Below are 227,941 nucleotides of genomic sequence, written 5' to 3'. Positions count from 1 at the left end.
GCCGCCGACAGTACCCACGCCGATCACATCGCCGGCCCGCAGCAGCTCGTCACGGCTGATGTGGCTGATGATCTCGGCGACCGAATAGTGCGACGTGTCGGTGGTACCGCGGCTCCACTCCACGCCGTCGACGCGGGCGATCATCGCGTTGGCCGAGGTGGGGTCGAAGTCCTCCGGCGTGACGAGGTAGGGCCCCAGCACGTTGCTGCCGTCGCAGTCCTTACCCTTCGCCGGACCGAGGAAGGTCTTCATCTCGGCGAGTTGCAGGTCGCGGCACGACACGTCGTTGAACACCGTGTACCCGGCGATGTGCCGGTCCGCGTCGGCCACCGGGATATCACGACCGGGCACACCGATCACCACCGCGAACTCCAGCTCGTAGTCCATCCGGGTCTCGCCTGCCGGTCGCCGGACCGGAACACCGGTCCCGACCACGCTGTGCGGGTTGCCCTTGTAATAAGTCGGATGCCGATACCACTGTTGGGGCACTCCGCGGGGTCCGGAGCAGTTTGCGATGTGTTTCTCGAAGGCCGAGCAGTCCCGGAGCGACGACGGGCATGCCAACGGCGCCAGCAGCTGGATCTCATCGACCCGGTAAATCAGCCGCTGGCCCATGACGTTGCGGTCCAGCTGCGCCAGATCTTCTTGGGCGCTGCAGATCTCGTCGAGCACGTGGGCACGTACCTGGCCGTTACCGAGGAATGCCACCATATCCGGCGGAACCACTGCGGCGGCCATTGGCCCGACACGTTCGGGCGACATCCGGTCGGCGATCAACTGTGCATACGCGGCATTGAGGTCGATGAGTGTGTCGGGGCCTTCGAGACTGTCGGCCAGCAATCCGAGGCGGTTGGTCGGACCAAGCGGTCCCGCGACACTGAAGGTGGCCAGTTTCACGGGCGGTCCCAAACCAGCGGCAGGGTCGAGATGCCCGCCACCGAACTGGCGTGCCGGGCGACGGTGACGCCGTCCTTGACGCGGTACTCCGGGATGCGCCGGTGCCAATGCTCGTAGGCGATGGCGAGTTCGATGCGGGCCAGGTGCGAACCGGCGCACCGGTGCGGTCCGACGCCGAACGCGATGTGCCGGCTACGTCCGCGGTCGAAGCGGATCTCGTCGGGATCGTCGAACACATCCGGATCACGCCCTGCCACAACGGTGTTGAGCAGAACACGATCGCCCTTGCGGATCAGCTGGCCGCCGATCTCCACGTCCTCGGTGGCGGTGCGGCCGGCGAGGATGAGCGATTCGACGCGCAGCATCTCCTCCACGGCCAGTGGGATGATCTCCGGGTCGGTCAGTTGGCTCCGCAGGTCGGGCCGCTGCGCGAAGTTCAGGAAGTGCAGGCCCAGCGAGCTGGCGACGGTGTCCAGGCCCGCCAGGAACAACAGGTAGGTCATGTCCAGGACCTCGTCGTCGGTGAGCTTGTCACCGTCGACCTCCGCACCGTGCAGGGTGCTGATGATGTCCTCGCCGGGTTGCTGCTTGCGGGCCTCGAGCAGTTGGACCAGGTACTCGTTGAGTTCCTGCCCGGCCTGTGCCCGGATGACCCCGTCCGGGTCGTCGTGGTGACCGTGCAGCAGGATGTTCTTCCAGTTGTGGAACCGGGGGGCCTGATCCAGCGGCAAGCCCATCATCTCGGTGAAGATGACCGTCGGCAGTTGTTCGGCAAAGTCGGTGACGAAGTCACACTCGCCGTCCGCGATGAACCCGTCGATCAATGAGTCGGCAACGTCGCGGATGCGCCCCTCGATGGCCTTCATCCGCCGGGGGGAGAACACCGGCATCAGCAGCGTCCGATACCGCGATTGGACGGGCGGATCGACCTCCATCGGCAGCAGGGGGCGTTTTTGGCCGAGGCCGGCCGGAATGTTGACCGACGGTGCGGTGGTGAACAACTCGTAGTGCTGCATGGCGTAATGCACTGTCTCGTAACTGGACAACGTCCAGAAGCCACCGTGCTTGTCGCTGTGGGCCACCGGGCACTGGGCGCGCATCTGTTCGTATACGGCCTCGAAGCATCCACCGAGTCGTGGGTCGTGGTGGTCGAACTGGTTGACCAACTCCTCGACAAGGGGCCGGTTGTCGGCGCTTACCTCGCGAGCATCCTCGTCGACGTGCTGGGTCATGCTCTCCCTTTCGGACCGAACGACAGGCGATGAGACACTTTAGACATAGTTTGTCTATAGTGATGCTTATCGTGGCGCCAGTCAACAGCCGGAGGGCAGGAAGCGACTGGGTCTCAGCTACGCTGATTTCTAGGTCAATGTGACAAATGGGCATATATTGTTCAAATTGACCGATGACCTGGGAGGCACCATGGCGGCCAACAGCGACACCCTGTCGCGCATCCTGGACGGCACGCTGCTCACGCTGGCGCGCCGAGGGGTGCGCAAATTGTCGATGAGTGACGTCGGTAACCAGGCCGGTATCTCCCGGGGGACGTTGTACCGGTACTTCAAGAGCAAAGAAGAACTGCTCGATGCGATTGCGGTCCACGTGGAGAAGGGCCTGCTGGACGAACTGGTGCAGGCCGTGGAACGTCGCCCCCAACTCGACGTTCGTGTGCAGGTCGTCGTCGAGGCGATGGTGTACTTCAGCAAGACACACCCCGAGGCGATCCAGGTCATCGCCGTCGAGCCCGGCTTCGGCATCGGCTTCATTCGCCAGGTGTTCCCGGAATTCGTCGCCGTCGCCGAGCGATTGCTGACGCCGGCGCTTGAGCTCACGGCCACCGTGCAATCCGGTGCGATGAGCAGCGCCGAGCTGTCCGAGTTGATCCTGCGGGTCGCGGCGTCGACGTTCTTCATCCCGGCCGACGATATCGACGAAATCCCGCGCGCCATTGCTGCGTTGCCGTGTCTGCAACAAACCCGCCTCGCCGGCTGAGGCCCTTCTTCCTGCGAGCGCGCGTGTTCCCGCTCGATGCTAACCCGCAGGCCAGTTCACACTCTTGGTCTCGAAGTATTCGGCATAGCCCGCTTCACCCCACTCGCGTCCGATGCCGCTGTGCTTGTAGCCGCCGAATGGGCTGTGCGGATTGGGTCCGCCACCAACACCGTTGATGTGCACCATCCCGGTGCGCAGCCGGGTCGCGATGTCGTATCCGTGCGACGGATCGCCGGCCCACACCGAACCCGACAGACCGTAGGGCGAGTCGTTGGCGATGGCGACGGCCTCGTCGTCGCTGCGGTAACTGATGACCACACCGACCGGACCGAAGATCTCCTCACGGGCCACGCGCATCGAATTGTGGCCGCCCACGAAAAGTGCCGGGTCCACGTAGTAGCCGCGTGGCCGTCCCTTGGTGGGACTGCCGCCGAACGCCAGCTTTGCGCCTTCGGACTGACCGAGCTCGACATAGGACAACACCCGATCTCGCTGACGCTCGCTGATCAGCGGCCCCATCTCGGTGGCTTCATCGGACGGATCGCCGACCACGATGGTCTCCAGCCGCGCCAGCATCCGTTCGACGAGGTCGTGGTGGATGTCGTGGTGGGCCAGGATCCGGGTGAATGCCGCGCAGCCCTGACCGGCGTGCCGGGTGAAGTTGAGCACCGCGTGCGCGGCGGCGGCGTCGAGATCGGCATCGGGCGTCACAATGTTCACCGACTTGCCGCCGAGTTCGAGGACCACCTTCTTCACCGTCGAAGCCGCCTGCGCGAGAATCTGTTTGCCGACCACGTCCGAGCCCGTGAAGGACACCATGTCCACCCTGGGGTCGGTGGTCAGCAGGTTGGACACATCGATGTCACCGGTCACGATGTTCAGCACGCCGGCGGGCAAGCCCGCCTCCAGCGCGGCTTCGCCGAGGATGAGCGCCGACAGCGGTGTCAACGGCGATGGCCGCAGCACGACCGTGCACCCGGCCGCCAGCGCCGGACCGACCTTGAACAGGTTGAGCAGGGTCGGGTAGTTGAACGCGGTGATGGCCGAGACCACACCGGTCGGTTCGCGTAGCACCACGCCCTGTCCGATGCCGAGCCCGAAGGTCGGCGCCTGCGGCTGCCTGGTGGGGAAGGTCGGCATCACCCGGTCGACCAGGTCGCGCAGGTGCACCAGGGGCACGCCGACCTGACCGCTCCGGGCGAGCTGAACTGTGGCGCCGGCCTCGGCAACCGCGAGGTCGATGAGCCGGTCGGATCGCGCGGCCACCGCTTCGACGAACGCCCCCATCAGTGCGCGTCGCTCGGCGTCCGGCAGTCGGGGCCACGGCCCTTCGTCGAAGGCCCGGCGCGCTGCCGAAATGGCCTGATCTGCGTCGGCTTTCGATGCCTGCTCAGTGTGCGCGAAAATCTCCTCGGTGGCCGGATTCTGCACGGCCAGCGCGGTGCCGTGACCGCCCCGGCACCACTCGCCGTCGATGAACAGATCGGTGCGCATACCGGTTCCTCCGGGTGTCGAAGATGGTGCAATTGAGACAAAAACTGTCTAGTCTGAGCACATCGTATCGGTTCTCGATGAGGAGTTGAACAATGTCAGGACGCTTGGCCGGCAAAGTGGCACTCGTGACCGGCGCCGCACGCGGCCAGGGCCGTAGTCACGCTGTGCATCTGGCGCGCGAGGGCGCCGATGTGATGCTGGTGGATCTGTGTGCTGACATCCCCACCACCCGGTACCCGCTCGCCACCGTCGAAGACCTGGATCAGACCGCGCGGCAGGTGGAGAAGCTGGAACGCCGCGCGGTGATCCTGCGCGGTGACGTGCGCGATCGGAAGGCCTTGGAACAGGCTGTCGCGCTGGCAGTTTCAGAGCTCGGCGGCCTGGACGTCGTGGTCGCCAATGCGGGTATCGCACCGTTGGGTGCGGACGGCACAGCCCAGACGTTCGTCGACAGCTTCGATGTCGACTTCGTCGGTGTCGTCAACACATTCAGCGCCGCCATACCGCACCTGCCCGAGGGGGCATCGCTGATCGCGACCGGTTCTGTCGCGGCGATCCGGGGTGCGGTGGACAACCCCGCGTCCGGACCTGGCGGCGCGGGTTATGCCCTCGCCAAGACCATGATCGTGCAGTACACCAAGGCGCTCGCGAAACAGCTCGCGCCACAAAAGATCCGCGTCAACGCGGTGCACCCCACCAACTGCAACACCGACATGCTGCACAACGATGGGATGTACCGGCTGTTCCGCCCCGATCTGGAGCATCCCGTCACCGAGGACGTGATGGACGCGTTCGGGACCATCCAGGCCATGCCCATTCCCTATGTCGACCCCGCCGATGTGTCGCACGCGGTCGTCTACCTGGCCTCCGACGAATCCCGTTATGTCACCGGGCTGCAGTTGACGGTCGACGCCGGCGCCGCCCTGTAGGAGAGCGTCAGCGTATTCTTCGGTGAAACTCGAATGTTGTGCAGCAGAGCTGCCTACGCTCGATTTCGTCGCACCATCGAACGAGATGAGGACACATGACCACCCGCTATCCAACCGAACTCGATCCTAACGGCGTTCCCGTAGTCGACCTCGCGTCGATTCCGATAGCCACGGACCGCGGTGCTGGCTGGGCCGCACTGCGGGACATCGGTCCCGTGGTGCTGATGAACGACTGGTACTACCTCACTCGACGGGATGACGTGCTGCATGCACTTCGCACGCCGGAGATCTATTCCTCGCGCGCGGTGTCGGAGCTGCTCGGCAGCCCGTTGCCGCTGGTGCCGTTGGGGTTCGATCCGCCTGGACACACCCGCTACCGCAAGATCTTGCAGCCCTACTTCAGTCCGCACACCCTCGGGGCGATGATGCCGTCACTGCAGGCACAGGCCGTCGAAATGATCGACGATATCGCCGCAAGAGGTTCGTCCGACGTGGTCAACGATCTCGCCATCCGGTATCCCTCGCAGGTCTTCCTCACCCTCTACGGGTTGCCTTTGGAGGACCGCGACCGGCTGATCGTGTGGAAGGACGCGGTCATCGCGTTGGCGGACGGTGCCAACCCCGACGATGTCGACTCCACGCCGGCACTGGAGCTGGCCAGCTACCTGAGTGAGGCCATCGGCGAGCGGCGGCAGCATCCCGGCAACGACATTCTGTCGCAAGTCTTGTCGGGTGAGGAACCGTTGGACGACATGGAGGCGATCGGGCTCAGTTTCCTGTTTGTGCTGGCCGGGCTGGACACCGTCACCGCAAGCATTGGATTCGCGCTTCTGGAGCTCGCACGCAATCCCGAGATTCGTGGGCAGCTGCGCGATGACCCGGAGCAGGTGAGTGTCTTCGTCGAAGAGGTCGTCCGCTTGGAACCCGCCGCCCCGTTCCTGGCGCGAGTGACAACCGAGCCGGTGACGATCGACGACATCACGTTGCCCGCGCACACCCCGGTCCGGCTGTGCAATGGTGCGATCAACCGGGATGACAGCGACCCGGTGTCCGTGAACGGGATCGTCATGGACGGGAAGGTGCACCGGCATTGGGGCTTTGGTGGAGGCCCGCACCGCTGCCTCGGATCCCATCTGGCACGCATCGAGTTGACGCTGGTTGTCAACGAATGGTTGCGTCGAGTTCCCGACTTCGAGATTGAAGCGGGGTTTGTCCCGGAGATCACCTGGCCTGCCAACACATTCGCTCTTCAACGGCTGCCCTTGGTCTGGGACATCCACTGAGGTTTGGACTACCCGCCTGCCGCGCCCGGCCATTGCGGTGACGGTGGGTTCGTCATCAACCGGACGGGTAGCGCGACAGCGCGGCTTCGGCTTGTGCGAGCTTCTCGTACAGTTGGGCCAACTCGAGATCGCCTGCGCCGCCGGCGCTCAGCTCGGCGATCTCGCGCCGGATGTCACGCACCAGCTCGCGCACCCGGGCGTTGGCCTCCAGCGTGGTGAGCAGATCGTTTTCCTCGGCGACGGGGTCGTGTTCGATGACCTCGTCGCCGGGCGTCTCCGCAGCGGACATGACTATGCCGGCTTGAGGTGGAACAGCTCGCGGGCGTTGAGCTCCGCGATCGCATGAACCTCGTTGTCCGGAACGTGACGGACCGAATCGGCCAGGATCTTCCGGCTGTTGGGCCACATCGAGTCCGAGTGCGGGAAGTCGCACTCCCACAGAATGCGATCCAGACCGATGTCGTGGCGCAGTCCGATGCCGGTGCTGTCGACGATGAAGCAGCCCCAGATGTTGCGCCGGAACAGTTCCGACGGCCGTACCTCCTGATTGATGGGCTGCCAGAACCGTTGCCGCTCCCAGGTCATGTCGGCACGTTCCAGCATCCACGGCATCCAGCCGATGCCGCCTTCGGCCAGCACGATCTTGAGGTTCGGGTGGTTGTGGAACACCGGGGAGAAGCAGAGATTGATCATCGACTGCATCGAGTTGAGGCCCATCAGCGCGATGAACGTCGCCTCGGGCGCATCCGGCGCGGTGAACGGACGGGTGCCCGACGTGCCGAAGTGCATCATCAGCGGGATGTCGATCTCCTCGGCCGCGCTGAAGAACGGATCCCAGTAGTCGGTGTGGAAGGACGGCAAGTCCAGCGGGGTCGGGCTCTCGACGAAGCTCACCCCCTTGGCGCCCTTCGCCGCGGTGCGGTGCAGCTCAGCCACGCACAAGTCGACGTCCCAGACCGGCATGATCACGATCGGGGGCAGTCGATCTGGGTCGGCCGCGGACCATTCGTCGATGTGATAGTCGTTGTACGCCTGCACACAGCGCAATGCGAGGTCGCGGTCGGCGCCCTCGAGGAACAGCGTGCCGGCGAACTTGGGAAATGACGGGAAGGCCATGCCGGTGTGCACCCCGTCGAGGTCCATGTCGAGCAGGCGGGCGCTCGAGTCGTAACACCCGGGCATCATCTGGTCGAAACGCACCGGATCCCAACCCCATTCGCGCGGATCCTTGCCGGCGACGGCATTGAGTCCGATGTTGGGGTAGACGGTACCCTGATAGGTCCACACTTGGCGGCCATCTTCCCGTTCGATGATCCGGGGACCCATTTCGTGGTCGGACTTGGGAAGTCGGTCGAGCCAGACCCGGGGATGCTCGATCAGATGATCGTCGACCGAGACGAGTTTCATGTAATCCTGCAAGGGCATTTTAGCCTCCTAATGGTTTGTCACGCGCGAGAATTGAGGCCGAGTGCTTCGCTGACGTCGCGACCGGGGTCGCCGTCGGCCAGGTATGAGTAGTCTCCCGACTTTTGACGCTCGACAAGCGCGGAATACAGTTTGCGATAGCGCAACCCGGCCTTGTCGAAGCGCGAACTGAGGTCGCGGTCGTCGCCGGCCTCCAGGTAGTTCGCGTTCTGTTTGCGCACCGCCCAGTTGTCCTGCCTGCCGACGATATGCGATGTGTGGGAGAACAACTGCCGAGCGATGGAGGGCAGGTACATCGGGTTGTAGGTCACCGGGGTACGGGTCCGGGTGGCCGTTTCGGGATTGCACGGGTGCAGCATCCGCATCGACATTCCCGGGTTGAAGTCACCGTGCAGCACACAAAGCCCGCTGCGCACGTGGGTCACGGTGACTACGCGAATGTTCTGTGTGGTGGCGCCCTTGGCCATCGCCTTCTGTGCGTCCGGGATGGGCCGACCATGTGCGGTGCGGATCATCGTGACCACTTCCGAGGTGGACTCCACCTCCACGACGTCGTCCTCGGACAATGAGTCGCCGGTGAGCTTGGAGTGCAGGAAGTCCGCGTGGGTCAGATCCAGGAGATTCTCGGCAACCAGCTCGTAGGTGCAGTCGAACACCACGGTCTTCTGGAAGCGCTTCGGCATTCCCTCGATCGGCAGATGGGGGACCTGCGGGATGAGGTCGATCGATGCATTGCGGGGGTCGCCGTACCAGACCCAGGTGTAGCCGTAGCGCTCGTGGGTGATGTAATCGCCACTCCCGCCGGTTAATTCACCCTGACGTCGGAACTGTGGCGGTGTGTCAGGCATGTCTTCGGTAGCGCGTACCCGGGCTCCGTCGCGCCAGAAGATAACGGGGGCGCCGTGTATCGCGCGGCGCAGCGGCCGTCGTCCGACGTGTTGCGTGTGTACGAGTGGGAACCAGGTGTCGCGCAACGCGAACCCGCCAGGATGGAACCGTGACGGCGCCTTCGTGCGTTGTGGGGCAGCGGTTGTCATATGAGCTCCTCAGTGTGTCCGGGCCCGGCGCAGTGCGCGCACGCCGGGGTCGACTGATTTCGGCATCGAGTCCGCCACCGTTTCAGCCGAGTCGGCGGTTCGTCTGGCCAGTCGGCGGCTGGTGGACCATGCCTTGGCGCCGACCGCGCTGAGGCGTTGCTGAGGTCCCTGCAACGACATGCGCCAGCGCACGACGGTGCGGTGGGTGTCGATGGGCGTCAGTCCGATGAAAACCTGGCATGCGGGTGTCCAGCGGCCGGTGGCTACGTCGACACGGGTGAAACCGGTGTCCGCAACTGTGCTGATCGTCGAGGTGAGCTCCCGCTTGCTGACCGGCTCGAAGGTCGAAAGCCGGGGCAGGTTGTAGGCGTAGCGCTCCCGTTGCACGGTGATGACGCCGTCCTTACGGCGAACCGTCGGGGAGCACAGTTCGTCGCCGGAGCCCAGGAAGGCACCCAGGCCGAGCACCGCCCCGGGATTCAGCAGCACTGCTTCCGCGACCGAGGCGTGTGGTGAGCGGACTTCCACGGTGCCGGTGATGGCAGTGCTGTCGGTCGGAGTCGGCTTCGGTGCTTCGGAGCGCTCTGTCGAGGGCTCGGAGCCGGTCCACACGAAAACCATGCCGCCATAGATCAGGGCGTCGTACATGGTGGTGCCTACCTCGGGTTCTTCACCCGTGGCCGCGCCGACCGGCGGTGCCAGCTTGGAGGTCCGCAATCCGTAGCCGAGGAGCTCGGCGACGTTCTCGGCGGCGGAGAAGGCCGCCACCTTGATTCCGTTCGGGATGCGTTCGTCGGCGCTCAGGTTGGGGATTGCGGTGCAACGTCCCGTCGCACCGTCGAAACTCCATCCGTGGTAAGGGCATTGAATGGAGCCGTCCTCGGTCAGGCGGCCCATCGACAGCGGCAGCCGCCGGTGCGGACACCGGTCCTCGACCGCGCGGACTGTGCCGGTCAGGTCCCGGTATACCGCGAGTGCCCTGGTGCCCAGGCGGAACGCCCCGGGATGCTGATGCACTTCGTCGCTGTGCGCGACTGGCCACCAGCCGCTCGGCAACCCGAACGGGGACGGGTCTGATTCGCCTGGTGCGGCTGCGCGCGGCGAGACTCGGAGGGTTCGCGGCGATTCTTCGGCCGTGGTCATGTGACGGTTCGATACCTTTCCTGCTGCCCTGCTGACGCACCGTTTCCGGTGTCACGAAACTAACATCGACAGCACCGACAAACAAGACACAATCAACAAAATCTGTTCAACACGCTTCATTGTTGGCAGGGCGGTAGAGCCGGCCGCGGCTCGGCGCCTGTCACGCGCGGGTATTGATACCGAGCGCTTCGGTGATGTCTCGGCCCGGATCTCCGTCGTCGAGATACGAGTGGTCGCCGGACTGTTGGCGTGCCACGAGCGCGGCATAGACCTTGCGGTAACGCAGACCGGCCTTGTCGAATCGGGAACTGAGGTCGCGGTCGGCCCCGGCGTCCAGATAGTTCGCGTTCTGCTTGCGCACTGCCCAGTTGTCCTGCCTACCGACGATGTGAGTGGCGAAGGGAAACAGCATGCGCCCGATGGTCGGCATGTAGGAGGGGTTGTAGGTCACCGGTGTCCGTGTGCGCGTCGGTGTTTCGGGATTGCACGGATGCAGCATCCGCATGGACATGCCGGGGTTGAAGTCACCGTGCAGCACGCAGACGCCGCTGCGCACGTGTGTCACCGTCACTACACGGATGTTCTGCTTGGTCGCGCCCTTGGCCATCGCTTTCTGCGCGTCGGGGATCGGCCTACCGTGGGCGGTGCGAATCATGGTGACGACTTCCGAGGTCGATTCCACCTCCACGATGTCGTCCTCGGACAGTGAGTCGCCGGTGAGCGTGGAGTGCAGGAAGTCCGCGTGAGTGAGATCCAGGAGGTTCTCGGCGACCAGCTCGTAGCTGCAGTCGAATGTCAGCGAACGCTGGAACCATTTCGCCATCCCATCGGCAGGCAGGTGCGGCACATGGGGAATGAGGTCGGGCGACGCGCTGAGCGGGTCGCCGTACCAGAGCCATGTGTAGCCGTAGCGTTCGTGCGTGATGTAGTTGCCTGTGCCACCGGTCAATTCACCTTGGCGCCGGTGCTGGGGCGCAGTGCCGGGCATATCCTCGGTGGCGCGTACCTGTGCCCCGTCACGCCACAGGACGACCGGTTCACCGTGCATGGCGCGCCGGAGTGGCCGTCGCCTGACGTGTTGGGTGTGTACGAGCGGGAACCAGGTATCGCGCAGGGCGAACCCGCCAGGATGAAAGCGTGACGGTGGCGTGGTGCGTTGCGGGGCAGCGGTTGTCACATGAACTCCTCGGTGTGTGCTGGGCCGGCGCAGTGCAAGGACGCCGGGATCGATTGACTTCGACCGGTGACGGCGTTGCCCAGGTGCGGGCACGGAGCCGCGGTCCCGAGGCCCTGGGAGCGGTATCGGGAGTGGACGGCGGATGAACTCGCCGAGCGGACTTTCCTGGAACACATCGAACAAATCACGTTACACGTGTGCTGTGTGCGCTGGCGCATGTTTCGCGCCGGCCCCGTGCCGTTTGCGTCGGCTCACTCGGAGTCGTCCGGCGATGCCAGGGTGGCCGGCGTCGAAACGTCCCGTCCCAGCTCGCCTAGGCGCTGCAGATACAGCCGAACGTTGCGCAGCTTGACGTCCTCATAGCCGCGCACCAGGTCGGGGGCGGATGCCGCGGCGACCGCGGTGTCATACGACTCTGCAGAGAGGTTCGCGACGAGGTCACCCACCATGTCCTGGTAGTGGATGAGCAACGCACGCTCGAGGCGCCGCATGCGGGTGTGGCCGAACGGGTCCAGCCAGGTGCCACGCAGGACGCGGCCCTTGGCGAGGGCCCGCAATGCGCCGTGGCTGGCGGGCCGCATGCCGATCTTCTTCTTGCGGCCCAGCGCCTTCAACACCGGCGGATGCAGCTTGTAGGTGAGGTTGACGCCGCCGGGCACCTCCCGTCGCACAGAGTCGACGAACGCCGGGTCGGTCAGCATACGGGCCACTTCGTACTCGTCCTTGTAGGCCGTCAGCTTGTGCAGCCCGCGCGCGACGGCCTCGGACAAGTCGGTGCGCTCGGTGACGCGTCGTTCCTGCACCCACACGTCGGTGACGAACTCGATGTACTTGGCTGCGGTGCGCTCTCCCTGGTATGCGACGAGACCGGCGGCCCGTCGCTCGAGGAGTGTTCGGGTCTCGCCGTCGACCGGGCAGTTGCCGAGTAGATGGGTGGGCACGACGGTGTCGGAGCGTGGCGCCTGGTTCGGCGGCTGCGTCGCGGCCCGGAATGTCGACGGATCGGCCACCGCCACACGCCCCCACCGGAACGCCGCCTGGTTCGCGGCGACGGCCACGCCGTTGATGGCGATCGCCTCTTCGATCGCGGCCGCCGGAATGGGCAGGCCACCCGCCTGATACGCGGCACCGACCAAGAGGAAGTTCGCCGACAATGTACTTCCGAAGAGTGTGTTTGCGGCCGTCAGCGCGTCGAAGGCGGTGAGAGTTCTGGACCGCACGTCGAGGCGCGACAGCAGATCGGCGTCGGACGGATACTCGACTGCCCCGTCGTAGACCATCTCCCCGGTGGGTGTCCTGCTGGTCGACGCGACGGCGGTGGTGCGGTTGGGATCGCCGAGGCCGACGTTGCGGGCGTCGACGGCGGTGAGTAAATCGAATGCGAGCACGCAGTCGGCTGCTCCGGGACTGACCCGGTTGGAACGCTCGATCGCTGCGGCGCTGAGTCGCAGATGCGAGGTCACCGGCCCCGCCTTCTGGCTGAGCCCGGTCTGATCGAGCCCCTCCACGTGCAAACCGGCTCGCAGCGCGGCCATGCCGAGCACCTGGTTGACCGTCACGATGCCGGTACCGCCGATGCCGGCCAGAAAGATGTTGTGAATCCCGGTGATTGGCCGCCGGGCGGGATCGGGGATCTCGGGCGGGGTGGGCACCGGCGGCCGCGCCCGCTTCGATGGCTGATCGGGGACCTCGATGGTCACGAACGAGGGGCAGTCACCGTCCAGGCAGCTGTAGTCGGTGTTGCAGGTGGTCTGATCGATCCGGGTTTTGCGTCCGAACTCGGTCTCGACCGGCTGCACGGACAGACAGTTGCTCTTCACGCCGCAGTCGCCGCAGCCCTCGCAGACCGCCTCGTTGATGACGACGCGCGTGCGCCGCACGGGCATCGCGCCGCGCTTGCGCTTGCGTCGCGCGTCGGCGGCGCAGTGTTGGTCGTAGATCAGGACGGTGACACCCTTGGTGTCGCGCAGTACGCGCTGGGCTTCGTCGAGGCGGTCCCGGTGCCAGACCTGCACGCCGGAGGCGAACGTGGCGCCCTTGTGCCGCTCCGGTTCGTCGGCGCAGACGATCACCTTGGTCGCGCCGTCGGCGACGAGCTTGTGCGTCAGCTGCGGCACGGTGAGTCCGGCCTCGACGTCTTGGGCGCCCGTCATGGCGACCGCGGAGTTGAAGAGGATCTTGTAGGTGATGTTGACTCCGGCGGCGACGCACGCCTGGACGGCCAGCTGGCCGGAGTGGAAGTACGTTCCGTCACCGACATTCTGGAAGATGTGGTCGACGTCGGTGAACGGCGATTGACCGATCCACTGTGCCCCCTCGCCGCCCATCTGGGTCAGCCCGGTCACCTGGGAGTCCGTTCGCGCCGACATGGTGACCAGGGTGTGGCAGCCGATACCGCCGCCGGCCAGTGATCCTTCTGGCACGGCGGTGGACCGGTTGTGTGGGCAACCCGAGCAGAAGTACGCGGTGCGCTTGGTGGGCAGCACCGTCAGCTCCAACGATGGCGGCGGCGGCGCGGACAGGGTCACCCGCTCGCGCAGCACGCGGCGCAGGGGGGCGATCAGGCGGGCCGCGGTGAGCTCGCCATCGGGTGGAATGAGGTTGCGGCGCTCGGTATCCCGCTTACCGAGTACCTGTGGGCAATCGCTGCGACCGTAGAGCGCATCTTTGACCTGCGCCTCGACGAACGCGGTCTTGTCCTCGACCACCAGCACTTGTTCGACTCCGCGGGCGAGCGCGACGACCTTGTCGGCCCCGAGTGGATAGGGCATGCCGACCCGCAGAATCCGGATGCCTGAGCTGTACAGGCGGGCCTCGCTGAGCCCCAGCTCCACGAGGGCTTCCCGGACGGAGTCATAGGCGGTCCCGACGGCGACGATGCCCAACCAGGCGTCGGCCGGATCGACTTTGATCGTGTCGATGTCGTTGGTGGCGTTGAAGGCTTCGACCATCGCCCAGCGTGGGCCGTAGAGGTCGGCTTCGGCGAGCACGCTGTCGGGAGGCGCGGCCAGCACGCGCTGGCGGTACGTCCAGGGACGGCCTTCCCATTCGATCGTGGGCACCGTGATGTCGAAGCCGGCGAAGTCGCGATCGAGCGTCCACAGTCCGTCGGCGACGTCGGCGACGATCTTCATGGCCGGCCAGCACCCCGACGCGCGAGACAGCGCGATGGCGTACAGGCCGAAGGCGACCATCTCTTCGGCGTTGCGGGGGAAGAAGATCGGCATCGACAGGGCGGCCAGGGATCGCTCGCTGGCCGCGGGCACGCTCGAGGACTTGGCGGCTGGGTCGTCGCCGACGAGGGCGAGCGCGCCGCCGTTCGGGTTCGCTCCGTACATCGCCGCGTGCCGTAGGGCGTCGCTGGCGCGGTCCAGGCCCGGTCCCTTGCCGTACCAGACGCCGATGACTCCGTCGTGCGAGTGGGCGCCGCTGGGCAGTTCCAACTGGCTACCCCACACCGATGTGGCCGCGAGTTCCTCGTTCATGCCCGGGACCAGTTTTACGTGGTGATCGCTGCGTAGTTCGGGAAGACTGGCCAGCAGCTGGTCGAGCCCGGCAAGCGGACTGCCCTGATACCCGGACACGAAGGTGGCGACGTCTTTCTGGGCGCGCTGATCGCGAGTGTGCTGTTCCACCAGCAGGCGCGCGATGGCCTGGACGCCCGTGATGAGCACGGGGCCCGATGAGGCGCGGTATCGCTGCGTCAGAGTCGATTCGACGGATTCAGAGCTTTGCAGGTCGGTCAAGGCGTCTCACTGTCCAGAACGTCGAGATATCACCGTAGGTATGGTTAAGGCTTGCCCTGGATGTGATTTGGGTCAACTATCAGTTCTACAACTGACCGATTTGATCAGTTGACTGTCCCAATGACCTCGATAGGTGACAAGAATGCTCAGTATCGACCGCCTCGATGTCGAGCTCCTAGAGATGCTCGCCACGGATGCACGGACGGGTGTGGTGGAACTGGCGACGCGGCTCGGCATCTCGCGTAACACGGTGCAGGCCCGGCTGAGGCGTCTGGAGGAGGGCGGCCTGCTTGCCGGATACCGGCCGGAGCTGGTGTTGGAGCGGGCCGGTGTCCCGGTATTGGCGTTCATCGGGCTGGAGGTCCAGCAGGGCCGGCTGGCGTCGATCATCGACGCCCTGACCGCGATGCCGCAGGTGTTGGAGATCCATGCCACGACGGGTCGTGAGGACCTGCTGGTGCGGGTGGCCGCCGACACCCAGGCCGCGCTGCAGCAACTGATCGAATCGATCGTGGGCATTGCCGGTGTGGTCCACTCGACCACCACGCTGGCCCTCACGACGCCGTTGCCGTATCGAGCGGTGCCGTTGCTCAAATATCTGACCCGCGATACGGGCTGGGGACGATCGACCCCTCGCGCCTGATCGCGCTACCTGGAGGCCTGTTCAGAATCGGCTACTCAAGCCGAGTCCGTTGGTGCCGTAGCCGCGGCCACCAGTTCGGCGGTGTCGACAATCTTGACCCGGGGACGCGATTGTTCTCTGCCGTGTCGGCGTTCGGCCGCGTCGACCGCTCGCCATCCGTTCCAGTCGATGGCGTTCGCGCCGCGCTCGGCAAGTAGTCGACTGAGTGCGGCCCGGTCGCCCACCGTGCGGGTGAGTCGGCCGCTCGTGAAGTCCTCGACGAGCCCGGCTACGGTTTCGTCCGCGCAGGTGCGGTTGGTGCCGATGACGCCGCGTGGGCCGCGCTTGATCCATCCGGTCACGTACGTGCCCGGTACGGGTTGACCGGTCTCGTCGATGACTCGGCCGCAGTCGTTGGGGATGGTGCCGGTGGTCGAAGTGAACGGCAGGCCGTCGATGGCCGAGCCCTGGTATCCGATCGACCGCAGGATCAGGGGCGTATCGATCAGCTCCGTTCCGTCGGCAGTATCTCCCGCAACGAGCTGACCGGCCTCGTCAATCCGGTTGGACACGATGCGCAGCCCGTCGGCCGCTTCGTGGCCGGTGACTTCGGCAGGAGATGCCAAGAAGCGGAAAACGATCCGCTTGTTGCCCGGCGAAGTGGGTCTGTCGGCGTACTCGCCGGCGACCTGAAGTTTGAGCTCGGTGTCGATGTCGTCGGCGGCACCGGCCTCCAGTTCGGCCCCGTCGATCACGACGTCGACTCCCGGTAGGTGACCCAATGCCATGAACTCGGCGGCTGAGAACGCTGCGTCGCGGGGTCCGCGCCGGCCCAGGATGACGACCTCGCGGATGTTGCTGTTGTACAGGGCATTCAGGGCATGTTCGGCGATGTCGGTCTGGGCGAGCCTGTCGTGATCGAGCAACAGGACCCGCGCCACGTCCAGCGCGACGTTGCCGTTGCCGACGATGACGGCTCGCTCGCCGGACAGGTCGAATGTGTGGTGGGTGTGGTCCGGGTGGCCGTTGTACCAGCCCACGAAGTCGACGGCGGAATGATTGCCGGGCAGTTCCTCGCCGGGGATGCCGAGGTCACGGCTGCGGGCCGCGCCCACCGCATAGATGACCGCGTGGTGGTGTGCGAGCAGGTCGTCATGAGTCAGGTCGGTGCCGATCTCGACATTGAGGTGGCAGCCCACGCGCTTGTTGCCCAAGACGTGCTCGAAAACCCGCACCACGGATTTCGTGTGTTGATGGTCGGGAGCCACCCCGGCGCGGATCAGGCCGAACGGGGTGGGGAGGCGTTCGAACAGGTCGACCTCGAGACCGTCGATGCCGATGAGGGCGGTCGCCGCGTAGCACGCGGCGGGTCCGGCGCCGACGGTCGCGACCCGCAGCGAACCGGGTTGAACCCGGTCGGGACGAATGGGCTCGGCGAGGATGCTGGGTTCCAGGGGGTGGCGCTCGAAGTACGCGGCGTTGATCTCGCGGAAGCGTTCGAGTTCGGGAGGTAGATCTTCGTCGAAGTGGATCGCGTCGACCGGGCACTCCTCGAGGCAGGCGCCGCAGTCGATGCATTCCTGCGGGTCGATGTAGAGCATCTGGGTGTCCGTGAATTCGCCTGTGCTGCCTGCGGGGCGGATACAGTCCACGGGGCACACGGGCACGCAGCTGGCATCTTTGCAGCAGTTCTGCGTAATGACGTACGGCACAGATGTCCTCTCGGTCGGCGGGGCGGGGTGGATCCGAGCAGACCCCCAAAGGGCTGTACATTATAAACAATATCTGTTTATTGTGTTGAATGGCTACGCAGACTGGCAACGGCAAGCTCGAAGGCAAGGTCGCCCTGATCACGGGCATCGGCGGCGGACAGGGCAGGGAGGCCGCGCTCCGGTTCGCGGCGGAGGGCGCCACCGTCGTCGGATGTGACATCGACGCCGCGACCGCCGCGGAAACCCTGGCCGCGGTGCGAAGTGCGGGTTGGGACGCGGACATCGCAGCGACCGCCGTCGATCTGGGTGATCCCGAGCAGGCCCGCACGTGGGTCGAGGCCGCCGCCGAGCGGCACGGTCGCATCGACGTCGTCTACAACAACGGCTCCGCCGCCAAGTTCGGCCACGATCGCCGAACTGTCCGTTGAGGATTGGCGATTCACCATTCGCAACGAGCTCGACCTGGTGTTCTTCGTGACGAAGTACGCCTGGCCGGCGCTGGTGCGCTCCGGCGGCGGCACGGTGATCAACGTGGCCTCGGTCGCGGGCTGGACCGGCAACCGCGCGGTGCCGTTCGTCGCGCACATGGCGTCCAAGGGCGGCGTCATCGCGATGACCAGGCAGCTGGCCGCCGAGGGCGGGCCGGTCGGTATCCGCGCGGTGAGCATCAGCCCCGGCACGATCGTCACGCCGGGTACCGCCGACGTGCTGGCGGTACCCGAGGTGCGCGATGCGCTCACCAGTCAGACGTTGATTCCCCGTCTCGGCCAACCGTCGGATGTCGTTGCGCTGGCGGTGTTTCTGGCTTCCGACGAGGCCGGGTACATCACCGGCAGCGATTTCGTCGTGGACGGCGGGCTGACGGCCGTCTGACCCGGCTATCCGATCGTGGCGTCGACCGGCTGATGGCGCCGGTCGGCGACGACGAGCGTCAGCTGGCAGCCTTCGGCGCCGGCGACGAGTGCCGGCATGGGTTCCTCGGCGCGCTGCACCCGCATGTCACCGGGCAGGTAGACATCGGATCCGATGGTGAGGCTGCCACCGGTGACGACCAGGAATTGCTCAGTGCCGCAGACGCTTTCCGGACGGATTGTCTCATCTGTGGCTGCATGGATCAGCTCGACCGATGGCCCGGCGTTCGCATCGCCGAAGGTGCCATGCAGCGGCGCGTCCGCCGCGAGCGCGGCCACGGAGCCGTGCAGGTAGCCGCGTGAGCAGCCGCCCGCGCTGGTGTTGACGTCGGCGATGCCCTTCGGGCCGGCGGGATGCGCGTAGTTCTCGGCATCGGCCGCGCGGAAGTTGTCTCCGCCGTCGATCAGCGTTTCCTTGTCGGCCTCGGCCATGATGGTGGGCAGTGCACCGCGACGGTCGCCGATCACCAACACGATCCACGCCGGATCATCCGACGCGGGATGCTCGCGATAGACCTTGCCGGCTTCCTGGAACATGTAGTCGCCGGCATGCAGAGGCCTGCCGCCCACGTTCCATTCGCCCCCGGCCAACACCCGGAACTGGTCGCTGCCATGGAAATGCGGGGGGTCGACCACGTGGCGCCAGTCCAGCGGCTCCTCGGGCATCGATGTCACCAGCCCGAGCTGAACCAGCGGGCCGACCTGTGGATCACCGATGCCGAATGTGTAGTTCTTGATGGATCCGGCCGGGGTCATCGCCGGCCAGGTGTCCTGTGCCCGATAACTGATATCCAGGTGATCGCCCTCGAGCGTCAGCACATTCTGCCCGTCAAACATCGCACGTCTCCTCGCCTCTGCACCGGTGATCAATTTGAACATGCTCCGTTCATTTCGTTCAATGAAATGCGGTATCTTTCGAGGCGTGCAGGCAGCTGTGGCGCGATCACTGGGTGGCCCGGACGTGGTCCGGGTCGAAGACGTCCCCTCTCCGTCCCTGACGCCGGGTACCGCGCGGGTCGCGGTGCACTCGGCGGCGGTCAACTTTCCCGATCTGCTTGTGCTGGCGGGCAAGTACCAGGCCAAGGTGCCGCCGCCGTACACGCCGGGGTGTGAGTTCTCCGGCCGCGTGGTCGAGGTCGCGCCCGACGTGACCCGCGTGCGGGTCGGCGATGTGGTGTTCGGTCTGGCCACCCACGGCGCGTTCGCCGAGGAGGTGGTGCTCGACGCCTCGAGGCTGACCGCGCTGCCGGCCGGTGCCGCCGTCGACATGCGGCAGCTGGCGGCTTTCGGCGTCACCTACACGACCGCCTATCACGCGCTGCGCACCTTCGCCGAAGTGCAACCGGGGGACTACGTCACCGTCCTCGGCGCCTCCGGCGGGTTGGGCCTGGCCGCCGTCGATATCGCAACTGCCCTGGGCGCCAAGCCGATTGCGGTGGGTGGTGATCCGGCCAAGCTGGCCGTCGCGACGGCCCGTGGAGCCCGGGCCGCCGTCGATTACACCGCAGAAGACGTCAAGGCACGGCTCAACGAACTCACCGATGGTGGCGCGTCGGTGGTCATCGACCCGGTCGGCGGCCCGTACGCCGAACCCGCGTTGCGTGCGATGCGATGGGGCGGACGGTATGTCGTGCTCGGCTTCGCCGCCGGTGACATCCCGCGCATCCCGTTGAACCTGGTGCTGCTCAAGGGTATCCGGGTGATGGGGTTCGAGAACCGCACGATCCTCGACCACATACCCGAGGCGGCGTCCGCGCATCGGGCCGAGGTGCTGAAGCTGTTCCTGGACGGTGCGGTCCAACCACATGTGGGAGCGGTCTATCCGCTGAACCAGGTCGGGTCGGCCCTACGTGACCTGGCTGAGCGGCGGGCGGTCGGCAAGGTAGTCGTGAGCATCTCCGAACTCCAGGTCCAGCCGAACGAAGCCCCGTAGCAGCGGGTTGGCCGCACGTTGGGGCTCGGCGTCCGTGGCCAGCGCCAGGTTCGTCATCTTCGGCAGTAGGCGCGCAAGTGCCAGCCGGCCTTCGGTGCGCGCCAGTCGCGCGCCGAGGCAGAAGTGCGGCCCCACGCTGAACGCGAGGTGCTGCTTGTAGCCACCGCGGGCCCGCCGGTCGAGCACGAGGTCGTCGGCGTCGTCGAACACCGTCTCGTCGTGATTGGCCGAGCCGTACAAGACGAACACCGTCGACCCGGCCGGGATCGTCACGCCGTGCAACTCGACGTCGCGGGTCGGGAATCGCGGCAGGCCCTGCGCCGGGGCCTCGAGCCGGAGGATCTCTTCGAGGAAGGGCTCGATGAGCTCTGGTGCGTCCCGCAGCGTCTGTGCCAGTGCGGGCTCGGTGGCCAGCCGGTGCAGCGCGCTGGTCAACATGAACATCGTCGTCTCGTTGCCGCCGACGAGGAAAACCTTGGCCACGTTCACGATCTGGATGTCGGTGAGGCGCTCGCCGTCCAGTTCGACCCTGGTGAGCAGGGAGAAGAGATCATCGCGTGGCTCCGCGCGGCGTTGCGCGATCAGCGAGAAGAAGTAGTCGCTCATCTCCGCGATGCCGCGTGCGACCTCGGCCTGCCGTTCCGGCGTCTGGGGTCCCGCGGTCCTGGTCATGATCTCGTCGGCCCAGAACAGGCAACGCTCTGTCATCGCGGCGTCGGCCCCGAGCGCCAGGGCCGTCACGGCAGCGGGCAGCGGCCGGGCGAACTCAGCCGCGAACTCCACGCGACCGCGGCGGAGCCAGCTTGAGGAGAGGTCGTCGATCAGTTCGGCGATGGCAGGCTCGAGGGCGGCGACGTTGGATTCGTTGAATACCTTTGCCACCAGAGCGCGGACCCTGGTCTGCTCGGGCGGGTCGTTGTCGAGCAGCGTCGGCATCTCTGGACACCGACTCAGGATCGCGTCGAGTTCATCCTGCCGCTCGGGGTCGCCGAACCAGGCGAACGGATTTCGCGGTGCGCGCGACGAGAAGGTCTCGGTGTCCTTGACCACTCGGAGCACATCCTCGTAGCGCGTGACCATGAAGACGCCCGGAGCCATCTCGGTGACCGGCGAGTTCTCCCGCAACGCCTTGTAGATGGGAAACGGGCACTCGATCATCGGGGCGAGCGAAGCGACGGGGGGATCGGGCGGGGCTGACTCGGACGAGGTGGTCATCATCCTCCGTAGGTTCTATCACTGTACTAATTAATCACAATCTGTCTAACATGTCTTTCATGCAGTTATGGCGGATTCACTAGATGGGCCCGACTGACGGCGCGGTTACCCGGCCGGCGTCCGCAACGCGGACAACGAACCAGACCGGCCTGCGCCACGCGTGGTGGCCGATCGCGTTCAGTGACGAGATCCGCCAGCATCCCAGCGCCTTTCGACTCGGGAACCAGGATTTCGCGGTGTATCGCGACCTCGGCGGCACGGTACGCGCGGTCGACGACGCGTGCCCGCACCGGCGATTGCCGCTGTCGATGGGGCGGATCACCGAAGACGGCTATCTGCAGTGCGCGTATCACGGTTGGTGCTACGACGGTGCCACCGGCCAATGCACCGCCATCCCGAACCTGAGCCAGGGTGAACGAGTGCCCCGCGGTATCAAGGTGGGCGTGTTCGCCACCGTGGAGAACGTGGCCGATGCGTTCGGGTGGGGGCTTCGGTCGCCGGCCCTGGCGCCGCGCGTCGGCCCACCGACCGGTGCCGAACCCGACGAAGGTACGACGATGTCGCCGACGGCCGTCGTGGGCCCATTGGTGTTCGTCTGGTCCGCCGGGCAACCCGAACCCGTTGACGTTGCAGCGCCGCCATCCCCGGTCGGGGGACCGCCTTCCGGTGGGCGGTCGGTATCGGGCCAGATGACCGTGCGGGCTCCGCATGCCGAAGTGTGCGATGCGGTGCTCTGGAATCCCGGCAAGCTGCTCGGACAGTCTTGGCTGATCGGCGCCGGGGACGAGGTGCTCGGTCCGGTCATCGATGTGGACGCATCGTCGGTGTCGGTGCAGCGGCGGCGTTATGTGCTTGATCTGCCACGGGTTTCGACGTTCGGGCCGCTGGCCAAGGGTGTCGCGGGCAGTACCACGACGATGGATGCGGTGACCGGCCTGGCAACCATCGACGTCGCGGCCCGCGGGCACGTTCCGGCGGCCCGGGTGGTGGTCGGCCTGACACCGATCGGCCGCTATCGCACAGTGGTGCGCTGGACCACGACGTTCGACGGTGCGGGACCAGGGCCGGCCACCGCAGCTGCCCGCGCCGCGGCGCTGCGGGCGTCATCGCGGGCCGAGGCCGTGGTGGATGCCGCCGAATCTGCAATCGATGATGCGGTCGATGCTCTGCGCGACATCCGTCGCCGGACATCGTGACGACGAAGGGAATCAGCGGTGACGGAGACGATCGAAAGCCTCGGTGGTGCGCCGAAGGAATTCCGGCCGGGCGCCATCGCCTTGCGCGACGCATGGTTCCCGCTGGTGCACGCCAACCAGGTGAAGCGCCGACCCGTCGCTCGAGCGCTACACGGCGAACCCGTCATCTTCTACCGGGACGGCTCCGGCGTGCTGCGGGCCACCGACGCCACCCCGGGTACCCCGGCGACCGCGCGTCCGGGTTCGGCGTTCCTGGATGCCACCGGTCACTATCCGCTCATCGAGCGCTACGGATATGCCTGGGTCTGGTACGGCGATCCGCTCAACGCGTCGGCAGAGTTCCTGCCCTGCATTCCGCACACCCCGGTCGAGGGCTTACCGCGCCGGTTCCAGGCAACGGTGGTGTACGACTGCACCTATGAGCTGGTGTGCGAGAACCTGCTCGACCTGACGCACGCGGATTTCCTGCATTCCAAGCTGACCGGGGACGCCCTGTCCGAAGACGATGTCATCGACGTGTACTCGACCTCGGAGACCGTCACCATGATCCGGACCGCCCACGGCCGGCCCATCCCGCAGATGCAGAAGGCGCTCGCCGGGGGAGCCAAGACGCAGAACGTCCGTGCCGTCACGATCACCTACGTCCGCAGCGGATTATGTGTTCTGCATGGCGATTTCAATCCGGGGATGTCGATGCCGATGATCCACCCGACCAACCCGGAATCGCGTACCCGGTGCCGGGTGCCTGCGCTCTTCAATCCTCGCTACATGCCCGGTTTTGCCCGGGCGGTGTTCCCGCTGTCGGCACATCCCGTGGGGCGGCAGGATAATTGGGCCATCCGCAAGCAGAATGCAAAGTACGTGGGAGCCCGGAGACACGATCAGCAGGACCTCAGCTCACGCTTCGACAAGGCGGGACTGCGTTACCGCAAGGTTTACCAGCAGCTGGCGGCGAGGCAGCGCGACGGGGACTTCTCCTACCTGCCGGACGCGGGGATCGCTCGGGACACCTCCGAGGAACTCGGTATCGACACCCGCGCCTAAGGCTGCGCCGGGGCTACCGCCGCTGAGCGGCGGCCAGCCGCTGTGCGAATTCGGGTGACCGGATCGAACGGGCCTGCGGCTTGAGCTCGATCTGCTTGGCAAGCGCGTGCTGATCGATGTCCACCTGACCCGGATTGGCGGTCGCGCGCATCGACGCCTTGGTGGCCAGTATCACCTCGCGCGGAGCAGCGGCGGGCCCGGCGGCCAGTTCGAGTGCGTCCGCGACCGGGTCGTCGGCCACCCGAAGAGCCAAGCCGTGGCGAACCGCCGCCTCGGCGTCGAACGACATACCGAACAGGAGTGCCGCCCGGGCTACCTGGGTTCCCGCAGCGCGGTCGAACATCCACGTGCAGCCCCCACCCGGATGCAGGCCCAGCTTCTGAAACCGGGTGTCGAACACGGCTTTCGGCCCGGCGATGCGGACATCGGCGGCCAGCGCAAGGTTGAGGCCGGCCCCGACGGCGGCGCCGTTGACCGCTGCGATGGTCGGTAGCGTGCAGTTGGCCAGTGCCATGAAGCCGTCGTACAGCCGCAGCAGACCTTCCTCCGCGGCCGAACCCAGCGCGCTCAGGTCGGCACCGGCACAGAACGCCTTGCCCGCTCCGGTGACCACCAGGGCGTGCACGCCTGAATCGGCTTCGGCCCGTTCCACCGCCGAGCGCAACTGCGCGGACATGGAGTCGTTGACCGCATTCCGACGGTCCGGGTCGTTGACGGTGATGAGTGCGACACCATTGGTCGCGCTGTAGTGAACAAGATCTTCTTCGGTCATCGGGACTCCGTGGTAGGGCGGCGTACGAGGGGCCACTGCGTCGGGCTGGTTGTCACGACTGCCGGTCGTCGTCACGCGGCGGGCCCAGCGCAGTCATCGTCGCGAAGATACCCAAGAACGTTCCAGCGGCACCCATGCTGCTGCTGATGTCGCGGGCGCGAATATGGGAGCCGACGGCCAAGGCGAAATAGAGCGTGAGCATGGCGGTGGTCAGCCGCCCCAGCGCCGGAAAACGTCGGGCCGACAACAATCCCACTGCCGCGGCCGCCTTGATCGGCGGGAAGATCCACCGATAGCGCGCCGGGAACTCCACCTTGTCCAGTCCTTCGGTGACGAACGGCAGTGGGACGGCGTAGATCGCGGCGTCGAACGCCATGAACCAGCCGAGCCCTGCGTACGTCCGCCCCGATTTCAGTACCTCGATCGCCATTGCGCAACCATAGCCGAGACTGATCAGATAGTGCGATACTTGTTCAATATGTTCAAGAGACTGAGCCCGCCGGGGGAGCGAGGCAGGCGGGCAGAAAGGCGCGGATGAGTCCTTCGTCGCCGCCGTCCTCGGCCCGGCCGGGTTCGGCGATCAGGCTGAACCCGATGCGGGTTACCCAGCGCGCCATGGTGTCGACCGTCAGGTCTTGGCGGACCTCACCGGACGCCACGGCGACTTCCAGGCGTCGGCCGAGTACCTCCGCGAGACGCCGGCCCCAGACCTCGGAGGCCTCAGCCGCGCGAAGGGTTCGCCCGAAGTCTTCGGTGCCGACCAACAGCGCCATGGCCGGTGAGCTCCGAGCCGCCGCCAGTCCGACCACCGTCGCGTTGACGAGTCGGTCCAGGAAAGGTTCGTCGGTGGCCCAATGAGCTTCGGCGGCGTCGAGCACCGCCTTGACTGCACGCAAGAACGATGCGGCCAACAGCGCGTCTTTGGTGGGGAAGTAGTCGTAGACGGTGCGGCGATGAACGCCGGCCTTCTGTGCGATATCGCTCATTCGGGTGCGGGCAGGTCCGCGCTCGGCGTAACAGGCTTCGGCGGCGGCCAGCAGTCGCTCCCGCGCCTGTTCCTCGCCGACGGGCGCATCGGCGCCCCAAGGCGCGGCACGGCCCGAACTCGTCCGCTGCGACGTGCCCGTCATTGTCGCGATCCCTGCGGTGCCGACAAACCTTGACTCGAAGCCACAGCTGACCTTGGCGTGTGCCGTGAACCACACAAAAGTCGTGCTTGTGGTTCAAGATGCGGCCGACATATTTGTGCGTCGGCGGCTTCCGGTCAACGTTGTATACCTAGTAACCTATGTCTGGTGTGATTTGGATCTCGACGGCACGCGAAAGCCTGCCCCGATACTGTCACCCCAATGAATCTCACAAGTGAATCAATAATGATCAAGAGGCGCATTGCGATGTGCTTCGGCATGCTCAGCCCTGGCCCCGAGGATGGATGTGGGTAAATGCAGAAACCGATGACCGGTGTGCGCGTCCTCGAAGTAGCGCAATTCACGTTCGTGCCTTCGGCGGGCGCGGTGCTCGCCGACTGGGGTGCCGACGTCATCAAGATCGAGAATCCCGTGACCGGCGATGCGCAACGGGGGTTGGTGACCGTTGCGGGACGTTCGGCGAAGACGCCGGGCGTCGCGTTCGCGCCCCTGATGGAGGCGCCGAACCGTGGCAAACGCAGCGTGGGCCTGTCGCTCGCCCTCAACCAGTCGCGCCCGGTGTTCGAGGAACTCGTCCGCCGTAGCGATGTCTTCCTGACCAACTATCTCCCGCAGGCGCGGGACAAACTCCGGATCGACCTCGACGAAATCCGCCGAATCAACCCATCGATCGTCTACGTCGCGGGCAGCGGTTTCGGCAGCGAGGGCCCGGACCGGGACACCGGCGCGCACGATGTGACGGCGTTCTGGGCGCGTTCGGGCAGTGCCGACGGGGTGTCGCCGACCGACTGCGAAGCGCCGACCGGCATGCCTGCCGGAGGGTATGGCGACAATATGGGCGGCATCACCATCGCGGGCGCGGTAGCCGCGGCGTTGTACGGCAGGCAGGCTACCGGCCAGACCTCGGTGATCGACGTATCCCTGCTGGCGGTGGGGGCATGGGCCAACCAGTTCAACCTCAACCTGGCGATGTTGTACGACTGCCCGCTACCCAAAATGGACCACCGCGGTCAGGTACTCGGCAACCCGCTCGTCGGTGCCTATCGGTGCTCGGACGGACGGTTCATCCAGTTGTCGATGCTGCAACCGACCCGATACTGGTCGCCGGTATGCCGGCTGTTCGGCATGGAGGACGCGGCCGACGACGAGAGGTTCGCCTCGCTGGAGTCACTGGCGGCGCACGCCGAGGAGGCCACCCTGCTGATCGTGCACGCGATCGGTTCGCGGACGTTCGAGGAGTGCAAGCGGCTCCTCAACCTGTCCGGCGGCCAGTGGGCTCCGGTGCAGGACGCCTGGGAGGCCGCCAACGATGAATCGCTGATCGCCAACGGCCGCATCGCCGATGTCGTCGATGCGCAGGGCAACAAGCAGCGGTTGGTGGCCAATCCGGTGAAATTTGACGAGGCCGCCGCTCACCTCACCCGGGCGCCGATGTTCGCCGAACACACCGATGAGGTGTTGCGGGAATTGGGAATTGGCGATCATGACCTGATCGAGCTGAAGATCGAAGGAGCCATCACCTGAGCGCCGAAAGCCGTTTCGCGGGCAAGACCGTATGTATCACGGGTGCAGCGCAGGGATTCGGCGAAACGTTCGCGCACCGGTTCATCGACGAAGGTGCCGACGGTGTGGTCATCGCCGACATCAATGCGGATGGTGCCCGGCGGGTCGCCGCCGAGATCAACGACCGTGGCACCGGTGAAGCTTTCGCAGTGACGTGCGATGTCGGTGACGAGACTTCCGTTCAGCAGGCCGCGCAGTTGGTCGACGAGCGGTTCGGTGGCATCGACATCCTGGTCAACAACGCCGGTAAACATCTGATGGAATACAACGTCCCGCTGACCGTCTTGCCGCGAACCAAATGGCGAAGTCTGTTCGACGTCAACGTGATCGGGATCGTGAATTGTGCCGAGTTCTTCGGGCCGCTGCTCCGGGCGCGCGGTGGGGGAGTCATCGTCAACATCTCGTCGATCGCCGGCTACCGGGGTAGCACCCCCTACGCGATCTCCAAACTCGCCGTGCGCGGGCTCACTGTCGGCCTGGCTGAGGAGCTGGCTGCCGACGGTATCCGCGTCTGCAGTCTGACGCCTGGCCTGATGGCATCACCACAGGCGCTCCAAGAGCTGCCCGCCGGGCTCATCGACGAGTTCATCAATTCCAACCAGCTCATCAAACGGCAGGGCGAGATGAACGATCTCGTCGGTGCGTTGTTCTTCTTCTGTTCCGACGAAGCCAAGTTCATCACCGGGGACACGTTGATGGTGTCGGGCGGTTACCCGCTTCAGATCTGACCCACCTGGGGGGCATCGCCACCGATGACGCCCTACGACTGAGGTTCGATTTTCCAGCGATGGTTGCCGTTACCATGCTGGCCATGGCATCGACCAAGCGAGAGGCCGGCCGGCATGCGCCGCGGACCGGGCCCCGGGTCCGCCGTGGCACCGCGTCGGCACTGTTACTCGACGCGGCCCAGGAACTGTTCGCCGAACGGGGGCCGTTTGCGACGACAACGCGACAGATCGCCGATCGCGCAGAGGTGTCCGAGGACCTGATCTTTCGGTACTTCGGCTCAAAAAACGCCTTGCTTCAGGAGGCGGTCGTTCGCCCGATCGTCGAACTGCTGCAGTCGGTCACGCCACGGTGGGAGGCCGCCCAGGGCACCTGGGCCGACAATGATCACGAGCGGTTCGTAAACTTCGTCGGTCAACTCTTCGACCTGGTCTATGAGAACCGGACCGTGGCGATGACCATGATGCAGGTGCTCATCAGCGGTCCCGCGGGCATCGATGATCTCGCGGTGCGCGAACTGGCCGGTCAGATGTACGAGCCACTTGCCCCGATGTTCGCGGACTATCTGGGACGCAATGGTTTTCGCGACAATGATCCGGCTATCTTGCTGCGTTTGATCATGATTCTGATCGGTACTAGCGCGGCCTTCCTGCCCGGCGCCTACCCGGACGGCGTAGCGGTGCCCGACCGCGACCGCATCGTCGACGAGCTTGCGACATTCATTCACTACGGCCTTCGCAGACCTGGCTGAGCCCCGGGCAACCCCCACCATGGGTGAGGCGTCATCCGCCGATCACGTGCTCGTTACACAGACGCTCGATGTCGGATGCGGCGTAGCCGATCTCGTTCAGGATCTGTCGAGAATGTTCGCCGAGGGCCGGACCCGCGCTGCGGATCGCAGGCCACGCGTCGTCGAACTGAACGGGTGCGGCCGCCAGTCGGAGATCGGGATTGGCTGGGTGCGGCATCAGATAGCCGTTGTCGTTCACGGCGTCATCGGCGAGAACGTCGGTGGGCGTGGAGTAGAACGAGAAGATGCAGTCATGAGTCCGCAGCCGGGCAGCGATACTGTCGCGGTCCAGTGTGCTCATGACCGTCTCCAGGCGATCGGCCAGGCGCGGCCACACCGCCCTCCTCGAGTCCGCGTCGGCACCGTGCTCGGCGAATTCATGCAACCCCAGGGCGGCGCACAGCGGGTCCCAGTAGCGGCCCTCGTCGATCATCATCAACGCGATCCAGTACCCGTCGGCAGTCCGGTACTGCCGCATCAGCGGTGTCATCACGTCCGGGGAAGGCACCGGAAGTTTTTCGTCGGTCAACGAGCTGTAGGCAAGGTCGGGCGCCAACGTCCACGTCGCGCTCGCCAGAAGCGAGCCGTCGACGACGGTGCCCTTGCCCGTGCGTAACACGTGCACCAGGCCGGCGCACACCCCGCCGGCGAGGAACATCCCGCTGGGGATGTCGCCGAGTGCGGGCCGTTGCTGTGCGGGGGCGGTGGCATCCGGCGCGGTCAGGACATCCGCGACCCCTCCCCGCGCCCAGTAGGACACCCCGTCGTATCCGCCGACCTCGGCGTCATTCCCGCGCTGGCCCTGACCGTGGCCCTTGGCGTAGACGAGCCTGGGATTGATCGCCATCAGGTCGGCCACATCCGTGCGCAGTTTGCGGCGTACCCGGGGAAGCTGATTGGTGATGTAGACCTCGGCCCACCGGACCAGCCGTTCGAATACCTCACGGCCGTCGGCGCTTTCAACGTCCAGACAGATGCCGCGCTTGTTTCTGTTGCAGATCTCGAAGAGGTAGTCGTAACCGTCGCGGGTGGGCACGATGCCGCGGCTGATGATGCTGCGCATGGCATCGCCGCCGGGTCGCTCGATCTTGATGACGTCGGCCCCGAAGTCGCCGAGCGCTGCCGCGGCCGATGGCACGTAGCCGTGCTCGGAGAAGTCGAGCACTTTGATGCCGTCCAGCGGTTTGGTCACAGGTGTTCTCCTCGTTGGGTGGTCATTTCACGACAAGACCGGCGTCGACCGTGTGGGTGATCCCGGTGATGTAGCGGCCCGAGGTGCCGCACAGGTAGACCATGGCTTCGGTGATGTCGGTGGGTTCGATGACTGGAGCATTGGGCAGGAGATTCTGCATCGTCTCGCCGAATTCGGGATGCTCCACCGCGTACTGCATGAACTGCTCGTTGACCACCATCGGGGTGGCGACGCCGGTGGGGTGCACGGTATTGACGCGGATGTTCTTCTCGGCCAGTGCATTCGCATAGTACCTCATCAGTCCGACGACACCGTGCTTGGCGGCGGCATACCCGGCCGTACCGTGACTCATGGTGCTGAGCCGGACGCCGCCGGCCTTCAGGCCGGCCGACGAGCTGGTGATGACGATGGCGCCACCCTCGGCGTTGTCCAACAGCGCGGGCAGCGCCGCTTCGACCGTGAAGTGCACGCCGTTGAGCATGACGTTGACCGCGTCGAGATAGGCAGAAATCTCGTTTGACGGCTCGCCGAGGGTCGGCATGATGCCCGCGTTGGCCAAAACGAAGTCCAGTCGGCCGAATTCGGCCACCCCGTTGGCGACGACGGCCTTCAGCCGATCGTAGTCCCTGACATCGGCCTGTTCCGCGACGATGCGGCGACCGGTCTTCTCGACGAGGTGGACGGTCTCTTCCAGGTCCGCGGGGGTGGCCATCGGATAAATGACGCTGTCGATCTGCTCGCAGAGATCGACAGCGATGATGTCGGCGCCCTCTTCGGCGAATCGCACCGCGTGCGAACGGCCTTGGCCGCGTGCCGCACCGGTGATGAAGGCGACTTTGCCATCAAGTCCATTGCCCATGTTGATACCTCGCTTTCAGTGTCGGAACTGCCCGACCCGCCGGGTTCGGTTACCCGAATGAGATGCCGGCGCCAGGCATCGCGTAGCGATTGACGAAGGCCCTACCGATATAACGCCGCGGATTGTGGTTCGCGGCGTGGAAACCGAGTTAATCTCGATGCCGGGCAGGCCGAAGCCAACCGCCATCCGGCCTCCCGGTCCTCATTGGTGCGGTGTGACGCAAGTTACAGATCCGCAGATTGCTTGTCAAGTGGTCACTTGACTACCTCCGTCCAGCCGACCACTCAGTTCGACACCATCGACGGCGGGACGGTGAAACCGGGGTTCGTCAGCGCCGTTGCCATGCCGCTGCCGATGGGTCCCGTCTCGTCGAACAGTGTTGCCACGCCGGTGGCGACGCCGGCATGGCGGTAATGCGTCACCGACGCCAATCCGATGTAGACACCCTGGGGCAACCTGCTGAGCGTGACGGTGTAGTCCGCGTTGATGAACTGCAGACCTTCAGTGCCCCAATGGGTTAGCGAACTTGTCACGTCGCCGGCCATGACCGCGCGGGTGAAGGGCGACAGTGGCTCGTCGTCGACGAGCAGCTTCGTCTCCCGCACCCAGGCGAATTTCTGCCCGTCGTGCCGCCATTCGGTGACCCCGACCCCGCGACTGCCTGCGACCGGATCGCGACCGAACGAATGGAGCAACATAGGCAGGTCGTCATCGACCACATCGGGTTCCGGCGGGATCGCGGGCATCGTGATGGGCGTCGTCCACACCGCGTTCTCGGCGTGTTCGCCACGACGGAGGAACAGTGCGCTGGACCTTGCCACGATGACGTCGTTCTGGGTCATGACCGTGTCGACCAGTCGAAGCCGGCGGCCGTCCCGCACCACCGACGAACGCACCTGCACGGGTTGCAGCGCCACCGGTCTGAGCAGGTCGACCGTCAGTCGAGCGGGTTGCAGGTCGACATCGTCGACTGCTTGCTCGGCCGTCCGCCCGAGTAATCCGCCGACGTAGTTACCGCTGAGCGAGGGCCCCCATGGTCCTCTCGCCAAAGCGGTTGGCACATAGCCTTTGCCGTCGGTGACGAAGAAGCAACTCGGCACGGATCTGGACGGCTTTGCTGATGAGTCTGTCATCTCACCCTCATTCTCGCAGTCGGCATCGCTCGACCAGGATCTGTGCCAAGAGTTCCGGGTGGCTGAACATCACGTCGTGGCACGCGTCGATGGGGATCACGTCCTCGACCCCGCCGAGTGCGGCCATGCTGGCCCGCTGGGACTTCTGCGACAGAGCTCGGTCGCGGGTGGTCAGGATCCAGGTGCGCGGCACGTCGTCCGGTAGCCCGCTGCGGTCCACGGGTTCGGCACCGATCCGCGCGGATTCGGTATACAACTTCGACAGAGTCAGTCGGCGCTGTTGTCGTGTCATGCCGTTGCAGAAGGCGTATTGAGCCGCCAGTCCGGGCACCTTGAACGACCTGCCACCCCTGGCCGCGTATCGCGCGAAGACTGCCAGCGGGCCGCCCAAGGTGTCCACGATCGCCTGTCCCTGGGGCGGTACGAACGCCGCGGCAAAGACCATCTCCCGCACCCGCGCCGAGCCGAGCTTGGCGACGACGCCGGGCACCGTCACCCCGGCCATCGAGTGGCCGGCGATCACGATGTCGCCCAGGCCCTCGGCTTCGATGTCGGCGACGACGGAGTCCACCCACTCGCCGATCGTCGCGGTGCCGAGATTTCCCGGTGTACGTCCGCGGCCCGGCAGATCCACCGCCAGGGTGCGCAATTGCGGTGCCTGACGGCGCAGTTCGGCGACGGTCAGATCCCAGCAATCGCCGGCGTGCTCGCCGCCGTGGACCAGGACAAGATCGGGCAGGGCCATGGTTCGCTGCCGTTCAGCGGTGGATCAGTTGAGAGGCCAGCAGCTCGATATCGGTGCGGAAGTCGGAGAAACTCCGGCTGGCCGGCTCGACGGTGATCCAGGTGACGCCCGCCCCGGCGTAATCGTCCAGCTTGGGCTGCACAGCGGCGGTGAACGCGGTGCAGTCGCCGCTGGCGAGCAGGTCCGCCTCGAACGGGACGAAGGACACGTCGGCGGGGCCGCGGTCGAGTTCGGCCCGCCGCTTGTTGACCGTCGCGATCCAGTTCCCCAACGTGTCGATGTCTTCCAGCGGACGGGCCCGGGTGATGGCCGCCATCTCACCCGACGCCGCCATCGGCATCCAGCCGTCGGCCGTCTCGACGACACGGCGTTGTGCGGCCGCTCCGTTGCCACCGATCCAGATCGGCGGCCCGCCGGCAGTCAGCGGTGGCGGCAGCGCGAGGTGACCGCTGACCCCGAACTCCGGGCCGTCGTGATCAACGCCGGCCCACGCCGCCCGCCATGCGGCGATGGCTTCGTCGAGCAAGGCGCCGCGGCGGCCGAAATCGGCTCCCAGCGCCTCGAATTCCGATTTCAGATAGCCGGCTCCGGTGCCCAGCGTGAAACGGCCTCCGGACAATAGGTCCAGGCTCGCCGCTCCCTTGGCCGTGAGATACGGGCTGCGGTATCCCGATACCAGGATGTAGGTCATCACCCGGATACGGGTGGTCGCGGCCGCCGCGAAGCTCAACGACACGAACGGATCGAACGCGTGGTGGCCGCCATGGGCCAGCCAATCCCGATCGGGATAGGGGTGCTCGGACATGGAGAACGCGTCGAAGCCGGCTTCCTCTACCAGCTTCGCGATATCGCCGATGGTGGCGCCCTCGCACCACCGATTCCAATGCTTGACCGCCCGCATCGGGAACATCAGGTTGTAGTGCACGTGACTCCCATTCGCCGAGAACTCGCTAACTATATAACTATCTCTAAGGTGAGCTGGCAATGACCTCGCGCCGGGCCGCGTGACGCCCAGCAGGGCTACCGGTCGTCGGCTTCTCAGCGAGTCCGCGGCTTCTTCTTGTTGTTGAGTGAGTCGGGCTCGGCGCCGGCGTTGCCGAGGTCGGTGTAGAACTTGCCTTGCCGCGCAGCGAGCGTCGGCGGTAGATCACGCGCCTCCCACATGGCCCGGACCGTTCCCTGAATCCCTTCGGGCCGGCGCGCGGCGATCTCGGCTGCCAACTCGGCGGCGCGGTCCCGCAGTTGATCGTCGGGGACGATCTCGGTGACCAGGCCGATACGCAACGCGGTCTGGGCCGTCATCCGTTCCTCGCTGCCCAGCAGCGCCCAGCGCATCACCTCGCCGTAGGGCACGCCGAGCGGCAGCATGCCCATCGGCTCAAGTGCCGAGACGATGCCCGCGTTGGCGTGCGGGTCGAAGAACGTGGTGGTCTCGGCACAGATCGCGAAATCGCATTCGTTGACGAAGTACATCGCGCCGCCTGCTACGACGCCGTGCAACGCGGCGATCACCGGCTTCCACACCTTGTGTGCCTTCGGACCCAGCAGGACGCCCGGATCCTCCTGGTTGAAGATGGACTTGTGGTCCCACCAGATTCCCTGGGCCACGTCGATGCCGGTACAGAAGGCCCGCTCGCCGTTGGCTTGTAGCACCGCAACGTGGATGTCGTCGTCGTCGCGGACCCGGGCCCAGACCGCGGCGAGGTCGGCGGCCATCTGCTCGGTGAAGCTGTTCATCTTCTCGGGCCGATCGAGCGCCACGGTGGCGACGTGGTCGCTCACCTGGAACTCGATGGTGGCCAGGTTGGTCGTGTCGGTCACGATTGCTCCTATGTCGATCCGGTCGATACCGGCATCATCGCACCCCCACCAATGACATGGTTCACCTGGTTAGCGACCTGTTACTTCAAGGGCCTTCCGGCAGTCCCGGTTGCGGTGTGCGACGTCCCGCTCGACCTCGGCGGTGTGACTGCGCGAAACGAGAGCTGAATGCTCTGCACCGCAAAGATTTCCGGTGCGACCGGCCGGTCATCAACCCTGCGTGACGACTCTGGTCGGGGTGAGGACGAGGACAACGCGATTGTCGCGAGGAGCGGGGAAGTTGTCCGGGTCCTGGCCGTAGTGGCGGACGATTCTCTCGAACAATCCCAGGGCGGGATCCTCTTCGATGGAGGCGTCCGCGCGCACCTCGAGGGTGCGGAACGGGTTGGTCGGGTCGATGATGAACAGCGTCGCCTTGGGGTGTGCCACCACGTTCTTGTACTTCTGCCGGGTGGTCATCAGCGATGTCTTCACCTTGTCGCCGTCGGCGAGGTACCAGAGCGCTGTGACCTGGGGTGTGCCATCGGCGCCGATGGTGCTCAGCGATGCGATGCCAGGCGCTTCGATCAGGTCGCGGTGGGAGGCGGGAATGTTGGCCATGGATTCTTCCTAACCGAGTGGGCGTGAACTCAAAGCGCGTAGGGCCCGAACCGGCCCCACGCGATGACAGCTGCGATCACGAAAAGCACTGCATTGAAGGCGATTCCGGACGGTTCCTTACGGCGCGCATGGACGCCCGACGCGAGCACCATCACCACGGCCAGTGCAGCCGCGGCTATCGGAGTCAGGATCGGGGCGATGCCTGTCACCGCGGGCAGAATCAGGCCCAGCGCGCCCAGCAGTTCGGCAATCCCGATGAACCGGACCGTACCGGTGGAGAAGTCCTCAACCCATGGCAGCTTCTGCGCGAGCTTGCCCTTCGGCTGCGTCGACTTCAACACACCGGCCATCAGAAACGCCGCGGCCAGCACGATCTGCAGGACCCACAAAACAGTATTCATGGATGCGCCCTTCGTCGCCGACCATCGTAGCGTAACTGGAGGTATACCTCCGGTTATATGATTCCTGGGTGAGCGAATCACCACTGCGAGCCGACGCCGAACGCAATCGGGTCCGCATCCTCGCCACGGCACGCCGGGTATTTGCCGAGCGTGGACTGGAAGCATCCCTTGAGGACATCGCCGGTCAGGCTGGCGTGGGGGTGGGAACGCTGTACCGACGGTTCCCCAGTCGGGCGGACCTGATCGGCGCAGCGTTCCAGGAGAAGATGGCCGCGTACGCCGACGCCGTCGATGTTGCGCTCGCCGATGACGATCCGTGGCACGGTTTCTGCGGGTATGTTGAAGCCGTCTGTGGTCTGCAGGCCGCCGATCACGGCTTTGCCGACTTGCTCACGTTGACGGCGCCCGGTGCGGGCAGCCTGAAATCCGAGCGGGACCGTGCGCACGCGGGCTTCGTCGAGTTGATCGACCGCGCCAAGGTTGTGGGTGGGCTACGTGCCGATTTCGTTCCCGAGGATTTGGTGATGCTGCTTATGGCCAATGCCGGGGTTCTGTCAGCGACCCGCGAAGCGGCACCTGATACTTGGAAACGGTTCGTGGCGTACATGATCCAGGCATTCTCGGCTGACCGGTCCCGTCCGCTGCCCGCGGCACCGACCGCTCGCCGCATGTACAGTGCCATGCTCAGAGTGTCTCCGCCCAGGGGGAGACACCAGTCCTGATCCGTCGTGTTGAACCGGCCGCGGAAGCGACTTAGTTGGCGCCGGTCAGGGCTGGTCCGGACGCAGCACGATGAAAAGCCCTTCGGCTTCGGCGCAGAGGGTTTCGCCGTCTGTCAACTCCGCCCGCAGTACCCGCTTGCGGCCCTCTTCGCTGACGAACCAGCCGCGTACCGTGAGTTCTTTGCCGACCGGCGTGATGGCCCGAAAGTCGGTGTGCAGATACGCAGTTCGTGACGGAGCACGATCGCCTGAGTTGCACAGCCTGCCCAGCACCTCGTCGAACAGCAGTGGTATCGCGCCGCCGTGCACCGCTCCGCCGCCGCCGAGGAAGTAGCGGCCGAACCGGACCGTGCCGTGCACGCTGTCCCGGTCACCGGCGATAGGAACGAAATTCGGCGACATGGTCTGGCCTCGCCCGGGCAGGTCCAGACGACGGGCGAAAATCTGGCGGCGTTCTGGAACCGCAGCCGGGGCCAACCGGTCGGACCACCCACGCAGGTCCCGGGCGAGCTCTATTGTCGTCGCAGTGTCGGGAGCCGCGCCGGCAACGCCGTCGAGGAAATCGCGCAGCGCATCGATCATGTCGCCGTACTCGGCACCGCCGCCCGGACTGCGCAGCGCGGGTACCTGCCAACTTCGGATCTGCGGGAATCCGCCACGAACCGCGGGATCTTCGGTCATGATCGGCACCATACAGGCATATATCTAACGCTAATGCATTGACATTAATCTTGGCCGCTGCCATGCTGGCGTGGCGCGCGTCACAACGCTGCGTGAAGACTTCTGGGCCCAGATGTAGGGAGCGAATATGGCGGCAGACGACCCGGCGATCGACGGTCCACTGACCGGCCTGGTGGTGGTTGATCTCTCGACCACCCTGCCCGGTGCGCAGGCCACGCAGTTCCTCGCCGACTGCGGTGCCGAGGTCATCATGGTCGAGCCGCCCGACGGGAGCCCGCTGCGCGACCTGCCCGGTTGGCCTGCGCTGTTGCGCGGCAAGCGCAGCGTGACACTCGATCTGCATCTCGACGCCGATCTGGACCGATTGCGCGCGCTGCTGCGTCGGGCCGATGTCATGGTCAACACGCTGCGCCCCGCCTCGGCCGAACGGCTGGGCCTGAGCCCGGAGCTGCTGTCCGAGCGCTATCCACAACTGGTGGTCGCCAACATCACCGGATGGGGTTCGACCGGTCCATGGCGCAACTACAAGGGCTGGGAAGCCCTGGTCATGGCGAAAACCGGCGTCATGCACGAGAAGCGCGGACTGACCCTGCGCCCCGGGCCCGCCTACATCTCGACGCCCTACGCCTCCTGGGGCGCCGCCCACGCCGCGGTACAGGGCGTTCTCGCCGCACTGATCGAACGTGACTCCAGCGGGCTCGGCCAGATCGTGGAGTCGAACCTGGTCACCGGGATGGGGTCGATGGACCCTTACAACTGGTTCTACGAGTTGGTGCTGGAACGCTATCCGGGGGCGTTCGAGCCGATGGACGCCGTCTACGACGACCAGGGACGTCCGCAGGCCTACCTGATCTATGCACTGCTGGTCGCGCCCACCAAGGACGGCCGGTGGCTGCAGTTCGCGCAGGTGTCGCCGCGGCTGATCCACGCCTGGTTGGAGGAACTCGACCTACTCGGCGAGCTGGCCGACCCGAAATGGCACGGGTTCCCGATGCTGCCCACTCCGGAACTCCGAATGGAGTGGTGGGACATGATGCTGGAGCGGGTGGGTGCCCGCACGCTCGCCGAGTGGGAACAGGCCATGGCCGTCAACCACGACCTGAGCGGCGAGCTGTTCCGCACCCCCGACGAAGCGCTGGACCATCCCCAGATCGTCCACGACGGCCGGGCAGTCACGGTTGACGATCCCGATCTAGGGCCGGTGCGCCAGCCCACCACGCTGATCCATTCCGACCGCAAGCCGCTGACCACCATCCGGCCGGCGCCGCGACTGGGTGAACACAACACCTCGGTGAACTTCGATGAGTCCCGGCCCGAGATCGCACCTCGGACCGACCCCCCGGTGGCGGCCCCGCTGACCGGAGTGACGGTGCTCGAGTTCGGCAGCATGTACGCCGGTCCCTATGGTGCAACCCTGCTGACGGACTTGGGTGCGCGGGTGATCAAGGTCGAGCCGCTGGCCGGCGACAACATCCGCAATCTGGTCGCGTTCCCGGAGGCGGGCGGGGCGAAGGTGTTGCAGGGCAAGGAAAGTGTCGCCATCGACTTCACCAAGCCCGAGGGGCTGGAACTGGTCTACGAGTTGGCGAAGCGTTCGGATCTGGTGCTGCTGTGCTTCCGCGGGGATGCCGCCGAACGCGCCGGCATCGACGAGGCGAAGCTGAAGGCGGCCAATCCGGACCTGGTCGTGCTGAGCATGTCCGGCTACGGCGCCGACGGCCCGTACGCCCACCGCTCCGCCTATGCGCCGTCGGTCGGCGCGGCTTCCGGGCTCTCCGTGATCGACAGCCGCGGCGCCGCGACCCGGCCGGCCGATCTCGACGAAGCGCACCGCCGGGCGATCACCCTGCACGCCGGTAGCGCCGTGCCGGCCGTGCAATCCGACGGCATCGCCGCCCTCGGCGTGGCCTCGGCACTGCTGGTCGGCCTGTACGCCAAGCGTCGCGGGATCACACTTCCGCACATGACCACCACGATGCTCGGTACCGCACTGCAGTCCGTGATCAACCACAACACCGGATACGCCGGGCGTCCGTCGATCGAATCCACCGACGACCAGTTCTTCGGTCTCAATGCGCTCTACCGGATGTACCGGGCCGCCGATGGCTGGGTATTCCTCGCGGCACCGCTGGCTCGCGAATGGCCCGCCCTTGCGAAGGCGATGGCTCCCTATGTCGATCTGCACGCCGACGAACGCTTTGCCGGCTCGGCATCACAGGCCGAACATGACCAAGCCCTGATCGATGCACTGACCCCGGTGTTCGCCACCAAGCCGGCGTCAGAATGGGAGCGCGAGCTGTCCTCGCAGGACGTCGGTTGCGTCGAGGTGACGGAACGCAACTCGGAGTTCGTGCTGCAGACCGATCCGTTCTTCGAGGCCGGCTATGCAGTCGAGGCGCACAGTCCCATTTTCGCGGAGCACCGCCGGCTAGCCCCGTTGTGCCGGTTCTCCAGGTCACAGACGAAGGCCGACGCGGGCTGCACGATCGGTCAGCACACCGACGCGGTGCTGCGCGAGGTCGGCGTCGACGACGACCGGATCGCTGCCCTGCGGACGGCCGAGGTGATCGGCGGCGGCAGCTGAGCCGATCAGTCGCCGTCCTGCCCGGCGAGCAGCCCGCGGGTCTCGTAGGACACCGGGGCGGTCAGCATGCCGACCCAGGCGTCGACGTAGTTGTGCAACTGCGCCTCGCTCATTCCGTGCCCCGAGCGGGCAGCCGCGGCGAGCACGTTGATCAGGCTGGTGTACAGCTGGAACGTGCGGCCTCGCCGCACCCGCTCGGGGAGGTCCTGCAGTGCGGCGTCGACGAGTTCTTCGAGTCTGTCCTGAGTCCATTCGTCCTGAAGGTGTTCGGGCCAATAATCGCTGCGCGCCCGCGGATCCTCGCTGAGCCGGGCCAGGAACGGCACGAACATCTCGCCCGCCGCGATGCTGTTGGCCAGCGGGCGGACCAGCAGCCACACCACCGCGCGCGGATCGGCTTCCTTGCCCTCCTCACGCATGGTTTCCAACATCCGCTGGCGGTCTGTTCCGAGCGTGCGCTGGCGGTGGGCGATCAAGGCGCGGATGAGGCCGTCGCGAGAGCCGAAGTGGTACCGGATCACCGAGGTGTTGGACTGGCCGGCCGCCTCCTGGATCTCCCGCATCGTCACGGCCTCGATGCCGCGGGTGGCGAACAGCCGCTCGGCGACCTCCATCAGCATCACCCGGGTGGACTCGCCCGAGGCATTTCGGCGCCGTGCGGTGGCGGGCATGTCGGTACCCAGTTCGGTCATCGGGCCTCCTCCCATGGTTCACAGTTTCGCCTGTCGAGACCGTCGAAGAAGATAGTAATATCTAAGCATTAGAAATACTGGACTTCAGGCTTGTTCGCTGGCATCATCAGCGGAAAGCGGCCCGCATACCTTCGAAGGAGCAACCAGCATGATCTGGACGAATTCGGGTGACTCCCACTTTCTGGAACCCGAGGATCTGTGGCAGAACAGGCTGCCGAAGAAGCTGGCCGACCTGACGCCACGCGCCGAGAAGGATCCTGACGGCGAGTACGAGACGGTTTCGGTGGACGGGCAGATCTTCCGCCGCAAGCTGCCTTCCTCGGCGATGGTGCAGTTCATCGAGGAAAGCATGAAGCCACAGGGTATCCGTGACGCCAAGGCCCGGTTGGGCGACCTGGACAAGGAAGGCGTCTGGGGTGAGGTGATCTTCCCGTCGCTGGGCATGTGGGGATCGACCTTCCGGACCCCGGAGCTGTTGAAGGCCTGCATGCGGGCCAGCAATGAATGGGCGCTGGAAGAGATCGTCGCGGTCTCGCCCCGATACGTCGTGACGGCTCAGGTGTCCACGCTGGTGGTCGAGGACGCGATCGAGGAGCTGCACTGGGCGGCGGATAAGAATTTCAAGGCGGTCTTCCTGCCCACCACGCCGCACCCGAGCGCGCCCGACTGGCACCGCAAGGAATGGGAGCCGTTCTGGGCGGCCGCCGAGGAAGCCGGCATGGTGATCGCCTTCCACATCGGCACCGACCCGGTCGACATGACGGTCGGCGGTGCCTCCGGGGGCGCAGGCCAGGTGTATCGGGGACCGGGCGGGGCGATCATGAACTACGCCGAGACGACGTTCTCCGGGCAGCGCGCGGCGATGAAGATGGTGGCCTCCGGCGCCCTGGACCGCCACCCGAACCTCAAGGTGCTGATCTCCGAGGGTGGCGCGACGTGGGTGCCGTTCCTGGGCGACCGCCTGCTCGAAGGCTACCGGCAGCACCATATGGCGGTGCGCCCCAAGCTTTCTCGCAATCCCAAGGAAATCCTGTACAGCCAGGTGTACGCGTCCTTCCAGCACGACGAGACGGCGGTGGCCGCCTTCGACCACATGGGCTACAAGAACGTGATGTTCGGCAGCGACTACCCGCACATGGAAGGCACCTTCGGTCACACCCAGGACACGCTCAAGGGACTGTTCGACGGCGTGAGTGACGAGACCCGGCTGCGGATCACCCAGGGCACCTTCTACGAGTTGTTCCCCGACGTCCCGCCGATCCCGGCCGAATTGGTCTGAGTCCGTGGGAAACAACTCGGGTCTACGCGATGTCGCGATCGTCGGTATCGGGGCCACGCCGTACTACAAACGCGGCGGTTCCCTGCCGAAGACCACCACCGAACTCGCCTGCGAGGCCATCCTGGCGGCCTGCGAGGACGCCGGCCTGCCGGTGACCGACATCGACGGCTTCGCCTACTACTCCGGCGCCAGCGCGGGATACACCGAGAAGATGGACACCGCCGACTTCATGGAAACCCTTGGGATTCCCGAAGTCACGTTCACCGCGGCGCTGACGTCCGGCGGCGGAGGCTCGGCGGGCGCGATCGGGTTGGCGCGGGCGGCCATCGTTGCCGGAGACGCGTCGGTGGTGGTGACGGTGATGGCGCTGCAGCAGTCCCAACAGCGGCTGGGATCGGTGTTCGCGGCGTTGGAGCCCGACCCGATCAACTCGTTCCTGCAACCGTCGGGTCTGTTCGGTCCGGGCCAACTGATGTCGGTGCTGGCGCGCAGGCACATGCACCTCTATGGAACCCGGCGCGAGGCATTCGCCGAAATCGCACTGTCGACCCGGGCCAACGCGGCCAATCGGCCCAAGGCCATGCACCCCGAGCCGCTGACGCTGAAAGACTATTTCAACGCCCGAATGATCGCGGAACCGTTGTGCCTCTACGACTTCTGCCAGGAGACCGACGGTGCGGTGGCTGTGATCACCACGAGCGCGGAGCGGGCGAAGGACTTGCGGCAGCCCGCCGTTCCGGTGGTGGCCGCCGCGCACGGCGGGGTCAAAGACTGGGGCAGGGCGTTCGCCTGGATGGGGATGCCCGACGAGTACTTCGCGTCCTCGGGTAACAAGCCGATCGCCGACCGGCTCTACCGGCAGGCCGGCATCGGCGCCGCCGACATCGACGTGGCGCTGCTCTACGACCACTTCACGCCGATGGTGTTGATGCAATTGGAGGACTACGGGTTCTGCGCCAAAGGCGAGGGCGGCGCGTTCGTCGAAAGCGGCGCCATCCGTCACGACGGCGGCAGTATTCCGGTCAACACGCACGGCGGCCAGCTGTCCGAGGCCTACATCATCGGCATGACCCACATCATGGAGGGGGTCGAGCAGATGCGCGGCACCGCGATCAACCAGGTCGCCGACGCCGAACTGGCGCTCGTCACCGGCGGACCCGCCAGCATCCCGGTCAGCGGCCTGATCCTGGGGAGGGCGTCATGAACGCACCTGCTGCAACACTGGCCGGGACCATTCCCGGTGAGCACATTCGGATCGCGGTGAACGCGAGCACCGAACCGTTCTGGACGGCGGCCAAGGAGAGACGCCTAGTGGCTCCGCAATGCGGGGACTGCGGCACCTTCCGGCTACCGCCCACGCCGTTCTGCCCCAACTGCCAGTCGAAGGCTGTCAACTGGATCGAACTCTCCGGTGCCGCAACGGTGTACAGCTTTGCGGTGGTGCACGGGTTTCCCGGTCTGCCCGATCTGACCCTGGTGCCGGCAGTGCTCGACCTACCCGATGCACCCGGCGCCCGGCTGGTGTCCAACGTGGTCGACGTGGCACCCGAGGAGGTGAAGATCGGGACGCGCCTGCACGTCGACTTCACCCCGATCACCGACGGCTGGCTGCTGCCGATCTTCCGAGTCGCGTCAGCCGAGCAAGCAAGGAGCGAGTGAATCCATGTCCGATGACAGCGCCCTGCACGAAAAGCCGCTGGAATTCCTGACCAGCATCGCCAACACCGGCGGAGACTGCGACGGCCAGGCCATTCTGCCGGTCAACGGTCACTACCGGTGCACCTGCTCCTGCGGCAATTGGGACATCGACATCGACGATCCGCAAGAAGGACTGCGGCAGGCTCGAATTCACACCGGCAGCGCAACCCATTAACTACGAGGAGTCAGCACCAATGGGAAATCTCGAGGGCAAGGTCGCCTTCATCACCGGCGCTGCCCGCGGTCAGGGTCGTGCACACGCGGTCAGACTGGCCGCCGACGGCGCGAACATCATCGCGCTGGACATCTGCCACGACATCGACTCGATCGACTATCCCCAAGCCACCCCCGATGATCTTCAAGAGACGGTGAAACTGGTCGAGGATCAGGGCCGGCGCATCATCGCCCGACAGGCCGACGTACGTGACGCCGACGCGGTGGAACAGGCTGTCACCGAAGGGGTGGGGGAGTTCGGTTGCCTCGACATCGTGATCGCCAATGCCGGTGTGGTCCGGTTGAGCGCTGATGACAACGCGCGACAGACCTTCCGCGACATCATCGACGTGAACCTGATCGGTGCCTGGAACACGGTCCAGGCGGCCACTCCCGCGCTGATCGACGGTGGCCGTGGCGGATCCATCGTCGTGACCAGCTCGAGTGCCGGTCTGAAGGGCACCGGCACCGACCGGGCAGGCGGTCAGGCCTACACCGCGTCGAAGCGCGGACTGGTCGGCCTGATGCAGGTGTGGGCAAATGAGTTGGCACAGTATTCGATTCGCGTCAATACCGTTCACCCCACCGGTGTCGCGACCGGCATGGTGATGAATGAGACCATGGCAAAACTGTTCGAAGCGGGGGATACCGCGGTGAGCGCCATGGAGAACGCGTTACCCGTCCAGATCCTGATGCCCGAGGACATCGCGAACGCGGTGGCTTTCCTGGTCTCCGATGAAGCGAAGTTCATCACCGGATCGCGTGGCCGCTCGATGCCGGCTTCGCGGTGCGATAGGGAGCAGATCTGATGAGCGGTGCGACACTCGGAATCGAACGTCCGGCAGTCCAGTTGCGTATCGGTGCGCAACGTCTCTCCACCGGCTCCGACGGTATCTACCAGCACATTGACCCCACCACCGGCCGTCCCGATGCCGATGTCCCACTCGCCGCGCCCGCCGAGGTCGACCAGGCGGTGCAGGTGGCCCACTCGGCCTATCTGGACTGGCGGCGGACCAAGCCTGGCGACCGCCGTCGGATGCTGATGCGGTTGGCGGACCTGGTCGAAAGCTACGCGGACGAGTTCGGTCGGCTCGCCGCGATGGACAACGGAACTCCCGTCGGTACGACATCCGCGATGAGTTCCACTGCCGGGGAATGGATCCGCTACTACGCGGGCTGGGCCGGCAAGATCAGCAGCGAGGTCGCTGCTGTTTGCGGATCTGGCCGCCGAGGCCGGAATCCTTGATGGTGTGATCAACGTGGTTCCGGCTGGCGCGGAGGCTGGTGCGGCACTTGTCGAGCGTTCGATGGTGAAGAAGATCAGCTTCACCGGCGGCCCCGACACGGCACGCAAGATCCTGCGGTCCTGTGCGGATCTCATCAAGCCCGCGGTCATGGAGCTCGGCGGCAAGTCCGGCAATATCGTGTTCGCCGCCGCCGATCCCGACAATGCCAGCGGTGTCGGGACCAATCCCTTTGAGGCCGATACCATCTCCGGACCAGTGGTCAACCGGCAGGCCCTGGAGTGCCTCACCGAGATGATCGAGCGTGCCAAGGACAGCGGTGCGCGGCTGATCACCGGCGGGGAGCGCATCGGAGGGAGTTGGTCGGCGGGTTCTACCTGCACCTCACGGTCTTCGCTGATGTCGACCGGGCTTCGGAGTTGGCGCAGAACCAGGTCTTCGGACCCGTCCACTCGATCAACCCGTTCGACAACGATGAGCACGCCATCGAGATTGCCAACAGCACGTCCTACGGACAGGGTATTGCGCGATCGTTCTGACATAGTTAACCTAGTGCGATGAGCTGTGGCGCCGCCGCAATCTCGGTTTCGATCAATTATGGCAGTAGACTGTCGTACCATGGCGTGACGTAGCCAGTATCGAGTTTGCGCTAGGTCGCGGCCGGTTCGGAAGGATCCCATGAGCCAAAACCAGTCCAGCACAGGGTGTCCCGTCTTGAACATCGAGATGAATATCCCGGACTCTCCCGCCTTGACGCACTTCCGCCGGCTGGACGAATGCCAGGACAATGTGCGCCCGGTCTTCCGCAACACCGAGGCCGGCGCGGACTACTGGGTGTTCACCGAGAATGCGGTGATCCTCGAAGGGCTGCAGCACCCCGAGCTGTGGTCGAGCAGCGTCGTCGTGCCGACGGAACCGGACCCGCCGTACAAGTGGATTCCGATCATGCTCGACCCGCCGGAGCACGCCAAGTGGCGCCACGTGTTGGCGGAATACTTCTCACCGGGCCGGGTGAAGGGACTGCGCGAGGCGCAGCAGAAGCTGGCGGCGGATCTCGTCGAGCAACTCGTCGGCGACGGCGGGTGCGATTTCGTGGAACGGATCTCGCGGGTGTTCCCGTCGACGGTGTTTCTGACCATCATGGGGATGCCTGTCGAGGACCTCGAGAAGTTCATGGCGTGGGAGGACATGATCCTGCATCAGCGCGGCGTGGGCGAGGAAGTCAACGCCGCGCGGCTCGAGGGCATGACGCACGTGATGGGCTACTTCTCCGAGCTGATTGCACAGCGTCGCGCAAACCGCGACCCGGACGCCGATGACATCGTCAGCAAGGCTATTGGCTGGACGATCGAAGGCGAACCGATCAACGACCTGGAGCTGCTCAACTGCCTGCTGCTGTTGTTCATGGCCGGACTCGACACGGTGTCCAACCAGTTGTCCTACGCGATGCTGCACCTGGCCACCCATCAGTCCGACCGTGCCAGGATCGTCGCCGAACCCGAGCTCATCCCGAAGGCGGTCGAGGAGACACTTCGGGCCTACCCGATCGTCCAGACCGCCCGAAAAGCGACTCAGGATATGGACTTCCACGGCTGCCCGGTCAAGGCGGGCGATATGGCGTCGTTCTCGTTGGCGTTCGCCGGCCGCGACGAGTCGGCCTATCCCAACGCCCGCGAGGTAGACCTCGACCGTGGCGTCACCCGTCACCTGTCGTTCGGCGGTGGTCCACACCGTTGCCTCGGATCGCACCTGGCCCGGCAGGAAATGGCGGTGGTCCTCGAGGAGTGGCACAAGCGCATTCCGGACTATGAGCTGGCTGGAGAGGCCATCGAGCATGGCGGCCAGGTGTTCGGGGTCGATTCGCTGAACCTCAGATGGCATTGAGGTGACCGTCCCGCGGACACGGGACCGGATGTGGCGTGACGTCGGGATTCCCTCTGAGACTGTCGAACTTCGGCGCGATCGGTCTTGCGGTCCAGCTGTACAGGTTTAGGAGAGCCAGGTTTAGGAGAGCGTAGTGAGCAGTACAGTCGGATTCATCGGGGCAGGCCAGCTCGGAGAGCCCATGGTTCTCAGATTGCTCGGTGCCGGCCACTATGTGCTGGTGTACAGCCGACGGGCCGAGGTGCGGGACCGTCTCACTGCCAGTGGCGCAACCTCGGTCGGATCGATAGCCGAATTGGCCTCGCAGAGCGACATTCTGCTCTCGTGCCTGTTCTCCGACGCACAATTGCGCGAAACCGGCTTGGGCCCCGACGGTTTCATCGCCAACGCCAAGGCCGGGTCGGTATTTGTCTCTCACACCACCGGAACCGTGGCCACCCTCGAAGCATTGCGGGACAGCTCGTCGTCGGCGCCGCTGATCCTGGACGCCCCGGTCAGCGGCACCGCGGAGAACATCGCCGCGGGCACTCTGACCGTGCTGGTCGGTGGTCAGGCCGACGCTGTCGAGAGGGTGACACCCATCCTGGCCGCCTACGCCGATCCGGTGGTGCCGACCGGCGAACTGGGCAGCGCGCTGGCCATCAAGCTGATCAACAATCTGCTGTTTGCCGCCAACGCTCAGCTCGTCGCTTCGGCAACACAACTGGGCGACAAGTTGAATGTCGATCCGGACGCGTTGTTGTCCACGCTTGAGGTCTGCAGCGGCCGCAGCGGTGCCGCCTCGCACGTCCACCGCATTGGGGGGATCGACCGATTCACCGAGATGGCTGGGCCTTTCCTGCGTAAGGATGTCGCGGCCTGCCACGAGGCCGCTGCTGAGGTGGGCGTCGATCTGGGTTTGCTGGGCAAGGTCATGCAGGCGGGTCCGCTGGCATTGGACAACAGCGGTTAGTCGGTGCTCGGACGGACGCCGTAACTTTGTGACGCCGGGGCGCTAGCAAAGACGGTGGCATCACATCGGCGACGGGGCACCGCCGGCGCGCGGAACGAGATCTAGGGGGCACGCCGGGCCCGCGAGTGGCACCCGACATTGGACCAACTCGCTCGTCCCAGCCGGACTGCCTCAGCCCAGGAACTGCCGCTCCAGTTCTGCGACCAGGTCAGCGACCGACGGTACGGCCGCGATCCCGGCGGTGCTGTGCCCCCCGCTGAAGATCATCCGCCACGGCTTGATGTGGCGGGGAATGGTGGGGCGGCGCGCGAAATCCAGGGGCGGGAGATTGTCGGGGTCCAACCCGTGCTCCAGTAGGGAGGCCCGAAGGAAGCTGCCCGAGATGCCGCAGATGGCGTCTGTCCAGACGACGTCGGCAAGATCCGCCTCGACGAGCATGCGCTTGTGGTCGTCGTGCACGCCGGATTCCTCGGTGGCAATGAAAAGCGTCCCCATGCAGGCCATGTCGGCGCCGAGTGCCAACGCGGCCCGGATGCCGCCGCCCGTGCATACCCCGCCGGCCAACTGGATGAGCCCGTCGAAGAAGCCGCGCACACGGGGCACGAAGGCCATGGGTGAGAGGTCACCGCCCAGCCCTCCGGCGCCGGCGCACACCAGCATCAGCCCATCGACACCGGCCGCGACCGCCCGCTCGGCCTGAGCGACCGACACCGCGTCGTGGATCACCATGCCGCCCCAATCATGCACGCGGGCAGCGACTTCTGAGGGGTCACCGACATTGGTCGTCACGATCTGGACGTCATGGAGCCGACAGAGCTCGAGCTCTCGAGCCAGCAGTTCAGCGGGCTTCGCGCGCGACACGTTGATGTTGACCGCGAACGGAGCCGCCGCCGAACCGGTGATGTCAGCGTGATCCGCCAGCGAGGCATCGATCCGCTCCAGCCACTGATCCAGGCTGGAGTCCTTCCAGGCATTGTGGGTGGGAAAGCAACCGACCACTCCGGCCCGGCAACATGCCGCAACCAGCTCGGGTGTGGAGGCGATCGACATCGGGGCGGCCATCAAGGGGAGGCGCAACCGGTCCAGGAGTTCGGCTTTGCCCACCGGAGCAGCTTAGCCACCGCGCCATGGACCGGTGCTGCGGGCGCCCGCCACATCGGAGTTCATGTGACAGCGAGTTCATTTGGATCCCAGCGCTTCTGGCAGTTGGGCGGCGGTGCGACTGGACGGGACCTTTTCGTTTGGTTGTCTATCGATCTAACATCGCAGTCACACTGTGTAGAACGGCATCAGGCTGTCACACTGCGCGGAACGACGTGAGGAGAGATATGACACTGAGGGTCGGCATCATCGGCGTGGGCTGGGGTGCGCATGTGCAGGTACCGGGCTTCCGGGCGGCGAAGGGCTTCGAACCCGTCGCGCTCTGCGCGCGCACGCCCGACCGACTGGAACGCGTAGCTGCCAAATTGGGTATCGAGGAGACGTCCACCGACTGGCAGTCGTTCGTCACCCGCGACGACCTCGACGTCATCTCGGTCGCGACACCAACCGTCCTGCATCGTGATATGACGGTGGCCGCACTGGCGGCCGGCAAGCCGGTGCTGTGCGAGAAGCCACTCGCGGGCGACCTCGAGGCCGGACGCGAGATGGTCCGCGCCGCCGCCGAAGCCAACCTGCCCACCGCCTGCTGTTTTGAGAACCGGTGGAATCCCGACTGGTTGGCCGTCGCCGACAAGGTGCGGTCGGGCTTCCTGGGCAACCAATACCTGGCCAGGGTCAGTCGCAGCGCGTCCTACTGGCATCCCAGTCACCCGCTGCAGGCAGCCTGGATGTACGACCGAGACCAGGGCGGGGGCTACCTCGCCGGGATGCTGGTCCACGACCTGGACTTCCTGTGCAACCTGCTCGGCCGACCGCTGTCGGTGTGCGCCGAGGTGCGCACCACTGAGCCGGTGCGCGAACTGCCCGACGGCGCGACATTGCAGGTCACCGCCGACGACACCGCGGCGCTGTTGATGCGGATGGAATCCGGGGTGACCGTGGTGCTGAGCATCTCGGTGATGGGCGCACACGCAGATCACTACCGGCTGGAGCTGTTCGGCTCCAACGGCACCATCATCGGGGACGGCGACCTGCGGTCCATCGAATACTCGGCGGGCGCGACCTCGGATACCGGTCTGAGCCCGTTGGCGATCATGGAACGCGAGCCGGACCATCCGGAGAAGCTGCCCACCGGTCTGGCCGGGCATGCCAGCCGCGCTATGGCACTCATGTTGGAGGACTGGCTGCCGGCATTCGACGGTGCACCCAGCTCGGCGCCGACTTTCGAGGACGGATTGCTCTCGCTCGCGGTGATCGATGCCGCGCACCGCTCTGCTGAGGGCGGCGGCTGGGAGGCCGTGCAGGTCTAGCACGCCTCGATCGGGCGTTGACACTGTGGCAGTGAACTGCCATCTTTGGTGGAAGGTCGCCAAAGGAGGCGCAAGCAGTGACGGATCTCAAGAGTCCCGACGAGGTCGGCCATGCCGGGCCGCCGGCGGAACGCCCGGCGATCAAAACGATTCGGCCCGTGCTGTTCTGGTCGAGTGTGGGCGCCGTGTGCACGGCGGTCGCCGCCTATGTCTACCTGTCCTGGATCGTGTCGGGAAATGCGGTGCCGGTGGACCCGGGACCCGATCCGATTCCCGGCGGGACGCGGCTGGCGATCACCGTGTTCCAAATCGCCTGTCCGATCATGGCTCTCATCGCGATCGTCTACGTCGTGCGCAAGAGTCTGCGCGAGCGGCAGCTGTGCGTCGAGGCAGCTGTCGTCATCGGGTCGGCGATCGCCTGGTGGCATGACCCGCTGATCAACTGGTTCCAGCCGGTGCTCTTCTACAACGCGGGCCTGGTCAATTTCGGTAACTGGATGGAGAACGTCCCCGGCTCGCTCAGTCCCGGTAGTCGGTTCATGGCCGAGCCGGTCTTGATGATCGCCATGATCTACATCTGGATGCCGTTGGCCATGGGCACGCTCGCTCGGTGGGCCATGGGGCGGGCGCGGCACCGCTGGCCTGCGCTGGGTCCGGTCCGCACGTTCTGTTGCGGATGGCTGGCGGTGTATGTGATCGAGTTCCCGCTCGAGATCTTCGCGGTGCACCACGGTCTGGTCGCGTACCCGGCGGCGGTCCCCGGCGCCACGTTGTGGGCCGGCCAGACCGTACAACTGCCGTTCTACGGCCCCGTCCTGTGGTCCCTGGTACTCAGCTCCAGTGGCGCGCTGATGTTCTTTCGCAACCGCAAGGGGCAGATCCGGGTGGAGGCGGGCGTCGAGACGCTGCACTGGGCCGGAACGAAAGTCAAGGCGCTGCTACGGGTTCTGGCGGTCACCGGCTTCCTGCATGTGGTCGCAATCGGCGTCTACGACCTGCCGGTGAACCTGGCCGGTCTGTATGCCGGTCCGACCGACACCTACCCGAGCTATCTGCGGACGCAGTACTGCGGCCCGGACACTCCGCGGGCCTGCCCCGACGGGACGCGCTTCGACGATCCCTAACCGCCCCGTGCTACTTCAGCACGGCAGGCAGCGCGGCGAACTCCTGGCGTATCAGGTCGTCAAGGGCGCGTCCGGGAGCGGCCAGCCATTGATTGACCGCGCGCTCGGTGAGCAGCATCCCGATGGAAGCCAGCAGGTGGCACTCACTGTCCGGAGAGGGCAGCCGGCGCCGCTCGGCGATCACCTTCGCCACGGTCTCGGCGTTGGCCTCGTGGTTCCGGCGTTCGCGGCCGAGCAGCACGAGTGAGGACGCGACGGCCTCGTGGTATTGCGCGATGCGCTTGCGGATGCGCTTGAGGCCGGGCGCCAGCAACGCGAACGAGTTGGCCATCGCCTCGAAGTCAGACAGTTCCTCGGGTTGGGCGAGGTAGACCCCGCTCACCGCATCGATGAAGTCGTACTCGCCGAAAAACAGCACCGACTCCTTGGTCGGGAAATACCGGAAGAACGTGCGTGGGGAGACACCTGCGCTGTCGGCAATCTGATCGGTGGTTGTCTCGTCATAACCGTTGGCGCTGAACAGGTCCAGCGCTGCTTCCAACAATGCGTTGCGCACCCGGTCGGCATGCTCGCCGCGCGGTGAACGGTCACCCCGTGCCATCCGCCAACCTCCTCGAGCGTCTCAAGTTTCCCGACACTACCAACGCCGGCAGGTATCGCCGCATCGTTGACACCCGCTGCCGTGCGGACGATACTTACCCGGGAAAGTGGCAGTCTACTGTCACAGTCTATCCGAGGCGAGGCACACTGCGGCCGATGCGGAGAGGATGGCCACCCGATGACCGAGCTCGGCGTGACTGCGACCACCAACATCAACGACCTGCCTTTCAGGGAGAACCGGACGCGGGCCTGGCGGGAACTGCGCGAGGCGGGGGAGGCGGTCCGCTCCGGCGAAGAGATCGTCCTGACCAGCGCCGAGGCTGTGGAGTTCGCCGCCAAGAGACCCGATCTCTTCTCGTCGGCGCGGGCCTTCGACCGGCTGGGCAGCCCTGTCCCGCTGGTCCCCATCGCAATCGATCCGCCGGAGCACACGCGATTTCGCCGCATACTGGATCCGTTCTTCAGCCCGAAAAAGATGGCCGAGCGCGAGCCGGAACTACGCAGGCAGGCGGCCGAGCTGATCGACGCGATCGCGGCCAAGGGTGAGTGCGACGTCGTCCCGGATCTGGCCGTACCGTTTCCCTCCCAGGTGTTCCTGACGCTGTTCGGGCTTCCGCTGGCCGACCGCGACCGGCTGGTGCAGTGGAAGGACTCGATTCTGGAGTTCACCGATCCGAGTAGCGCCGAGCCGACGCCGGAGGTGATGGCCCTCGCTCTGGAACTGTTCACCTACCTGACCGAACACATCGCCGAGCGGCGCAGCAGCGCGACCGGCAGCGACATGCTCACCCAGCTGATACAGAACCGCGAAGACGGCGGCATGTCCGACAACGAGATCCTCGGGCTGTGCTTCTTGTTCGTGCTGGCCGGCCTGGACACCGTCACCGCAGCGGTCGGATTCGCACTGGCGAAGCTGGCCGGCGATGCCGACTTGCGCCGCCAGATCGCCAACGACTTCTCGCTCATCCCGGCCTTCGTCGAAGACCTGCTGCGCGTCGAGGGGCCCGTCCCGTTCACGCCGCGCGTCACGACCGAAGATGTCGAGGTGGCGGGCAGGATCGTCCCGAAGGACACCACGGTGATGCTGTCCTATGGGGGTGCCGACCGCGATCCACTGCGGTACCCCGACCCCGACGAGGTCCACATCGACGGCAAGCCTGTGCATTTCGCGTTCGGGCGCGGGCCGCACCGGTGCCTGGGCTCGCACCTCGCGCGCCTGGAACTCCGGCTCATCCTCGAGGAATGGCACGCGCGCATCCCCGAATACAGTCTGGCCGGCGACAAGGAGCCGTGCGTGCACTGGCCCACCGGGACATTGACCCTGGAGTCGGTGCCGCTGAACATCAAGCCGGGATAGACCTCATCCGGTGTTGATGGGTCTTCGCACAAGCGCTCATCCGACCTTGGGGATGATCTCCTCAGCCACCCAATGCATGTGGTCCAGATACGCGCTGAAATCACTCAGCGGCGGCGGGTTGACCCACGTATCGGTGACGCCCAGATCGGCGAGCATGCCGCAGTTGTCGATCACCTGCTGCGCGCTCTGCCCGTACTGCGCGCCTGCGTCGTCGACGATCGCATGCTCCTGACCGATGGAAAGTACCGCGAGGCTATAGAACAACGAGAACGGCCGGTCGTCGAAACCGGGCTGGGACCGCAGATAGTCCATTTTGGCCGGCAGTTCCGCCGGTTTCGTGAGCCAAGGCGCCCAGCCGTCACCGAAACGCGCCGCGCGGCGTAACACCGCATCGGCGTCTCCGCCCATCCAAATCACCGGCCGTGGTTTGCGAATCGGCTTGGGCCCGAAGGCCACATTGTCGAATTTCACGAATTCGCCGTCGAAGCTGGGGTTGTCGCTGGTCCACAGCTCGTACATCGCGGCAAGGCACTCGTCGGTGATGCGACCCCGCTTGTTGAACGGGACGCCGATCATGTCGAACTCGTCCTTGAGCCAGCCAACTCCGACCGTGACCTGCGCCCGACCACCGGAAAGCCAGTCCAGCGTGGAAATGGACTTGGCGGCGATCACCGGATTGTGCAACGGCAGAATCGTCACCATCGAGCCGACCGAAATCGTGGACGTGGCGCCCGCGATGAACGCCTGGGCGGTGGTGGCGTCGAAGTAGTGATCACCGGACAGCTCGACATGTGCGGTGGGCGTCAGGAAGTGCTCGGGAAGAAAGACCTGTGAGTACCCCAATTTTTCGGCGGTGCGCGCAACCTGGGCGATATCGGTGCCGGTGAGCGCATGCTCCCACGGTTGAGTCACCGCCGAGACGTGCATGGTGTTGGGCAGGTAGACGGTGAATCGCATGATGAGCCTTCCGATTTGACGGCCCGGTGGCGACGCGGTGAGCGCAGATCCGACGGCACCGAGGTGGTAACCCGCACCATTATGACAGTCGACTGTCACCCGTCAAGGTGCTGATCGGAGCCGACCGGAGCTGCCCAGGTGTTCGATGGCGCTATGTGGCGGCCGCAGTTTCTGCCGGTGCGTGCTGCGCTTCCGGGTCGGGGTTGCTGATCGGCAGTCCGATGAATCGGCGGGCGTTGTCGCCCATGAAGTCGTACGCGCGGCGTCGATCCATGCCCTCGGCATACTTGTAGAAGCGTTTGGGCTCAGCCAATCCCTCGGGGTGCGGATAGTCCGAGCCGAACATCACCTTGTCCCATCCGACGGTTTCGACGACGTCGGCCACCGAGCCCTCCCAGAACGGACTAACCCAGATGTTGCGCCGGAACACGTCCAACGGGTGCTCCTCGAAATTCTGGGGCATCTTGGTGTGCACGTCGACGAGGTCGTGAAACAGCGGGTGGATCCACGAGCTGCCGTTCTCGACGCTGGCGATCCGCAACTTCGGGAACCGGGTGAGTGTGCCATGGCAGATCAGGCTGCCGATCATGTCGGAGATCTCACGGTGGCCGAGTACCAGCCACCGGAACGCACTCATCTCCATGAAGTTGTTGGTGTCGGAGGGTTCCCACCGGTTGATGTACTCGTCGAGCGGCGGTTGGCTGGCGTGCAGCACCACCGGCATGTTCGCGTCCTGCACGTCTTTCCAGAACGGGTCGAATTCGGGCAACGCCGGTGAGCGCCAACCTTTGAAGCCTTTGACCGGGGCCGGCTTGATGAGCACAACTTTCGCGCCGTTGTCGACGAGGTATTCGAGTTCGCGTCGGGCCTCATCGACGAGCGCGCACGTGATCACCGGGGTCATGAACAACCGGTCCTCATACACGTAGTTCCACGTCTCCAGCATCCACTGGTTCAGTGCGTGGATCATCGCCACGACGAGTTCGGGGTCCTCGGCCGCCGAATGCTCCACGAGGTTGGCCAGGGTGGGGTAGACCAAAGCTCCCTGCACACCTTGACGATCCAGTTCGGCGATGCGCGCATCGGGCCGACGAGAAGCCTCGGGGGCTTCGATCGGGGGGCCCTGCATCTCGCGCAGTGTCTGTCCTTCCGTGTTCTGGCCGGAGTAGAACTTCTCTTGCGACCCGGGGGCGGCGACACGCTCGAAGGTGGGGTTGGGGATGTACTCGGTGATCTTGTTGAGGATCGCGATCCGTGTGCGCTTGCCGATCTGAACGAACTGGACGGCCTTCTGGAACTTCTCGGGCAGGAACTTCGTCAGGGCTTCGGCGGTCTCGTACATGTGCTGGTCGGCATCGAAGATCGGCGCCTCGGTGAAGGTGGTCATTCGGTCGTCCTCCTGTTGTCGACTTGCCCATCGGGGCTGCACATAATGCGTTGGGCTGCAGTCATTTCCGTGTTGCTCGGGTTGTCCGGTGGTGGCTGTCGGGGGTGTTCTCAATCCTCCCGCACCAAGGGCTGAGCCGAACCGTTGTTCACCCACGCGTGGAGCTCGACGGCTTGGGGCTGAGAATACAGAACGAGATACTTCTACACAAGGACCATATTCTGGATCTCAAGAACAGCGTTCAACACACACAGAATGCTATTCTGTGACGATGTCAGCCGGAGCGCGTGGGGGTAGGTACGTAATCGCGGAGAGTGACCAGTGATGGCTTCCATCGATACGCTCGGCGGTGTTGCGGAGGCATCGGCGACGACGGAATCGCGCGCCGCAGCGGCGGTGGCGCGCGCACTCGATGACCGTCAGAAGGATGCCGCCGCCGAAGTCGACCGTATCCTTGAGGCGGCCGTGCTGGTCATCGAGCGGGGGGCGCCGTCCACACCTCGCGTGGCCGACATCGTCAAGCAGGCGGGTGTCTCCAATGTCGCCTTCTACCGGTACTTCTCGGGCAAGGACGACCTCATCCTGGCGGTGCACGAACGCGGTATCGGGAAAGTGCGGGACTACGTCGAACACGAGATGGCCAAGGAGGCTGATCCCGTCGACAAGGTCGTCCGCTGGGTGGTGAGCTTGATGACGCGGGTGCAGAAGCCGGAGTCGGCGAAGGTCAGCAGGGTTGTCGCCATGCACATGGCCACCTCAGCCGAACAGCTGGTGGCCGAAGAGGAACACAGTAGACCGCTGCGCGACTTGCTCGCCGGCGCAGTCGACGCCGTCGAAGAAGCGCAGGATCCCGAGGCGGCCACCGACGCCATCTACGCACTGGTCACTGGTGAACTGCGGCGCCACCTGGTGATGGAGACCAGCCCCGACGCCGACACGGTTGCGCGCCTCGTCGCGTTCTGCCTGCGGGGCTTGGGCATCAGCCGAGCGGCGAAAGCGCCCAATGGCAAGCGTTGAGCCCGGCCATAAACTTGACATCAGGGTGTCACAAATGGCTTTGTTGAAGCCGTGGCCGACGATGAACTCGATGAGCTGCTCGACGAGCGCGCGATCCGCCGCGTCCTGCACAGCTACTGCCGCGCCATCGACCGGCTCGACATCGAGCTGCTGCGCGACTGTTACTGGCCGGAGGCTACCGACCGGCACGGCCCGTTCACGGGTACGCGTGACGAGTACGTGGCGTGGGTGACGGCGTTGCTGCGACGACACACCATGACCATGCACCAGCTCGGCAACATCCTGATCGACCTCGACGGCGATACCGCGCACGCCGAAACCTATGCGGTGGCCTATCACTCCGGTGAGCCACCCGGCGACATCCGGTGGAACTATGTCGCCGGATTCCGCTACATCGACACCTTCGGCCGCCGCGACGGACAATGGCGAATCATGAACCGGGTCACCGCGATCGAGTGGACCCACGCCTGGGACGCCGACCGCGAGCGCCTCGCCACGTTCGGCGAATACCTGCCGCGGCGCGACAGCACCGACCCGGTGTATCGGCGGCCCGCGTGATACTCGACGGAACCGTCGCGCTGGTCACCGGCGCTGGGCAAGGTGTCGGGCGGGGCATCGCGCTCGCGCTGGCGGCCGAGGGCGCCCGGGTCGCGGTGGTCGGCCGTACCGCGACCAAATGCCAGGCGGTCGCTGCCGAAATCGCCGAGCGCGGCGGCCAGGCGATCGCTGTCGCGGCCGATGTTGCCCGACGCTCCGACGTCGACGCCTGCGTTGCGGCCGCCCGCGCGCAGCTGGGCCCGATCAGCTGCCTGGTCAATGCCGCTCAGCAGACGCACTATTCGTCGCTGCGCAAGCTCACTGAGGACGACCTCGACGCGGTGTGGCAGTCCGGCGCGGTCGGATCGCTGCGGATGATGCAGGCCTGTTTCGAGGACCTGCGGGCCACCCGCGGCAGCGTCGTCAACGTCGGTTCCGGAAGCGGGCTGACGGCGCGGCCGGCGATGGGTGCCTATGCGGCGGTGAAGGAGGCGTTGCGGACGATGAGCCGGGTCGCCGCGGCCGAGTGGGGCCGCTACGGCATCCGGGTCAACGTCATCTGCCCGCTGGCGTCCTCACCCGGCATGGACAGCTGGATGGGTGACCTGCCGGGGGCCGGCGAACAACTCGTCAGTCAGGTGCCACTCGGACGGCTTGGTGATGCCGAGGGCGACATCGGCCGCGCTGTCGTTTTCCTGGCCGGCCCGGATTCCGGCTACATCACCGGCACCACCATGATGATCGATGGCGGCTATGACTACTTGCGATGAGTATCCGAATGGGAGTGCCTTCAGTGAAGTGGGGAATCGTCTTTGCCAGCACCGGCTTTCCGGACCCGGACAGCGCGATCGCACTGGCCCAGGCCGCCGAACACGCCGGGTTCGAATCACTCTGGGCGCCAGAGCATGTCATCATGCCGAAAAGTCCCGACGCGACACCGTACCGGGGCTCGACCGACGGCAGCATGGCTCGGCTGGGCCGGCGCGGCGGCATCCCCGACCCGCTGATCTGGTTCGCCTACGTCGCGGCGCACACGACGCGCCTGCGGTTCGGCACCGGCGTGCTGATCCTGCCTGAACACCAGCCGGTGGTACTCGCGAAATCCGTTGCGACGCTGAACCACCTGTCCGGCGGACGGCTGATGCTCGGGATCGGTGTCGGCGAGTTACCCGAGGAGTATCAGGCGGTCGGGATGAACTTCGGGGACCGCGGCCGCCGAATGGACGAGTACATCGACGCGCTGCGGCTGCTGTGGCGCGAGGACACGGCCTCGTTCGACGGCGACTACGTCCGATTCGACGAGGTCGAGTGCCGGCCCTGGCCGGTGCGCCGTTCGGTTCCGCTGCTGATCGGCGGGGCGTCGGACGCCGCGATCCGCCGTGCGGCCACTCGGGGGGACGGCTACTTTCCGTTCGTCTTCCCCGGCCAGGACCCACTGGTCGAGCTGCCGCGGCTGCTGGGCCGGGTGCGCGCCGAAACCGCGCTGGCGGGCCGCGATCCCGACAAGATGGAGTTCACGGCCGGCGGCGCCCGCACCGCCGAGGAGGCGAAAGTGTACGCGGATTTCGGTGTCCACCGGCTGACGGTCGCAATCCGCTCACGCAGCGTCGCCGACATGCGCGACGAAGTCGCCCGGCTCGGAGACGAGCTGGTGGCCCCGACGGTGGAGCTGTGAACCCACTGTCGTTCACCGGCCGCACGGTCCTGATCACCGGTGCCGGCCGCGGCGTGGGGCGGGCTCACGCACTGGCATTCGCCGAGCATGGCGCCGGCGTCGTCGTCAACGACGTCGACGACACCGCTGACGCGGTCACCGGTGAGATCCTGGCCGCGGGTGGCTCGGCGATCGCGCACCGCGGCGATGCCGCTGACCCCGATGTCGCCAGTGATGCTGTTGCGCAAGGGATTGCGAGGTTCGGACGGATCGACGCCGTGGTGGCCAATGCCGGCATCGACCGGATCACGCCGCTGCGTGAGGTGACCCCGGAGTTGTTGACCGAGTTCTTCCGGGTGCACGTGCTGGGCACCTGGGCGGTGTGTTCGGCGGCGTGGCCGCATTTTCTCGAGCAGCGGTTCGGGCGGATCGTGACCACCACGTCGGCCGCCGGATACTTCGGCCTCACCCGCGCGCTGCCGTACACCACGGCCAAGGGCGCGTTGCACGGCATGACCCAGTCGCTGGCTCTGGAAGGCGCCCGTCACGGGATCACCGTCAATGCGGTGGCACCGTTCGCGGCGTCACGGCTGGCGCACGCACGGACCGAAGGCGCGCCGGCATTGCAGGACGCGATCGAGCGACTCGCACCGGCGTCGGACGTCTCACCGGTGGTGCTGTGGCTGGCACATGAGAGCACCACCGTCACCGGTATGGCCTTCGAAGTCGGTGCGGGCGCGGTCAGCCAGGTCGCCGTTGGCGTCGCCGAAGCGGTACCGGTCGACGCCGACCCGACGGCGTGGCTCGGCGGCGCGATCAGAATTCCTCCGGTCGGTGCGGCCGACCGGCCGTTGACCCGTTGGCTGGACGAGCTCGGGTGATGACGATCGACGACGAAGTGAGACGGCCGGTGTTCACGGGTCGAACGTCGCTGTCCACCAAGGTCGCGGTGGTGGCGCTGCGGGTGCTGCGCGCGGTCGGAAACGTTCTGGGCGTTGACATTTTGTCGACACTGTTCCCGTTGGTGGTGCAGGACAATCCACCGTGGTACGCGACGCGCGGACTTCGTGTCGAGCACAGCGAGTTCGACGGCTGGCCGGTATGTACGCTCTGCCCGCCGAGACCGTCTGGAAGGTACGTCGTCGCCATCCACGGCGGTGGGTATGCTCTGGGGCCCGCCATCATGCACTGGCCCGTGTATGCCGGCATCGCCCGAAATACCGCGGCCACGGTGGTGGTACCGCTCTACCCGCTGGTTCCCGAGGGCACCGCAGGCACTGCAGTTCCGCAGTGCGCTGACCTTCTCACGTCGCTGGCCGAGCAGCACGGGGCGGAAAACATCAGCGTGATCGGCGACTCTGCCGGCGGCGGCTTGGCCTTCGCGGCAATACAGGAGCTGATCCGCCGCGGCGATGCCACGCCAGGGCGGATGGTGCTCATTTCGCCGTGGCTCGACGTATCGATGACCAATCCGGACATCGCGTCGATCGATGATCCGATATTGAGCTCCGCGGGTCTGCGAGCCGCCGGCCGGCTTTGGGCCGGCGATCTCGACCCCACTGACCCGTTGGCGAGCCCGTTGTACGGATCATTGGAAGGGCTCCCGCCGACAGCGGTCTACACGGGATCGTTGGACATGCTCGCTGCCGACGTGCTGCTTGTCCGTGAACGTGCGATCCCAGGCGGCGCTGACGTCACTTTTGACTTGCGTAACGGCGGCATTCACGGCTGGCCGTACTTCTTCGTTTTGCCGGAGGCCCGCGCCGTCCTGCCTGACATCTACGAGCAACTCGTCGGGCCGAACTGAATCACGGCGGCGAAAACCGCACCCCAGCAACGGTTTGCGGCGTGTCCTACAAGTTGCCGAATGTCAGAATGCGGCCCGGTGGTGGCCACCGTCGACAGCGATGTAGTGCCCGGTCAGGTACCCGGCCTGCTGGGAGCAGAGATAGACGATCGTCGACGCGATCTCTGAGGGCTCGCCGAGCCGGGCGGCGGGGACTCCCGCGTGGTCCATCATCCATCTCCGGCGCGCGTCGTCATCGGTCAGGCCTTCGTGGGTGGACAGATACCAGTTGGTGGTCTTGGTGGCGATCCAGCCCGGGGCAACGGTGTTGATGGTGATGCCGAACTGCGCGTACTCGTCGGCGACGCTCTTGAGCAGCCCCACGGTCGACGGTCGGGTCGCATTGGCGACGGTGTGCGGGGGCTTGTTCTGCGGCTCCTTGGCGGTCGCCGAGCCGATGTGGACGTATCGGCCCCATCCGTCGTCGCGCATGGCGGGCAGCACCGCATGCAACATGTGGACCTGGCTCAGTGTGTAAGTGCGGTAGGAGTCGACGTAATCCTCGGCCCGGGTGACCTCGGCGAAGAACCCCCGGACGTGAAAGTCGGCTTGTGTGATGACAATTGACGGTGGTGCGAGACGGTCTCGTACGGTGGACACCGCTGACTCGATGCCGTCCTGTGTGCTCATGTCCGCCGACACGCCGACCGCTTCGCCCCCGGCGTCGGTGATGGCGGCGACCGCATTATCGATGTGACGCTGCGTGCGGGCCACGATTGCCACCCGGCATCCTTCAGCCGCGAGCATTTTTGCCGCCTCAAACCCGATTCCTTTGCTGCCGCCGACAACAAGGGCGGTGCGGCCGACGATGCCGTAGTCCATCTGTCGGATTCTTCCAGAGCGGGGAGACGATGCGGTCGAGATCCGTCTGACTCACGCCGTCAGCGGAATACCGAAGGTTCGTGAGATTCCCGCGGTGAGCAGTTCGAGGCTGAGCCGGAAGCCGTCCTCGTTGATGTCGATCGCGGCGGTCGGATCGGGCAGGGCGGCGAGCAGCGGATACTCGGCGCCATCGAGCGGATCCTCAGCTGCGCCTTCGGTGTCCGGCCGGTTCGAGGCGGCGGCGCGCACAGTGTGTTCGTAGGCCACGTAAGCGCGGGTGAAGTTGTAGCAGACGTTGTAGACCCGCACGGCGTCGGAGAGCGGTAACCCGGCGCGGTGCAGGAGTCCGATGCCGGTGTCCAGGCGTCGCCACTGAGCCGGGGTCAGCGCCGCCCGCACGACCGACGTGGATGCGTACAGCACGACCTCCCGATACGCGGGGGTGTCCTCCATCAGGTCGCGGTAGGCGGTGAAGTAAGCGACCAACTCGACATCCCAATCGCCGTCGCCGGCCGGCGGCAGCCGCCGGTGCAGGTCGCGCATCACCCGGTGTGCGAGTGCGTCGAGCAACGCATCTTTGTTTCGGAAGTACTTGTAGATGCTCATGACGGCGCAGCCGAGGTTGCGTGCCAACGCGGGCATGCTCAGCTGCGCCAGCCCGTCGGCTTCGGTCATCTTCAGTGCCGCCTCGAGAATCTCCTCGTGGCTCAACGAGTTTCGGGCACGGCGGCGCGATACCTCCGGTGCCTTGGGGTTCTTCGACGACATCGTCATTGCCCTTCGAACGATGGCTGCTGCGCCGACTCCATCACGTGCTGGCCGCGCAGCGCGGTGCGGAGCACCTTACCGGCGGCATTGAGCGGCAGCGCATCGACGGGATACCAATAGGCCGGAACCTTGAACCCGGCCAGCCGCGCCCGGGTGAACGTCGCCAGCTCTGCGGGAGCCGGTGGCCGCGCCGGATCGGCGGGCACGATGAACGCCGCGAGCGTCTCGCCCAGCCGCGCATCCGGTACCCCGACGACACCCACGGCCCCGACACCGGGATGGGCGGCGAGCACGTTCTCGACTTCGAGCGGGTAGACGTTCTCGCCGCCGCGGACCACCATGTCGTGTCGTCGACCGTGCAGATGCAGGTAGCCGTCGGCGTCGACCGCGCCGAGGTCGCCGGTGTGCAGCCAGCCGTCGTCCGCGTGCACCGACAGGTGCGGTGCCGCGGCCAGGACCTCGCCGACTCCCGCCGCGTCCGGCTCGTCGATACGCAGCCGTAGACCGGGCACCGGCCGGCCGACCGTGCGCAGCAGCGCGCCGTCACCTGCAGCGGCCCGGCGGTGATCGTCAGGTCCGAGGCAGGTGATGGGACTGCCTTCGGTTTGGCCGAACAGGTTCACCAGCGCGATGTCGGGCAGCACCCGCAAGACACGCTGCAGGGTGTGCGGCGTGATCGGCGCGGCACCGTAGATCAGGGTTTTCAGCGGCACCATGTCCAACAGCTTCTCGGCGAGCAACATCTCGATCATGGTGGGGACCAGCAGGCAATGAGTGGCTTCGAGGCGTCGCAGGCCGCGCCACCAGTCGGTGGAGAACCGGCTGGTCGCCAGGACGGCGGCGCCGGCCGCCACCGCGACGAGGGTGTTGCCGAGGCCGCCGATGTGATGCAGTGGTGAGCCGGTCGCAAAGCGGTCGTCAGGTGTGAATCCGACCAGTCCGCAGAGTATTTCGGTTCGTGCGCGCAGCACCTCATCGGTGAACGGGACGGGTTTGGGGGCCCCGGTCGTGCCGGAGGTATGCAGATGAAACGCGGCGGCCCCGCAATGCGCCGAGACCTGCGACGACGACACCGGCAACCTCGGCACCGCCACCGCCCGCACTCCGGCGGTCGCGGCGACCTCGTCGGCGACCGGGGTGAACGCGGGTTCGGTCACCAGGACGGGAGAGCCGGTCGCGCGCACGACAGCGTCCAGTTCGGCTGCGGTCAGCCTCGGGTTCAGTGGTGCCAGCGGCTTGTCGGCAGCCGCGCCGCCGAGCAGTAACGCCAGCGAGTCGGCGTTGGTGGTGAGCAGTGCGGGCACCGGCTGACCATCAGCGGTGTTCAGCGCCGTCAGAAACTCCGTGGCCGTGGCGATCTTGCCGACGAACTCGCGGCCGGTGACTGCCGCGGCTTCATCGATGACAGCGAAGCGATCGCTGCCGGTGTGTGTGGCGAGGACACCTTCGAGCCAAGTCATCTGGCCTTGGCCTTGGCCCTTTCCAGGAAGTCGGTGACAAGTGCTTGGTGCTCGGGCGTTTCGAACGAGTCGAACTCTTCGGACAACGCGTACTCCAGAACGCCGGCCACCGCGCGCTTCACGTGCATGTTGAGGGCGCGCTTGGTGCTCTGCACGGCCTGGGGCGGCAGTGCGGCGATGCGTTGTGCGACCGCGACGGCCTCGTCGAGAAGATCAGCGTCGGCGACCACCCGATTCGCCAGACCTGCCGCGACGGCTTCCTCGGCCGGGATGCGCGCACTGGTCAGCAGATATTCCTTGGCGCGGAGCAGGCCCATCAGCAGCGGCCAGGTCGGTGCGCCCCCGTCGGCCGCGGTGAGTCCGACACTGACGTGCGGGTCGGCGAAGTAAGCGCTCTGCCCGATCAAGACGATGTCGCTGAGAACCGCCAGGTTGCACCCCAGCCCGACAGCGGGGCCGTTGACGGCGGCCACCACGGGCAACGGGAAGTCGACCATCTCATTCAGCAGCCTTCGGGCGCCGTCGATTTCACGGCGACGCGCCGGTCGGTCATCCCAGAGTTCGACGAAGTGGTTGAAGTCGCCCCCGGCGCTGAACGCGCGGCCGGCGCCGGTGAGGACAACGGCACGGGCATCGGTGTCGTTGGCGAGATGACCCCACACCGACTGCAGTGCAACGTGCAGAGCCTCGTTGGCCGCGTTCATCGCCTCGGGACGGTTCAGCGTCACGATCCGAACGGGACCGCGTGCCTCGATCAGCAACTCGGGGCCGAAAGGATTGTCCACAGATTCCTCCACGATTCTCACGTCACGGTAGTTCAGCTGTCGCAATCGCGGAGCCGGCACAAACTATAACGGAAGGCTTACGATATATAAAGTGCTCAGGTGCACCGCTCAGCTCAATTTGCGCATGATCTCGGCGGCGAGCCATCGCATGTGGTCAAGATATTCCTCCAGGTCGCGTACCGGTGGCGGAGGTACCCAGATCTCGGTGACGCCCAGTTCTGCCAATCGTCCGCACTGGTCGAGCACCTCGTCGGCATGCCAACTGCCCTTGGCCGCCGGATTGTCAAGGACGGCATGGGCATCGCCCATGTTGAGCCAGGCCGTGGAGTAGAAGACATCCAGCGGTCGGTCGCGCCATGTCGGTTGTGACCGGATGTACTCCAGTCGATTGGGGATCCGCTCGGGGGGAGTCTGCAGGGGGGCCCAGCCGGAACCGATTCGGGCGACTCGCTGCATGGCGGCGCGTGAGTCACCACCGAACCAGATTGGCGGATAAGGTGTTTGGACTGGCTTGGGCGCGAACGCGATATCCTCGAAATCGACGTGGCGTCCGTGGAAGGCGGGTCGTTCAGCGGTCCACAGCTCGATCATGGCGTCGACGTATTCGTTCATCAGTCTGCCCCTTTTGCCGAAGGCGACACCCAGGACGTCGAACTCCTCGCGTAGCCATCCGACCCCGAGCCCGACGACGGCACGTCCGCCGCTGAGCCAGTCCAGCGTTGCCCAGGCCTTGGCCGCGACGACGGGATGTTGCAGGGTGAGGATGCTGACCAGCGATCCGATCCGAAGCCGGCTGGTGACACCGGCGAAATAGCCGAGGGCCGTCGTGGCGTGCAGCGCATGCTCACCGGAGAGCGCGACGTGCTCGGTGGGGAAGAAGAAGTGTTCGGACACCAGCGCGGTGCTGAACCCGATCTCGTCGGCGAGGCGGGCGACCCGGGCGATCTCGGCTCCGCTGAGGTCGGCCTCCCACGGTTGACTGACCGCTTCGACGGTCATGCAGTTGGGAAGCACGATGGAAAATTTCACGCCGCGGTTTCTCCTTCAGTTGGCCCGTTGATTGCCGTGCAGGACAGCACGTGTCGCGTCGAACAGCTCATGAGTGACCGACGACGGCGGCCGAGCGTTCCAACTCGACTGGAAGAGCTCGGCGCCGACCCGGGTGTAGACACCGTGGCGTTCGAGCGTGGAAATGATTGCGGCGACGTCGAATTCGCCCGCGCCCGGTAGCTCGCGGTGAAACATCGCCTCGTCGGTCAGGTCGGCGGGCGGGGTGAGTGGACCGTCGCACAGCTGTACCGCGAAAATGCGGTCCGGCGGGATGTCGGCCAGCACGTGTTCGTCCCACCCACCACGGATCAGGTGGCTGACGTCGATGGTGAGGCCGCCGTTGGGCTGGCCCCCGTCACGCAGGATCTGCCAGCCAGTGGCCAGGTCGCGTACCGGGCCGAACGCGACGAACTCCAGGGAGACCCGCAGGTCGAACCTCGCGGCGTCGGTGCACAACGCGCCAAACCGGTCGGTGGCCTCGGTAACCGACACCGGCTGGTCGCCGGTGAGGCCTGCCGAGACCGTATCGGCGCCCAGTTCGGTGGCCGCGGCGAAGAACGCCGAGCGGTCCCACCTGGACCGAAACGGCGTACTGCCCTGGTCGTTTGGGCTTTCGGGGGCCCAGTCGTCGCAGCCCTCCAGCTCGACACACGCGATACCGGCATCCTCGAGCACCTGCCGCATGGCGGCCGGGGTGAGCCCCTCGCGCGAGACCGCCCGGTGGTACACCAGCGGCCACACGCTGACCGCGTCGAAACCCGCGGACGCCGCAGCGGCGACGAAGTCACGAAACGGTGTGGCCAGCAGGCAGCCGTTGTAGAGGACGAGCTCAGAAGCGATACTCACGTACCTAGCGCCCCGGTGGCGCGATCATCTCGCCGAGCAGCACCACGGCCGGTGTGTCGGGACCGGGAGGCAGCTGGTCCCAGATACGGCGCGCCGCCAGTTCCGGCGAATCGACCTCGCCGGCCGCGAGTGCCTGCCGGATGCTGGGCGCCAACGGGTTCACCGACACATCGACTGCGGCGTCGGCCCGAAGGGCCGGCGTGTCCACAGCCCCCGGGCGGATGGCGACCACCCACCGGTTTTCGGGCCGCTGTGCCAGCTCTGCCCGCACGGTTCTCACCCACTGCTCCATCGCCGCTTTGCCGGCACCGTAACCCGCGCGTCCGGCGAACGGCACCCGGGCAGCGGCGGACGAGATCATCACGAGTCCGACTTCGACATCGGCGGGGGCGTTGCGCAGGAATGCCTCGCCGAGGATCAAGGGCGCCGCGGCGTTGGCGAGGACGTGACGACGGTAGGCGACCGGATCGACCTCGCCGATCAGCCCGACGGGATCCTGGACGAAGGCATTGTGGATGAAAATCGCGCGGCGGCCGCCGAAGTCGGCGAGTTCGGCGGCGAGGTGGTCGGCGACCACATCCCAGTCGGCCGGATCGGACAGGTCGGCGCGGACGCTCTCCAGTGTGGGATGCGGTCGTCGCGCGATGTTGATGACTCGCGCGCCGGGATAGGGCACGGTCTGCGCAAGGGCAGCCCCGATGCCGCTGGTGGCACCGGTGATCCACACGGTGGTTTCAGCGGTTGACACGTTGTGTCCCTTCGATAGTCGGTCAGCGTCGCAACGACGGACCGGGCGTGAACTTGATCGGCAGGCGGCGTACCGCATTTACTTCGCCCGCGTCCGGGAATCGTTCGTACTCGCCGGCCAGTTCGAAATCGGGCAGGCGTTCCATGATCTGGGTGAGCATGACCTGGAACATCATCCGGGCGAAATGTGACCCCAGGCAGCGGTGGATGCCGACACCGAAGGACATGTGCTTGCGGGCGTTCGGTCGGCGCAGGTCCATGACATCGGGGTCTGCGAAGACCGCGGGGTCGCGATTGGCGGCCGCCCACATCAACAGCGCCCGGTCACCCTGCTCTAGCTGCTGACCATGGAAATTCGCGTCACGCGAGACCGTGCGAGCCTGCCCGACCACCGGCGTGCAGTGCCGGAGGAACTCGTCGGTGCCCTTTTCGAGCAGGCTCGGATCCTCGATCAACTGCCGGCGAAGTTCTGGCTGTTCGCACAGCCGCAGCAGCACGTTGCCGGTCAGCCCGCTGGTGGTGTCCATGCCGCCGAGCATCATCAGGAAGCCGTACATGGTGATCTGGGTGTCGTCGAGCGGCTGGCCGTCGAGGGTGCCGCGCAGGATGTCGCTGAACAGGTCGTCACCCAGCCCCGCGGCACGGCGTTCCTGGAGCTGCTTGGCGATCTCGCCGAACAACTCCATGCCGGCGATACCGGCCTTCTCCGGGTCTTGGGCGCGGTCGTGTACCAGGGTGTGCACCCAGTGCACCCAATCGAGGTATCGCGACTCGTCCCACTCCAGCAGGCGCAGGATCATGCGGGCGGGCAGCGGTGTGGTGAATTCGGCGACGATGTCGCAGGTGCCGCGTTCGATGAACTCGTCGATCAACTCATCGGCGATCGCGGTGGCCATGGGCCGCGCCGCCTCGGCTGACCCGGGCGAGAACTGTCGTAGCGTGACATCGCGCAGTTCCCTGGTCTGCGGTGGATCGGATTCGATGGGCAGGATCGGAAAGGGCATTCCGCTGGGCGGCACCCCGACCGACGGGTACGAGTTGAACAGGTCGTCGTCGCGTGCTGCATCGAACACCGACGCGTAGTCCATCAGTGCCCAGAATCCACCGTGGTGATCGGAATGCGCTACCGGACATCCTGCCTCGCGCATCTGATGAATCGGACCGAAGGGATCGGCACGAAACTTCGGCGAGTGGTGGTCGAGGTCGATGGTGGCGCGTGGCTGTGATTGGGGATGAGTATCTGTCATCGGTTGGCTACTCTCCTCGGCGCGATATCGACGGGCGCCCGATTCGTCCAGACGGCCTCGACGCTGCGTTGTCCAAGCTATAACGTAAGGCATCTATTATGGCGGGGTCCAGGGTTCCGCCAAGATTGGTTGACCTCACCGAGAGTATCGCCGTCAGTCAGCTGGTTGGTCCCAACACATAGTCGCCTGTGGTGGGATGCTGGTACCAGCCCCGTCCGGCATCGGTTCCGCCATCGACTCCGATGGTTTGGCCGGTGATATAGCCGGCCAGGCTAGAGGCGAGAAACACTGCAGCGCCTGCCATCTCGTCGACGTGCCCGGCGCGGCCCATGGGTACCATACCCTCAGCCGCGCGAGCCAAGCCCGCTGTGGCGAGTTCGGCCAGACCGTCGGTCATCGTGTAGTCGGGCGCGAGCGCGTTGACCCGGATGCCGTGGGGTGCCAGTTCCAACGCCGCGGTTTTCGTGTAGTTGATGACGCCGGCTTTGGCGGCCGCATAGGCGGCGAAGCCCGGTGCTGCCCGAGTGCCCTCGATCGACGTGATGTTGATGATGCTGCCGCCGACCGCGTCGTCCACCATCGCCCGGGCGACGCGCTGAGTGCACAGCAGCACATGGCGAAGGTTGCTGCGGTACAAAGCGTCCCAACCGTTCTCGGTCGTCTCCAACAGCGGGGAATTGAAGGTTCCGCCCGCATTGTTGATCAGAATCGTGACGGTACCCAATTCGGCGGCCGTTTGAGCGAGTGCGCTATCTACCTGGCTACCATCGCGCACGTCGGTGGTGATGCCCAGCGCGCCGATCGACTCAGCGGCTGTAGCGCAGGTTTCTGGGTCTTGTTCCCAGATAGCAACCGAGGCCCCGAATGCCGCCAGCCCAGCCGCGATGCCACGACCAATCCCAGTGCCGCCACCCGTTACCACGGCGACCCTGTCGGTCAGCAGAATGTCTTCGGGACAGAACACCATAAACTCCTCCTCATGCCTATCGGTCGCTGACCGCTGAACGCGCCATGAATTGGCGCGGATTCACTGCGTGCTTGACTGGACGTACGCGCCGTCGATCTCGAGAGTGGTCCCGGTGACGAAGCCGGCCGCGTCCGACAGGAGGAAGGTAACGACGTCGGCAACCTCTTCCGTGGTCCCCATTCGGCCCATCGGGATCAGTCGGGCCCATTGATCTTGCAGTTCTTGGGGATAACTCGCCATCTGAGGCGTCTTGATGGGCCCCGGTGCGACGGCGTTCACGCGAATATCGTAGGGCGCGTAGTCCAATCCGGCGTTTCGCGTCAGGCCGACGACCGCGTGCTTGGTAGCGACATACGCATGCAGCCCGGCAGCCGCTTTGAGCCCGGCTCCCGAGGCGGTGTTGACGATGGCGCCACCGCCGTGGCCGATCATGTGAGCAATCTCGGCGCGCATGCAAAAGAACGTACCGCGCAATCCGATACCGGTGACGGTGTCGAATGTCGCGGTATCCAGTTCGTGCAGCGGTGTCGGGGTGTGACCGATGGCGGCGTTGTTGTGAGCCAGGTGGAGGCCACCGTAGGTGGAGACGGCGAAGGCGATCAACGAGGTGACGTCGTCCTCCCGGGCGATGTCTGTGCGTCGAAATGCAGCCTCGCCGCCGCTGTGGGCGATCTCGGCGGCAACGCGCTTGGCGCCGTCTTCGTCGATATCGGCGATGACGACTTTGGCTCCGTACTGGGCGAGTCGTTTGGCGGTGGCCTCGCCGATACCTGAAGCGGCGCCGGTGACAACCGCGACTTTGGAGTCGAAATTCATTGGATTGATCCCTTCTGGTTCCGGTAGGTGGAAAGCCGCGGCACCATCAGCCGGACGCCTTGACGCCCGCGGCAGCCATGGCCGGCTTTAGGGTCTGCGCAGAATGCAAGCTGTCTACGTACTCACGGACCTCGACCACCACACCGCGGTCGAGGTCCACTCGCGTGATGAACGTGCAGACGTTGTGGAACGCGACGCCGTCGGGCAGATCGGCGCGGCACTCGACCATCAAAGCAACGCGGTCGGACTCCACGATGGCATCGGTAAATTCAAACGACGGTCCGATGAGTCCGAAGACGCCGCGCAGCGTGGGCTTGATCTCGGCCATCGGCGTCGTCGTTCGGGAGGAGATGGCCCACCAGGTGCCCGAGTCGTCGAGCAACGCCAACCCGTCTTCGAGTCGGCCGGCTCCGATCAGCTGCCATGGCCGGTAAGCGAGTTCGATGACCTCGTCCCGTCCGTCCGCGATCCTGGACTGCGTTGTGGGGTGCTCCGTCATGACGCTCCTCAGATGTTCACATCGGTGGTGGCGGCTCCGGCAATCGGCAGCCGCTTCGGCAGTGTGACACATCTGTCAGCCACACGAGTCGACTCTCCACAGGTTTCCCGAAAATGCTTGCCGACCAACGCTGTCCGGCCGCGTTGAGCACACCAACCCTGCGCGGGCAGATGCCGGTCCCTGTCCGGTTCGGGGGCGCTCCTTCTGTGGCGCAGGGAGTTCCGCACGCTATCACTTGCCAGTGCAGACCGGACCAGCGCCGATGGAATACGAACGTGATTCGGGCACAACACTTTGGCCCACAAACTCATCGAGAACAGCGTGTTGACAGCGGCCACAACTATGGGCTACTGATGGTTCGCGAGGACATGGATGAGGGTCGGCAGGACGACCAGGGTGACTCTTCCGATGGGTCCGCCCTCACTGGAGGTATGACATGACGTTGTCTTGGGACATGGCCGATCCGCGGCAGGCCGCGCTTGCGCCCGTATTCGGTCAGCCCGCGCTTGCCGGGCCTGATCTGATGAACACCTTGATCGAATTGTTCTCCGATTCCATCCGTTACATGATCGCGCCGCCGTCGTTGGCGGCCAACATCGACATGCAAGGAATCGAGAAGGTCCGGCCAACCATGCTTGGGCTCGCCGGCGTTTTCAAAGAGATTCAGTGGTGGGCCGACCGTGTAGTTGCCGGCCACACGGACGTCGTGGTCTATGCGCATTCGCGCGGCTTGTTGATCAACGACCAACCTTTCACCAACACCTACGTGTTGCGGTGCACCTTCGATGACACCGGGCGGATATGCGAGATGCAGGAATTCGTCGACGTGGGCAGTGCCAACAAGATCATGGAGAGTCTGGCCGAATCTGCCGCGCACGGCTGAGGATATGTAGCGCCACCGAATTCGAAGAACTCCGACGGCGTAAAGACCTTGGCCCGTATCCACGATAAGTCAGACGCGCTATCTGGCGAGCACCAGCGGCGGCAGCGGGATTCCCGCGGCGTCCGGCGCAAACAGTTCTTCGGCCAACTCACGTTCGAGGACACGGGCGCTGCCGAGTAGCACATCGAGCTGCATGGCGCGGGCCACGTAGCGGTGCAGGACGCTCTCCTCGGTCAAGCCGATTGCACCGTTCAACTGCAGCGCCGCCGCCCGCGCCACACGCTGGGCTCGGCCGGCGGCAATCTTGGCCGCGCGGGCCGGCGCGTAACCACCGTCGGTGGCGGCTTCGGCGAGAAGCGCTCGGGCACCATCGACTTCGGCTTGGGCTTCGGCGAGCTGGTGGCGGACGACCTGAAAGGCGGCGATGCTGTGTCCGTACTGTCGACGGGTACTCACATGTGCGACGGTGAGTTCTATCGCGTGCCCTGCCAGAGCCAGGATTTCCGTGGCGATCTGGCGTCGGCCGGCCGCGACGGCGGCGGGCCATTCGGCGGCCACCGGTTGGCCCTCGTCAGCGACCGTTGCCGTGGCCTGCAACCAGGACACGGATGGGTCGAAGGTGTGCAGCGGCACGACGTCGACCTCGGCTGCCGGCACCGTGGCCACCCGAATACCGTCAGCAGCGATGAAGGGCACCACGATGGTGTCGTCGGGTTGCGGCGGCCCCTGGAGCAATCCACCGGCGCGGCCGGGACCCGGAGAGGGGCCGCTACCCGGTGGCGACGGCAGTAGGACGAGGGAACGTCCGACCGGAGGAGCCGTGGGAAGAGTGGGGCTGAGCCGGTCGATCAGCGTGATGTCGAGCAGGTCCGACGTCGTCAGCGACAGGGCATGCTGGGTCGCCAGGATTTCTTGCGCGGCCGGCGGGTATTCCTCGGCGACCTCACTCCAGCCGAGTTCACCCAGCATCGTCGTCAAGCGGTGAAAGCGGTCCTGCTCGGCGTGGGCGAACATCTCGCCGACGGATTGTTCGATGAGAGCCCGGGTCTGCGGGTCGGGTGTGCGGTGATCGGCCATGGTGTCAATCCTTCGGAAGTGCCAGAACGTGGTCGGCAATGATGCCGCGCTGGATTTCGGCGGAGCCGCCCATGATCGTGGCGGCGCGCGAATACCACCACTGGTCGGACCAGTCGTGGGCGTAGCGCCGATCCGCCGGTGCGGCAACCAACGACGCCTGCTCCATCACCTCGGCAACGAGGTCGTATGCCGCCTTGTCCGCCTGCCCGCACAGCAGCTTGTCGACACTGGCCTCGGGGCCGAGCTTCTCGCCCGCTGCCAACCGCCGAATGGATTGCAGACCACGGGCTTTGGCTGTCGACAGCTGCACATAGATGCGCGCAAACGCCGACGTCTCGGCGTCACCGGCGATGTCGTCGGCGAGCATCCGATCGCGCAGCAGCTGCATCGACCGCATCAGGCGCGACGTCGACGCGTAGCAGTACATGGCCCGCTCCCACTGCATCAGGTACATGGCCACGGCCCAGCCACCGTTGATCTCGCCGATCACCCGGTCCAGGGGCACATTCACGTCGTCGAAGAACACCTCGGCGAGTTCGCGCTGACCGCTGGCCAGTGCGATCGGACGGATGGTGATTCCCGGGCAGTCGGCATCGACGAGGACGATCGTCAGTCCGCGGTGCCGGGACTCGGGGGTACCGGTGCGGACCAGGCACAGCAACCGGGTCGCCGTCGCGGCTTGGCTGGTCCAGATCTTCTGACCGTTGATCACCATCCGGTCGCCGTCGACGGTTCCGCGGGTACGCAGTGCGGCCAGGTCGCTGCCCGCCTCGGGCTCGCTGAACCCCTGCCCCCACCATTCGTCGCCCCGCAGGTATCCCGGAAGCAGTTGCGCGGCCAGTTCGGGGGCGAAGCCCACGACGGCCGGGCCGACCGTATCCAGCGTCATGCATTGCTCGGGGATGGGGAGGTCGGCCATGCTCAGTTCTTCGTAGAACGCCGCTCGATGGAGTTCGCTGCCACCCAGCCCGCCCATGGCCGGCGGCCATCCGTAACGGTTCCATCCTCCCGAGTAGAGCAGCGCCAACAGGCGCGCGTGCGACTGGAGAATCTCCTCGGTGGACTCCGCCGGATCAGCGCGCCAGGTGTCGAGCTCCGGTTCGGTGCGCAGGAACTGGCGCAGTTCGCGGCGATAGGCCGTGACGTCTTCGGCCAGTGGCCCGGGGATCACTCCCGCTGTGTTCATCGGCAACTCCTGGATCGGTGCGGTCGGCGTGAGCATCGCATCGGACGGTCTCCGGGAAGTCCGGCAACCAATCCGGGTGAAACCTCGGACCGCCATAATAGATGGCTTACGTTATAACCCGGACAGCGTGGTGTCGAGGCCGGATAGTGCATGGACAAATCCATAATAGAAGCCTTACGATATGGATGTTGGTGCGGCAAGCAGTCGGCCGTCCCGTTCATCGGAAGAGGACTCCGCAATGTTGGACACTGAACTCAAAGAACCGATCAGTCGCGCCGTGGTCGCCGGAGTGGTGGCCGAGCTTTCCGCGATGCTGGGCGGCGACGGCGGATCGCTCGAGCTCATTGCCGCCGATACCGATACCGGCACGGTTTCACTCAAATTGAGCCTCGACAGTGTGGAGTGCGCGGACTGCGTGTTGCCGCCCGACCGGCTACGCGATGTCGTCGAGACCCGGCTGCGCACCGCTGTGCCCGCACTCGGATCGCTGCTGCTCGACGATCCGCGGGTGACACCGGCAGCAACATCGAAAGTTACGGTGCCGCATACCCTCTCGGTGCTGGATCCGACGGCCGGTGCGGTGCCCGGCGACGACGACCCGGGACCGGATCTGGGTCCGTTGACGGGCAAGCGGATCGGCCTGCGGGTCGACGTGTTGTGGGCGGCGTACGACCAGACCGTTTCCGAATGGATTCCCGAACTGGAACGAGCGGGGGCGATCGTGACCACGTGGCGCCGCGCCCAGGGGCTGAAAGGCCCAGAGGGTGAACGTCATCAAGCCGAATACGATGCCTTCGTCGGTGGCGTCGACGCGATCATCTCGGGCCTGGCCAATTGCGGCTCATGCACCTCGTGGAGCGTCAAGGACGGCCTCAACGCATTGAATCGCGGACTGCCCACCGTCGTCGCCGTGACCGAGCACTTCGTCGGGCTGGCCCGCACGCTGGCCGCCGACGCCGGACGCCCGGGACTGCGGTTGCTGCAACTGGATTCGTCGCTGAACGTGCTGCCCGAGGACCAGGTGCGGGCGGCCGCTCGCGAGGCCTTCCCGCGGTTGCTCGACACGATCGGCGCGGTGATCTGATGCCCGTCCTGCAGAGCACGACCGTCGATGTGCCGGGCGATCAGGAAGACTTCGACGCGTTCGCCCGGGGGCGCGGCTGGAGTGACGGGCTGCCGCTGATCCCGCCCACCGCCGAACGTGTGGACGGCTACCTACAGCAATGGGGTGCGGACCCGGCCGAGATCATCGCCGCGCTGCCGCCGTCGAATGCCCCCGTCACCGCCGAGAAGCTGGCCATCAATGCGGTGATGGCCGGGGCGCCCGCGTCGGCGCTGCCGCTGCTGCGCGCCGCGATCGAGGCCGTGGCCGATCCGCGGTACGAGCTGCACGCGCTGAACGCCACAACCGGCTCGGTGACGACGGCGCTGATCGTCAACGGTGAACAGCGTCATACGCTCGGCATTCCGTTCGGCGCGGGCTGCCTGGGCGGTGCCGACGGTCGCGCCGCCGCGATCGGTCGCGCGCTGCAACTGGTCATGCGCAATGTGGCCCGGCAGCGGACCGGGGTCACCTCGCAGAGCACGTTCGGCCAGCCCGCCCGCACCGTCGGCATCGTGTTCGGCGAATGGGAGGAGCGCTCGCCGTGGGCGCCGCTGGCAGAGCGGCGCGGCGTACCCGGCGACGCGGTCACCGCCTTCGGGACGATGGGCACGGTCAACATCTGTGAAACCATGGCCACCGATGCGGACACATTGCTGCAATTCATCGGCCGGTCCTTGGCGTATCACGGCGCCAACGGCTATCTGCTGCAACTGTCGTTCGCCGAAGTGGTCGTCGCACTCAACCCGGTGTGGGCGCCGATGATCGGCAAGGCTTATCCCGATCCTGCCGATGTTCAGCAGGTGCTGTGGGAGTCGGCATCCATTCCGGTCACCGAGTGGCCCAAGCAGTACCAGGACCTGTACGAGCAACACGGCCGCATCACCAGTGACGGCCGGGTCCGGCTCGCGCGCCGCCCCGAGGATGTCATCGTGATGTTCGCCGGCGGTCTCGGCGGCCTGCATGCGGCCGCGCTGCACAGCTGGGGTACCACGATGGCCCAGACCAGACCTGTCCGCCCTTGACGACCGGAGCGCTGGCGGGCCTCCGGGTGCTCGATGCCGCGTCGCTGTTGGCCGCACCGCTGATCAGCTCCGTCCTGGCCGACCACGGCGCCGATGTCGTGCGGTTGGAACCGCCCGGCGGTGACCCCTACCGTGAATCGGCCCGCCACCTGTGGGCCCTGACCGCACGCGGAAAACGGTCGCTGGTGCTGGATCCTGAGGTCGCCGTGGACCGCCGGCAACTCCACGCCGTCATTCCCGGCATCGACGTGGTCGTCGTGAACGAACCGACCGCCCGGCTGCAACGGCGCGGGCTCGACCACGAGACGTTGGCCGCGCTGAATTCCGGTCTCATCTATGTCCACGTCAGCGGATTCGGACTGGATGGACCGGCGGCCGGCCGACCCGGAAACGGCACGCTCGCTGAGGCACTCAGCGGTCTGACCCACATGACCGGCGATCCCGACGGCCCACCGGTGTTGCCGTCGGTGCCGCTCGGCGACGCGGTCATGGCGTATGTGGGCGCCTTCGGCATCATGACGGCCTGGTATCAACGTCAGATGAACGGGGGAGCGGGACAGGTCATCGACGTGAATCCGGTCGATGCGATGCTGCACATGACGGCGCCGGTCCTGTCCGGTTTCGACGGGTCCGCGCCGCCGCCGCACCGGCTCGGCAGCCGATTGCCCGGTATCGGGCTCCGGAACGTGTTCGCCACCGGCGACGGTGGGTGGGTCGCGGTCAGCGCCTCCACCAGCCGTCAGGAACGCTCGATACGGGAACTCGTCGGTGCCGGCGACTCGGACGCCCCAGAGGTCGCCCTCGGCCGCTGGGCGGCGGCCCGCCCGCGCGACGAGGTGCTCGCCGTGCTGCAGGAGGCACGCATCCCGGTGGCTCCGGTCAACACCGCGGCAGACATTCTTGCCGATCCTCACCTGCGCCACCGCAACGCAATTCGCACATTGCAGGCAGAGGGTGGCGACGCCGTTCCGGTTCCCGCTCCGGCGCCGCGGTCGCTGCCGGGCGCGGGCCACCCGTCTGATCGGCTGGCTGGGGTAGGCGAGCACACCGCAGAAGTCTTACAGGATTGGGGCACAAGAGATCTGGGCCCGGGACCGGCCGATGAGGGGTGACGAACAATATGTGAGCATCCCGCGCATGGTGTGGACCAACGCGCAGCGGTTCGGCGCTGCGGAGGCGGTCGTCGACCTCGACGCGGGTGTACGCCTGAGCTTTGAACAGCTCGGCGAACAACTGGTGCGCAGCGTCAAAGCGGCTGTCGCGCTGGGCATTGCGCCGGGAGATCGAGTCGTGTTGTGGGCTCCCAACTCCGCCGACTGGATCATCGCGGCACTCGGAGTCCTGGGGGCCGGTGCAATCCTGGTGCCGCTCAACACCCGCTTCAAAGGCGCCGAAGCAGCCTACGTCATCACCAAGAGCGGTGCGTCGGCGGTGCTGACCGTGCCCGAATTTCTCGGCAACAATTACCCGGACATGCTCGATCAGGCATTACCGGCCTCCGACCCGGTGCGTCGCCGCGTCGTTCTGATCGGGCCCGGCCGTGCTGCCGGCGCCACCGCCTGGGCGGACTACCTCGGAGCCGGTGACACCGTCCCCACCGATGAGGCCCTCGCCCGCATCCACGCCGTGGGCCCCGATTCCGTCTCCGACATCATGTTCACCTCCGGCACCACCGGCGCGCCAAAGGGGGTGGTGCTGACCCACGGACAGACATTGCGGATGTACGCGAACCTGGCCGAAGTCTTCACCTTTCGCCCGGGGGACCGCCAGCTGATCATCCCTCCCTTCTTCCACAGCTTGGGTTACAAGGCCGGCTGGCTGGCCTCTCTGATGATGGGGGCGACGGCAATCCCGCAGTCGCACTTCGACGTCGACACCGTGCTGAAAAGGCTTTCCGAGGAGAGGATCTCGGTGCTCCTCGGACCGCCGACGGTGTACACGGAGATCATCCGGCACCCACGCCGCGAGGAGCACGACCTGTCGCACCTGCGCGTGGCGGCTCCCACGGCGACGAAGGTGGCCCCCGAGCTGATGCAGCAAGTGCGTGACGTCCTCGGGTTCGACATGGTGTTCAGTGCCTACGGCCTCACCGAAGCAAGCGCAGTGGTGAGCACCACCCATGCCGACGACGACCTCGCCACGGCCACCCACACGGTCGGACAGCCGATGCGAGACGTAGACGTCCGACTCGTCGATGACGTGGGGAACCAGGTGCCCACGGGAAATCCGGGCGAGGTACTGGTCCGCGGGTACAACGTCATGCGCGGCTACTGGGACGACCCCGAGGAAACGGCGAAGGCCATCGACGACGACGGGTGGCTGCGAACCGGCGACGTCGGCGTCCTCGACGAGGAGGGTTTCCTGAGCATCGTGGACCGCAAGAAGGACATGTTCATCATCGGCGGCTTCAACGCCTATCCAGCAGAAATAGAACGCGCCCTGCGTCGGCACGACAAGGTGATCGACGTCGCCGTCATCGGAGTGCCGGACGAGCGACTCGGCGAGGTCGGTGTCGCGTACGTGGTCGCCGAGCCGGCGGTGAACGGTGACGAACTGCTCGACTGGGTGAAGGGGCGCCTGGCGAATTTCAAGGTTCCCCGGCACGTGTTCTTGGTCGACGACTTGCCGCGCAACGCCAGCATGAAAGTGCTGAAGAACGTCCTGCGAGAACGGTACGACGGCCAACGCTCTTACACGTGAACGGCAGGCGACTCGTCACTTTTCCGGTTTACCCCCGCCTGGTCACAATGGTTGCAGTAATGACAGTGAACTGTCACATTCAATCAGGAGGAGTATGCCGGACGAGCTCGCTGTACGTGGTCTGACCGATCCGATCCGGGGTAGTAGCGGACCGGATCGGTTGTGGACGCTCACCAACGTCGGCGAGGCCACCCCGGAGATTCGTTCGCCGCTGTGCTGGTCGCTGTGGGGTCACGGTGTCGAATTCGCATCGCGGGGCGGCCTCTACGACTTCGGTGTGCTGCCCCGTTCGGCGCTCAGCGTTCCGAAGGATCCCAACCAGTGGAGCACCGCGTGCTTTTTCGGTAAGCAGGCCATGAATGTCGACCGAGCGCGCGAACTCGCGGGACTGCTGTCGGGCATGACCGGCGACGACTTCGAACGTGACCTTCTGTCCTCGGTCCGGCCGGACGCCACGCCGACGAAAAGCGATCCCGCGCGGCTTCCGATGGTGGCGGTCAAGGCGCCTCGAGCGCTGGCCGGGGAACGTCGGGCACCACGGCGTATCCACGATGAGCAGATCCGCTGGTGGCGCAACACCGTGCTGGCCGGCAGGTGGACCGATCCGGGAGCCCTGCTGACGGATTCGGTGGCCAGGTTCGCCGCGGCGATGCGGGTGCACGTGCGGACCAGGCCCATCCTCAATGTGCTTCGCGCCCAGGTCGAGTCGATCGCCGCAAGGCTGGGCCGCGCCGATCTGGTGCCCTCGCTGCTCGCCGGTTATGGCGGGGTGATCGAGACGGCGCTGGCCGACGACGTGTGGTCGGTGGGTCAGGGCCGGCTCGACATCGACGAATTTCTCCGCAGGCACGGCTTCCACGGCCCGGACGACGGTAACGTGATCGGGCATTCCTGGCGAGAGGATCCGAAAGCGGTGCTGCGGGCCGCGGCATCGCACGTGGGTCGTCCCGAGGACGAGCGACCCCGGCTGCGGGTCGACCGGACAGTCGCCGCACGCCAGCGCGCCGAGGCCGAATTGCTGGCTGGGCTGGGGCCGATCCGCCGGACGATGCTGCGCCAATTGCTGCGGTTCACCGGCGCACAGGTGCGATCGGTCGAGCTGACCAAGGCCGCATTCCTGACCGCGATCGACGGGTGCCGGGCGGCGGCCAACGGACTCGGGACCGAGCTGGCCGCGGCGGGCGCGCTGGCGCAGCCCGATGACACCTTCTATCTGACCACCGACGAGCTACTCGGGCCGCTTCCGCACAACGCCGCCGAACTCGTCGCGTTTCGTCGCGCCCGGCGCGAGGAGTACCGGCGGATGGAGATCCCCACGGTGTTCACCGGAATGCCCGCTCCGGTCGAAACGGCTGATGCGCCCGCCTACGGCGATCAGGCGGTGCATGGAAGCCCGGCCGGAACTGGAGTTTTCGAAGGAACGGTCCGGGTGGTGCTCGACCCCGAGTCCGACGACGTTCTCGACGACGGCGAAGTGCTGGTCTGCAAGTTCGTCGACCCGGGCTGGACGCGCTGGTCTCGTTGGCCGGCGCGCCGGTCACCGACATCGGCAGCCCGGCCAGCCATGGCGCCATCGTGGCACGTGAACTCGGTATCGCGTGTGTGGTCGGCACCGGAAACGGCACCAGCGCACTGCGCACGGGCGACGTCGTGCGCGTCGACGGAACATCGGGCGAAGTCGCGGTCCGGCCCGAGCCGGAAAGGCAGGAGAATGACTGTGTCGAACGACCTGTCGGCCCACCTGCCGGCTGCCCGCGAAGCCGTTGTGCGCGAGCGGCCCACGGTCGCCGGCTGGACCGAGAACCTGCTGTTCACCCCCTATGACCCGGTCAACGACATCGGGATGTGGCTGCAGCATCAGGGCACGGTCGCGGATGCGTGGGAAATGTGGCAGGACCGCGTCCTGATCGCGCTTCCGGAGGACCAGGGCGTGCTGTCCATGTGGGCCTACCATCGCACGGTGCCCGAACGGCAGCCCGCCGGTGCCAATCTCGAATTCCGTTGTGAGCAAGCGTTCAAACGGTGGCACATCACGTTCGACGGGTTCTGTGTGCGGTCCTCCTACGAGACGATGCGCACCGGTCTGCTGGCCGACGGTCCGAAGAGCCGTGTGCAGCTTGACCTTTCGGTCGAATGCGTCACACCGGTCTGGGATGCCGAATCCGGGCCGTCGACTGCGACTGGCGCCGGGATGGCCGAACAGTCCTGGGCGCGTGAGCATTACGAGCAGCTCATCGCGGTCACCGGACAACTCGTCGTCGACGGCGCGGTCACCGACATCAACGGCGGCGGGTGGCGTGACCACTCGCGCGGTCCGCGCGGAGCGGACACGCTGACCGATTGGGGCGGCCATGTCATCATCGGAGGTGTGCTGCCGAGCGGTCGGGCCTTCGGCCTGTGCCGCTACTGGGCGCGTGACGGTCGCATCACGTTGGAGGGGGCCTATGTCGTGGAGGACGGCGTGTTGCGTCACGTCGAAATCGAGCAGACGCCGGGTCCGGCGGCCCTGACCCGCGACGGTGAGGCATTCACGCTCGCGCTGGCCGACGGCCAACGCATCAGCGGCACCATCCGGTCGTCGCTGTGGTTCTCGATGGCCGACGGGCTGCCGTACGGCGCGGCGGACGGGTCGCGGGTGTACACCGTCAGCTGGGCGCAGGTGCAGTGGGACGGCGAGGTCGGCCACGCCTATATCGAGCGGTCGGACATGACCCGCACGGGACCGATTCCCGCTGATCGCGCGCATAGATGAGCGCTGCGGGGCACCACACCGCTCTGCGCGACCGGTGGTACCGGGAGGGCTGGTACTCGCAGCGCACCCTGATCGACGCCCTCGAGTCGGGGGCCGCCGCGCACGGCGCAACACCGGTGGTTTTCGTGGCCGAGGGCCGCGAGACCACCAGCACGCCGGCGGAGATCCTCCGACGGGCGCAGGAGGTCGCCGCCGGTTTACAGCGGCTGGGTGTCGGCGCCGGCGACGCCGTGGCGGTCCAGCTGACCAATCGGCTGGAGTGCGCGGTCGCCTATGCGGCGGTGCTGTTGTGCGGGGCCACCCTGGTACCGATCATCCACATCTACGGCCCCAACGAGGTGGGGTTCATCCTGACCGAGTCGCGGGCGAAGGTGCTGATCATGCCGGCCGGGTTCCGGTCCGCGTCCTATCTCGACCGCGTCGGCGAGTTCTCGGCGATTCCCACTCTGCAGCACGTGGTCGTCGTCGACGCGGAGCCCGGCGAGGGCTATCTCAGCTGGCCGCAACTGACCGGCGACCAATACCGCCGTCCGTCCCCGTCGGCCGATGACGTGGCCGTGCTGATCTACACCTCTGGCACCACGTCGGCTCCGAAAGGTGTGCAGCACAGCCATAATTCGGTCCTCGCCGAACAACAGACACTGCCGGATCTGGTGACCGGAGGCGACGACGTCGTCCAGCTGGTCACCTTTCCGCCGGGCCACATCGCGGGGGTCGGAACGTTGCTGCGGCCTCTGGTCTCCGGATCCCGCTCGGTCTTTCTGGATGGTTGGGATCCGGCGACCGCCGTCGACCTGATCCACCGGCACCGGGTCACCGCCACCGCGGGCACCCCGTTTCATCTGGAGGGGCTGCTCGACCTCGGCGACACCGGTGGGAAACTGAGCACCCTGCGGGAATTCCTGGTGGGCGCGGCGACGGTCACCGAGGAGCAGGGGCGGCGGGCGGCCGCGGCGGGCATCAACACCTATCGCTGTTACGGGTCCACCGAGCAGCCCACCATCACCGCGGCCAGGTCCGACGACGCCGCGCCCGCCCGGATGGGTACCGACGGCGAGCCGATGCGCGGGGCGGCGGTGCGGATCATCGGTCCGGACGGCAGCGAACTGCCGATCGGCGCCGACGGCGAAGTCGTCACGCAGGGACCGGATCAGTTCACCGGCTACCGGGACCCGGCCCTCAACGAGGGCGCGTTCACCGCCGACGGCTGGTTTCGCACCGGTGATCTGGGGCACCTGGACACCGACGGCCGGCTGACAATCACCGACCGCATCAAGGACGTCATCATCCGCGCCGGCGAAACCATTTCATCCGGTCAGGTCGAAGACGTTCTCAACGCACATCCCGCCGTCGCTGAGGGTGCCGCGGTGGCCGCGCCACATCCCCGCTACGGCGACGTGGTGGCCGCGGTGGTTGTCCTCAAGCCCGGCGCCGCACTGGATCTCGACGGCCTGCGTGACCACTTCGCCGCTTCGGGACTGGCCAGGCAGAAGACCCCGGAGCGGCTGGCCATCGTCGAAGCACTACCGCGCACCTCGATGGGCAAGGTGCGCAAGGCCGAACTACGCAAGGAGCACTTTGAACATCCGTGACAAGGTCTTCGTCGTCACCGGCGGAGCGAACGGGATGGGTCGGCACGTGGCATTGCTGCTGGTCGAAAAGGGAGGCCGGGTGGCCCTGGTCGATTTCGACGAGGGTGGGCTGAATGAGACTGTAGCCCTTGCCGGTTCGCGGGCCGACCGGATCTCTACGCACGTGGTCGACGTCGTCGACCGATCGGCCGTCAGTGCGCTGCCCGAGCAGGTCGTCGGTGCTCACGGCACCGTCGACGGCCTGGTCAACGTCGCGGGCATTATCCATCGCTTCGCCCGGGTCGGTGAGCTGGAATTCTCAGAGATTGAGCGGGTGCTCAACATCAACCTCTACGGCGTACTGAATGTCACCAAGGCGTTCCTGCCCGCGCTGTTGCAGCGTCCGTCCGCGCACATCACCATCGTCTCGAGCATGGGATCGTTCGTCCCGGTACCGGGGCAGACGATCTACGGGGCATCCAAGGCAGCGGTCAAGATGCTGGCGGAGGGCCTCAACTCCGAACTGCATGAGACCAATGTGCGCGTCACCGTGGTGTTCCCGGGAGCGGTGCGGACAGATATCGCGGTGAATTCGGGAGCGATGACCCGTGAGGAAAGCGACGCCGCAGCGAACTCGATGCGGATGCTCCCGCCCACGGTCGCCGCCGCCAAGATCGTCCGCGGCATCGAGAAGGGCTCCTCCCGCGTCTTCGCCGGGCTCGACTCGCTTCTGCTGGACAAGCTGAATCGGCTTGCGCCGACGTCGGCGGCGAAGTTGATCTGGCGCCAGATGCGGGACGTGCTGCCGCCCCCGGGGCAAGGCTGAGCCCAGCGGAATCGGTGCCGTTGCCGAGCCCGACTCTCACGCATTGACTGTGACAGTCCACTGTCATAATGTGGCCGCGTGGCTCCGAATCTGTTCGTTGTGTTGACCAACCCGATCGAGGGCACCGATGATGCCTTCAACGAGTGGTACGACAACCGGCATGTCCCCGAAGTTCTGGACGTCCCGGGTGTGGTGGCCGCCCAGCGGTACGACATCGCCGACGTGAAGGTGCCCGACGACGAGGACCTGCCTGCGCAGTTGCCCCCACCGACCCATCGGTACATGGTGATCTACGAACTCGCCGACGAACCCGACACGGTGATGGCCGAGTTCCTCAAGCGTGTCATGGCAGGGACGCTGACGTTGGGGGAGTGGCTGGACCTGACCACGGTTTCGCTTACCGGCTGGACACCTCGCGGCGAACGTGTGACGGCCCCGCGGTAATGGGCGACCTGCTTACCGGCATTGCGTCGCAGCGGGCGTGCCGGCGCTTCGACCCGGACGGCGTTGTGCCCGATGCCGATATCGAGCAGATGTTGTCGGCGGCGGTACACGCACCCAGCGCAGAGAACACCCAGCCCTGGACATTCATCGTGGTCCGCGACGCGCAGAGCCGGGGATTGCTCGCCGCCTGGTGGACCGAGACCTGGAACGCCGGTGGTGGCGATTTCATCAAGCAGAGCCTTGACGACAAGGCTCTGGTCGCTGACCTCGAATACGCCTTCGTCAAAGGTGGATTCGCGGCAGCGCCGGTCGTCGTGGTGGTGTGCGCAGACACCGAGCGGGTGCCCGAGATCTACGCGCCGTCGTCGATCTACCCCGCGGTGCAGAACCTGTTACTGGCCGCCAACGACCTCGGCTACGGGTCATGTCTCACCACCGGCCTGACCACGTTCGGCATCGACCGGGTGCGCGATCTGCTGAAGCTGCCCGGCAACCTCATCCCGATGGCCGCGGTCTACGTCGGCCGCCCCGTCAAGAAACTCTCACCGCCCCGCCGGCGCCCGGCGACGTCGGTGACCTACCGCGAGCAGTTCGGCACGCGCTGGTGACGAAAATGGAGATGTGACAATGGCATTGGCGATAACTGAAGATCATCGCGCGCTCGCCGAGGTTGCTGCGGCGATGGTGACCGGGCGTGGCGGCGTCGCAGCTGCCCGCCGGATTCTGCTCGACGCCGGGAACGTCGGCCGGTGGTGGACCGAGGACGGACTGTGGAAAGAGATCGTGTCGACCGGGTGGCTGGGTCTGCACGTCGAGGAGCAGTTCGGCGGCCAGGGCTACGGACTGCCCGAGCTCACCATCGTGCTGGAACAACTCGGCCGCGCCGCAATCGGCGGCCCCTTCCTGCCCACCGTCGCCGTGTCGTCGGTCATCGCCGAAGTCGGCACCGACGAGCAGCGCAAACGTTGGCTGCCGCAGCTGGTGTCCGGTGATGTCGTAGCCGGTATCGGTGCCAAGAGCGATGCGGCGGTTACAGATTCGAAGGTCTCCGCCACCGCGGTGCCCACCCTGGCAGAGGCCGCCGCCGACGTGTTCCTGTTGCCGGTGGGCGACGACCTCGTGCTGGTCCGATCCGGTGACGGGGTGAGCACGCGGAACATCGACTCGGTCGACCTGCTCTTACGGCCCGTCACCGTGGTCAGCCTTACTTCGGCTGAGGTCGCCGAGGTGTTCCCGGGCGCTGCGGTAGTGGCCGTCCGCCTCGTTCGACTGCTGGCCGCCGCGGAGGCAGTCGGTGGCCTGGGGGCCTGCACCGAGATGGCCACCGCGTATGCCGCGACGCGCGAGCAGTTCGGCCGGCCCATCGGGTCTTTCCAGTCGATCAAACATCACTGCGCGAACATGCTGGTCGACACCGAGCTCGCGGTGGCAGCTGCCTGGGACGCGGCCCGCGCCGAGGGGGCCGAGGCCGAGCTGGCCGCCACCATGGCCGCCGGTCACGCCCTGACCGCCTATGCACGGGTGGCGCTGCAGAACGTCCAGGTGCACGGCGGTATCGGCTACACCTGGGAGCACGACGCCCACCTCTACATCAGGCGCGCGACGGTGCTGCAGGCCTTCGCCGGGGACCGGGACGCACTGCGCGACCGGGTGGTCGAGTTGCAGGTCCACGGAGTGCGGCGGGGTCACTCCGTGGACCTGCCACCCGAGGCCGAGCAATACCGGAAGGCGGCGCAGGAATTCCGCGCCGAGCTCGAAGCGGCCGGCAGTGAGGACCACCAACAGCTGTGGGCGCGTAGCGGATACCTGCAGCCGCATTGGCCCAAGCCATACGGCCGGGCTGCCGACAGCATCGAGCAGCTGATCATCGAGGAAGTTCTCGACGGGCTCGACAAGCCCAGTCTCGGACTCGGGGAATGGGTGGTGCCCACCCTGCTGCAGCACGGTAGCGCCGAACAGATCGAGCGGCTGATGTGGCCCAGCATGGAGGGTGAGCTGCGCTGGTGCCAACTGTTCAGTGAGCCGGGTGCCGGATCGGATGCCGCCGCGGTGGCCACCAAGGCCCGCCGTGTCGACGGTGGCTGGGTGGTCTCGGGTCAGAAGGTGTGGACCAGCGACGCACTGAACAGTCAGCGCGGACTTGCCACGGTGCGCACGGATCCGAATGTGCCCAAACACAAGGGCATCACGACGATGATCATCGACCTCGCCGATCCGCAGGTCCAGATCCGCCCACTCACCGAGATCACCGGCGAGACGTTGTTCAACGAGGTGTTCTTCGACGATGTGTTCGTGCCCGACCGCGACGTGGTCGGCGCGGTGAACGCGGGCTGGAGCGTCGCGATGGCGGCCTTCGGTAACGAACGGGTCTCCATCGGCGGCGGGTCGGTCACCATGACCGCTGACGCGTTGATCGATCTGCTGACGCGCCACCGTCCCGGTGACACCGGCCTCGGACGCGAGGTCGGGGCGTTGCTCATCGAGGCCTACACGCTGGCGGCCCTGAACCTGCGCCAGGCCGCCCGGGCGGTCTTCGACTCGGGACCGGGCATCGAGGGCAATATCGCCAAACTCTTCGGTGCCGAGCACGCGCAACGCGTCGCCGAACTCGCGTTGCGGATCGCCGGTCCGGCCATCCTGGTCGGTGAGGAGCCCACCGTCGTGCACGACTACCTGTTCAGCAGGTGCTTGACGATCGCGGGCGGGACGTCCGAGATCGTCAGAAACCTGGTCGCTGAACGCATTCTCGGCCTGCCGCGCGATCCGGCGCCCAAGTAGATCGGAGAACCTCATGACGTGTGCCGTCGTCGGTATCGGACGTACCGCCTACAGCCGCAAGTCCGGCCGTACGACCCGGGGAATGGCGGTGGCCGCCTGCCGGGACGCCATCGCGGACGCGGGTCTGACACCGGCCGATGTCGACGGAATCTGCACCTTCATGGTCAACGACTCCGAACAGCCGATCAACGTCGGGTGGGCGCTCGGGATCGACGAATTGGCCTGGGCCAACGCCATGTACGGCGGCGGCAACCTGGTGGCCGACCAGATCGCCACAGCCGCAGCGGTGATCGAGGCCGGCATCTGTAAGGCCGTGCTCGTCTACCGGTCGCTCAACGGCCGGTCCGGTTACCGCTTCGGCCATGTGGAAGGCCCGATGCAGGTGGCGAACCACGACCAGTTCGACACCGCGTCGGGGTTCATGGTGCCGCCGCAGTGGTTCGCCATGTGGGCCCGCCGTCACCAGCACGAATACAGCTCTACTGCAGAGGATTTGGGGCAGATCGCCATCACTCAACGGGCGCACGCCGTGCCCAACGAACATGCCATCCGCCGTGAACCACTGTCGATGGACGACTACCTGGCCGCCCGCTGGATCAACGAACCGTTCCGAGTGCTGGACTGCACGTCGGAGGTGGACGGCGCGGTCGCGATCCTGATCACCGGCGAGGACGTGGCGCGCGATACCAAGCAACCTCCGATGTGGTTGGTCGGCTCGTCCAACTCCCAGGGCGGAGCGGGCTGGACGGAATGGCCGAATCCGACCGAGATGTATTCGCGCACAGCCGGACCGAAGATCTGGGAGAAGACCGGTCTGACGCCGAGCGACATGGACGTGGCCTGCATGTACGACTGCTTCACCTACACCGTGATGGCCACCATGGAGGGGTTCGGCTTCTGCGAGAAAGGTGAGGTGGGAAAGTTCTTCGCCACGGGGCGGGCCACCTACGGCGGTGATGTGGTGGTCAACCCACATGGGGGCCTGCTGTCCGAGGGGTACATCCACGGCCTCAACCACCACTACGAGGCGGCGCTGCAACTGCGCCACGCCGCGGGCGTGCGTCAGGTCGACAACGCGCAGCTGGCACTGGTCACCGCCGGTGGGGGCCCGTTCGGCGGCGCCAACGTCTACAGCCGGGATAAGCCATGACGAATTCTCTGATCCTGCCGCCGATTCCGGTGCCGGACCCCGACAGCGCTCCATACTGGGAAGGTCTGAAGAACGGCAAATTGACGCTGTGCCGATGCGATGACACCGGCAAGTGGATCCACCCGCCGCTGGAGCGCAGCCGCTATACCGGCGGCCCAGTGCATTTCGAGGAGGTCAGCGGTGAAGGCACGGTGTTCAGCTACATCGTGGTCCGCCAGGCGCTCGTGCCGGGCCGGACACCGCCCTACGTGATCGGGCTGATCGAGTTGGCCGAACAGCCCGGCCTGCGGATCAACGCCGTCATCGACGCCGATCCCACCGACGTGAGGATCGGCCAGGAGGTCACGCTGCGCATCGCCGATCGCGGCGACAGTGGTTACCGCATACCGGAATTCGTCATCCGGTAAGCCCGCGGGGGAGTCAGCCGGCGGGGCGGAACAACGGCAGCCAGACCCGGCTGTCCTCGTCGCCGGACAGTGCAGTCCAGTCTTCGAAGAACACCTCGACGGCCATGCCGATCCGGATGTCGTCCTCGGATACCCCCACCACATTGGTGATCAGCCGGACATCGGGCTCGTCGTCGAGCTCCACGGTGGCCACGATGTAGGGCGGTTCGAAGCCGGGAATCCAGTTCTGCCGGTTGACGGTGTAGGCCGCCACGGTGGCCTGTCCCGACACCGGCTCGGGCGCGACATCGGTGCTGCGGCAACGCCAGCAGGCCGGTCCTGGCGGATGGAAGAAGTGCCCGCAGCTGTGGCAGCGGCTGATCAGCAGCTCACCTCGCTCGCCCCCGGTCCAGAAGGCCCGCGACTCGGCGGTGGGGCTGGGTGCCAGCCGCAGCTGCGGCCGCTGATATTCGGTGTCAGTCGTCACTTGGTGCCTCCCGTGGCGCTGAGCGACCGGCCGATGACCAGGCGCTGAATCTGATTGGTGCCTTCGAAGATCTGGGTGATCTTCGCTTCGCGCATATACCGTTCGACACGATAGTCGCGGGTGTACCCGTAGCCGCCCAGCACCTGTACGGCGTCGGTCGTCACCTTCATCGCCGCATCCGTCGCAACGAGCTTGGCCACCGAGGCGTTGCGTGAATACGGCAGGCCCGCGTCCCGGCGCCGCGCCGCATCCAGGTAGGTGGCTCGCGCGGAGTCCACCGCGGCGGCCATGTCGGCCAGCAGGAATGCCAGCCCCTGATGGTCGATGATCTTGCGGCCGAACGTCGTTCGCTCCTGTGCGTAGGCAACGGCCTCGTCCAACGCCGCCTGGGCCAGCCCGACCGCTACCGCGGCGATGCCCAGCCGTCCGGAGTCCAGTGCGCTGAATGCGATCTGCAGGCCCTGGCCCTCGGTGCCGATCCGTCGCTCGGCGGGGAGGAACGCATCGTCGTAGTGCGCGGTGGTGGTCGGAACTGCGTGCAGACCCATTTTCTGCTCGGGTGAACCGAACGACAACCCCTTGGTGTCCTTTTCCACCAGAAAGCATGAAATGCCTTGTCCGCCTGCGCTGGTACGCGCGAAGAGGCTGTAGAAATCGGCGATGCCGCCGTGGGTGATCCAGGCCTTGGCGCCGTTGATCCGATAGCCCCCGTCGGTGGCCGTGGCCTTGCACGCCAGGGCGGCCGCGTCGGAGCCGGCCTGTGGTTCGGACAGACTGTAGGCACCCACCTTGTGGCCGCTGAGCATGTCCGGCAGCCACGTGCTCTTCTGCTCGTCCGTGCCGAACGTGATCAGCGGGTGGCACGACAGCACGTGGACGCTGACCGCGACGGCCACCGCGGCCCACCGGGCGGCGAGTTCTTCGAGAACCTGCAGATACACCTCGTAGGGCTGTCCACCGCCGCCCCATTCCTCGGGATGCGGCAGGGTGAGCAGCCCGGTTTCACCGAGGATGCCGAAAACCTCGCCCGGGTACGTTTCGGACTTCTCGTGCTCGTCGACGATCGGATCGAGCACCTTGTCGGCGACATCGGCTGCCAGGCGGACCAATTCGCGCGCTTCGGCAGTGGGCAGGAGGCGGTCGACGCTCATCGTTCACCCTGCCACTGGCAGCCGGTCAGTTCGGCAGACAGCTCCCACAGTCGGCGCGCGCTGTCCGGGTCGATGGCCTTGTCCTTGAGCGTGGTGGGTTTGGGCTTGCCCGACTGGTGCATGAGGCCGCGCGGAGCGAGGTAGGTGCCGCTGGGCAGCGTCGTGGTTATCGCCTGAATCGTGGAACGCGCTCCGTCGGCCGGGCTCTGGGCGATACGCGGGGAGATCACCCGGCCGGCCCACTGCAGCGCACTCGAACCTTGCTGGGTGATCGAGGTGTTCGTCATGCCGGGGTCCGAAGCGTAGGCCGTCACGCCTCGAGCCGTCAACTCGCGCACGAACAGCAGATTCGCCAGCTTGGATTCCCCATAGGCCGCCCATGGGTTGTAGCGACGTCGTTCCCAGTTGAGGTCGTCGAAGTGAATCTGCGCGGCGGTGTAGTTGATACTCGCCACCGAGACCACCCGATCGCGGATCCGGTTGCCGAGAAGGCAGGTCAAGGCGAAGTGGCCGAGGTGGTTGGTACCGATGTGGGCTTCGAAGCCGTAGGCAGTGCGGGTGAGGGGAAGGCCAAGGACGCCTGCGTTGTTTACCAGCACGTCGACGGAGTCGACCGTATCGGCGAACTTGCGCACGCTGGCGAGATCCGCCAGGTCGAGTTCGCGCACCTCGACGTCGCCGGCCATGGTCTCGGCGGCCTCGTATCCTTTGTCCGGGGTTCGGCAGGCGATCATGACCTCGTGGCCGGCCGCGGCCATCGCGCTCGCGGTTGCCCTGCCTACACCACTGCTCCCGCCCGTGACGATGATCCGCACGTTTTGCGCATCCTCCTTCGCACTGATGTCTCGCTAAACAGTAAACTATTTATTGCTTTGATGAAATCAAGATTGGGGTTCAATGCTCGAGACCGTGGCCGAACTGCTGAATCTGCTCGAGCTCACGGTGCGGGGCACCGACGCCTTCGAGGGCACCCAGCCCGATTCGCCCAACCACCACATCGTGGGTGGCCACATCGCTGCGCAGAGCTTGATGGCGGCCAGTCGGACGGTTCCGGGCCGGACGCCGCACAGTCTGCACGTCTACTTCCTGCGGCGCGGCGATGCGCGTCAGCCGGTCCGGTTTGACGTCACCCGACTGCACGACGGGGGCACGTTCTCCGCGCGCCGCGTTGCGGCCACGCAGGGAGGGCAGATTCTCATGGAGGGGCTCGCATCGTTCACCTCCGGTGCCGACGGAGCCGACTATCAAACAGAGATGCCGAGCGCGCCCGCGCCGGAGGAACTCGTTCCAGTCGAAGAGCAACTTGCGCCCTATGCAGGAGAGTTCGGCGGCCGGTGGGCGGCCCCGCGCCCATTCGACACCCGCTACATCGATCCGCCGCCGCGCATTGCCATAGATCATGAGAAACCGGCGGAAGCGCTCAGCCGCATCTGGCTGCGGTCCCGCGGCGAGATACCGGCTGACCCCGTGGTTGCCAGTTGCGTGCTCACGTACCTCAGCGCGCTGACGCTGCTCGAGCCCGCGATGCGTCAGATGGAGAGATCGCCGATGGACGTGTCGGCGCTACTCGACCACACCGTCTGGTTTCATCGGTTCCCCCAATTTGCGGACTGGCTGTACTACGAGCAGAAGTCGCCGTCCGGGATCGGTGGACGCGCGTTGGTGACGGGCGCCATCTACAACCGTTCCGGAGGGCTAATCTGTACGGCTGGTCAGGAGGGATATTTTCCCGGACGCAGTATTTAGCTCATATAACCAATTGGCGTGATCGGCCGGTAGCTGGCGAGCGCCTTCAGAAGGGGCATCCCGCATGAGCAGAAGTGACAACGGCACCTGGGACATCACCGAAAGCGTGGGGGCCACGGCGCTGGGAGTGGCAGCGGGCCGTGCCGCGGAGACGATTAGCGACGATCCGCTGATCCGTGACCCGTATGCGCAGATGTTCCTGGATGCGGTGGGCGACAGCTCTCCCCATCTCTATGTGCATGACGGCGAACTGTCGCCCGAACTTGCCGAGATCGACCCGCGCATCGGTGAGTGGATGCAGGCCATGAGGGGATACGTGGCCTCGCGCACCCGGTATTTCGACGAGTTCTTCCTCGCCGCGGCCGGTACCGGGATCAGACAGGCGGTCATCCTCGCGGCCGGCCTCGATGCGCGGGCTTGGCGGTTGGACTGGCCGGCCGGCAGCCGGGTGTTCGAACTCGATCAGCCGAAAGTCCTGGAGTTCAAGACGTCGACGTTGGCATCCCAGGGCGTGGCGCAGGCGCCTGTGCAACTCAGCGTGCCGGTCGACCTGCGTCACGACTGGCCCGCCGCGCTACGGGCGGCAGGTTTCGACCCGACGGCGCCGACGGCCTGGTCGGCCGAGGGGCTGCTGCCCTACCTGAACTCGGCCGCGCAGGATCTGTTGTTCGAGCGGATCGCGGACCTCAGCGCGCCGGGCAGCCGGGTCGCCGTGGAGGCGTTCGCCGCTGATCTCTTCAGCGCTGAGAGCAACGCGCAGCGCGAGGCGCAGATGCAGCGGTACCGCGAGGTCGCGGCCAAGCTGGGGCGCGCGGACGTCCTTTCGACGGGCAGTCTGTTCTACGAGGAGGAGCGCAGCGACGTCGTCGAGTGGTTGTCCGAGCATGGCTGGCAGACCACCGCGATCGGCGGCGTCGACCTGATGGCGCGCAACGGTCGGGGGGTTGCCGCCGATCTCGACGACGCCACGCCGCAGAGCGTGTTCGTCGAAGGCCGCTTGTCCTAGTGCCCCCGGCGGTTACGGCTGGACGTATCCGGGTGGGTTGGGGGTGTCCACCCATAGGTCGAGGCCGAGGTCGGATCCGGGGATGCAGTCGTAGATGGACAGGTCGGTGACGCCGTTGGCGAGTAGGACGTCTTCGCAGAGCAGGCTTTGGCCGGTGTATTGGCGGGCTGGCTTGTTGAAGATCGTGTAGGCGGCGTCGGCGTACACGTCGGGTTTGCGGGCGCGGCCCATGGCTTCGTCACCGCCGAGCAGGTTCTGCACGGCGGCGGTGGCCACCAGGGTGCGGGGCCACAGCGTGTTGGACGCGATACCTGCCTCACGCAATTCCTCGGCGATACCCAAGGCGCACAACGTCATTCCGAACTTTGCCATCATGTAGGCGGTCGGCTTGAGCCACTCGGACTCGAGCCGGATTGGTGGGGACAGGGTGAGGATGTGCGGGTTCTCGCGGCCTTTCATATGGGGGATGCAGGCTTGGGATACGGCGTAGGTGCCACGGATCTGGATGCCATTCATTAGGTCGAAGCGTTTGAGCGGTATTTCTTCGATGGTGCCGAGGTTGATGGCAGAGGCGTTGTTGACGCATATGTCGATGCCGCCGAACTGTTGGACGGCCTTGGCCACTGCGGCTGCCACCGAGTCGCCGTCGCGGACGTCGCCGACGATCGGCAGGGCTTGGCCGCCGGCGTCTTCGATCTCTTTGGCGGCGGTGTAGACGGTGCCTTCGAGTTTGGGATGGGGTTCGGCGGTCTTGGCGACCAGCGCGATGTTAGCGCCGTCGGCAGCGGCCTTCTTGGCGATCGCCAGGCCGATACCGCGGCTGGCACCGGAGATGAACATGGTCTTCCCGGCAAGAGCCATGGTTCTTCACTCCTCAGTTCATACAGTTATATAGTTGGTTCATTTGTGAGGTGTAACCGTACAGCAGTGCGTGGGGCAGGCGGCATTGAGGTGGATCATGGATGCGAATCTAAACTTTGATCTCAATGCCTAACTCGAGGCGGCACCTAGCTGTACTGTGAACCCCCCGGCATGTCCAGAGGCTCTGATGTGCCCTGGGTTCGGTGGTGTCGCCATGCTTGGATTCAGGCCACAGGTTGGGCGGATTGATGCAGCAGTTCGAACTCTATCGGAGTGCGCATCCCGAGGGCGGAATGGCGCCGTTGGCGGTTGTGGAAGATCGCCAGATAGTCGAAGATCGCGTTGGCTAGTTCGATTCTGGTCTTCCAGCGTTTGCGGTTGAGTAGCTCGGTCTGCAGTCTGCCCCAGAATGATTCGATCATCGCGTTGTCGTAGCAGTCGCCGATCGAGCCCATCGACGGGACCAGCCCGGAACGCTTGGCCCGGTCGGTGAAGGCCCAGGAGGTGAATTGCCTGGGTTCAACCGGTCCTTGCAACACCGGGTTATTGGAGCGAGCGTGGCTGCTCTTCGAACACCTCGGCAGGCGTCTTCCAGTCGAGGCTTTTGCGGGGTCGGTTGTTCAGCGCGAGAGCGACCGCTTCGAGGTCTTCGGCGGACCACCGTGAGAGGTCGGTGCCCTTCGGGAAGTACTGGCGCAGCAACCCATTGGGGTTCTCGTTCGTCGGCCGCTGCCAGGGCGAGTGGGGGTCGGCGAAGTGAATCGCACTGGAAATACCGGAGGCTCCTGACCTTGGAAACGAGGATGCAGGTATGCCGAAGGAACAGTCAGCTGGCAAGCCCACGACGCGTCGCTATAGCCCGGAGGAGAAGGCTGCCGCGGTCCGGATGGTGCGCGCCTTGCGCGCCGAGCTGGGCACGACGCAGGGCACGGTGGCGCGGGTGGCCAACCAGCTCGGCTACGGGGTGGAGTCGGTGCGGTCCTGGGTGCGCCAGGCCGACATCGACGAGGGCGTGGCGCCCGGGTGTCCACTGCGGAGTATCAACGGCTCAAGGAACTCGAGCAGGAGAACCGGGAACTTAAGCGCGCCAACGAGATCCTGAAACGAGCAGCGAGTTTCTTCGGGGCGGAGCTCGACCGCCAACACAAGAAATAGTCGCCTTCATCGACGCCAACCGGGCTGAGTTCGGGGTCGAGCCCATCTGCACCGTCCTGCGCAACGCAGGAGTGTCGATGGCCCCGAGCACCTACTACGACACCAAGACCCGGCCACCGTCGGCGCGGGCCGTCCGCGACGCCGAGCTGGCACCGGCGCTGCGCACGCTGTGGGAGGACAACTACCGCGTCTACGGGGTCCGCAAGCTGTGGAAAGCCGCACGTCGGGACGGCCACGACGTGGGCCGTGACCAGGTCGCGCGCCTGATGCGCAGCCTCGACATCCACGGGGTGCGGCGCGGCAAACCCGTCAAGACCACCAACGCCGACCCGGCCGCGCCACGGCATCCTGACCTGGTCAACCGCCGCTTCACCGCGGCGGCGCCCAACCAATTGTGGGTGACGGATCTGACGTATGTGCCGACCTGGGCCGGGGTGGCCTACGTCTGCTTCATCGTCGATGCGTTCTCCCGGACGATCGTGGGATGGCGGGTGGCGTCGAACATGCACACCACCATGGTCCTCGACGCACTCGAGATGGCCCGGTGGTCACGCGGAACCACGTTGCCCGGCTTGACCTGCCACAGCGATGCCGGCTCGCAGTTCACCTCGGTGCGCTACGGCGAACGGCTCGCTGAGATCGGTGCGCTGCCCTCGATCGGATCGGTCGGGGATAGCTTCGACAACGCCCTGGCCGAGACGGTCAACGGCTACTACAAAGCCGAGCTGATCTACGGGCCGGCCCGCTCCGGGCCGTGGAAGACCGTCGAGGACGTCGAGCTGGCCACCCTGAGCTGGGTGTACTGGCACAACACCGCCCGCCTCCACAGCTACCTCGACGACGTCCCACCCACCGAGTTCGAGACCGCGTTCTACGATGCCCAACGGAGCGACCAACCCGTGGTCGCAATCCAATAGATCGAGCCTCCAGTAGAACCAGGGCGGTGGCGGTTTCAAGGGATCGATGCAACACCCGTCTTTGATTGAGGAGTGTTGTCATGGGTCGAGCTTTGTTGCAGTCACGGAAGCCGTTGTTTTGGGAGCAGATCCGTAATGGGTTGTTGCCCGAACATGCTGGTAGGGCCGTAGGAGTGTCGGCGACCTGCGCTCACCGATGGTTTCGGCAAGCTGGCGGTGTGAAACCGCGTGCGAGCAAACCCAACATCACCGGACCGCGTCCGCGGTTGACCTGCAGGACCGCATCGAGATACAGGTCGGCGTCCACGCCGGCGAGTCGTTGCGGTCCATGGGTCGTCGACTGGGCCGCCCAGCCTCGACGATCAAACGCGAAATCGACGCCAACAACGAGCTGCGGGCGCGTAAGAGCAACGCCCGTACATCGGGGTATCGCCGCAAACACGCCTTCGGAGCCCGCCAAAGCGGCAGAGCCGCCGTGGTGCAGTACCGCGCGCTGGCCGCCCACGACCGATCCGCCGACCGCGCGTTGCGGCCCAAGCCCGGCAAGCTGTCCCACAGTGACACCCTGCGTGATGAGGTGCAGAGTCGATTGGAGTCGCGGCACAGCCCCGAGCAGATCGCCCTACGGCTGCGCATCGACTTCCCCGACGATCCGGAGATGTGGGTGTCACACGAAGCCATCTATCGAGCCCTCTACGTGCAAGGACGCGGCTCCCTGCGCCGCGAACTGCACCAGTGCCTCCGGAGCAAGCGTGCGGTGCGTCGACCCCAGCACCAGGCCGCGACCCGCCGCGGACGCATCCCCGGCATGATCAACATCAGTCAACGCCCGGCCGAAGTGGCCGACCGGGCAGTGCCCGGACACTGGGAAGGCGACCTCATCCTCGGCTCCACCGCCTCGGCATCAGCGATCGGCACGCTGGTCGAACGCACGACCCGGTTCGTCATGCTGTTGCACCTGCCCGATGACCACACTGCTGAAAGCGTGCAGAACGCGATCGTCGCCAAAATCACCGAACTGCCCGAGCATCTGCGGCGGTCGCTGACATGGGATCAAGGCAGTGAGATGGCCAATCACCTCGCGATCGCCGCGGCCACCGACCTCGACATCTACTTCTGCGACCCGCACTCCCCATGGCAACGCGGCAGCAACGAGAACACCAACGGGCTCCTGCGCCAATACTTCCCTAAAGGCACCGACCTATCGATCTATCCGGCCCACTACCTCGACTACGTCGCCGCCGAACTCAACGGCCGACCTCGCAAGACACTGAACTGGAAGACCCCAGCCGAAGCCCTCAACGAACTACTCTCAAACTCACCACCTGTTGCATCGACTCCTTGAACCCAAGGGTTCAAAGAACACCTTCGTGCCCGTTTCGAGAGCGAACTGGGCGTGGCCGGAGAGTTCTTTGCCGCGGTCCCAGGTGAGCGTCTTTCGGAGCTGCTCGGGAAGCTTTGTCATTGATGCTACGAGCGCGTCGTTCATCGCGACGGCGCCGTAGCCGCCCAGCGCGGGACCGTTCTTGATCGGCGGTATCTCGCCATAGCCTTGCAGTCGCGGCAGGTGCACCAACAGGGTCGAGCGGCTCTTGCGTTCGACGATCGTGCCGATCGCGGACCGGCCTGTGCCGATGATCAGATCGCCCTCCCAGTGCCCGGGGACGGCGCGGTCGGCTGCCTCCGCGGGGCGCTGGGAGAACACGACGTCGGCGCTGACATGGCCTTGTGGGCGGTTCTGCGTGCGAGCCCGTGGCTGGCGCAGTGCGCGGCCGGTTCGCAGGCAGGTGACGAGTTCACGTTTGAGCGCACCACGGCCCCGGATGAACAGCGACTGGTAGATCGCCTCGTGGCTGATGCGCATGGACTCATCATCGGGGAAGTCGACCTTCAGCCGGTGCGCGATCTGCTCCGGGCTCCACGCAGTCGCCCACCGCCGGTCCTGGCGATGCGGTTTGTTCAGCCCCTTCCACGCGGGCGGCTGCGGCCCGACAACGATGCTGCCGTCGGGGCGGCGTACGTTTCCGGCGAGCCGTTCCTGGACGTACTCGCGCAGCTTGTCGTTAGTCGCGAGCCTGGCCGTTTTCGGCCGCTTCGCCGTCTGCTGGGCCTTCCACTGCGCCACCAGCGCCCGGTATTCCTGCTTGCCGCTGCGCGTGGCCGCGTTGCGGCGCAGTTCGCGGGAGATCGTTGCCGGGTCGCGGCCGATCCTGCGCGCGATCTCGCGAACGCCGATCTGCTTGGCACGCAGCAGCGCGATCTCCTCGCGCTCCTCGAAGGACAAGTAGCGGCCGGTGGGCACGGCAAGCGAGATCGGTGGCATGCCGCCAGCGTGGCGAAACCAACGGGTTCCGACCGGCACGGACACGCCCACTTTCAACGCCGCTTCGGCAGAGGTGATGCCCGTCGCGATCAGATACCAGAATTGCCGCTGCACCGCCCGTGAGGGCTCAGGCCGACCCGGCGAACGCATCGGCGGTCGCAACGCCCGATCCGCACGCCACTGCCGACGCGCACCCTCGGGCACATCACTGGTCTTCGCGGCCCAGTCTTTCGTCGCCACTGCGCAACACCTCCACGGCCAAGGTGTTGCGACGACCAGTTGAATCCGCCGTCGCCGGCTCGCTGCGCAGACGCATCGAATCCGCCGGAGTCGCGCTGCAGTCCGCCGCCCGCGAATCCTCCGAAGCCGAACTGTCCTCGCACGTGTCGATCCTGGCCCGCGTCATCGGTGACTGCGCCCAACGCCTCGAGCAGCTGCGCGGTGACCGCCGATGACGAGCATGTTCGATGCGCCGGCCTTCAGTGCTGACCCGGCGCGCCAGATCGTCTACGACGACGCGATCGAACCGCCACCGGACCTCGACGAGCACGCGGTCGGCGAATGGGAACCACCACCCGACGACACCGGCACCGCGGCCAAACCGCCGGGGCTGCAGTCGATGCTGCTGACCCGCTCGGCGCTGCGCCAGCTGCCCGACCCGCAACCGCTCATCGACGGCGTCCTCGACCAAGGCACCATCGCGCTGCTCTACGGGCGGTGGGGGACCGGCAAGTCATTCGTCGCGCTCGACTGGGCCGCCAGCATCGCCACCGGCCGCCGCTGGCAGAACCGGGCCACCGAGCGACGCCGAGTGCTCTACGTCGCCGCCGAGGGCGCGCACGGCCTCAAGCAACGCCTCGACGCGTGGGAAACCGGATGGCAGAACACCATCGCCGACACCGACGCGTTCGACGTTCTGCCCCAGCCGGTGAACCTCACCAGAACCGCCGAGGTGATGGAGCTGGAAGCTCTCGTCGCGACCAACGGTTACGGCCTGGTCGTCATCGACACCCTGGCCCGCTGCATGGTCGGTGGCGACGAGAACAGCGCACAGGACTGCGGCCTGGTCGTCGACGTCTTGCACCGGCTGCGCCGCCGCACACCAGACGGCCGCGGCGTGGTCCTCGGTGTGCACCACACCGGCAAGGACGGCAAGACGTTCCGCGGCTCGTCAGTGTTCGAAGCCGGCGCGGACACCGTCTACTCGGTCACCGTCGACGGAGCGGTCATCACTCTCGATCGGGAGAAGCGCAAGGACGGCCCGCGCCAGGACACCCATCACCTGAAACTCGACGCGATACCGGGCACGGAAAGCTGCGCGGTATCTGTCCACCGAGGGGTGGACAAACCGGAACGCGCAGAACGACTTTTGTCCACCTTTGTCCAGCATTTTGTCCACACCGGCGCCAGCAAGGCCGAGCTACGCAACGTCGCCGACATGTCAGCCGGCACATTCCACCGCGCACTATCTGACCTGCTCGCTTCCGGTGATCTGAACAACGACGGAACCGACAAACGGCCGTTCTACAAGGTGGCGCCGAAATGAAACTGTCCACCTTGTCCACCACTTGTCCACTCCACCGCCAAAACTGTCCACCACCCCCCTCTCTTTAGGGGTGGACAGATGGACAAACACGGCATGGACAAAGGCCGAAACACCATGAGCCGCAGACAGCGTCGACAACACGCACGCACCCATCCCGCCGCCGCGCAAATCCAACAACTGCGAGCCCGCGTCAACGCCACCGGACAACCCGGCGTGCTCTCCGGACTCACCGACGCCTGCCGCGACTGCCGCGCAGACGGGCAACTGATCCTGCTGCCCGGCGACCGGATCATCAGCCAGATATTCCACGACGACGGTTGCCCCGCCGCCACCGGAGTCGTCGACTGGAAACCGGTGAGCGTATGACCCCCAGCCCTTGCAACGTCGACGGCTGCAGCACCCCCACCTACGCCCGCGCATGTGCTGCAGCCACTACAAGCGATTCCTCAAAACTCGCCCACCCGGCGCCGCCAAACCGCGAGACAAGACCGCAGACACAGACACCACCAACCCTGGGCGCATATCTCTGGCCGACTTCCTCGCCGCTCTAGCCGCCGCTGTCCCGCCGCTGCGCGGTGCCCGCTGCCGCGGCCACGCCGAACTGTTCGACGCCACCATCGTCGGCCGCCGCGGCCACCACGCCGAGACACAGCAAGCCAGGGCCGCCGCCGTCAGCGTCTGCGCGGCCTGCCCAGCCCTGGACGCCTGCCGCGGCTGGCTCGACCAGCTGCCCACCGACGCGCGACCGCTCGGCGTCGTCGCCGGCCGCGTCATCACGTCCAGACGCGTGACCGCATGACCCCCGGTATAGGCCTGGGAATTTCCAGCAATGGAGGCGCTGCCCCGCGCGGCGGTGGGCTTTTTCACGCGAGCACAGATTTCACACCAATTTTCCGACTGAGAGGACAAAAACCCATGACGCAGTTCAAGCGCGGCACTGACCCCGAGTTCCACGACGCCACGATCCGGGCGGCGCGGTTCGTGGCCGCGATCCAGGCCGGTGAGAACGCCGAGTCCGCGGTGCCGCTGATCGAGGCCCGTAAGGCCGGCCGGATGGACCTGTTCGCGATCGCGCTCGGTGTGCGCTGCGCGCAGCTGACCGGTGAACTCTACGGCGACCGGGTGCAGGTGGAGCTCGACGGGTGGGCGATGGACGCGATGTTCATCGCCGAGAAGGACGCCGACGATGACCGTTGACCCCGAGGGTCAGGCCGATGAGACCGCGCGGCGCACGGTGCGGGTGCCGATCCGGCGCGGTGACAGCGTCTTCAGTTTCGACGAGCACGTCGAGGTCGACGTCGACAACGCTGCGTTGTGGGACGCAAGGTTGTGGCACGACAGGCCGCCGCGGTGACCGGGTGTTGTCGCTGCCCGCTGCTACGGTGGTGGTCGGAGAGTCAGCCAGCGCGGCGGCCGGGCCCGAATTGCGCCCCGCCAGCCGGCCCGCAAGACGATCCAGCGAGCACCGCCAGCAGTCGCGGCCGTGACTCGTTGTTGATCCCTCCACTTCTGATGTCCGAGAGGACGATTCATGCAACGTAAGTCAGTTGCGTTGTCGATCAAGAGTGCTGACGACCAGACCGGGACGTTTACGGGTCTGGCGTCGGTGTTCGACAACGTCGATGCTCACGGCGACATTGTGCGCCGCGGAGCGTTCACAAAGTCGCTGGCCGCCGGCCAGCCGGTGCCGCTGCTGTGGGAACACGGCGCGGCTGATCCGCGGAACTACGTCGGCGACGTCGTCGAGGCCACCGAAACCGCCGAGGGTTTGGCGATCACCGGCAAGTTCGACCTCGACACCGAGCACGGTGCCGCGGCGTACCGGAATGTGAAGGGCCGCCGCGTCGGTGGTCTGAGCATCGGCTACCGCGTCAATCATTCGACCAAGACCGCCGCCGGTAATGAGCTGACCGACTTGGACCTCGTCGAGGTGTCGGTGGTGGCTCGCGGCGCCAACGACCGCGCTCTGATCGGCGCGGTGAAGTCCGCCGGCCGACCGACCGCTCCGATCCGCGCGGCGCTGGCCCGCGCAGCAGTCAAGCGCTACCACGACACCCCGAAGGACGTATCACCCATGTTCGAAAACCGATTGGCAACCCTGACCAAGGACCGCGATTCGCAGCTCGCGCTCGTCAAGCAGATTCTCGACACCGCTGACGAGCTGCAGCGTGACTTGACCGCCGATGAGGCCGGCCAGGTCGAGGAAGCGACCGAGAAGGCCAAGACCCTCGACGGCGCGATCGCCAAGACAAAGGCCGACATGGCGTTCGTCGCCGAGGCGCGCAAGACCGCCGAGATCATCGGCGGCCTCGACGACATGGCCCGCGGCGCCAACGGTGACGTCGAGGGCGGGCACCTGGCGCTGACCGGCAAGCACGCCAAGGCGATGGCGCAGCGCGTCATCAAGGCCATGCCGCGCGACGGCAGCGGCACCAAGGCGCTGGCCGCCGGCCAGCAGACCACCTCGACGATCCTGCAGGCCGAGGTCGTCGAGACGGGCCGGCCGGCGGTGTCGGTGCTCGACGTGCTGCCGACCCGCGCTGTGACGCCGTCCTATTCGTTCCTGCGCCAGTCGGTTCGCACGCTGCAGGCCGCGCCGGTCGCGGCCGGCGGCACCAAACCGACGTCGACGGTGTAGGTGGTCGCGGTGGAGAACCGGCTGCGCGTCGTCGCGCACGTCTCCGAGGCCATCGACCACTACCTGCTCGGCGACAACGTGAACCTCGAGCGGTTTGTGCAAGACGAACTGGTCTATGGGTTGCGCGTCGCGGTCGAGGCGCAGATCCTCGCGGGCGCGGGGACCGGCGAGAACATGACCGGCATCCTGAACACCTCCGGTGTCGTGGTGCAGGCGTTCGCCACCGACGCGCTGACCACCGTCCGTAAGGCCATCACCACGCTGGAAGCCAGCGGTTACACCCCCGGTGTGATCGTGCTGCACGCCAACGACTGGGAGGCCATCGAGCTGCTGACCGTGACGTCGGGAGCTACCGATGTGCGTGGTGTGCCGATCGACCCGGTCGCGCGCCGGCTGTGGGGTGTGCCGGTGGTGCTCAACCAGGGCCTCGGCGAGGACACCGGCCTGGTGATCGGTGACGGCGCGGTGACCGTCGACCACGACGGCCAGGTCGAGGTGAAGTGGTCCGACGCCGTCTCGGATGACTTCGTGAAGAATTAGGTGCGGTGCCGCGTCGAGGGCCGGTTCGGTGTGTCGGCGAATCAGCCCGGCGCTGTGGTGAAGGTCGCGACCGCCGCCGAGTAAGACCGGGTGCGGCGCGCTGCTGGTGCACCTCGTCATCGGCACGCCGGCAGCCGCCGCACCCACCCAACGGGGTGCTCATTTCCAGCGGTCCCAACCCTGGCCGACGCCGCGGTGTCGTCCGTTTTCGCCAGCAGCACTCGGGCTGCACATGTGTCGACACACCCACACATGCCAGGGGGCGCCACAATCGCCAGCCAGACCGCGCGGTGGCCGACCTCCGGCGGTGGGCGGCCTCTCCCCCCCGGAAGAACTGCGGAAATTTCGGAACACCCGCCAGCAGCGTGAGCAGGAGGTTCACCGTTGCCGACCGCCCCACCCCGAACATGCGCCCGCTGCCGTCAGCCGGCGCCCAAGGGCAAGCCGTGCCCGTGCCGGAAGCCGTGGGAAGGGTCAACGCACCCCGGTGGCCACGACGACCGCCGCATGGCCAAGGCGTTGGCCGCGTACCGGCGGGAAAACCCGTACTGCGAGTGGCCCGGCTGTCCCCGGCTGGCTGATCACACCGACCACATCGTGCCGCTGGCAGAGCTGCCGAAGGGCGACCCCCGGCGCTACGACCCAGAGAATTACCAGAGCCTATGCGCGCCTCATCATGCGACGAAGACGCACGCGGATAGCCAGCGAGGCCGCATAAGGCCGCGATAGCCCTGTTCAGGCTGCTTGTACAGTGGAGTTGTCAGTTCGATGCGCCGCCGTGACGTCGATTCGCTAAGGTTTCGCGCTAGTGGGGAGACATGACAAGGACGTCAGAGAGCTGATCGACACAGTTCGTCAACACGGTTGGACCGAGGTGACCGGAAAGCGCTACCACAAGTTCCGGTGCCCCTGCGGCCAGCACATGAAGACGATTCACATATCGCCCAGTGATCCGAACTACGTCAAGAACACGACAATGTGGTTCCGTCGACAATCTTGCTGGAGAGAAGGTGAGCAGTAATGGCCAGCTACTACATGGAGTTTCGATTCGGAATGGGGCCGCAGGAAGACCGCGTCGGCTTCGAGTCCCACCTCGACGACGTTGCTGACGCCTTCGCCGACATTCCAGACGTTGACGGGGACGTCGGAGCCGATCTCGACGCCGGCCGTGTCGACGTCTGTGTCACCGTCAACGCCGATAGCCGTGCGGATGCAATCGCGAAGGCCCTAGCCGCCGCGAGGACCGCTATCCATACCGCGGGCGGGCACACCCCAGGATGGGATGGCATGCTCGGCAAGCTGCTCGACAACGATGACTTTGCGCTCACTTCAGCCCCGAGTGATTGGGCGGGCCGCGCGGTCAGCTGCTGAGCGCACTGGCGGACGAAAACGACCCCGGCCGACGTGGCCGGGGTCGTCCTATTTGACGGGCTCCCAGAGCTAGCAGAGGTTGTCGAGCTCGTCGGCGGCCTCGACAAGCGCAGCGGCCAGCTGGCGTACCTGCCCAGCGGTCATGTCGTCGCTGTCTGCGACGTGGACGTAGAGCGACCATGTGACCGCGCCGTCGCGGGTCTGGACGCCGGTGCGGTAGACGGCAGCGTCGAAGCCCTCCACCGACCGGGACGGGCCATGCACCATCCGCGTCCACTGCCCGTCTGCGTCGTCTGCCCAATGCTCGGCCGACTCCGCGCCTTGCGGCAGCGGAAGGCTCATCATGCAGTCGGTGAGGTTCTGCTGCGCTTCCACCGCGCTTCAGTAAGGGAGCCCCGAGCGATGTCCTCGGCCGTCTCGTTTGGGTTGTGGCCGAAGGCGATGGAGCTTAGTGCGAGTCGCTCTTGGTGCTCGAACCGCTGCACCTGCTCCGGGGTGAGCTGGTCGGTGAGGTCACGCCAAGTAGTCGCGTCGTCGTCGTGCGTGGTGTTCACGGCAAATCCTCTCGGATCGGGATCGAGAGTCCAGCTTGCCAAACCTAATCGGGCATGTATTGGGCATGAGCCCTGGTCAGATTCTCAAAAATGCGGTCTGACCTGCGGTAATGCTGGTGCGCGATACTGGGATTGAACCAGTGACCTCTTCCGTGTCAGGGAAGCGCTCTCCCGCTGAGCTAATCGCGCCGGGACATAATCGGAGGTGGAGACGGGAATCGAACCCGTGTGCACGGCTTTGCAGGCCGTTGCCTCACCACTCGGCCACTCCACCGCTGGGGTTGATGCCACTGCACCTTCGAGCGGATGACGGGATTCGAACCCGCGACCCTCACCTTGGCAAGGTGATGCGCTACCAACTGCGCTACATCCGCGCGCCACGGGCGAGATCGTCGCCCGTCGCGAAGCAGAACGATAGTCCACGCGCACAGGCGTACACAAATCCCTTGCTCGCCGCGCTGCGACCGACTCAGAACAGGGTGTAGGCTTGGCGCGAGATCGTGAAGCCGTGGCCGTCGGAATTCGAGCACCGGATGCCCGACGGCTCACTGTTGCAGCTCATCCCACCGCCGGCCTGATACTGACCGTAGGGTAGCGCGGGCCCACTGTTCAGCGCGGTGTCGCCGGCGCACACGAAGTTTGCCGGTCCCGTCGGGCCCAGGGTGAGGCCTTGCCCGTAGTCGGTGAAGTCCGGGCAGCTCGCCGGGCGCGGCGGCGGGGCCCAGTCGCGCGCGGCGATGTCGCACCGCACCGAGTCGTCGGTCAGGACACAGCCGATGTTGCCGCTGGGGGAGGTGAAGCCCACCACCTCCGCCGCGGCGGCCGGAGCCGCCAGCATCGCGGCCCCCGCCAGCATGGCCATCGCCATGGTCGCTGTTCTCACTGTCGCCCCCTCGATGATGACCGAACGAAATCCGTTGCCCTGGTTGGCCGAACGAGATCCCCGACGTGTCGCTGAGAGCAGCATATCGAGGAAATCGCAGGTAGGAGCGCTGATGACAGAAAACATCGGTCGGCGGATTCTAGCCGCGACCGGCCCACGTGCTAGTCTTCTGCCTCGTCCGACCCGTCGGATCCGGTCTCGTAGCTCAGTGGGAGAGCGTCCGCCTCACACGCGGAAGGTCGCTGGTTCGAACCCAGCCGGGACCACCCCGTTCGTCTTGCGTCAGTAACGACATCCCAGCTCGTTGCGGTGCCTCCGTGTCGGCATGACGTAGCCGCAAGGCCGCGCCGATTACGGTGTGCGGCAATTTGCTGACGGGCTGTATCCAGTGACGAAAAAGGTCAAAGGTCACTACTTGCCGTTTTGCTCACCAATGACCTACCGGCCACGGCATCCTGGTAGCGATGGGTACCTCGAGCAATGGGGAAGTGGTGGATCGAACTCTGCGCTCCGCGATGACCTTCGTCGCCTTCCCGGTTGCCTATGCACTGGCCGTGGCCGCGGGCCGCGCGACGCGACTGGCCGGCGGAGAGGTCTCGCTGGCCTGGCCGGCGGCTGCGGTCGGGGTCATCTGGTTGCTCTCGGTGCGGCAGTCCGGAGCCTGGAAACGCGGGGTGCACGTCGCGCTGCTCGGCGTCGTGTCCTTCACGACCAACATCGCCACGGGTGCCTCGGTCCCGTTGAGCGTCTGGTTCGTGCTCGTCAACCTCGTACTCAGTGTCGTCACCGTCGAGTTGCTGGCTTACCGGCGTGATGACGTCGTGCTGCGTGACCCCACCGACCTGGCGCGCCTGGTGGCGGCAGTGACGGTCGGCACCTGTTGTGCGGCCGTTTTGGCGGCCGGGTGGTTCGTGGTGGTCACCAGCGCGACGGTGTGGGAAACGTTCGGGCTCTTCGCGGTGCGGAACGGAGCGACAGCCCTTCTCGGCGTCGCGATCTGGCTGAGGCTGCGCGACGTGAGCTGGTCGCGCCCACACATCACCGCGGCAGCTGTCTTCGAGATGGTGCTGGCCGCCGTCGGCATCGTCGCGATCTTCTTCTGGATCTTCTGGCTGCTGAACACGGGGCTCCCGCTGGCCTTCCTCGCGCTGGTGCCCGTGATGTGGTTGGCGTTGCGGTACAGCACGACGTTGAACACGCTGTTCCTCACCGCAGCCGGGGCCTGGATCATCTACGCCACACTGTCGAACAAAGGGGTCTTCATCGTCCCCGAGATCCAAACCCGCGCGCTGCTGGCCCAGGCGATGGTCGCCAGCTTGACCCTCATCGTGTTGACCCTGTCGTTGTATCGGGACTCGCGCGCGCGCCTGATCACCGAGCTCGAGCACGCGCGGGACAAGGCAGACGAGGACTCCGAGCTGTTGACCGCGGTGCTCGACAGCATCCACGACAGCGTGGTGGTCGTCGACGGAACGGGCAGCATCGTGCTGCAGAACGCGCGGGCGGCGGACTCGGGCCTCGTCGAGGATGTCGTAACGGCATCATCAGCGGACGGATTCGCTGCCGCGGCACCAGCGTCGAACGCCCCTCGCGATGTCGTCATCGCCGCTGACGGCTCCCGCGTCGTCGAGCTGACGACCGCCCTCCTGGCGCGCCAGATGACGATGAACGTGATGGCCTTCCGCGATGTGACCGACGAGCGTGAGAATGCGCGGGCGCTGCGCGAAGCCCGCGACCTCTTCGCCGGCGTCCTCGATGCCGCGTCCGAACAGGCGATCATCGGTACCGACCCCCGGGGCAACATCACCGTCTTCAACCACGGCGCGGAACGGATGCTGGGGTGGACCGAAGCAGAGGTGCTGGGCCGCAAATCGTTCAACTTCCACTACCAACCCGAGGTTCGCGCCCGAGCAGAGGAGCTGGGTGTCCGTCCCATCGACGTCTTCGTCTACAACGTCACCCCCGAGCAGGCCGAGGTGCGCGAATGGACCTACGTCCGCAAGGACGGCTCACACGTCGCAGTGAGCGTCGCGATCTCCCAGATGACCGGCGAGGACGGCAGCTGCGAGGGCTTCATCGGCGTCGCGACTGACATCACCGAGCGCAAGGCCGCCGAGCAGGCGCTGGCCGCGAGCGAAGAGCAGTTCCGGCTCGCTTTCGACACCGCGCCGATGGGCATGTTCATGTTCACGATCGCACCCGAGGCGCCGGGACGCATCACGCGCTGTAATCAGGCGTTCGCCGACTTCTTGGGCCGTCCGGGCGACGACGTGCTGACGATGACGGTGTTCGGTCTTCCAGGCGACGGAACCGACCGCGTGGACACCGGGTTGGACCCTCTGTTGACCCTGGGCGGCGGGCAGCGGTTCGAGAGGGACGTGGCTTTCCGCCGTGCGGACGGCACCGAGGTGTGGGGTGCGGTGTCGGCGTCGGTGGTCGCGCCCGACGGATCGGAGCCCTACGGAATATGCCTGGTGGAGGACATCACCAGCCGCAAACGGGTCGAGGCTGAACTGGTGCATCTGGCGTCGCACGATCCCCTGACCGGGCTGGCCAACCGGGCGCTGCTGACCGACCGGATCCAACACGCCCTCGCCGAGGTCGATGCCGGGATTTCGTCGGGGGTCGGCATGATCTCTCTGGACCTCGACGGGTTCAAGGAGATCAACGACACCTGGGGGCACGCCGAAGGCGACGAGGTTCTCGTCGAGGTGGGTGAACGGATCAGAGCCGCGGTTCGGTCGACGGACACCACTGCCCGACTGGGCGGGGACGAGTTCGCGGTGCTGTGCCCAGGACTGCCCGATGTCGCCGAATTGCAGGCCCTCGCCGAGCGTATCCGCGCCCAGGTGCGGAGGCCCTTCACGTTGAGTGGCGGGGAGGTCTACGACCGACTCTCGGTCAGTGCCGGTGTGGTGACCTCGCGGGGTGCGTGCGACGCGGGAACGCTGCTCCGTAAGGCGGACACCCTGATGTATCACGCCAAGCGCAGCGGCAAAGACTGCGTCGTGATGGCCTGAGCTGGGTAACCAGACTCCTCGCCGCGTCTGACCGATCCGAAGGACTCTGACCATGAGCGACACGAATCAGCGTGACCTGGGCGAGTCCGACAGCCCCATCGAAGACGAACTGGAGGCCGCGTTCCAGCGGATCATCGACGAAGGCACCCAGCGGCTGCACCGCGGCTGGCGCGAGGTCTTCGTCACCGGCTTCTTCGGCGGCACCGAGGTGGCCGTGGGCGTGCTGGCCTACCTCGCGGTGCTGCACGCCACCGGTGAGCATCTGCTCGCGGGCCTGGCGTTCTCCGTGGGCTTCCTGGCTCTTCTGCTCGGTCGCAGCGAGCTGTTCACCGAGGGGTTCCTCGTCCCGGTCACCACGGTGGCGGCCAAACGCGCCAGTGTCGCGCAGTTGCTGAAGCTGTGGGCCGGCACGCTGGTGGCCAACCTGATCGGCGGCTGGCTGATCATGTGGCTGATCGTCACGGCGTTCCCGAAGCTGCGGGCCCAGACCATCGAGTCAGCGACGCACTTCGTCACCGCTCCGCTGAGCGCCGAGACGATGGCGTTGGCGGTTCTCGGCGGGATGGTCATCACCTTGATGACCCGGATGCAGCACGGCACCGATTCGGTGCCGGGCAAGATCGCCGCCGCGGTGGCCGGTGCGTTCCTGCTGGCCGGCCTGCAGCTGTTCCATTCCATTCTGGACTCCCTGCTGATCTTCGGCGCCCTGCTCAGCGGCGGGACCCCGTTCGGCTACCTCGACTGGCTGGGCTGGTTCGCCTACACCGTCGTGGGCAACCTCATCGGCGGTCTCGGCCTGGTGACGCTGTTGCGCCTGATCCGCAGCAAGGACCGCCTGCAGGAGGAACGGGTCGACGCCGAGCGGTCCTGATCTCTCATGAGATGTTTGCCTTCCGGGTCGGGCGTGAAAGAAGCAGATGTGACTGTCGACTGTCCCAAACGGATGCACTACGGTCCGTGCGGCGGAGTGCGGGCCGACGGGCAGTGCGAGATGCGTTCCGGGCCATGCGCTTTCCCCGACGTCGTGTTGTGGCCGGACACCGCTTCACACCCGGGCCCGCTCGCCGACCCACCGCTGGTGCTCGCGGACTTCAGCTGTACACCGTTCGACGCCCACGACGCCGGCTTGGTCGCCGCGCTGCTCGCACCGACCTGCGACGCCGTCCTGGTCGGTGAGCACCAGAACCGACCCGATTTCCCGCCGACTCTGCTGAGTCGGTTGATCATGGACAGCGGCGCGCTGCCGTGGATCTCGTTGTCGTGCCGTGATCGCAACCGCGTCGTGCTCGAACAGGAGCTGCGCGGCCTGGCCTACCTGGGAGTGGACACGGTGCTGTGTGTGACCGGTGACGGCCGCGGCTACGACGTGCGTCCCGACGTCACCCAGAGTTTCGACCTGGACGGGCCCCGTCTCGTCGCGATGGCCACCGAATTCGGTATGACGGCAGCGGTTCCCGAAACCCCGACCGCCCCACCGGTAGACCGCCGCCCGGTGCGGCTGGTGGCAAAGCAGCACGCCGGGGCCCGCGTCGCAGTCTTGAACCACGTCACCTCGCCATCGACGGTGGCGCAGTTCATGGCCGCCGCCCGTGCGGCCGGGCTGACCATTCCCGTGCTGGCCGCGGTGGCCGTCTTCACCGATTCGGTGTCAGCGGCGGTGTTGCAGGGGCTTCCCGGTCTGGAGCTCGACGCAGGGGTCGTCGAGCGGGTTCTCAGCGCCGACGATCCCATCGAAGCCGGCATCGAGGCCGCCGTCGCCGAGGCGCAGGCTCTGTTGAGTATCGACGGCGTGGCCGGGGTCAACCTGTCGGGCTCGGCGAGCGCTTCGGGCAGCAGGCGCGGTGCGGAGATCAAAGCCGAAGTGGGCGCACGGATCCGAGCCCGCGCATGACCGATGCCATGTCGGCCGAGTTCGACACCGTGGCCGAGTGGACCGCGCAGGTGTGCACCCGGCTGGGGGCCGACTATTACCTTCCCGCGGCGTGTCGGGGCAGCGGTAGCCCCCAGGCCCTGGACTGGCTGATCAATCGTCTCGGCCTCTCGCCGGGCTGCGCCCTGCTCGACTCCGGTGCCGGGGTGGGCGGGCCCGCCGCCTATGCCGTGCATACCAACGCCGTGCACCCGGTTCTGGTCGAACCCGAAGCCGGTGCCTGCCGCGCCGCGCGCCGGCTGTTCGGGCTACCTGTCGTGCAGGCCTCCGGGTCGGCACTGCCGCTGGCCGACGCCACGTTCGACGCTGCGTGGTCGTTGGGGGTGCTGTGCACGATGCCGGATCAATTGGGGCTGCTGACCGAGCTGCGGCGGGTGGTCCGGCCCGGTGGCGGCATCGGCCTCCTGGTGTTCGTCGCGACCCGCGATATCGCGGCAGACGAACAGCCCGAGGGCAACACATTTCCGACTGCCGACGGGCTGCGCGAGTTGTTCGCCGCCGCGGGCTTGACACTCGACGACGAGCAGTGCGCCGCGGAACTCGCTGGAGAGCAGCAGGATTGGGAGGATCGCGCGGACAAGGTCGACGCTGAGGTGGCCGACCGCTATTCCGACACCGAGGCGTGGAGGACCTCGCAGCAGCAGTCCGAGCGGATGGGCGCCCTCCTCGGCGAGGGAGCGGTCGTCGGCATGCTGTACGCGCTGCGCGCGTCCTGACTCAACCGGCGACAGCGCGTTCGTGTGGCACGACCACGAACTGCAGGCCCTCGTCGGTCTCCTTCGGGTCCACGGGAACCTCCCGTCCGCACACCGGGCACGTGGCCGCGGCCGCGTTGGGCTCGTCCTCGACGCGACGTCCGCTTCCCGAGCAGTCCTGCACGAGTACCTCCTCTGTCGACGCTACGACTTCGCCGATACCCATCTACCGGCCCGGCTATGCCTCCGAGGGCGCGTCGGCGATGCCGGCTGCTCGCCACGCATTGATCACCTCGCGTGTCGTGGTGACGGTGGCCAGCAATGCCAACGTGTTGTCGATCACGGATTCGGCGTACTCGCGCGGATAGCCGGCCACCGCATCGCGGGCAAGCACGAACTGGTAGCTCCGGTTGACCGCGTCCATGACAAAGTTCGTGATCGCGACGTTCACCGAAACACCCACGCCCACAATGGTGGTGATGCCGAGGTTGCGCAGCACAGGGTCGAGATCGGTGCCGGTCATGGGGCCGAGCCCGTGGGTCCGCGTCAGAATCAAGTCCGACCCAGCCGGCTCGAGTTCGGGCAGGACCGACGCCCCCCGGCTGCCCGGCGTGAGGTCGACGTTCATCGACTTTCCGGCGGCGAACAGCCGTGCGTTGCTGTTCGATCCCCTTCCGTCGCTGCGGCGCTGAATCAGGCAGTGCACCACGGTGACCCCGGCCGCCCGCGCGGCGGCCGCCAACGACGCGATGTTGGGGATCGCCTGCCTGCGCGCCTCGGCGGCGAGCATCGGCAAGCCCGCCAGTTCGCCGACTACGCCCGGCTGGCATTCCTGGGTGACCAGGGCCGTGGTCGCGGGGGTCAGAAGCTCGCTCAAACTGGGTGCCGGCATGAGGTCACACACTATCGCGGGAGCCGGAATCAAGACCCGGCCGAACCTGCGAATCGGTGCGGTGCAGCTCGACTTCTTGGGTCTTCACCGCGAAGTACACCGTCTGACCCGGATGCAGGTCGAGATCGGCCGCGGCGGCGGCGGTGATGTCGGCCGCCGGCCCGGTGCCACCGTCGGGCTGTTCGCCGCCGCGGACGCGGACCACGTTGCCCCGGACGTCGATGTCGCTGATCGTCACCGGAAAGACGTTGCGCGGGCTGCCGGTCGGCCGATCGAGGTGGACGGCGACAGCGCTTGGTGAGAACAACGCGACCGCCGATACGCCGGTCTCTTCCTGACCTCGGCCGGAGAGGGCGAGATTCCACGCGGTTGTGATCCGCCCGGGAGCGGTGACGGTTCCGGCGATCAGGTTCACCCCAGCCATCCGGGCCGCGAAGTCGCTGCGCGGAACGGTGAGGACCCGACGAACCGGTCCGCTTTCGACGACAGCGCCCCCGTCGATGACGACGGCGGAGTCTGCGATGGCCAATGCGTCGACCACATCGTGGGTGACGATGACCGCGGTGCGGCGTTGGTCGCGCAGCACCCTACGCAGCAGGCGGCGCAGGGCGGGCGCGCCCGTCACGTCCAACGCGGCCAGCGGTTCGTCGAGCAGCAGCAGCGTGGGTTCGGTGGCGAGCGCGCGCGCCAGCGCGACCCGTTGGGCCTGCCCGCCGGAGAGCTGATCCGGGCGGCGTGCGGCCAGCTCGGCGGCGCCGACCTCATCGAGCCATCCCCGTGCGGCCTGCGATGCGGCGCGTCGGGATTGCCCGGCGCACCGCGGCCCGTATTCCACGTTGCGGAGCACAGTCATGTGCGGGAACAGCAACGGCTGCTGGGACAGCGTGGCCACGCCGCGGGCGTGCACCGGGACGAAGGTCCGCGTAGCGGTGTCGGTGAGCACCTCCGAACCCAGCGTCACGCGACCCCAGTCAGGTCGAAGTAGACCCGAGATCACCTGCAGCAGAGTGGATTTACCGGCACCATTGGGCCCCAGCACGGCCAGGACCTCACCGTCGCCGACCGTGACGTCGACATCGAGGCCGCGTCGGGCCACGCCCGCCCGCACGTGCAGTGCGCTCATAGCGTGCCTCGCAGCCGTCGGCCACCGGCGGCGAGCACCACGATCGCCGCGACCGCGATGAGCAGGACCGACAGCGCGACCGCCGCATCGGCGTCGGTCTCGCGCTGCAGATAGATCTCCAGCGGCAGTGTCCTGGTGACGCCCTGCAGGGAACCGGCGAAGGTCAGCGTCGCGCCGAACTCCCCGAGCGAGCGCGCGAAGGCCAGTACGGCTCCGGAGGCCAACCCGGGCAGCACCAGCGGCAGCGTCACCGTGCGCAGCACGGTGGTCGGCCGGGCGCCGAGGGTGGCAGCGACCTGTTCGTAGTGGGATCCCGCCGAGCGCAGCGCCCCTTCGAGGCTGACGACAAGGAACGGCAGCGACACAAATGACTGTGCGATCACCACCGCGGCAGTGGTGAACGCGATCGGGATCCCGAGCAGGTCCAACTCGCGACCGAGCAGCCCTTGCCGGCCGAAGGTATAGAGCAATGCGATACCGCCGACGACCGGAGGCAGCACCAGCGGCAACAGGATCACCGGCCGCAGCATCGTGACCACGCGGACTGGGCTGCGCGCCAGGGCGATCGCCATGGGCACCCCGAGCAGCACGCACACACCTGTGCTGGCCGTCGCGGTCTTGAGACTCAGCACGAGCGCCGTACGCGAGGACTCCGACGTGACCAGCGGGACGAAATGCGCCCAGTCGATGCGCCCGATGATGGCCACCAGAGGCAAGATCACGAACAGCGCACCCGCGGCGGCGGGAACGTAGATCCAGGCCGGCAACCCGACCGTCACGTTCCGTGCTGCCCGGCGCAGCATCACGGGGTGCTGAACCCTGCTGCGGTCAACACGGCCCGACCGTCCGGTCCCGTGACGAGGTCTACGAACGTGTGCGCGCCCGCCGGGTCGTCGGACCGGGCCAGCACGGCGATCGGATAGGTGTTGACCGCGGCACCCGATTCGGGGAACGGGACCTCGGCGACCTTGCCGCCGGCCCCACGGGCGTCCGTCAGGTAGACCAGGCCCGCGTCGGCCTGCCCGGAGGTGATCTTCCCGAGAACGTCGGTGACTGACGACTCCTCGCTGACCGGCGCGAGCGCGACCCCGGTCGCCTCTTCGATGCGCTCGGTGGCCGACCCGCACGGGACCTGCGGGGCGCACACCACGAGCTGGATGTCGCCGGCGGCGAGATCGGCGAAACCCTTGATGCCCTTCGGGTTTGCGGGCGCGGCGACGATGGTCAAGGTGTTGCCGGCGAAATCGGTGGGGGCATCGGAGACGAGACCGGCGTCGACGGCCTTGGTCATGTTCCTGGTGTCGGCGGTGGCGAGCACGTCGGCGCGGGCACCTTGAGCGAGCTGAGCGACCAGGTCAGCGGATCCGCCGAAGTTGAACACCACCTTCGTTGCGGGATGGGCGTCTTCGAAGCGCGCACCCAGCTCGGCGAAGGTCGACCGCAGAGACGCAGCGGCGAACACCGTCAGCGTCTCGGGCGACGCCTGCGGCGGGGCGCAACCCGCGGCCACCACCATGGCGGCGACGACACTGAGACGGAAGCGCCATCCGAACATCACGATGCGCCCTGCGGGGTCTCGACGATCACCGTGGTGGCCTTGACCACGGCGACGGCGACCACGCCGGGTTCGAGGCCGAGCGCCCGGACCGACTCGGTGCTCATCAACGACACCACGGTGAAGGGGCCGCACTGCAGTTGCACCTCACTCATCACCCGGTCGGCGGTGACCCTGGTGACCAAACCGACCAGCCGGTTGCGCGCGGAACTGCCCACGCCCAGCGGGTCGGGTGGCGGTGCGGCGTGTTCGCGGGCGAACGCTGCGAGCACGTCTCCGGCGATCACCTTTCTGCCGGAGTCGTCCTTGGACGACGGCAGGATGCCGCTGTCGACCCACCGGCGCACGGTGTCGTCGCTGACGCCCAACAACGCGGCTGCGTCCTTGATCCGGATCGCCGGAACCATTGCGCTCACCTCCATCCGCATTCACGGGTCCAAAAGGCCAAGATTACCGCAGATGCGAATCAGGGCTAGTGGTGAATCAGTCGCGGTCGTCCAACACCGAGAACGGCTCGGTCGGGATCTCGACGACCAGCAGCTGGGCCGCCGACTCCTCGGGCACCGCCTGACGGGCCAGCGCGCGCAACGCTTTCTCGGTGCCCACGTCGCGGCCCTCCTGCTCGGAGAGCAGCCAGCGCACCTCCAGCAGATCGCAGTAGGCCTGGATCGGTGAACCGGTCCGGCCGACCGCTTCGTGGGCGCGGTGCATCATCGGTGTCGCGACCTCGATGAACCACAGTTGTGCGGCGGTGCGCAGGTCGACATCGTGGCCGGCCTCGCGGGACAGCTGGCCGCGATAGGCGTGCAGATCACCCAGCAGGATGCGCGCCTGCCCCTCGCCGACCTCCATGCCGGCCAGGCGCCGGAGTTCGGTGGCGTGGAAGCGGCGGTCACCGACCGCCACATGCAAGCGCAGCTCGTCGGCGCCGGAGACGACCGGCTGCAGCGACACCTCGTCGACGGCGAACCCGAGGTCATTGAGCTTGCGGATGGTGCCTTCCACGCGGTAGCGGTCCGCGAAGCCGAATGTCGGATTGGCATGCAACAGTTCCCAGAGCTGCTCGTACCGCTCGCGCAGCCCGATCGCCTCCTGCAGAAACTCCGGCTGCAGTTCGTGCCGGTCGAGACTGGCCGCCACATCCAGCAGTCCGGCAGCCACGTTTTCCACGGTGATGTCGATGTCCTGGGTGCGCTGCCCGTCCGACAGGCTGGGGTGCACTTCGCTGGTCTCGGCGTCGACCAGGAACGCCTGCAACACCTGACCGTCGCGCACGAACAGTGTGTTGGCCAGCGAGCAGTCACCCCAGAACACTCCGTGGCGGTGCAACTCCACCAGCAGGGTGGCCATGGCGTCGAACAGCCGCGCCCGGTGTTTGGGCGTATCCGGATTCAGCCGCATGAACAGCCGCCGGTACTGCCACGACGAATCCAGATAGCGGGTCAGCAGGATGGCGGTGTCGAAGTCGGACTGGATCACCACCCCCGCCGGCCGGACCGCGTTGAGCCCCATGGCTTCCAACCGGCTCAGCACCTGGTACTCGCGGGCCGCGACGCGCGCGGGCAATTCCTTGAGCGCCCACAGCGCGTCGTCGGACTCGACGAACTTGACCAGGTGCCGACTCGGGCCGACCGGCAGGTCGCGCACCGCGACACGGGGTTCGGCCCACTCGTCGAGTGGCCGCTCCCAGGGCAGCGCCACCAGGCCCGGGTGAGGGGCCCGCAGCCGCAGCTCGGGAGCTGCCATCGGGCGGACCCGCTCAGCCTGTCGGAGCGGCGTGCCGCCCGCGCGATTCGGTGACCCGCGTCAGATTCTCGCCCGTCTGGGGGTCGAACAGGTGCAACCGTCCGGCGTCGAGCCACAAAGTCGCGTTGTCGCCGGCACTGACCCGGCTCATGGGGTCGAGCTCGACGACGATCTGGCTGCGCATCTGCTCCATGTCGAGATCCTTGGCCAGCTGTTCGAGCTGCGACGAGATGTCGGCTGATGCCTCGAACGGCACGAACGCGTACTGCTCGTTGCCCAGCCACTCGGTCACGTCGATGGTGACGTCGAACGTGACACCGCGGTCCCGTTTTCCGGGGTCGACGAACTCTGCGTCCTCGAACGCGCCGGGACGGATGCCGGCGATGTACACCGCGCCGTCCTCTGCGTCGCCGAGTGCGGTACGCCATTCGTCGCGCAGCGGCACGGTGGCAAACGGCAGTTCGATCTGGTCACCCGAGACACGGGCGGGGACGAAGTTCATCGGGGGAGAACCGATGAAGCCCGCCACGAACAGGTTGACCGGCTGATCGTAGAGTTCCCGGGGGCTCGCGACCTGTTGCAGCACACCCTTTTTCAGCACGGCGACCCGATCGCCGAGGGTCATGGCCTCGGTCTGGTCATGGGTGACGTAGACGGTGGTCACGCCCAGCTTGCGTTGTAGACGCAGGATCTCGGTGCGCATCTGACCGCGCAGCTTGGCATCCAGGTTCGACAGCGGCTCGTCGAACAGGAAGGCATCGGCCTCACGCACGATGGCACGGCCCATCGCGACCCGCTGCCGCTGTCCACCCGAGAGGTTGGCCGGCTTGCGCTCCAGATGTTCCCCGAGTTCCAGCGTGTCGGCGGCCTCGGTGACCCGCTTGCGGATCTCCTCGTCGGAGAGCTTGCCCGCCAGCCGCAGCGGAAACGCGATGTTCTCGAACACCGTCAGATGCGGGTACAGCGCATAGTTCTGGAACACCATCGCGAGATTGCGGTCACGCGGTGCTTTGTCGTTGACCCGGTTGTCACCGATCATCAGGTCACCCGAAGTGATGTCGTCGAGGCCGACGATCATCCGCAGCAGCGTCGATTTCCCGCAGCCAGACGGGCCGACCAGGATCATGAACTCGCCGTCGGCGATGTCGAGGCTGACGTCGTTGACGGCTGGATAGCCGTCACCGTACTTCTTGACGATGTTGCGCAAGGTGATTGCTGCCATGGGGCTATCCCTTCACTGCTCCGGAGGTCAGGCCGGCGACGATGCGCCGTTGGAAGATGAGTACCAGGATGACGACGGGAATGGTCACGATGACCGAGGCCGCCATGATGTAGGGCACCGGCGACTCGAAGTACGACGCGCCCTGGAAGAAGGCGAGCGCGGCCGGGACCGTGCGCGCGTTGTTGGTAGAGGTGAGCGAGATGGCGAACAGAAAGTCGTTCCAGCAGAAGAAGAACGTCAGAATCGCCGTGGTGAACACCCCCGGTGCAGCCAGCGGCACGATCACCTTGCGGAACGCCTGCCATTGCGTGGCGCCGTCCACCTGCGCGGCGTACTCCATCTCCCACGGGATCTGGCGGAAGAACGCCGACATGGTCCAGATCGACAGCGGCAGAGCGAAGGTCAGGTAGGGAATGATCAACCCCAGCCAGGTGTCGTAGATGCCCAGGCCCCGCCACATGTCGAACAACGGGCCGACCAACGCGGCCTGGGGGAACATTGCAATGCCCAGCGCCAGTGACAAGAGCACCTTCTTGCCCGGAAAGTCCAGACGCGCAATCGCGTAGGCGGCGAACATCGCGATGATGACCGAGATCACCGTCGCGATGATCGCGATGCCGATCGAGTTGATCAGCGCCCTCGTGAACAGCGGGTCACGGAAGATCTCGGCGAAGTTGTCGAGGGTGAACGTCGTGGGCAGGAACTGTGGATCGCGGGAGACGATGTCCGACGGCGGCTTGAACGCCAGGCTGATCATCCACGCCAGCGGGAAGAAGCTGTAGAGGACGACGACGATGCCGGCGATGGTCCACCACTTGGTGCTCTTGGTCACTGGTCACCCCTGACTTGCGAGAGGTCGGTCCTGAAGACCTTGATGAAAAGCCACGCGATCGCGACCACGGTCAGGAACAACAGCACCGAAACCGCCGAACCCATCCCGAGATTGACCAGCGTGACGTTCTGGCGGTAGGCCAAAAACGAAATGGTCTCGGTGTTGTAGGCGCCGGAGGTCATCACATACGGATTGTCGAAGATGCGCCACGCGTCCAACGTCCGGAACAGCAGCGCCACCATAATTGCGGCTTTCATGTTGGGCAGCGTGATCTTCCACAACCGCTGCCACGCGGTGGCGCCGTCGACCTTGGCGGCCTCCTGCATGTCCTCGGGAACCTGGACCAGGCCCGCCAGTAGCAACAGTGAGATGAACGGTGTGGTCTTCCAGATCTCGGACAGGCAGATCACGAAGATCGCCGACCACCGGTCGCCGAACCAGTCGAAGTCGGTGATGTTGAGCCACTGGTTGACGAAACCGGAGTCGATCGCGAATGCGTAGCGCCAGATGAACGCCGACACCACCGTCACGATCCCGTACGGGATCAGGATCGCGGTGCGCAGTGGTCCGCGGCCGCGGATGATGCGCAACATCACGAAGGCGAACCAGAATCCGAGAACGAGCTCGATCGCCACCGTGACCACGGTGATCGCCAGGGTGGTCACGAAGTCGTTCCACCACACCGGGTCGGTGAGAATGACCCCGTAATTGCTCAGCCCGACGAAGTCGCGGCCTTCGGGATCGGTGAGACGATAGTTGTACAGCGACAGCACCAACGCGTAGCCCAGCGGATACGCGGTGACGAGCAGCATCACCAGGTAGGACGGCAATGTCAGGTAGAGACCGAGGCGGCGTTCGCCCCTGGCCCGCTCGCTGAGGGCGGATTTGCCCGGTTCCGCCTGCAGCGGCGGGCTCTGCACGGTGGTCACAGCAGCCGCCTCCCCGCCAGCACATCAGCCATGAATTCGTCTGTCCTTTCCGGGGTTTCGGCGTTGACCGACGCCGGTGGATGCCAGGTCAGCTGCACCGCCCCGGAGATGTCGGTGTAGAACGGCGACAGTGGTCGTGGTCCGCCTTCGGCGATGGATTCCCGGATCAGGTCGGCGTTCTCGTAGTCGGCCCGCAGCGCTGGGTCGTCGTAGGTGGCCGCGTACGGCGACGGTTCACCTTCGTCGAGCATGTACTGCGTTGCCTTGGGCAGGGCGTTGATGCACTCGACGAACGCGACCGCCTGCTCGGGATGCTCGGTGAACGCTCCGATGCCGAGGTTGGCGCCGCCCAGCGGCGGAGCGCTCGGCCGGTCCGGGGCGACCCGCGGGTAGCGTGCCCAGCCGATGTCGTCGACGACAGCCTGGGGCAATGTGCCCTCCTCGGCGGCGCTGCGCGCAGCGGCCAGGACGTAGGGCCAGTTGACCATGAACATGCCCTGGTCGGACTGGAAGTTGGCCCGAGCCTGCTCTTCAGAGGCATTCGACATGTCCGTGGGGGCGGCGCTGGAACGCGCCAGGTTGCCCACGATCTCGGCGGCCTTCTCGCCGGCGGGGCTGGCCATCGACGGCTTGGCGTCCCGGCCGGCCTCGACGTCCTGGAGCATCGCCCCGCCGCCGGAGAGCACCAGCGCGTTGATCAACACCGTGTAACCCTCATATCGCTGAGCCTGCACGGCGACCTTCTTGTTCTGTCCCACTGCGGCTTTGATCATCTCGTCCCAGGTGAAGCCGGGACTGGTCGGATCCACGCCGGCGGCTGCGGCACGCGACTTGCGGTACCACAGCAACTGGGTGTTGGACTTATACGGCACTCCGTAGAGTTCGTCGTCCCACGTGCCGGTCTCGATCGGCGCCGGCAACATGCCCGTGGTCAGCCGCGCAGCCTCCTCGGCGGTGTAGGGCCTCAGGAAGCCGGCGTTGGCGAACTCGGGGGTGAACACCACGTCCAGGCTCACCACATCGATCGACGAATCCCCGGCGGCCAGCCGCCGCACCATCTGCTCGCGCTGGGCGGTCGCGGTGCTGGGCAGCGCTTCGATCCGCACTTGGTAGGCGCCGTCGGAGGCGTCGGCGCAGGCCTGCGCGCGGGCGGCCGAACCGCCGTTGTCGGGGAGGATGTACCACGTCAGGGTGGGCGGGCCGCCTTCGCTCCCGCAACCGGACAACAACGTCGCCGCGACCAGCGGTGCGCTGGCCAGCGCGATCGCGCGACGGCGTCGCCCGCGGGCGAACTGGGTTCGTTTCATCACGTCCTCGTTTGGGGAGTTCGTCCTCGATATGGTGTTGTCTGTCCGGTCCGGGCCACGGGCAGCGCTTTCGGCACCCGTTGAGTGTGTCACACCTCACAGCCTCGGTGGGGGATCGGTGCCGTCAAACACCTTGCAGGTCTGTCGTTCTGCCCGTCGGTGGCGCCAGGGCCGGCGGGAAGGCCGACGGCCGGTAGCCGAAAAAAGCTTCCCGTCAGTCGAATCCGTCCGACACCAAGGCGCGCGGCAATCGAATTGACACAGTGCGGGCAGGCCGTGAGGCTGAGGGCGCACAGTTCACGCCAGTCTTGAGGAGAGTCGTGCCCGCTGCCGAACCGTCGTGGTGGGAGACGGCCGTCGTCTACCAGGTCTACATCCGCAGTTTCGCCGACGGGGACGGCGACGGGATCGGCGATATCGCGGGTCTGCGAACCCGCCTGCCCTATCTGGCCGAGCTCGGGGTCGACGCCATCTGGATCAACCCGTGGTACCCGTCGCCGATGGCCGACGCCGGATACGACGTCTCCGACTACCGCGACATCGAGCCCGCCTATGGCACGCTCGGCGACGCCCAGGCGCTGATCGCCGATGCCCACGGTGTCGGCATCCGGGTGCTGCTCGACATCGTGCCCAACCACACCTCCGACCAGCACATGTGGTTTCGTGCAGCGCTCGCCGACGAGCCCGGTGCCAGGCTGCGTTATCACTTCCGGCCGGGCCGCGGCCCCGGTGGCGCCGAGCCGCCGAACAACTGGCAGAGCGTGTTCGGCGGGCCGGCGTGGACGCGACTGGCCGACGGCTCGTGGTATCTGCACCTGTTCGCGCCCGGGCAGCCGGACCTGAATTGGGCCCACCCTGAGGTCCGGGCTGAATTCGAGAACATCCTGACTTTTTGGTTCGACCGGGGAGTGGACGGGTTCCGTATCGACGTCGCCCACGGACTGGTCAAGCAAGACGGGCTGCCCGACGCCGACGAGTCCGTCGAGACCGCGCAGTCACTGGTACAGGACCGCGCCGGGCACCCGGCCTGGGACCAGGACGGGGTGCACGACATCTACCGGGGGTGGCGCGCGGTGGCCGACCGCTACACCCCCGAGCGGATCTTCATCGCCGAGGCCTGGGTCGACGGCAACGAGCGGCTGGCGCGTTACCTGCGGTCCGATGAGTTGCACACCGCGTTCCAGTTCGACTTCCTGCGCACGCCGTGGCGCGCCCGGGCGCTGCGGGAGGTCATCGACGACGCGATCGCCGCGGCTGCGTCGGTGGGTGCACCACCGACCTGGGTGTTGTCCAACCATGACGTCACCCGAACGGTCACCCGGTTCGCGCGGTCACAACCGCATCACCTCATCGAAACCGACTGGGAGCGGGGCCGCTGGGCCGACGAGGATCCCGACCATGAACTGGGCAGACGGCGCGCCCGTGCCGCTGCCTTGGTCCAGTTCGCGTTGCCGGGCACCGCTTACGTCTACCAGGGCGAGGAGCTGGCTCTCGAGGAGATCGAGGACCTGCCCGACGACGTGCGCCAGGACCCGACTTGGGCACAATCGGGGTTCACCGATGTGGGCCGCGACGGCTGCCGAATTCCGCTGCCCTGGACCGAAACCGACGTTCCGTACGGGTTCGCCGCCCGCAGTGACGCGGTGACCTGGCTACCCCAGCCGACCCACTGGGCGCAGCACAGCGTGCAGGCCCAGGAGCGTGATCCCCGCTCGACCCTCAACCTGTACCGGCGAGCACTGGCCCTGCGTCCGTCGCTGTGGCGCGACGGCAGCGCGATCCGCTGGCTGGATGTCACCGACGGTGTCGCGGCGTTTCAGCGCGGCGGCGTCCAGTGCTGGGTCAACACCGGCCATTCCGGTGTCCCGCTGCCGCCCGCTGCGACGGTCGTGCTGGCCTCGTCGGACCTCACCGGTGACGTGCTCCCGCCCGACACCGCGGTGTGGTTGCGGTCGCAGTGACCCAGTAGGGGTCTTTGTGCTCTCGTTCGTCGGCGTGCCGCGGCGCACGCTGGATGACGATGAACGACTTCCAGAGGGAGGGCGAGGCATTGAACGCTCAGTTCCCCGACGCCGAGACATTGCGCTCCGCGCTGGCGCTGGCCGCCAGAGCGCCGTCGGTGCACAACTCGCAGCCATGGCAGTGGCGGGTGGGTGAGCACAGTCTGCACCTGTATGCCAATCCCGACCTCCTGTTGTCCCACACCGACCCCGATGGCCGTGATCTGCTTCTGAGTTGTGGTGCGGCGCTGAACCATTGCGCGGTCGCTCTGGCCGCCCTGGGGTGGCAGGCCAAGATTCACCGGTTTCCGAACCCGGCCGACCCCTGCCACCTCGCGGCCGTGGAGGTCTACCGGTATCCCGCCGCTGAACTCGACATCGCGCTGGCGGCGGCCATCCCGCGCCGGCGTACTGACCGCCGGCATTACAGTTCCTGGCCGGTGCCGCGCGGCGACATCGCGTTGATGGGGGCGCGCGCTGCGCGCGCCGGTGTCATCCTGCGTCGCATCGACGACCTGGAGGCGCTGCGGCGGTTGGTAGACGAGGCGGCATCACGGCACCTGGCCGATCCCGGCTACCTAACCGAGCTGACGACGTGGAGCGGGCGGTATGCGTCGACCGCGGGCGTGCCCGCACGCAGTGTTCCCGGCGCCAACGGCACCGGGTCGGTTCCATTGCGTTCCTTCGCCGGTGGGGTGTTGGCGCAGCCCGAGGGCGTCGAGGCAGACGAAGAGAACGCGGTGGTAGTGGCACTGGGTACCGTTGCCGACGATCGGCTGTCGCGGCTGCGTGCGGGCGAGGCGGCCAGCATCGTGATGCTGACCGCGACGGCCCAGGGGCTGGCGAGTTGCCCGATCACCGAACCGCTGGAGGTGCCCGACACACGGGCGACGGTGCGCAGCGACGTGTTCGGCGCCGACGCCTATCCGCAGATCATGCTGCGTATCGGGTGGGCACCAGTCAACGCGGACCCGTTGCCCTCGACACCGCGGCGGGACATCGCCGAATTCGTGACCACGCTCGACGGCGCGCCGATCCGTTGAGCGACACTCAGTCGCCGCCCGGCCTGCGGTGCCGGTCCAGCCGGGACACGAACACCGCCGCCTGGGTGCGCCGTTCCATGCCGAGTTTGGCCAGCAGCCGCGACACGTAGTTCTTCACCGTCTTCTCGGCGAGGAACATCCGGGCGGCGATCTGTTTGTTGGTCAGCCCCTCGCCGAGCAGGTCCAACAGGATGCGTTCCTGGTCGGTCAGGTCCGACAGCGGGTCCGTATGCCCGCCGTCGCCGCGAAGCTTGGTCATCAGCGCGGCCGCGGCCCGGTTGTCCAGCAGGGAACGGCCCGCACCCACCTCTTTGATCGCCCGGGCCAACTCCATGCCTTTGATGTCTTTGACCACATAGCCGCTGGCACCAGCGAGGATCGCATCCAGCATCGCCTCGTCGGAGGTGAAGGACGTCAGCATCAGGCAGCGCAGATTGGGCAATTGGGACAGCAGATCGCGACACAATTCGATGCCGTTGCCGTCGGGCAGCCGTACGTCGAGCACGGCCACCTCCGGTTGCGCGGCCGGAATGCGGGCCAGAGCCTCGGCCACCGATCCGGCCTCACCGACGACCTCGAGGTCCGGATCGGCGCCCAGCAGGTCGATCAGGCCACGTCGGACCACTTCGTGATCGTCGACAAGAAACACTTTCACCATGAGCAGGCCTCGCGTTGCCGACGCGGTCCAGCGTCACTGTGGGTGCGGTTCACACCACCAGTATTGAACAATCGGTGTCACGGAGGGCGGCATTGCCGGGCGCGCCCACCACGTCGCCGACCCCACCGGCACGGTGGCGGCCGATGACGACCAGCCGAATCGAACCGGCATGCCCCCGCAGGTACTCCAGGGTGTGGGCGCAGCTGACGGGGTCGAGATCGAGGTCAGGGTAGTCGCGCGACCACTGTGTCAGGTGCCGTGACCCCTGCGCCCGCACCCGGGCGCAGACGCGCGGAGGCGCGATGAGGCGCACCGGAGCGCCGCGCCGCCGGGCCTCCTCGAGCGCTCGCAGCACGACCGGGGCGCCGGCGGAGGTGTCGTTGAATTCGACGACGATGGCTCGCTGGCTCACGCTGTGCGGGCGGTGCGAACGCACGATCGCGACCGGACAGTGCGCGGTAGTGGCCAGGGCAGCGGCAGTCGATCCGATCCGGCCCTGAGTGGCGTGGCGCAGCCCGCGCGCGCCCACGCACAGCATGGTGGCTGCGCGAGCGGCTTCCAGGAGCACCCGGACGGGGGAACCATGCAGGATCTCGATCTCGATCTTGACGGGACGCTCCGCGGACTCCACCGCAGTGACCGCGTAGCGCACGGCCACCTCTGCGGTCGCCAATTTCCGGGCCTGGTCCTGTGCGTCGACAGACTCATCGTCGTCGTGCTCGATCACGTACACCAGGCGCAGCGGGACATCCCGGCTGACGGCTTCGTCGACGGCCCACAGCGACGCGTCGACGGCTGCGGGGGAGCCGTCGACACCCACGACGACGCACGGCGCGCGGAAGTACTCGTTCATGCGGTACTCCGACGCAGTTCCACGACCTCGTCGAGGGGGCGACGGGGAGTGGCCGGCGGCGGTGGATCCAGGGTCGAGGGCCGTCCCACCCGGACAAGAACCTGTGGGAAGGTGCCGGTACCCAGCAGGGCGGCGACGACCTCGCGACCCGGGGGCAACTCGATCACATGGCTGACCGTGCAGGTGGCCATCCCGGCTGTGGTGGCGTCGAGGAGCACCGCGGAAAGCACTTCACCGCAACGCAGGACGCTGTCGTGCGATTCGTCGACAGTCGACAAGACCAGGATGGCCGAGTGGTCGTCGACGAGGTGGCCGTGCCGACGCGGAACGCTGTCCGCTGGAAACGTCCGGCCGACGTCGACTTGCCGTCGCTGGCGCTCGGAAACCAGCGCCGCTCGCGGGATGCCTTCGTGAGACATGAAATCACCTGTGGTGAGGGCTAATTCACGCTGATAGATGGCGTCGCCGGAGCGCAGGAGCTCGGTCAGTCGCGACGCCTCAGCCAGTGTCGGCCGGTCGTCGTCGAGGAGGTGGTCGACTCTGACCACGCCGGTCCCGGTGACCGTCTCGGCGGGGTCGGTGAGGCCACCCCAGTCGTGGGGCGCGGCCAGTGGGAGCCGCTCGCTGTGCCGCAACAGAATCGCGTCGGCACGAGCCGTCTCCTCCGGCGAGACCGACCCGGCCGGGGCGAAGATGATGTCGGCCAGATGCAACCGGTTCTGTGTGTCGGGAAAACGCTCTACGGTCGTCGCCCATCCGCCCGCCGCCATCGCTACGCGGAAATGGTGCAGTGCCGCCCCACAGCTGATCAGGGCTTCACGGCCGGAGCTGTCGGCCCCGCGCAGCAGTCGCGTCGGGTCGGCGAACAACTGCACGCGCGGGCTGGCGACGACCCAGCGCCACGGTTGACTGTTGTGCAGCGAGGGCGCTCGACACGCCAGCCGCAGCGCGTCGACGACGACATCGGTCGGGACCGGGGTGGCTGGCATCGTGACCTCCATTGCCTTCACCTTCGACGATGACGGTCGTGGTGGGCCTTTTCCAGGGCCGATGGTCCCCATGTGTCGTGAGTGCGCGGTGTTGTGGTGCACGATGGTGAGGTGGCTGACACCGAGGAGCCGGCGACCGGGGAAGCAAGTCCCGTGCGCACCACCCTGTCGCAGCTGCGCCTCCGCGAATTGCTCACCGAGGTGCAGGACCGCGTCGAGCAGATCATCACCGGTCGTGACCGCCTCGACGGGCTGGTGGACGCGATGCTGGCTGTCACCTCGGGTCTGGAACTCGATCGGACGCTTCGCACCATCGTGCACACCGCGATCGAACTCGTCGATGCGCAGTACGGCGCGTTGGGGGTCCGTGGCGACGGCCATGAGCTGGTCGAGTTCATCTACGAGGGAATCGACGAGTCGACCAGCATGCTCATCGGCCACCTCCCCGAAGGTCGCGGCGTCCTGGGCGTGCTGATGAGTGAGCCGAAAGCTATTCGGCTGGAAGACATTTCGTGTCACAGCTCTTCCGTCGGTTTCCCGCCGAACCATCCACCGATGCGCACCTTCCTGGGCGTGCCGGTGCGGATCCGCGACGAGATCTTCGGCAACCTGTACTTGACCGACAAGCGCGACGGTCAGCAGTTCAGCGAAGACGACGAGGTGTTGGTGCAGGCGTTGGCCGCCGCGGCGGGCATCGCCATCGAAAACGCCCGGCTCTACGACCAGGCTCGGCGCAGGCAGGCCTGGATCGCGGCGACCCGCGACATCGGGACCGAACTTCTGTCCGGCACCGATCCCGCCGGAGTGTTTCGGTCAGTCGCCGAGAAGGTGCAGGACCTCAGCGGGGCGAAGGCCACCTTGGTTGCCATCCCGGTCGACCCGGACCAACCCACCGGCGAGGTCGACGAGCTGGTGGTGGTGGCCACCGCGGGCGACACCGATATCGTCGCTCACCACCGGATTCCACTCGCCGGAACCGCGGTGGGTGAGACGTTCACCCGTCGGCAGCCGGGCCGCTTCAGCGCCATCGACATCGGAGTGGGTGCAGGCGGAGGGCCTGCGCTGGTATTGCCTCTGCGTGCCACCGATTCAGTCTCGGGGGTGCTGATCGCGATCAGACCTGTTGGCGCGCAACTGTTTCACGCCGAAGAGCTCGACATCATGTCGGCGTTCGCCGATCAGGCGACGTTGGCGTGGCAACTGGCCAGCACTCAGCATCGGATGCGCGAACTGAGCATCATCAGCGATCGAGACCGGATCGCGCGCGATCTTCACGACCATGTGATCCAGCGGCTGTTCGCGGTCGGTCTGTCGTTGCAGTCCACCGTGGCCAGGGCCCGCACCGAGGAGGTCCGGGAGCGGCTGTCCGGCTGTGTCGACGATTTGCAGGACGTCATTCAGGAAATCCGCACGACGATATTCGACCTGCACGGTGGCGCCTCGGGCGCCACGCGGCTGCGGCAGCGTCTCGATCAAGCGGTCGCCGACTTCGCGGGCTCGGAACTGCGCACCACGGTGCAGTACGTCGGGCCCCTGTCAGTGGTCGACGCGGTGCTGGCCGACCACGCCGAGGCCGTGGTCCGCGAAGCGGTCAGCAACGTCGTACGGCACGCGGGTGCGACAACCTTGAGCGTCGTCGTCAGCGTCGACGACGACCTGTCGGTCGAGGTCACGGACAACGGACGTGGCATCGGCGACAACATCACCACCAGCGGGCTGTCCAACCTGCGTCGCCGCGCCGAGGACCTCGGCGGATCGTTTGGCGTGCGGGCCGTTCCCGACGGGGGAACCCAGTTGCAGTGGCGTGCGCCGCTGTCCTGAGACACGCACCAAAGCACATTCATGTAATTTAAATGCGACAGCGTTTTCGCAGGTCACAGCGTTCTGCCGGTGACGGGAACGCTTCTCCTTCGCAACGGTTGGATAACGCACAAATTGTCGCGCCGGCGATTTCACAAATTGTCGGTTCAGTAAGCCCCAGCGAGGAACGCGATTTGTACGGCACGACGTAGAAGGACTGGGGAGCACATGTCACGGACCAGGCAGGGCATCGTCATCGTGATGATGGGCAGCGCGGCGATGTTCTTGAGTGCCCCGATGCTGAGCCCGCAGGCGACCGCCAGTACCGGCCGTGGCGGTGTTCCGTGCGTCGGTCTGCTGCAGACGATGGTGTCCCGTCCGGCCGATATTCCGCACGCGCTGCAGCAGGCCGCCTCGTCGGTGGTTGCCGGGCCGGGGCAGCCTGCACCCCCCGTGGTGGTGCCTCCGGCGAGTTCGTCGCGGGCGGGCGTTCCGCCGGTGCCGCCGCGGCCGCCGGCCTCGGTGTCGACCTCGTCCGGCGGCGTCACCCCGCCGACGCCGGGTACGCCGGGCGTTCCGGTGTCGAGCCCGGCCGGTGGGGGAGTGCCTCCCACGCCTCCGGCGCCCGGAGGGCCTGCTGTGACTACGTCCAACGGCGGCACCCCACCGGTGCCGCCGGCTCCCGGCGGCCCGGTCGGTGTACCCGTGGCGAACCCCAACCCGCCGCTGCCACCGGCTCCGGGCCTGCCGGTGGTCGGCGATGCCGGTGCGGCGGTTCCTCCGGTGCCTCCGGTTCCGGGTGGGCCCGCTGCTGTTCCGGTCGCGGCCGCGACGCCGCCCGCTCCGCCGGCACCGGGTGTGCCGGTGGTCGGCGATGCCGGTGCGGCGGTTCCTCCGGTGCCTCCGGTTCCGGGTGGGCCCGCTGCTGTTCCGGTCGCGGCCGCGACGCCGCCCGCTCCGCCGGCACCCGCTGCGCCCGTCGCCGGCCAGGCAGGAGCAGCCGCTGGCCCAGGTGCTCCGGCGCCCGGTGCGCCGGTCGCTGCGGCCGCAGGCGAAGCCGGTCCGGGTGGGCCCGGCGGTGCCGGTGGAGCCGGTGCTCCGCTTGAGGGAGCCGCCGGTGCCGTCGCTCCCGGTGGCGCTCCCGTGATCGGTGAGGCCGGCGCTGCTGCTCCGGCGCCCGGTGCGCCGGGCGCTCCCGTGGCGGCAGCCGCAGGCGAAGCCGGTCCGCCTGCGCCGCCGGCTCCGGGTGGTCCGGTGGAGGGTCAGGCTGGGGGTGTGACGCCGCCTGCGCCGCCGGCTCCGGGTGGTCCGGTGGAGGGTCAGGCTGGGGGTGTGACGCCGCCTGCGCCGCCGGCTCCGGGTGGTCCGGTGGAGGGTCAGAGTGGGGGTGTGACGCCGCCTGCGCCGCCGGCTCCGGGTGGTCCGGTGGAGGGTCAGGCTGGGGGTGTGACGCCGCCTGCGCCGCCGGCTCCGGGTGGTCCGGTGGAGGGTCAGGCTGGGGGTGTGACGCCGCCTGCGCCGCCGGCTCCGGGTGGTCCGGGTGGAGGGTCAGGGGGGTGTGACGCCGCCTGCGCCGCCGGCTCCGGGTGGTCCGGTGGAGGGTCAGAGTGGGGGTGTGACGCCGCCTGCGCCGCCGGCTCCGGGTGGTCCGGTGGAGAGCTCGGTCGAGACGTTCTCCCCTCCGGTCCCACCAGCTCCAGCCGAACCTTCGGCGAGCACCGTGGAGACGTTCTCCCCTCCGGCTCCACCAGCCCCCGCGACTCCCGCGGAGTCATCCGTGGAGGTGGCGACCCCGCCGGCTCCGGGTGGGCCGGCTGCTCCGGTGGCGACGGAGGCTCGGGTAGAGACCCCGCCGGCGCCGGGTGTGCCGGGGACGCCGAGTGTTTCGTCGGTGGAGGTGGCGACGCCGCCGGCTCCGGGTGGGCCGGCTGCTCCGGTGGCGACGGAGGCTCGGGTAGAGACCCCGCCGGCGCCGGGTGTGCCGGGGACGCCGAGTGTTTCGTCGGTGGAGGTGGCGACGCCGCCGGCTCCGGGTGGGCCGGCTGCTCCGGTGGCGACGGAGGCTCGGGTAGAGACCCCGCCGGCGCCGGGTGTGCCGGGGACGCCGAGTGTTTCGTCGGTGGAGGTGGCGACGCCGCCGGCTCCGGGCGGGCCGGCTGCTCCGGTGGCGACGGAGGCTCGGGTAGAGACCCCGCCGGCTCCGGGTGGGCCGGGTGTTCCGGTGGCGACTGAGGGTGGGGTGGCGACGCCGCCGGCTCCGGGTGCGCCGGGTGTTCCGGTGGCGACGGAGGGTGGGGTGGCGACCCCGCCGGCTCCGGGTGGGCCGGGTGTTCCGGTGGCGACTGAGGGTGGGGTGGCGACGCCGCCGGCTCCGGGTGCGCCGGGTGTTCCGGTGGCGACTGAGGGTGGGTGGCGACGCCGCCGGCTCCGGGTGCGCCGGGTGTTCCGGTGGCGACTGAGGGTGGGGTGGCGACGCCGCCGGCTCCGGGTGCGCCGGGTGTTCCGGTGGCGACTGAGGGTGGGGCGGGTGCCCCACCTGCTCCTCCGTCGCCCGGCAGCCCCGCGGCAGTTCCCGTCGCTGCGGATGTGGTTGGCGCCCCCGGTGCCCCCGTCGAAGCAGCTGCCGGGGCAGCAGCTGACGGCGCTCCGGTGCCCGCTGCACCCATGCTCGGCAACGCTGGTGCCGCAGCTCCGGCGGGTCTGCCCGGAAGTGGCGCCCCGGTCGAGGGTGCGGCTGGTGCCGCAGCTCCGGCGGGTCTGCCAGGCGGTGGCGCCCCGGTCGAGGGTGCGGCTGGTGCCGCAGCTCCGGCAGGTCTGCCAGGCGGTGGCGGCCCGATCGATGCGGCCGCTGGGGCCGTCGGTGGGGTGGCGCCGCCCGCACCGGCCGGTGCCGCCGCGGATGGGATTCCCGGCGGAACGCCCCCAGGAGGTCCCGCGCCAGCCGCGCCGATCTTCGGTGAGGCCGGCGTCGCGGCTCCGCCGCTGCCCCCGGCCCCCGGAGGTGGAATCAACGTCCCGGCCGCGTCCGTGACTCCGCCGACGCCGCCGGCTCCGGGCACGTCTGCGGGTACGTCGGTTCCCGGGGCGACCCCGCCGGCACCGCCGAGCCCGCCGGCGTCGACGCACACGTCGGTCACCGGCGGGACCCCGCCGACGCCGTCGACACCGGGCACGCCTGTGGGCACCTCGGTGGCCGGCGGAACCCCAGCGGCGCCGCCCAGTCCGCCAGGGTCGGCCAGCGGCGGTGCGGGCGTTCCGGGCTCGCCGGTTCCGGGAACCCCCGGAAGTTCGCTGACCGTGGCTGATCTGCTGACTCCGCCGGGAGCGTTGCGGGCCGTGCAGGACACGGCGTCATCGGTGGTCAGCGCCCTGCCGCCGCCACCGGCGCCTGCCCCAGGTGCTCCGGGTGCGGCTGCGGTCGGAGTTCCGGCCCCGCCGGACCCGGTCACCCCGCTGGTTGCGACGGGCATCTCGAATCTGGTGGCACCGCCGCCGGTGAACGTCCCGTCCATCCCAGGGATAGGGGTTCCGCTGCCCAACGAAGTCCCCATGCCCACCGACTTCCTCTGCTCGGATTGGTCGGCTAAACGTGGAGATTCGGCTGGCGCGCCGATCGCGAACACCGAGATCCCGCGGGCTCTGATCACCGGGACCGCGCCGGCCGGGCGGGATCGCTGGGGTAACGAGTAGAAACCGGACAGAGGTCGTGGCGGATGGCTGATCACCATCCGCCACGGTTCACCGGTTCACTGGCTCTTGTGTTGCCCGTTGGAGGCTTGAGCATCGGCCACCAGCTCGGTGGCAACCTGCAGCAGCGGCACGTTGGAATCCTGAGACAGTTTGCGCAGCAAGTCGAACGCTTGCACAGCGGTGACGCCGTAGCGTTCCATCACCATCCCCTTGGCCTGCCCGATGATGTCGCGGCTGGCCAACGCACGACGAAATTGTTCGTCACGCCGGGCCGAATTCCACGCTACGGAGGAATGCGCAGCGAAAATCAGTCCGAGCGTGCGTGATTCCGCCTCAAAGGCGTGAGGTTGCTCGGCGTAGATGTTCAACGCCCCCAACGTCTCGCCGGCGATGAACAGCTGAAAGGCCATGACCGACCGGATCGGCGTCTCGGCCAGCGCGTCGCGACGATAGTTGGGAAACCGATCGTCGTTCTCGAGGTCGGGCACGTGGACGGTCTTTTCCTCCCACGCAGCCGTCAAGCACGGCCCTTCCAGATGGCGTTGCTGGATCTTGTCGAGCAGAAGCGGCCAGTGCGCGGTCGCAGCGGGTGTCTCGATGCGCTTCGAGCTCTTCGACAACGTGATGCCGGCGTATTGTGCCCCAGGAATTTCGACAGCGGCATGCTCTGCCAGTTCCGCGATCACACTGTCGGTATCGCCATCTGTGCGGTTGTGCAGACCCTGCACCAACTCGGCCACACGCAGGTGTGTGACCTCCACCGGGGTTGGTTCGTCCACCCTCACCGTCCCTGCTCAAACGTAAAGAAGTACTCCGCAGATTACCGCTCGGTATCTTCGGTGGCCTGCGCATAGGTCAGGTCGGTGGATCGGGACCGCTCAAAGCGCGCGAAGATAACGACGTGTGACGAGTCGCTGCATCAACGATGTGGCGGGTGCGGCGAGCCGACTCCACCAGGTGGCATGCCGGGAAAAGGCGCTCACCTCGGCGTATACGTCGCCGGTGGCAGGGTCGAACCGAACAGCGAACATCTCTTCGCCGGACTCGGGATGACCGCCCAGGGTGCCGTACGCAAAGCCCCTCCGGTCGGCCTCGTCGATGACGTAGACCACCCTGCAGGGCGCCGCGACAGGACCGAGGTGGACTAAGACCTCAGCGCCCACCTCAGCCACCGCGGACGTGGCCTCCACCCGCAGTCCCGCGCCACGCAACATGCCCCAGCGCATCCCCGCCGCGGCCGCTCGCTCGAAGCGCTCGCGACCCTTCCCGATGAGCTCGGCCTCGCGCAGGTGCCGGTATCCGGGCGGCATCGCATCGGCGGTGGCGCCGACTTCCTGATACGTCAGCGGCTGACCCGTCAGGTCGCTCAACTTCACCCCGCCAGCTTGACAGCCTCGGGGCCGCGGCGTCACCGCCGACGCACACTCGACACGCTGAGCAAAGCCGGGCGCGCTCGCGTCGCGGTCACCCCATACGGTGGGCTGGTGACCGTCAGTGATTCCGGAGCGCATCTGGGTGGGGGCTTCAATCCGCCGCAGCCGACCGCTCGCGGCGGACCCGACTACGGTCGCTTCATCGAGGCAGTGCGCGACCTGCAGGACCACGCCCGTGCCGCAGACGCGCCGGACGAGGTGATCACCCGCGCCGCCGACCTCATCGAGGAGGCATCGCGCCTGCTGGCTCCGTACGACGCCGACGAATGGTGCTCGCCCTCGGGCCGTCGAACCGACCTGCCCAACCGTGGCAACGTGCTCGCGGTACCTCTGCGGACGCGGGTGACCGAGGACAATCGGATGGTCGGCACCGCGCGGTTCCGACGGTTCCATCTGGGGCGCAACGGCGCCGCGCACGGCGGTGCCGTGGCCCACCTGTTCGACTCATTGTTGGGATCAGCGTCCTACCAACTCAGTCACAGCCAGGCCCAACGCACCGCCTTCCTGCACGTGGACTACCGGAATATCGCCCGAGTGGAACACGACTTCCAGGTCGAGGCGGGCATCGACGACATGGTGGACCGGAAGATCTTCGTGTCCGGACGGCTGCTCGACGGAGACCGGGTGTTGGCTGAGGCGCACGCGCTGTTCGTCAAACTCAAGCCGGGGCAGCCGTGAACGGCGGGGAACGCCCGCGCGTCGCGCGTCGGTGGGCACGCTGGCGGGACAGCCTGCGCGAGCGCCCCGCCGTCGATCTCGGCTACCGCATCACCGTGGGCGTGGTCGGGCTGCTGGTCCTCGGCCTGGGCATTCTTGCCATCCCGTATCCCGGTCCGGGCTGGGCCATCGTGTTCGTCGGGTTGGGTATCCTGGCCACCGAGTTCGACTGGGCGCGGCGCCTGCTGGCCTACGCGCGGCTGCGATACGACGCGGCCATGGCCTGGTTCAAGCAGCAGGGCCTGTGGGTTCAGATCGCCGGAGCGCTGTTCACCGTCGCCGTCGTGGTGGGCACGCTGTGGGTGTTCGGCGTCCTCGCGTTCATGGCACGGCTGATCGACTTCGAACACCCGTGGCTGAACAGTCCCATTGGGCTGGGGAGCTAGCGACCCGTCCCGATAGCATGGTCGCGGTCAGCGACTCGGTCCTGGCCGACCACGCTCTGTTCCCGACAGTTTGGAGATCCCGCCATGAGCGCGCCTGTCCGCCCCGCCCCGGCAGCCCCGATTCGGGTCGCCGCCGGGACCACCGCGGCGCAGGCGGTCCGCGATGCAGGTCTCCCGTCCCGCGGCGCACCCGATGCGGTGGTGGTCGTCCGAGATGCCGAGGGACGGTTGCGTGACCTGTCCTGGGTTCCCGACTCCGACGTCGAGGTGACACCCGTTGCGGCCAATACGGACGACGGGCGCAGCGTCATCCGCCACTCGGCGGCCCACGTGCTGGCCCAGGCGGTCCAGGAACTCTTCCCGGAGGCCAAGCTCGGGATCGGACCGCCGATCACCGACGGCTTCTACTACGACTTCGACGTTGCCGAGCCGTTCACGCCGGAGGATCTGCAGGCGCTCGAAAAGCGGATGCGCAAGATCGTCAAGGACGGCCAACTCTTCGAGCGCCGGGTCTACCCATCCAAGGAGGCCGCACGCCAGGAATTGGCCCACGAGCCCTACAAACTCGAACTCGTCGACGACAAGTCCGGTGATCCCGAGGTGATGGAGGTCGGCGGCGACGAACTGACCGCCTACGACAATCTCAATCCCCGTACCCGCGAGCGTGTTTGGGGCGACCTCTGCCGCGGGCCACATATCCCGACCACCCGCTACATTCCGGCGTTCACGCTGACCCGCAGTTCGGCGGCGTACTGGCGCGGTGACCAGAACAACGCCAGCCTGCAACGCATCTACGGCACCGCGTGGGAGTCGCAGGAAGCTCTGGACCACCACCTCGAGCTGATCGAGGAGGCGCAACGCCGCGACCATCGGAAACTGGGTGTCGAACTCGACCTGTTCAGTTTCCCCGACGAACTCGGATCCGGCCTGCCGGTGTTCCACCCCAAAGGTGGTGTGGTGCGCCGAGAGCTGGAGGATTACTCACGACGCAAGCACCTCGAGGCGGGCTACGAGTTCGTAAACACTCCGCACATCACCAAAGAGCAGCTCTACGTCACCTCGGGCCACCTGGAGTGGTACGCCGACGGCATGTTCCCGCCGATGCACATCGACGCCGAACTCAACGACGACGGCACTGTGCGCAAACCCGGCCAGAACTACTACCTGAAGCCGATGAACTGCCCGATGCATCACCTGATCTACCGGTCGCGGGGGCGGTCCTATCGCGAACTCCCGTTGCGGCTCTTCGAGTTCGGGTCGGTGTATCGCTACGAGAAATCCGGTGTCGTGCACGGCTTGACCCGCGTGCGCGGAATGACCCAGGACGACGCGCACATCTACACCACCCGCGAACAGATGCGCGATGAATTGGCGTCGCTGCTGCGTTTCGTGCTCGACCTGCTCGCCGACTACGGTCTCGACGACTACTACCTGGAGTTGTCCACCAAGGACCCCGACAAGTACGTCGGTTCCGACGAGATCTGGGACGAGGCCACCGCCACCCTGCGCGAGGTCGCCGAAGCCTCCGGCTTGGATCTGGTGCCCGACCCCGGGGGCGCGGCGTTCTACGGCCCCAAGATCTCGGTGCAGGTCAAGGATGCGCTGGGGCGTAGCTGGCAGATGTCGACGATCCAGCTCGACTTCAACATGCCCGACCGCTTCGAGCTGGAATACACCGCAGCCGACGGCACCCGGCAGCGTCCGGTGCTGATCCATCGCGCCCTCTTCGGGTCGATCGAGCGCTTCTTCGGGGTGCTCACCGAGCACTATGCCGGTGCGTTCCCTGCCTGGCTGGCCCCGGTGCAGGTGGTCGCCATCCCGGTCGCCGACGGCCACATCGACTATCTCCACGGTCTGGCTGAGCAGCTGCGCGCCTCGGGAGTTCGCGTCGAGGTCGACACCAGCGACGACCGCATGGCCAAGAAGATCGTCAACCACACCAACCAGAAGGTGCCCTTCATGCTCCTGGCGGGGGACCGCGACGTCGAAGCAGGTGCGGTGTCGTTCCGGTTCGGTGATCGCACCCAGATCAACGGCGTCGAGCGGGACCGCGCCGTGGACGCGATCGTCGAGTGGATTCGACGGCGGGAGAATGCTTTCCCGACAGCCGATCTGGTGCAGATCGACGACGCGGATGAGGGGTGACGTGGACTCCGACGACACGATCGTGGACCGCGGCGCCGGCGAACCCGACCGTTTGCAGCGGCTGTGGACACCACACCGCATGAGCTACATCGCCGATGCGGTCAAGGCCGGCTCGGCGACCTCGTCGGAACCGTTCACCGACATCCCGAACATGTCCGACGAAGACGGATTGGTCGTCGCCCGCGGTGAACTGGTTTACGCGGTCCTCAACCTCTACCCCTACAACCCCGGCCACCTGATGGTGGTGCCGTATCGGCGCGTCGCCGAACTCGAGGAACTCACCGAGCAGGAGAGCGCCGAACTGATGGCCTTCACGCAGAAGGCGATCCGGGTGATGAAGGCGGTGTCGCGCCCGCACGGCTTCAACGTCGGACTGAATCTGGGCACCTCGGCGGGAGGCTCGCTGTCCGAGCACCTGCACATGCACGTGGTGCCGCGGTGGGGCGGGGATGCCAACTTCATCACCGTCATCGGCGACTCGAAGGTCATTCCGCAGTTGCTGCGCGACACCCGCGCGCTGTTGGCCGCCGAGTGGGAAAACCAGCCGTGAGCAGCTTCTTTCTGATGACACGCGCGGCCTACACGAAGGTGTCGCGCCCAGTGGCCAGAGGTGCGCTGCGCTTGGGGCTGACGCCCGACAGCGTCACCATTCTCGGCACTGCTGGGTCGGTGCTCGCGGCGCTCACCCTGTTCCCGATCGGGCAGTTGTGGTGGGGCGCGGTGGCCGTGTGCTTCTTCGTGCTCGCCGACATGCTCGACGGGGCGATGGCGCGGGAACGCGGTGGCGGCACTCGATTCGGAGCGGTGCTCGACGCCACCTGCGACCGGATCAGTGACGGCGCGGTGTTCTGCGGACTGCTCTGGTGGGCTGCGTTCGGGCTGAACAGCGCCGAGTTGGTGGTCGCGACGATGATCTGCCTGGTCTCCTCGCAGGTGATCTCCTACATCAAGGCGCGTGCCGAGGCCAGCGGCCTGTCCGGTGACGGCGGCCTGATCGAGCGGCCCGAACGGCTGGTCATCGTGCTGGTCGGGGCCGGGCTCTCGGACTTCCCGCTGGCGCCGTTGCCGTGGCTGCTGCACGTCGCGATGTGGGTGCTGGCGGTGGCCAGTGTGGTCACCGTGGGTCAGCGGCTGCACACCGTTCGGACGTCTCCCGGCGCGATGGATCGGCTGTCCGGCGCCCAGCGCCCCGACACGCCAGAAACTCCGGAGCCATGACCGACCGACCCGGCCGTGGCGGATTGCTCGCGGTACCGTCAGTGCTCGGTGATCAGCTCACCGACTGGGGCTACGCTGCCGGTTGGCGGCTGGTCCGCGCGGCCCCGGAGCTGATCGCCCGCAACGCTTTCGGGGCGGGCGCGGTCTACGCCGCGCGCAACGGCGGCCCCCGGCAGCTGCGCAAGAACCTTGCGCGGGTCATCGGCGTTGCCCCCGAAGACGTCCCCGCCGGATTGATGCGCGCGTCGTTGGCCTCCTACGCCCGATACTGGCGCGAAGCGTTCCGCTTGCCGTCGATGGACCACGAAGAACTAGGTCGCAAGCTCAGCGTGGACGGGGTCGAGATGCTCTGGGCGGCCCTCGAGGCCGGCCGCGGCGCCGTGATGGCCCTGCCGCACAGCGGCAACTGGGACATGGCCGGTGTCTGGCTGGTGCAGAACCACGGGAGTTTCGCCACTGTCGCGGAGCGACTCAAACCCGAGTCCCTGTACAACCGATTCCTGGCCTACCGCGAACGTCTCGGCTTCGAGGTGGTTCCGCTCTCGGGGGGTCCCCGGCCGCCCTTCGAGGTCCTGCGCGACCGGCTGCTGGACAACGGTGTGGTCTGTCTGATGGCCGACCGGGATCTGACCCGCACCGGTGTGCAGGTGGACTTCTTCGGCGAGGCCACCCTGCTGCCGGCGGGCCCGGCGAAGCTGGCCCTGGCCACCGGCGCCGCGCTGTTCCCGGTGCACTGCTGGTTCGAGGCGGACGGCTGGGGGATGGCGGTCTATCCCGAACTGGACACCAGCAGCGGGGACGTCACGGTGATCACGCAGGCGCTGGCCGACCGTTTCGCGGCCAATATCGCCGAACACCCCGCGGACTGGCACATGATGCAACCGCAGTGGCTGGCGGATCTGTCCGAGGAACGCAGGGCCCGGCTAGCCGGCGGGTCGGAGCGCTGGGACCCCGCGCAACGCGCAGGGGACGACTCGGGGACCGGATGAGGTCGACCTGATGCGCATCGGGATGGTCTGCCCGTACTCGTTCGACGTGCCCGGAGGGGTGCAGTCGCACGTCCTGCAGCTCGCCGAGGTGATGCGCGCGCGCGGACACGAGGTCAGCGTGCTGGCGCCGGCATCGCCGGGGGCGGCCACCCTGCCCGACTACGTCGTGTCGGGCGGACGAGCGGTCCCGATTCCGTACAACGGCTCGGTGGCTCGGCTGCGGTTCGGTCCTGCGACCCACCGCAGAGTCAAGAAGTGGCTGATGCAGGGCCAGTTCGATGTGCTGCACCTGCACGAGCCCAACGCTCCCAGCTTGTCGATGCTGGCGCTCAACATCGCTGAGGGGCCCATCGTCGCGACGTTCCACACCTCGACGACGAAGTCGCTGACCCTGTCGGTCTTCGAACCGATTCTGCGTCCCATGCACGAGAAGATCGTGGGCCGCATCGCGGTCTCTGATCTGGCCCGGCGCTGGCAGATGGAAGCCCTCGGCAGCGATGCGGTCGAGATTCCCAACGGCGTCGACGTCGGCTCGTTCGCCGCGGCCCCGCCGCTGGACGGCTACCCGCGACCGGGAAAGACTGTCTTATTCCTCGGCCGGTTCGACGAGCCGCGAAAAGGCATGGCGGTGCTGCTGGCCGCGCTGCCCCGGCTTGCCGAGCGGTTCCCGGACGTGCAGATCCTGGTCGTCGGCCGCGGAGACGAGGAGGGCCTGCGCGAACAGGCCGGACCCCTGGCCGGGCATCTGCGCTTCCTCGGCCAGGTCGACGATGAGCTCAAGGCCTCGGCGATGCGCAGCGCCGACGTGTACTGCGCACCCAACACCGGCGGCGAGAGCTTCGGCATCGTGTTGGTCGAGGCAATGGCCGCCGGCACCCCGGTGGTGGCCGCCGATCTGGACGCGTTCCGGCGGGTGCTGCGCGACGGGAAGGCCGGACGATTGGTGCCCGTCGACGATGCGGCGGCGCTGGCCGCCGGGTTGATCGACGTGCTCTCCGACGAGGTCACCCGCACGGATCTGATCGCGTGCGCCACCGACGCGGTCCAGTACTACGACTGGTCGGTGGTGGCCGGCCAAATCCTGCGGGTGTACGAAACCGTTGCGGGTTCCGGTGTGAAGGTTCAGGTCGCCCAGTGATCTCGTGGGTAGTCGCCGCGGTGCTGGTGCTGGTGGTCCTGATGGTTGCCTTCATCGCGGCATGGGCCTACCAGACCGCGAACCGGCTCGACCGTCTCCACGTGCGCTATGACCTGTCGTGGCAGGCGCTCGACGGGGCCTTGGCCCGTCGCGCCGTGGTCGCGCGAGCGGTCGCCACCGACGCCTACGGCGCCGGGCCCGACGGCCGGCGACTGGCTGCGCTGGCCGACGCTGCGGAGCGGGCTGCGCGTACACAGCGAGAAGCCGCCGAGAACGAACTGTCGGCTGCGTTGGCGCAGGTCGATCCCGGGGCGATCCCGCGGTCCCTGGTCGCCGAGCTGGCCGATGCCGAGGCGCGGGTGCTGTTGGCGCGCCGATTCCACAACGACGCCGTGCGCGACACCCTCGCGTTGCGTGAGCGACGCCCGGTGCGGTGGCTCAAGCTCGGCGGGACAGCCGCGCTGCCAACGTATTTCGAGATCGCCGAGGGCGGTGAGCGCTCCACGCGCGAGGCGATGCCCGCCACCCGGCGGGTTTCCGCTCGTGTCGTTCTGCTCGACGAGCAGGGCGCGGTGCTGTTGCTCTGCGGCTCCGACCCGGCCAGCGACGCGTCTCCGAAACCCCGGTGGTGGTTCACCATCGGCGGGGCCGCCCAGGCGGGGGAGTCGCTGGCCCATACCGCTGCCCGCGAGGTGGAAGAAGAAACCGGACTGCACGTCGCGGCCGAGGACATGGTCGGCCCGGTGTGGCGGCGCGACGCGGTCATCCACTTCAACGGCGCGGTCCTGCGCAGTGAAGAGATGTACTTCGTCTACCGCACCGCGCATTTCGAGCCCACCGAGGCGGGCCGGACCGGCTTGGAGCGGACCTACATCCATGGTCACCGGTGGTGTGATGCGACAATGATCGAAGAACTGGTCGCCAACGGTGAGGCCGTCTACCCGCTGCAACTCGGGGAACTCCTCGAGGAGGCGAACGCGTTGGCCGACGGGCCGGACGCACTGTCGCAGCGGCCGCTGCAGTCCATCCGCTGACGCGGAAAAATCGGATTTGCGGCCCTCACTAAACTGAACCGGTAGCTATTGAAGGAGAATGCTGTGGAAACCGAAGGGCTCGGCGCAGAATCCTCGCCTGGCGGGGCGGTACCCACCCGCGGGACCGCGCGGGTCAAACGGGGTATGGCCGAGATGCTCAAGGGCGGCGTGATCATGGATGTGGTCACTCCTGAGCAGGCGCGTATCGCCGAGGGGGCAGGAGCGGTGGCCGTGATGGCCCTCGAGCGGGTCCCCGCCGACATCCGCGCTCAGGGCGGGGTGTCGCGGATGAGCGACCCCGACATGATCGAGGGCATCATCGACGCGGTGTCCATCCCGGTCATGGCCAAGGCGCGAATCGGGCACTTCGTCGAGGCGCAGATCCTGCAGAGCCTCGGTGTGGACTATGTCGATGAATCGGAAGTGCTCACCCCTGCGGACTACGAGAACCACATCGACAAATGGAAGTTCACCGTCCCGTTCGTCTGCGGCGCCACCAATCTCGGTGAGGCGTTGCGGCGCATCACCGAGGGTGCGGCGATGATCCGCTCCAAGGGCGAGGCCGGCACCGGCGATGTGTCCAACGCCACCACCCACATGCGTCGTATCGGCGGGGAGATCCGCCGGCTGACGTCGTTGTCCGAGGACGAGCTGTACGTCGCGGCCAAAGAACTCCAGGCCCCGTACGACCTCGTCGTCGAGGTCGCCCGCGCCGGCAAACTTCCTGTGACGTTGTTCACCGCGGGTGGTATCGCCACCCCGGCCGACGCGGCGATGATGATGCAGCTCGGGGCCGAAGGCGTGTTCGTCGGATCGGGCATCTTCAAGTCCGGCAACCCGGCCGATCGCGCCGCCGCGATCGTCAAGGCGACGACGTTCTACGACGATCCCGACGTGTTGGCCAAGGTGTCGCGAGGCCTGGGCGAGGCGATGGTCGGCATCAACGTCGACGACCTCCCGGTGCCGCACCGCCTCGCTGAGCGCGGCTGGTAAGCCTCCCGGATGGCGATTGAACAGATCCTGGATCTGGAGCAGCTCGAGGTCAACATCTACCGCGGCGGTGTGTTCAGCCCGGAATCGGGGTTTCTGCAACGCACGTTCGGCGGCCACGTGGCCGGGCAGTCGCTGGTGTCGGCCGTGCGCACAGTCGACCCCAAGTTCGAGGTGCACTCGTTGCACGGCTATTTCCTGCGCGGCGGTGACGCTCGCTCGCCGACGGTCTACACCGTCGAGCGGATCCGCGACGGCGGATCGTTCTGTACCCGCCGGGTCAGCGCGATCCAGCACGGCGAAACCATCTTCTCGATGTCGGCGTCCTTCCAGACCGACCAGAGCGGGATCGAGCATCAGGACGCGATGCCCACCGCGCCGCCCCCCGACAACATTCCCGACTTCAAGTCCTCGAGCCGGGTCTTCGACGACGCCAGCTTCCGCCAGTTCGACGAGTGGGACGTCCGGATCGTGCCGCGGGACCAGCTGAACCTGCGGGAGGGCGTGGCGTCCCAGCAGCAGGTGTGGTTCCGCCACCGCGATCCGCTGCCCGACGACCCGGTACTGCACATCTGTGCGCTGGCCTACCTCAGCGACCTGACCCTGCTCGGATCCGCCCAGGTCAACCACGTCGAAGAGCGCAAGCACCTGATGGTCGCGTCGCTCGACCATGCGATGTGGTTCATGCGGGCTTTTCGCGCCGACGAGTGGCTGCTCTACGACCAGTCCTCGCCCTCTGCCTGTGGCGGCCGGGCATTGACCCAGGGCAAGATCTTCAACCGGTACGGCGAGATGGTGGCCGCTGTGATGCAGGAGGGCCTGACGCGTTACAGCCGCGAATTCACCCCCGGCCGCGGGTGAACGCGGTGCCGGATGGTCGCTCGGACAAGCCTCGCTCCGTGCCCGATGGTCGCTCGGACAAGCCTCGCTCCGTCATCGGCGTGCTTGCGCTGCAGGGCGACACCCGTGAGCATCTGCAGGCGCTGCGCGCCGCGGGCGCCGAGGCCCTCTCGGTGCGCCGCGTCGAGGAGCTGAATTCCGTTGACGCGCTGGTGATTCCCGGTGGCGAGTCCACGACGATGAGCCATCTGCTACGCGAGTTCGAGTTGTTGGAGCCGCTGCGGCGACGCCTTGCCGAGGGCATGCCGGCGTTCGGTTCGTGCGCCGGGATGATTCTGCTGTCCGAGGAGATCCTCGATGCCGGTGCCGACGGCCGACGGGCCACCCCGTTGGGTGCGATCGACATGACGGTGCGCCGCAACGCATTCGGACGTCAAGTCGATTCGTTCGAAGAAGACATCGCGTTCGACGGGCTCGATGGTCCTGTGCACGCGGTGTTCATCCGCGCCCCCTGGGTGGAGCGCGTCGGCGCGAACGTTCAGGTGCTGGCCACCGCGGCCGGTCACGCTGTGGCGGTGCGTCAGGGCCGGCGGTTGGCGACCGCGTTCCATCCGGAGGTCACCGGCGACCGCCGAGTGCACGCGTTGTTCGTCGACATGGTCGCCGGGCGGGCCTGACCCGACGTCACCTGATGGGCAGGCCGGTGATCGCCCTGGCCATGACCAGGCGCTGAATTTCGCTGGTGCCCTCGAAGATCGTGAAGATCTTTGCGTCGCGATGCATCCGCTCCACCGGGTAATCGCGGGTGTAGCCGTTGCCGCCGAGAATCTGAATGGCCTCATCGGTGACGTAGACCGCGGTCTCACTGGCCACCAGCTTGGCCATCGACCCCTCGGCGGAATCGAATGCCTTGCCGTTGCGGGCCATCCACCCGGCGCGGTAGACCAGTAGGCGGGCCGCGTCGATACGGGCCTTCATGTCGGCCAGTTTGAAGGCCACGGCCTGGAACTCGCCGATCTTGCGACCGAACTGCTCCCGTTCGCAGGCGTAATCGCGGGCGTACTCATAGGCGGCGCGGGCGACGCCGACGGCCATCGCCCCGACGGTCGGACGGGTGCGCTCGAACGTGGCCATCGCGGCCTGTCCGGCGGCCTTCTTACCCTCTCGGACCTTGGCGATGCGCGCGTCGAACTTCTCCTTGCCGCCGACGATGAGGCTCCCGGGGATGCGCACCTCGTCGAGGACGACCTCGGCGGTGTGTGAGGCGCGGATCCCGTGTTTGTGGAACTTCTGGCCCTGGCTGAGCCCTTTGGTACCGGGCGGGATGATGAACGACGCCTGCCCGCGTGTGCCGAGCTCAGGATGCACCGAGGCGACCACGACGTGCACCTCGGCGATACCGCCGTTGGTGGCCCAGGTCTTGGTGCCGTTGAGCACCCATTCGTCGGAGGCCTCGTCATAGCGTGCGCGCGTCAGGATGGCGCCCACATCGGATCCGGCGCCGGGTTCGGAGGAGCAGAACGCCGCCACCTTCGGCTCGTTGATGCTGCCGAACATCTGCGGGACCCACTCTCCGACCTGTTCGGGCGTGCCGTTGGCCGCCAGGGACGCCGCCGCCAGTCCGGTGCCGAGGATGGCCAGAGCAATACCGGCGTCACCCCAGAACATCTCCTCGAAGGCGACGATCATCCCCAGTCCGCTCGGTTCGGCCGCCTGCTCGGCGAAGAACTCCATCGAGTACAGGCCGACCTTGGCCGCCTCCTGGATGATCGGCCACGGCGTCTCCTCGCGCTCATCCCACTCCGCGGCGGCCGGCCGCACGACGTCGGCGGCGAACTCGTGCACCCAGTCCCGGACGTGAACGAGGTCGGGGGACAGGTCGAGGGAGAAGCTCATGAGCCCGATCTTACTGCGGAGTAAGATCGGTGTCGTCAAGTGTGGCCGAGCTAACACCGGCACGGCATTCTCGATCTGCCGGGGCCTGGTTTGCCGTCGCCCGTAAACTTGGCTATCGACCCGGACGTCGGTGAAAGAGGTAGTACCTGCATGAGCGGCCATTCCAAGTGGGCCACCACCAAGCACAAAAAGGCCGTCATCGATGCCCGCCGTGGGAAGATGTTCGCGAAGCTGATCAAGAACATCGAGGTGGCCGCGCGGACCGGCGGCGGCGACCCGGCCGGGAACCCGACGCTCTACGACGCCATTCAGAAGGCCAAGAAGAGCTCGGTGCCCAACGACAACATCGAGCGGGCCCGCAAGCGGGGCAGCGGCGAAGAAGCCGGCGGCGCCGACTGGCAGACCATCACCTATGAGGGCTACGGGCCCAACGGCGTCGCGGTACTCGTCGAGTGCCTGACCGACAACCGCAACCGCGCCGCGGGCGAGGTGCGGGTGGCGATGACACGCAACGGCGGGAACATGGCCGATCCCGGCTCGGTCGCCTACCTGTTCTCCCGTAAAGGCGTGATCACCCTCGAGAAGAACGATCTGACCGAGGACGATGTGCTGCTGGCCGTGCTGGAGGCCGGCGCCGAGGATGTCAACGATCTGGGCGACAGCTTCGAGGTGCTCTGCGAGCCGACCGATCTGGTCAGTGTGCGCACCGCGTTGCAGGACGCCGGTATCGACTACGACTCGGCCGAGGCCGGGTTCCAGCCGTCGGTGACCGTGCCGCTGGACGCCGACGGTGCGCGCAAGGTGATGAAACTCGTCGACGCCCTCGAAGACAGCGACGACGTCCAGGACGTGTACACCAACGCCGACATCCCCGACGAGATCCTCGCTCAGATCGAGGCGTAATCCCGGCTTTCCCGCGGGTCTCGCACCGGCGGCCGCTTCTCGGTAGGGTGGCCGGTACCGGCTTCGAGTGAGGGATTGCCTTGGTCTTCTACCAGTTTCGCTGCGAATCCGGTTGTGGCACAACGCAGCAACGGCATTCGATGCATGCTCGGCCGGATGTGGTCGAGTGCCCTGACTGCGGTGGTCCGGCCCGCCGCATGATGGGGTCGCCGAACCTGGGCGGCGCCGGCGGCGCCGCGACGGCGTTGCACGATGCGGCCCGTGCCACCGCCGACCGCCCCGGTGTGGTCGCCGCGCCGCCGCCGGCGCCGCGGCGGCGCCCCGTCAGTGCCAACCCGCTGCACCGGAAACTCCCGCGCCCGTAGAAGGAGATCTCATGCCCGACGTCGTGTTCCCCCTCGACTCCACGAAGAAGTTCACCGAGCAGGAGAAGATCGGACACAACCGGTGGCACCCCGACATCCCGGCGGCGGTGACGGTCAAGAAGGGCGAGTCGTTCCGGGTGCACTGCCGCGAGTGGTTCGACGGCGCGATCCACAACGATGATTCGGCCGAGGACATCCTCAACGCCCCTCTGACCACCGTGCACACGCTCTCCGGCCCGATCGCCGTCGAGGGAGCGAAGCCGGGGGATCTGTTGATCGTCGACATCCTCGATGTCGGTCCGATCCCGCAGGAGGACTCCGGTCCGCTGGCCGGCCAGGGCTGGGGCTACACCGGAATCTTCGCCAAACGCAACGGCGGCGGCTTCCTCACCGAACAGTTCCCCGACGCCTACAAGGCGGTCTGGGACTTCTCCGGCCAGAAGGCCACGTCCCGCCACGTGCCGGGGGTCGAGTTCACCGGCATCGTGCACCCCGGCCTGATGGGCACCGCGCCGTCCCGCGACTTGCTCTCGACGTGGAACACCCGCGAGGCCGCGCTGATCGCCACCGACCCCGACCGGGTACCGCCGTTGGCGCTGCCGCCGGAACCGCAGGACGCCATTCTGGGCAGCCTCACCGGGGACGCGTTCTCCGCGGCCGCCGCCGAGGCCGCGCGGACCGCACCGCCGCGCGAGAACGGCGGCAACCAGGACATCAAGAACCTGACCAAAGGCAGCAGGATCTTCTACCCCGTATTCGTCGACGGCGCCAACCTGTCCGTCGGCGACCTGCACTTCTCCCAGGGGGACGGCGAGATCACCTTCTGCGGCGCGATCGAGATGGGCGGGTTCATCGACCTGCGGGTGGACCTCATTCCCGGCGGAATGGAGACCTACGGCGTCGCCGAGAACGCCATCTTCATGCCGGGCAACACCGACCCGCAGTACTCCGAGTGGCTGGCGTTCTCCGGGACCTCGGTCACCCTCGACGGTGAACAGCGATACCTCGACTCGCACCTGGCCTACCAACGGGCCTGCTTGCACGCGATCGACTACCTGACGAAGTTCGGATACAGCCCCGAGCAGGCCTACCTGCTCCTCGGCGCCGCGCCGATCGAAGGCCGGCTCTCCGGCGTCGTCGACATCCCGAACGCCTGCGCGACGGTGTACATCCCGACGGCGATCTTCGACTTCCCGGTCGCACCCTCGGTGGGCGGCCCGGTCACGATCGATCCGGGCATCGGGGCGCCACGCGCCTCGTTCTAGACGGTGGTGGCGGCCCGCCCGCTCTAGGGTGACGAGGTGCCGAAGTTCACCGACGCCGACGGGGTGCGATGGTCGGTGCGCCGACACTGGATGCCGCTGCTGACCTATCTGGACATGACGTCCTGGGGAAGCAGCTGGTTCGGAGTGCTGATGTTCGTCATCGCGCTGCCGTTCCTGTTGGCGTGGCCGTTCTGGCTGCTGGCCAAGCTGTTCGGCGTGCCCTGGAAAATCGTGGCGAAGCGGGCCGGCGAGGAGGTGGTGGTGGAGAAGGTCGCCGGGTGGCGCGCGTCGGGCCGACGCATCGACGAGATCGCCCACTGCATTCGGGTCAGCGGCAGGGTGCCCGAACCGGGGGAGCAGATCCAGGATCTGCGGCCGTACGCCTGAGGTGTGTCGTACCGGCGCCCGTGTCGGGCCGGCCGCTAGGCTATCGAACAAATGTTCTCGTCGAAGGGGCCTGGCGTGCGGGTGATGGGTGTCGACCCCGGGCTGACCAGATGCGGTCTGTCGGTGATCGAAAGCGGTCGGGGCCGGCAGGTGATCGCTCTGGACGTCGACGTCGTCCGCACCCCGGCCGACCACCCGCTGGCGCACCGCCTCCTGGCCATCAGCGACGCCGTCGAGCACTGGCTCGACACACACGTGCCAGACGTCCTGGCCATCGAACGGGTGTTCTCCAACCAGAACGCCAACACCGCGATGGGCACCGCACAAGCCGGCGGTGTGATCGCGCTGGCCGCGGCGCGGCGCGACATCGACGTCCACTTCCATACCCCCAGTGAGGTCAAGGCTGCCGTGACGGGCAACGGGCGAGCCGATAAAGCCCAGGTCACCGAGATGGTCACGAGAATCCTTGCGCTGCAACAAAAACCGACGCCCGCCGACGCTGCCGACGCGCTTGCGCTGGCCATTTGTCACTGCTGGCGGGCGCCGATGATCGCCCGCATGGCCGAAGCCGAGGCGATGGCTGCCGAGCAGCGGCGCAGATACCGGGCCACCCTGAAGGCGGCGCGCACGGCCAGGAGCGCGACATGATCGCCGCGGTGCGCGGTGAGGTCCTCGACATCGCGCTCGACCACGTCGTCATCGAGGCCGCCGGAGTCGGCTACAAGGTGATGGCGACGCCGGCCACCCTGGCGACGCTGCGCCGCGGCGAAGAAGCACGGCTGATCACCGCGATGATCGTGCGCGAGGACTCGATGACTCTCTACGGGTTCGCCGACTCCGATGCCCGTGACCTCTTCCTGACACTGCTCGGGGTCTCGGGGATCGGCCCCAGCATCGCGTTGGGTGCCCTGGCGATCTACGACGGTCCGGGCCTGCGGCAGGCGATCGGCGACGGTGATGTCACCGCCTTGACGCGCATCCCGAAGGTGGGTAAGAAAACCGCCGAACTGCTGGTGCTGACCCTGCGGGACAAGGTCGGCGTCCCGACGTCGGCCGGTGTCACGTCGACCACCGGTCACGGCGTGCGCGGTCCGGTGGTCGAGGCGCTCGTCGGGCTGGGTTTTGCGCAGAAGCAGGCCGAGGAGGCCACCGACAAGGTGCTCGCGGATCAACCCGACGCCAACACCTCGACCGCACTGCGGGCGGCGCTGTCGATGCTGGGAAAGAAGTAGTCGATGGGCCGCTTCGAAGAGGACGAACCCGACGATCGCGCGGTGTCACCGGCGCTGACCGTCGGCGAGGGCGACATCGACGCCAGCCTGCGGCCCCGCTCGCTCGGTGAGTTCATCGGCCAACCGCGCGTCCGCGAGCAGCTACAGCTGGTCATCGAGGGGGCCAAGAACCGCGGCGGTACCCCCGACCACATCCTGTTGTCCGGCCCGCCAGGTCTGGGCAAGACGTCGCTGGCGATGATCATCGCCGCCGAACTCGGCTCGTCGCTGCGCCTGACCTCCGGTCCCGCGCTCGAGCGTGCCGGCGACCTGGCCGCGATGCTGTCGAATCTCGTCGAGCACGACGTGTTGTTCATCGACGAGATCCATCGCATCGCCCGGCCTGCCGAAGAGATGCTGTACCTGGCGATGGAGGACTTCCGCGTCGACGTCGTCGTCGGCAAAGGCCCGGGGGCGACGTCGATCCCGCTGGAGGTGGCGCCGTTCACCCTCGTCGGTGCGACCACCCGGTCCGGCGCGCTGACCGGACCGCTGCGCGACCGTTTCGGCTTCACCGCGCACATGGATTTCTATGAACCGGCCGAGCTGGAACGCGTGCTGACCCGCTCGGCAGGCATTCTCGGTATCACGCTCGGGGCCGATGCGGCGTCCGAGATCGCGCGCCGCTCACGCGGCACCCCACGTATTGCGAACCGACTTCTGCGTCGCGTCCGTGACTACGCCGAGGTTCGCGCCGACGGTGTGATCACCCGGGATATCGCCAAGGCTGCGCTGGCCGTCTACGACGTCGATGAGTTGGGTCTGGACCGGCTTGACCGCGCTGTGCTCTCGGCGCTGACGAAGAGTTTCGGTGGTGGACCGGTCGGAGTGTCCACTCTTGCCGTCGCAGTCGGCGAGGAGGCCACCACGGTCGAGGAGGTGTGCGAGCCGTTCCTGGTGCGCGCCGGCATGATCGCCCGCACGCCGCGCGGGCGGGTGGCCACCCCGCTGGCGTGGACGCACCTGGGGCTGGCCCCGCCGAGTGGGGCGGCCGGTCTGGGTCAGACCGGCCTGTTCGACTGAGCGGGACGGGTCGCCGCAGTTCAGTGCGTTTGAGTCGTGCCCCCTCGGAGGCCGCGCGGCCTGGTTACGGGGCCGTCAGCGTGGGTAATCAAAACCCAACCTGAGGAGGCGTCATGACCGATACGCACGTAAAGCCCCGCGGAGGGCGGATGCGGATGCCGCGGAGTCGCGGTGCCGCAAGTGGACTGTTGTTGATCCTGTTGGGCGCGTGGGGCGCGCTGATCCCGTTCATCGGACCGATGTTCGACTTCGCGTTCAGCCCTGATCAGGCGTGGGCGTGGACCACCGGCCGCGGTTGGCTGCAGGTGCTTCCGGGTGTGGTGGCTGCCGTGGGCGGTCTGTTGTTGCTGATGTCGCGGAACCGGGCGACCGCCATGCTCGGCGCGTGGCTCGCGGTCGCTGCCGGTGTGTGGTTCGTCATCGGCCGCGCGCTGGCCGGTCCGCTCGGGCTGGGTGATGCCGGCGTGCCTGTAGCGGTGACCGAGGCCAAGACCGTCGCGCTGGAGCTGACCTACTTCTACGGACTGGGTGCGCTCATCGTTTTCCTGGGTGCAGCGGCCGTCGGCCGTATCTCGGTGCGCAGCGTGCGCGATGTCGAATGGGCCGAACGTCCGGTCACCGCGGCGGCCCCGGCGGCCCACTACACGACCGCCGCCGATCAGCCCGAGCCAGTGACGGCCGAGCAACGGACTGAGAAGGTCGAGTCAGCCAAGCCGCGGCGCAGCTGGCGCGACATGTTCCGCAGCCGCAGCCACAACGGAAGTCGCCTCGCGCACCACTGATCCCGCGCAAGCAGACGCAGATCCCCTGAAATGTGCGCATTTCAGGGGATTCTGCTGTGCGCGGCAGAAAGGACGACGGTCACGTCGCGAATGGTGTTGTGCCCAACGTCACGAGGTGGCGGTGGTGATGTGCGGGTAATCTCGGCTTTGGCTAGTCTGGCTAAATTCCCGGGTTGCGTCGAATGCGCCAGGAACCGACCTGGCGTATCGCACAACACTATTGGAGGCATGGTCTTGGTCCCGCACTCGCAGCGGCTGTCGGAGTTGTTCTCGTCGCGGCTGGCGTCTCCGGCTGACGACGACGCGGCCGGCATCGTGCTCGGGCCGCGCCTGCACGGCTTGTGCCGCGCTCTCGATGTGCCCGAGCGGGACTGGTGGACACTGGCCCGGTTGGTCGACGACCTGGCCGACGCCCACGCGGTCGAAGCGCTCGGTGCGTTCGTCGACGTCCTGGTGGCCGATCGGTGCCGCCAGCCCGGCGATGACCTGATCTCCGACCTCATCACCTACGAAGGCGACGGCGATGGCCTCACCGCCGACGACATCCGCGCCTTGCTCGTCGACCTGATCGCTTTCTGAGGACCGGGCTCTCCTCGATCAGTAGTCCAGGGTCAGGATGCGGCCGTTGGTGAACGAGAAGAACTTCTCCTTGTCGGCCAACTGAATGCCCGGCGCCAGATCGGCCGCACTCTTGCCGGCCGCGGTGAGGCAGCCCGGGCACGCCATCAACGGAACGCCCCTCCCGAGCAGCGTGGCGATCTGCGTCTTGGACGAGGGGAACTGTGCGTAGGTCAGATCGGGCGCGTCGGCGAGTACGGCGGTCACGCCGTTGATGTCGAAATACACCGCCACATCGCGGCTCTCAGACATCATGGTCGCCATGTTCAGCGCCATGAGGACCCGGTGCGGGTCTTCGGTCCCGCGGCTGATGTGGATGAACACCCCGTCTCGGACACCGGGCTGCGCCGGGGCCACCGGGGCCGCCACCACCATCGCGACGCCCGTGATCACGCAGATCAACAACCCTCTGACAAAATTCTTCACGCTTGTGCTCCCGGGTAGAAGGGCATTTCGGTTACCGCGGTCAAGTGCGCGGTGAGTCCTGACCGTAGCCATCGTCAGTGCCGGTGTCAGTGGACCTTGGTCCCCACTTGGAGCTGAAAAGAAGGTCGCCCCGAGCGCTGATGACCGCAGGGCATCACAGCTGGTGACGCTATGCTGTCAAACATGCGGACGACGGTCACACTGGACGACGACACGCTCGCCCTGATCCATCGCTTGATGAAGGAACGCGGAGTGTCCTTCAAGAAAGCGCTCAATGACGCCATCCGCGAGGGCGGGCAACACCGCCCCGCCCCGGCGCCGTTCCGGACCCGCACCGCCGATCTCGGTGTGCCGTCGGTGAACCTCGACCGCGCGCTTCAGATTTCCGCCGAACTCGAGGACGAGGAACTGATCCGTCGTCAGCGCCGCGGAGCATGAGGATCGTCGACGCCAACGTGCTGCTGTACGCGGTCAACACCGCCAGCGAGCATCACGTCGCCAGCCGACGCTGGCTCGACAACGCCTTGTCCGGGGCGGACACCGTAGGGCTGGCCTGGGTGCCGTTGCTCGCGTTCCTGCGACTGGTCACCAGGCACGGATTGTTTCCCGCACCGCTTGCGCCGGCAGACGCGATGGGTCAGGTCATCGACTGGTGCAGCGCGCCGGGATCGGTGATGGTCGGTCCGACATCACGTCATCCCGACGTCCTGTCGCGGCTGCTCGACGCGGTCGGCACCGGCGGCAATCTCGTCAACGACGCGCACCTTGCCGCGGTCGCTCTCGAACACCGTGCCCGAATCGTCAGTTACGACAGCGATTTCAGTCGATTCGACGGCGTCGGGTGGCACACACCCGACGCGCTTCTGCGCTGAGCGGGACCATCGGAGACCGTCAGCCTGTGAACGCCATCACGTGCTTGATGCGCGTGTAGTCCTCCAAGCCGTACATCGACAGATCCTTGCCGTGTCCGGACGATTTGAACCCACCGTGCGGCATCTCGGCGACCAGTGGGATGTGGGTGTTGATCCACACACAGCCGAAGTCCAACGCCGAGGACACCCGTAGTGCTCGCGAGACGTCCTTGGTCCACACCGACGAGGCCAGACCGTAATCGACACCGTTGGCCAACGTGATCGCCTCGTCCTCGTCGGTGAAGGACTGCACGGTGATCACCGGACCGAAGATCTCCTGCTGGGTCAGCCGGTCGTCTTGGCGCACCCCGCCGACCACCGTTGGCTCAACGTAGAAGCCCCTGTCGCCCTGGCGATTTCCGCCGGCCGCGACCGTGGCATGCGTGGGCAGGTCGGAAAAGAACGACAGCACCCGCTCCAGCTGGTGGGCGTTGTTGACCGGTGGGACCCACGCGTCCTCGTCGGCGGCGGGGCGGCCGAACGTCGTGGTCGCGGACTTGGCCTGTTCGGCCAGCGCGGCGGTCAGGTCCTCGGCCACTGTCGCCGAGGCCAGCACACGGGTCGCGGCCGTGCAGTCCTGGCCGGCGTTGAAATAGCCGGCGGTGGCGATGCCCTCCGCGGCGGCCGCGAGGTCGGCGTCGTCGAACACGATCACCGGCGCCTTGCCGCCCAATTCGAGGTGGGTGCGCTTGAGGTGGCCGCCGGCGCTCACCGCGACGGCCCGGCCCGCCGCCACCGACCCGGTGATGGCGACCATCTGCGGTGTGGGGTGGGCCACCAGGTTCGCCCCGGTGACCCGGTCGCCGGTGACGACGTTGAGCACGCCGGGCGGCAGATGTCGGGCGGCCAACTGGGCTAGCATCACCGTCGTGACCGGGGTGGTGTCGCTGGGCTTGATGACCACTGTGTTGCCTGCCGCGATCGCCGGGCAGAACTTCCAGATCGCCATCATCATCGGGTAGTTCCACGGCGCGACCTGCCCGATCACGCCCACCGGTTCGCGCCGGATCCACGAGGTGTGGTCGGCCATGTACTCACCGGCGGACCGGCCTTCCAGGACCCGCGCCGCGCCGGCGAAGAACCGGATCTGATCGACCATCGGCGGGATCTCCTCGGCCGCGGTGACGTGGTTGGGCTTGCCGGTGTTGCGTCCCTCGGCAGCCACCAGGTCCTCGGCGGCCTTCTCGACCTCGTCGGCGAAGTCGAGCAGCGCCTTCTGCCGCTGGGACGGGGTGGTGCGCCTCCAATCCCGGAACGCGGCGGCCGCGGCGGCGTAGGCGTTGTCGATATCGGCCTCGTTGGACACCGGCGCGGTGCCGTACTGCTCGCCGGTGCTGGGGTCCACCAGCGGCATCGTGGCACCGCTGGTCGAGTCGACGAGCTCGCCGCCGATGAAGTTCTGCACCGTGGTCATGAAGTCAGCTCCTTGGGTCAGAGGTCGCGCAGGATGAGTTCGATGACCTCGAGGCCCTCCAGCAGGAGGTCGTCGCTGATGGTCAGAGGCGGCAGGAAGCGCAGCACATTGCCGAAAGTGCCGCAAGACAACACGATCACCCCGGCGCGGTGAGCGGCTGCGCACACTGCGCGGGTCAGCTCGGCATCGGGCTCGAAGGTGCCGGGTACGACGAACTCGACGGCGATCATCGCGCCGCGACCGCGGACCTCGCCGATGCGCTCGTCGTCGGCCTGCAGGCGACCCAGCCGGTCCTTCATCAACGTCTCGATCTGAGCCGCCCGCGCGACCAGGCCGTCGGCCACGATGGTCTCGATGGTGGCCAGCGCCGCGGCGCAGGCCACCGGGTTGCCGCCGTAGGTGCCGCCCAGGCCGCTGACGTGCGGGGCGTCCATGATCTCGGCCCGCCCGGTGACCGCCGAGAGCGGCATGCCGTCGGCGATGCCCTTCGCCGTGACGATCAGGTCGGGAACGATGCCTTCGTGCTCGCAGGCGAACATCGCGCCGGTGCGGGCGAACCCGCTCTGCACCTCGTCGGCGATGAAGACGACGTCGTTGGCGCGGCACCAGTCCAGCAGCGTCGGCAGGAAGCCCTCGGCGGGCACGATGAAGCCGCCCTCACCCTGGATCGGTTCGATGATCGCCGCAGCGAGGTTGGCAGCGCCGATCTGCTTGTCGATGATGCCGATCGCCCGCCGGGCGGCGAGTTCCCCGTCGGTGGCCAGGTCCTTTCCATACTCGGAGTCGCGGAACGGATAACTCATCGGCGCCCGGTACACCTCGGGGGCGAACGGGCCGAACCCGTGCTTGTACGGCATCACCTTCGCGGTCAGCGCCATCGTCAGGTTGGTCCGGCCGTGATAGGCGTGGTCGAACGCCACGACCGCCTGCTTGCCGGTGTAGGAGCGCGCGATCTTCACCGCGTTCTCGACGGCCTCCGACCCGGAGTTGAACAGCGCCGAGCGTTTCTCCCCGTCGCCGGGGGTGAGCCGGTTGAGCGCCTCGGCGACGGCGACGTAGCCCTCGTAGGGCGTCACCATGAAGCAGGTGTGGGTGAAGCGCGCCGCCTGATCGCGCACCGCGTCGACCACCCGCGGTGACGAATTGCCGATCGTGGTGACCGCGATGCCCGACCCGAGGTCGATCAGCCGGTTGCCGTCGACGTCTTCGACGATGCCGCCGAATGCACGCGCCGCGTAGACCGGCATGGTGGTCCCGACCCCACGCGCCACCGCGGCGCTCCTGCGCGCCATCAGATCGACAGAGCGCGGCCCGGGGATCGGGGTGGCCAGGTGACGGCTCTGTGCGAGGGCACTCATTAAGACGACCTCCTTGAGGGTTCGCGTCGAGCGTAATCCCACACAGCACAAATCCGCCGGGTCACGGCGATCTCAGCGCGGGATCATGCGATGGCGCGGCGATGGGCGACGGAATCCGTCGTCCGTGGGCGGGGGGTGAGGCGGCGCGGGCGCAGTGGCACACTGGTCATCGATTTCCTCAAGCGTCCCGACCCTGAACAATAGGTAGGGTTCCGCCCCGCACGACCGATACGAAAGAAACTTGCCGCCATGGATTTGCTCGTCTTCCTGCCCCTGCTCATCATCATGGGCGCGTTCATGTTCTTCGCTTCGCGGCGGCAGAAGAAGGCGATGCAGGCCACCATCGACCTGCACAACTCCTTGGAGATCGGCGACCGGATCCACACCACATCGGGACTGCAGGGCACCATCACCGGTATCACCGACGACTACGTCGACGTCGAGATCGCCCCGGGCGTGGTGACGACCTGGATGAAGCTGGCCGTGCGCGACCGCATCACCGACGACGTCGAGGACGACACCGAACTCGACGAATCACCGGCCGAAGCGCCGAACTCCAAGACTGACAGCTGACCTTTCAGGTTCAGCACGTACCCTGTTGCCCGTCAACGACGCCCCAAGTAGCGCTACTTTGACGAACTGATCTCGAGGAGACCGTAAACCCGTGGCATCGTCTTCGGCGCCGGTGCAGCCCTACCGCTATCTGGCCCTTTTCCTGGCGCTGCTGATCGGCGCGTTCCTACTGGTGTTCCTGACCGGGGACAAGAAGGCGGAGCCCAAGCTCGGCATCGACCTGCAGGGCGGTACGCGTGTCACGCTGACCGCCCGCACGCCCGACGGCTCCCCGCCGACCCGTGAATCGCTGAACCAGGCCCAGCAGATCATCAGTGCCCGCGTCGACGGCCTGGGCGTTTCGGGCTCAGAGGTGATCATCGACGGGCAGAACCTGGTCATCACCGTGCCCGGTAACGACGGCACCGAGGCCCGCAGCCTGGGCCAGACCGCCCGGCTCTACATCCGGCCCGTGATCCACGCGATCCCGTCCGAAGCGGCCATGCCGCCGGAGGAAGAGGGTCCCGCCGGCGCGCCGCCTCCGGGAGCTCCGGGTCTGCCGCCAGGGGCGGTTCCGCCGCCGGGCGCCGGGTCTGGTGCCGTGCCGCCCGGTGCTGTGCCGCCCGGTGCCGTGCCGCCCGGTGCTGTGCCGGGGGCTCCTGGCGCCCCCACCCCGCCGCCCGCCGGCGCGCCCGCGCCTCAACCGCGGCCCTTCCCGCAGCAGCCGGCGCCGAGCCCGAGCCCCGAGCCCGGACCGGAACCGACCGACGCCACTCCACCGCCGATGCCGGGCGAAGGGGAGCGCGACGTCCCGCTGGCCACCCGCATCCAGGACGAGAAGCGGCTGCGGCAGAGCGCCGAGCAGGCGATCCAGATTCTGGCGATGCAGTTCCAGGCCACCCGGTGCGGCGGCGAGGATGTGCTGGCCGGCAACGACGACCCCAACCTGCCGCTGGTGACCTGTTCGACCGACGGCCAGGAGGTCTATCTGCTCGACAAGTCGATCATCAGCGGCGAACAGATCGCCAACGCCAACTCCGGGCTGGACCAGCAGCGCGGCGAATACGTCGTCGACGTCGAGTTCAAGAGCGACGCCGCCAAGACGTGGGCCGAGTTCACGGCCGCGAACGTCGGCACCCAGACCGCGTTCGTGCTGGACTCGCAGGTCGTCAGCGCTCCGCAGATCCAGGAAGCCATCCCGGGTGGGCGGACCCAGATCACCGGTCAGTTCAACCAGGACACCGCACGAGAGCTGGCCAACGTGCTCAAGTACGGCTCGCTACCGCTGTCGTTCGAATCCTCGGAGGCCGAGACGGTCTCGGCGACGCTCGGTCTGTCGTCGATGCGGGCCGGTCTGATCGCGGGCGCAGTGGGCTTGGTCGCGGTGCTGCTGTACTCACTGGTGTTCTATCGCGCACTCGGTGCGCTGGTGGCGTTGTCGCTGGTGGCCTCCGGCGCGATGGTGTTCGCGATCCTGGTGTTGCTAGGCCGCTACATCAACTACACGCTGGACCTGGCCGGCATCGCCGGTCTGGTGATCGGTATCGGTATGACCGCGGACTCGTTCGTGGTGTTCTTCGAACGCATCAAAGACGAGATCCGGGAAGGCAGATCGTTCCGGTCCGCGGTACCGCGCGGCTGGGCCCGGGCCCGCAAGACGATCCTGTCCGGCAACGCGGTCACCTTCCTGGCCGCGGCGGTGCTCTACTTCCTGGCCGTCGGCCAGGTGAAGGGTTTCGCGTTCACCCTCGGCTTGACCACCATCCTCGATGTCGTGGTCGTCTTCCTGGTCACCTGGCCGCTGGTGTTCCTCGCGTCGAAGTCTGCGGTGATGGCCAAGCCGGCTCTCAACGGGCTCGGCGCCGTCCAGCAGATCGCGCGGGAACGACGAGCGGCCGCGCACGCGGCGGGACGGGGATAAGCCATGGCACGCAACCGAACCGACGCCGCCGAGACCACGGCTGTCGAGGCGCCCGATCTGGAGACCGCATCGGCCGAGGCGCCCCGGCACGGGTTCTTCGTCCGGCTCTACACCGGTACCGGCGCCTTCGAGGTCATCGGTCGACGCAAGCTCTGGTACACGGTCAGTGCGCTGATCCTGCTGGTATCCATCGGCGCAATCCTGCTGCGCGGGTTCACCTTCGGCATCGACTTCGAGGGCGGCACCAAGGTGTCGTTCCCCAGGGGTACGGGTGATGTCACCGTCTCGCAGGTCGAAACCGTCTTCACCGACACGATCGGCACCGCGCCGGACTCGGTCGTCATCGTGGGCAGCGGTGACTCCGCCACCTTCCAGATCCGGTCGGAAACACTGACCAACGAGCAGACCGAGGAACTGCGTACGGCGCTGTTCGAGGCATTCCAGCCGATCGGCTCCGACGGCCAACCCGGCAAGCAGGCCGTCAGCGACTCGGCGGTGTCGGAGACGTGGGGCGGCCAGATCACCCAGAAGGCGCTCATCGCGCTCGGGGTGTTCCTGGTGCTGGCCGCCATCTACATCACCGCCCGTTACGAGCGCTACATGGCCATCGCCGCCCTGACCACGCTGCTGTTCGACCTGGTGGTGACGGCCGGGGTGTACGCGCTGGTGGGCTTCGAAGTCACGCCCGCGACGGTGATCGGGCTGCTGACCATTCTCGGTTTCTCCCTCTACGACACCGTGATCGTCTTCGACAAGGTCGAGGAGAACACCGAGGGGTACGAGCACACCACCCGGCGCACCTTCGCCGAGCACGCCAATCTCGCGGTCAACCAGACGTTCATGCGCTCGATCAACACCAGCGTCATCTCGGTGCTGCCGATCGTCGCGCTGATGGTCATCGCCGTCTGGCTGTTGGGAGTCGGCACGCTGATGGACCTGGCGCTGGTGCAGTTGGTCGGCGTGATCGTCGGCACGTATTCGTCGATCTTCTTCGCCACACCGCTGTTGGTGAGCATGCGCGAGCGCACCGACCCGGTGCGCAAGCACACCCGCCGGGTGCTCAACCGGCGGGCCGCTGCGGCGGCCAAGAGCGCCGGCGGTGTCGAACTCACCGACACCGACACCGACGAGGCCGCCACCGACGTCGAAGCGCCCGGTCCGGCCACCGTGACGGTGCCCGCGGCCCCGCCGCCGGACAAGCCGGGCCCCGGCGCCCGTCCGGTCCGGCCGACGTCGAGCCGGACGGGACGCCCCTCGGGTAAGCGCCCCCCGCGGAAGCGGTAACCCCCGTGGCTCGACGTTGGGCCGCGGCGGCGACGGTGCTGGCGGTGCTCGGCAGCTTGGGGTTGGCCTCGTGCTCGCGCGGCTCCGCCGAGTCGATCGACTACGCCATCGACGGTGCGCTGATCACCTACAACACCAACACCGTCGAAGGGGCGGCCTCCGGCGGTCCACAGGCCTTCGCTCGGGTGCTGACGGGCTTCAACTACCACGGTCCGGAGGGGCAGGTCGTCGGCGACCACGATTTCGGCACGATCGCGGTGGTCGGGCGCACCCCGCTGATCCTCGACTACGAGATCAAGCCGGAGGCGGTGTACTCCGACGGTAAACCGATCACCTGTGACGACATGGTGCTGACGTGGGCCGCCCAGTCGGGACGGTTCCCGGCCTTCGACGCCGCCAGCCGCGCCGGGTACGCCGACATCGCCGGCATCGAGTGCGCGCCGGGCCAGAAGAAGGCCCGGGTGTCGTTCGCACCGGACAGGGGCTTCGTCGACTACGGCCAGTTGTTCGCCGCGACGTCGCTGATGCCCTCGCACGTCATTGCCGACGAGCTCGGACTGGGCGACGGAGGCGTCACCACGGCTCTGCAGACCAACGACACCGCGGTGGCCGAGCGTATCGCCGCGGTGTGGAACAACACCTGGCGGCTGACACCGGACCTGGACCTGAAGAAGTTCCCGTCCTCGGGGCCCTACAAGCTGGACTCGGTGACCGAGGACGGCGCGGTGGTGCTGGTGGCCAACGACAAGTGGTGGGGCACCAAGCCGGTCACCGACCGGGTCATGGTGTGGCCGCGCAGTGCAGACCTGCCGGACCGCGTCAACGAGGGCGCCTACGACGTCGTCGACATCGCGGCGGGCTCGGCGGGGACGCTCACCCTGCCCGACGACTACGTCCGCACCGACGCGGCCTCGGCGGGTATCGAGCAGTTGATCTTCGCGCCGCAGGGCCCGCTGGCGGCGGTCCCGGCCCGTCGTGCGCTGGCGCTGTGCACCCCGCGGGACGTGATCGCACGCAACGCCGAGGCGGCTGTGGCCAACTCGCGGCTGAACACGGCCAGCGAGGACGCCTACGGTCCGGCCGAAGCGACCCCGCAGGTCGACGAGTTCGCGGTCGCCAATGCGGATGCGGCTCGTGCCACGCTGGAGGGCGCGCCGCTGACTGTGCGCATCGGCTATCAGACCCCCAACGCCAGGCTGGCCGCCACGGTCGGAGTCATCGCCACGGCGTGTGCACCGGCGGGCATTACCGTCGAGGACGCCGCCGCGGAGAACACCGGCCCGTTGTCGTTGCGCAACAACGAGATCGACGTGTTGATCGCCGGTGTCGGCGGCGCGGCCGGCAGCGGGTCCTCGGGCTCGTCGGCGGTGGACGCCTACAGCCTGCACAGCGGCAACGGCAACAATCTGCCGCGTTATGCCAACGAGCGCATCGACGGCATCATCGCCACCATCGCGGTCCTCTCCGACCCGAAGGAGATGGCGCGCCTGCTCGCCGAGGCGGGCCCGATTCTGTGGGGAGACATGCCCACGCTGCCGCTGTACCGGCAACAACGCACCCTGGTGACGTCGTCGAAGATGTACGCGGTGAGCAGCAATCCCACTCGATGGGGCGCGGGCTGGAACATGGACCGCTGGAGGCTGGACCGATGACCTCACTGTCCGACGGCGCTGCCGAGGTCATCGAATCTTTGCTGCGCGAGGTGCCGGACTTCCCCGAACCCGGCGTGCAGTTCAAGGATCTGACTCCGGTGCTGGCCGACCCACGCGGGCTCGCCCAGGTGTGCCACGCCATCGCCGAGGCCGCCCGCGGTGCGGACCTGATCGCCGGCGTCGACGCGCGCGGCTTCCTGCTCGGCGGCGCGGTGGCGTTGCATCTCGGTATCGGGGTGCTCGCCGTGCGCAAGGGTGGCAAGCTGCCGCCGCCGGTGCTCAGTCAGACCTACAGCCTGGAGTACGGCAGCGCCACGCTGGAGGTGCCGGCTGACGGGATCAGCCTCGCCGGACGCTCCGTGGTCGTCATCGACGATGTGCTGGCGACGGGGGGAACACTGGCCGCGGCCAACCGGTTGCTCCTGTCAGCAGGTGCGACGGTGACCCGCGCGGTGGTGATGCTCGAATTGAGCGCTCTGGGCGGTCGTGACGTGGTGCAACCCGTTCCGGTCAGCAGCCTGTACACCGTCTGAACGGATATCCTGCGAACAGCGACTCCTGTGGAGGTGAGCATGGCCGACGAGGACCCGACCGGTCCGCGCACGGGCCAGGTCGTGCAGCCGCCACCGGCGACGTCCGCCACCGAGGCGCCGTCCTCGGAGGTCGTCAAGACCTCCACCAGCGCGTCGCGGCGGGTCCGCGCTCGGCTGGCGCGCCGGATGACGTCGCAGCGCAGCGCGATCAACCCGGTCCTCGAACCGCTGGTCGCGGTGCACCGGGAGTTCTATCCCAAGGCGGACCTGACACTGCTGCAGCGGGCCTACGAGGTGGCCGAGCAGCGGCATGCCGATCAGCTGCGCCGCTCCGGTGACCCGTACATCACCCATCCGCTGGCGGTGGCCAACATCTTGGCCGAGCTCGGCATGGACACCACGACGCTGATCGCAGCGCTGCTGCACGACACCGTCGAGGACACCGGCTACACGCTGGAGGCGCTGACCGCCGAGTTCGGTGTCGAGGTCGGCCATCTCGTCGACGGCGTCACCAAGCTCGACAAGGTCGCCCTGGGCACCGCCGCCGAAGGCGAAACCATCCGGAAGATGATCATCGCGATGGCCCGCGACCCCCGGGTTCTGGTGATCAAGGTGGCCGACCGGCTGCACAACATGCGCACCATGCGCTTCCTGCCACCGGAGAAGCAGGCCCGCAAGGCGCGCGAGACGCTGGAAGTCATTGCCCCCCTTGCCCATCGGCTGGGTATGGCCACCGTCAAGTGGGAGCTCGAGGACCTGGCGTTCGCCATCCTGCATCCCAAGAAGTACGAGGAGATCGTCCGGCTGGTCGCCGACCGCGCGCCGTCGCGGGACACCTACCTGGCCAAGGTGCGCGCCGAGATCACCAACACGTTGACGGCCTCCAAGATCAACGCCGTCGTCGAGGGCCGGCCCAAGCACTACTGGTCGATCTACCAGAAGATGATCGTCAAGGGCCGCGACTTCGACGACATCCACGACCTGGTGGGCGTGCGCATCCTGTGCGATGAGATCCGCGACTGTTACGCCGCGGTCGGTGTGGTGCACTCGCTGTGGCAGCCGATGGCGGGGCGGTTCAAGGACTACATCGCCCAGCCGCGCTACGGGGTGTATCAGTCGCTGCACACCACCGTGGTCGGCCCGGAGGGCAAGCCGCTGGAGGTGCAGATCCGGACCCGCGACATGCACCGCACCGCCGAGTACGGTATCGCCGCGCACTGGCGTTACAAAGAAAACAAGGGCCGCAACGGTTTACCCGCCGGGCACGCCGCCGCGGAGATCGACGACATGGCCTGGATGCGCCAGCTGCTGGACTGGCAGCGGGAGGCCGCCGATCCGGGGGAGTTCCTGGAGTCGCTGCGCTATGACCTCGCGGTGCGGGAGATCTTCGTGTTCACCCCGAAGGGCGATGTGATCACGCTGCCGGCCGGATCGACGCCGGTCGATTTCGCATACGCGGTGCACACCGAGGTCGGGCACCGCTGCATCGGCGCGCGGGTCAACGGGCGCCTGGTGGCGCTGGAGCGCAAGCTGGAGAACGGGGAGGTCGTCGAGATCTTCACCTCCAAGGCGCTCAATGCCGGTCCGTCGCGGGACTGGCAGAGCTTCGTGGTGTCGCCGCGCGCCAAGGCCAAGATCCGGCAGTGGTTCGCCAAGGAGCGCCGCGAGGAGGCGCTCGAGGCCGGTAAGGAGGCCATCGCCCGGGAGGTACGCCGCGGCGGGCTTCCGTTGCAGCGCCTGATGACCGCGGAGTCGATGGCGGCGCTGGCCCGCGAGCTTCGCTACGCCGACCTCTCGGCGCTCTACACCGCCGTCGGCGAGGGGCACGTGTCGGCGCGCCACGTGGTTCAGCGACTGGTCGCCCAGGTCGGCGACGACGACGACGCCACCGATGAACTGGCCGAGCGGTCCACGCCGTCGGCGATGCCGGTGCGGCAACGCACCAGCGACGACGTCGGCGTCTCGGTGCCCGGCGCGCCGGGGGTGCTGACGAAGCTGGCGAAGTGCTGTACGCCCGTCCCTGGCGACAACATCATGGGCTTCGTGACGCGTGGCGGCGGTGTGAGCGTGCACCGCACCGACTGCACCAATGCGTCGTCGCTGCAACAGCAGTCCGAACGGATCATCGACGTGCAATGGGCGCCGTCGCCGCACTCGGTGTTCCTGGTGGCCATCCAGGTCGAGGCGCTCGACCGGCACCGACTGCTCTCAGACGTGACCCGGGTGCTCGCCGACGAGAAGGTCAACATCCTGTCGGCATCGGTGACGACGTCCAACGACCGGGTGGCGATCAGCCGCTTCACCTTCGAGATGGGTGACCCCAAACATCTGGGTCACGTGCTCAACGTGGTGCGAAATGTCGAGGGTGTCTACGACGTGTACCGCGTCACGTCAGCGGCCTGAGCGCTCAGTCCAGCGCGATCGACTTCACCGTGGTTTGCAGGGCGGGCGGGCCGTCCTGGCCGCCGCCCTCGACACCCTCGGCGGCGATCTTGTCCAGGGTCGCCAGGCCGGTTTCGTCGATCGTGCCGAACACCGTGTAGAGCGGCGGCAGCTGCGAATCCTGATAGACGAGGAAGAACTGGCTGCCGTTGGTGCCCGGTCCGGCGTTGGCCATCGCCAGCGTGCCGCGCGGGTAGACGACGGGCTCGTTCAGTGCCGGGTCGTCGGGTTGGTACTGGTTGGTCGGGTACTCGTTGGCGAACTGGTAGCCGGGCCCGCCGGTGCCCTGACCGGTCGGGTCACCGCACTGCAGCACTCCGAGGGACTCGCTGGTGGTCAGCCGGTGGCACGGGGTGTTGTCGAAATAGCCCTGCTGGGCCAGGCTCGCGAAGCTGTTGACGGTGCACGGCGACTTGCCGTTGTCGAGCTGCAGGCCGATGTTGCCCTGGTTGGTCGCCATGCTGGCACTGACCTGCTCGGGTTCGGTGGGCACCTGTCCGGTGCGCGGCGCAGTGTTCTCCTTGCTGGCCTCCTCCGCAGCCGCCGGGTACTGGCAGTCGCTGCCCAGGCCGGCGGGAGCGGCGAACGGGGGCAGAGCGGCGGCCCCGGCGGGCGGCGGGACGTCGAAGGGGGAGGATTCCGAGGGCGCCGTGGACGTGGTGGTCGACCCGGATGCGCCGGTATCGCCGGAGTCGCGGTTGGTCAGCACGATGGTGGCCGCCACCGCACCGATGACGACGACGGCGGCGACCGCGGACCCGACGATGGTGTACAGGCGGCGCTTGCGCTCGTTCTCGGCACGCCGCTCCAGCTGACGCTCCAGCTTGCGCTTGGCGTTGGCTCGCCGTTGTTCGTTCGTCGGCACGGCCGGTGTCCTCCTCGAGTGGCGATCGGTCGGCACCGAGTGTGCCATGCGAGTCGGGCGTGGGAAGCTGGACGGGTGTTGATCACCGGATTCCCGGCCGGCATGTTGGCGTGCAACTGCTATGTGCTGGCCCCACGCCAGGGCGCCGACGCCATCGTCGTCGACCCCGGTCAGCGGGCCATGGGGCCGCTGCGGCGGATCCTGGACGAAAACCGGCTGACCCCGGCGGCGGTGTTGCTGACCCACGGGCACATCGACCACATGTGGTCCGCGCAGAAGGTCGCCGACACCTTCGGGTGCCCGACCTTCATCCATCCCGCCGACCGCTACATGCTCAGCGACCCGATCAAGGGTTTCGGGCAGGGACTGCTGGTCGGTGTGGGTCGGCTCGCCGTCGCGGCCCTGTTCCGGGAACCCAAGCAGGTGCTCGAACTCGATCGCGACGGCGACAAGATCGAGCTCGGCGGAGTCACCGTGACCGTCGATCACACCCCGGGCCACACACAAGGCTCCGTCGTGTTCCGCGTCGAGCAGGGGCCCGACCAGGTCGCCTTCACCGGTGACACTCTGTTCCGGTCGTCGGTCGGACGCACCGATCTGCCCGGCGGCAGCGGCCGTGACCTGCTGGAGTCGATCGTGACGAAGCTGCTGGTCCTCGACGACGACACCCTGGTGCTGCCGGGGCACGGTGAGCGGAGCACCATCGGCATCGAACGCCACACCAACCCATTCCTCGAAGGCCTGACAGCGTGACCGCTAGCCCGTCCACAACACCCACCTCTTTCGCGGCGCCCAAGGGCGTCCCGGACTATCTGCCGCCGGAGTCCGCCGAATTCGTCGCCGTGCGCGGCGGTCTGCTCGACGCGGCCCGCCGCGCCGGATACGGCGACATCGAGCTGCCGATCTTCGAGGACACCAACCTGTTCGCCCGGGGCGTGGGGGAGTCCACGGACGTGGTGTCCAAAGAGATGTACACGTTCGCCGACCGGGGCGACCGGTCGGTGACGCTGCGCCCGGAGGGCACTGCCGGGGTGATGCGCGCGGTGATCGAGCACGGTCTCGACCGCGCAGCGCTGCCCGTGAAGCTGTGCTACGCGGGACCGTTCTTCCGTTACGAGCGGCCGCAGGCCGGCCGCTACCGCCAGCTGCAGCAGGTCGGCGTGGAGGCGATCGGGGTCGACGACCCGGCGCTGGACGCCGAGGTGATCGCGGTGGCCGACGCGGGCTTCCGTGCGCTGGGACTCGACGGCTTCCGGCTGGAGATCACCTCGCTGGGTGACGACACCTGTCGGCCGCAGTACCGGGAGCTGTTGCAGGACTTCCTGTTCCGGCTGGACCTCGATGAAGACACCCGCCGGCGCGCCGAGATCAACCCGCTCCGGGTGCTCGACGACAAGCGTCCGCACGTGCGGGAGATGACCGCCGATGCGCCGGTCATGCTCGACCACCTGTCCGACGAGGCCAAAGCGCACTTCGACACCGTGCTTGCCCACCTGGATGCGTTGTCGGTGCCGTATGTGATCAATCCGCGGATGGTGCGCGGTCTGGACTACTACACCAAGACGACGTTCGAATTCGTCCACGACGGCCTCGGCGCGCAGTCGGGCATCGGCGGTGGCGGACGATACGACGGACTGATGCGCCAGCTCGGCGGGAAAGACCTGTCCGGCATCGGTTTCGGCCTCGGTGTCGACCGCACCCTGCTGGCGTTGCGGGCCGAGGGCAAGACTGTCGGCAGTTCTGCGCGCGTCGACGTCTACGCGGTGCCGCTGGGAGCCGATGCGAAGGTGCGGCTGGCGGTGCTGGCGGCGCAATTGCGGGCCCAGGGCGTTCGCGTGGACATGGCCTACGGCGACCGCAGTCTCAAGGGTGCGATGAAGGGCGCCGACCGCTCCGGCGCGTCGATCGCGCTGGTCGCGGGGGAACGCGACCTGCAAGCCGGTACCGTCGGGGTGAAGAGCATGGCCACCGGCGAGCAAGTCGATGTTGCCATGAACGACCTTGTCGCAGAGGTGCTTTCCCGGCTGTCCTGACCGCCGGACGCCCGACTGCGCACGCGGCGGTCTTCACGCCGGACGGACGATGCCGGGAATGACGAAGTCGCGGAGCAACGCACGGCGGTCCGGTCTGATCTCGTCGGGCCGTGCGGTGAGGCGTTCCATCAGCAGCATCTGTGCCACCCGCACCAGCCAGTCGGCGGCGGCGTCGGGATCGAGTTGTGCGCGCAGTTCGCCGGCGGCTTTGGCCGCCTCGACGTGCGGTCGCAACACATCGCGGATCCGGTCGCGGAACGCGCCGGATGCCGCAACGGAGACCGTCATGGTCAGGCTTTCCGGGGAGAACAGCACGCTGAGCCAACGCGACTGTTCGACGGCTCCGACTGCGCCGTCCAGTGCGTCGAGCAGGCGGTCGCCGAAAGGCCCGTCCCGTCGCAGCGCCCGCTCGGCGCCGTCGATGACCCCCGCCGTCTCGCGCAGCAGTACGAAAGCCAGTACGTCGTCGCGCGTTCCGAAGTACCGATACACCGTCGTGCGGTGCACCGACGCCTCCTTGGCGATGTCGTCCACGGTAGTGCGATTGACGCCGCGCCGCTCGTAGCAGACCTCGGCCGCGTCCAGGAGACGCCGGCGAGCCTCGTCGTCGTCGACCGGCGGCCGATCACCCCACGGTGCAGGGCGGGAGGCCGGCTCAGTGACGCGAAGCCGGCGCGATGTCACGGTCTTCTCCGTCCCGGTGGGGCCACATGGAGAACAAACCTAGCGAACGCCTCTCGCCCCACAGCGTGACTCGGGGGCTTCATGCGGTCCCCGCGGTATCCGACCGGGAGCGCGACGGCGTGAATGTCACGTGCAGGGCATTGGGTCCACGGAGCGCGGTGCCGACCTGGCTTGTGATCCTGGAGGTCTCGGCGAGCCGGGGATCGAGCGCGAGGTCGGGTAACCGTTCGGCGAGTGCCCGCAGCGCGGCGCCGGATCGCGGTTGGCCGCGTTGATGGCGAAGATCATCGGGGTCAGAGCAGGAATCTCGATGCCCTGCCACGTCGCGGCCTCAGGGCAGGCGCGCGGCAGCATTCCGACCGCCGGCTCCCATCGCATTCCCTCCCACACCGCTGACTGTAGGTAGCGGTCCAGGTCAGACCGCAGTAGCTCCCATTGCTCGGGATGGTTGAGCAGGGCTGACAGGATGTTGCCCAAGGCCAGCGCGGTGGTGTCGGCGCCGAGCGGGAACAGCATCCGAAGGAACGTCAGTATCTCCTCGTCCGAGAGGTTCTCGCCCTCCTCAGTGGTTTCGGTGACGAGCATGGAGATCATGTCGTCGCCGGGTTCGCGGCGGCGCGCGGCCAGCAGCGGGGCGACATAGGCGGTGAACTCGGCGGCGCACGCCATCGCCGCCGACGGGTCGAAGGGGTACTGGATCATCGCCTGCGCCCAGCGATGAATGCTGGCTTCGTCGTCGACCGGGATGCCCAGCAACCGGCTGATGATGAGCAGCGAGTAGCGGTGCGTGAACTCGGTGACAAGATCGGCGGTGCCGCGGTCGGCGAAGTGGTCGATCAACTCGTTGATGACCGGTTCGATCACCGGCTCCAGATAGTCCTGGACCCGGGTGCGTCGCAGCGGGGCTGACACCACGCTGCGGCTGGAACGATGCTCGGCGCCCGACATGCTCAGCACGGTCCTGCCGAACACCGGTTCGGTGGTCATCGCGTACACCGGTGCCGCGGGAAATGTCGCTTCATCGCGGAACGCCGCGCGGACGAACTCGTCGGTCAACAGCAGGACCGCTTGAACCCCGGCAAACGGAACGATCGCGTAGGGCCTGCGGTCGCGCAGTCGGGCGAGGGCGGCGTGGAGGTCCGGTTGATCGTCGAACGCGAAATCGACTCCCTCGACGTCGAGGGGCCCCAAGGTCTGCATGGAGCCCGAGGCTAGCCCACGTGCAACATACGACGCAATATGTCGCACGTAGCAACCCGTGGGCAGGAGTCGGCTGGCATGGGCGTCACGAGCGCGCTCAGCTCAGGACTGCTTCCAACGTCCGTCGAGCGCCAGGAGGACCTGATCGGCGAGCCGCTCGAGGCGGCGCCGATCGGCCGGATCGAAATCCTGCTCGGCGATGACGCGAAGGCCCCGATCGAGTTGATCGCGGACGGCGTCGCGATCGGTGGGTAGCGCCACCACCCAGGCCAGTTCGCGCAGCATCGACAGCAGTCGGGCCAACACCGCGGGATCGCTTGCGCCGTAAAGCCGCGTCTGCGCGCACACCCCGTCGAGGAGGTCGGCGAAATCCGGTCGCGCGATCACCACGCGTACCACGTGGTGATCGTCGCGCAGCACGCGCCTGCCCAGGCGGTAGCCGGCCAGTTCGCACAGGGCCGCGCTACATGAGTTCAGCGCGTGCACCGCGGTGGTCGGATCGTTGATCCCAGGACTCAGCGCCCGGACCACCACGTCGGTCAGCTGCCGCAGGCCGTAGCCGATGTCCTGGCTCGCGGTGCGTTCGGTGCCGACGTGCAGCGACGCAGCCACGCAGTCGTGCAGCGCGGTCAACTGCTCATCGGTGAGACGAATCGTCGGGCGCCCCGCCGGCCAGGCGAAGGCGACCGGCACGCCGGCCACGATCTCGGATCCGACGGGCCGATCGATCCAGAGCACCGCGTCTGCAGCAGCAGCCGCCGACAGCAGTGCGGACTCCTCGAGCTCGGTGAGGAAGCCCGATGAGCGCGCGGTCAGCAGTGCGGCACCGTCGGGCGGGGCGGGTGGTTCGTCGGCGGCAGGCGCGTCGTCCAGCGGGTCGAGCAGTCGAACTGCTGATTGCTGGATGTCATTGCCGACGTGCTCGACCATGGTCTCGATGCGGATCTGTCGCACCAGATGCCCGAGGAACACCACCAGGGCCACGACACTGGCCACGGCCAGGAAGTACCCGAGGGTGACCGCGATCTGGGGGACGAACTCCGGCTCCGCGTTGTCGCCGCCGTTGCGCACGGTGCGCAGCACCGTCAGTGCGTAGACGAACGTGGCCAGGAACAGCGCCAGGGTGCGCTGGACGAACCGGTCCGCTGCGAAGGTGCGCAGCAGTCTCGGCGTGTACTGGCTGCTGGCGAGTTGCAGCGTGACCAGCGTCAACGAGAAGGTCAGCGAGGTCACCGTGATCAGCGACGTGGCGACGGCGCCGAGGACCTCCCTGGCGGCGTCGGCGCCTCCGCCGAACAGGTAGTCCGCCAGCCACTGTGGAAGTTGCGCGTCGAGTGCGGCGTCGAGTTCGGGAACGCCGATGCCGGCCGCGAACGCGATCACGACCCAGAACGCGGGGACGGGCCACAACCTGCTGCGCACCGCGTCGGCGAACACGGTGAGGCGCTGCCTGGACGCGTCCACCAGTCCCGGTCGGTCGCGACGGCTCCTGCGGCCGGAACTCATGGGTGGGTGCCGGTGGGATAGTTCATCTGTCGTCAGATCCCTTGGTGTGCTGAGCTCGGAGCGTTTCGACCTCTCGCCCACAATCTACGTACCGACCGCTGAGGATCGTGCCGGAACCCCGGTTGCGCGGCGTGTCGACATGCGGTGGGTGACGGCGCTTCGCTACGGCGGCAAACCGTGCACGGCGTTGTCGAGCACCCGATCCAATGAGCCGATCCCGCCGCTGAACGGATTCCCGCGCTTGAGAATCCGCACTCCCATCGGCGTCACGACGACCAGCTTGGGTGAGCTCGACATGATCTGCATTCTCTTGGCGAACTGAACCTTGTCCAGCGGAGCGATGATTTCGCCCGAACCGTTGCGGTAGGTCCGCGTTGCGCGGTCGAACACGGCAACCGGGGTCAGCGCCGCCAGTGACCGCAGCCGTCGCTCGCGAAGGTCCTTGACGGCGAAAACCAGCCCCACACCGGCGACCACGCCGATCCCCAGCACCGCCGCGCCGAACAATCCGAAGTGCGCCATGGTCCCGTCTGTGGCCACCGAGAAGACCGCCACAAGACCGAAACCGCCGAAGACGAGGGCGATGGTCAGCAGAACGAACGCGGTGATCTCCGACGGGCCGGTACCGCGGTCGATGACCAGGATCTCCGGCCCGCTTTCGGCTACCACCAGACCACCCCGCTCAGCGAGGATGACCGGTTCCACGGGCGTGCTCACCAGTCAACGATCGCCGATGCCCGTCATCGGTGTGCGGTCTTGGCGAGACTGCTACAGCGGCGGGCCGCTCAGATTGCCATCGCAGCGCGAACGTCGGCCTCGGAGGCCGACCCGCCGGAGCCGCTTGCGGTGACCCGGCCGGCCTCGAGGATGTAATAACGCTGCGCCGATTCCAGCGCAAACCCGATGTGTTGTTCGACCAGCAGGACGCCGAGGTCGCCGCGGGCGGTCAGCGCGGTGATCGCCTCCTCGATCTCGTGGACCACCGATGGTTGGATGCCTTCGGTCGGTTCGTCGAGGATCAGGCACTTCGGCGTGGTGATCAGTGCCCGGGCGATGGCGAGTTGTTGGCGCTGCCCGCCCGACAACAGTCCGGCGCGGCGACTCAGAAGCTCCTTGAGCGCAGGGAACAGATCGAGCTGTTCGTCGATCAGCGCCTTGCCGTTCCTGCGCCCGTCCGCGACCACCTGCAGGTTCTCGGCGGTGGTCAACTGGCCGAACGACTGCTGACCCTGCGGGACGTAGGCCAGGCCTCGGGCCACGCGCGCGCTGGGCCGCAGCTTGGTGATGTCCTCACCGCCGAACAGCACCTTGCCCGCGGTGCATTTGAGCAGACCGACCGCCGCGCGTAACAGCGTGGTCTTGCCGGCGCCGTTGTGGCCCATCACCGCCGCGACGCCATCGGCGGGCACGTCGATGCTGACGCCGTGGATGACCTGGCTGCGGCCGTAGCCGCTGCGGACGTCGACCAGTTGCAGCATCAGGTGTTCTCCTCGATCAATTCGGAGTCGCTTGCGCCTGCCGCGGCGGTGCCCAGGTAGACCTCCTGAACCTTGGGATTGGCCTGCACCTCGGCCACCGATCCCTCCGCGACCACCTGTCCGCGTGCGAGCACCGTCACCGAGGTCGCGAACGCCCGCATGAAATCCATGTCATGCTCGACGACGACCACGGTGCGCTCGGCGCCGATGCGGCGCAACAGATTTCCGGTCTCCTCGCGTTCTTCGGCGCTCATGCCCGCGACCGGTTCGTCGAGCAGCAGCACGTCGGCGTTCTGGACCAACAGCATGCCGATCTCCAGCCATTGCTTCTGCCCGTGAGCGAGCACCCCGGCCGGCTCGTCGGCCAGATGAGTCAGCCCGATGGTGTGCAGGGTCCGCTCGATCGCGGGAAGCATCCCGCGGCGTCGCCGCAGCAGCGTCCACACCGAGCGTCCGGCCCCGGCGGCGATGTCGAGGTTCTGCAACACCGTCAACTGTTCGAACACGGTGGCGGTCTGGAAGGTGCGCCCGACGCCGCGGCGGGCGATCTGGTGCACCTTCTTGCCGAGCAGTTCCACCCCGGATTTGTTCACCGAACCGGTCGCCGGCACCAGCCCGGTGATGGCGTCGATGACCGTGGTCTTGCCCGCGCCGTTGGGGCCGATCAGGAAGCGCAGATCACCCTGGAACAACGTCAGGTCGACGTCGCTGACTGCTTTGAACCCGTCGAAATCGACTGTCAGCCCCCGCACTTGCAGGTACTGGGCGCCCATGCCGGCGTTGCCGCCTTCGACCGGTTCTCTGCCTGCGGTGCTGGCGTGCACCTCCGTCATGAGCGGGTACCCACCTTCTGTGCGTCTGGGTCGGCGTCGGGCGACTTCTCCGGTGGCGACCCGGCTTCGGCTGTGCGGCGACGTTTGAGGAACACCCCGAGCCCGGCCAGGCCGGCCGGGAAGAACCCGACGACGACGATGAACAGCAGCCCCTGCGCGTAGGTCCACTCCGACGGAAACCGTTCGGAGAACAGGGTCTGCGCCCATGCCACGCCGATGGCACCGAGTACCGGCCCCAACAGGGTGGTGCGCCCGCCGATCGCGACGCCGATCAGGAATGCGATCGAGGGCAGGATGCCGACCTGGGACGGGGCGATGAATCCGACGATCGGCGCGAACAGTGCCCCGGCGATGCTGGCGAACAGCGCGGCGACGGTGTACGCGACCACCTTGATGTTGGCCGGGTCGTAGCCCAAGAAGCGCACCCGTTCCTCGCCGTCGCGTACGGCGACCAGCAGCTCGCCGTACCGGCTCTGCATCAGCTGGCGCACCACCGCGACCACGATCAGCAGGACCGCCGCAGCGATGAAGTACAGCATCCGACGGTTCACCGGGTCACTCAGCGTGAATCCGAAGAACGTCCGAAACCTGTTGAGCCCGTTCGATCCGCCGAGGCTGGTCTGTCCGACCAGCAGGATGGCCAGCGCGGCGGCCAGTGCCTGCGACAGGATCGCGAAGTAGGCGCCCTTGACCTTGCGTTTGAACACACCCAGTCCCAGCGCGGCCGCGATCCCAGCCGGCACCACCAGGATCGCGATGAGGGTGACCAGGGGAGAGGCGAAAGGCTGCCAGTAACCGGGCAATTCCCGCACGCCCTGGATCTGCATGAAGTCCGGGACGTCGTTTCCGAGCACCTGAGCGTCCGCGATCTTTAGGTGCATCGCCATCATGTAACCGCCGAGGCCGAAGAACACGCCCTGGCCCAGCACCAGCATGCCGCCGCGACCCCATGCCAGCCCGATGCCGACTGCGACGATGGCGAAGCACAGGAACTTCCCCAGCAGAGACAACCGGAAGTCCGACAGCACCGCCGGTGCGATGACGAACAGCACCAACGCGGCGACCCCGAATCCGGCCCAGGTCTGCCATCGTCCGAGCAGGGTGGTCATGCCAGGCTCCTCGTGCGCACGGTGAACAGGCCCTGGGGGCGCGCCTGCAGGAAAACGACGATGATCACGAACACGATCACCTTGGCCAGCGAGGCGGTGGTGTTGTACTCGATGAACGAGTTCAGGAAGCCCAGCGCGAACGCGGCGATGACCGTGCCCTTGATCTGGCCGAGCCCGCCGACCACCACCACCAGGAACGCGTCGATCAAGTAGCTCTGCCCGATGGTGGGACTGGTGGAACCGATCAACGTCAACGCCACCCCGGCCACGGCCGCCAGGCCCGACCCGATGAAGAACGTCGTGATGTCCGTGCGCCGGGAGGAAATCCCGCTGGTCTCAGCCAGATCGCGGTTCTGCACCACCGCGCGGATCCGCCGGCCCATCGGCGAGGTCTTGAGCACGATGGCCAACGCCGCGACGCACACCACAGCCAGCAGCAGGATGAAGATGCGGGTCTTGGGTACCACGGCGCCCAGGATCTCGACCCCGCCCGACAGCCACGGTGGCGCGAAGACGTTGACCGCGGGAGCGCCGAAGACGTCGCGCGCCACCTGCTGAAGGATCAGTCCGACACCGAAGGTCACCAACAGGGTGTCCAGCGGGCGGTGATACATCCGCTGGATCAGCGTCACCTCCAGCAGGGCGCCCATCGCGCCGCCGACGACGAAGCCGACGAGGAGCGAGATCAGCAATGACGCACCGGCGCTCGAGACGACCTGCTGAACGACGTAGGCCGTGTAGCAGCCGGCCATGATGAACTCGCCGTGCGCCATGTTGATGACGCCCATCTGGCCGAAGGTCAGTGACAACCCCAGAGCGGCCAGCAACAGGATCGAGCCGAGGCTCAATCCTGTTGCCAGCTGCCCGATCAGGACATCCACGGGATCAGCCGGAGAGGCCGGCGGCCCACGGGTAGGACTTCAGGAACGGATCCGGGTCGATCGGACCGGGCGACTCCCACACCGTGTAGATCAGACCGTCGGGCCGGATCTCGCCGATGCGGGCGGTCTTGGTGATGTGGTGGTTCTCCCCGTCGATGGTGACCTGGCCCTCGGGTGCATCGAAGCTCACGCCGTCGGCGTTGTCCTGAATGGCCTTGACGTCGAATGACTGTGCCTTCTCCACCGTGTTCTTCCACAGGTAGACCGACACGTAGGCGGCCTCCATCGGATCCGACGTGGGTTTGTCAGCGCCGTACTTCGCCTTGTAGGCCGCGACGAACTCGTTGTTCACCGGCGTGTCGATGGTCTGGTAGTAGTCCCAGGCGGTGAGTTGGCCGGTGATGTTCTGCACGCCGATGCCGCCGACCTCTTCCTCGGCGATGGACACCGAGACCACGGGCATCTGCTGCGGAGTCAGGCCCACGTTCCTGTACTCGCGGAAGAAGGCGACATTGGAGTCGCCGTTGAGGGTGTTGAACACCGCGTCGGCGTCGGCGGTGCGCACCTTGTTGACGATGGTGGAGAAATCCGTCGAACCCAGCGGCGTGTAGTCCTCGCCCTTGATCTCGATGCCGTTGGCCTCGGCGTAGGCCTTGATGATCCGGTTGGCGGTCTGCGGGAACACGTAGTCGCTGCCCACCAGGTACAGCGAGGTGATGCCCTGCTCCTTCAGGTAGTCCAGCGCCGGCACGATCTGCTGGTTGGTGGTGGCGCCGGTGTAGAAGATGTTGGGGGAGGACTCCAGGCCCTCGTACTGCACCGGGTAGTACAGCAGCGAGTTGGCGCTCTCGAAGACCGGCAGCATCGCCTTGCGGCTCGACGAGGTCCATCCGCCGAACACCGCGGCGACGCAATCACTGCTGATCAGCTTCTCGGCCTTCTCGGCGAACACCGTCGGTTCGGAGGCGCCGTCTTCGCCGACCAGTTGAATCTGCTTGCCCAGGACACCGCCGTCGGCGTTGATCTGCTCGACCGCCAAGTCGATGGCGTTGCGGACGGTGACCTCCGAGATCGCCATGGTGCCCGACAGCGAGTTCAAGGCACCCACCTTGATGGTGTCACCGGACGTGTCCACACAGGACTCCGCATTTGCTACGTCGCTGTCGCCGGCCTTGCTGCCGCATCCCGCCAGCAGCAGGCTGGCCGCCGCCACGACACTTCCGGCGACGAGCGAGGATCGGCGGAAGGCTAAGCGCCGGGATTGTTCCATGGACGGCCTTTCTGATGATCGACAGTGCTCATCTGCAGGTGAGGGCGGATGAGCCGTTGTGTCTGAGTACATTCCGCGACATGAATCGCGACACCGCGCCGGTGTCGAGTCCGGACGTTAGAGCCCGCGTGTTTCTGTCAAGTGTCTGTGTGTGACGAACAAATTAACGTGTGTCGCTCGCGTGAATTGATTTGCCGTCATCGTCCTCGCCGACGTGCTCCTGCCGAGTCGGTAACGATCCGGTACGGTCCGGCGATGTGACCTACATGCGAACAGCTTCAGCGAAGGTAGGGGCGGCCCTTGGCGCAGCAGCGTTGGTTGCCGCCGCCGGAATGGTCAGCCCGGCGACAGCCGGCGCACAGGACGGGCAGCAGGTCCGGTACACCGTGAGCTCGGCGGGTGCCTATGAGTTCGAGCTCTTCTACCTGACCGCCCAGCCGCCCAGCATGGAGGCGTTCAACGCCGATGCCTACGCCTACGCCAAGCGCGAGAAGGTCACCATCACGCCCGGCGCGCCGTGGGTGTTCGAAGCGACCTTCGAGGATCCGCAGTGGGCCATCCTGACAGCCAGCAGCACCGCGCGTGGCGGACAGGCCGCACCGGGCGCGCATTGCGACATCGCCGTCAACAACGAGGTGCTGGTCAACCACGACGACCCGCACAACGTGCGGTGCCAACTCGGCCAGTGGTGAGCTAGCGGGGCGCCAAACCGGACAGCGCCGCGGGCAGTTCGTCGCGGTGCAGCACCCCGAGGCGCTGCGTAGCGCGGGTCAACGCGACATAGAGGTCTGCGGCACCGCGCGGACCGTCAGCGAGGATCCGCTCCGGGTGCACCAGGAGCACCGCGTCATATTCCAGGCCCTTGGTGTCAGCCGGCGCCACCGCGGTGGCGACGTCCGGCGGCCCGATGACAATGCAGGCGCCCTCGCGGCCGGACTCGTCGCGGAGGAAATCGTCGATTGCGGAAGCCAATTCGTCGTCCGCCACCCGGCGTGACCACGGCGGAGTGCCGGTGGCGCGCACCGACTCGGGTGGCGTCGCTGTAGGGGCGAACTGGGCGAGCGCGCCCGCCGCCACCGTCATGATCTCGGCGGGCGTGCGGTAGTTCACCGTCAACGATCGGTACTCCCAGCGGCCCGGCACGTAAGTGTCGAGCATCGCGCCCCACGTCGGGGCGCCGGCCGCCGACCGGCGTTGCGCGAGGTCGCCGACGACGGTGAAGGAGCGGCTCGGGCAACGCCGCATCAGCACGCGCCACTCCATCGCGGAGAGCTCCTGGGCTTCGTCGACGACGACGTGTCCGTAGGTCCAGTCCCGGTCGGCCGCCGCGCGTTCGGCGAGGTCGCGGCTGTCGCGCTCGAGGAACCGCTCGGCCAGGTCCTCGGCCTCGATCACGTCGCGGGCCAGCAGCAGGTCCTCGTCTTCCATCAGGTCTTCGCGATCGACCATCAGATCCAGCACGCCGGCGGCGTAGGCAGCCTCTTCTCGACGCTCCCGCTCGGCGGCCTCGTCGCCGGAGGTGTCGCGGCCGAGCAGATCGACCAGTTCGTCGAGCAGCGGCACGTCCCCGACCGTCCATGCGGCGCCGTCGGCGCGGTAGAGCATCGGGTCGGCGCCGGCCGCGCTCAGTCGCTCAGGTGACGAATACAACTCTGCGAGCAGCTTTTCCGGGGTCAGGGTCGGCCACAGCGCGTCGAGCGCGGCGTTGAATCCGGCGTGGTCTTCGAGCTCGTCGAGCAGATCCGCCCGCAGGTGCTCCCAGGCGGCGCGGTCGTCGCGGGTCAACCAGCCGCGGCCGATCTTGGCGATCGCCCGCTCGGTCACCACCCACGTGATCACGTCGACGAACGTGGCCCGGGCGTGGTTGTGGGGTTGATCGGTGCCGCGTGCCTCGGAGATCGCCCACTCGGCGGCCTCCGGATCGATACGCACCGAGACGTCGGACAAGTCGATCGGCAGCGGTTCGGAGGGCACGCGCTGACGGTCGGCGACCGCCGCGGCGAGCACGTCCAGCATCGCGACCGCTCCCTTCACCCGCGCCACCTCCGGCGGGTCGTGCGCGCTGACGTGCAGACCCGGAACGAGGTCGCCGGTGGTCATGAACACCACGTTGGTCTCACCCAGGGACGGCAGCACCCGGCCGATGTGGTCGAGGAACGCGGCGTTGGGTCCGATCACCAGCACGCCGTGGCTCTCCATCCGTTTGCGCTGGGTGTAGAGCAGGTAGGCCACCCGGTGCAGCGCCACCACGGTCTTGCCGGTGCCCGGCCCGCCCTCGATCACCAGTACGCCGGGAACATCGAGCCGGATGATCGCGTCCTGCTCGGCCTGGATCGTCGCGACGATGTCGCGCATCCCGTCGCCGCGCGGCGCGTTGACCGCCGCCAACAGCGCCACGTCACTGGAATGGCCGGGCTGGGCGCCGGTCTCGGGCGCCAGCGGCCGGCCGAACACCTCGTCGGTGAAGTCGATCAGGCGCCGCCCCAGCGTGTGGAACTGGCGGCGCCGGCGCATGTTCTCCGGGTGGGCGCCGGTGGCGGTGTAGAAGGGCCGCGCCGCCGGCGCGCGCCAGTCCAACAGCAGCGGCTCGTAGTCGTCGGCGTCGTCGAGGATGCCGATGCGGCCGATGTAGAGCTGCTCACCCGACACGCTGTCGAGCCGGCCGAAGCACAGGCCGGCGTCGGCGACGTTGAGCCGCTCCATGCGCGCGGCCGACGTGCGCACCTGCGCGTCGCGCTCCACAAGCGTTGCGCCGTTCTGCGCGTCGACCGGGCTGCGCAGTGCGGCGGCGTGGTTTCCCCTGACCCGGACGCGCTCCGCATCCAGCCGGGTGTACAGGCCGTCCACATAGTGCTGCTCCGCCCGCAGCTCATCGTCATAGCGCTGAGTTGACATGTGCCCCTTACGAAAATGCCGTGGCGCCTGCGATCGTGCGCCACCTCTCACAGCGTAGCGGGTCCTTGACACTGCTTCGAACGTGTGTTCGCATGAGGTATGCGGTGGGCTGGTCAGACACTCGACGCCGACGACGGTGCGCTGCCGGGCCTGCAGCGGCTCGGGCTGGTCCGCAGCGTGCGCACACCCCAGTTCGAGGGGATCACGTTCCACGAGGTGCTGTGCAAGTCGGCGCTCAACAAGATCCCGGCCGCGTCGATGCTTCCGTTCCGGTACACCGTCAACGGCTACCGCGGCTGTTCGCACGCGTGCCGGTACTGCTTCGCGCGGCCCACCCACGAATACCTCGAGTTCGACTGCGGGCGCGATTTCGACACCCAACTGGTGGTCAAGACCAATGTGGCCGAGGTGCTGCGCCGAGAGCTGCGCCGTCCGTCCTGGACCCGCGAAACCGTGGCGCTGGGCACCAACACCGACCCCTACCAACGGGCCGAGGGGCGCTATGCGCTGATGCCCGGGATCATCAGCGCGCTGGCCGACGCGGCCACGCCGTTCTCGATCCTGACCAAAGGCACACTGCTGCGCCGCGATCTGCCGCTCATCGTCGACGCCGCGGGCCACGTCGACGTCAGCGTGGCGATCTCGCTGGCCGTCGGTGACGCGCAGCTGCACAGCCGCGTCGAACCCGGCACGCCGACGCCGCAGGCACGGCTGGATCTGATCTCGGCCATCCGGTCGGCCGGTCTGCGGTGTCACGTCATGGTGGCGCCGGTGCTGCCGGGGTTGACCGACTCGCACGAGCATCTCGACGATCTGCTGGGGCGTATCGCGGCGGCGGGAGCCACCAGTGTGACGGTGTTCGGGCTGCATCTGCGCGGCAGCACCCGAGGCTGGTTCATGGACTGGCTGGTCAGGGACCATCCCGAACTGGTGGCCGACTACCGGCAGCTGTATCGCCGGGGGGCCTACCTGCCCGCGGACTATCGGGCGATGCTGGCGCAGCGGGCCGCGGAGCTGACCGCCAAGCACGGACTCAACGGCGCCCCGCGGATGACGGCGTCGGCGCCGGTGGCCGCGGCGACCCGGGTCCCCGAACCCGCGCAGCCGACGCTGTTCTGACCGCGGGAAGTCAGCTCTTGTTGCGCTTGACCTGGTTGAACGGAACCCCTCGGTCGGCGGCGAGCTCCCGTGGGAAGCCCAGGATGCGCTCCCCGATGACGTTGCGCGCCATCTCCGAGGTGCCGCCACCGATCGACCCGGTCTGCCGTGACAGGTATCGCACCCCGATGTCGAGCAACTCGGCGAGCTCGCCGCCCTCGTCGACCACCCCCGCGGTCCCGGCGATCGCCAGCGCGGTGTCGACCTCGAGTTCGGTGGTCTCGGCGTGGAACAACCGGATCATGGTGCCCGCGTTCGGCGGCAGCGACCCGTTCGTGATGCCACGGAACACGTGGTCGATGAGTTGTTCCTTGACGATGCGACGGGCCAGCGCGCGTCCGGCCATGTCCTGCACCACCGCGTCGTCGGCCTGGCCGGTGAGCTCTGCCAGCCCGATGTGATCGGGCGGCATCTCATTGGCGTTCTCCGCGGCGGTGCCGCTGGCGAACTCCGAGCCGCCGCCGACCGCGCGCCGCTCGTGGTGCAGCTGGCGCGATGCGACCGTCCAGCCGTCGTTGACCTCGCCCACCACGGCATCGAGCGGCAACTCGAGGTTGTCGAAGAACTCCTCGCAGAACTCCTCGTTGCCGTTGACCTCTTTGATCCGACGCATGGTGATGCCGGGCGCGTTGAGCGGCACCAGGAACATCGTCAGGCCCTCGTGCTTGGGTACCGTCCAGTCGGTGCGCGCCAGCATCAGCCCGTAGTCGCCGGCGAAGGCGCTGGTGCTCCAGGTCTTGGCGCCGTTGATGACCCACGTGTCGCCCTGGCGTTCGGCGCGGGTGATCACCCCGGCCAGGTCCGATCCGCCGTTGGGCTCACTGAGCAACTGCACCAGAATCTCGTCCCCGCGGATCGCCGCGGCGATGCGGTCGCGCTTCTGCTCCTCGCTGCCCATGTCCAGGATGGTGGCCGCGCAGATGGTGAACGACGGCGTGTTGAGGATCAACGGCATCTCGTAGCAGTAGCACTCGGCGTTGAAGGCCCGCTGGTAGGCGTAATCCAGACCGAGCCCGCCGTACTCGCGCGGAAAGCAGATACCGGCGAAACCGCCGTCATACAAACGTTTCTGGAGCTCTTTGGCGCGATCCCAGGACGACTGCTCGGCACGCACGGAAAACGGCGGACGCTCCGGGTCGATCCGGGGCATGTTCTCGGCCAGCCAGGCCCGGGCCCGGGCGGCGAACTCCTCGACCGACTCGGTGGTGGTCGCAGTGGCGGTCTCGGTCATGCGGAGGCCTCCGTCTTCCTGCTCAGGGCGTACACCGCGCGGTGATGGTCCTCGGGAGAGCCGTACAACGCGCGATACAGCGCGGCACGGCGCAGATACAGGTGCAGATCGTGTTCCCACGTCACCCCGATACCGCCGTGCATCTGCACGCAATCCTGCAGCATCATCGGGGTGCGCTCACCGACATAGGCTTTCGCGACGCTGACCAACTTGGCTGCGTCGGGTGAGCGGTGTGCGACCGATTCCACCGCACCGGTGGTGGTGGCCCGGCACGCCTCGAACCACATCTTCATGTCGGCCGCGCGGTGCTTGAGCGCCTGATAGGAGGCCAGTGGCCGGCCGAAACTGTGGCGGTCGAACAACCATTGGTTGGTCATCGCCAGCACGGTGTCGAGGATGCCGACCAACTCGGCGCACTGCAGAACCAGTGCGATTTGACGCTGGCGCTCGACGATCTCGGGCGTCTGCCCGGCGGTGCCGACGGCTGCTGACGCGTCGACCTCGGTGCCGTCGAACTCGACACGGGCATAACGCTTCACGAGATCGACCGAAGCTTGGGCGGTGACGGTGACACCCGGTGCGTCGGTCGGAACGAGGAACTGCCGCGGCTCGCCGTCGCAGACCGCGACGACGAGCACCGCGCCGCTCTCGGCACCTGCCTCGACGCGATCCTTGACGCCGTCGATGCGGAAGCCGCTCTCGGTGCGGGTGGCTTTCGTCGCGGCCTGCAACGGTGCAAACGGCCGCCGAGGTTCATAGACCGCCCACGACGCGACGAGCTCGCCGGCGATCAGCGCCTCGATGGTCTGCTCGTGCCCGTCCGGAGCCTCGACGAGGCCGGCCAACACGACGCTGACCGGGTGCAACGGACCCGGTGCCACGGTATGGCCGATCTGCTCGGCCACCAGGGCCAGGTCCGCGACTCCACCTTCGACTCCACCGGAGACGCTGCCGCCGCCGAGTTCCTCGGGCACCAGCAGGCTGGTCCAACCCAATTCGGCGGCGCGCTGCCACCATTCGGGTTGGAAGGACACCTCCGAGGCGTGCAGGCCACGCACGTGGGTCAGCGAGGCCTGCTTCTCCAGGAACGTCTGGGTTGTCGACACGAACAACATCTGTTCTGGATCGGCCACGGTCATCGGTGCTCCTCGTCGGTCATCGTGCTGGGGTCGGCAGCGTCGAGGTCAGGCGATGACCAAGGCCGGGACGTCGGGCTTGTGCACCTTCTTGCTGGGCACCTTGAACAGGTCGACGAGATTGCCGCCCATCACCTTTCGGATGCCCTCCTCGTCGAGGCCGTTCTCCTCGAGCTGGTCGACGAGGCTGATCGGGTCGGCCAGGCCCTCCGGGTGCGGCCAGTCCGAGCCGAAGATCACCCGGTCGATGCCGAGCAGGTCGGCCATCTTGCCGAAGTCGTCCTCCCAGAACGGTGCAACGTAGACACCCCGCTTGAAGGCCTCGATAGGGTTCTCCGGGAACTCCTGCGGCATCTTCTTGTAGACGTCCTGGAACTGGTAGAAGAGGTAGGGAACCCAGGACGCGCCGTTCTCGATCGACAGGATGCGCAAGTCCGGGTTGCGCGACAGCGCGCCGTGGCAGACCATCGCGGCCATCGTGTCCTCGATGGGTCGCTTGCCCATCGCGACCATCCGAAACGCAGTGGGCCGGAACGGCAGGAACTCGTCGGCGGGCTCCCAGTCGTTGAGGTATTGCGCGTAGCCGCTGTCGGAGGCGTGCATGCAGACCGGAATCCCGGCCTTCACGCAGGCATCCCAGAACGGGTCGAACTCGGGCAGACCGAGCGAGCGGGTGCCGCGGTAGCCGGGTACCGGAGCCGGCCGCACCAGCACGGTCTTGGCGCCGCGCTCCAGGCACCACTCGAGCTCCTCGAGCGCCCGGTCGACGACCGACAGGTTGATCACCGGTGTGGACAGAATGCGACCCTCGTAGTCGAACTGCCATGTCTCATACATCCACTGGTTGAGCGCGTGGATGATGTCGAGGATCAGGTCCGGGTCGTCCTTCATGCGCTCCTCGACCAGGCTGGCCAGCGTCGGGAACATGATCGTGTAGTCCAGACCCAGTCCGTCGAGCACCTCGAGGCGCGCCTCGGGATTGCGGAAGGCGGGGATGGCCTTCATCGGCTTGCCCATCACCTCGCGGAAGCTCTTGCCGCCACTGCCGTGCTTGAAGTACTCCTCCTGCGCGCCGGGGCGGGCGACCACCTCGAAGGTCGGGTTCGGAATGTAGTCGCTGATGTGGTTACGGACGACGATCTTGGTGCGTCCATGCACGTCGATGTAGTCGATGACCCCCTTGCGGTGGTCGGGCAGGAACTGCGTCAGCGCTTCCTTGGGTTCGTAGAAGTGATTGTCGGCGTCGAACACCGGATAGTCGAGGTTGCGTGAGGGCATGGCGGCCTCCTGACACGTCATATCGGTCGGATTGGTAACGGCATTACCGCTTGGTGGTAACGACATTACCACGGGCTGGTGTAACGGCGCCACAATCGCAAACGTGGCTTTTTCAGCAGGTCAGGGCGCTATCCGGTGAGCCCGCGCAAGCACAGGGCGTAGACATGTGCTCCGTCGATGGGCACCCCGGTGAGTTCGGCTCCGAGCTCGCGCAGCCGCAGTGCGCCCAACACTGTCTGCATCAGGATCGCGGCATCGGCGTCGACGTCGAGATCGTCGCGGAACCTACCTTCGGCGATGCCGCGGCGCAGGATGTCGGCAACCAGCTGGTGCAGCGGGGCCAGCACCTTGGCGAACTCTTTGGGGCGGTGCTCGAGCAGGTGATCGTTGTAGTAGGTCAGGCCGCGGTTGATGCTGTCCTGCGTGCTGGACTCGGCCGGCGCACCGATGCGTTCGATCAGCCGGCGAAGTGCCTCGGCGCTGGGCAGGGTCTCGGTCTCGGCGCGCCAGCGATCGGTGGCGTCGGCCATGATCTTCTCCACCAGGGCCAGCAGCAACTCGTCCTTGGTGGCGAAGTGCTGGTAGAACGCGCGCAGCGAGGTCTTCGACCGCTCCACCACCTCGAGCACGGTGAAATCGGTGCGTCCGGTCTCCCCGAGAATCGCCAGCGCGGATTTCATGAACCGGGTGGCGCGCGACTCGGCTTCGGCGCCGGATCGCGGCGGTGTCTCGACCGCGGCTCCTTTGGCGGACTTCGTCGCCCGCGTGCCCTTCACGGCCATCGGCGCCTTCCTTCCGCTGCGGCGAACATGTCGGTAATGACGTTACCGCTATCGGCGAAGCTCGGTTACTGTTCCCAGCGACAGTCACTTGGTTGGAGGCGATCACACATGACAGCGGAATCAGCGCAGACGCAGTGGACCGTGCAGGGTCTGCTGGACCTGTTCGACGCGGAACCGAGCGGACCGGACACCTACACCGTGCAGACGGGTCCGGCCGGTGAGGACGAACGCCAGGTCGTCGAGGGCACGCAGATCCTCGCGGCGTCGATAGTCGCTGCCGCCAAGCAGTTTCCGGACAAGTCGATCCGGTCGGTGTACGCGGTGTTCGCCCGCGCGGTGATGGTCGGTGCCGGCCCCGTCGAATTGCAGGTCGATGTGGTCAGCGCCGGCCGCTCGACGGCGTCGGCGGTCATCACCGCGATGCAGAACGGCAAGCGCTGCATCACCACCACGGTGCTGGCCGACGTGCCGACCGAGGACGTGATTCGCCACCACCTGCCCAAGCCGGACGTGGCCTCGCCCGCGGACTCCCACGTGTCGCCGATGCCGATGGACGGCCGCGAACTGCGTCTGGTCGACGTCGTCGATGTCAACAGCCCCGACGAGGTCGGTCCACCGGAGATCCACGCGTGGCTGCACTACGATCCGATTCCGGCCCGTGCCGACCTCGCGAAGGCACTCGTCGCGTATTTCACCGGGCACCTGGGCATTTCGACGACGATGCGAGCGCACGAGGGGTTCGGCACCAGCCAGGCGCACCTGACCGTGTCGACCGCCCCGATGACGGTGTCGGTCAGCTTTCACGAACCGGTGCGCTGGGACGGGTGGCTGCTCTACAGCCACGAGAGCACCCAGGTGGGCGCCGGCATGTCCTACGTGCGTGGCACAGTGCACACCGAGAACGGTGAACTCATCGCGTCGTTCACCCAAGATGCGTTGATCCGGCCACTGCGGACCACCGACACCACGATCAAGCATCAGTCGCGGCTGTGATCGCCTGAGCATGTGAATGTGACGGACTCGTCGGCGCCGCCACCGGGGTCGGTGATGGACCTGACAACAACAACACTGCGGGTTCTGTTCACCGTTGCCTCTTCGTGAGCGAATGTGAGTTCGCTTGTTCCATTAGGCAGCCTCGCCTTGCGGTGAGGCGGTCCCCGTCTGGTCCACCGGCTGGTGGTGCGGGGTTGACGTTTCCTGGCCTGCGGCGTCGCCCGCTGGGGCGGGTTCGGTCTCACGCGTGGCTCCACGTCCTGCCACCGGGCCACTCCCGGCGGGACTCTGTTCACCCAACTGTGGGGGTGCGCCGAGTCGGGCGAGGTTGATCGCAGCACCCAGATCACGATCGATCCGCATACCGCATTCATCACACTCGAAGACTCGATCGGCCAGGGTGAGGTTTGGCTTTCGCCTCCCACACGCCGTGCACGTCTTCGACGACGGGAAACACCGGTCAGCCTCCACCAAAGAGGAGCCGTACCAGCGGGTCTTGTAGCCCAGCATGCGCCGGATCTCGGCCAGGGCAGCATCGGCCAAGGCGCGGTTGAGACCCCGCTTGTAAGCGCCGCCTTGGGTGCGCATCCCGGCGGCGTTCAAGGTTTCCACCACGACCACCTGGTGCTGCTGGGCGAGCGCGGTGGTGGCCTTGTGCAGCACGTCGTGGCGCACCGCCGCGGCGTGAGCGTGGGTGCGCCCGATCCGGGCCTGAGTGCGCCGCCACCGCTTCGAGGCCACCTGCTTGGTCTTGGTGCCCGAATCATAGGGGCCGCGTTGGCGGGCGGCTCGGCGCTGCAACGCCCGCAACCGGCCCTGCGCGGCGGTCAGCGACTTCGGTGCAGCAACGCGGTCGACCTCGATCCCATCCGGTGTCGCCACGACCAGCAGGCTGTCGGCTTTCACCCCGACATCAACCCCGACCACCGGATACGCCGAGCGCCGCGCGTGCGCGGGTCGGGCCTTGGCGGCGACGATGACTTGTAGGGCGCAGTACCAACGCCCGGCGCTGTCTTGGCGCACGGTGGCCGACAAGATTCTCGCCGTCCCCGCCTCGATGCGGCGGGCCAGCTTGCGGGTCGACTCATGAGTGCGGACCGCACCCAGCCGCGGCAGCCGCACGTGGCGGCGGTCGTCCTCGATGCGAATTGCTCCAGTGGTGAATCGCACCGAGCGCGGTGCCCGGGAGGTCTTGAACCGCGGGAAACCGACCGGCTTCCCGGCGCGCCGGCCTTGCCGCGACGACGACCAGGCATCCAACCCGCGGGCCAACCCGTCCAGGCCTGTGTTGTAGGCCTCCTTGGAGTTCTCCGCCCACCACGGCGCACACCAGGCTTTGCGCTGATTCCACACCTTGCGCAGCGCCGGCAACGACCACCCCAACACCGGCGTCAACTCCGACTCAGCAATCCCGTAGCTGCGCTCGGCGGCCCGCTGATCCATCACCGCCTTCACCAACGCCAACATGTGGTTATGGGCGAACCGCACCGCACCAGCATGAGACGCCAACGCGCCCAACTGCGTCGGTGTGGGATCCAACGCGAACCGATACGCCTGCGCCGTCCAACCGTGGGGGATCTCGAACCTAGCCACCGGCAACAACCTCGGCCTGTTTGATGGCGGTCACCGCTCGCATCGCCCGGTTAGGCGCCCCGCGGCGGCCATACAGGCGCGCACACATCGAGGTCAGCACCTCGATCATGTCGCGCACCAGATCATCGACAGTCTCGCCCTGATCGGCCACGATGATCCTGCGGCCCCGGGCCGACAACGCGGCCTCGAGGTGCTCCACCCCCAAGCGCGCCAACCGATCCCGATGCTCCACAACCACCACCCAAGCAGACGGGCCCGACAGAATCCTTGCGCAACTTCGGTCGCTTACCGTTCACACCCGACCCCACCCCGGTAACCACCTCGCCGACCACACGACCATTCGAGGTCGCCCAATCAGCCAAGCCGTGCAACCCCGCCGCTCCAGATCTGCGCATTGATCATGTGAGGACACCCGCGCATACACAACCGTGCGACCAGCCTCCCCGCCAGCCGAAACGTCGACCCAGATCGTCCCCGGGGAGCGGTGTGAAGTTGTCTGAGTGGGTGCGCGCGAATGGTGTGCATCCGCAGACTGGGTATCGGTGGTTTCGTGACCGACCGGATGCCGGTGCCGGCTCCTCGCTCCCATGCCGAACGTACGTCAGTTTAAACCCGCGGCGCGGTCAGCGTGGCCTGTAGCACCTCGAGCGGGAGCCCGCCGAGGTCCAGCGCGCGATTGTGGAACTCTCTGAGCGCCATGCCCTCAACGGTCAGGTGGTCGCGTAGCTGCAGCCAGATTCGTTGGCCGATGGCATAGGAGGGCGCCTGGCCGGGCCAACCCAGATATCGATCGAGTTCGAACTGCAGGTGCTCGGCACCCATCGCGCTGTGCGACGTCAGGAACGCCCACGCCGTGTCCGCGTCCCAGGTGCCGCCCCCGGGCGCGGTCATCGCACAGTGCACCCCGATGTCGATCACCACGCGGGCCGCGCGGAAGCGTTGAGCGTCGAGCATTCCGATGCGGTCGCCCGGGTCCTCGAGCCAGCCCAACTCGGCCATCAGGCGCTCGGCGTAGAGCGCCCAGCCTTCACCATGGCCGGAAACCCAGCAACCCAGGCGGCGCCAGCGGTTGAGATGGTCGGCGATCAACACCGCCCGACCGATCTGCAGGTGGTGGCCGGGGACACCTTCGTGAAAGACCGTGGTGGTTTCCTGCCAGGTGTGGAACGTGTCGACCCCGTACGGCACCGACCACCACATCCGGCCCGGCCTGCTGAAGTCCTCCGACGGCCCGGTGTAGTAGATGCCGCCGGTATGTGTCGGGGCGATACGGCATTCCAGTCGGCGCAGGGGCCCGGCGATGTCGAACTCGGTGTCGGCGAGTGCATCGACCGCACGGTCGGAGAGGTCCTGCATCCAGGCCTGCAACGCGTCGACACCGCGCACCAGGTAGCGCTCCTCGCCGTCGAGCAACCGCAGCGCCTCGCTCACCGTCGACCCCGGATACAGCTGTCGGGACAAAGACTCTTGTTCGGCGACAATGCTTTCCAGCTGCGACAGTCCCCAGTGGTAGGCCTCGTCCAGGTCGACGGACGCGCCGAGGAACGACCGCGACCACAACTGGTAGGCATCGCGGCCCACCGCGTCGTCGGTGCGTGCCCTCGGCGCGATCTCGTCTCCGAGCACGCGGCCCAGTTCCCGGTAGGAGTGTGCGGCGTTGGCCGCATTGGCGTGCAATTCGTCGCGCAGGGTCCGGTTGGCCGGAGCGGCCCCGGCGACCAGGTTCAGCAGCAACTGCTGTGTGCTGGTCGACTGGTCGATGCCACGGGCCACCTGGCGTACGGCCGGCGGGCTGGTGCCGGCGGCGGCAGCGCGCAGCGCATCGGCGTAGCCGGCCACCCGTTCGGGCAGCTGGGCCAGTCGGCGGTTGATCGCTGCCCAGTCGTGCTCGGTCTCGGTCGGCATCAGGTCGAAGACCTTGCGCATCGACTGCAGCGGCGAGGCGATCACGTTGAGCTCGCCGACGTCGAACCCGGCATCGTTGAGATCGATGACCACGCCGAGGCGTTCGCGCATCGCGGCGACCGTGACCGCGTCGACGTCATCGGTCGCGGTGACGGTGTCGAGTTCGCGCAGTGCGTTGCGGGCAGCGTCGGCGCGTGCAGCCACGCCGTCGGGGGAGTAGTCGGTGATGTTCTCGTCGTGGCCGCGGATGCCCATTTCGGTTGCCGCGCAGGGGTCGAGCGCAGCCAGTGTCTCGAGATAGCGCTCGGCGACCGCGTCGACGGCAGTCGCGGGCCTAACCAAGGTCTCGTGCCGCGAACGTGTCGCACGCCTGCGGGTCGCCGGTGCGGTATCCCTCGGTGAACCATTTCTGTCGCTGTGCCGCCGACCCGTGCGTCCAGGTATGCGGGTTGACCTGTCCGGTGGCCGCCTGCTGGATGCGGTCGTCACCGACCGCCGCGGCCGCCGACAGCGCGTCGGCGATGTCCTGGTCGGTCAGCGGTTGCAGGAACGGCACGTCGGTGCCCTCCTGTTCGGTGATCGCGGCGTAGTGCGCCCAGACCCCGGCGTAGCAGTCGGCCTGCAGTTCGGTACGCACCCCCGCGCCGGTGGCCCCCTGTGCGCCGGGTCCTTGGGCCCGGCCCAGCACACCCTGCAGGTTCTGCACGTGGTGGCCGAACTCGTGGGCCACCACGTATTCCTCAGCCAGCGGTCCGCCGCTGGCGCCGAACTGCGTCTGCAGCACGTCGAAGAACCCCACGTCGAAGTAGGCGGTGGTGTCGGCGGGGCAGTAGAACGGGCCGACGTCGCTGGTCGCGGTGCCGCACGCGGTGTCGACGTCATTGGTGAACAGCTCGACGCGCGGCCGGGTGTACTGGCCCGGTAGCTGCTGGGCCCAGATGGCGTCGAGCGAGTTCCCGGTGGCCACCACCCGGCACTGTGGAATGTTGTTCGCGTCTTCTCCGGTCTGGCACTGGCTCAGATCGAACCCGGGGGCTGCGACGCCCTCGGTGTCGTACTGCTGCGGGGACGGCGTCACGGTGCTGGGGTCGACGCCGAGCAGCAGTGCCACCACGACGATCAGCAAGCCGCCGACACCGCCACCGACCGCGATACCGCGGCCCGGCCCGCGGCCGCTGCCACCGCTGGAGGATGCGGTGCTGGTGTCGATGCGGATGCCTTCGTTGAAGGTCATGCCGGCTAGCTTTGCACATTGCGGCCGCGTCGCACATGGCATCGGCGCGCGCAGCGCTACGTCGTGGCGAAGCGTTTCACGCAGTACTCCCGCAGGTTGTACAGGAACTTCTGGAACACCGCACCCATGAGCGGCCGGCCCAGCGTCATGCCGACGCGGGCGGCCAGACCCGCCGGCTTCATCGCCATCACCCAGGTCAGGTGGCAGCCGCCGGGCGTGCGGACCACCCGATAGTCCTCGGCGAACGCGGCGATACCGCCCCGCGAGGCTTCGTTGAACCGAAAGGCCATGTGCCGGAACGGCTCCCAGGCCAGAAATTCCTCGTCGCCGACGATCCCGCCGCGCATCGTGACCGTGCGGGTGGTGCCCACCCCGCGCGGCTCGGGACTGGTCCACGTCACATCGGTGATCACCGTCGCCCATTGCGGCCACGACTGCGCATCGGCGAGCACTTCGAAGAGCTGCTCAGGGGTGATGGGGAGCTCCACTGTGCTGACGAAGCGAAACGGGGCGGTTTCGACGAAGCTCAGGTCGACGCGCTCGCAGGCCGGCATGGCCATACACATTAGGCCACGGTGTCGACCTCTAGACTGAGCCGTTGACATTCCCCCGTGAACAGGAGTACTTCGTGCTGCGCAGTCATGCTGCCGGATCGCTGCGGCCCACCCATGCCGGCCAAACCGTGACGTTGGCCGGTTGGGTGGCGCGCCGCCGGGACCACGGCGGGGTCATCTTCATCGACCTGCGTGACGCGTCCGGTGTGGCCCAGGTGGTGTTCCGGGAAGGCGACGCGCTCACGCAGGCGCACCGGCTGCGTTCGGAATTCTGCGTCGCGGTCACCGGCGTGGTGGAGATCCGGCCGGAAGGCAACGCCAACCCGGAGATCGCCACCGGTGAGGTGGAGGTCAACGCGACGTCGCTGACAGTGCTGGGGGAGAGCGCGCCGCTGCCGTTCCAACTCGACGAGACAGCCGGGGAAGAAGCCCGGCTGAAGTACCGCTACCTGGACCTGCGCCGGGAAGGGCCCGGGTCGGCGCTGCGGCTGCGTTCCCAGGTCAACGCGGCCGCCCGCGGGGTGCTCGCCGCGCACGACTTCGTCGAGGTCGAGACGCCGACGCTGACCCGGTCCACGCCGGAGGGTGCCCGCGACTTCCTGGTTCCGGCGCGGCTGCAACCGGGGTCGTTCTACGCACTGCCGCAGAGCCCGCAGTTGTTCAAGCAACTGCTCATGGTCGCCGGCGTCGAGCGCTATTACCAGATCGCGCGCTGCTACCGCGACGAGGATTTCCGCGCCGACCGCCAGCCCGAGTTCACCCAGCTGGACATGGAGATGAGCTTCGTCGACGCCGATGACGTGATCGCGGTGTCCGAGGAGGTGCTGCGCGCGCTGTGGGCACTGATCGGTTACGACCTGCCGCTGCCGCTGCCCCGGATGAGTTACGCCGACGCGGTGCGCCGGTTCGGCACCGACAAGCCCGACCTGCGATTCGGTCTCGAACTGGTCGAATGCACCGAGTACTTCTCAGAGACGCCGTTCCGCGTGTTCCAGGCGCCCTACGTCGGCGCGGTGGTGATGCCGGGCGGGGCCTCGCAGCCGCGGCGCACGCTCGACGGGTGGCAGGAGTTCGCCAAGCAACGCGGGCACAAAGGGTTGGCCTACGTTTTGATCGGCGAGGACGGCGAGCTCGGCGGGCCGGTGGCCAAGAACCTCTCGGACGCCGAGCGTGCAGGCCTGGCCGCCCACGTCGGCGCCGAAGCGGGCGACTGCGTGTTCTTCTCGGCCGGCCCGGCGAAGTCCGCCCGCGCGCTGTTGGGAGCGACCAGAGTCGAGATCGCCAAGCGTCTCGACCTGATCGATCCGACCGCGTGGGCGTTCACGTGGGTGGTGGACTGGCCGATGTTCGAGTCCGCCGCGGAAGCGACGGCCTCCGGTGACGTGGCGGTCGGATCCGGGGCATGGACCGCGATGCATCACGCCTTCACCGCGCCCAAGCCCGAGTCCGAGGCCACCTTCGACACCGATCCCGCCGACGCGTTGTCCGACGCCTACGACATCGTCTGCAACGGTAACGAGATCGGCGGCGGCTCGATCCGTATCCATCGCAGCGACGTGCAGGAGCGGGTCTTCGCGATGATGGGGATCGACCACGACGAGGCCCGCGAGAAGTTCGGTTTCCTGTTGGACGCGTTCACCTTCGGCGCCCCGCCGCACGGCGGCATCGCGTTCGGGTGGGACCGCATCACCGCGCTGCTGGCCGGGGTGGACTCGATCCGCGAGGTGATCGCGTTCCCGAAGTCCGGCGGCGGCGTCGACCCGCTGACCGACGCCCCTGCGCCCATCACCGCGCGGCAGCGCAAGGAATCCGGAATAGATGCCAAGCCCGACAAGCTGGAGAAGGCATGACCGACAGGGACATGACTGACAAAGAGAAGCTCTACTCCGACACCGCGGCACTCGACGAGTTCAATCGGAACATCGTCGAGGAGTTCCGCGCCAACGGCGGACGGGTCGGCGGTCCGTTCGAGGGCGCGACTCTGCTGCTCCTGCACAGCACCGGCGCCAAGTCGGGACAGCCGCGGCTGTCCCCGCTGGCCTACCTGACCATCGACGACAAGATGATCATTGTGGGTTCCTATGCCGGAGCACCGAACAATCCGGCGTGGGTGCACAACCTGCGGGCTCATCCGACGGCGCGCATCGAGGTCGGTAGCGACAGCTATGACGTCGTCGCCCGCGAGTTGCCGGCCGATGAGCGCGACGCCACCTACCCGAAGATCGTCGAGATCGCCCCGGTGTTCGCCGACTACCAGGCCAACACGACGCGCGCGATCCCGTTGTTCGAATTGACCCGCGCCTAGCCGGATTCGGCCACCGAGGGCGATACGATCCGCGGGTGATGGCGCCCGCAGAGCCCAAGTCCACTCCTCGTCGCACCCGGGCGGTACGGGCCACGGTATTGACGACGATACTGGCCGTGCTCGGCGTCTACGTCGCCTCGATCGTCGGGTACCGGCTGTTGGAGACGCCCCCGGCGCCGTTCGAGTTCTCCGAAGCCGCGGTGGACGAGCAGACGTCGGTCATCATCCGTCTGCACCAGCTGGAGACCGCCGAGAACCTGCTGACCGCAGACGTGCTGCTGCACCCGGGCCAGGACCTGCTCGCGAACGGGCCGGACGTGCTGAGCAATCCTGTTGTGCGACTGAGCTCCTGGACCGAGTCCCGCGACTTGATCTATGTGCGCGACGAACTCAAGAGCAATGCGTCGAAGGTGGAACTGACCGCCGTCGGCGATCCGGACAACTGGCCGCTGGACACCTACACCACCAATGTGCTCGGCGTGGAGGCGTTCCTGGGCGAGGGTCCCGAGCGGCGCAGGCTCGACGCCAGGATCATCGTCGCGGGCAGCGTCAATGGCTGGACGGTCAACAGCGACGTCGGCACCCTGGACGCGCCGTGGGGTCCCATTCAGAGTGTGCAGTTCACCCTCGAACGCACCCGCGGCGCGCACGCCATCGACGTCGGCATCCTGCTGGTGCTGCTCGCGCTACCGGCGACGGCGCTCTTCGTGGCCATCGAGATGCTGCTCGGACGACGAAAGTTCCTGCCGCCGTTCATCACCTGGTTCGCGGCCATGCTGTTCGCGGTGGTGCCGTTGCGCAACGTGCTGCCCGGTTCGCCCCCGTCGGGCTCGTGGGTCGACCTTGCGGTCATCCTGTGGGTGCTGCTGGCTCTGGCGGGGGCGATGGTCATCTTCATCGTCGCCTGGTGGCGGCAGACCAAGGGCGAGGTCGAACCGCCTACCCCAGCCGCTCGATGATCGTGGCGTTGGCCATACCGCCGCCCTCGCACATGGTCTGCAACCCGTAGCGGCCGCCGCGCTGGTACAGCGCGTTGACCAGCGTGGTCATGATGCGCGCGCCCGACGCACCCAGCGGGTGGCCGATCGCGATGGCGCCGCCGTTGACGTTGGTCTTCGACAGATCCGCTCCCGTAGCGTGGGCCCACGCCAGGACGACCGGCGCGAAGGCCTCGTTGACCTCGAACAGGTCGATGTCGGACAATCTCAGCCCGGCCCGGGACAGCACCTTCTCGGTGGCCGGGATCACGCCGGTCAGCATGTAGAGCGGATCGGACCCGACCGCAACTGTGGTGTGGATGCGGGCCAGCGGGCGCAGCCCCAGCCGCCGGGCGGCCGCGCCGCTGGTGATCATCAATGCCGCGCTGCCGTCCGACAGCGGAGAGCTGTTGCCGGGGGTGATGTGCCAGCCGATCTGCGGGAACCGCGCCGCGATGGCGTCGCTGTGGAACGCGGGCCGCAGTCCGGACAGCGTCGCGACCGTGGTGTCCGGGCGAACGATCTCGTCGACGGCCAGCCCGGCGATCGGCGCGATCTCGGCGTCGAACAACCCGTCCTTGGCCGCGCGGGCCGCCTTCTGATGGCTTGCGGCGGAGAACTCGTCGAGTTCGGTACGGGTGAGGCCCCACTTGGCGGCGATCAGCTCGGCGCTGATGCCCTGAGCCACCAGGCCTTCGGGGTAGCGCGCGGCCAGGCCTGTGCCGAACGGGTTGCTGCCGGGTAGCACCGAGGAGCCCATCGGCACCCGGCTCATCGATTCCACGCCGGCGGCGATGACGATGTCGTAGGCGCCGGCCTGCACACCCTGCGCGGCAAAGCTGACCGCCTGCTGGCCGCTGCCGCACTGCCGGTCGACCGTGGTGCCCGGCACGGTCTCGGGGAAACCCGCGCCCAGCAGGGCGCTGCGCGCGATGTTGGCGGCCTGGTCGCCGACCTGCGTCACCGCACCGGCGATGACATCGTCCACGTCGGCCGGGTCCACGCCGGTCCGGTCGACCAGCGTGCGCAGGCTGTGTGCCAACAGGTCGGCGGGCAGTACGCCGTGCAGCGCACCGCTGGGCTTGCCCTTACCCACCGGGGTGCGGACGGCACCGACGATGACGGCGTCTCGGTCGGAATAATCGGTCACGGGAATCCTCCTGAGTTTTCTAGACTATACTCAGGTGTAACACCTGAGTTCAGTTTCATCAACCCAGCCCGGAAGTGATGTGGATGACAGTTCTGCAAGGCGTGCTCGCCGACCGCGACAGCTGGTCGGCGGTCGGGCGCTGTCCGATCGAGAAGACGATGGCTCTGGTGGGCACCAAATCGGCGATGCTGATCATGCGCGAGGCCTTCTACGGCACACGACGATTCGACGACTTCGCGCGCCGCGTCGGCATCACCAAGGCCGCCGCCTCGGCCCGGCTGGCCGAACTCGTCGACGCAGGTCTGCTGACCAAGCAGCCCTACCGGGAACCCGGCCAGCGGGCACGCGAGGAATACGTGCTCACCACGGCCGGCCTGGATTTCATGCCGGTCGTATGGGCGATGTTCGAGTGGGGCCGCAAACATCTGGACGGCAGCCCCCTGCGGCTGACCCATCTGGGCTGCGGGGCGGACACCGCGGTGGTGTTGCGCTGCGCCGCCGGCCACGACGTCGGGCCCGACGAACTCGGAGTCGCCGTCACCCGGACCTGACGCAACCTGCATCGGTGTCGTCGGTGTGATGGGATCACCGCTATGGGTATCAAGGTTGCCCTCCAGCACCGCACGCACTACACCTTCGACCGGCTGGTCGAGGTGTACCCCCACGTGGTGCGGTTGCGGCCGGCGCCGCATTCCCGCACGCCGATCGAGGCGTATTCGATGCAGGTCGAGCCGGCCGATCACTTCGTCAACTGGCAGCAGGACGCGTTCGGGAACTTCGCCGCGCGTCTGGTGTTCCCCAGCCGGGCCCGCCACCTGACGATCACCGTCGGCCTGATCGCCGACCTGATGGTGATCAACCCGTTCGACTTCTTCATCGAGGACTATGCCGAACGCGCCGGCTTCACCTATCCCCGCGCACTGGCCGAGGATCTCAAGCCCTACCTGCGCCCGGTCGACGAGGTCGGGGACGGGTCGGGGCCCGGGGGGCTTGCACAAGCCTGGGTGCAGAACTTCACCATTGCGGCCGGGACGCCGATCATCGAGTTCCTGGTCGCGCTCAACCGTGCGGTCAACGCCGACGTCGGATACAGCGTGCGGATGGAGGCAGGTGTGCAGACCCCCGACACCACGCTGCGCACCGGGATCGGATCCTGTCGCGACTCGGCGTGGTTGCTGGTGTCGATCCTGCGCCAGATGGGGCTCGCGGCCAGATTCGTGTCGGGTTACCTGGTCCAGCTGACGTCCGACGTGGCGGCCCTGGACGGGCCCAGCGGGCCGGACGCGGACTTCACCGACCTGCACGCGTGGACCGAGGTGTACGTGCCCGGTGCAGGCTGGATAGGTCTGGATCCGACCTCCGGGCTGTTCGCCGGTGAGGGTCACATCCCGCTGGCCGCCACGCCGCATCCGGAGTCGGCGGCGCCCATCACCGGGGCGACCGAACCGTGCGCCACCACCTTGGAATTCAGCAATCTGGTCACTCGGGTGCACGAGGATCCGCGCGTCACCCTGCCCTATACGGAGTCGGCGTGGGCGGCCGTCACCGCGCTCGGTCACCGCGTCGACGAGCGGTTGGCCGCCGCCGACGTCCGGCTCACCGTCGGCGGCGAACCGACCTTCGTGTCCGTCGACAACCAGACCGACCCGGAATGGACCACGGCAGCCGACGGGCCGCACAAGCGCGAACGTGCCTCGGCTCTGACGGCCCGACTGCGGAAGGTCTGGGCCCCTGGCGGTCTGGTGCAACGCAACCAGGGCAAGTGGTATCCGGGAGAACCGTTGCCGCGCTGGCAGATCGGGCTGCTCTGGCGCAGCGACGGGCAGCCGCTGTGGCGTGACGAGACCCTGCTGGCCGACCCCTGGGCCGAAGAACCGCCCACCGCGGTCGTCGAAGCGGACACCGCCGCGCACCTGTTGCACGCCGTCGCCGACGGCCTCGGGCTTCCCGCGAGCCAGGTCCGACCCGCCTACGCCGATCCGTTGAGCCGGCTGCTCGCCGCCGTCCGCCGGCCCGACGGCGAACCGGCCGCCCCCGCCGACGATCTGAGCGCCGACAGTGCCGCGGCGCGTGCCGCGCTGCTGGCCCGGCTGGACAGCCCGGTCAGCGATGCCGCGGCGTTCGTGCTGCCGCTGCACCGCCGTGACGACGACACCGGCTGGGCGAGCGCGGACTGGCGGTTGCGCCGGGGGCGCATCGTGCTCGTCGACGGTGACTCGCCGGCCGGCCTGCGGCTGCCACTCGACTCGATCAGCTGGACCCCGCCGCGCCCGGCATTCGAGACCGACCCACTGGAGCGTCGATCCGGGCTGCCGGCCGGCGACGACGAAGCGACCGCTGCGGTGGAAGACGCGGAGTCCGTGCCGCCGACCGCACTGGTCGCCGAAGTCCGTGAGGGACTGCTGTACGTATTCCTGCCGCCCACCGAGAAATTGGAGCACTTCATCGACCTCGTGGCGCGGATCGAGGCGGCGGCGGCCACCATCGACCACCCCGTGGTGGTGGAAGGTTACGGGCCGCCCGGCGACCCGCGGCTGATCTCGACGACCATCACCCCCGACCCGGGCGTCATCGAGGTCAACGTGGCGCCGACGGCGAGTTTCGCCGAGCAGCGCGACCAGCTCGAGACGCTCTACGAACAGGCCAGGCAGGTCCGGCTGTGCACCGAGTCGTTCGACGTCGACGGCAGCCACGGCGGCACCGGGGGAGGCAATCACATCACCCTCGGCGGGCCCACCCCTGCCGATTCCCCGCTGCTGCGACGGCCCGACCTGCTGGTGTCGTTGCTGACCTACTGGCAGCGCCACCCGGCGCTGTCCTACCTGTTCGCCGGACGCTTCATCGGGACCACATCGCAGGCACCGCGGGTCGACGAGGGCCGGTCGGAGGCGCTGTACGAACTCGAGATCGCCTTCGCCGAGATCGCGCGGCTGTCCGGGGGTGGGGAAGACGTCGCTCCGTGGCTCGTCGACAGAGCCCTCCGCCACCTGCTCACCGATATCACCGGCAACACCCACCGCGCCGAATTCTGCATCGACAAGCTCTACAGCCCCGACAGCGCCCGCGGCCGGCTCGGGCTGCTCGAGCTGCGCGGATTCGAGATGCCGCCGCACTACCAGATGGCGATGGTGCAGTCCCTGCTGGTGCGGTCGCTGGTCGCGTGGTTCTGGGACGAACCGCTGCGCGCCCCGCTGATCCGTCATGGTGCGAACCTGCACGGCCGTTACCTGTTGCCGCACTTCCTCATTCACGACATCGCCGAGGTCGCGGCGGATCTGCGTGCGCACGGAATCGAGTTCGACACGAGCTGGTTGGACCCGTTCACCGAGTTCCGCTTCCCGCGCATCGGCACCGGCGTCTTCGGTGGGGTGGAGATCGAACTCCGCGCGGCGATCGAGCCCTGGAACGTGCTCGGTGAACAGGCCACCGCCGGCGGCACCGCGCGCTACGTCGACTCGTCGGTGGAACGGCTGCAGGTCAGGCTGATCGGCGCCGACCGGCAGCGCCACCTGCTGACCGTCAACGGCTTCCCGATCGCGCTGCTGGCCACCGACAACCCTGACGTTCAGGTCGGCGGGGTCCGGTACCGCGCGTGGCAACCGCCGAGTGCGCTGCATCCCAGCATCACCGTCGACGGTCCGCTGCGTTTCGAACTCGTCGATCTCGCCGCCGAGGTCTCCCGGGGCGGCTGCACGTACCACGTGGCGCATCCGGGCGGGCGGGCCTACGACAGCCCGCCGGTCAACGCGGTCGAGGCCGAGTCGCGGCGTGCCCGGCGGTTCGAGATCGGTGGGTTCACCCCGGGGCCGGTCGACGTGGCCGCGCTGCGCGAGCAGCAGGCGCGGCAATCCACCGACGTGGGCGCGCCGGGCATCCTCGACCTGCGACGAGTGCGTACCGTTCTGCAGTAATGGTTCTTCCTGCCTCTGGTGCACACCAGATCGATGATCCGCTGGCCCGGTACCGCCGGATGCGGGCCCAACAGGTGCTGTTCGACCTACAGGACGGCGGCCCCGCCACCGGGTACGACGAATTCGTCGATGCGGCAGGCGATGTGCGGCCCGCGTGGCAGGAGCTCGCCGACGGAATGCGCGACCGGGGCCGCAGCGGGCTGGACCGGCTGCGCGCCGCGGTTCGTGACCTGGTCGACAACGACGGCATCACCTACATCCCGGTCGACTACCAGGGCGCCGACCCCGACTCCGGACCCATGCCGATTCCGTGGCGGCTGGACCCGCTGCCGCTGGTGATCTCGGCAGCCGATTGGGACGGCCTGGAAGCGGGTCTGGTGCAGCGCTCCCGCCTCCTCGACGCGGTGCTGGCCGATCTGTACGGGCCGCAACGGGTGATCACCGGCGGAGTGCTACCGCCGCAACTGCTATACGCCCACCCCGGGTACCAGCGCGCCGCCCACGGGATCGCGGTGCCGGGCCGTCACCAGCTGTTCCTGCACGGCTGCGACGTCAGCCGTGCCGCCTCCGGCGACTTCCTGGTCAATGCCGACTGGACCCAGGCCCCGTCCGGGGCGGGCTACGCGCTGGCCGGGCGACGGGTGATCGCGCACGCCGTTCCCGAGCTCTACGAGCAGATCGCGCCGCGGCCGGCGTCCCCGTGGGCGCAGGCGCTGCGGCTGGCGCTGATCGACGCGGCACCGGAGTCGGCCGAAGAGCCGGTCGTGGTGGTCCTCAGCCCGGGCATCCACTCCGAAACCGCCTTCGACCAGGCGTACCTGGCCAGCCTGCTGGGCTTCCCGCTGGTGGAGAGCGCAGACCTGGTGGTGCGCGACGGCAAGGTGTGGATGCGCTCGATGGGCACGCTGCAGCGGGTCGACGTGGTGTTGCGCCGAGTCGACGCCGACTACGCCGACCCGCTGGATTTGCGCGCCGACTCCCGGCTGGGCGTGGTGGGGCTGGTCGAGGCGCTGCGGCGCGGATCGGTGTCGGTGGTCAACACGCTGGGCAGTGGAATCCTGGAAAGCCCTGGTGTGCAGAGGTTTCTGCCGCAGCTCGCTGCCGCACTGCTGGATGAGACCCCGCTGCTGGGGGCCCAGCCGATGTACTGGGGCGGCATCGATGTCGAGCGCTCACATCTGTTGGCGAATCTGTCATCGCTGCTGATCCGGCCGGTCACCGGCGGGGAGTCGATCGTCGGCCCGGAACTGTCGGATGAGCGGCGCGAGCAGTTGGCCGCGGCGATCTCGACCACCCCCTGGCAGTGGGTGGGGCAGGAGCTCCCGGAGTTCTGTTCCGCTCCTTCTGCTTTCGCTGCCGGCGGGCTGTCTGCGGCGAGCACCGGCGCCCGCCTCTTCACGGTCGCCCAGCGCGGCGGGTACGCACCGATGATCGGCGGGCTGGGTTATGTGCTGGCGCCGGGCACCTCCGCGTTCCGGCTCGACACCCTGGCGGCCAAGGACGTGTGGGTCCGGATGCCCGCACGGGCCACCGCGGAGAAGACGCCCGACGTCACCGGCCTGCCCGCGATGGCATTCTCCCGCCCGACGCGCGAAGTCAGCTCGCCGCGTGTGCTTTCCGACCTGTTCTGGATCGGGCGCTACGCCGAACGCACCGAGCACATGGCCAGGCTGCTCACGGTGACCCGCGAGCGCCACCACGAGTTCCGATACCGCCCAACCGATGACGGCGGCGACTGTGTCCCGGTGCTGCTCGCCGCACTGGCGGCGCTGACCGGTGGCGACACCGGCACCGACGATGTGACCGAGATGGTCGCCACGGCGTGGTCGACGCTGTGGTCGCTGACTGCCGACCGGCACCGGCCGGGCTCACTGGCCCAGTCGGTCGAACGGCTGGGTCTGGCGGCCCGTGCGGTTCGCGACCAGATGTCCAACGACATCTGGATGGTGCTGGCGGCCGTGGAGCGGGCGCTGCTGCAGGCCCCGGAGCAACCGCCGGAGTCCAAGGCCGAGGGCGAGGCGTTCCTGTCCACGACCAACAACCTGGCGCTGGCCGGGATGTTGGCGCTCTCCGGGATGATCGCCGAATCGATGGTGCGCGACATCGGGTGGACGATGATGGACATCGGCAAGAGAATCGAGCGTGGCTTGGCCCTGACGGCGCTGCTGCAAACGACCCTGACCTCCGTGCGCCGGCCCGGCGCCGAGCAGACCGTCATCGAGTCGACCTTGGTGGCATGTGAATCGTTGGTGATCTACCGCAGACGAAACCCGGGAAAGGCGAGTGTGGCCGGAGTGGCCGAGCTGGTGCTGTTCGACGGGACGAACCCGCGGTCGCTGGTGTATCAGCTCGAGCGACTGCGGGCCGACTTGAAGACGCTGTCCGGTGCGTCGGGGTCCTCCCGTGCCGAGCGCATGGTCGATGAGATCGCCGCGCGGTTGCGCCGCATCGAGCCAGACGAGCTCGAGAGCGTCGACGGCGGGGGGCGGCGTCGGGAGCTTGACGGACTGCTCGCCGCGACCCACCAGGCGCTGCGCGAGCTCGCCGGTGTCATCAGCGCCACGCACCTGTCGGTCCCGGGGGAGATGCAGCCGCTGTGGGGGCCCGACCGGCGGCGGCTGGTCCCGTGACGATGGCTCCGGACGACGTGACCGCCGCCTCGACGGCGCGTCGCTACGAGATCGTCCATCGCACCGAGTACCGCTACTCCGACGTGGTCACCAGCTCCTACGGGCGGGGTTTTCTGACGCCGCGGAACTCGGGGCGTCAGCGCCGACTGTCCCACGAACTGGTCGTCGCCCCGGCCGCGGACGACAGCTCCACCAGCCGTGACGTCTACGGCAATGTGAGTTCCTATTTCCACGTGACCCGGCCGCATCGTGCGCTGTGCATCACCGCGACGTCGGTCGTCGAGGTCGATCCACCGCCGGTCGACCGGTACCAGGGGCCGTCGGCCCGCGCGCCGTGGGAGATCGCGCGCCCGGTCGGTGCGGACGGTGCGCGCGCCGCGGAGTTCACCCTGGACCTGCAGCCGGCGGAGATCACCGAAGAGTTGCGTGCGTATGCCGCACCCAGTTTCGCCTCCGGACGGTCGCTGATCGACGTCCTGCGCGACCTGACGACACGCATCTACACCGATTTCACCTACCGATCGGGATCGACGACGGTGTCCACCAAGGTCAGCGATGTTTTGGCGGCGCGGGAAGGGGTATGTCAGGACTTCGCGCGGCTCGCGATCGGGTGCCTGCGTGCCAACGGTCTGGCAGCCAGTTACGTCTCGGGATATCTGGCCACCGACCCGCCTCCGGGGAAGGAACGCATGGTCGGGATCGACGCGACGCACGCCTGGGCAGCGGTGTGGACGCCGCAGAACGTCTGGCTCGGGCTGGATCCCACCAACGACCAGGTGATCGACGAGCGCTACATCACAGTGGCTTTCGGCCGTGACTACGCCGACATTCCGCCCCTGCGCGGAATCATCTACACCGAATCGGAGAGCAGCGTGATCGATGTGTCGGTCGACGTGGCGCCATACGAAGGGACTGTGCGACATGCGTGACTTCACGTGCCCCAATTGCGGGCAACGGCTGGCGTTCGAGAACTCGGTATGCCTGAGTTGTGGGAGTGCGCTCGGCTTCTCCCTCGATGACATGGCCCTGCTGGTGATCGCGCCGAGCGAGGAGAGCGAGCATGCCGGTGCTGTCGACGAATGCCACTACCAGCTGTGCGCGAATCTTCACCTGGCCGAATGCAACTGGCTGGTCGAGAAAGGGCCGATCGCCAAACTGTGCGTGTCCTGCGGGCTCACCCGCACCCGGCCCAACGACGCTGACTCCATCGCGCTGGCCGCGTTCGCGACGGCCGAGCGGGCCAAGCGGCGGCTGATCGCCGAGTTGCACGAGTTGAAGCTGCCCATTGTCGGCCGCGACGACGACCCGGAGTTCGGATTGGCGTTCGACCTGCTGTCCAGCCAGTTCGAGAAGGTGTTCACCGGCCACGACAACGGCGTGATCACCCTGGACCTGGCAGAGGGCGACGACGTACACCGCGAACAGCTGCGGATCTCGATGGACGAGCCGTACCGCACGCTGCTCGGACACTTCCGCCACGAGATCGGCCATTACTATTTCTACCGCCTCATCGGTACGGCTCCCGATTACCTACAGCGCTCGACCGACCTGTTCGGCGACCCGGAACTCGACTACCAGGCCGCGCTGGACCGCCACTACAGCGAAGGTGCGCCGGCGGGATGGGAGACGGACTACGTCTCGTCCTACGCGACGATGCATCCCGCCGAGGACTGGGCCGAGACGTTCGCCCATTATCTGCACATCCGTGACACTCTCGACACCGCCGCGGCGTTCGGATTCGCTCCGGCGACGGCCACCTACGACCGACGGGTGTTGGGGCCCAGCGGATTCGACACCATCATCGACATGTGGCTGCCACTGTCGTGGGCGCTGAACATGGTCAACCGCTCGATGGGCAAAGAGGATCTGTACCCGTTCGTACTCCCGCCGCCGGTTCTGGAGAAGATGCGGTTCATCCACACTGTGATCGACGAGGTGACCTCCGACCCGGTGAAGCTGGCCGAGGTCGGCGCGCCGGTGCAGACGCAGGGCCAGCAGTTGGGCTGAGTCGCCCTACGATCACTTGCGTGGCTGATCGCTATGGCTCCGACATCCTGGCCGACAACCCGCACCAATCGCGCAGGCCCCGCTCCGTGGAGCAGCCGATCGAGATCGGCATGGTCGTCGAGGACGCCGAGACCGGCTTCGTCGGAGCGGTCGTGCGCGTCGAGTACGGCCGCATGGAACTCGAGGACCGGAACGGCCGTACCAAACCGTTCCCGGTCGGCCCCGGCTATCTCATCGACGGCAAGCCGGTCATCCTGCTCGCCCCGAAGAAAGCGGCGCCGGCAGCTGCGACCCGCACCGCGTCGGGATCGGTCGCCGTCGCCGGTGCCCGCGCGAAAGTCGCCGCCGCCAGCCGGATCTATGTCGAGGGCCGTCACGATGCGGAGCTGGTCGAGCAGGTCTGGGGTGACGATCTGCGCATCGAGGGCGTCGTCGTCGAGTACCTCGGCGGCGTCGACGATCTGCGCGCGGTCGTGGCCGAGTTCCGTCCCGGTCCGGGACGGCGACTCGGTGTGCTGGTCGATCATCTGGTCCCCGGGTCCAAGGAGGCCCGTATCGCCGAGTCGGTACGACGCGGCCCGGGCGGCGACCACACCCTGGTGGTCGGGCATCCGTTCATCGACATCTGGCAGGCCGTCAAGCCCGCCCGGTTGGGCATACCGTCGTGGCCGGTGATCCCCAAGGGCCAGGACTGGAAGCACGGCGTGTGCGCCGCGCTGGGATGGAAGCACCGCGACCAGGCCGACATCGCCGCGGCATGGCAACGGATCCGGGGCCGGGTGCGCGACTGGACGGATCTCGAACCCGAATTGATCGGGCGCGTCGAGGAGCTCATCGACTTCGTCACCGCGCCGGTGTAAGCACGACAACGTGTCCGACAGTCTGTTCGACGTTCCCGGCGACGCGCCGGCACCCGCGGCCAGCCCGGTCGGTGCGTCGGTGCCGTTGGCGGTGCGCATGCGGCCGGCATCCCTCGATGAGGTGGTGGGGCAGGAGCATCTGCTGCAAGCCAACGCCCCGCTGCGCCGACTCGTCGAGGGGTCCGGCGCGGCGTCGGTCATTCTCTACGGGCCACCGGGGACCGGCAAGACGACGCTGGCGTCGCTGATCTCCCAGGCCACCGGTCGGCGGTTCGAGGCGCTCTCGGCGCTGTCGGCCGGGGTCAAGGAGGTCCGGGCCGTCATCGACCAGGCCCGGCAAGCCGCCGTGCGGGGCCAGCAGACCGTGCTATTCATCGACGAGGTGCACCGGTTCTCCAAGACCCAGCAGGATGCCCTGCTGGCGGCCGTGGAGAACCGCGTGGTGCTGCTGGTCGCCGCCACCACCGAGAACCCGTCATTCAGCGTGGTGGCGCCGCTGCTGTCCCGCTCGCTGATCCTGGCGCTGCAGCCGCTGACGCCGGCCGACATCGCCACTGTCCTGCGCCGGGCCATCGACGACGAGCGGGGGTTGGGCGGCGCGGTGCCGGTCACCGACGAGGCCGTCGACCTGCTGGTGCAGTTGTCCGCCGGGGACGCCCGCCGTGCGTTGACGGCCCTGGAGGTCGCCGCCGAGACCGGCGACGAGGTCACCGTCGAGGTCATCGAGCAGTCCCTGGACAAGGCCGCGGTGCGCTACGACCGCGACGGCGACCAGCACTACGACGTCGTCAGCGCGTTCATCAAGTCGGTGCGCGGTTCCGACGTCGACGCGGCGCTGCACTATCTGGCCCGCATGCTCGTCGCGGGGGAGGACCCGCGCTTCGTGGCCCGCCGCTTGATGATTCTGGCCAGCGAGGACATCGGGATGGCCGATCCCACCGCGCTGCCCATCGCGGTGTCCGCCGCCCAGACCGTGCAGCTGATCGGGATGCCGGAGGCCCAGCTCACGCTGGCCCACGCGACGGTGCACCTGGCCACCGCTCCGAAGTCGAACGCCGTGACCACCGCGCTGGGAGCCGCGATGGCCGACATCCGCGCGGGGAAGGCGGGTCTGGTGCCGGCGCATCTGCGGGACGGGCACTATTCCGGTGCAGCCAAGCTGGGGCACGGAGTCGGCTACCGCTACGCCCACGATGAGCCGGGAGGAGTTGCCGCCCAGCAGTATCCACCCGACGAGCTGGTCGGGGTCGACTACTACCGGCCCACCAACCGGGGTGCCGAACGGGAGATCTCAGGCAGGTTGGACAAGCTGCGCGCGATCATCCGGCGCGCCCGCTGACCCGCCGATGAGTGATCCCGGCTGGTCGGGGGCCCAGCCGGGATCACAGCGTCGCGCTTGCGGTCGAGCGCGTCAGACTCTCAGCGGGGACCCGCCACGCCGGTGCGACGGCGGCCCATCAGGGCAGCGACCAGCGCCACGCCGATGGCGGCGACGACGACCTGGACGAGCAGTTCGAGCCAATCCACCCCGCTCGTCGCGGTCGGGATGCCGATCAACTGAGCCAGCCAGGTGCCGATCAGCGCGCTGACGATGCCGACTCCGATGGTGACGAGCACACCGATGTTCTGCTTGCCCGGCACGACCAACCGTCCGAGGACGCCGATGACGATGCCGATCAGGATGGCGGTGATGATTCCGGTGACGGTCATGACTCCTCCAAGTGTTCCGGTCCGCATCGGGGTGTGGCAGGCATACCCTCGGCCGGCGAAATTAAACGCCGGCGTCAATGGCGAGGCGGGCTCGTAGGCTGGAGAGCGTGAACACCGAAGTGCTCGATGTCGATACGTCGCGTCGCCGCATCGTGGACCTGACCGCCGCGGTCCGTGACTTCTGCGCCACGCAGGGGGACGGCCTGTGCAATGTGTTCGTGCCGCACGCCACGGCCGGCGTCGCCGTCATCGAGACCGGAGCCGGATCCGATGACGACCTCGTCGACACCCTCGAGCGGCTGCTGCCACGCGACGACCGGTACCGCCACGCCCACGGGTCACCGGGCCACGGTGCCGATCATGTCCTGCCCGGCCTCGTCTCGCCGTCGGTGACGGTGCCGGTGGGTGACGGAGCGCCGCTGCTCGGCACGTGGCAGAGCATCGTTTTGGTGGACATGAACAGAGACAATCCGCAACGGGCGGTCCGCTTGAGCTTCGTGTCGGGCTGACTGGGACGACCGGTACTGTGGTGCGGTCGAGTATTCGCAGGTGGCGCCCCAACAGGTGGCATCCCCGCCCCAGAGCCGAAGGACAGCAGGACGTGCAGACACACGAGATCAGGAAGCGTTTCCTTGATCACTTCGTGAACGCGGGACATACCGAGGTGCCGAGTGCCTCGGTGATCCTCGACGACCCCAACCTGTTGTTCGTCAACGCCGGCATGGTGCAGTTCGTGCCGTTCTTCCTCGGCGCGCGCACCCCGCCCTATCCGCGTGCGGTGAGCGTCCAGAAGTGCATCCGCACACCGGACATCGACGAGGTCGGCATCACGACCCGGCACAACACGTTCTTCCAGATGGCCGGCAACTTCAGCTTCGGCGACTATTTCAAGAAGGGCGCCATCGAATTCGCCTGGACTCTGCTGACCAACCCGCAGGATCAGGGCGGCTACGGCTTCGATCCCGAAAAGCTCTGGGCGACCGTCTATCTCGATGACGATGAGGCCATCGAACTGTGGCAGGAGGTCGCCGGTCTGCCGGCCGAGCGCATCCAGCGCCGCGGCATGGCCGACAACTACTGGTCGATGGGCATCCCTGGGCCGTGCGGGCCGTCCTCGGAGATCTACTACGACCGCGGACCCGAATACGGCGTCGAGGGCGGTCCCGTAGCCAACGAGGACCGTTACATCGAGATCTGGAACCTCGTGTTCATGCAGAACGAGCGCGGGGAGGGCACCTCGAAGGAGGACTTCGAGATCCTCGGCCCGCTGCCGCGCAAGAACATCGACACGGGGATGGGCATCGAACGCGTGGCCTGCCTGCTGCAGAACGTGGACAACGTCTACGAGACCGACCTGCTGCGGCCCGCGATCGACCTGATGGCTGCGAGGGCTCCGCGCGGCTACGGCCAGGGCGTCCATGAGGACGACGTCCGCTACCGGATCATCGCCGACCACAGCCGCACCGCGGCGATCATCATCGGTGACGGAGTCAGCCCCGGTAACGAAGGTCGCGGCTACGTGTTGCGCCGACTACTGCGCCGCATCATCCGTGCGGCCAAACTGCTCGGCGTCGAGCAGCCGATCATGGCGGACCTGATGGCCACCGTGCGCGACGCGATGGGCCCGTCCTACCCGGAGCTGGTCGCCGACTTCGATCGCATCCAGCGCATCGCGGTCGCCGAGGAGACCGCGTTCAACCGCACGCTGAGCTCCGGTTCGCGGCTGTTCGAGGACGCCGCCCGGGCGACCAAGGCCTCGGGCGCCTCCAAGCTCTCGGGCCGCGACGCATTCACCCTGCACGACACCTACGGCTTCCCGATCGAGCTGACCCTCGAAATGGCCGCCGAGGCCGACCTCAGTGTCGACGAGGAAGGCTTCCGCACCCTGATGGCCGAGCAGCGGCAGCGGGCCAAGGCCGACGCCGCGGCGCGCAAGCAGGCGCACGCCGATCTGTCGGCGTACCGCGATCTCGTCGACAGCGGCCCCACCGAGTTCACCGGCTTCGACGAATTGTCCAGTGAAGCCAGGGTCCTCGGCATCTTCGTGGACGGCAAGAGGGTTCCGGTGGTGACCCACGCCGGTCGCGAGGGCGCCGGCGAACGGATCGAGCTGATTCTCGACCGCACCCCCTTCTATGCGGAGTCGGGTGGCCAGATCGCCGACGAAGGCGCCATCACCGGCACCGGGGCCTCGCAGACCGCCCGCGCGGCCGTCGGCGACGTCCAGAAGATCGCCAAGACCCTGTGGGCGCACCGCGTCACGGTCGAGTCCGGCGAGTTCGTCGAGGGCGACACCGTCGTGGCCGCCGTCGACCCGCGCTGGCGCCACGGCGCCACCCAGGGCCACTCGGGCACCCACATGGTGCACGCGGCGCTGCGCCAGGTGCTCGGACCCAACGCCGTGCAGGCCGGTTCGCTCAACCGGCCCGGCTACCTACGGTTCGACTTCAACTGGCAGGGCGCGCTCACCGAGGGCCAGCGCACCGAGATCGAGGAAGTCACCAACGAGGCCGTCGAGGCCGACTACGAGGTGCACAGCTTCACCACCGAACTCGAGCGGGCCAAGGCCATGGGGGCGATGGCACTGTTCGGGGAGAACTATCCCGACGAGGTTCGGGTCGTCGAGATCGGTGGGCCGTTCTCGCTGGAACTGTGCGGGGGCACGCATGTGCGCAACTCGGCGCAGATCGGTCCGGTGACGATCCTCGGCGAGTCCTCGGTCGGGTCCGGTGTGCGCCGTGTCGAGGCCTATGTCGGGCTCGACTCGTTCCGGCACTTGGCCAAAGAACGCGCGTTGATGGCCGGGCTCGCGTCGTCGCTGAAGGTGCCCTCCGAAGAGGTGCCCGCGCGGGTGGCCACTCTGGTCGAAAAGCTGCGCAGCGCGGAGAAGGAGCTCGATCGGCTGCGGATGGCCAACGCCCGCGCCGCCGCGGCCAACGCGGCCGCCGGCGCGGAGGACATCGGTAAGGTCCGTCTGGTGGCCCAGCGGATGGCCGGCGGGATGTCGGCAGGGGATCTGCGCTCGCTCGTCGGTGACGTCCGCGGCAAGCTCGGCAGCGGGCCGGCGGTGGTGGCACTGATGTCGGAGGCCGACAATGATGCCGTTCCGTTCGTGGTGGCGGTCAATCCGGCCGCCCAGGATCTCGGTCTGCGCGCCGACGACCTGGTCAAGGTGCTGGGAGCGGCCGTCAACGGCCGCGGCGGGGGCAAAGCTGATCTGGCCCAGGGGTCCGGTAAGGGGGCGGCGGGTATCGACGCGGCATTGGCGGCGATACGCGCGGAGCTGGGCCGGAGTTAGCGCAGGTGGACGCCCCCGACTGGACCCGCCGGACGCCTGACCGGCCTGGCGGCGACGAGTCGTCGCCCGACCCGGGGCGTGGCCGCCGATTGGGCGTCGACGTCGGCACCGTGCGTATCGGTGTGGCCGTCAGCGACCCGGACGCGACCCTGGCCACCCCGGTCGAGACGGTGCGGCGGGAGCGGCGCTCCGATCGTCACCTGCGGCGCCTGGTGGCGTTGGCGCGTGAGAACGACGTGGTCGAGGTGGTGGTCGGCCTGCCGCGTACGCTGGCCGACCGTGCCGGGGCGTCGGCGAAGGACGCGATCGACGTGGCCGACATGCTGGCCGCGCGGATCGCGCCGGTACCTGTGCGCCTGGCCGACGAGCGGTTCACCACGTTGTCCGCGCAGCGCTCACTGCGGGAAGCGGGAGTACGGTCTCGCGGCCAGCGCTCGGTGATCGATCAGGCCGCGGCGGTGGGAATCCTGCAACACTGGCTGGACCAGCGGCGGACGGCGCTGTCCGCACACGGAGAGGTCGGGAATGGCTGACGACTGGCGAAGTGACCGCCCGGAGCCGCTGGCCGTCGGTCCGCCCCGGGCGCGTTTGACGCGTCAGGAGCGCATCCGCGAGCAGCGATACCGGCGGCGGCGCAAGGTGGCCGCGATCGCCGCGGTCAGCCTGCTCGTGGTGGTCGCGGTCGGTGCGGTCTTCCTGGGTTCCCGACTGTGGCACTCCATGTTCGGTACCAGCAGCGGAGATTACGCCGGCGACGGCGTCTCCGATGTCGTGATCCAGGTGCACCCGGGTGATTCGACCACCGCGATCGGACAGACCCTGCAGGACAACAACGTCGTTCTCACCATCAAGGCGTTCGTCGACGCCGCGAACGGCAACGACGCGATCTCGGCCATCCAGCCCGGGTTCTACAAGGTGCGGACCGAGATCCCGGCGGCCGACGCGGTGCAACGCCTGTCCGACCCGGCCAGCCGGGTGGGCCGGCTGGTGATCCCGGAGGGTCGCCAGCTCCAAGACGTCCAGGACGTCAAGACGCAGGCGGTCACCGAGGGCATCCTGACCCTGATCGCCAAGGCATCGTGTGTGGACCTCGACGGAGACCGGCGCTGTGTGTCGGCGGATGCGTTGCGGGACGTCGCCGCCGCGGCACCGCCGGACATGCTCGGTGTGCCGCAGTGGGCCACCGCCGCCGTCGAGCGCGTCGGCCAGGACCCCCGCCGGCTGGAAGGGCTGATCGCCGCGGGCACCTGGAACATCGATCCGTCGGCCGAACCGCAGGACATCCTGTCGACGTTGATCGCCGGCAGCGCCACGCAGTACGAGAACAACGGTCTGCTGGAGTCGGCTGCCGCGACCAACCTGTCGCCCTACGAGATTCTGATCGTGGCGTCGTTGGTGCAACGCGAGGCCACGCCCGAGGACTTCTCGAAGGTCAGCCGGGTGATCTACAACCGGCTCGCCGCGCAGCGGACCCTCGAGTTCGACTCGACGGTCAACTACCCGCTCGAACGCATCGAGGTGGCCACCACCGACGCCGACCGGGCGCAGATGACCCCGTGGAACACCTATGTCCGCCCGGGTCTGCCGACCACGCCGATCTGTTCGCCCAGCCTGGCAGCACTGAAGGCGGCCGAGAACCCGGAACCGGGGGACTGGCTGTACTTCGTCACGATCGACATGCAGGGCACCACGTTGTTCACCCGCGAATACGAGCAGCATCTGGCCAACATCCAGCAGGCAATACGCAACGGCGTGCTCGACTCGGCGCGATGACCGGCTCGCCGCGGCGTGCGGCGGTGCTGGGTTCACCGATCGCGCACTCCCGGTCCCCGCAACTGCACCTGGCGGCATACCGCGCGCTGGGCCTGACCGGATGGACCTATGACCGGATCGAGTGCACCGCAGAACAGCTGCCGGCGGTGGTGTCGGGCTTCGGGCCGGAGTGGGTCGGGGTGTCGGTCACCATGCCGGGCAAGATCGCGGCGCTGCGCTTCGCCGACGAGGCCACGCCGAGGGCACGGCTGCTCGGGTCGGCGAACACGCTGGTGCGGACGACAGCAGGCTGGCGGGCCGACAACACCGACATCGACGGCGTCACCGGCGCGCTGCACGGCCTCGAGCCGACCCGGGCGATGGTCGTGGGATCGGGCGGCACGGCGCCGGCGGCCGTGGTCGGGTTGATCGAACTCGGTGCCCGCCACCTCACGGTGGCAGCGCGCAACGCGGAGAAGGCCGCCGCGCTGGTCGACCTCGCGGGGCGCTGCGGGGTCACGGCCGATTTCTGCGAGCTCGGCGCCGGTCTGGCCGCGGCTGTCCGTGACCTCGATGCGGCGGTGAACACGGTGCCCGCCGACGCGGTGGCACCGTATGCGCAGACCCTGGCGGCGGTGCCGGTCCTGCTCGACGCCATCTACGAGCCGTGGCCCACCCCGCTGGCCGCCGCGGTGCAGGCCGCCGGCGGGCAGGTGATCAGCGGACTGCAGATGTTGCTGAACCAGGCCTTCACCCAGGTGGAGCAGTTCACCGGGCGACCCGCGCCCAAGGAGGCCATGCGAGCCGCGCTCGAGCTCGCCTGAATTGGCGCGGTACTAGCCGAGCCGGCGGGCTTAGCCTGAGAACGTGGGGGGTGCACTCGCCGCGTCGGTTCTCGGGTTGTGGCTGATTCTGTTGAGCGGCATGGATATTCGTTTTCGGCGGCTGCCGAACTGGCTGACGCTGCCGGGGGCGGTGGTCATCCTGACCGTGGCGACACTCGGCGGGCACGGGGCCGCGGCATTACTCGGCGCACTCGGGTTGTTCGCCGTCTACGCCACGGTGCACCTGGCCGCCCCGCGGGCGATGGGCGCCGGCGACGTCAAGCTCGCCGTCGGCCTCGGAGCCCTGACGGGTGCCTTCGGGCCGGACGTCTGGATCGTCGCGGCCGTGGGCGCGTCGGTGTTGACCGCCGTGGTCGCGGTCTGGCAACTGGCGCGCGGTGGCGCCGCGGCGGTGCCGCACGGGCCGTCGATGTGCGCGGCCGCGGCGCTCGCTGTGACGATCGTCTGACCCTTTACTTACATACTCATGGTATGTAAATTTGATGTCATGGTGCCCGCTACCGCTGCAGCACTGCCGCCCCGGACCGACGCCGTACCGGTGCAGCACCTTTGCGATCTCAGCGTCGATCTGCAACCCGTCCAGATGATCGGCACCGCCACCGGCACCCGGCTGACGTTCGTGATCGCCGGCGGGAAGGTCACCGGTCCGGCAGTGCGCGGGGAGTTGCTGCCCGGCGGTGGGGATTGGTTACGGGTCGGCAGCGACGGTGTCGGCCGCGTCGACGTCCGCGCGACCATTCGCTCGCACGACGGCGCCCTGATCCACCTCGAGAGCCGCGGTGTCATCAAAGTCCCCGCGGACGGCTTCGGACGCCTCCTGGAAGGGCGCGCGCTGCCCTACGCCGAGACCTACGTGCGCACCACCCCGGTCTTCGACACCGATGACGACCGCTACGCCTGGTTGTCGCAGGTCGTGGCGGTCGGCTACAACGTGCTCTCACCCAATCGCGTCGATTACCGCATCTACCGGCTGCTGTGAGCAGTCGGCGCAGCCAGGCCGAGCGCACCGAGGCGACCACCGGTGCGCTGCTCGACGCGGCACGCCGACTGTTCGCCGCCGACGGGTTCGACGCGACGTCGCTGGCGGCCGTCGCCGCGCAGGCCGGGGTGACCAAGGGTGCGCTTTATCACCATTTCGACAATAAGGCCCGTCTGTTCGAGGCGGTGTTCACCCGCGAGATCGACCGACTTGCCCAGTCGGTGCTGGCTGCCTACCGCGGCCGCGCGGACCCCTGGGACGCGTTCTGCGCCGCGTGCCGGGCGTTCCTGCAGGACTGCTGCGATCCGCCCACGCAGCGCATCGTGCTGATCGAAGCGTTCAGCGCGATCGGCTGGACCGCCACCCGGCGGTTGGAGACACCGCTGCTGGAGCTGATGTGCGCAGGCATCGCAGCGGCCGTCGCGGCGGGCCGAATCGACCCGCGGCCCGCGGAGCCGTTCGCGCACTTCCTGTTCGGGGCGCTGTGCGAGACAGCGTTGACGGTGGCCCGGTCCGACGATCCCCCTGGCGCGCACCGCGATGCCGTCGCCGAGGTGGACCGCGTGCTCGGTGCGATGGCGGTGCGGTCGGGACAGTGAGCCCGTCGTGCGAAAATGGGACACGTGTTGCGATGGACGACAGCCGGTGAATCCCATGGCCGTGCGCTAGTAGCAGTGGTCGAAGGCATGGTCGCGGGCGTCCACGTGGCCTCCGAGGACATCGCCGCGCAGCTCGCGCGCCGCCGCCTCGGCTATGGTCGCGGCGCTCGGATGAAGTTCGAACAGGATCAGATCACCATGCTGGCGGGTATGCGCCACGGCCGCACCCTCGGTGGTCCGATCGCGATCGAGATCGGCAACACGGAGTGGCCCAAATGGGAAACCGTGATGGCTCCCGACCCGGTCGATCCGGCCGTGCTGGCCGACAGCGCCGCGCGCAACGCGCCGCTGACGCGTCCGCGTCCCGGGCATGCGGACTATGCGGGCATGCTCAAATACGGATTCGACGATGCACGGCCGGTTCTGGAGCGCGCGAGCGCCCGCGAGACCGCTGCCCGGGTGGCCGCGGGCACCTTCGCCCGCGCCTTCCTGCAGCAGGCGCTGGGCGTGGAGATCGTGTCGCATGTGATCTCCATCGGTGCCTCCGACCCGTACGACGGACCGGTGCCCCACCCCGGTGATCTCGCCGCCATCGACGCCAGCCCGGTGCGGGCGTTCGACGCGGCAGCGGAAACCTCGATGATCGCCGAGATCGAAGCGGCCAAACGGGACGGCGACACCCTCGGCGGGGTGGTCGAAGTGGTAGCGCACGGTCTGCCCGTCGGGCTGGGATCGTTCACCAGCGGTGACAACCGGCTGGACAGTCAGCTGGCGGCCGCGGTGATGGGCATTCAGGCGATCAAGGGCGTCGAGATCGGCGACGGCTTCGAAACCGCCCGTCGGCGCGGCAGCGTCGCGCACGACGAGATGTACCCCGGGCCCGACGGCGTGTCCCGGTCGACAAACCGGGCCGGCGGCCTCGAGGGCGGCATGACCAACGGCCTGCCGGTGCGGGTGCGCGCGGCCATGAAACCGATTTCGACCGTGCCGCGCGCGCTGGCCACCGTGGACATGACCACCGGTGACGAGGCAGTGGCGATCCACCAGCGCTCCGACGTCTGCGCGGTGCCCGCGGCCGGGGTGGTGGTGGAGACCATGGTCGCGTTGGTGCTCGCGCGCGCCGCGCTGCAGAAGTTCGGCGGTGACTCGCTGACCGAGACGCGGAGGAACATCGACGGGTATCTGCGCGCCGTCGCGCAGCGGGAGCCGCACAGCGACCCGGCAAGGGCCTCGGGCTGATGGCCCCCAAGGCGGTGCTGATCGGGCTGCCCGGGTCGGGCAAGTCCACGATCGGTCGCCGGCTGGCCAAGGCGCTCGATCTGCCGCTGCTCGACACCGACGCCGAGATCGAGAAACGCACCGGCCGCGTCATCGCCGACATCTTCGCCGCCGATGGCGAAGCCGAGTTCCGTCGTATCGAGGAAGAGGTCATCCGCGACGCATTGGCTCACCATGACGGCGTGCTGTCGCTCGGTGGCGGCGCCGTGACCAGCCCGGGTGTCCGGCAGGCCCTGGCCGGGCACACTGTCATCTATCTCGAGATCAGCGCAGCCGAGGGGATGCGCCGCACCGGCGGCTCGACTGCGCGGCCCCTGCTCGCCGGCCCCGACCGGGGGGAGAAGTTCAAAAAGCTGATGTCTCAACGGGTTCCGCTGTACCGACGGGTCGCCACCATGCGGGTCAACACCAACCACCGCAATCCCGGCGCCGTCGTCCGTTACATCACCTCGCGGCTGGACAACCCCGACGACGCCAAGCCGGAGCGCCGTCGCCGACGCCCGTCCTGGCGGCGCGCGCCGCTGTCGCTGAGCGCGGCTCCGTCGACCGACGCGCCGCCCAGCCCGGCCGCGGTGGCGGCCAAGAGAAAGGACAATCCGTGACCGAACCGGTGACCGTCGAGGTAGCCACCGACCCGCCCTACCCGGTGATCATCGGCACGGGGTTGCTGGGCGACCTGGCGCGGGTGCTCGCCGGTCGGCACAAGGTCGCGATCCTGCACCAGCCGACCCTGGCCCAGACCGCCGAGGTGATCCGGACCCATCTTGCCGAGCAGGGCACCGACGCGCACCGGATCGAGATCCCCGACGCCGAGGCGGGCAAGGAGCTGCCTGTCGTCGGATTCATCTGGGAAGTGTTGGGCCGCATCGGCATCGGGCGCAAGGACGCCATCGTCAGCCTCGGCGGGGGAGCGGCCACCGATGTCGCCGGGTTCGCCGCGGCGACCTGGTTGCGTGGCGTCGACATCGTGCACGTGCCGACCACCCTGCTCGGCATGGTCGACGCCGCGGTGGGCGGCAAGACCGGCATCAACACCGACGCCGGCAAGAACCTCGTCGGCGCGTTTCACCAGCCCGCGGCCGTGCTGATCGACCTCGCCACTCTGCAGACCCTGCCGCGCAACGAGATCATCGCCGGGATGGCCGAGATCGTGAAGGCCGGGTTCATCGCCGACCCGGTCATCCTCGACATGATCGAGGCCGGCCCGCAGGAGGCGCTCGACCCGGCCGGCGAGGTGCTGCCCGAGCTGATCCGCCGCGCGGTCGCGGTCAAGGCCGAGGTGGTCGCCGCCGACGAGAAGGAGTCGCAGCTGCGCGAAATCCTCAACTACGGGCACACGCTGGCCCACGCGATCGAGCGGCGGGAGCGCTACCAGTGGCGCCACGGCGCGGCGGTGTCGGTGGGTCTGGTGTTCGCCGCCGAGCTGGGGCGACTCGCGGGCCGCTTGGACGACGAGACCGCGGAGCGGCACCGCGCGGTGCTCACCGCGCTGGGCTTGCCGGTGAGCTACGACGCCGATGCGTTGCCGCAGCTGATGGAATCGATGCTGGGGGACAAGAAGACCAGGGCCGGGGTGCTGCGGTTCGTGGTGCTCGACGGTCTCGCCAAGCCGGGACGGCTGGAAGGCCCGGATCCGTCGCTGCTGGCCGCCGCGTACGCAGAAGTCGCCCGCGACTGATTGGCAGAAGTCGCCCGCGACTAACGGTTCTCGACCGGTTGAGTCTGGTCTTCGCGCACGGCGGCGAACACGTCGGTGTCGGCGCGGTCGTCGTCGCCCTCGCGGCGGCGCGGCTCGTCGGGCCGCTTGCGGTCGACCAGCCAATGGCCGAGCGCCACGCCGATGATCGCGCTGAGGAACACCAGCAGCGCGGTGAACGCGGCGAACGTGGTCACCTCGTTGATCAGGCCCTCGACGTAGAGGTTCTGGTAGAACATCCCGATCAGCCAGGCCACCAGGCCGCTGACCACACCGGCGAACAGGCCGGCCAGCAGCCAGGCCATCGCCAGATCGTCGCGACGTTCCGGATCGGGGTTCCTGCGGGCATCGCTACGGCCGTCGACGTAGCCCCACGCGAGGGCCACCAGCGCGAACAGCGCGACCAGGATGGCGCTGATCAATCCCGCCTTGGTTTCCCACGCATTGATCATCGCTCCCTGCAGTAACCGGACGATCACCATCAGGGCGGCGAACACCAGTCCGCGCAGCAACCACTTACTCATGGGGCCACACCTTAGCGAGTAGCGTCGACCACCGTGACCATATCTGCGCGCCGCGACCGTTTGCGTCGCAAGCTGGCCGATTCCGGGCTCGATGCCGTCCTGGTATCGGACCTGGTCAACGTCCGGTACCTGTCCGGATTCACCGGCTCGAACGCCGCGCTGTTGATCTTGGCTGACCAGGACACGCCGGTGCTGGCCACCGACGGTCGCTATCGCACCCAGGCCGCGACGCAGTCACCCGACGCCGAGGTGGTCATCGAGCGTGCCTGCGGGCCCCGCCTGGTCGCCCGCGCCGTCGACGCCGGGGTGCGAAGTCTCGGGTTCGAGAGTCACGTGGTGACCGTCGACGCGTTCGCCAAGCTGACCGAGGCCGCTGGTGAGGGCTGCCGCTTGATGCGGGCCGCCGGGTTGGTCGAACAGCTGCGTGAGGTCAAGGACGCCGGTGAGATCGCGCTGTTGCGGCTGGCGTGCGAGGCGGCCGACGCCGCGCTGACCGACTTGATCGACCAGGGCGGGTTGCGGGCCGGCCGCACCGAGAAGGCGGTGCGCAATCAGTTGGAGGCCCTCATGCTCGAGCACGGCGCCGACGGGGCGTCGTTCGAGACCATCGTCGCGACCGGAACCAACTCGGCGATCCCCCATCATCGGCCCACCGACGCCGTGCTGGCCGCGGGCGACTTCGTCAAGATCGACTTCGGCGCCCTGGTCGCCGGATATCACTCGGACATGACGCGCACCTTCGCGCTCGCGCCGGTCGCCGACTGGCAGCGGGAGGTCTACGCACTGGTCGCCGACGCCCAGCGGGCCGGGCGCGAGGCCCTGGCCCCCGGCGCGGCGCTCAAGGATGTCGACGCTGCCTCCCGTCAGGTCATCGCCGACGCCGGGTTCGCCGAGAACTTCGGTCACGGCCTCGGGCACGGCGTGGGCCTGCAGATTCACGAAGCGCCGGGAATCAACGCCGCGGCCGCCGGTACACTGCTTGCTGGCTCCGCGGTGACCGTCGAGCCTGGTGTCTACCTTCCCGACCGCGGAGGTGTCCGCATCGAGGACACCCTGGTGGTCGCAGAAGACGCCCCCGAACTGCTGACCGGGTTCTCGAAGGACCTGGTGATCCTCTAGAGGCTAGGAGTACAACCGACCGTGGCATCCACCGCCGACTTCAAGAATGGGCTCGTCCTGGTGATCGACGGCCAGCTGTGGCAGATCATCGAATTTCAGCACGTCAAGCCCGGCAAAGGGCCGGCCTTCGTGCGGACGAAGCTGAAGAATGTGGTGTCCGGCAAGACCGTCGACAAGACCTACAACGCCGGCGTCAAGGTCGAGACCGCGACCGTGGATCGCCGCGACGCCACCTACCTGTACCGCGACGGCTCCGACTTCGTCTTCATGGACTCCGAGGACTTCGAGCAGCACCCGTTGCCGGAGTCGCTGGTCGGCCGGCTGGCCGGCTTCCTGCTGGAGAGCATGCCGGTGCAGATCGCCTTCCACAACGGCACGCCGCTGTATCTGGAGCTGCCCGTCACCGTCGAACTCGAGGTCACCCACACCGAGCCGGGCCTGCAGGGCGACCGCTCCAACGCGGGCACCAAGCCGGCGACCGTGGAAACCGGTGCCGAGATCCAGGTGCCGCTGTTCATCAACACCGGTGACAAGCTCAAGGTGGACTCCCGCGACGGCAGCTACCTGGGAAGGGTCAATGCCTGACCGACGCGCCGACCGTGGCCGTCACCAGGCCCGCAAACGCGCCGTCGACCTGCTGTTCGAGGCCGAAGCGCGCGGGCTCACTCCGGCCGCCGTCGTGGAGTCCCGGAATGCGTTGGCCGACAAGGGGGATACCTCCGCGCTGAACCCCTACACCGTGACGGTGGCCCGTGGTGTCACCGAGCATGCCGCCCACGTGGACGACCTGATCTCGGCGCATCTGCAGGGCTGGACGCTGGACCGGCTACCCGCCGTGGATCGCGCGATTCTGCGGGTCGCCGTGTGGGAGCTGCTGCACGCCGAGGATGTGCCCGAACCCGTCGCCGTGGACGAAGCGGTCGAACTGGCCAAAGAACTGTCCACCGACGACTCGCCGGGCTTCGTCAATGGGGTGCTGGGCCAAGTGATGCTGGTGACCCCGCAGATCCGGGCTGCTGCCGCGGCGATGCAAGGTGGTGGCGAGGCCAGCTGACGAGCTGAACTCGCCGTCCGCCGGAGGTCATGCGGCGTCGAAGGTGATGAGGTCGATGGTGATGCCATCTTCGATGATGCTGCGCCGTCGTGGTGGCGGTCCGGGCAGTGGTGGGGCGGTGGATTGGTAGACCGCGCCGGTGGGGGTGCGGAACTGGGCGGTGTGGGTGCCGGCGATCTCGTTGGTGGTGACGGTCCAGCCGGGGGCTTCTTTGGCGTAGTTGCAGGCTTCGCATTCGCCGAGACCGTTGCGCGCGCTGGTGGGTCCGCCGGCGCGGTGCGGGGTGGCGTGGTCGTGGTGGCGGATCGGCGCGTCGCAGTACGGCGTGCGGCAGGTGCGGTCCCGGCGATCGAGCAGCGCGGCGAGGCCTTTGGGGAAGATCCGCGCACGCGATTCCATCGCGACCAGTTGCCCGGACTGCGGGTGGCGGTAGAGGCGGCGCAGCGTGGCCCGGGTCTGGTCGTCGAGGGCGGCCTGGCCGATCAGGGCGCGGCAGAACCCGGCCGGGACGGGGCCGTAGCCGGGCAGCCAGCCCAGTTCGTCGTCGTCGCCGGCCAGGGTGGTGTCGGCCATCACGAGGTTCAGCGCCACCGGGACCGGCGCGGTGGCCGCGCGTCCGGTCACGCGCTGGTAGATGGTCTCGGCCATCACCTGCCCGCGGGGGCGTTCGTCGACGGTGGTGTCGGCGGCCTGTTTGCAGGCGGCGTAGACGCCGACGCCCTGGGCCAGGGGTAGTCGCACCGTCAGGTAGACCATGTTGTTGGCCGCGGGCCGGCATGTGACCGCACAGCCCGCGGCGGCTTTGTCGATGCGCTCGACGACCGCCGCGGCGTCCAGGCGCGCGGCGATGCTTTTGGCTTCGGCTTCGACGCGTTTGTTGCCCCAGCCGGACAGCCGCGCCGGATTGGCACACAGTTCCTTGTCCAACTGGCGGCGGTGTTCGACGCTCAGGCAGGCCGATTCGCGCACGATCAGGGTGGCCCGCCACTCCGTGAGCGCCCCGGTTTCCAGCGCGGCCAGGGTGTGGGGCATCTCGTGGACCAGCGCCCGGGCGAACCCGAGATGCCGGTTGCCCTGGGCCGGGGCGTCGTGGCGCGCCAGCGCGATCTCGGCGGCCAAACCTTTGCCGCGCTTGTCCTTGCGGACTCCGGCGGCGTCCTCGGCGGCGTGGCGATTGGCCGCCCACAACGCGGTGGCCCGCGCCTGGGCCGCCGCGGCCGCCGACTTGAGCCGCTCGCAGCGCTCGACGACCGCCCGCAGCTCCGCCTCACCGGCCGCATCAGACAAGTCGAACACACTTTCGAACACATCCCCGACTGTACGCGGACGGTCCGACATTTAGCTTTGGAGTGTGAGTTCGCGGGCGGGCCGAACGTCCGACTGGGACGCGTGGTGATCCCTGAGATTTGAGTGGTCCGCTCGCGAGCTCGGTGGCTGGTCGAGCGGTGTCCTTGTTCGGGAACTTGGAGCCAGCCGGTCGGTGTGGACTCCTGCTTAGGGAATGTCTGGGCCACAGCCGCGATGGTCAGCCACCTGGGTGAATAGGGATTGATGGCTGACAGGAGCACACAACGATGGCATGGACATTAGGAATCGACGTAGCGGTGCGCGCGGCGCATCAAGCGACGCTGGCCCGCGACGGGACCACGGTATGGCGGGGCCGGAAATTCTCGACCCGGCCGGCGGACTTGGAGCGGTTGTGGGCCGATCTGTTCCTGGCCGACGCCACGGACGTGACCGTGGTGGTCGAGCCGACCCGTAACGCATGGATCGTGCTGGCCGAGTGGTTCCGCCGCCGCGGCGCCCGGGTGGTGATGGTGCCTACCACCCAATCGGCGGATCTGCGCAAGTACTACTCCAAGCACACCAAGAACGATCGCATCGACTCCGAGCTGCTGGCCCGGCTGCCGCTACTTCATCCCGAAGGGTTGCGCGAGTATTCCGGCCAGGGACCGGCAGACCCGTTGCGGCGCTTGGTCCGACAGCGCTCCACCATGATCAAACGCCGGGTGGCGGTGTATTCACGGCTCGATGCGCTCGTCGAGCTCCTCGGGCCAGCGTGGTATGCGGTGCTCGGCTCGAACTACGGCAACGCGGCGTTGGAGTTCCTCGCCCGCTACGCCGACCCGAATACGGTGATCCGACTCGGCCAGGGACGTCTGAGCCGGTTTCTGATCGCCCGGTCCCGCGGCGCGTGGCGCGAGGACCACGCCGCCGGACTCATCGTCGCAGCCAAGGAAACCCTCATGCTGTGGGGACCCGACGGGATGAACTTCGCCGAACTGGGCGACGACATCGCCCACGAGGCCGAACAGGCGCTGTTTTTGACCCGGCAGATCAAGCAGATCGATGAACGGGTCGCGAACCTCTACGCCGACGCCGACCCCAAGGCAATCGTGGCTTCTGCTCCCGGTGTCGGACCGGTCATCAGCGCCGTGATCGCTGGGCGGATCGGTGATCCTCACCGGTTCACCTCACTGGCCGCGATCCGCGCCTACACCGGACTGGTCCCCAAGGTCAGCCAGTCCGGGCTGAGCAAGGTCGAATCCTCGATCACCAAGGCCGGCGACCCCCTGCTGCGCGAAATGCTATACACCGCCGCTGATCAAGCCCGCAAGATCGACCCGCAGATCGCCGCGAAATACCAGCGACTGATGACCGGCGACCGCCACCACGACTCGGCGATCTGCCACCTGGCCACCCTGCTGGTCACCCGGATCGCTACCTGCATGCGCAACGGCCAGCCCTACGTCCTGCGCGATGTCGACGGCACCCCGATCACCGACGCTCAGGGCCGCAAGATCGTCAAAGAGCGCTACCAGATCCAACCCCGGCGCCGCGACAACATCCGTCACCAACGCATGCGCGACCGCCGCAAACAGGCGGCGGGCCAGGAGTCACAGGAGTCGCCAAGCGCTCCAACATCCAGGCCCGCCAAACACGAGCCTACGAGCCAACACGCCGTTTGACATCCGTTAGGAACTCAGAATCAGATCTCCAAGGCCTGGTAAGTACTCCGGACGAACTTGGGTTGCGCGGTCTGGAGCTTGGCCAGCGACGTGTTGCCGGCGACCGCCGCGGCCGCATCCACCGTCAAATTCGGCAGGTTCTGAATCAGATAGATCAGAATCACATCGGCCGACGGGTCGGCTTGCCACCACGTGCCGTACGCCCCCGGCCACGAGAACGTGCCCGCGCCGCCCGGCCCGAAGAGGGTGCGCGACTTCGCAGGGTCGGTGACGACCGACAGATTCAGTCCGAACCCGCGACCGATCCAGAACGGTGCGCCGAGGAAATCGTGGCGTTTCTGCTCATCGGTCAAGCGGTCCCGGCGCATCGACGCGACCGATTCCTCGGAAAGCACCCGTATGCCGTCGACGGTGCCGCCGGCCAGCAGCATGCGGGCGAAGCGCAGATAGTCGTCGGCAGTGGACCACAACCCGGCCCCGCCGGTGCAGAACGGCGGATCGGTGATCGGCGCCGGGCCCATCACGTCGTCGCGCAATCCGTTGTCCGGATCGAGTGAGTACATCGTCGCGGCGCGGCCACGCGCGGCCGGGTCGACGTGAAAGCCGGTGTCGGTCATCCCCAGCGGCTCGAAGATCCGTTCGGCCAGCACCTGACTCAGCGGCTTGCCCTCGATACGGGACAACACGATTCCGAGCACATCAGTGGCATGGCTGTAGGTCAGCCGTTCGCCGGGCTGATGCACCAGCGGCAAGGCGGCCAGCTCGGACAGCCACCGGTCCTGGTCCTGGCGGGTGGGCAGCCTGCGGTAGGCATCGGACAGCGGGCCGAGCACCGAGAACATGTAGGCCAGTCCGCTGCGATGGGTCATCAGGTCTTCGACGGTGATGTGCCGCTGCGCGGGCACAGTGCGATCCAGCGGCCCGCGCGGCTCGGCCAGCACGCGCATCTCGGCGAGCTCGGGCAACCAGGTCGAGACCCGGTCGGTCAGTGTGAGCTTGCCCTCTTCGATCAGTGCCATCGCGGCGGCCACCGTGACCGGCTTGGTCATCGACGCGATCCGGAAGACGGTGTCGCGCCGCATCGGTGACCCGGCGCGGACATCGCGATGGCCAAGCTCGTTGACCTGCAGCACCTTTCCGGACTGCCAGACCAGGGTGACCGCTCCGGCCAGCAGGCCGGCGTCGATCGCCTCGGAGATGGACGCCTTGTTGCGGTCGAGATTCACCACGCAGACGCTACCTGCCGGATACGGCGCCGCCGCCTAGCGGTGCTAAGCTCGCCGCAGTTTCCGACATCCTTTAACGATCCGTCCCGTGAGGCGGAGAAGGAGGTCCGGCTCACTCGTGGGCGCACCCGACCAGCCCGGCTCCGACCGGGAGCTGATGTCCGCAGCGGACGTCAGCCGAACGATCGCCCGTATCGCCCACCAGATCATCGAGAAGACGGCGCTTGACGCGCCGGAGGCGCCCCGCGTCGTCCTGCTCGGTATCCCCACCCGCGGCGTGACGCTGGCCGGCCGACTGGCTCACAACATCGAAGAGTTCAGCGGCGTCGACGTGGCGCACGGGGCTCTGGACATCACGCTGTACCGCGACGATCTGATGAGCAAGCCGCCTCGCGCGCTGGGCGCCACCTCCATCCCCGAGGGCGGCATCGACGGTGCGTTGGTGATTCTCGTCGACGACGTCCTGTATTCGGGCCGGTCGGTGCGCTCAGCCCTCGACGCGCTGCGCGACCTCGGCCGCCCCAAGGCGGTACAGCTCGCGGTGCTCGTCGACCGCGGCCACCGTGAGCTCCCGATCCGGGCCGACTACGTGGGAAAGAACGTGCCCACCTCGCGCGCCGAGAACGTCAAGGTCCGTCTCGTCGAGAACGACGGGGTCGACGTCGTCGCCATCGCACCCTATGGAGGGCCAGCCAGGTGAAGCACCTGTTGACAGCCGCGGATCTGAGCCGCGACGACGCGCTCGCCATCCTCGACAACGCCGACCATTTCCGCGAGGCCCTGCTCGGGCGCGAGGTGAAGAAACTGCCCACCCTGCGCGGACGCACCATCATCACCATGTTCTACGAGAACTCGACCCGCACCCGGGTGTCCTTCGAGGTCGCAGGGAAGTGGATGAGTGCCGACGTCATCAATGTCAGCGCGTCCGGATCCTCGGTCGCCAAGGGCGAGTCGTTGCGCGACACCGCGCTCACACTGCGGGCCGCCGGTGCGGACGCACTGGTGATCCGCCATCCCGCGTCGGGGGCGGCCCAGCAGCTGGCCGAGTGGACCGCCGACGAGCACGGGGGTCCGTCGGTGGTGAACGCCGGCGACGGCACCCACGAACACCCCACCCAGGCGCTGCTCGATGCGCTGACCATCCGCCAGCGGCTCGGCAGCATCGACGGCAAGCGCGTGGTGATCGTCGGCGACGTCCTGCACAGCAGGGTGGCGCGCTCCAACGTTGCGTTACTGCACACCTTGGGCGCCGAGGTGGTGCTGGTGGCGCCGCCGACGCTGCTGCCCGTCGGCGTCGCGGGCTGGCCGGTAACGGTGTCGCACGAACTCGACGCCGAATTGCCGCTCGCCGACGCGGTGCTGATGCTGCGCGTGCAGGCCGAGCGGATGAACGGCGCCTTCTTCCCGTCGGCGCGCGAGTACTCGGTGCGGTACGGGCTCTCCGAGCGGCGGCAGGCGCAACTCGCCGATCACACGGTGGTGCTGCATCCCGGACCGATGCTGCGCGGCATGGAGATCGCCTACTCCGTGGCCGACTCGCCGCAGTCGGCTGTGCTGCAGCAGGTTTCCAACGGCGTGCACGTCCGGATGGCGGTGCTGTTTCACCTGCTCGTCGGGTCCGAAGAAGGAGCGATCAGCGCATGACCGTCCTCATCACCAATGTGCGCCGCTACGGCGACGGCGATCCGGTCGACGTCCTGGTTTCCGACGGTCAGATCGCCGAGATCGGGATCGGGCTACCGGTTCCGGCCGACGCCGATGTGATCGACGGTGACGGTCAGGTGCTGCTGCCCGGATTCGTCGACCTGCACACCCACCTGCGCGAGCCTGGCCGCGAGTACGCCGAGGACATCGAAACCGGTTCGGCTGCAGCGGCTCTGGGTGGCTACACCGCGGTGTTCGCGATGGCCAACACCGATCCGGTGGCCGACAGCGTGGTGGTCACCGACCATGTGTGGCGGCGTGGCCAACAGGTCGGTCTGGTCGACGTGCATCCCGTGGGCGCGGTGACGGTCGGTCTGGCCGGTAAACAACTCACCGAGATGGGGCTGATGGCCGCCGGTCAGGCAGGTGTCCGGATGTTCTCCGACGACGGCGTCTGTGTCGACGACCCGCTGGTGATGCGCCGCGCCCTGGAGTACGCCTCCGGACTCGGCGTGCTGATCGCCCAGCACGCCGAGGAACCACGGCTCACCGTCGGCGCCGTGGCGCATGAGGGGCCCAACGCCGCACGGCTGGGCCTGGCCGGCTGGCCCCGAGCCGCCGAGGAGTCGATCGTGGCCCGGGATGCGCTGCTGGCCCGCGATGCCGGTGCCCGCGTGCACATCTGCCACGCTTCCACTGCAGGCACCGTGGAGCTGCTCAGATGGGCCAAGGAGCAGGGGATCGCGATCACCGCGGAAGTGACCCCGCACCACCTGCTGCTCGACGACACCCGGCTGACCACTTACGACGGCCGCAATCGCGTCAACCCGCCGCTGCGGGAAGCCGGCGACGCCATGGCGCTGCGGCAAGCGCTCGCCGACGGCGTCATCGACTGTGTCGCGACCGATCACGCGCCGCACGCCGCCCACGAGAAGTGCTGCGAATTCGCCAACGCCCGGCCCGGCATGCTCGGATTGCAGACCGCGCTGTCGGTGGTAGCCCAGACCATGGTCGATCCCGGTCTGCTGACGTGGCGCGATGTCGCGCGGGTGATGAGCGAGAACCCCGCCCGCATCGTCGGACTGCCCGACCAGGGCCGGCCGCTGGAGGTCGGCGAGCCGGCCAACCTCACTCTGGTCGACCCGACGGCACGCTGGACGGTCGAGGGGCCGGCGCTGGCCAGCCGGTCGGACAACACTCCCTATGAGGACATGGAGTTGCCGGCCGTGGTGACGGCGACGATGCTGCGCGGCCGGGTCACCGCCCGCGACGGGAAGATCGCATGAACACCCCGACCCTGGTCGCGACGCTGATCATGGCTGCGGTGGTGGCCGTGATCATCGCGGTGGTGATCCAGGCGATGATCCGTGGCTGGCGCCGCCGTGCGGAGCGGCAGGCGCAGATCCTGGGCACGCTGCCCTCGCTACCCGACACCGTCGGCCCCGCGCTGGTGGCGCCGATCAAGGGACTCTACGTCGGCAGCACCCTGGCGCCGCACTGGAACGACCGCATCGTCGTCGGCGATCTCGGCTTCCGCGCCAAGGCGGTGCTGACCCGCTATCCGGAAGGAATCATGTTGCAGCGCACCGGCGCCGGGCCGATCTGGATTCCCGACGACGTCATCGTCGCGATCCGCGCCGAGAAGAACCTGGTGGGCAAGGCGCTCACCCACGACGGCATCCTGGCCATCCGCTGGCGGCTGCCGTCGGGCACCGAGATCGACACCGGATTCCGCGCCGACGACCGCGGCGACTACGCCAAATGGCTGCCAGAGGAGGTCGCATGACCATGGACAAGGCCGTACTCGTCCTCGAAGACGGCCGGGTGTTCACCGGCGCGCCGTTCGGGGCGGTCGGCGAGACACTCGGCGAGGCGGTGTTCTCCACCGGCATGTCCGGTTACCAGGAGACGCTGACCGATCCGAGTTATCACCGCCAGATCGTGATCGCCACGGCGCCGCAGATCGGCAACACCGGCTGGAACGACGAGGACAGCGAGAGCCGCGGCGACAAGATCTGGGTGGCCGGCTACGCCGTGCGGGATCCGTCGCCACGGGCGTCGAACTGGCGCGCCACCGGCAGCCTCGACGACGAACTGCAGCGCCAGGGTGTTGTCGGCATCGCCGGAATCGACACCCGCGCGGTGGTGCGGCACCTGCGCACCCGCGGATCCATGAAGGCCGGGGTGTTCAGCGGCGCGGCCGCCACCGCGCCGCTCGACGACCTGGTGGCCCGGGTGCAGGGCCAGGAATCCATGCTCGGTGCGGACCTGGCCGGGGAAGTCACCACCGATCGTGAATACATCGTGGAACCCGAAGGCCCCCAGCGTTTCACGGTGGTCGCGCTGGATTTGGGCATCAAGACCAACACGCCGCGCAACTTCGCTGCGCGCGGGATCCGGACCGTGGTGTTGCCGTCGTCGGCGACGTTCGACGAGATCCTCGAGCTGCGCCCGGACGGGGTGTTCCTGTCCAACGGTCCCGGCGACCCGGCGACCGCCGATCACGTGGTCACGGTCACCCGCGAGGTCCTCGGCGCCCGGATCCCGCTGTTCGGCATCTGCTTCGGCAACCAGATCCTGGGCCGCGCGCTGGGCCGGTCCACCTACAAGATGGTGTTCGGTCACCGCGGCATCAACATCCCGGTCATCGACCACGCCACCGGGCGGGTGGCCATCACCTCGCAGAACCACGGGTTCGCGCTCGAAGGCGAAGCAGGCGAGCAGTTCGGCACCGATTTCGGTCGGGCCGAGGTCAGCCACACCTGCGCCAACGACGGTGTCGTAGAAGGTGTTCGACTGGTCGACGGTCGCGCGTTCTCGGTGCAGTACCACCCCGAGGCCGCGGCCGGTCCCCGCGACGCCGGTTACCTGTTCGACCAGTTCATCGACCTCATGGCAGGGGAGTAGCAACGATGCCGCGCCGCGCAGACCTCAACCACATTTTGGTGATCGGGTCCGGCCCGATCCTGATCGGCCAGGCCGCCGAGTTCGACTACTCCGGCACCCAGGCGTGCCGCGTGCTGCGCGCCGAGGGGCTGCAGGTCACGCTGATCAACTCGAACCCGGCGACCATCATGACCGACCCGGAGTTCGCCGATCACACCTACGTCGAGCCGATCACCGCCGACTTCGTCGAGAAGGTGATCGCCCAACAGGCCGAGCGCGGCAACAGAATCGACGCGCTGCTGGCCACGCTCGGCGGG

At 67.4% G+C, this 227,941-nt stretch carries 219 protein-coding genes, 4 tRNA genes, 9 pseudogenes and 1 other annotated feature (2 of these 233 running past the window's edge); of the genes and pseudogenes, 132 read left to right on the top strand and 100 right to left on the bottom strand.

The window, feature by feature from the left end:
* A protein-coding gene (locus G6N31_RS09505) for a fumarylacetoacetate hydrolase family protein (RefSeq protein WP_098003112.1) crosses the window boundary here: on the bottom strand, window positions 1-897 show its 5' portion. It extends 126 nt beyond the left edge of the window; 897 of the gene's 1,023 nt are visible here — the first part of the coding sequence; the start codon lies at window positions 895-897; its stop codon lies beyond the left edge, outside the window.
* Complete coding sequence (locus G6N31_RS09500) at window positions 894-2,129, bottom strand: cytochrome P450 (protein WP_098003113.1); 1,236 nt, start codon at window positions 2,127-2,129, stop codon at window positions 894-896. The genes G6N31_RS09505 and G6N31_RS09500 overlap by 4 nt, the downstream gene beginning before the upstream one ends.
* A 166-nt stretch (window positions 2,130-2,295) precedes the next feature.
* On the opposite strand from G6N31_RS09500, the gene G6N31_RS09495 reads away from it, so the two are divergent.
* Window positions 2,296-2,889, top strand: a complete 594-nt coding sequence (locus G6N31_RS09495) for a TetR/AcrR family transcriptional regulator (protein ID WP_234815272.1) — start codon at window positions 2,296-2,298, stop codon at window positions 2,887-2,889.
* 39 nt (window positions 2,890-2,928) lie between these two features.
* Here the strand turns inward: G6N31_RS09495 and G6N31_RS09490 are convergent, their stop codons facing one another.
* Window positions 2,929-4,383: an aldehyde dehydrogenase family protein gene (locus G6N31_RS09490; RefSeq protein WP_098003114.1), complete on the bottom strand. Its 1,455-nt coding sequence runs from the start codon at window positions 4,381-4,383 to the stop codon at window positions 2,929-2,931.
* Window positions 4,384-4,475: 92 nt separating this feature from the next.
* Between G6N31_RS09490 and G6N31_RS09485 the strand changes: the two genes are divergently transcribed.
* Together G6N31_RS09485 and G6N31_RS09480 are read left to right on the top strand one after the other, a co-directional pair.
* A complete protein-coding gene (locus G6N31_RS09485; RefSeq protein WP_098003115.1) occupies window positions 4,476-5,312 on the top strand; it encodes a mycofactocin-coupled SDR family oxidoreductase in 837 nt (278 codons plus the stop codon).
* Between the two features lie 95 nt (window positions 5,313-5,407).
* Window positions 5,408-6,595, top strand: a complete 1,188-nt coding sequence (locus G6N31_RS09480) for a cytochrome P450 (protein WP_098003116.1) — start codon at window positions 5,408-5,410, stop codon at window positions 6,593-6,595.
* Window positions 6,596-6,650: 55 nt separating this feature from the next.
* Here G6N31_RS09480 and G6N31_RS09475 read toward each other — a convergent pair whose 3' ends face one another.
* The 6 genes from G6N31_RS09475 to G6N31_RS09450 all read right to left on the bottom strand — a co-directional run bounded on the left by G6N31_RS09475 (window position 6,651) and on the right by G6N31_RS09450 (window position 15,123).
* Complete coding sequence (locus G6N31_RS09475) at window positions 6,651-6,884, bottom strand: hypothetical protein (protein WP_098003117.1); 234 nt, start codon at window positions 6,882-6,884, stop codon at window positions 6,651-6,653.
* A gap of 2 nt (window positions 6,885-6,886) precedes the next feature.
* Window positions 6,887-8,020 (bottom strand): amidohydrolase family protein, encoded by a 1,134-nt coding sequence (locus G6N31_RS09470; RefSeq protein WP_098003118.1) that lies wholly within the window; start codon window positions 8,018-8,020, stop codon window positions 6,887-6,889.
* Between the two features lie 20 nt (window positions 8,021-8,040).
* Window positions 8,041-8,868, bottom strand: a complete 828-nt coding sequence (locus G6N31_RS09465; RefSeq protein ID WP_098003119.1) for an aromatic ring-hydroxylating dioxygenase subunit alpha — start codon at window positions 8,866-8,868, stop codon at window positions 8,041-8,043.
* A 198-nt stretch (window positions 8,869-9,066) separates the two neighbouring features.
* Window positions 9,067-10,074 (bottom strand): Rieske 2Fe-2S domain-containing protein, encoded by a 1,008-nt coding sequence (locus G6N31_RS09460; RefSeq protein WP_197747164.1) that lies wholly within the window; start codon window positions 10,072-10,074, stop codon window positions 9,067-9,069.
* 286 nt (window positions 10,075-10,360) lie between these two features.
* Window positions 10,361-11,149 (bottom strand): aromatic ring-hydroxylating dioxygenase subunit alpha, encoded by a 789-nt coding sequence (locus tag G6N31_RS09455; protein ID WP_133117680.1) that lies wholly within the window; start codon window positions 11,147-11,149, stop codon window positions 10,361-10,363.
* Window positions 11,150-11,628: 479 nt separating this feature from the next.
* A complete protein-coding gene (locus tag G6N31_RS09450) occupies window positions 11,629-15,123 on the bottom strand; it encodes an indolepyruvate ferredoxin oxidoreductase family protein (RefSeq protein ID WP_163722118.1) in 3,495 nt (1,164 codons plus the stop codon).
* Between the two features lie 142 nt (window positions 15,124-15,265).
* Between G6N31_RS09450 and G6N31_RS09445 the strand changes: the two genes are divergently transcribed.
* Window positions 15,266-15,766: an Lrp/AsnC family transcriptional regulator gene (locus G6N31_RS09445; protein ID WP_098004672.1), complete on the top strand. Its 501-nt coding sequence runs from the start codon at window positions 15,266-15,268 to the stop codon at window positions 15,764-15,766.
* A gap of 35 nt (window positions 15,767-15,801) precedes the next feature.
* Here G6N31_RS09445 and G6N31_RS09440 read toward each other — a convergent pair whose 3' ends face one another.
* Window positions 15,802-17,457 (bottom strand): 4Fe-4S binding protein, encoded by a 1,656-nt coding sequence (locus G6N31_RS09440; RefSeq protein WP_098004673.1) that lies wholly within the window; start codon window positions 17,455-17,457, stop codon window positions 15,802-15,804.
* An 89-nt stretch (window positions 17,458-17,546) separates the two neighbouring features.
* Here G6N31_RS09440 and G6N31_RS09435 point away from each other — a divergent pair.
* Window positions 17,547-18,330: pseudogene (locus tag G6N31_RS09435) on the top strand (SDR family NAD(P)-dependent oxidoreductase).
* Between the two features lie 5 nt (window positions 18,331-18,335).
* On the opposite strand, the gene G6N31_RS09430 reads toward G6N31_RS09435, so the two are convergent.
* A complete protein-coding gene (locus G6N31_RS09430) occupies window positions 18,336-19,205 on the bottom strand; it encodes a cupin domain-containing protein (protein WP_098004674.1) in 870 nt (289 codons plus the stop codon).
* 85 nt (window positions 19,206-19,290) lie between these two features.
* Here G6N31_RS09430 and G6N31_RS09425 point away from each other — a divergent pair, with 85 nt between their 5' ends.
* Window positions 19,291-20,301: an NADPH:quinone oxidoreductase family protein gene (locus tag G6N31_RS09425; protein WP_098004675.1), complete on the top strand. Its 1,011-nt coding sequence runs from the start codon at window positions 19,291-19,293 to the stop codon at window positions 20,299-20,301.
* Here the strand turns inward: G6N31_RS09425 and G6N31_RS09420 are convergent.
* Entirely contained in the window at window positions 20,215-21,519 is a 1,305-nt protein-coding gene (locus G6N31_RS09420) for a cytochrome P450 (RefSeq protein WP_098004676.1), read from the bottom strand. The genes G6N31_RS09425 and G6N31_RS09420 overlap by 87 nt on opposite strands.
* Before the next feature lie 80 nt (window positions 21,520-21,599).
* Between G6N31_RS09420 and G6N31_RS27195 the strand changes: the two genes are divergently transcribed.
* Both G6N31_RS27195 and G6N31_RS09410 read left to right on the top strand, forming a co-directional pair.
* The gene (locus G6N31_RS27195) at window positions 21,600-22,712 is read left to right on the top strand and encodes a Rieske 2Fe-2S domain-containing protein (protein WP_098004677.1); all 1,113 of its coding nucleotides are present in this window, start codon (window positions 21,600-21,602) and stop codon (window positions 22,710-22,712) included.
* Window positions 22,713-22,730: 18 nt separating this feature from the next.
* On the top strand, window positions 22,731-23,756 hold the full coding sequence (locus G6N31_RS09410) for an oxygenase (RefSeq protein ID WP_098004678.1): 1,026 nt from the start codon (window positions 22,731-22,733) through the stop codon (window positions 23,754-23,756).
* A 13-nt stretch (window positions 23,757-23,769) separates the two neighbouring features.
* On the opposite strand, the gene G6N31_RS09405 is transcribed toward G6N31_RS09410, so the two are convergent.
* Genes G6N31_RS09405 through G6N31_RS09395 form a run of 3 tightly spaced genes read right to left on the bottom strand, consistent with a single transcriptional unit; the run spans window position 23,770 to window position 25,658 of the window.
* Entirely contained in the window at window positions 23,770-24,528 is a 759-nt protein-coding gene (locus G6N31_RS09405) for an enoyl-CoA hydratase (protein ID WP_098004679.1), read from the bottom strand.
* 52 nt (window positions 24,529-24,580) lie between these two features.
* Entirely contained in the window at window positions 24,581-24,952 is a 372-nt protein-coding gene (locus tag G6N31_RS09400; protein WP_098004743.1) for a DoxX family protein, read from the bottom strand.
* Between the two features lie 58 nt (window positions 24,953-25,010).
* Window positions 25,011-25,658, bottom strand: coding sequence for a TetR/AcrR family transcriptional regulator (locus G6N31_RS09395; protein WP_098004680.1), 648 nt, complete (start codon window positions 25,656-25,658; stop codon window positions 25,011-25,013).
* Window positions 25,659-25,970: 312 nt separating this feature from the next.
* Here G6N31_RS09395 and G6N31_RS09390 point away from each other — a divergent pair, with 312 nt between their 5' ends.
* From G6N31_RS09390 to G6N31_RS09380, 3 genes are all read left to right on the top strand, one after another.
* The gene (locus tag G6N31_RS09390) at window positions 25,971-27,200 is read left to right on the top strand and encodes a CaiB/BaiF CoA transferase family protein (protein WP_098004681.1); all 1,230 of its coding nucleotides are present in this window, start codon (window positions 25,971-25,973) and stop codon (window positions 27,198-27,200) included.
* Window positions 27,197-27,967: an SDR family NAD(P)-dependent oxidoreductase gene (locus tag G6N31_RS09385; protein WP_098004682.1), complete on the top strand. Its 771-nt coding sequence runs from the start codon at window positions 27,197-27,199 to the stop codon at window positions 27,965-27,967. Before G6N31_RS09390 ends, G6N31_RS09385 begins: the two co-directional genes overlap by 4 nt.
* An 83-nt stretch (window positions 27,968-28,050) precedes the next feature.
* Entirely contained in the window at window positions 28,051-28,716 is a 666-nt protein-coding gene (locus G6N31_RS09380; protein ID WP_163722116.1) for a TetR/AcrR family transcriptional regulator, read from the top strand.
* A 31-nt stretch (window positions 28,717-28,747) separates the two neighbouring features.
* Here the strand turns inward: G6N31_RS09380 and G6N31_RS09375 are convergent, their stop codons facing one another.
* The 8 genes from G6N31_RS09375 to G6N31_RS09340 all read right to left on the bottom strand — a co-directional run bounded on the left by G6N31_RS09375 (window position 28,748) and on the right by G6N31_RS09340 (window position 35,506).
* Window positions 28,748-29,947, bottom strand: coding sequence for a CaiB/BaiF CoA transferase family protein (locus tag G6N31_RS09375; RefSeq protein WP_098004684.1), 1,200 nt, complete (start codon window positions 29,945-29,947; stop codon window positions 28,748-28,750).
* Window positions 29,948-29,969: 22 nt separating this feature from the next.
* Entirely contained in the window at window positions 29,970-30,806 is an 837-nt protein-coding gene (locus G6N31_RS09370; RefSeq protein WP_098004685.1) for a mycofactocin-coupled SDR family oxidoreductase, read from the bottom strand.
* A gap of 284 nt (window positions 30,807-31,090) precedes the next feature.
* Entirely contained in the window at window positions 31,091-31,939 is an 849-nt protein-coding gene (locus tag G6N31_RS09365) for a thioesterase family protein (protein WP_098004686.1), read from the bottom strand.
* A gap of 7 nt (window positions 31,940-31,946) precedes the next feature.
* Window positions 31,947-32,684: an alpha/beta fold hydrolase gene (locus G6N31_RS09360; RefSeq protein WP_098004687.1), complete on the bottom strand. Its 738-nt coding sequence runs from the start codon at window positions 32,682-32,684 to the stop codon at window positions 31,947-31,949.
* A gap of 13 nt (window positions 32,685-32,697) precedes the next feature.
* Window positions 32,698-33,594, bottom strand: coding sequence for a TIGR03619 family F420-dependent LLM class oxidoreductase (locus G6N31_RS09355; protein WP_179964328.1), 897 nt, complete (start codon window positions 33,592-33,594; stop codon window positions 32,698-32,700).
* Between the two features lie 128 nt (window positions 33,595-33,722).
* Window positions 33,723-34,505, bottom strand: coding sequence for an enoyl-CoA hydratase/isomerase family protein (locus G6N31_RS09350; protein WP_098004689.1), 783 nt, complete (start codon window positions 34,503-34,505; stop codon window positions 33,723-33,725).
* 210 nt (window positions 34,506-34,715) lie between these two features.
* Window positions 34,716-35,105, bottom strand: a complete 390-nt coding sequence (locus G6N31_RS09345) for a PPOX class F420-dependent oxidoreductase (protein ID WP_098004690.1) — start codon at window positions 35,103-35,105, stop codon at window positions 34,716-34,718.
* Between the two features lie 29 nt (window positions 35,106-35,134).
* Entirely contained in the window at window positions 35,135-35,506 is a 372-nt protein-coding gene (locus G6N31_RS09340) for a DoxX family protein (RefSeq protein ID WP_098004691.1), read from the bottom strand.
* 68 nt (window positions 35,507-35,574) lie between these two features.
* On the opposite strand from G6N31_RS09340, the gene G6N31_RS09335 reads away from it, so the two are divergent.
* Window positions 35,575-36,228, top strand: coding sequence for a TetR/AcrR family transcriptional regulator (locus tag G6N31_RS09335; protein WP_234815407.1), 654 nt, complete (start codon window positions 35,575-35,577; stop codon window positions 36,226-36,228).
* A gap of 45 nt (window positions 36,229-36,273) precedes the next feature.
* On the opposite strand, the gene G6N31_RS09330 is transcribed toward G6N31_RS09335, so the two are convergent.
* Window positions 36,274-36,810 (bottom strand): PaaI family thioesterase, encoded by a 537-nt coding sequence (locus tag G6N31_RS09330; RefSeq protein WP_098004744.1) that lies wholly within the window; start codon window positions 36,808-36,810, stop codon window positions 36,274-36,276.
* Window positions 36,811-37,036: 226 nt separating this feature from the next.
* Between G6N31_RS09330 and G6N31_RS09325 the strand changes: the two genes are divergently transcribed.
* The gene (locus G6N31_RS09325; protein WP_098004693.1) at window positions 37,037-39,493 is read left to right on the top strand and encodes a CaiB/BaiF CoA-transferase family protein; all 2,457 of its coding nucleotides are present in this window, start codon (window positions 37,037-37,039) and stop codon (window positions 39,491-39,493) included.
* 5 nt (window positions 39,494-39,498) lie between these two features.
* Here G6N31_RS09325 and G6N31_RS09320 read toward each other — a convergent pair whose 3' ends face one another.
* Window positions 39,499-40,185 (bottom strand): TetR/AcrR family transcriptional regulator, encoded by a 687-nt coding sequence (locus G6N31_RS09320; RefSeq protein WP_098004694.1) that lies wholly within the window; start codon window positions 40,183-40,185, stop codon window positions 39,499-39,501.
* Between the two features lie 148 nt (window positions 40,186-40,333).
* On the opposite strand from G6N31_RS09320, the gene G6N31_RS09315 reads away from it, so the two are divergent.
* The 9 genes and pseudogenes from G6N31_RS09315 to G6N31_RS09280 all read left to right on the top strand — a co-directional run bounded on the left by G6N31_RS09315 (window position 40,334) and on the right by G6N31_RS09280 (window position 47,455).
* On the top strand, window positions 40,334-41,464 hold the full coding sequence (locus tag G6N31_RS09315; RefSeq protein ID WP_098004695.1) for an amidohydrolase family protein: 1,131 nt from the start codon (window positions 40,334-40,336) through the stop codon (window positions 41,462-41,464).
* Between the two features lie 4 nt (window positions 41,465-41,468).
* Complete coding sequence (locus G6N31_RS09310; RefSeq protein WP_098004696.1) at window positions 41,469-42,668, top strand: thiolase C-terminal domain-containing protein; 1,200 nt, start codon at window positions 41,469-41,471, stop codon at window positions 42,666-42,668.
* Window positions 42,665-43,123 (top strand): Zn-ribbon domain-containing OB-fold protein, encoded by a 459-nt coding sequence (locus G6N31_RS09305; RefSeq protein ID WP_098004697.1) that lies wholly within the window; start codon window positions 42,665-42,667, stop codon window positions 43,121-43,123. The genes G6N31_RS09310 and G6N31_RS09305 overlap by 4 nt, the downstream gene beginning before the upstream one ends.
* Window positions 43,124-43,127: 4 nt before the next feature.
* Window positions 43,128-43,337 (top strand): hypothetical protein, encoded by a 210-nt coding sequence (locus G6N31_RS09300; RefSeq protein WP_098004698.1) that lies wholly within the window; start codon window positions 43,128-43,130, stop codon window positions 43,335-43,337.
* 19 nt (window positions 43,338-43,356) lie between these two features.
* Window positions 43,357-44,171, top strand: a pseudogene (locus G6N31_RS09295) (mycofactocin-coupled SDR family oxidoreductase).
* Between the two features lie 12 nt (window positions 44,172-44,183).
* On the top strand, window positions 44,184-44,621 hold the full coding sequence (locus tag G6N31_RS27385; RefSeq protein ID WP_234815409.1) for an aldehyde dehydrogenase family protein: 438 nt from the start codon (window positions 44,184-44,186) through the stop codon (window positions 44,619-44,621).
* 4 nt (window positions 44,622-44,625) lie between these two features.
* Complete coding sequence (locus G6N31_RS27765) at window positions 44,626-45,180, top strand: aldehyde dehydrogenase family protein (protein WP_234815410.1); 555 nt, start codon at window positions 44,626-44,628, stop codon at window positions 45,178-45,180.
* Window positions 45,181-45,345: 165 nt separating this feature from the next.
* On the top strand, window positions 45,346-46,503 hold the full coding sequence (locus tag G6N31_RS09285; RefSeq protein ID WP_098004745.1) for a cytochrome P450: 1,158 nt from the start codon (window positions 45,346-45,348) through the stop codon (window positions 46,501-46,503).
* Between the two features lie 133 nt (window positions 46,504-46,636).
* Entirely contained in the window at window positions 46,637-47,455 is an 819-nt protein-coding gene (locus G6N31_RS09280) for an NAD(P)-dependent oxidoreductase (protein WP_098004700.1), read from the top strand.
* A 171-nt stretch (window positions 47,456-47,626) separates the two neighbouring features.
* Here G6N31_RS09280 and G6N31_RS09275 read toward each other — a convergent pair whose 3' ends face one another.
* On the bottom strand, window positions 47,627-48,559 hold the full coding sequence (locus G6N31_RS09275; RefSeq protein ID WP_179964284.1) for an NAD(P)H-dependent flavin oxidoreductase: 933 nt from the start codon (window positions 48,557-48,559) through the stop codon (window positions 47,627-47,629).
* 224 nt (window positions 48,560-48,783) lie between these two features.
* On the opposite strand from G6N31_RS09275, the gene G6N31_RS09270 reads away from it, so the two are divergent.
* Window positions 48,784-49,866, top strand: a complete 1,083-nt coding sequence (locus tag G6N31_RS09270; RefSeq protein ID WP_098004701.1) for a Gfo/Idh/MocA family protein — start codon at window positions 48,784-48,786, stop codon at window positions 49,864-49,866.
* 77 nt (window positions 49,867-49,943) lie between these two features.
* Window positions 49,944-50,990: a spirocyclase AveC family protein gene (locus G6N31_RS09265; RefSeq protein WP_163722114.1), complete on the top strand. Its 1,047-nt coding sequence runs from the start codon at window positions 49,944-49,946 to the stop codon at window positions 50,988-50,990.
* 10 nt (window positions 50,991-51,000) lie between these two features.
* On the opposite strand, the gene G6N31_RS09260 is transcribed toward G6N31_RS09265, so the two are convergent.
* Complete coding sequence (locus G6N31_RS09260; protein ID WP_098004702.1) at window positions 51,001-51,591, bottom strand: TetR family transcriptional regulator; 591 nt, start codon at window positions 51,589-51,591, stop codon at window positions 51,001-51,003.
* Between the two features lie 177 nt (window positions 51,592-51,768).
* On the opposite strand from G6N31_RS09260, the gene G6N31_RS09255 reads away from it, so the two are divergent.
* Window positions 51,769-52,947 (top strand): cytochrome P450, encoded by a 1,179-nt coding sequence (locus G6N31_RS09255; protein WP_098004703.1) that lies wholly within the window; start codon window positions 51,769-51,771, stop codon window positions 52,945-52,947.
* Between the two features lie 36 nt (window positions 52,948-52,983).
* On the opposite strand, the gene G6N31_RS09250 is transcribed toward G6N31_RS09255, so the two are convergent.
* Both G6N31_RS09250 and G6N31_RS09245 read right to left on the bottom strand, forming a co-directional pair.
* On the bottom strand, window positions 52,984-53,904 hold the full coding sequence (locus G6N31_RS09250; RefSeq protein WP_098004704.1) for a TIGR03619 family F420-dependent LLM class oxidoreductase: 921 nt from the start codon (window positions 53,902-53,904) through the stop codon (window positions 52,984-52,986).
* 151 nt (window positions 53,905-54,055) lie between these two features.
* Window positions 54,056-55,291 (bottom strand): amidohydrolase family protein, encoded by a 1,236-nt coding sequence (locus G6N31_RS09245; RefSeq protein WP_098004705.1) that lies wholly within the window; start codon window positions 55,289-55,291, stop codon window positions 54,056-54,058.
* Window positions 55,292-55,615: 324 nt separating this feature from the next.
* Between G6N31_RS09245 and G6N31_RS09240 the strand changes: the two genes are divergently transcribed.
* Genes G6N31_RS09240 through G6N31_RS09215 form a run of 6 tightly spaced genes read left to right on the top strand, consistent with a single transcriptional unit; the run spans window position 55,616 to window position 60,306 of the window.
* A complete protein-coding gene (locus G6N31_RS09240; RefSeq protein ID WP_098004706.1) occupies window positions 55,616-56,308 on the top strand; it encodes a TetR/AcrR family transcriptional regulator in 693 nt (230 codons plus the stop codon).
* Between the two features lie 51 nt (window positions 56,309-56,359).
* Window positions 56,360-56,866, top strand: coding sequence for a nuclear transport factor 2 family protein (locus G6N31_RS27370; RefSeq protein WP_098004707.1), 507 nt, complete (start codon window positions 56,360-56,362; stop codon window positions 56,864-56,866).
* Complete coding sequence (locus G6N31_RS09230) at window positions 56,863-57,615, top strand: SDR family NAD(P)-dependent oxidoreductase (protein WP_098004708.1); 753 nt, start codon at window positions 56,863-56,865, stop codon at window positions 57,613-57,615. The genes G6N31_RS27370 and G6N31_RS09230 overlap by 4 nt, the downstream gene beginning before the upstream one ends.
* Before the next feature lie 8 nt (window positions 57,616-57,623).
* A complete protein-coding gene (locus G6N31_RS09225; RefSeq protein ID WP_234815411.1) occupies window positions 57,624-58,520 on the top strand; it encodes an LLM class F420-dependent oxidoreductase in 897 nt (298 codons plus the stop codon).
* Window positions 58,517-59,380 (top strand): SDR family NAD(P)-dependent oxidoreductase, encoded by an 864-nt coding sequence (locus G6N31_RS09220; RefSeq protein WP_098004710.1) that lies wholly within the window; start codon window positions 58,517-58,519, stop codon window positions 59,378-59,380. Before G6N31_RS09225 ends, G6N31_RS09220 begins: the two co-directional genes overlap by 4 nt.
* Window positions 59,380-60,306 carry an alpha/beta hydrolase fold domain-containing protein gene (locus G6N31_RS09215; RefSeq protein WP_098004711.1) on the top strand — a complete coding sequence of 309 codons (927 nt, stop codon included), beginning with the start codon at window positions 59,380-59,382 and terminating at the stop codon, window positions 60,304-60,306. The genes G6N31_RS09220 and G6N31_RS09215 overlap by 1 nt, the downstream gene beginning before the upstream one ends.
* Before the next feature lie 63 nt (window positions 60,307-60,369).
* On the opposite strand, the gene G6N31_RS09210 is transcribed toward G6N31_RS09215, so the two are convergent.
* The 11 genes from G6N31_RS09210 to G6N31_RS09160 all read right to left on the bottom strand — a co-directional run bounded on the left by G6N31_RS09210 (window position 60,370) and on the right by G6N31_RS09160 (window position 70,352).
* A complete protein-coding gene (locus G6N31_RS09210) occupies window positions 60,370-61,167 on the bottom strand; it encodes an SDR family oxidoreductase (RefSeq protein WP_098004712.1) in 798 nt (265 codons plus the stop codon).
* Window positions 61,168-61,218: 51 nt separating this feature from the next.
* Window positions 61,219-61,935 carry a TetR/AcrR family transcriptional regulator gene (locus G6N31_RS09205; protein ID WP_197747162.1) on the bottom strand — a complete coding sequence of 239 codons (717 nt, stop codon included), beginning with the start codon at window positions 61,933-61,935 and terminating at the stop codon, window positions 61,219-61,221.
* A 2-nt stretch (window positions 61,936-61,937) separates the two neighbouring features.
* Window positions 61,938-63,395, bottom strand: a complete 1,458-nt coding sequence (locus G6N31_RS09200; RefSeq protein WP_098004714.1) for a class I adenylate-forming enzyme family protein — start codon at window positions 63,393-63,395, stop codon at window positions 61,938-61,940.
* Window positions 63,392-64,180 carry an enoyl-CoA hydratase/isomerase family protein gene (locus G6N31_RS09195; RefSeq protein WP_098004715.1) on the bottom strand — a complete coding sequence of 263 codons (789 nt, stop codon included), beginning with the start codon at window positions 64,178-64,180 and terminating at the stop codon, window positions 63,392-63,394. The genes G6N31_RS09200 and G6N31_RS09195 overlap by 4 nt, the downstream gene beginning before the upstream one ends.
* Window positions 64,181-64,288: 108 nt before the next feature.
* Window positions 64,289-65,209 (bottom strand): TIGR03619 family F420-dependent LLM class oxidoreductase, encoded by a 921-nt coding sequence (locus G6N31_RS09190; protein WP_098004716.1) that lies wholly within the window; start codon window positions 65,207-65,209, stop codon window positions 64,289-64,291.
* A 15-nt stretch (window positions 65,210-65,224) separates the two neighbouring features.
* A complete protein-coding gene (locus tag G6N31_RS09185; RefSeq protein WP_098004717.1) occupies window positions 65,225-66,076 on the bottom strand; it encodes a sugar phosphate isomerase/epimerase family protein in 852 nt (283 codons plus the stop codon).
* Between the two features lie 4 nt (window positions 66,077-66,080).
* The gene (locus G6N31_RS09180; protein WP_197747161.1) at window positions 66,081-66,824 is read right to left on the bottom strand and encodes an SDR family NAD(P)-dependent oxidoreductase; all 744 of its coding nucleotides are present in this window, start codon (window positions 66,822-66,824) and stop codon (window positions 66,081-66,083) included.
* 22 nt (window positions 66,825-66,846) lie between these two features.
* Window positions 66,847-68,070 (bottom strand): cytochrome P450, encoded by a 1,224-nt coding sequence (locus G6N31_RS09175; RefSeq protein ID WP_098004719.1) that lies wholly within the window; start codon window positions 68,068-68,070, stop codon window positions 66,847-66,849.
* A gap of 157 nt (window positions 68,071-68,227) precedes the next feature.
* Window positions 68,228-69,037, bottom strand: coding sequence for an SDR family NAD(P)-dependent oxidoreductase (locus tag G6N31_RS09170; RefSeq protein WP_098004720.1), 810 nt, complete (start codon window positions 69,035-69,037; stop codon window positions 68,228-68,230).
* A gap of 60 nt (window positions 69,038-69,097) precedes the next feature.
* Window positions 69,098-69,853 (bottom strand): SDR family NAD(P)-dependent oxidoreductase, encoded by a 756-nt coding sequence (locus G6N31_RS09165; protein WP_098004721.1) that lies wholly within the window; start codon window positions 69,851-69,853, stop codon window positions 69,098-69,100.
* A gap of 46 nt (window positions 69,854-69,899) precedes the next feature.
* Window positions 69,900-70,352 carry a nuclear transport factor 2 family protein gene (locus G6N31_RS09160; protein WP_098004722.1) on the bottom strand — a complete coding sequence of 151 codons (453 nt, stop codon included), beginning with the start codon at window positions 70,350-70,352 and terminating at the stop codon, window positions 69,900-69,902.
* Between the two features lie 454 nt (window positions 70,353-70,806).
* Between G6N31_RS09160 and G6N31_RS09155 the strand changes: the two genes are divergently transcribed.
* Entirely contained in the window at window positions 70,807-71,235 is a 429-nt protein-coding gene (locus G6N31_RS09155) for a nuclear transport factor 2 family protein (RefSeq protein ID WP_098004723.1), read from the top strand.
* 78 nt (window positions 71,236-71,313) lie between these two features.
* On the opposite strand, the gene G6N31_RS09150 is transcribed toward G6N31_RS09155, so the two are convergent.
* The gene (locus G6N31_RS09150; protein WP_098004724.1) at window positions 71,314-72,312 is read right to left on the bottom strand and encodes an acyl-CoA dehydrogenase family protein; all 999 of its coding nucleotides are present in this window, start codon (window positions 72,310-72,312) and stop codon (window positions 71,314-71,316) included.
* Between the two features lie 4 nt (window positions 72,313-72,316).
* On the bottom strand, window positions 72,317-73,498 hold the full coding sequence (locus G6N31_RS09145; protein ID WP_098004748.1) for an acyl-CoA dehydrogenase family protein: 1,182 nt from the start codon (window positions 73,496-73,498) through the stop codon (window positions 72,317-72,319).
* A 238-nt stretch (window positions 73,499-73,736) separates the two neighbouring features.
* Here G6N31_RS09145 and G6N31_RS09140 point away from each other — a divergent pair, with 238 nt between their 5' ends.
* From G6N31_RS09140 to G6N31_RS09080, 14 genes and pseudogenes are all read left to right on the top strand, one after another.
* Window positions 73,737-74,582 carry a UGSC family (seleno)protein gene (locus G6N31_RS09140; protein ID WP_197747160.1) on the top strand — a complete coding sequence of 282 codons (846 nt, stop codon included), beginning with the start codon at window positions 73,737-73,739 and terminating at the stop codon, window positions 74,580-74,582.
* A complete protein-coding gene (locus G6N31_RS09135; protein WP_098004725.1) occupies window positions 74,582-75,625 on the top strand; it encodes a hypothetical protein in 1,044 nt (347 codons plus the stop codon). Before G6N31_RS09140 ends, G6N31_RS09135 begins: the two co-directional genes overlap by 1 nt.
* On the top strand, window positions 75,622-76,737 hold the full coding sequence (locus G6N31_RS09130) for a CaiB/BaiF CoA transferase family protein (protein ID WP_197747159.1): 1,116 nt from the start codon (window positions 75,622-75,624) through the stop codon (window positions 76,735-76,737). The genes G6N31_RS09135 and G6N31_RS09130 overlap by 4 nt, the downstream gene beginning before the upstream one ends.
* The gene (locus tag G6N31_RS09125) at window positions 76,727-78,325 is read left to right on the top strand and encodes an AMP-binding protein (protein WP_098004727.1); all 1,599 of its coding nucleotides are present in this window, start codon (window positions 76,727-76,729) and stop codon (window positions 78,323-78,325) included. Before G6N31_RS09130 ends, G6N31_RS09125 begins: the two co-directional genes overlap by 11 nt.
* 94 nt (window positions 78,326-78,419) lie before the next feature.
* Window positions 78,420-79,337: pseudogene (locus G6N31_RS27875) on the top strand (PEP-utilizing enzyme); the annotation flags it as partial.
* A gap of 563 nt (window positions 79,338-79,900) precedes the next feature.
* The gene (locus G6N31_RS27365) at window positions 79,901-80,149 is read left to right on the top strand and encodes a PEP-utilizing enzyme (RefSeq protein WP_244962265.1); all 249 of its coding nucleotides are present in this window, start codon (window positions 79,901-79,903) and stop codon (window positions 80,147-80,149) included.
* Complete coding sequence (locus tag G6N31_RS27870) at window positions 80,037-81,077, top strand: DUF7064 domain-containing protein (protein WP_098004728.1); 1,041 nt, start codon at window positions 80,037-80,039, stop codon at window positions 81,075-81,077. Before G6N31_RS27365 ends, G6N31_RS27870 begins: the two co-directional genes overlap by 113 nt.
* On the top strand, window positions 81,074-82,669 hold the full coding sequence (locus G6N31_RS09110) for a class I adenylate-forming enzyme family protein (protein WP_098004729.1): 1,596 nt from the start codon (window positions 81,074-81,076) through the stop codon (window positions 82,667-82,669). Before G6N31_RS27870 ends, G6N31_RS09110 begins: the two co-directional genes overlap by 4 nt.
* Window positions 82,656-83,474, top strand: a complete 819-nt coding sequence (locus tag G6N31_RS09105) for an SDR family NAD(P)-dependent oxidoreductase (RefSeq protein WP_098004730.1) — start codon at window positions 82,656-82,658, stop codon at window positions 83,472-83,474. Before G6N31_RS09110 ends, G6N31_RS09105 begins: the two co-directional genes overlap by 14 nt.
* A 78-nt stretch (window positions 83,475-83,552) precedes the next feature.
* The gene (locus G6N31_RS09100; protein ID WP_098004731.1) at window positions 83,553-83,918 is read left to right on the top strand and encodes a DUF4286 family protein; all 366 of its coding nucleotides are present in this window, start codon (window positions 83,553-83,555) and stop codon (window positions 83,916-83,918) included.
* Window positions 83,918-84,526 carry a nitroreductase family protein gene (locus G6N31_RS09095; protein ID WP_098004732.1) on the top strand — a complete coding sequence of 203 codons (609 nt, stop codon included), beginning with the start codon at window positions 83,918-83,920 and terminating at the stop codon, window positions 84,524-84,526. Before G6N31_RS09100 ends, G6N31_RS09095 begins: the two co-directional genes overlap by 1 nt.
* Before the next feature lie 19 nt (window positions 84,527-84,545).
* Window positions 84,546-86,696: an acyl-CoA dehydrogenase family protein gene (locus tag G6N31_RS09090; protein ID WP_098004733.1), complete on the top strand. Its 2,151-nt coding sequence runs from the start codon at window positions 84,546-84,548 to the stop codon at window positions 86,694-86,696.
* A gap of 13 nt (window positions 86,697-86,709) precedes the next feature.
* Window positions 86,710-87,846, top strand: coding sequence for a thiolase C-terminal domain-containing protein (locus G6N31_RS09085; protein ID WP_098004734.1), 1,137 nt, complete (start codon window positions 86,710-86,712; stop codon window positions 87,844-87,846).
* A complete protein-coding gene (locus tag G6N31_RS09080; RefSeq protein ID WP_098004735.1) occupies window positions 87,843-88,253 on the top strand; it encodes a Zn-ribbon domain-containing OB-fold protein in 411 nt (136 codons plus the stop codon). Before G6N31_RS09085 ends, G6N31_RS09080 begins: the two co-directional genes overlap by 4 nt.
* A gap of 13 nt (window positions 88,254-88,266) precedes the next feature.
* Here the strand turns inward: G6N31_RS09080 and G6N31_RS09075 are convergent, their stop codons facing one another.
* From G6N31_RS09075 to G6N31_RS09065, 3 genes are read right to left on the bottom strand one after another with little or no spacing between them, the layout of a single operon-like run.
* Window positions 88,267-88,719, bottom strand: coding sequence for a Zn-ribbon domain-containing OB-fold protein (locus G6N31_RS09075; RefSeq protein ID WP_098004736.1), 453 nt, complete (start codon window positions 88,717-88,719; stop codon window positions 88,267-88,269).
* Complete coding sequence (locus G6N31_RS09070) at window positions 88,716-89,870, bottom strand: acyl-CoA dehydrogenase family protein (RefSeq protein WP_098004737.1); 1,155 nt, start codon at window positions 89,868-89,870, stop codon at window positions 88,716-88,718. Before G6N31_RS09070 ends, G6N31_RS09075 begins: the two co-directional genes overlap by 4 nt.
* On the bottom strand, window positions 89,867-90,685 hold the full coding sequence (locus G6N31_RS09065; protein ID WP_098004738.1) for an SDR family NAD(P)-dependent oxidoreductase: 819 nt from the start codon (window positions 90,683-90,685) through the stop codon (window positions 89,867-89,869). Before G6N31_RS09065 ends, G6N31_RS09070 begins: the two co-directional genes overlap by 4 nt.
* A gap of 94 nt (window positions 90,686-90,779) precedes the next feature.
* Between G6N31_RS09065 and G6N31_RS09060 the strand changes: the two genes are divergently transcribed.
* Entirely contained in the window at window positions 90,780-91,616 is an 837-nt protein-coding gene (locus G6N31_RS09060; RefSeq protein WP_337373216.1) for an acyl-CoA thioesterase, read from the top strand.
* Between the two features lie 64 nt (window positions 91,617-91,680).
* Window positions 91,681-92,622 carry a class I SAM-dependent methyltransferase gene (locus G6N31_RS09055; RefSeq protein ID WP_098004740.1) on the top strand — a complete coding sequence of 314 codons (942 nt, stop codon included), beginning with the start codon at window positions 91,681-91,683 and terminating at the stop codon, window positions 92,620-92,622.
* 12 nt (window positions 92,623-92,634) lie between these two features.
* Here G6N31_RS09055 and G6N31_RS09050 read toward each other — a convergent pair whose 3' ends face one another.
* From G6N31_RS09050 to G6N31_RS09040, 3 genes and pseudogenes are all read right to left on the bottom strand, one after another.
* On the bottom strand, window positions 92,635-93,483 hold the full coding sequence (locus G6N31_RS09050; protein WP_098004741.1) for an SDR family oxidoreductase: 849 nt from the start codon (window positions 93,481-93,483) through the stop codon (window positions 92,635-92,637).
* A gap of 224 nt (window positions 93,484-93,707) precedes the next feature.
* A pseudogene (locus tag G6N31_RS09045) lies at window positions 93,708-93,995 on the bottom strand (transposase); the annotation flags it as partial.
* A gap of 31 nt (window positions 93,996-94,026) precedes the next feature.
* Window positions 94,027-94,245 (bottom strand): annotated as a pseudogene (locus G6N31_RS09040) (IS30 family transposase); the annotation flags it as partial.
* A 49-nt stretch (window positions 94,246-94,294) separates the two neighbouring features.
* Here G6N31_RS09040 and G6N31_RS09035 point away from each other — a divergent pair.
* Window positions 94,295-95,555, top strand: a pseudogene (locus G6N31_RS09035) (IS3 family transposase).
* Window positions 94,593-94,724: a sequence feature (AL1L pseudoknot), on the top strand. It overlaps the preceding pseudogene by 132 nt.
* Before the next feature lie 80 nt (window positions 95,556-95,635).
* Window positions 95,636-96,900, top strand: a pseudogene (locus G6N31_RS09030) (IS30 family transposase).
* 12 nt (window positions 96,901-96,912) lie between these two features.
* Here G6N31_RS09030 and G6N31_RS09025 read toward each other — a convergent pair.
* A pseudogene (locus G6N31_RS09025) lies at window positions 96,913-98,028 on the bottom strand (IS30 family transposase); the annotation flags it as partial.
* A gap of 116 nt (window positions 98,029-98,144) precedes the next feature.
* On the opposite strand from G6N31_RS09025, the gene G6N31_RS09020 reads away from it, so the two are divergent.
* From G6N31_RS09020 to G6N31_RS08980, 9 genes are all read left to right on the top strand, one after another.
* Complete coding sequence (locus tag G6N31_RS09020; protein WP_133117726.1) at window positions 98,145-98,333, top strand: hypothetical protein; 189 nt, start codon at window positions 98,145-98,147, stop codon at window positions 98,331-98,333.
* Window positions 98,330-99,424 carry an AAA family ATPase gene (locus tag G6N31_RS09015; RefSeq protein ID WP_098006068.1) on the top strand — a complete coding sequence of 365 codons (1,095 nt, stop codon included), beginning with the start codon at window positions 98,330-98,332 and terminating at the stop codon, window positions 99,422-99,424. Before G6N31_RS09020 ends, G6N31_RS09015 begins: the two co-directional genes overlap by 4 nt.
* A gap of 78 nt (window positions 99,425-99,502) precedes the next feature.
* Window positions 99,503-99,790: a hypothetical protein gene (locus G6N31_RS09010; protein ID WP_098006066.1), complete on the top strand. Its 288-nt coding sequence runs from the start codon at window positions 99,503-99,505 to the stop codon at window positions 99,788-99,790.
* Between the two features lie 10 nt (window positions 99,791-99,800).
* Window positions 99,801-100,223, top strand: a complete 423-nt coding sequence (locus G6N31_RS27360) for a hypothetical protein (protein ID WP_244962258.1) — start codon at window positions 99,801-99,803, stop codon at window positions 100,221-100,223.
* 116 nt (window positions 100,224-100,339) lie between these two features.
* Entirely contained in the window at window positions 100,340-100,621 is a 282-nt protein-coding gene (locus G6N31_RS09000; protein ID WP_098006064.1) for a hypothetical protein, read from the top strand.
* Window positions 100,611-100,778 carry a hypothetical protein gene (locus G6N31_RS08995; RefSeq protein ID WP_163722111.1) on the top strand — a complete coding sequence of 56 codons (168 nt, stop codon included), beginning with the start codon at window positions 100,611-100,613 and terminating at the stop codon, window positions 100,776-100,778. The genes G6N31_RS09000 and G6N31_RS08995 overlap by 11 nt, the downstream gene beginning before the upstream one ends.
* 177 nt (window positions 100,779-100,955) lie before the next feature.
* Complete coding sequence (locus tag G6N31_RS08990) at window positions 100,956-102,062, top strand: HK97 family phage prohead protease (protein WP_098006062.1); 1,107 nt, start codon at window positions 100,956-100,958, stop codon at window positions 102,060-102,062.
* Between the two features lie 9 nt (window positions 102,063-102,071).
* Window positions 102,072-102,602, top strand: a complete 531-nt coding sequence (locus G6N31_RS08985; RefSeq protein ID WP_165776277.1) for a phage major capsid protein — start codon at window positions 102,072-102,074, stop codon at window positions 102,600-102,602.
* Window positions 102,603-103,622: 1,020 nt separating this feature from the next.
* Window positions 103,623-103,973: a hypothetical protein gene (locus G6N31_RS08980; RefSeq protein WP_179964282.1), complete on the top strand. Its 351-nt coding sequence runs from the start codon at window positions 103,623-103,625 to the stop codon at window positions 103,971-103,973.
* A gap of 69 nt (window positions 103,974-104,042) precedes the next feature.
* On the opposite strand, the gene G6N31_RS08975 is transcribed toward G6N31_RS08980, so the two are convergent.
* The 5 genes from G6N31_RS08975 to G6N31_RS08955 form a co-directional block, all read right to left on the bottom strand.
* A complete protein-coding gene (locus G6N31_RS08975; RefSeq protein WP_133117725.1) occupies window positions 104,043-104,348 on the bottom strand; it encodes a hypothetical protein in 306 nt (101 codons plus the stop codon).
* Between the two features lie 293 nt (window positions 104,349-104,641).
* Window positions 104,642-104,716, bottom strand: a tRNA-Val gene (locus tag G6N31_RS08970).
* A gap of 14 nt (window positions 104,717-104,730) precedes the next feature.
* A tRNA-Cys gene (locus G6N31_RS08965) sits at window positions 104,731-104,801 on the bottom strand.
* Between the two features lie 27 nt (window positions 104,802-104,828).
* Window positions 104,829-104,901 (bottom strand) — tRNA-Gly (locus tag G6N31_RS08960).
* Between the two features lie 95 nt (window positions 104,902-104,996).
* Window positions 104,997-105,365: a DUF6636 domain-containing protein gene (locus G6N31_RS08955; protein ID WP_098006079.1), complete on the bottom strand. Its 369-nt coding sequence runs from the start codon at window positions 105,363-105,365 to the stop codon at window positions 104,997-104,999.
* Window positions 105,366-105,604: 239 nt separating this feature from the next.
* On the opposite strand from G6N31_RS08955, the gene G6N31_RS08950 reads away from it, so the two are divergent.
* From G6N31_RS08950 to G6N31_RS08930, 5 genes are all read left to right on the top strand, one after another.
* A tRNA-Val gene (locus G6N31_RS08950) sits at window positions 105,605-105,676 on the top strand.
* 198 nt (window positions 105,677-105,874) lie between these two features.
* Window positions 105,875-108,430 (top strand): diguanylate cyclase domain-containing protein, encoded by a 2,556-nt coding sequence (locus tag G6N31_RS08945; protein ID WP_098006053.1) that lies wholly within the window; start codon window positions 105,875-105,877, stop codon window positions 108,428-108,430.
* 52 nt (window positions 108,431-108,482) lie between these two features.
* Window positions 108,483-109,301, top strand: a complete 819-nt coding sequence (locus G6N31_RS08940) for a formate/nitrite transporter family protein (RefSeq protein WP_098006051.1) — start codon at window positions 108,483-108,485, stop codon at window positions 109,299-109,301.
* Window positions 109,302-109,373: 72 nt separating this feature from the next.
* Window positions 109,374-110,321, top strand: coding sequence for a methylenetetrahydrofolate reductase (locus G6N31_RS08935; RefSeq protein WP_234815476.1), 948 nt, complete (start codon window positions 109,374-109,376; stop codon window positions 110,319-110,321).
* Entirely contained in the window at window positions 110,318-111,076 is a 759-nt protein-coding gene (locus G6N31_RS08930) for a class I SAM-dependent methyltransferase (protein WP_098006047.1), read from the top strand. The genes G6N31_RS08935 and G6N31_RS08930 overlap by 4 nt, the downstream gene beginning before the upstream one ends.
* A gap of 1 nt (window position 111,077) precedes the next feature.
* On the opposite strand, the gene G6N31_RS08925 is transcribed toward G6N31_RS08930, so the two are convergent.
* The 11 genes from G6N31_RS08925 to G6N31_RS08875 all read right to left on the bottom strand — a co-directional run bounded on the left by G6N31_RS08925 (window position 111,078) and on the right by G6N31_RS08875 (window position 120,661).
* Window positions 111,078-111,281, bottom strand: a complete 204-nt coding sequence (locus G6N31_RS08925) for a hypothetical protein (protein ID WP_098006046.1) — start codon at window positions 111,279-111,281, stop codon at window positions 111,078-111,080.
* Window positions 111,282-111,293: 12 nt separating this feature from the next.
* Window positions 111,294-111,947, bottom strand: coding sequence for a cysteine hydrolase family protein (locus tag G6N31_RS08920; protein ID WP_098006043.1), 654 nt, complete (start codon window positions 111,945-111,947; stop codon window positions 111,294-111,296).
* A 4-nt stretch (window positions 111,948-111,951) separates the two neighbouring features.
* A complete protein-coding gene (locus G6N31_RS08915) occupies window positions 111,952-113,070 on the bottom strand; it encodes a sulfate/molybdate ABC transporter ATP-binding protein (RefSeq protein WP_098006042.1) in 1,119 nt (372 codons plus the stop codon).
* A complete protein-coding gene (locus G6N31_RS08910) occupies window positions 113,067-113,873 on the bottom strand; it encodes an ABC transporter permease (RefSeq protein ID WP_098006040.1) in 807 nt (268 codons plus the stop codon). Before G6N31_RS08910 ends, G6N31_RS08915 begins: the two co-directional genes overlap by 4 nt.
* Window positions 113,873-114,625 carry a molybdate ABC transporter substrate-binding protein gene (gene modA, locus G6N31_RS08905; RefSeq protein ID WP_098006038.1) on the bottom strand — a complete coding sequence of 251 codons (753 nt, stop codon included), beginning with the start codon at window positions 114,623-114,625 and terminating at the stop codon, window positions 113,873-113,875. Before modA ends, G6N31_RS08910 begins: the two co-directional genes overlap by 1 nt.
* Window positions 114,625-115,032 (bottom strand): TOBE domain-containing protein, encoded by a 408-nt coding sequence (locus G6N31_RS08900; protein ID WP_098006077.1) that lies wholly within the window; start codon window positions 115,030-115,032, stop codon window positions 114,625-114,627. The genes modA and G6N31_RS08900 overlap by 1 nt, the downstream gene beginning before the upstream one ends.
* 76 nt (window positions 115,033-115,108) lie before the next feature.
* Window positions 115,109-116,371 carry a DUF4032 domain-containing protein gene (locus G6N31_RS08895; protein WP_098006036.1) on the bottom strand — a complete coding sequence of 421 codons (1,263 nt, stop codon included), beginning with the start codon at window positions 116,369-116,371 and terminating at the stop codon, window positions 115,109-115,111.
* A 13-nt stretch (window positions 116,372-116,384) separates the two neighbouring features.
* A complete protein-coding gene (locus G6N31_RS08890; RefSeq protein ID WP_098006034.1) occupies window positions 116,385-117,593 on the bottom strand; it encodes an ABC transporter ATP-binding protein in 1,209 nt (402 codons plus the stop codon).
* Window positions 117,594-117,597: 4 nt separating this feature from the next.
* Complete coding sequence (locus G6N31_RS08885) at window positions 117,598-118,425, bottom strand: carbohydrate ABC transporter permease (RefSeq protein ID WP_098006032.1); 828 nt, start codon at window positions 118,423-118,425, stop codon at window positions 117,598-117,600.
* Window positions 118,422-119,354 carry a carbohydrate ABC transporter permease gene (locus G6N31_RS08880; RefSeq protein ID WP_098006030.1) on the bottom strand — a complete coding sequence of 311 codons (933 nt, stop codon included), beginning with the start codon at window positions 119,352-119,354 and terminating at the stop codon, window positions 118,422-118,424. Before G6N31_RS08880 ends, G6N31_RS08885 begins: the two co-directional genes overlap by 4 nt.
* Entirely contained in the window at window positions 119,351-120,661 is a 1,311-nt protein-coding gene (locus G6N31_RS08875) for an extracellular solute-binding protein (protein WP_098006029.1), read from the bottom strand. The genes G6N31_RS08880 and G6N31_RS08875 overlap by 4 nt, the downstream gene beginning before the upstream one ends.
* A 320-nt stretch (window positions 120,662-120,981) precedes the next feature.
* Between G6N31_RS08875 and G6N31_RS08870 the strand changes: the two genes are divergently transcribed.
* Both G6N31_RS08870 and G6N31_RS08865 read left to right on the top strand, forming a co-directional pair.
* On the top strand, window positions 120,982-122,622 hold the full coding sequence (locus tag G6N31_RS08870) for a glycoside hydrolase family 13 protein (protein ID WP_098006027.1): 1,641 nt from the start codon (window positions 120,982-120,984) through the stop codon (window positions 122,620-122,622).
* 89 nt (window positions 122,623-122,711) lie between these two features.
* A complete protein-coding gene (locus G6N31_RS08865; RefSeq protein ID WP_098006075.1) occupies window positions 122,712-123,704 on the top strand; it encodes an Acg family FMN-binding oxidoreductase in 993 nt (330 codons plus the stop codon).
* A gap of 7 nt (window positions 123,705-123,711) precedes the next feature.
* Here the strand turns inward: G6N31_RS08865 and dosR are convergent, their stop codons facing one another.
* From dosR to G6N31_RS08850, 3 genes are read right to left on the bottom strand one after another with little or no spacing between them, the layout of a single operon-like run.
* Complete coding sequence (dosR, locus tag G6N31_RS08860) at window positions 123,712-124,362, bottom strand: hypoxia response regulator transcription factor DosR/DevR (RefSeq protein WP_098006025.1); 651 nt, start codon at window positions 124,360-124,362, stop codon at window positions 123,712-123,714.
* A gap of 49 nt (window positions 124,363-124,411) precedes the next feature.
* On the bottom strand, window positions 124,412-125,215 hold the full coding sequence (locus tag G6N31_RS08855) for a universal stress protein (RefSeq protein ID WP_098006023.1): 804 nt from the start codon (window positions 125,213-125,215) through the stop codon (window positions 124,412-124,414).
* Window positions 125,212-126,204, bottom strand: a complete 993-nt coding sequence (locus G6N31_RS08850) for an Acg family FMN-binding oxidoreductase (RefSeq protein ID WP_098006073.1) — start codon at window positions 126,202-126,204, stop codon at window positions 125,212-125,214. The genes G6N31_RS08855 and G6N31_RS08850 overlap by 4 nt, the downstream gene beginning before the upstream one ends.
* A gap of 111 nt (window positions 126,205-126,315) precedes the next feature.
* On the opposite strand from G6N31_RS08850, the gene G6N31_RS08845 reads away from it, so the two are divergent.
* The gene (locus tag G6N31_RS08845; protein ID WP_234815473.1) at window positions 126,316-128,025 is read left to right on the top strand and encodes a sensor histidine kinase; all 1,710 of its coding nucleotides are present in this window, start codon (window positions 126,316-126,318) and stop codon (window positions 128,023-128,025) included.
* A gap of 146 nt (window positions 128,026-128,171) precedes the next feature.
* On the opposite strand, the gene G6N31_RS27355 is transcribed toward G6N31_RS08845, so the two are convergent.
* Complete coding sequence (locus tag G6N31_RS27355) at window positions 128,172-128,618, bottom strand: hypothetical protein (RefSeq protein ID WP_133117724.1); 447 nt, start codon at window positions 128,616-128,618, stop codon at window positions 128,172-128,174.
* Window positions 128,619-130,653: 2,035 nt separating this feature from the next.
* Between G6N31_RS27355 and G6N31_RS27350 the strand changes: the two genes are divergently transcribed.
* Window positions 130,654-131,694: a hypothetical protein gene (locus G6N31_RS27350; RefSeq protein ID WP_133117703.1), complete on the top strand. Its 1,041-nt coding sequence runs from the start codon at window positions 130,654-130,656 to the stop codon at window positions 131,692-131,694.
* Window positions 131,695-131,750: 56 nt separating this feature from the next.
* Here the strand turns inward: G6N31_RS27350 and G6N31_RS08835 are convergent, their stop codons facing one another.
* Window positions 131,751-132,473 (bottom strand): GAF and ANTAR domain-containing protein, encoded by a 723-nt coding sequence (locus G6N31_RS08835; RefSeq protein ID WP_098004384.1) that lies wholly within the window; start codon window positions 132,471-132,473, stop codon window positions 131,751-131,753.
* A 99-nt stretch (window positions 132,474-132,572) separates the two neighbouring features.
* Entirely contained in the window at window positions 132,573-133,070 is a 498-nt protein-coding gene (locus G6N31_RS08830) for a DUF1990 domain-containing protein (RefSeq protein WP_098004383.1), read from the bottom strand.
* A gap of 108 nt (window positions 133,071-133,178) precedes the next feature.
* Between G6N31_RS08830 and G6N31_RS08825 the strand changes: the two genes are divergently transcribed.
* The 11 genes from G6N31_RS08825 to pdxT all read left to right on the top strand — a co-directional run bounded on the left by G6N31_RS08825 (window position 133,179) and on the right by pdxT (window position 143,261).
* On the top strand, window positions 133,179-133,805 hold the full coding sequence (locus tag G6N31_RS08825; RefSeq protein WP_420090903.1) for a PaaI family thioesterase: 627 nt from the start codon (window positions 133,179-133,181) through the stop codon (window positions 133,803-133,805).
* On the top strand, window positions 133,802-134,230 hold the full coding sequence (locus G6N31_RS08820; protein ID WP_098004382.1) for a TIGR02611 family protein: 429 nt from the start codon (window positions 133,802-133,804) through the stop codon (window positions 134,228-134,230). Before G6N31_RS08825 ends, G6N31_RS08820 begins: the two co-directional genes overlap by 4 nt.
* Window positions 134,231-134,314: 84 nt before the next feature.
* The gene (thrS, locus tag G6N31_RS08815) at window positions 134,315-136,375 is read left to right on the top strand and encodes a threonine--tRNA ligase (protein ID WP_098004381.1); all 2,061 of its coding nucleotides are present in this window, start codon (window positions 134,315-134,317) and stop codon (window positions 136,373-136,375) included.
* Window positions 136,365-136,925 carry an ATP adenylyltransferase gene (locus tag G6N31_RS08810; protein ID WP_098004380.1) on the top strand — a complete coding sequence of 187 codons (561 nt, stop codon included), beginning with the start codon at window positions 136,365-136,367 and terminating at the stop codon, window positions 136,923-136,925. The genes thrS and G6N31_RS08810 overlap by 11 nt, the downstream gene beginning before the upstream one ends.
* Window positions 136,922-137,593 (top strand): phosphatidylinositol phosphate synthase, encoded by a 672-nt coding sequence (gene pgsA, locus G6N31_RS08805; RefSeq protein WP_098004379.1) that lies wholly within the window; start codon window positions 136,922-136,924, stop codon window positions 137,591-137,593. Before G6N31_RS08810 ends, pgsA begins: the two co-directional genes overlap by 4 nt.
* A complete protein-coding gene (locus tag G6N31_RS08800) occupies window positions 137,590-138,582 on the top strand; it encodes a phosphatidylinositol mannoside acyltransferase (protein ID WP_098004378.1) in 993 nt (330 codons plus the stop codon). Before pgsA ends, G6N31_RS08800 begins: the two co-directional genes overlap by 4 nt.
* A 10-nt stretch (window positions 138,583-138,592) precedes the next feature.
* Window positions 138,593-139,720 carry a glycosyltransferase family 4 protein gene (locus G6N31_RS08795; RefSeq protein WP_098004377.1) on the top strand — a complete coding sequence of 376 codons (1,128 nt, stop codon included), beginning with the start codon at window positions 138,593-138,595 and terminating at the stop codon, window positions 139,718-139,720.
* A 41-nt stretch (window positions 139,721-139,761) separates the two neighbouring features.
* Complete coding sequence (locus tag G6N31_RS08790) at window positions 139,762-140,754, top strand: NUDIX hydrolase (RefSeq protein WP_276057774.1); 993 nt, start codon at window positions 139,762-139,764, stop codon at window positions 140,752-140,754.
* 144 nt (window positions 140,755-140,898) lie between these two features.
* The gene (gene pdxS / locus G6N31_RS08785) at window positions 140,899-141,747 is read left to right on the top strand and encodes a pyridoxal 5'-phosphate synthase lyase subunit PdxS (RefSeq protein WP_234815386.1); all 849 of its coding nucleotides are present in this window, start codon (window positions 140,899-140,901) and stop codon (window positions 141,745-141,747) included.
* Window positions 141,748-141,756: 9 nt separating this feature from the next.
* Window positions 141,757-142,605, top strand: a complete 849-nt coding sequence (tesB, locus tag G6N31_RS08780) for an acyl-CoA thioesterase II (protein ID WP_098004374.1) — start codon at window positions 141,757-141,759, stop codon at window positions 142,603-142,605.
* A gap of 38 nt (window positions 142,606-142,643) precedes the next feature.
* Entirely contained in the window at window positions 142,644-143,261 is a 618-nt protein-coding gene (gene pdxT, locus G6N31_RS08775; protein ID WP_098004394.1) for a pyridoxal 5'-phosphate synthase glutaminase subunit PdxT, read from the top strand.
* Between the two features lie 7 nt (window positions 143,262-143,268).
* Here the strand turns inward: pdxT and G6N31_RS08770 are convergent, their stop codons facing one another.
* The gene (locus G6N31_RS08770; protein WP_098004373.1) at window positions 143,269-144,480 is read right to left on the bottom strand and encodes an acyl-CoA dehydrogenase family protein; all 1,212 of its coding nucleotides are present in this window, start codon (window positions 144,478-144,480) and stop codon (window positions 143,269-143,271) included.
* 150 nt (window positions 144,481-144,630) lie between these two features.
* Here G6N31_RS08770 and G6N31_RS08765 point away from each other — a divergent pair, with 150 nt between their 5' ends.
* The 9 genes from G6N31_RS08765 to G6N31_RS08725 all read left to right on the top strand — a co-directional run bounded on the left by G6N31_RS08765 (window position 144,631) and on the right by G6N31_RS08725 (window position 151,055).
* Window positions 144,631-145,383 (top strand): YebC/PmpR family DNA-binding transcriptional regulator, encoded by a 753-nt coding sequence (locus G6N31_RS08765; protein WP_098004372.1) that lies wholly within the window; start codon window positions 144,631-144,633, stop codon window positions 145,381-145,383.
* A 197-nt stretch (window positions 145,384-145,580) separates the two neighbouring features.
* Window positions 145,581-145,748: a zinc ribbon domain-containing protein gene (locus tag G6N31_RS27720; protein WP_308207676.1), complete on the top strand. Its 168-nt coding sequence runs from the start codon at window positions 145,581-145,583 to the stop codon at window positions 145,746-145,748.
* Window positions 145,749-145,759: 11 nt separating this feature from the next.
* On the top strand, window positions 145,760-147,013 hold the full coding sequence (gene fmdA, locus G6N31_RS08755) for a formamidase (protein ID WP_098004371.1): 1,254 nt from the start codon (window positions 145,760-145,762) through the stop codon (window positions 147,011-147,013).
* Window positions 147,014-147,049: 36 nt separating this feature from the next.
* Complete coding sequence (locus tag G6N31_RS08750) at window positions 147,050-147,400, top strand: hypothetical protein (RefSeq protein WP_098004370.1); 351 nt, start codon at window positions 147,050-147,052, stop codon at window positions 147,398-147,400.
* Between the two features lie 75 nt (window positions 147,401-147,475).
* Window positions 147,476-148,048 (top strand): crossover junction endodeoxyribonuclease RuvC, encoded by a 573-nt coding sequence (gene ruvC, locus G6N31_RS08745; protein ID WP_098004369.1) that lies wholly within the window; start codon window positions 147,476-147,478, stop codon window positions 148,046-148,048.
* Window positions 148,045-148,632, top strand: a complete 588-nt coding sequence (gene ruvA, locus G6N31_RS08740) for a Holliday junction branch migration protein RuvA (protein ID WP_098004368.1) — start codon at window positions 148,045-148,047, stop codon at window positions 148,630-148,632. Before ruvC ends, ruvA begins: the two co-directional genes overlap by 4 nt.
* Before the next feature lie 3 nt (window positions 148,633-148,635).
* Window positions 148,636-149,694 (top strand): Holliday junction branch migration DNA helicase RuvB, encoded by a 1,059-nt coding sequence (gene ruvB, locus G6N31_RS08735; RefSeq protein WP_098004367.1) that lies wholly within the window; start codon window positions 148,636-148,638, stop codon window positions 149,692-149,694.
* A 113-nt stretch (window positions 149,695-149,807) separates the two neighbouring features.
* Window positions 149,808-150,476 (top strand): hypothetical protein, encoded by a 669-nt coding sequence (locus tag G6N31_RS08730; RefSeq protein ID WP_098004366.1) that lies wholly within the window; start codon window positions 149,808-149,810, stop codon window positions 150,474-150,476.
* Between the two features lie 228 nt (window positions 150,477-150,704).
* The gene (locus G6N31_RS08725; RefSeq protein ID WP_098004365.1) at window positions 150,705-151,055 is read left to right on the top strand and encodes a cytochrome P450 family protein; all 351 of its coding nucleotides are present in this window, start codon (window positions 150,705-150,707) and stop codon (window positions 151,053-151,055) included.
* An 18-nt stretch (window positions 151,056-151,073) separates the two neighbouring features.
* Here the strand turns inward: G6N31_RS08725 and G6N31_RS08720 are convergent, their stop codons facing one another.
* Window positions 151,074-151,520 carry a DsrE family protein gene (locus tag G6N31_RS08720; protein WP_197747158.1) on the bottom strand — a complete coding sequence of 149 codons (447 nt, stop codon included), beginning with the start codon at window positions 151,518-151,520 and terminating at the stop codon, window positions 151,074-151,076.
* Between the two features lie 183 nt (window positions 151,521-151,703).
* Between G6N31_RS08720 and G6N31_RS08715 the strand changes: the two genes are divergently transcribed.
* Both G6N31_RS08715 and G6N31_RS08710 read left to right on the top strand, forming a co-directional pair.
* The gene (locus G6N31_RS08715; protein WP_098004392.1) at window positions 151,704-151,958 is read left to right on the top strand and encodes an antitoxin; all 255 of its coding nucleotides are present in this window, start codon (window positions 151,704-151,706) and stop codon (window positions 151,956-151,958) included.
* Window positions 151,955-152,392: a type II toxin-antitoxin system VapC family toxin gene (locus tag G6N31_RS08710; protein WP_098004364.1), complete on the top strand. Its 438-nt coding sequence runs from the start codon at window positions 151,955-151,957 to the stop codon at window positions 152,390-152,392. Before G6N31_RS08715 ends, G6N31_RS08710 begins: the two co-directional genes overlap by 4 nt.
* Before the next feature lie 19 nt (window positions 152,393-152,411).
* Here G6N31_RS08710 and G6N31_RS08705 read toward each other — a convergent pair whose 3' ends face one another.
* A complete protein-coding gene (locus tag G6N31_RS08705) occupies window positions 152,412-153,845 on the bottom strand; it encodes a gamma-aminobutyraldehyde dehydrogenase (RefSeq protein WP_098004363.1) in 1,434 nt (477 codons plus the stop codon).
* Window positions 153,846-153,862: 17 nt separating this feature from the next.
* Window positions 153,863-155,203 carry a 4-aminobutyrate--2-oxoglutarate transaminase gene (gabT, locus tag G6N31_RS08700; RefSeq protein ID WP_098004362.1) on the bottom strand — a complete coding sequence of 447 codons (1,341 nt, stop codon included), beginning with the start codon at window positions 155,201-155,203 and terminating at the stop codon, window positions 153,863-153,865.
* A 249-nt stretch (window positions 155,204-155,452) separates the two neighbouring features.
* Between gabT and yajC the strand changes: the two genes are divergently transcribed.
* The 6 genes from yajC (at window position 155,453) to G6N31_RS08670 (ending at window position 163,548) form a co-directional block, all read left to right on the top strand.
* Window positions 155,453-155,776 carry a preprotein translocase subunit YajC gene (gene yajC / locus G6N31_RS08695; protein WP_098004361.1) on the top strand — a complete coding sequence of 108 codons (324 nt, stop codon included), beginning with the start codon at window positions 155,453-155,455 and terminating at the stop codon, window positions 155,774-155,776.
* 91 nt (window positions 155,777-155,867) lie between these two features.
* A complete protein-coding gene (gene secD / locus G6N31_RS08690) occupies window positions 155,868-157,676 on the top strand; it encodes a protein translocase subunit SecD (protein ID WP_098004360.1) in 1,809 nt (602 codons plus the stop codon).
* A 3-nt stretch (window positions 157,677-157,679) separates the two neighbouring features.
* Window positions 157,680-158,960 (top strand): protein translocase subunit SecF, encoded by a 1,281-nt coding sequence (gene secF / locus G6N31_RS08685; protein ID WP_098004359.1) that lies wholly within the window; start codon window positions 157,680-157,682, stop codon window positions 158,958-158,960.
* A gap of 5 nt (window positions 158,961-158,965) precedes the next feature.
* Window positions 158,966-160,612: an ABC transporter substrate-binding protein gene (locus G6N31_RS08680; protein WP_098004358.1), complete on the top strand. Its 1,647-nt coding sequence runs from the start codon at window positions 158,966-158,968 to the stop codon at window positions 160,610-160,612.
* Complete coding sequence (locus G6N31_RS08675; protein ID WP_098004391.1) at window positions 160,609-161,145, top strand: adenine phosphoribosyltransferase; 537 nt, start codon at window positions 160,609-160,611, stop codon at window positions 161,143-161,145. Before G6N31_RS08680 ends, G6N31_RS08675 begins: the two co-directional genes overlap by 4 nt.
* Window positions 161,146-161,184: 39 nt before the next feature.
* The gene (locus tag G6N31_RS08670) at window positions 161,185-163,548 is read left to right on the top strand and encodes a RelA/SpoT family protein (protein ID WP_098004390.1); all 2,364 of its coding nucleotides are present in this window, start codon (window positions 161,185-161,187) and stop codon (window positions 163,546-163,548) included.
* Between the two features lie 4 nt (window positions 163,549-163,552).
* On the opposite strand, the gene G6N31_RS08665 is transcribed toward G6N31_RS08670, so the two are convergent.
* Window positions 163,553-164,452: a peptidylprolyl isomerase gene (locus G6N31_RS08665; protein WP_098004357.1), complete on the bottom strand. Its 900-nt coding sequence runs from the start codon at window positions 164,450-164,452 to the stop codon at window positions 163,553-163,555.
* Window positions 164,453-164,527: 75 nt separating this feature from the next.
* Here G6N31_RS08665 and G6N31_RS08660 point away from each other — a divergent pair, with 75 nt between their 5' ends.
* Together G6N31_RS08660 and hisS are read left to right on the top strand one after the other, a co-directional pair.
* Entirely contained in the window at window positions 164,528-165,205 is a 678-nt protein-coding gene (locus tag G6N31_RS08660) for an MBL fold metallo-hydrolase (RefSeq protein ID WP_098004356.1), read from the top strand.
* On the top strand, window positions 165,202-166,485 hold the full coding sequence (hisS, locus tag G6N31_RS08655) for a histidine--tRNA ligase (RefSeq protein WP_098004355.1): 1,284 nt from the start codon (window positions 165,202-165,204) through the stop codon (window positions 166,483-166,485). Before G6N31_RS08660 ends, hisS begins: the two co-directional genes overlap by 4 nt.
* A 33-nt stretch (window positions 166,486-166,518) precedes the next feature.
* On the opposite strand, the gene G6N31_RS08650 is transcribed toward hisS, so the two are convergent.
* The 9 genes from G6N31_RS08650 to urtA form a co-directional block, all read right to left on the bottom strand.
* Complete coding sequence (locus G6N31_RS08650; RefSeq protein ID WP_098004354.1) at window positions 166,519-167,169, bottom strand: TetR/AcrR family transcriptional regulator; 651 nt, start codon at window positions 167,167-167,169, stop codon at window positions 166,519-166,521.
* A 126-nt stretch (window positions 167,170-167,295) separates the two neighbouring features.
* Window positions 167,296-168,369, bottom strand: coding sequence for a cytochrome P450 (locus tag G6N31_RS08645; protein ID WP_234815381.1), 1,074 nt, complete (start codon window positions 168,367-168,369; stop codon window positions 167,296-167,298).
* 102 nt (window positions 168,370-168,471) lie between these two features.
* A complete protein-coding gene (locus tag G6N31_RS08640) occupies window positions 168,472-169,875 on the bottom strand; it encodes a DUF2254 domain-containing protein (RefSeq protein ID WP_098004353.1) in 1,404 nt (467 codons plus the stop codon).
* Between the two features lie 162 nt (window positions 169,876-170,037).
* Window positions 170,038-170,592 (bottom strand): hypothetical protein, encoded by a 555-nt coding sequence (locus G6N31_RS27345; protein WP_234815380.1) that lies wholly within the window; start codon window positions 170,590-170,592, stop codon window positions 170,038-170,040.
* A 68-nt stretch (window positions 170,593-170,660) separates the two neighbouring features.
* Window positions 170,661-171,353, bottom strand: coding sequence for an urea ABC transporter ATP-binding subunit UrtE (gene urtE / locus G6N31_RS08630; protein ID WP_098004352.1), 693 nt, complete (start codon window positions 171,351-171,353; stop codon window positions 170,661-170,663).
* Entirely contained in the window at window positions 171,353-172,186 is an 834-nt protein-coding gene (gene urtD / locus G6N31_RS08625; protein WP_098004351.1) for an urea ABC transporter ATP-binding protein UrtD, read from the bottom strand. The genes urtE and urtD overlap by 1 nt, the downstream gene beginning before the upstream one ends.
* On the bottom strand, window positions 172,183-173,295 hold the full coding sequence (gene urtC / locus G6N31_RS08620) for an urea ABC transporter permease subunit UrtC (RefSeq protein WP_098004350.1): 1,113 nt from the start codon (window positions 173,293-173,295) through the stop codon (window positions 172,183-172,185). Before urtC ends, urtD begins: the two co-directional genes overlap by 4 nt.
* Window positions 173,292-174,176 (bottom strand): urea ABC transporter permease subunit UrtB, encoded by an 885-nt coding sequence (gene urtB / locus G6N31_RS08615; protein WP_098004349.1) that lies wholly within the window; start codon window positions 174,174-174,176, stop codon window positions 173,292-173,294. Before urtB ends, urtC begins: the two co-directional genes overlap by 4 nt.
* Before the next feature lie 4 nt (window positions 174,177-174,180).
* Window positions 174,181-175,446 carry an urea ABC transporter substrate-binding protein gene (urtA, locus tag G6N31_RS08610; RefSeq protein ID WP_098004348.1) on the bottom strand — a complete coding sequence of 422 codons (1,266 nt, stop codon included), beginning with the start codon at window positions 175,444-175,446 and terminating at the stop codon, window positions 174,181-174,183.
* 266 nt (window positions 175,447-175,712) lie between these two features.
* Here urtA and G6N31_RS08605 point away from each other — a divergent pair, with 266 nt between their 5' ends.
* Window positions 175,713-176,138, top strand: a complete 426-nt coding sequence (locus G6N31_RS08605; RefSeq protein WP_098004388.1) for an Rv2576c family protein — start codon at window positions 175,713-175,715, stop codon at window positions 176,136-176,138.
* 1 nt (window position 176,139) lies between these two features.
* Here the strand turns inward: G6N31_RS08605 and helR are convergent, their stop codons facing one another.
* Complete coding sequence (gene helR, locus G6N31_RS08600; protein ID WP_098004347.1) at window positions 176,140-178,341, bottom strand: RNA polymerase recycling motor ATPase HelR; 2,202 nt, start codon at window positions 178,339-178,341, stop codon at window positions 176,140-176,142.
* 99 nt (window positions 178,342-178,440) lie between these two features.
* Here helR and G6N31_RS08595 point away from each other — a divergent pair, with 99 nt between their 5' ends.
* The gene (locus G6N31_RS08595; RefSeq protein WP_098004346.1) at window positions 178,441-179,460 is read left to right on the top strand and encodes an Rv2578c family radical SAM protein; all 1,020 of its coding nucleotides are present in this window, start codon (window positions 178,441-178,443) and stop codon (window positions 179,458-179,460) included.
* Between the two features lie 10 nt (window positions 179,461-179,470).
* On the opposite strand, the gene G6N31_RS08590 is transcribed toward G6N31_RS08595, so the two are convergent.
* The 4 genes from G6N31_RS08590 to G6N31_RS08575 all read right to left on the bottom strand — a co-directional run bounded on the left by G6N31_RS08590 (window position 179,471) and on the right by G6N31_RS08575 (window position 183,926).
* Window positions 179,471-180,730 (bottom strand): acyl-CoA dehydrogenase family protein, encoded by a 1,260-nt coding sequence (locus G6N31_RS08590; RefSeq protein WP_098004345.1) that lies wholly within the window; start codon window positions 180,728-180,730, stop codon window positions 179,471-179,473.
* Window positions 180,727-181,869, bottom strand: coding sequence for an acyl-CoA dehydrogenase family protein (locus tag G6N31_RS08585; RefSeq protein WP_098004344.1), 1,143 nt, complete (start codon window positions 181,867-181,869; stop codon window positions 180,727-180,729). The genes G6N31_RS08590 and G6N31_RS08585 overlap by 4 nt, the downstream gene beginning before the upstream one ends.
* Window positions 181,870-181,914: 45 nt before the next feature.
* Complete coding sequence (locus tag G6N31_RS08580) at window positions 181,915-183,144, bottom strand: amidohydrolase family protein (protein ID WP_098004387.1); 1,230 nt, start codon at window positions 183,142-183,144, stop codon at window positions 181,915-181,917.
* A gap of 128 nt (window positions 183,145-183,272) precedes the next feature.
* Entirely contained in the window at window positions 183,273-183,926 is a 654-nt protein-coding gene (locus G6N31_RS08575; protein WP_098004343.1) for a TetR/AcrR family transcriptional regulator, read from the bottom strand.
* A gap of 108 nt (window positions 183,927-184,034) precedes the next feature.
* On the opposite strand from G6N31_RS08575, the gene G6N31_RS08570 reads away from it, so the two are divergent.
* On the top strand, window positions 184,035-184,919 hold the full coding sequence (locus G6N31_RS08570; RefSeq protein ID WP_098004342.1) for an acyl-CoA thioesterase: 885 nt from the start codon (window positions 184,035-184,037) through the stop codon (window positions 184,917-184,919).
* 132 nt (window positions 184,920-185,051) lie between these two features.
* Here G6N31_RS08570 and tnpB read toward each other — a convergent pair whose 3' ends face one another.
* The 5 genes and pseudogenes from tnpB to G6N31_RS08545 form a co-directional block, all read right to left on the bottom strand.
* Window positions 185,052-186,512: an IS607 family element RNA-guided endonuclease TnpB gene (gene tnpB, locus G6N31_RS08565; RefSeq protein WP_098004341.1), complete on the bottom strand. Its 1,461-nt coding sequence runs from the start codon at window positions 186,510-186,512 to the stop codon at window positions 185,052-185,054.
* A pseudogene (locus tag G6N31_RS08560) lies at window positions 186,505-186,966 on the bottom strand (IS607 family transposase); the annotation flags it as partial. The pseudogene G6N31_RS08560 and the gene tnpB, both read right to left, overlap by 8 nt.
* A 152-nt stretch (window positions 186,967-187,118) precedes the next feature.
* A complete protein-coding gene (locus tag G6N31_RS08555; protein WP_098004340.1) occupies window positions 187,119-188,759 on the bottom strand; it encodes a DUF885 domain-containing protein in 1,641 nt (546 codons plus the stop codon).
* The gene (ypfJ, locus tag G6N31_RS08550; protein ID WP_098004339.1) at window positions 188,752-189,651 is read right to left on the bottom strand and encodes a KPN_02809 family neutral zinc metallopeptidase; all 900 of its coding nucleotides are present in this window, start codon (window positions 189,649-189,651) and stop codon (window positions 188,752-188,754) included. Before ypfJ ends, G6N31_RS08555 begins: the two co-directional genes overlap by 8 nt.
* A 56-nt stretch (window positions 189,652-189,707) precedes the next feature.
* Entirely contained in the window at window positions 189,708-190,211 is a 504-nt protein-coding gene (locus G6N31_RS08545; RefSeq protein ID WP_098004338.1) for an SRPBCC family protein, read from the bottom strand.
* 68 nt (window positions 190,212-190,279) lie between these two features.
* On the opposite strand from G6N31_RS08545, the gene aspS reads away from it, so the two are divergent.
* Genes aspS through G6N31_RS08530 form a run of 3 tightly spaced genes read left to right on the top strand, consistent with a single transcriptional unit; the run spans window position 190,280 to window position 193,469 of the window.
* A complete protein-coding gene (gene aspS, locus G6N31_RS08540; protein WP_098004337.1) occupies window positions 190,280-192,055 on the top strand; it encodes an aspartate--tRNA ligase in 1,776 nt (591 codons plus the stop codon).
* Entirely contained in the window at window positions 192,052-192,510 is a 459-nt protein-coding gene (locus G6N31_RS08535) for a nitroreductase family deazaflavin-dependent oxidoreductase (protein WP_098004336.1), read from the top strand. The genes aspS and G6N31_RS08535 overlap by 4 nt, the downstream gene beginning before the upstream one ends.
* Window positions 192,511-192,548: 38 nt before the next feature.
* Window positions 192,549-193,469 (top strand): DUF8686 domain-containing protein, encoded by a 921-nt coding sequence (locus tag G6N31_RS08530; protein ID WP_098004335.1) that lies wholly within the window; start codon window positions 192,549-192,551, stop codon window positions 193,467-193,469.
* Here G6N31_RS08530 and G6N31_RS08525 read toward each other — a convergent pair.
* Window positions 193,450-194,637, bottom strand: a complete 1,188-nt coding sequence (locus G6N31_RS08525; protein ID WP_098004334.1) for a thiolase family protein — start codon at window positions 194,635-194,637, stop codon at window positions 193,450-193,452. The two genes, G6N31_RS08530 and G6N31_RS08525, sit on opposite strands and share 20 nt — an antisense overlap.
* A gap of 83 nt (window positions 194,638-194,720) precedes the next feature.
* Between G6N31_RS08525 and G6N31_RS08520 the strand changes: the two genes are divergently transcribed.
* The 7 genes from G6N31_RS08520 to G6N31_RS08490 are packed head-to-tail and all read left to right on the top strand — an operon-like array spanning window position 194,721 to window position 205,384.
* Window positions 194,721-195,188 carry a winged helix-turn-helix transcriptional regulator gene (locus tag G6N31_RS08520; protein WP_098004333.1) on the top strand — a complete coding sequence of 156 codons (468 nt, stop codon included), beginning with the start codon at window positions 194,721-194,723 and terminating at the stop codon, window positions 195,186-195,188.
* 42 nt (window positions 195,189-195,230) lie between these two features.
* Complete coding sequence (locus G6N31_RS08515; protein WP_098004332.1) at window positions 195,231-198,548, top strand: transglutaminase family protein; 3,318 nt, start codon at window positions 195,231-195,233, stop codon at window positions 198,546-198,548.
* A complete protein-coding gene (locus G6N31_RS08510) occupies window positions 198,548-201,178 on the top strand; it encodes a circularly permuted type 2 ATP-grasp protein (RefSeq protein ID WP_098004331.1) in 2,631 nt (876 codons plus the stop codon). Before G6N31_RS08515 ends, G6N31_RS08510 begins: the two co-directional genes overlap by 1 nt.
* 2 nt (window positions 201,179-201,180) lie before the next feature.
* Window positions 201,181-202,107, top strand: a complete 927-nt coding sequence (locus tag G6N31_RS08505) for a transglutaminase family protein (protein WP_098004386.1) — start codon at window positions 201,181-201,183, stop codon at window positions 202,105-202,107.
* Window positions 202,100-203,185 carry a zinc-binding metallopeptidase family protein gene (locus tag G6N31_RS08500; protein WP_098004330.1) on the top strand — a complete coding sequence of 362 codons (1,086 nt, stop codon included), beginning with the start codon at window positions 202,100-202,102 and terminating at the stop codon, window positions 203,183-203,185. Before G6N31_RS08505 ends, G6N31_RS08500 begins: the two co-directional genes overlap by 8 nt.
* Window positions 203,186-203,205: 20 nt before the next feature.
* Window positions 203,206-204,045, top strand: a complete 840-nt coding sequence (locus tag G6N31_RS08495) for a DUF3097 domain-containing protein (protein WP_098004329.1) — start codon at window positions 203,206-203,208, stop codon at window positions 204,043-204,045.
* A gap of 10 nt (window positions 204,046-204,055) precedes the next feature.
* Entirely contained in the window at window positions 204,056-205,384 is a 1,329-nt protein-coding gene (locus tag G6N31_RS08490) for a replication-associated recombination protein A (RefSeq protein ID WP_098004328.1), read from the top strand.
* Between the two features lie 80 nt (window positions 205,385-205,464).
* On the opposite strand, the gene G6N31_RS08485 is transcribed toward G6N31_RS08490, so the two are convergent.
* A complete protein-coding gene (locus G6N31_RS08485; protein ID WP_098004327.1) occupies window positions 205,465-205,755 on the bottom strand; it encodes a GlsB/YeaQ/YmgE family stress response membrane protein in 291 nt (96 codons plus the stop codon).
* Between the two features lie 107 nt (window positions 205,756-205,862).
* Here G6N31_RS08485 and G6N31_RS08480 point away from each other — a divergent pair, with 107 nt between their 5' ends.
* The 11 genes from G6N31_RS08480 (at window position 205,863) to aroB (ending at window position 216,184) form a co-directional block, all read left to right on the top strand.
* Entirely contained in the window at window positions 205,863-206,264 is a 402-nt protein-coding gene (locus tag G6N31_RS08480; protein ID WP_098004326.1) for a secondary thiamine-phosphate synthase enzyme YjbQ, read from the top strand.
* Window positions 206,265-206,356: 92 nt separating this feature from the next.
* Window positions 206,357-209,053 (top strand): alanine--tRNA ligase, encoded by a 2,697-nt coding sequence (gene alaS / locus G6N31_RS08475; RefSeq protein WP_098004325.1) that lies wholly within the window; start codon window positions 206,357-206,359, stop codon window positions 209,051-209,053.
* A gap of 5 nt (window positions 209,054-209,058) precedes the next feature.
* The gene (gene ruvX, locus G6N31_RS08470; protein WP_098004324.1) at window positions 209,059-209,586 is read left to right on the top strand and encodes a Holliday junction resolvase RuvX; all 528 of its coding nucleotides are present in this window, start codon (window positions 209,059-209,061) and stop codon (window positions 209,584-209,586) included.
* Window positions 209,579-210,826 (top strand): endolytic transglycosylase MltG, encoded by a 1,248-nt coding sequence (mltG, locus tag G6N31_RS08465; protein ID WP_098004323.1) that lies wholly within the window; start codon window positions 209,579-209,581, stop codon window positions 210,824-210,826. The genes ruvX and mltG overlap by 8 nt, the downstream gene beginning before the upstream one ends.
* Window positions 210,823-211,629 (top strand): shikimate dehydrogenase, encoded by an 807-nt coding sequence (locus G6N31_RS08460; RefSeq protein ID WP_098004322.1) that lies wholly within the window; start codon window positions 210,823-210,825, stop codon window positions 211,627-211,629. Before mltG ends, G6N31_RS08460 begins: the two co-directional genes overlap by 4 nt.
* Before the next feature lie 100 nt (window positions 211,630-211,729).
* Window positions 211,730-212,098 carry a prepilin peptidase gene (locus G6N31_RS08455; protein ID WP_234815382.1) on the top strand — a complete coding sequence of 123 codons (369 nt, stop codon included), beginning with the start codon at window positions 211,730-211,732 and terminating at the stop codon, window positions 212,096-212,098.
* A gap of 39 nt (window positions 212,099-212,137) precedes the next feature.
* Window positions 212,138-212,629 (top strand): DUF3237 domain-containing protein, encoded by a 492-nt coding sequence (locus tag G6N31_RS08450; RefSeq protein WP_098004320.1) that lies wholly within the window; start codon window positions 212,138-212,140, stop codon window positions 212,627-212,629.
* A complete protein-coding gene (locus tag G6N31_RS08445; protein ID WP_098004319.1) occupies window positions 212,626-213,228 on the top strand; it encodes a TetR/AcrR family transcriptional regulator in 603 nt (200 codons plus the stop codon). The genes G6N31_RS08450 and G6N31_RS08445 overlap by 4 nt, the downstream gene beginning before the upstream one ends.
* A 24-nt stretch (window positions 213,229-213,252) precedes the next feature.
* Complete coding sequence (gene aroC, locus G6N31_RS08440) at window positions 213,253-214,467, top strand: chorismate synthase (protein ID WP_098004385.1); 1,215 nt, start codon at window positions 213,253-213,255, stop codon at window positions 214,465-214,467.
* Entirely contained in the window at window positions 214,467-215,108 is a 642-nt protein-coding gene (locus tag G6N31_RS08435) for a shikimate kinase (protein WP_098004318.1), read from the top strand. Before aroC ends, G6N31_RS08435 begins: the two co-directional genes overlap by 1 nt.
* The gene (gene aroB, locus G6N31_RS08430; RefSeq protein ID WP_098004317.1) at window positions 215,105-216,184 is read left to right on the top strand and encodes a 3-dehydroquinate synthase; all 1,080 of its coding nucleotides are present in this window, start codon (window positions 215,105-215,107) and stop codon (window positions 216,182-216,184) included. The genes G6N31_RS08435 and aroB overlap by 4 nt, the downstream gene beginning before the upstream one ends.
* 20 nt (window positions 216,185-216,204) lie before the next feature.
* On the opposite strand, the gene G6N31_RS08425 is transcribed toward aroB, so the two are convergent.
* Window positions 216,205-216,726, bottom strand: coding sequence for a B-4DMT family transporter (locus tag G6N31_RS08425; protein ID WP_098004316.1), 522 nt, complete (start codon window positions 216,724-216,726; stop codon window positions 216,205-216,207).
* A gap of 33 nt (window positions 216,727-216,759) precedes the next feature.
* Here G6N31_RS08425 and G6N31_RS08420 point away from each other — a divergent pair, with 33 nt between their 5' ends.
* Genes G6N31_RS08420 through nusB form a run of 3 tightly spaced genes read left to right on the top strand, consistent with a single transcriptional unit; the run spans window position 216,760 to window position 218,899 of the window.
* The gene (locus tag G6N31_RS08420) at window positions 216,760-217,845 is read left to right on the top strand and encodes a M24 family metallopeptidase (RefSeq protein WP_098004315.1); all 1,086 of its coding nucleotides are present in this window, start codon (window positions 216,760-216,762) and stop codon (window positions 217,843-217,845) included.
* A 21-nt stretch (window positions 217,846-217,866) separates the two neighbouring features.
* Window positions 217,867-218,430, top strand: coding sequence for an elongation factor P (gene efp / locus G6N31_RS08415; RefSeq protein ID WP_098004314.1), 564 nt, complete (start codon window positions 217,867-217,869; stop codon window positions 218,428-218,430).
* Window positions 218,423-218,899 (top strand): transcription antitermination factor NusB, encoded by a 477-nt coding sequence (gene nusB, locus G6N31_RS08410; RefSeq protein ID WP_098004313.1) that lies wholly within the window; start codon window positions 218,423-218,425, stop codon window positions 218,897-218,899. Before efp ends, nusB begins: the two co-directional genes overlap by 8 nt.
* 27 nt (window positions 218,900-218,926) lie before the next feature.
* Here the strand turns inward: nusB and G6N31_RS08405 are convergent, their stop codons facing one another.
* Window positions 218,927-220,207: a 13E12 repeat family protein gene (locus G6N31_RS08405; RefSeq protein ID WP_163722105.1), complete on the bottom strand. Its 1,281-nt coding sequence runs from the start codon at window positions 220,205-220,207 to the stop codon at window positions 218,927-218,929.
* Between the two features lie 266 nt (window positions 220,208-220,473).
* On the opposite strand from G6N31_RS08405, the gene G6N31_RS08400 reads away from it, so the two are divergent.
* Complete coding sequence (locus tag G6N31_RS08400) at window positions 220,474-221,868, top strand: IS110 family RNA-guided transposase (protein WP_109790861.1); 1,395 nt, start codon at window positions 220,474-220,476, stop codon at window positions 221,866-221,868.
* A gap of 20 nt (window positions 221,869-221,888) precedes the next feature.
* On the opposite strand, the gene G6N31_RS08395 is transcribed toward G6N31_RS08400, so the two are convergent.
* Complete coding sequence (locus G6N31_RS08395) at window positions 221,889-223,094, bottom strand: serine hydrolase domain-containing protein (RefSeq protein WP_098006558.1); 1,206 nt, start codon at window positions 223,092-223,094, stop codon at window positions 221,889-221,891.
* Window positions 223,095-223,212: 118 nt separating this feature from the next.
* On the opposite strand from G6N31_RS08395, the gene pyrR reads away from it, so the two are divergent.
* The 6 genes in view from pyrR to carB are tightly spaced (at most 5 nt apart) and all read left to right on the top strand, a layout consistent with a single transcriptional unit that may run on beyond the window.
* A complete protein-coding gene (pyrR, locus tag G6N31_RS08390; RefSeq protein ID WP_098006533.1) occupies window positions 223,213-223,794 on the top strand; it encodes a bifunctional pyr operon transcriptional regulator/uracil phosphoribosyltransferase PyrR in 582 nt (193 codons plus the stop codon).
* Window positions 223,791-224,738 carry an aspartate carbamoyltransferase catalytic subunit gene (locus tag G6N31_RS08385; protein ID WP_098006535.1) on the top strand — a complete coding sequence of 316 codons (948 nt, stop codon included), beginning with the start codon at window positions 223,791-223,793 and terminating at the stop codon, window positions 224,736-224,738. Before pyrR ends, G6N31_RS08385 begins: the two co-directional genes overlap by 4 nt.
* Complete coding sequence (locus G6N31_RS08380) at window positions 224,735-226,024, top strand: dihydroorotase (RefSeq protein ID WP_098006537.1); 1,290 nt, start codon at window positions 224,735-224,737, stop codon at window positions 226,022-226,024. Before G6N31_RS08385 ends, G6N31_RS08380 begins: the two co-directional genes overlap by 4 nt.
* Window positions 226,021-226,524 (top strand): PH-like domain-containing protein, encoded by a 504-nt coding sequence (locus tag G6N31_RS08375; RefSeq protein ID WP_098006539.1) that lies wholly within the window; start codon window positions 226,021-226,023, stop codon window positions 226,522-226,524. Before G6N31_RS08380 ends, G6N31_RS08375 begins: the two co-directional genes overlap by 4 nt.
* Window positions 226,525-226,526: 2 nt before the next feature.
* The gene (carA, locus tag G6N31_RS08370; RefSeq protein ID WP_098006560.1) at window positions 226,527-227,645 is read left to right on the top strand and encodes a glutamine-hydrolyzing carbamoyl-phosphate synthase small subunit; all 1,119 of its coding nucleotides are present in this window, start codon (window positions 226,527-226,529) and stop codon (window positions 227,643-227,645) included.
* A 5-nt stretch (window positions 227,646-227,650) separates the two neighbouring features.
* On the top strand, window positions 227,651-227,941 hold the start of the coding sequence (gene carB, locus G6N31_RS08365; RefSeq protein ID WP_098006541.1) for a carbamoyl-phosphate synthase large subunit. 3,051 nt of this gene lie beyond the right edge of the window; the window shows 291 of its 3,342 coding nt (coding positions 1-291); it begins with the start codon at window positions 227,651-227,653; its stop codon lies beyond the right edge, outside the window.

The sequence above is a fragment of the Mycolicibacterium duvalii genome (genome assembly GCF_010726645.1).
Classification (GTDB): domain Bacteria; phylum Actinomycetota; class Actinomycetes; order Mycobacteriales; family Mycobacteriaceae; genus Mycobacterium; species Mycobacterium duvalii.
This window is presented reverse-complemented; position numbering and strand designations above follow the sequence as displayed.

Bases quoted from the DNA above. Each gene is read 5' to 3' on its own strand.
- G6N31_RS09500 (WP_098003113.1), bottom strand. From the start codon at position 2,129: ATGACCCAGCACGTCGACGAGGATGCTCGCGAGGTAAGCGCCGACAAC.
- G6N31_RS09490 (WP_098003114.1), bottom strand. From the start codon at position 4,383: ATGCGCACCGATCTGTTCATCGACGGCGAGTGGTGCCGGGGCGGTCAC.
- G6N31_RS09485 (WP_098003115.1), top strand. From the start codon at position 4,476: ATGTCAGGACGCTTGGCCGGCAAAGTGGCACTCGTGACCGGCGCCGCA.
- G6N31_RS09480 (WP_098003116.1), top strand. From the start codon at position 5,408: ATGACCACCCGCTATCCAACCGAACTCGATCCTAACGGCGTTCCCGTA.
- G6N31_RS09475 (WP_098003117.1), bottom strand. From the start codon at position 6,884: ATGTCCGCTGCGGAGACGCCCGGCGACGAGGTCATCGAACACGACCCC.
- G6N31_RS09470 (WP_098003118.1), bottom strand. From the start codon at position 8,020: ATGCCCTTGCAGGATTACATGAAACTCGTCTCGGTCGACGATCATCTG.
- G6N31_RS09465 (WP_098003119.1), bottom strand. From the start codon at position 8,868: ATGCCTGACACACCGCCACAGTTCCGACGTCAGGGTGAATTAACCGGC.
- G6N31_RS09445 (WP_098004672.1), top strand. From the start codon at position 15,266: ATGCTCAGTATCGACCGCCTCGATGTCGAGCTCCTAGAGATGCTCGCC.
- G6N31_RS09430 (WP_098004674.1), bottom strand. From the start codon at position 19,205: ATGTTTGACGGGCAGAATGTGCTGACGCTCGAGGGCGATCACCTGGAT.
- G6N31_RS09420 (WP_098004676.1), bottom strand. From the start codon at position 21,519: ATGATGACCACCTCGTCCGAGTCAGCCCCGCCCGATCCCCCCGTCGCT.
- G6N31_RS27195 (WP_098004677.1), top strand. From the start codon at position 21,600: ATGGGCCCGACTGACGGCGCGGTTACCCGGCCGGCGTCCGCAACGCGG.
- G6N31_RS09405 (WP_098004679.1), bottom strand. From the start codon at position 24,528: ATGACCGAAGAAGATCTTGTTCACTACAGCGCGACCAATGGTGTCGCA.
- G6N31_RS09395 (WP_098004680.1), bottom strand. From the start codon at position 25,658: ATGACGGGCACGTCGCAGCGGACGAGTTCGGGCCGTGCCGCGCCTTGG.
- G6N31_RS09390 (WP_098004681.1), top strand. From the start codon at position 25,971: ATGCAGAAACCGATGACCGGTGTGCGCGTCCTCGAAGTAGCGCAATTC.
- G6N31_RS09380 (WP_163722116.1), top strand. From the start codon at position 28,051: ATGGCATCGACCAAGCGAGAGGCCGGCCGGCATGCGCCGCGGACCGGG.
- G6N31_RS09370 (WP_098004685.1), bottom strand. From the start codon at position 30,806: ATGGGCAATGGACTTGATGGCAAAGTCGCCTTCATCACCGGTGCGGCA.
- G6N31_RS09365 (WP_098004686.1), bottom strand. From the start codon at position 31,939: ATGACAGACTCATCAGCAAAGCCGTCCAGATCCGTGCCGAGTTGCTTC.
- G6N31_RS09360 (WP_098004687.1), bottom strand. From the start codon at position 32,684: ATGGCCCTGCCCGATCTTGTCCTGGTCCACGGCGGCGAGCACGCCGGC.
- G6N31_RS09355 (WP_179964328.1), bottom strand. From the start codon at position 33,594: ATGTTCCCGATGCGGGCGGTCAAGCATTGGAATCGGTGGTGCGAGGGC.
- G6N31_RS09345 (WP_098004690.1), bottom strand. From the start codon at position 35,105: ATGGCCAACATTCCCGCCTCCCACCGCGACCTGATCGAAGCGCCTGGC.
- G6N31_RS09340 (WP_098004691.1), bottom strand. From the start codon at position 35,506: ATGAATACTGTTTTGTGGGTCCTGCAGATCGTGCTGGCCGCGGCGTTT.
- G6N31_RS09330 (WP_098004744.1), bottom strand. From the start codon at position 36,810: ATGATCGATGCGCTGCGCGATTTCCTCGACGGCGTTGCCGGCGCGGCT.
- G6N31_RS09325 (WP_098004693.1), top strand. From the start codon at position 37,037: ATGGCGGCAGACGACCCGGCGATCGACGGTCCACTGACCGGCCTGGTG.
- G6N31_RS09320 (WP_098004694.1), bottom strand. From the start codon at position 40,185: ATGACCGAACTGGGTACCGACATGCCCGCCACCGCACGGCGCCGAAAT.
- G6N31_RS09315 (WP_098004695.1), top strand. From the start codon at position 40,334: ATGATCTGGACGAATTCGGGTGACTCCCACTTTCTGGAACCCGAGGAT.
- G6N31_RS09305 (WP_098004697.1), top strand. From the start codon at position 42,665: ATGAACGCACCTGCTGCAACACTGGCCGGGACCATTCCCGGTGAGCAC.
- G6N31_RS09300 (WP_098004698.1), top strand. From the start codon at position 43,128: ATGTCCGATGACAGCGCCCTGCACGAAAAGCCGCTGGAATTCCTGACC.
- G6N31_RS27385 (WP_234815409.1), top strand. From the start codon at position 44,184: ATGAGCGGTGCGACACTCGGAATCGAACGTCCGGCAGTCCAGTTGCGT.
- G6N31_RS09285 (WP_098004745.1), top strand. From the start codon at position 45,346: ATGAATATCCCGGACTCTCCCGCCTTGACGCACTTCCGCCGGCTGGAC.
- G6N31_RS09270 (WP_098004701.1), top strand. From the start codon at position 48,784: ATGACACTGAGGGTCGGCATCATCGGCGTGGGCTGGGGTGCGCATGTG.
- G6N31_RS09260 (WP_098004702.1), bottom strand. From the start codon at position 51,591: ATGGCACGGGGTGACCGTTCACCGCGCGGCGAGCATGCCGACCGGGTG.
- G6N31_RS09255 (WP_098004703.1), top strand. From the start codon at position 51,769: ATGACCGAGCTCGGCGTGACTGCGACCACCAACATCAACGACCTGCCT.
- G6N31_RS09250 (WP_098004704.1), bottom strand. From the start codon at position 53,904: ATGCGATTCACCGTCTACCTGCCCAACACCATGCACGTCTCGGCGGTG.
- G6N31_RS09245 (WP_098004705.1), bottom strand. From the start codon at position 55,291: ATGACCACCTTCACCGAGGCGCCGATCTTCGATGCCGACCAGCACATG.
- G6N31_RS09240 (WP_098004706.1), top strand. From the start codon at position 55,616: ATGGCTTCCATCGATACGCTCGGCGGTGTTGCGGAGGCATCGGCGACG.
- G6N31_RS09225 (WP_234815411.1), top strand. From the start codon at position 57,624: ATGGGAGTGCCTTCAGTGAAGTGGGGAATCGTCTTTGCCAGCACCGGC.
- G6N31_RS09215 (WP_098004711.1), top strand. From the start codon at position 59,380: ATGACGATCGACGACGAAGTGAGACGGCCGGTGTTCACGGGTCGAACG.
- G6N31_RS09210 (WP_098004712.1), bottom strand. From the start codon at position 61,167: ATGGACTACGGCATCGTCGGCCGCACCGCCCTTGTTGTCGGCGGCAGC.
- G6N31_RS09205 (WP_197747162.1), bottom strand. From the start codon at position 61,935: ATGTCGTCGAAGAACCCCAAGGCACCGGAGGTATCGCGCCGCCGTGCC.
- G6N31_RS09200 (WP_098004714.1), bottom strand. From the start codon at position 63,395: ATGACTTGGCTCGAAGGTGTCCTCGCCACACACACCGGCAGCGATCGC.
- G6N31_RS09175 (WP_098004719.1), bottom strand. From the start codon at position 68,070: ATGACAGATACTCATCCCCAATCACAGCCACGCGCCACCATCGACCTC.
- G6N31_RS09170 (WP_098004720.1), bottom strand. From the start codon at position 69,037: ATGGTGTTCTGTCCCGAAGACATTCTGCTGACCGACAGGGTCGCCGTG.
- G6N31_RS09165 (WP_098004721.1), bottom strand. From the start codon at position 69,853: ATGAATTTCGACTCCAAAGTCGCGGTTGTCACCGGCGCCGCTTCAGGT.
- G6N31_RS09160 (WP_098004722.1), bottom strand. From the start codon at position 70,352: ATGACGGAGCACCCCACAACGCAGTCCAGGATCGCGGACGGACGGGAC.
- G6N31_RS09155 (WP_098004723.1), top strand. From the start codon at position 70,807: ATGGCCGATCCGCGGCAGGCCGCGCTTGCGCCCGTATTCGGTCAGCCC.
- G6N31_RS09150 (WP_098004724.1), bottom strand. From the start codon at position 72,312: ATGGCCGATCACCGCACACCCGACCCGCAGACCCGGGCTCTCATCGAA.
- G6N31_RS09145 (WP_098004748.1), bottom strand. From the start codon at position 73,498: ATGAACACAGCGGGAGTGATCCCCGGGCCACTGGCCGAAGACGTCACG.
- G6N31_RS09140 (WP_197747160.1), top strand. From the start codon at position 73,737: ATGTTGGACACTGAACTCAAAGAACCGATCAGTCGCGCCGTGGTCGCC.
- G6N31_RS09135 (WP_098004725.1), top strand. From the start codon at position 74,582: ATGCCCGTCCTGCAGAGCACGACCGTCGATGTGCCGGGCGATCAGGAA.
- G6N31_RS09125 (WP_098004727.1), top strand. From the start codon at position 76,727: ATGAGGGGTGACGAACAATATGTGAGCATCCCGCGCATGGTGTGGACC.
- G6N31_RS27870 (WP_098004728.1), top strand. From the start codon at position 80,037: ATGACTGTGTCGAACGACCTGTCGGCCCACCTGCCGGCTGCCCGCGAA.
- G6N31_RS09110 (WP_098004729.1), top strand. From the start codon at position 81,074: ATGAGCGCTGCGGGGCACCACACCGCTCTGCGCGACCGGTGGTACCGG.
- G6N31_RS09095 (WP_098004732.1), top strand. From the start codon at position 83,918: ATGGGCGACCTGCTTACCGGCATTGCGTCGCAGCGGGCGTGCCGGCGC.
- G6N31_RS09090 (WP_098004733.1), top strand. From the start codon at position 84,546: ATGGCATTGGCGATAACTGAAGATCATCGCGCGCTCGCCGAGGTTGCT.
- G6N31_RS09085 (WP_098004734.1), top strand. From the start codon at position 86,710: ATGACGTGTGCCGTCGTCGGTATCGGACGTACCGCCTACAGCCGCAAG.
- G6N31_RS09080 (WP_098004735.1), top strand. From the start codon at position 87,843: ATGACGAATTCTCTGATCCTGCCGCCGATTCCGGTGCCGGACCCCGAC.
- G6N31_RS09070 (WP_098004737.1), bottom strand. From the start codon at position 89,870: ATGAGCGTCGACCGCCTCCTGCCCACTGCCGAAGCGCGCGAATTGGTC.
- G6N31_RS09055 (WP_098004740.1), top strand. From the start codon at position 91,681: ATGAGCAGAAGTGACAACGGCACCTGGGACATCACCGAAAGCGTGGGG.
- G6N31_RS09050 (WP_098004741.1), bottom strand. From the start codon at position 93,483: ATGGCTCTTGCCGGGAAGACCATGTTCATCTCCGGTGCCAGCCGCGGT.
- G6N31_RS09015 (WP_098006068.1), top strand. From the start codon at position 98,330: ATGACGAGCATGTTCGATGCGCCGGCCTTCAGTGCTGACCCGGCGCGC.
- G6N31_RS09010 (WP_098006066.1), top strand. From the start codon at position 99,503: ATGGACAAACACGGCATGGACAAAGGCCGAAACACCATGAGCCGCAGA.
- G6N31_RS09000 (WP_098006064.1), top strand. From the start codon at position 100,340: ATGACGCAGTTCAAGCGCGGCACTGACCCCGAGTTCCACGACGCCACG.
- G6N31_RS08995 (WP_163722111.1), top strand. From the start codon at position 100,611: ATGACCGTTGACCCCGAGGGTCAGGCCGATGAGACCGCGCGGCGCACG.
- G6N31_RS08990 (WP_098006062.1), top strand. From the start codon at position 100,956: ATGCAACGTAAGTCAGTTGCGTTGTCGATCAAGAGTGCTGACGACCAG.
- G6N31_RS08980 (WP_179964282.1), top strand. From the start codon at position 103,623: ATGGCCAGCTACTACATGGAGTTTCGATTCGGAATGGGGCCGCAGGAA.
- G6N31_RS08955 (WP_098006079.1), bottom strand. From the start codon at position 105,365: ATGCTGGCGGCTCCGGCCGCCGCGGCGGAGGTGGTGGGCTTCACCTCC.
- G6N31_RS08945 (WP_098006053.1), top strand. From the start codon at position 105,875: ATGGGTACCTCGAGCAATGGGGAAGTGGTGGATCGAACTCTGCGCTCC.
- G6N31_RS08940 (WP_098006051.1), top strand. From the start codon at position 108,483: ATGAGCGACACGAATCAGCGTGACCTGGGCGAGTCCGACAGCCCCATC.
- G6N31_RS08935 (WP_234815476.1), top strand. From the start codon at position 109,374: ATGCACTACGGTCCGTGCGGCGGAGTGCGGGCCGACGGGCAGTGCGAG.
- G6N31_RS08930 (WP_098006047.1), top strand. From the start codon at position 110,318: ATGACCGATGCCATGTCGGCCGAGTTCGACACCGTGGCCGAGTGGACC.
- G6N31_RS08925 (WP_098006046.1), bottom strand. From the start codon at position 111,281: ATGGGTATCGGCGAAGTCGTAGCGTCGACAGAGGAGGTACTCGTGCAG.
- G6N31_RS08920 (WP_098006043.1), bottom strand. From the start codon at position 111,947: ATGCCGGCACCCAGTTTGAGCGAGCTTCTGACCCCCGCGACCACGGCC.
- G6N31_RS08915 (WP_098006042.1), bottom strand. From the start codon at position 113,070: ATGAGCGCACTGCACGTGCGGGCGGGCGTGGCCCGACGCGGCCTCGAT.
- G6N31_RS08910 (WP_098006040.1), bottom strand. From the start codon at position 113,873: ATGCTGCGCCGGGCAGCACGGAACGTGACGGTCGGGTTGCCGGCCTGG.
- modA (WP_098006038.1), bottom strand. From the start codon at position 114,625: ATGTTCGGATGGCGCTTCCGTCTCAGTGTCGTCGCCGCCATGGTGGTG.
- G6N31_RS08900 (WP_098006077.1), bottom strand. From the start codon at position 115,032: ATGGTTCCGGCGATCCGGATCAAGGACGCAGCCGCGTTGTTGGGCGTC.
- G6N31_RS08895 (WP_098006036.1), bottom strand. From the start codon at position 116,371: ATGGCAGCTCCCGAGCTGCGGCTGCGGGCCCCTCACCCGGGCCTGGTG.
- G6N31_RS08890 (WP_098006034.1), bottom strand. From the start codon at position 117,593: ATGGCAGCAATCACCTTGCGCAACATCGTCAAGAAGTACGGTGACGGC.
- G6N31_RS08875 (WP_098006029.1), bottom strand. From the start codon at position 120,661: ATGAAACGAACCCAGTTCGCCCGCGGGCGACGCCGTCGCGCGATCGCG.
- dosR (WP_098006025.1), bottom strand. From the start codon at position 124,362: ATGGTGAAAGTGTTTCTTGTCGACGATCACGAAGTGGTCCGACGTGGC.
- G6N31_RS08855 (WP_098006023.1), bottom strand. From the start codon at position 125,215: ATGAACGAGTACTTCCGCGCGCCGTGCGTCGTCGTGGGTGTCGACGGC.
- G6N31_RS08850 (WP_098006073.1), bottom strand. From the start codon at position 126,204: ATGCCAGCCACCCCGGTCCCGACCGATGTCGTCGTCGACGCGCTGCGG.
- thrS (WP_098004381.1), top strand. From the start codon at position 134,315: ATGAGCGCGCCTGTCCGCCCCGCCCCGGCAGCCCCGATTCGGGTCGCC.
- G6N31_RS08810 (WP_098004380.1), top strand. From the start codon at position 136,365: ATGAGGGGTGACGTGGACTCCGACGACACGATCGTGGACCGCGGCGCC.
- G6N31_RS08800 (WP_098004378.1), top strand. From the start codon at position 137,590: ATGACCGACCGACCCGGCCGTGGCGGATTGCTCGCGGTACCGTCAGTG.
- G6N31_RS08795 (WP_098004377.1), top strand. From the start codon at position 138,593: ATGCGCATCGGGATGGTCTGCCCGTACTCGTTCGACGTGCCCGGAGGG.
- G6N31_RS08790 (WP_276057774.1), top strand. From the start codon at position 139,762: ATGGTTGCCTTCATCGCGGCATGGGCCTACCAGACCGCGAACCGGCTC.
- pdxS (WP_234815386.1), top strand. From the start codon at position 140,899: ATGGCCGAGATGCTCAAGGGCGGCGTGATCATGGATGTGGTCACTCCT.
- tesB (WP_098004374.1), top strand. From the start codon at position 141,757: ATGGCGATTGAACAGATCCTGGATCTGGAGCAGCTCGAGGTCAACATC.
- G6N31_RS08770 (WP_098004373.1), bottom strand. From the start codon at position 144,480: ATGAGCTTCTCCCTCGACCTGTCCCCCGACCTCGTTCACGTCCGGGAC.
- G6N31_RS08765 (WP_098004372.1), top strand. From the start codon at position 144,631: ATGAGCGGCCATTCCAAGTGGGCCACCACCAAGCACAAAAAGGCCGTC.
- G6N31_RS27720 (WP_308207676.1), top strand. From the start codon at position 145,581: ATGATGGGGTCGCCGAACCTGGGCGGCGCCGGCGGCGCCGCGACGGCG.
- fmdA (WP_098004371.1), top strand. From the start codon at position 145,760: ATGCCCGACGTCGTGTTCCCCCTCGACTCCACGAAGAAGTTCACCGAG.
- ruvA (WP_098004368.1), top strand. From the start codon at position 148,045: ATGATCGCCGCGGTGCGCGGTGAGGTCCTCGACATCGCGCTCGACCAC.
- ruvB (WP_098004367.1), top strand. From the start codon at position 148,636: ATGGGCCGCTTCGAAGAGGACGAACCCGACGATCGCGCGGTGTCACCG.
- G6N31_RS08730 (WP_098004366.1), top strand. From the start codon at position 149,808: ATGACCGATACGCACGTAAAGCCCCGCGGAGGGCGGATGCGGATGCCG.
- G6N31_RS08725 (WP_098004365.1), top strand. From the start codon at position 150,705: ATGGTCTTGGTCCCGCACTCGCAGCGGCTGTCGGAGTTGTTCTCGTCG.
- G6N31_RS08715 (WP_098004392.1), top strand. From the start codon at position 151,704: ATGCGGACGACGGTCACACTGGACGACGACACGCTCGCCCTGATCCAT.
- G6N31_RS08710 (WP_098004364.1), top strand. From the start codon at position 151,955: ATGAGGATCGTCGACGCCAACGTGCTGCTGTACGCGGTCAACACCGCC.
- G6N31_RS08705 (WP_098004363.1), bottom strand. From the start codon at position 153,845: ATGACCACGGTGCAGAACTTCATCGGCGGCGAGCTCGTCGACTCGACC.
- gabT (WP_098004362.1), bottom strand. From the start codon at position 155,203: ATGAGTGCCCTCGCACAGAGCCGTCACCTGGCCACCCCGATCCCCGGG.
- yajC (WP_098004361.1), top strand. From the start codon at position 155,453: ATGGATTTGCTCGTCTTCCTGCCCCTGCTCATCATCATGGGCGCGTTC.
- secF (WP_098004359.1), top strand. From the start codon at position 157,680: ATGGCACGCAACCGAACCGACGCCGCCGAGACCACGGCTGTCGAGGCG.
- G6N31_RS08675 (WP_098004391.1), top strand. From the start codon at position 160,609: ATGACCTCACTGTCCGACGGCGCTGCCGAGGTCATCGAATCTTTGCTG.
- G6N31_RS08670 (WP_098004390.1), top strand. From the start codon at position 161,185: ATGGCCGACGAGGACCCGACCGGTCCGCGCACGGGCCAGGTCGTGCAG.
- G6N31_RS08645 (WP_234815381.1), bottom strand. From the start codon at position 168,369: ATGCAGACCTTGGGGCCCCTCGACGTCGAGGGAGTCGATTTCGCGTTC.
- G6N31_RS08640 (WP_098004353.1), bottom strand. From the start codon at position 169,875: ATGAGTTCCGGCCGCAGGAGCCGTCGCGACCGACCGGGACTGGTGGAC.
- urtE (WP_098004352.1), bottom strand. From the start codon at position 171,353: ATGCTGCAACTGGTCGACGTCCGCAGCGGCTACGGCCGCAGCCAGGTC.
- urtD (WP_098004351.1), bottom strand. From the start codon at position 172,186: ATGACGGAGGTGCACGCCAGCACCGCAGGCAGAGAACCGGTCGAAGGC.
- urtC (WP_098004350.1), bottom strand. From the start codon at position 173,295: ATGACCACCCTGCTCGGACGATGGCAGACCTGGGCCGGATTCGGGGTC.
- urtA (WP_098004348.1), bottom strand. From the start codon at position 175,446: ATGGAACAATCCCGGCGCTTAGCCTTCCGCCGATCCTCGCTCGTCGCC.
- G6N31_RS08605 (WP_098004388.1), top strand. From the start codon at position 175,713: ATGCGAACAGCTTCAGCGAAGGTAGGGGCGGCCCTTGGCGCAGCAGCG.
- helR (WP_098004347.1), bottom strand. From the start codon at position 178,341: ATGTCAACTCAGCGCTATGACGATGAGCTGCGGGCGGAGCAGCACTAT.
- G6N31_RS08595 (WP_098004346.1), top strand. From the start codon at position 178,441: ATGCGGTGGGCTGGTCAGACACTCGACGCCGACGACGGTGCGCTGCCG.
- G6N31_RS08590 (WP_098004345.1), bottom strand. From the start codon at position 180,730: ATGACCGAGACCGCCACTGCGACCACCACCGAGTCGGTCGAGGAGTTC.
- G6N31_RS08585 (WP_098004344.1), bottom strand. From the start codon at position 181,869: ATGACCGTGGCCGATCCAGAACAGATGTTGTTCGTGTCGACAACCCAG.
- G6N31_RS08580 (WP_098004387.1), bottom strand. From the start codon at position 183,144: ATGCCCTCACGCAACCTCGACTATCCGGTGTTCGACGCCGACAATCAC.
- G6N31_RS08575 (WP_098004343.1), bottom strand. From the start codon at position 183,926: ATGGCCGTGAAGGGCACGCGGGCGACGAAGTCCGCCAAAGGAGCCGCG.
- G6N31_RS08570 (WP_098004342.1), top strand. From the start codon at position 184,035: ATGACAGCGGAATCAGCGCAGACGCAGTGGACCGTGCAGGGTCTGCTG.
- ypfJ (WP_098004339.1), bottom strand. From the start codon at position 189,651: ATGACCTTCAACGAAGGCATCCGCATCGACACCAGCACCGCATCCTCC.
- G6N31_RS08545 (WP_098004338.1), bottom strand. From the start codon at position 190,211: ATGGCCATGCCGGCCTGCGAGCGCGTCGACCTGAGCTTCGTCGAAACC.
- G6N31_RS08535 (WP_098004336.1), top strand. From the start codon at position 192,052: ATGACCGACAGGGACATGACTGACAAAGAGAAGCTCTACTCCGACACC.
- G6N31_RS08530 (WP_098004335.1), top strand. From the start codon at position 192,549: ATGGCGCCCGCAGAGCCCAAGTCCACTCCTCGTCGCACCCGGGCGGTA.
- G6N31_RS08520 (WP_098004333.1), top strand. From the start codon at position 194,721: ATGACAGTTCTGCAAGGCGTGCTCGCCGACCGCGACAGCTGGTCGGCG.
- G6N31_RS08515 (WP_098004332.1), top strand. From the start codon at position 195,231: ATGGGTATCAAGGTTGCCCTCCAGCACCGCACGCACTACACCTTCGAC.
- G6N31_RS08510 (WP_098004331.1), top strand. From the start codon at position 198,548: ATGGTTCTTCCTGCCTCTGGTGCACACCAGATCGATGATCCGCTGGCC.
- G6N31_RS08505 (WP_098004386.1), top strand. From the start codon at position 201,181: ATGGCTCCGGACGACGTGACCGCCGCCTCGACGGCGCGTCGCTACGAG.
- G6N31_RS08500 (WP_098004330.1), top strand. From the start codon at position 202,100: ATGCGTGACTTCACGTGCCCCAATTGCGGGCAACGGCTGGCGTTCGAG.
- G6N31_RS08485 (WP_098004327.1), bottom strand. From the start codon at position 205,755: ATGACCGTCACCGGAATCATCACCGCCATCCTGATCGGCATCGTCATC.
- mltG (WP_098004323.1), top strand. From the start codon at position 209,579: ATGGCTGACGACTGGCGAAGTGACCGCCCGGAGCCGCTGGCCGTCGGT.
- G6N31_RS08460 (WP_098004322.1), top strand. From the start codon at position 210,823: ATGACCGGCTCGCCGCGGCGTGCGGCGGTGCTGGGTTCACCGATCGCG.
- G6N31_RS08455 (WP_234815382.1), top strand. From the start codon at position 211,730: ATGGATATTCGTTTTCGGCGGCTGCCGAACTGGCTGACGCTGCCGGGG.
- G6N31_RS08450 (WP_098004320.1), top strand. From the start codon at position 212,138: ATGGTGCCCGCTACCGCTGCAGCACTGCCGCCCCGGACCGACGCCGTA.
- G6N31_RS08435 (WP_098004318.1), top strand. From the start codon at position 214,467: ATGGCCCCCAAGGCGGTGCTGATCGGGCTGCCCGGGTCGGGCAAGTCC.
- G6N31_RS08425 (WP_098004316.1), bottom strand. From the start codon at position 216,726: ATGAGTAAGTGGTTGCTGCGCGGACTGGTGTTCGCCGCCCTGATGGTG.
- nusB (WP_098004313.1), top strand. From the start codon at position 218,423: ATGCCTGACCGACGCGCCGACCGTGGCCGTCACCAGGCCCGCAAACGC.
- G6N31_RS08400 (WP_109790861.1), top strand. From the start codon at position 220,474: ATGGCATGGACATTAGGAATCGACGTAGCGGTGCGCGCGGCGCATCAA.
- G6N31_RS08380 (WP_098006537.1), top strand. From the start codon at position 224,735: ATGACCGTCCTCATCACCAATGTGCGCCGCTACGGCGACGGCGATCCG.
- G6N31_RS08375 (WP_098006539.1), top strand. From the start codon at position 226,021: ATGAACACCCCGACCCTGGTCGCGACGCTGATCATGGCTGCGGTGGTG.
- carA (WP_098006560.1), top strand. From the start codon at position 226,527: ATGGACAAGGCCGTACTCGTCCTCGAAGACGGCCGGGTGTTCACCGGC.